Genomic DNA, 228,769 nt, shown 5'->3' with positions numbered 1-228,769 from the left:
GACGACCACCACGTCGCCGATGCTGCCGAGAAAGGTAGCGTTTGAAGCCGTCGTGATGCGGCCGGTGAGCGTCAGTTCGGCGTTCACAAGGTCCGGCGCTGGCATCAGACCTCGGGAAGGGTGCAGATGTGCCCGTCGGCGTCTATGGGGTAACCGCAGAGCGGGCACGTCGGACGCCCGGCGCCCACGATCTCCCGGGTGCGCTTGGCGAATGCGCGGGCGGTGCCGACCGGCATTCGCACCAGCAGCATTTCGGGCTCGTTAGCGCCGTCCTCATCGAGCGATTCGTCGTTGTCATCAGCATCGACGTCGGTGATGGGGTGGGCCTCTATTACGACCTGGGCCGTGGTTGGGTCCCAACCTAAGCTCATGGCGCCGGCGCGAAACTGTTCCTGAACGGCCTCGAGCTGGTCATTGTCGACAAGTTCAATGGGAGTACTCGTGGGAATGCTGAAGGGGTTGCCCTCGACGGTGATCAGCTGGTCGAGAATTTCGTCGATCTTCTCCGCGAGCAGAGCCGCCTGCTGCTTCTCCAGGGCAATACTCACGATCTGCGTCCCTGCGCGCACCTGCAGATAGAACGTTCGCGCCCCCGGAAGGCCAATGGTGCCAACGACGACCCGATCAGGCCAGGCAAACTCGTGAACACGTGTAGGCATGTCAGTATTCTAGGCACATGAGGTTCATGGCGCCTTTTGCCCTGCACCGCCACCCACCGGCGCGTCGCCAGAGTCGATGCCGTTCGACAGCCACGACAGATCACCCGCGTCGGTGTTAGTCGCGTAAACGCTTGGCCGACTAGCGCCGTAGCGCACGATCGATACGGAGGCGGGCCCCACGTTTATACGCTGGAACAAGTCAAGGTGCATGCCGAGCGCGTCGGCGAGGATTGACTTGATGATGTCACCGTGACTCACCGCCACCCACACGGCCCCTGGCCCGTACTCGGCTTCGAAGGCCGCATCGTGGCGTCGAATCGCTGCCACCGACCGAGCCTGCATCGCGGCCATGGATTCACCGCCGGGAAAGACGACGGCGGACGGTTGCGACTGCACAACGGGCCACAAATCCTCGGTCGCGAGATCACTGAGCGTGCGGCCCTGCCACTGGCCGTAATCGCACTCGGTGAGATCGGGATCGACCGGCGCGTACGGCGAGCCAGCCTGGCGATCGAGGATGAGCTGCGCGGTCTGCTGACAACGCTCAAGAGGGCTCGACACCACCCCGACTACTGGCACGGCCGCGAGCCGGTCCCCGGTCAGAGCCGCCTGGTCGCGCCCGATCTGGTCCAGGCTGACGCCGACGGCCCGACCGGCCAGCAGTCCAGTGGCATTGGCTGTGGTGCGGCCGTGCCGCACGAGAATAACTGTCGCCATCCACCCAGCCTAACCACCCGCTCGATGGCGGTGTGAACCTTACCGGTCGTGCGTCGAACAGGCAGATAATGCGCTGGCGGAACCCTTCAAGCGCACCGACACGCTCAAAGCCGCCTGGACGGACTCGGCAAGCCTCGACCGGCTTCATGGCTGACGCAGCAAAACCGGACGAACCGGCACCGCCAGAAGAGTGTGGACACTGTCCACACTCTGGGTTTCGGATCGAGTCGTGGCGATCCAAATTGGGTCCGCCATGGGATCGCCAGCAGTGCGGACTTGCCTCCGGTGTTGAGTGCTTGAATGGGGGCATGGTGGATCGCAGCGTACTGGTCTCGGGCGGCGGGATTGCCGGCTCGACCGCCGCGTACTGGCTGGAGAAGGCTGGCTGGTCGGTCACGATCGTGGAAAGAGCGGCCGACACACGATTCAGCGGCAACCCTATCGACGTACGCGGAGCAGCGGTCGCGATTGCACGGCAAATGGGCATCTGGGCGCGCCTGGAGGAGGCTGCCACCGGTGTCGAACGCCTGGTCTTCGTCGACGCGGACGGGCGGCCACAGGCCACAATCCGCACGCGCCGACGCGCCGACCGCCACGAGGAGGTCGAGGTCGAACGCAATGAACTCGTCGGCCTGTTGTTCGACAAGGCCCGGGAGACAAGTCTCATCATCCGGGACGACTCGATCGCTGCCTTGCACCAGGACGGCGGCGGAATCGACGTCGAGTTTCAGCGGACCCCTTCCCGTCGCTTCGACCTGGTCGTGGGAGCCGACGGACTCCACTCCACCGTTCGGCGCCTGGCATTCGGCCCCGAGGAACGTTTTTCCCGCCCTTTCGGCATGTTCGTGGGCACCGTGCGCGCCCCTGTGCCGGTCGCGGATCCGCGCACCGTGCTGTTGTACAACGAACCGGGAACCTCCTTGACCATCCATCCGGCGGGTGGGAAGCCCGGTTTCGCATTTATCTTCCGTGGGCAGCACGATTTCGACTACCGCGATGTGGAACAAGGAAGAAGCCTCGTCGAGTCCACCTATGCCGGCGGCGGATGGCTCACCACGCTCGCGCTCGAGGAATGGGGTGCGTCCGGCGATAGGTACTTCGACGCCGTCTCCCGCGTGGACTTACCGCATTGGAGTGCCGGCCGCGTGGTGCTGCTCGGTGACGCGGCGAGTTGCATCTCGCTGTTCGGTGAAGGCTCCAGCAGCGCGATCGTTGGAGCCAAGACCCTCGCCGACGCGATTGCCGCCCATCCGGGCGACCACACCGCTGCTTTCGCCGGCTATGAACACAGACACCGCCAACACGTCCGACCGCTACTACGGGGCGCCGGCATCGCATCGCGCCTCCTCGTACCCAAGACCCGATCGGGCATCGCGATGCGCAATGCGGTGTTGAACGCGGCCGTGCTTGCGAGCCGTTGATGATCACGGCGCCCGTTGGGAGTCCTGCTTGGTTTGGGTGCCGGGTTGAATGGTTGGTATGCCGCGGGTGAAGACCAGGGCGAGCAGTGTGATCAGGGCAAGGATGGAGATGGCAGCGCGTAACCCTTGGATCTGGCTGTCCGCGTTCGCCTCCGAGACCGCGTCGATAGTCGCGGGGGGAACGTCCGCGGCAGTGAGCGCGGCCCTCAGGTCCGCATCGGAAACGAACGGAACCCCATCCGCGAGCTGTACTTGCGCTTGCGACTCAAGGGTGGCCGGGATTTCCGGGTTGTCGTGGATGATCGCGAAGAACGAGGCACTGAGCGCGGAAATGAGCACAGCGCCGGCTAGCGCGGTCCCGATCGAGGCGCCCAGCTGGGTGCCGGTGTTCTGCAGACCGCCGACCTCACCGCTTTGTTCGTCAGGCACGGCGGACACAGTGACGCTACCGAGCTGGGAGGCCATCGCTCCCAGTCCGGAACCTGCGAGCAGCAGCGGCCAGGTCACGATCTCTGGACCCGCGCCGACTTCGAGCAGTGCGACCAGGAGCACCAGGCCGGCGAACAGGGCGACGAAGCCGGCGTTGACGACACGTCGTGGCGAGGCGTCCGGGCGCAGTTTCGGTATGCCGATCGCGAAGATCAGCAGAGTCAGCGAAAGAGGCAATAGGCGCACTCCGGTCTCGATCGCCGAAAGCCCGAGCGCCACGGACAAGAACAGTGGGACGACGAAGAAGGTGCCGGCTTGGACGAGGTACATGAACAGGAAGGAGGTGACGCCGCTGCGCAGCTGGAGGCTGCGGAGCATCGATGGGTCGATGAGCGCGCCCTCACCGCGCGCGATGCGCCGGTTCTCCCACGCCATGAAAAGGGCCAGGACTACACCGCCGCCGAGGATGAGCCAGATGACCGGAGACAGCCCGAGCCACTCCGGCGCGTTGGGCTTGGGCTGCACGAACCCCCACGACCCCGAGAGGAGGATGCCCATGACGATCAATGTCAGACCGAGTGCCGACAGCACCGTGCCCACGAGGTCGAGGCGGACACCCTCCGCCGCGGGTGTGTCGTTAACCCGCCGCGCGAGCAGCAGGATGACGACCACGATGAGGACCTCGCCGGCGAACACCCAGCGCCACGATGCGTAGGTGGTGAACGCGCCGCCGATCAACGGGCCGAGCGCCGCCGCGATAGCGCCGGCGGCGGCGACCAGCCCGTAGGCACGCGGCCGTTCGGGCTTGCCGAAGTTCGACGCGACCAGCGCCACGATCGCCGGCATGATCAGTACGGCTCCCAGACCCTCCAGGAATGACCAGCCGATGATCAGCACGGTCAGGTTCGGGGCCAGTGCCGTCGTCAACGATCCGCAGGAATATACGACGCACCCGATCGTGAACGCCCGCTTCCGTCCGATGATCTCGCCGATCTTGCCGCCCGTAATCATCAACGACGCCATCACCAGCGTGTAGAGCGTGATCGCCGTCTGGATGCCGGTCACCGTGGTCCCGAGGTCGCTGGCCACCGTCGCGATCGCCGTGTTCATCACGGTGGTGTCCAGGGCCATCACGAACTGCCCCATCGCCAACGTCAACAGCACGACCCCGGCCGCACCCACTTGCCGCTCAGCCACGTCGCTCACAGGCCCTCACTCTCCGCCGGACGAACCGCATCCAGGACTTGATGTTGCCTGCCGATGCGCGCGGACCGCGTAGCGCCAGGTGACCAAAACCATGATCATCTTCAGGAACAGGTTGATGTCGGGAACGGCAGAAACGACACGACCAGGAGTAACAGCAGGTTCAGCCGGATAGACACTGAGCCGGCGGGGACGGCTATCTCCAGAATGATGAGCGTTATCGCAATGGCAAAACACGAGGTCGCTGGATGCTTCCATCCGCCCTGTCTGATAAGCACGCGGCCGAGACTGTGACTGCCAGGCAGCGGACTGATCATCCATGGGGCCAGCATGGCACCCGTCCTGGATATCCGGCTCATCCAGAAGGGACGAATTGGGTATCTGCTTAGCTGAAGTAGCCCGTACATGCGGGGAATTGTTCGGCTCATTCACTCGTCCGAGGCGGTACGGGCGCGCTACTGGAGTCCGTTGGGTGGCTCTTGGGGAGCCGCACAATCGGCAAAAAATCGTACTCTAAGGCGTTCGGGGTGGTTTGGCGTCGTCGCGAGGGACGCGGCCGGCTCTGGCGGGCTGGGAGTCTTAGAGGCCGGTCGCGTTACTTGTCGTAGGCGGACGGCGACGATCCAGCGTTGTCCCCAGATGTTGCCATTTCCTTCCACCACGCCTCGCCTGCCATCATCTCCCTGACCTGGCTGTCAGTGAGCTGAGGATGGGCCTCGGTGGTGTGCGCTTTGATGTTTTGGAACAGCTCTTCGTCATCCGCGCCGGTGAACTCGATCCTCTCGTGCGAGGGATCTACACACTGAAATCCGCGCATTGCTCCTCCTTGGAACGTTTGCACTATACAGGCGTTTGAATTATGGACCCTGCGCGCCGTGGCGACAAGGTCGGCCGGGTCCATCTTCTGGTGGTTGTCGTTGCTGCGCGTGTTGGCTCGAGAGCGGGTCGCGCCACCAGAGCAATCGTCGCGTGTGATGGAAGCGTCGGTCGGTCCTCATGGCATAGCGACACGAGCGAAGACGCGGACTCGGACGTTTTCCACCGCGACCACCGACACGACGCCGCGTCACCGCCGGGCTGAACAAGGGAGAAGCGCGCAACGCCCTCGCCCAAGCCGTGTTCCTCAACCGCAAGGGCGAGACACGCGACCGCACCTTCGAGCACCAACGCGACCGGGCTTCCGGCCTCAACCTCGTCACCGCCGCCATCGTCCTGTGGAACACCGTCTACCTCGAATCAGCCACCACGGCCCACCCGGACCCGGCCTCGAACAGCACCTCTCGCCCCTGGGCTGGGAACACATCAACCTCACCGGCGACTACACCTGGCGTCCCAACACCCGCGGCCCCGGGCGCTACCGACCCCTAGGCAAACCACCCCGAAGGCCTTAGTGTGTACGATTTTTCACCGATTCTGTGGCCTCCCCCTATTGAACAAATCCCCAGAGGACCTGGCCAGGAGCGTTGGAAGGGCCGACTTCCTCAGCGCCGCCAGAGTCCTTTCACTCGTGGATCGGGCGGGGAACGCTGTCCTGGGGGATGACGAGGTCTTTCAGCGGTGCGGGGTCGGTGTTGGTGGCCTGCTGGAGGAGCCGGTAGAACAGCAGCCCGCGGCTTCTGGCGGTGCGGCGGTTGAAGCGGAAGGCGAACTCGTCGAGGTAGTAGCCCAGCTGTTCACGTGAGATGCCCTGATGGAGGGTGCCGTCGATCCAGCGTTTGAGCTGGGAAGCGGCCATGTGGACTGCCGGCATGTTCACGTGCGCGCGGATGTCTGAGCCGAGCCGGGTGAAGTAGTCGTGCTGGTAGCCGAGGCCGCCCGCTCGCGGCATCTGAGGCGACAAATCGGCCATACCGCAGCCTACTTCAGCTAGGCAGATACCTAATACGGACGATCTATTGGATGGCGACGTCTTAGCAACCGGACGGGCGAAGCGTGAATGCCGCGCCTGTGCGACAGAATCATAAGTACAACTTGGGCCTTAGGGCTCCCCGGCAGAACAATTCCTTCATGCCTGGCCGTCGTTCCTCGCCTACCTCGTGAGCTTGCTAATGATCGGTTCGGCGTGATCCGTCTGCTGCTCTTCGCCGTGAGCGGCTATGCACGCCACGGGCACCTGCGGCGGCACGGCGCCGATGACCCGGACCTCCAGGACGCCCACCATAAGTTCTGGTACGACGTCGTCGCCTACGTCATTACCATCCTGATCAGTCTCATTGACCAGATGGTGGCAATCGCACTTTTGTTCGCCATTGCGGTATTCCTCTTCCTGCAGGTTTCAGCGCACGCCACTCATACGCTCGGGGGTCCTTCGCCTCTGTCGGGCGGCCCACGCCCGGACGTAGCGTCGCTCCCATGTGGAGGCAATGATGTTTTCCCGCCGCGCGGCTGCGACCCTCCCGGCACCTGAGGACACGACCAGCCCCAGGTCGACGGCACCCGAGCTGCACATCCGCGCGTTCCGTGTCGGATTCGTCGGCGCACTCGGTGTCCTTTTGGCACTTTTTCTCGGCGTCATCGTTGGGCAGCTCAGCACCGTCATCCTCTATGTTGCCCTCGCGCTCTTCCTGGCGCTGGGCCTTGACCCGGTGGTCAGTTGGCTTCAACGGCGCGGGATGCCCCGCTGGACGGCGATTCTCATCGTCTTCGCCGTCGTCATCGGAGTCTTTGTCGCGCTCATCGCGGTGATCGTGCCGATTGTCGTCGGGCAGGTCACCACGACGATTAACAACTGGCCGCAGATCGTCAGGGACTTCAAGAACAGCGACTTCGTGGCCTGGGTCGGGTCATTCAGCGGCTCGAGCTGGGTCGAGGACACCGCAGCCTCGATCGGCAGCTGGCTCGGGGACCCGAACAACATCGGCGTACTGACCGGCGGTCTTTTCGCGGTCGGCGCGGGCATCGCGGGCGGCCTCACCGGCGCCACCATCGTGCTGATCCTGACCCTGTACTTCGCCATCTCGCTCGACTCGATGAAACGGTACGCCGCCCGGTTCGTGCCGGCCAGCTCGCGCGCCGGATTCACCGAGGTAGGCCAGGACATCACCGGAGCAGTCGGCCGGTACGTGATCGGCCAGCTCACTCTCGGCGCCGTGAACGGCGTGCTGAGCCTGATCTACCTGACCATCATCGGCGCACCCGTACCGATCCTGCTGGCCTTCATTGCGTTCCTCTGCTCGCTCGTGCCGCTCGTCGGAACCCTGACCGGTGCAGTCATCATCTCGCTCGTCTGCTTGGCCGCGTCTCCCGCGACCGGGGTAGCGGCAGCGATCTACTACCTGATCTACATGCAGGTCGAGTCCTACGTGATCAGCCCGCGCATCATGAACAAGGCTGTAGCGGTGCCCGGCGCGCTCGTCGTGATTGCCGCGGTCGCAGGAGGCACGCTCGGCGGCGTGCTCGGCGCCCTCGTCGCCATCCCCATCGCCGCGTCCCTCATCATCATCGTGCACAAGGTGGTCTTCCCCAGACAGGATGCCGCGTAGCGGCGTCCCACAATCCGGCCATGACACAAGAAACCTGGCAGAAGCATTCGCAGAGGCCCCTCATCGTTGCGGCCTTTGTTTTCCTGGCGGCCTACTCCATCCTGGTCATTGCACAACCGCCGGAACCTTCCGCCGACGCGCTGATGTTTGTCATCTGGTTGACCTGGGCTGCCTTCGGCATCGACTACATCGTGAAACTGATGCTGGCCCCGCGGCGGGGACGGTGGTTCCTCCGCCACCCGATGGACCTGCTTATTGTGGTCATTCCCGCGGCGCGGCCGTTGCTGCTCCTGAGGCCCTTGAGGCTGCGAAAAGTGATGGACCGGGCCCCGGGCACTGCCATCAGGGCGCGCGTCATGGCCTACGTCGTCGCCTCCGCCGTCCTTCTCCTTTACACCGTGGCCCTGAGCGTCCTCAGTTTCGAACGGGGCGCTCCGGGCGCGAATATCACCTCGATGGGTGACTCCCTGTGGTGGGCGGTGGTCACTATCACCACGGTCGGTTACGGCGACCTGTACCCCGTCACCGTTCCCGGCAGGCTGGCTGCGTCCGCGCTGATGATCGGCGGGTTTGTCGTCCTGGGCATGGTCACCGCGGTCCTGTCTTCCTGGGTGATTGAGAGTGTGACCGCCGCAACCAGCTCACGGACCAAAGCACCCCATGACCGGTCAGCCCACAGCCTGAACGAAACCAAAATCAAACACCCAACCGTTGAGGAACGAGCTGCGAAGGGCAAAGACCGCCGGGAAAAAACGCCCGTCTCCAGCCACGCCGGCAGGGCCCCGGCTCCCGACCGCCCTGACCCGGTTGCGCTGCTCGAAGAACAGAACCTCACCCGCGAAAAGACCTGGTACCGGTGCGTCACGGCCGGATGCTGGTCTCGCCGTTCACGTTCGACCGGGGTGCAGCCAAGATCATGGCCGCCGACCTGAAGGACACGCCGCGGGCCGGCATGAAAGCCCAGCTGTGCGGCGACGCCCACCTCTCCAACTTCGGCGTCTTCGCCTCACCCGAGCGGAACCTGCTCTTCGACCTCAACGACTTCGACGAGACGCTCGCCGGCCCCTTCGAGTACGTGAGCGGTAACACGAGCCCGGCAACTGGCCGGCGTTGCCGGTCAGTTGCCGGAGGGAATCGAGGTGCCTCTGGCGCGGGCTGTCAGGTTGCTTCCCGATCCTCGGGCGATCATCCACGTCTCACGCAGACCGTGCAGTCACACCGTGGGGGCGATGTTCTGGTTCAACCGGAACAGATTGGTGGGGTCGTATTCGTTCTTCAGTTCCACGAGCCGCCGGTATGTATCCGCCGGGTACGACGCCCGGACGAGCGCCGTATTCGTTTCACCTGTGAAATTGACGTAGGCCGCCGCATCCGGACCGAGCGCTGACGTCACGCCCCGGGCCCATTCGACGGCATCCGCGAAGCCTTCCGCCGTCGGCGTGCGCGCAATTACGTTGACGATGAATTCCTGGTCACGGAGTGCGAAGGCCGTTGCTTCGGCAGGAACCCGTCCGACTGCGCCGCCAAGGTGGTGCACGTGAATCTCCGTCATGGCGTTGGGCGATGCTGCAAACGAGTCCAGCAGCACGCGCACGGACGCGTCGTCGGCGGCGCGCAGAAATGCCGAGCGGAAATAGTTGTGCACGCCCCGCGGGTACAGCGGATCGAGCGCCTGCTGCCATCCCGCGTACGGGTGGGCGGCGAACACATCGGCGATGACGGTGCCCAAGGACCGGAAGGGCGCGGTGGCGGCCTCGCCGGCATCTGGGTCGCCGGTCCAACACCCTCCCACAGCGATGACCGGCTTGCCGTGCACCGATTCTGGCAGGAACGGGACCGGCGGCGCCGTGGTCATGTTGACGAGCGTGGTCAGCTCATCGGGGGCCGCCGCGCAGGCCGCCCGATAGCCGCGCAACACCTGCTCCGCCTCTTCTCCGGGGTAGAAAACCAGGCCGGAAAGTACGGTGGGGCCCACTTCGTGCAATTGATAGTCGAAGGACGTCACCACACCGAAATTGCCGCCGCCGCCGCGCAGTCCCCAGAATAAATCGGGGTGCTCGTCGGCACTGGCGTGAATGAACTGCCCGTCAGCGGTGACGACGTCGGCGCCGACCAGATTGTCGCTGGCCAGCCCGTGCTTGCGCACGAGCCAGCCGATGCCGCCGCCGGTGGTGAAGCCGGCGATGCCGGTCGAGGACACCAGGCCACCGGTCACCGCAAGCCCGAATTGCTGGGTCTCCGCATCCAGGTCCTTCCAGGTACACCCTGCCTGTGCTGTCACGCGGCGGCGGACAGGGTCCACCTGGACCCCCTTCATCAGCGAAAGGTCCAGCACGATACCGTCGTCGACGGTGGAAAACCCGGGGATCGAATGGCCACCGCCGCGAACCGACAACGGCAACCCCCCACTGCGCGCGAGATCGACCGTGCGGATCACATCCGCCACACCCGCACAGCGTGCGATGAGCGCCGGGCGGCGGTCGTGCGCCCCGTTCCAGATGCTGCGTTCGTGGTCGTAGTCCGCGTCCCCTGGCAGGACGACAGTGCCGCGCAGGCCGGCGGCGAACTCGGCGATGGTGGCCTCACCGATGCGGGTCGGCCTAGTCTGCGTCGTTGTCACGATGCGTTCCTCCTGATAGCTGTTTGCTTGTCAGATCCATTTGTCAGATCCAGGAAAAACGCTAGTGAACCGTCCTCAACGAGCACTCAACGCCGTCTCAACATCATCATCCGAGTCCTGCCTACGCAGTGCGGCCAGCCTCTGACCGGCGATGAGGCATCTCGTTCGGTCGAAAATCGCCCCAGCCCTCTCAATTTCGCGGGCCGCCCGATGTGGGTCGCCGAGTTCGTTGGATAGCTCTGCCACCATCAACCGTTGCCAGCCAGTGTGTCGCCGCCATGGGGCGACCCGCTCCGCTGCCTGCCTGTACATTTCCCGCGCTGCCCGGACCTCACCGGAGATCAGTTCGGCGGCACCGAGTATGGTCAGCGTGGCGCCCATCCCCACCTGATCTCCCGCGGATTCAAACCCTGAAAGGCAACGCCGAGCGTCTTTCAGGCCGCGGTCGATATCACCACCCATGGCGCGGAGCAGGGCGATATTAATCTCGGTCAGCAGCTCGCCGCGCCGGTCGCCCAGGCCGAGCCGAAGCTCCCGCGCCAAGGACAGGGCCTCATCGGCCGCGCTGTGGTCGCCACAGTCGCGCAGAATGCAGCCAAGTTGGTGAAGTGTTTGCGCCCTAGCCAGGTCATCTCCTAACTCGGCGAAATGTTCGACTGCATCCGTGATGACGGATATCGCAGACTGCGTGTCTCCCGAAAGCCTGGCCGCGTAGCCGATCGCGGACAGCACGTAGCCTTTGGCCTGGATGACGCCAACCCGCCGGCCCAACAGCAGGGTCTCCTCGAGGCAGGGGACCAACCGTCCGGCGACCGGGACCAGTTGCAGGCTGGGCGTGATCACCGGCAGGAAGGATGGAGTGCTGGTCTCAGACTGTGCGAGTTCGCTCAGGCAGGTGTTTAGGTGACGGGCGGCGAGTGGTCCGTCCTCCCGGGACAACGCGCACTGGCCGAGCAGCCAACTGCTGGCAGCGCAATGTTCGGGTCTGCCACCCTCGACTGCCTCGGCGTGCACTTCGGCTGCCAGCTGTTCGGCCTCGTCCAAGTCGAAAGTGCTCCAGGCGAGCGAGGTCTCAATGAGCCGGGCCATCGTTACCTCGTCGGGGTTGCCGATCTCCCGCATAATTGCCAGGGCCTCCGCGCCGAGCGCCCGATGCCGATCGCCGCGGCCCTGTCGGCTGTCCAGCCCGGTCAGGCCGATCAGAGCAGCCGCGCGAGGCCGGGTCGGGTCGGGAGCCACCGCCAAAGCACGTTCGACCCAACGTGCTCCCTCGACCGCGTGACCGCGGAGGAACCAGAACCGCCACAGGCTGGCGGCGAGCCGGAGCGCGGTCTCGGGCTCGTGGGCGCACGACCAGCGCAACGCAGCGCGCAGGTTGTCGTGCTCCCGGTCGAGCAACTTCGGCTGTTCGATGACCACCCCGGTGGCCCGTTCGGGATTGTGGGATTCGGCGACGGCAAGGAAGTAGGCGCAATGCGCAGCGGCCAGTTGAGCCGCCTCACCTGCATGCTCGAGATTCTCGAGGCCAAACTGGCGGACCGTCTCCAATTGCCGGTATCGGGTCCCGGCGCCGCTCCTTTCGGCGACCACCAAAGACTTGTCCACCAGCTTGGCCAACAGGTCGAGCAGTTCGATTTGCTGGAGGGGCGCGTCAGCGCAGACTGCTGCCACGGCGTCGAGGGTGAAACCACCCGCGAACACAGACAGCCGGCGCAGCAGAACCTGCTCCGGCTTGGTGAGCAGTTCGTGGCTCCATTCCAAGGTGCCACGCAGCGTCTGGTGCCGCGTGACGCCGCTGGTTCCCCCGCCGAGCATGGACAGAGCATCGCCCAATCCCTGGACGATCTCGGCGGGTTCGAGTACGGCCGCCCTGGCCGCGGCCAATTCCAGGGCCAGCGGCATCCCGTCGAGCCGTCGGCACAACTCTGTCACCCCCTGCGCGTTGTCGGCGTCGAGCGCAAAACCCGGCCGGACCTGCGCTGCCCGCTCAACGAAAAGCCGGACAGAGGGCAGACGGCCCAGCACGGCCAGGTCGAGAGCATCGGTCCGCAGAGGCGAGGGCAGGGGCAATGACGGCACCCGGTAGGTGTACTCCCCGTCGGCATGGAGTGGCTCCCGGCTGGTGGCCAGCACTTTAACCCCAGGGGATCCGTCAAGGAGCGCGACGACGAGTTGCGCACAGGCTGCTAGCAAGTGTTCGCAGTTGTCCAGCACGAGGAGCAGCGAGCGTCGCCGCAGTTGGTCGACCAGCGCTTGCACGCGGCTTGGTGCCGCGCCGGAATCCAACCCGAGGACCTCGGCTACGGCATCGGCCACCAGCAGCGATTCCCCGACGGCCGCGAGGTCGACGAACCAGACTCCGTCCACGTACTCAGGACGAACTGTTTTCGCGGCCTCCAATGCCAGTCTGGTTTTGCCGCTGCCGCCAGCCCCGGTGAGGGTGAGCAGGCGGGCATGGCCCATCAGGCGTTCGACGTCAACGAGCTCACGCTCGCGCCCGATGAAGCTTGTCAACGGGGATGGCAGGTAGCCGATGGCATCGTCTTGGCCGGTCACGCCGGCGGGCTGGTGGAGGCGTTCCTCGGGCGGCGAGCCGGTCAACAACTCGCGAAACAGTCTCATTGTCCGGGTGTCCGGGTCGGTCCCGAACGCGTCGAGGAGTTCGTCGACCAGCCGCTCATATCGTGCCAATGCTTCCGACCGCCGGCCCATCCCAGCCAGCAACACCATCTGCGCACGCACGGCTCCCTCGTGGACGGGATCGGATTCGAGCGCATGGGTGAGGATGACGAGCGCTTCCTCCGGCGCGCGCTGCGCCACCGTCGACGCCAGTTTTACCAGTACCTCGCGATGGATTTCCCGGAGCTCATCGCGGCGTGTCGTCAGCCAGTCCGCATCCGGCAGCTCCGGCAGAAGATCACCACTGTACAAGTCGGCCGCATCGCGCAGGCTTGCCTCGTCACCTGCAGCCAACGCTGCAACGGCCGAACGCTCGAACTGCAGGACATCGACATCGACCGGGCCAGTGTCATCCAGCACGACCACTTCACCGCGGATGGCGAGCAGCCCGTCGCTGCCGGCTCCAGCGCTGGCGAGCGCGCGGCGGGCGACGTACAGGGTCTGATGCAGATTCCGTGCGGCGGCCTCCGGCTCCATGTCAGGCCACAGGCGGTCCAGTACCTGCTCGCGACGGCCACGCTGACCACGCGCCAGCGCCAGCATTGCCACCACGGCCTTTGCCTTCTGCAGCCGCCAGCGGCTGTTCTCGACGGCGTTCCCGTTGACGTACACGATGAACGAGCCGAGAAGCTGGATGCGCAACCCGCTTTGGGTAGGCTTCATGGTTCTTCAGTATCCGCCCGCCATCCGGCGTTGTCGAACAACGAAATTTCCCGCACGCGCGCTGCCTTGGCGCACTCTGTGAGCGCCCCATCACTGGCAAGCAAACCACCGGAACCACAGCAGCCAATCGCCCCCGTTCGGCTCGATTCCGACAACCACCGCCGCCGGCACACTGCCCTGGAAAGTCGCCAAACCGGCACCTGCCCCCTGGCGGTGACCCCGGGACTGGTGCCCAGCTGCCGGACGAAATGGTCGAGGATGCGCTCGGCCTCGGTTAGCACCTGCGGGTGTCGGGCTGGGATGAAACGCGCCCAGGGATCCATCTGTGGTTGTCGGCGGACCCCTGGGCGGTGACGTCGGCCTATTCTTGGCGGCTGAAGACAGTTTCTCCATCCACCCAGGTCGATTCGATCGGGAGGTCAATGAGCTCGTCGGCTGAAACCAGAAGGGGATCGTCGGCCCATATCGCGAGGTCCGCCCTGTTCCCGGGCCGGACTCTTCCCTGGTCGTGGTCTCCTTGGGCTTCGGCGGCCCAAACCGAGAAGCCCTTGAGCGCTTCGAGCGCCGTCAACCTTTGTGAGGGTTCGAAGACATGCGCATCGGTCCGGCCCGGGATGCGGCGCAGGCGTGCCCATGCCATGCCGATGCGCGCGTCGTACTGGGCCACGGGCCAATCCGAGCCCAGCGCAACCGGAGCGCCTGAATCTATGACGTCACGGATCCTCCAGGCCCGTTTCGATCGCTCGGCGCCCAAGCGACTGGACCAAGAATCGGATCCGTCCGCCTTTCGCCACTGCATGTGCAGGGGCTGCATCGACGCGGTTATTCCGGCCGTGGAAAGACGTGCGAGATCCTTGTCCGCAATGCACTCCAGGTGTTCAATGCGGTGCGGGGCTCCCCGCCGGGACCGAACGCCGGCCGAGACGTATGCGTCGATCGCAGCACCGATGGCTCGATCACCGATAGCGTGTGTCGCGATTTGAAAGCCTGCGTCGCTATAGTTTTTGACGGTTGCAGCATAGTCGGCCGGATCGGGCCAGAATGATTTCAGTCCGCCGCCCATCGTGTCCGGTTCATAGAGCCAGCCGGTTCCGGTATCGATGACACCGTCGAGTAAGAGCTTAACGAGTCCGCCTCGCCAGCGCCGACCCCGTCGGTCCTTCGACAAGACGTAAGACCGTGCTTCTTCAGCAGTCAGGCCGGGCCGATGCTCGAGTGCGGAAACCAGCCTGACGGGCAAGCCCGATCCGGTGCTGTCGATGTTGTCGATGAAATCGAGCGAAGCAAGGTCACCATCCATGATCGTTCCTGAGGTGATGCCGGTTCTCGACAAGCAGGAGATCAGCTCCCGTGCCCTCTCAACGGCCTGCGCTGCAGAAAGAGCCGGCGCGGTGGATCCGACCAAGTCGTAGGCAGTGGATTCCCGCAACTCCCCGGTGGGGTTGCCGGCGTCGTCAACAACTATCTCTGAATTGTCGCAAAACCGGCGCCCACCTGTGATGCCGCTCAGTCTCAGAGCTTTCCGGCTCGCCAGTGCGGTATGAAGATCAAACAGGAGAATGTACGCCGGCAGGCCGTAGACCGACTCTTCAATCAGGTCAGCGGATATTCGCCGGCCTTCAAAGATGCCGTAGTCAAGGTTCCATCCCCGGACCCACCCCGCCGGATTCTCTGCAAGAACCCTGGCTGCTTCGGTGCGCAGGACGGCGAGGAAACCGTCGAACGTTGACACTGGGCCGAAATCGACGCCGACCGTGATTTCCGAACCTTGGATGGGGTGAATGTGTCCGTCGATGAGTCCCGGTGTGATGGTTTGGCCCTTGGCATCGTGCACTCGGGTTCGTGGACCCCGGTGCTCGCCAAGAAGGTGGTTGCCGCCAACGGCGAGAATCCTGCCGTTCGCGATGACGATGGTGCTGGCGGATGGTTGTTTTGGATCCAGGGTGTGCACCCCGGCATTAACGATGACAGTGTCCGCGGATTTGAGGTTCTTGGGCATCAGACTTCCCGTGATCTTGAATGTTGGGCACGCGCCAAGAGTGTCGGCGGCAAGGGTCGGACGGCTTCACGGCGGCCGACAGCCGGCGGGTGCGGATGAGATCGTGCTGTCGATGGTCGGTTCTGGCAACGCGTGCGTACCTCCGGGCCGGAGGTACGCACTCGTTGTGGTGGGGGTGCGGCCGTGGAAGGAAGCGGTCAGGCCCTTGAAGTGCTGAGCTGGTTCACGCGTGAATCCTCCGGGTCCGGGTGCTCCACGCCGGGGGGTGGAAGTGTGCGCCGCCGTACATCGGGTAACGGAGGATTCCTTCCTGGTCGTGGAGTTGAGCCCAGGGCCGGTTGATGCCGTGGGTCCCGTAGCGGCGGACCTGGGTGACCCGGTCGAGGTCCAGGACGCCGAAAAGGATTTCCTCTCCTCCTCTGGCCTGCTGCATGATGGTGCCCTCCGGGTCCACGATGACGCTGTCTCCGACTGCTGATGGGTCGGCGCCGTTGACGTTGACGATGTACACCTGGTTTGCGAAGGCGTTGGCCCGTGACATCACGATTTCCATTTCCCTGTCCCGGGTCGTGGTGAGGGTCGGCTGGATGATGACTTCTGCTCCGAGCCATGCCAGTTGCCGGGCGACCTCGGGAAAGCTTCCGTCGAAGCAGATGGCGAGGCCTACGCGTCCCCGGCCGGGGATGTCGAAGGTCACGAACGAGTCGCCCGGCGTCGTTGTTTCGAACGGGCGCCAGGGAAAGAGCTTCCGGTACCGGGCCACGATCTCGCCGTCGGGGGAAACAGCGATTGCCGTGTTGTAGGTGTTGCCGCCGTCGGTTTCCAGCAGGGAGCCGGGCACGAGCCAGACCCCCAGGCGGCGGGCCAGGTCCGCGATCCGGTCGGTGAGCGCGCTGGGGATGGGGCCGGCGGAGCGGGTTTCGCCCTCAGGGTCAGGGATCAGAAATTCCCCGGGTGCTGCGAGCAGAAGTTCTGGTGCAACGATGATGTCGACCTCAGGACCGAGCTCTTTGGCGGTTTCGGCCTGGGCGGCGAAGCGTTCCCAGGTTGCTTCGACGTCGTAGGGCACCGGTTTCGTTTGGATTGCTGCAATGGATAGGACGCGCATTTATGCCTCGGTTTCGCTGCTCAGGATGGATTGCAGTTCGTTGCGGGTGGAGAAAGTTCCCTGGGGGATCGTTTGCCCGGCGAAGTAGGGCCGCAGTCTGGGGCGGATGATGGCGATGACCAGGACGCCCAGGGCGAGGGCACCGATGCCGATCCAGAACACGGTTCCGATACCGAGCCAGGAGAGCCCGGCATAGTCGGGGGACAACATGTCGACGGCGCTGTACGCAAACGCTCCCGTCATCAGGAGGGCGCCCAGGCCAGGAAGGATGCCCTTGATGACCAGGGCAGAGGTGGAGGTGCGCATTTGGGGAGCGAAATAGACGACACAGGCCAGCGCCGTCGCGGCATAGTAGGCGGCGATCATCAGGCCGACTGAAAGAATAGCCAGGCCGATGAAGTCGGCGCTGATCGCTGTCAGAACTACTGTCACGGCAATGCTCAGGAGCGCCCACCAAACGATTGACGTGGTGGGTGTCCCTCTGGAGGGGTGCATCTTCGTGGTGGCAGCGGGCAGTGCGCCGTAGGTTCCCATGCTGAGCCAGGACCGGGGGTTGCTGATCGCGACGGTCATCAGCGCCGCCAGTGCCGAGATGCCGACGGCGAGGATGATGACCTGCCCGAAGAGGCCACCGGTGGCCTGGGGGCCAAGCACGGACAGCACGTCCGAGACGGTTGCAGGATCCGTGATGCCGGCGGTTCCGGCAAATCCGACGGCGGCCGTCGCGGTCACGACGTAGAAGAACAGAAGGATCACGGTGGTGATGACCACGGCCCGCCCTGGTGTTCCCTTGCGGTCGGTCGTTTCCTCATTGACCGCTATCAGCGCGTCCCAGCCCCAGTAGATGAACAGGCACAGGATGACGCCGTGGACCAGGCCGGAGAGATCGCCGGAGGCAAAGGGGTTGAACCAGTCCAGCCGTGGCTGCTCGGCACCCTCCGCCGCGGTCCCGGCGGCCATGGCGGTAAAGGCCCCGATGCAGAAACCGCCCAGAGCGACCAGCTGCAAGGCGATCAATGCGTATTGAAGCCACGCGGAGAGTTCGATTCCGCGGGCCGCCACGACGCCGCTCAGGGCGATCAGCCCGCACGCGATGGCCGCGACGATGACCGGTTGGGAGGCGGCCCAGCCGAGCCCCAAAAAGGTCAGAAGATACGTCGTGGCAACCTGCGCCAGGGCCGCGCTGGAGATGAAGGTGGCAATTTGGGGGACCCAGCCACCGAAGAACCAGCCCGACCACGGGCCGAAGACTCGGGAGATCCACACGAAAACCCCGCCGCAGTCCGGCATTTCCCGATTGAGGTCACGGAATGCGAAGGCCGTGAACAGGATAGGCACGAACCCCAGCAGGAACGCCGCGGGTGTGCTCGACCCGACCGCCAGGACAACGAAGCCCAAGGTCACCGCCAAGCTGTACGCCGGGGCCACCGCGGCGAGACCCAATGCCACCGTGGGGCCGATGCCGATCGAGCCGGCCTTCAGTCCCTTGCTCGCAGCGGCAGCCGGAAGGGTGGGGGGTGTAACGGTGGGGGGTGGAAGGGGATGTGACACGGAGACTCCTCATTGAATCAAAGTTATTTGAATCACATTCAAATTTGAATACCATTCAATACGGGTCTAGACTCGCTGTCAATAGGCATCGGGCTGGGGGAGGAGTGGCAATGGCGGACCTCAGCAAGAGGGAAGTGCGCCGGAGGGCGATTGCGGCGGCGGCGCAGGCCGTCGCCGCCCGTGACGGTGCGGAAGCCGCAACGCTGCGGGCGATTGCGGCGGAGGCAGGCATGGCCCCAAACGCCGTGCTGTACTACTACGGAAGCCTTGCCGAAATCACCGCAGCGGCCGTCGAAGCCTCGTCCGCCAGATTCCTCGCACGGCTGGCGGAGGCCGCGGACCCGGCCATGAGCCCGACGGTCCGGCTCGCCGCAGTCATCAGCGCGGGCACCACGGCAGGGCTGGAGGACGACACTTTCCGGATTCTTTACGAGTACTGGACCCATTCGATCAGGGACGCGGAGCACAGACGGATCCAAGCGGAACTCATCCGCACCCAGCAAGCGACGTACGAAAAAATCATTGCCGACGGAATCCAGGCCGGTGAGTTCTTTCCCGTCCTGGAACCGGCGAAGATCGCGCGGACGCTGGTGGCCCAGGAAGACGGCCTGGTCATGGATGTACTGGCCGGCACCGCCAACAGTGAGGACGTGCTGGACCTGGTCGCCAGTCTCGCCTCGGCCCTTCTGGGCCTCGGCCACGACACGCTCCTCGACCACATCGGAAGTCTCGCCTACTCCCGTTCCGGCCAATAGCGGCTGGATCAGGTCGGCAGTTGACGTCCATCACTGAAGGCAGCGCCGGCATCACTTGTGGGCGCTCACGTGCGCGCTCCTGTCCGACGCGAATGTCTCCGGAATCATCAGGTGGCGAACCCGTCCGCGATGTCCAGCACGGTGTCCAGGATGGCCAGGCCTGTCTGGGTGTCTTCCACGCTGGTGTTGCAGGGCGGGACGACATGGATGCGGTTGAAGTTCGCGAACGGGAGCAGTCCGCGGGATTTGCAGGCCGCCACGAGCTGGTTCATTTCCGGGCTCGAGGCGCCGTACGGCGCGAGGGGCTCGCGGGTCTTCTGGTCCTTGACGAGTTCGATGGCCCAGAACACGCCCGTGCCGCGGACTTCCCCAACCGAGGCGTGGGTTTCGGCGAATCCGCGGAGGGCCGGGCCGATCACCGTCTCGCCGAGGGCTGCCGCGTGCTGGACGATCTGTTCGTTTTCCATCGCGTTAATGGTGGCCACGGCGGCAGCCGCCGCGAGCGGGTGGCCCGAGTAGGTCAGGCCGCCCGGGTAAACTCGCGTGCCGAACGTGGCGGCGATCTCCGGACTGATCGCCACGCCGCCCATCGGAACATAGCCGGAATTCACGCCCTTGGCGAAGGTCAGCAAGTCGGGGACGACGTCGAAGTGCTCGACGGCGAACCAGGTCCCGGTGCGGCCGAAGCCGGACATGACTTCGTCGGCGATGAAGACGATGCTGTGCCGTGTGCAGAGCTCCCGGACGCCCTGCAAGTATCCAGGGGGCGGCATGTAGATCCCGGCTGTGCCCGGGACGCCTTCCAGGATGAGGGCGGCGATGGTTGAGGGCCCCTCGAAGCTAATCAGCTGTTCCAGGTGTTCCAAGGCGCGCTGGCTTTCCTCCTCCTCGGTGCTGGAGTGGAAGGCGGTGCGGTACAAGTACGGCGGGAAGAAGTGCACGGTCCCGCTGCTGGCGGTGTCGCTGGCCCAGCGGCGGGGGTCACCCGTGACGTTGATGGCCAGCTGGGTGCCGCCATGGTAGGAGCGGTAGGCGGAGAGCACCTTGTGACGGCCCGTGTGCAGCCGGGCCATCCGGATCGCGTGCTCGTTGGCGTCGGCGCCGCCGTTGGTGAAGAAGATCTTGTCCAGTTCGCCGGGCGTGCGCCCGGCAATCAGCCGGGCGGCTTCGGAGCGCGCGTCATTGACGTAACTCGGGGCGATCGTGCACAGTTTCGTGGCCTGGGCGGCGATCGCGGATACGACGGCGGGGTGCTGGTGGCCGATATTGGTGTTGACCAGCTGCGAGGAGAAGTCCAGGTACTTGTTGCCGTCGCCGTCCCAGACGTAGGATCCCTCGGCCGCGGAAATGACCATGGGGTCGATGAGGTCCTGGGCGGACCAGGAATGGAAGACGTGCCTGCGGTCCAGTTCGTAGGCGCGGCGTGCGGCGTCGGCAGTGTCGTGGACCGGTTGGATGCCGCTGTCGATTGTGGAGGTCATGGCAGTTGCCTTTCTCTTGACGTTCCGGTCACGCGTTCTGCGGGAAGCCGAGGTTGATGCCGCCGTGGCTCGGGTCCAGCCAGCGGGACGTGACGGCCTTGCCGCGGGTGAAGAATCCGACGCCTTCGGTGCCGTGGGCGTGGGTGTCGCCGAAGAGCGAGTTCTTCCAGCCGCCGAAGGAGTAGTAGGCCATTGGAACCGGCACCGGAACGTTGATGCCCACCATGCCGACCTCCACCTCGTTCTCGAAGCGGCGGGCCGCACCGCCGTCGTTCGTGAAGATCGCGGTGCCGTTGCCGTACGGGTTGGAATTGATCGTCTCGAGGGCCTGGTCGTAGCTGTCGACGCGGACCACGGAGAGGACCGGGCCGAAGATCTCATCGGTGTAAATGGACATGTCCGTGGTGACGTTGTCGAAGAGGGTCGGCCCGACGAAGAAGCCCTCACCTTCGGCGTCGGCGGCGACGGTGCGGCCGTCGACGACGAGCGTGGCGCCGGCCGCTTCGCCGGCGTCGATGTAGCCGGCCACCTTGTCCCGGTGCTGGGCCGTGACGAGCGGGCCCATGTCACAGCCGCGCAGGCCGTCGCCGGTGCGGATCGAGGTCGCTCGGCCGGCAATCTTGCCGACCAGCTCGTCCGCGATGTCGCCCACCGCGAGCAGCGCGGAGATGGCCATGCAGCGTTCGCCGGCGGAGCCGAAGCCTGCGTTGATGGCGGCGTCGGCGGCGAGGTCGAGATCGGCGTCGGGCAGTACGATCATGTGGTTCTTGGCGCCGCCGAGGGCCTGGACGCGCTTGCCGTTGGCGGTGGCGGTCTCGTAGACGTACTTGGCGATCGGAGTGGATCCCACGAAGGAGACGGCCTTGATGTCCGGGTGGGTCAGCAGTGCATCGACGGCCACCTTGTCGCCGTGCAGGACGTTGAAGACGCCGTCGGGCAGCCCGGCTTCCTTCCACAGCTCGGCCATCCAGTTGGCCGCCGTCGGGTCCTTTTCGCTCGGCTTGATGACCACGGTGTTGCCCGCGGCAATGGCCAGGGGGAAGAACCACATGGGAACCATGGCCGGGAAATTGAACGGGCTGATGATGGCGACCGGGCCCAGGGCCTGGCGGACGGAATGGACGTCCACGTTGGTGGAGGCGTTCGCCGTGAAGCTGCCCTTGATCAGGTGCGGGATGCCGCAGGCAAATTCCACGACCTCCTGGCCGCGGGTCACCTCGCCCAGGGCATCGTCCAGGACCTTGCCATGCTCTGATGTGATGATGGCCGCGAGTTCGTCCTTGCGGGTGTTCAGCAGCTCGCGGAATGCGAAAAGGATCTGGGTGCGGCGGGCGAGCGAGGTGTCGCGCCAGGCCGGGAAGGCGGCCTTGGCCGCGGCAACGGCGGCGTCGCTTTCAGCGACGCTGGCGAGCACAACCTGTCCGGTCACCTTTCCGGTGGCGGGGTTCGTGACGGGGGCTGTGCGGTCCCCGGCGGGGACGTAGGTGCCGTTGATCCAGTGCTTGATCGTGTTCAAGGATTCTCCTCAGTGCTGTTTGATGTGTGGCGGCATTCGGTGCCGTGCAGTGCGTCCAGTCTGTCCGCGGCGGCGTAACCACGTAAGGGGCAGTGTGTAAAGAATTACGCTCCTGGGATTACACTCTGTAAATGCTGCCTACGGTCCGTGCCATCCTTGACCTTCCCGTTCTGCGTGCCGCGGACCCGAGGGTGCTCGGTGGTTTAGCCGGTTTGGACGCGCCGGTGCGCTGGGTGCATGTCAGCGAGCTGCTCGACGTCGGCGGGCTGCTCTCCGGCGGGGAACTGGTGTTAACCACGGGCCTTGAGCTGGAAAAGGAACCCGGCCTCACGGCGTCGTTCATCAGATCCCTGGAGCGGGCCGCAGCCGCCGGGCTGATCGTCGAACTTATCGGAAACAGGGAACGCAGCATGGCCGCGCTGCGGGCCGCGGCCAAGGGGGCCTCACTGCCGGTGATTGTCCTCGAGCGGCGCGTGCGGTTCGTCCAGGTCACGGAAGTAGTGCACCGGATGATCGTGGCGGAGCAGCTCGAACGCGTGGAGCGCGCCAGAGATGTCCATGAGGCCTTCACCGTCCTGAGCCTGGAAAGCGCGGGGAGCCAGCAGGTGGTGGAGCAGGCGGCGATGATGATCGACGCCCCCGTGGTTTTGGAGGACCTCTCCCACCTGGTCCTCAGCTATTCCGCCCGGCAGCTGGACACGGCAGATCTCTTGGAAGACTGGGAGCGGCGGTCCCGAACCACGCCGTCGCCGGCCTCGACGGCTCGGACCGGGCCGGAGGAATGGCTTCAGACGCCGGTGGGCGTGCGGGGGCAGCTGTGGGGTCGGCTGATTGTGCCGGTGCCGCTCGACGACGACGAGACGGCCGCAATGGTCCTGGAGCGCGCGGCACAGACCCTGGCCATTAACCGCCTCGCGGAACGGGACCGGCTCGAACTGAGCCAGCGGGCCCAGGCAGGTCTGTTCAACGCGCTGCGCCAGCCCCGCGGACTGAGCGACGCCGAAGCCCTTGCACGCGCCGGATCTCTGGGGCTGAAGCGGTCACCGCTTTACGTGCCTGTCGTGTTCCGGACCACCCCGGCCCGGCAGGCTGCCGCGCACGGCGCAACCCTTCCGCCGGGCGATCCGCTCGCCGGCCAGCAGGAGGAGCGGGAACTGCTGGAACTCTTGGCCCGGACACTTAAAACAAGCTCCGGCACCGCCTTGACGGCCAGCATCCGATCGGGTTCGGTGGGCATGATCCTGGGCCTGCCGGCACACCGGCTCCAGGAGGCGGTGCTCCAGCACCTCGCCCGGGTCGTTGCCGAGCACACCGGTCCTTCCGGGGATGCGGGAGCCTGGGCGGCGCCGCGCTGGACCATCGGCGTCGGACGCCCCACCGGTTCCCTGCTCGAGGCCGCAGCGGGCATCGACGAAGCGGCCCACGTCGCCGAGACGGCGGCGACCCTGCGCGACGGCGGAAAGTCTTTCTACCGAGCCACGGATGTCCGGCTCCGGGGACTCCTGGCCCTGCTTCGCCACGACCCGCGTGTGCAGCAGTTCGTCGAATCGGAACTGGCATCCCTCCTCACGGCTGAAGCCCAAGGCCAGGGCGGCCAGCTGGAACTGCTCGGGAAGTATCTGGAATCCGGCGGCAACAAGGCGGCGATGGCCCGCAGCGGCTACCTGAGCCGTCCTACGCTCTACGCTCGGCTGGCCAAACTGGAGGAACTGCTGGCGGTGGATCTCGACGACGCCGAATCCAGGACATCCCTACACGTCGCACTCTTGCTGCACCGGCTGCGGGGGCTCTAACAGCGGAATCTCCGTCCCAGCATCACGCGCGGATCGGGGATAGCCGTTTCCTACCCCTCCCGTTTCTCCCGTTGGAACGCCCTCACTGCTTCGCTCACTGTCGGGTAGAAATGATCGGGAGAGAATCGGGAGCCCATGCCGTACTGCAACAATCTGTCTTTGACCGGGTCTTTGAGCTCGGCGAATACCAGGTCCACGCCGTGCCGGTCCAGCCATTCGTCAAGCTGCACCAACTCGTCCAGTGCAGTCGTGTCGATTCCCGTGACTGGTTCTGCCGCGAGCACCACGCGTTCAGTGCCGTCCTCCGCCTGGTCCAGCTCGTTGCGCACGAACGATCCCAGCAAGGCTCCGTTGCCGAAGAACAGCGGCGCATCGAAGCGCAGGATCAACAGGCCGGGGATGCGTTCCCCTTCCGGATGGCGGCTCACGTCGTGGTACCCGGGAATCCCTGGCACGTCCACCAGCTCAGCACGGTAGGGGTCCCAGGCCTGCCGTAGGAAGTCCAGGATTGCCAAACCGATGGCAACGGCGATGCCCGGGAGGACGCCCAGTATGGTGACCCCCAGGAATGCCGCGAGCATCACCAACGATTCACTGCGGCTCATGCCGATGAGCCGTCGCACACCGGCCGGGTCGGCTATTGCGACGGCTGCGGAGATGACAATGGCGGCAAGGGTTGCGGCCGGCAGGAACTCGGTGACGCCGGGCGCCACGAGCATGAAGCCGAGCACCAGGACGGCGCCTGCGGCCCCCGTGAGCTGGGATTTCGCCCCGGACTCGACTGCCACCGGCGTGCGGGACGTGCTGGCCGACACCGGGAAGCCGCCCAGTAGCCCGGTGGCAGCGTTCGCCGCACCCAAGGCTGCCATTTCATGGTTGCCGGATACCCTGCCGTCCTCTGCGGCCGCCAGGGATTGGGACAGGGTTCCGGTATCAACGAAGACGATGAGGGCGATCGCGGCGGCGGCGGGCAACAGTGTCAGGACGTCGGCCCAGCCAATTCCGCCCAGCGCCGGTGCGGGGAGCCCCTGCGGGAGGGCACCTGTGACCTTCAAACGCTCTTGGAGACCCAGCAGGGCCACGGCGATGCAGGACACAACCACCGCAATGAGCACGCCCGGAACCCTCCATTTCAGCCGGCGGGGAACCCAGATGAGCGCCAGTGAGACCAAGCCGAGCAGGAGTGCCGTCAAATTGGTCTCGCCGGCAAGGACCTTCGGCGCGGCGGCGATGAGCTTTTCCCAGGCTGTACTGCCTTCCACAGAGATCCCCAGGAGGGTCGGAAGCTGGGACACGGCCACCAGCAAGGCGATGCCATTGAGATAGCCGAGCCGGATGGGCTTCGACAACAGTCCAGTGACGACGCCCAATCTCAGCACTGAGCCGAGCAGCAAGATGCCGCCAATCAGTATGGCCAGGAGTCCAGCCAGGGCCACGGATTTCTGCTCGTTATCCGCGGCCAAGGGAACCAGGGCTGCAACGATCATCGGGGCGAGCGCGGAATCCGGCCCCAGCACCAGCACACGCGATGGCCCGACTGCTGCGTAGACAAGCAGGGGCACTACCGTCGCGTACAGGCCAGTCACCGGTGGAAGACCGGCCGCCTGGGCGTACGCCATGCCCGCGGGGACCAAGATTGCGAAGAGCGCGGCGCCGGCCACCAGGTCGTGGCGCAGCCACTCGATCCTGTAGCCGCGCAGGGCTGGCGGGACCGCCCAGAATGGAATCGTTCCGGATCGGCGCATCTTCCGATCATGTCCCATCGTGCCCCTGCTCGCCATCCGTAATCGGGCGAACTCAGCCTTGCGCGCGACCAGTATTCGATTGATCGGATCGTTGCGCCCCAGCCATCGACTGTCTGCGTCGGCTCGGCTGGGGCTGCCAACAATGCCGGTCGTTCCCTGGCAATTGTTGTCAGGAACGCCCCGGAGGCAAAACTAATGATTCCTCAGGAAGGGAACAACAGGCGCGCGACGACGCTCATCGCGTACCAGCCCACAACCCCAAGGGCGCCCAAAATAGCAATGGAAACTACCCAAAACCGGACGGAGCGTTTCGACCTCGCGTTTTCATACACAACAACCACCCCACGTTCAATCGGGAAACGTCGGAACGCATCCTGCCAGGGGCGCCTTGCAAAAAGCTTGAATCGACACGGGGCCCATGGTCACCCGTTAGTTGATTGATGCAGTGATGACGGGGCTGACGAAACGGAGACTCCACGACAACATCTCCTAATCTGGGTTCACCGGTGGTGCGTTTCAGATCCCGCTCCCGGTCCGCGCGGCTGACGTCCCCGGGTCGTACTGGAGGGAGGCGGCGTCGGGCAGCCAGGCCGCCTCGTCGTAGAGGCTGCCTAGCCGGCGCGGAAGCTGCTCCAGAACACGGTCGGGTTTGCCGACGACGGGGGTGGCGACGTCGATCACGTAGCGGAGTTGCTTGTCGGCCTTGCGATAGCGTTGCAGCCACAGAGCGCCCGTGGTCAGGCGTGTCCCAGGCAAGAGGAGGAAAGAAGAAGCGATGAACACTCCATTGCACCTGCGCTGGGACGACTCGGGCCGGCAGCAGCTCCTCGCCCGGGCTGAAGCGTTGCTCGAGCGGCGCGGACGGTGCCTGCTTGGAATAGCCGGGGCGCCTGGTGCCGGAAAATCCACCATCTCTGGATGGCTGCTGGAGCATCTGCTCACCAACCATCCCCGGCAGGTCGCCCTGGTCCCCATGGACGGATATCATCTGGCGCAGTCGCTGCTCGAGTCCCGCGGGCTGGAGCACCGCAAGGGCGCTCCGGACACTTTCGACGGTGTCGGCTACGTCGCGTTGCTCCGCCAGCTGCGCTCGGAGACTTCGCGGGAGATCTTCGCGCCGGTCTTCCGCCGCGAAGTCAACGATGCGATCGCCGGGGCCATCGCCGTCCCGCCGGAAATACGCCTGGTCATCACCGAGGGCAACTACCTGCTCTTTGACGAGGCCCCATGGAACGAGGTCGCATCTCTCCTGGATGAAACCTGGTTCGTGGAACTCGACCAGGGCGAACGCCTGCGCCGGCTCACCGCCCGGCACTTGAAGTTCGACAACGACGCCACCATCGCCGAATGGCGTGCAACCGGCAATGACGAACGCAACGCCCGCCTGGTAGCAGCAGGAAACCAGCGGAGCACACTCGTCATCGACCACACACCCGCGACCGTCTCGGCGCCCGGCCTCGAATAGCCGGAAACCGCGCTCCGGCTTCACGGCGGCCGTGATGGCAAAGCCAACAATTTTTCACTTCATCGCCTGCTCCGCCCCTGATTGATCAGGTCAGTATCTGAATCGTCCTTTCCCGCAGCGCCAGTGCGGGCGGACGGTGTCGCAGTAGGGGACCCGGCTGGCCGGTGGCAGATTCAGCTGGAGGAGGCAGGCCGGTCGGGGCGGGCCAAGTCGGCCTGGATCGCGCGGATGATCGAAGCGAGGATTCCGGACGTCAGAAGTCCTGGCCCCAGCGGACCGGCGGAATTCCCGCCCAGCGGTGGCAGGCGCCGAAGCGCGGACCGGGCTTCGGCGCTCATGTGCTCGAGTTGCCAGTGGACCTCGTCGTCGATCGTCTGGGGCCGATCGGGCGCCGCCAGTCCGGCCGCTTTCGCGGCATACGCGGCTGCTCCCAAAGCGTGCGCTCCCATTTGAGCGACGGCGGCGGCTTGCGCGGCGGACCGGGCGGCAGCCACCGCAGCAGGGCGATTGACCTCGCGTGCGGCACGGCCAGCCACAAACCGCCGGCGGATCTCTTCGGCGGCTCTGAGCTCACCGCGAGCGAAAGCCCTGGCTCGGGCGATGGCGTCGCGGGGGCGATCATCTGCCGGCGCCTCTGCCTCAAATAAGGCCACGACCCGCTCGGCGCAGTCTGCGGCCCAAGCCGCGACGATACGGCGCTCGGCCTCGCTTAGCGTCTGCGGAGAAGCCATACCAGTACCGTACACACGGCTCACAGACCGATCGGCTTTCGGGCAGTGCGATGCATCCGAATCGCGATCTCGATACTTGGGCATGTCTGGACTCTCGGCCGGAACCCTGGACATGACTTGCGTGGCTGCATGACCAGCCGAATGAGGGCCTCTGGACGACTGAATCCAGCAAGCGGGGAGGCTGCGCTGGAGGTCTCTACCGGGCGGGTCGCAACATGGTTTCCGATCGGATTGCGACAGAATCGGAATCGGGTTCATCGGGTGTTCAGCCTGTGGACCCGCCGACGCTGGCGGAAACTCCCAGGCTGGCCATAGTCGACTTGAACCGATCGACCGCCACGACGAAAGCGGGCTATTGTGGGCATCTTCAGGAAGAAGTCTCCCGAACCGGAAACGCCTGATTCGCACCTTACGTTCTTCACGGTTTCCGGCGCCAAAAAATTCCGAACGATCACGCGCGAAGTTTTCGCCGAGATGGGACTCGAAGTCCATGTTCAGCCTGGTCACGCTGTCGATGACTCCGGGCGTGAATTCGGATTTTGGAATGTGGCCACCGCTTGTGCTGACCAGCCGCAATCCGTGTGGCGGGACCTGATACGCGAACATCTTCAGCGCGTTCTGGCGGGCTTTGACGGACCCGATCCGTTCGACATCCTTGACCCTGCTGATGTAGCGAGAAAGACTTTCGCACGCCTTTATGATGAAGCGAGCGTGACAGGGATCGACGGCTACCCGCATAGGGAGTTCGCGCCGGGCATCGTCGAGATGATCGCGCTCGACCTCCCGGACACAGTTTCGGTTTTCAGTCACAACAACGCAAACAAATTCGGCGGGTTCGGAGCCCTCAGAACCCAGGGGATTGCGAACCTTCGCGGGCTGGAAGTCGAAAATCTCGAAACCCTCCCCGCGCCGGGAGGGGGCTCGTTCACAGCTCTATTAGGTGACTCTGTCTATACCGCGAGCCGGGCTCTGCTTCTTCCTGACTTGGCCTCAGAACTTTTGGGCAAGCGCGTCCGTGAAGAGTTCGGTTGGCTAATGAGCGTCCCGAATCGACACCAAGTCGTTTGGCACATCATCGAAGACGCCACCGTCATTCCAGCGGTTAACGGAATGGCCCGATTCGCCGCCATGGGATACAGCGATTCACCTACGCCGGTGAGTCCGCACGTCTTTTGGTGGAACGGGGCGAGCTACGAGCAACTGACCGAGGTGTCCGACGATGGTGGCCTGGCGATACGAGTAAGTCCAGGATTCCAGGCCGTCCTGGAATCGATAACTGCGGACAGATAGAGACTTCCTCGAGGAGTCCGATACTGCGCTCAGTGAAGTGGGGCATGTCGTACTACGGTGTCGGCGATGGGTGGTGCTTCAGCTGCGGCGGTCTTGCTGGCCATGTCAAGCTCATGTTTGCTAATGGCGCGGCGCTCGAGCCTGTACCGCCGGTGACACCGGTGGGGACGGGTAAGTCGACGCGGGGTGACCACCCAAGAACGCTGGCCCGAAACCGCCAGGCCGACGTCAGTCCGGCTCGTGCAGGGGGTCGACGAATGGCTCATGCTCATCTCCACAGGACAAGCCATCGGCATGTCCTCGGTGACCACCGCTGCACAGAATCCACGACCCGGCATCGCGTACCGGCCCGTCCGCGATGCCCCGCCAATCTCCGTGTTCCTTGCCTTCCGGCGCGACGGTCCGTCGGCCCTCGTCGCAGACTTTGCCCGCCATGCCCAGGAGGTTTTCTTATCTTGCGGACCCGGCTCAAACGGTGCCGAGTCCGCAGTGATTCAGCGTGGACCAAAGGCCGAGACTTTGAGTTGTTCCGCCAAAAGTACACCGCACTTTCGGTGAGGAATGGGAGGATAATTCTGCCTACTGGTCAGGTCCAGAAGTTCAGCCGGGACCGTCAACGGAGAGATGACATGGGTGATTTCATCGCTTACCTTGATACCTCCGACGTCCGTCCGGGCAAACTTGAGGAGCTCAAGGCAGCCATGGCCGAGCTCGCCGCGTTCGTTGAACAGAATGAGCCGCAGATCATCTCCTACTGCGTCTGTTTCTCAGAGGACGGCTCCGTCATGAGCGTCCTGCATTTTCATCGTGACGTAGCCTCGTTGGAGCTGCACATGAAGGTGGCGGGCCCCAAGTTCGTGCCAGTGGCGCCGCTCATCAAGCTAAGAACAATCGAGGTATTCGGCCGCCCAACCGAGGACCTAGTGGTGCAACTTCGAGCGAAGGCACAGCTTCTGGGCTCCGGAACCGTCATAGTCCGTGACGTTCACGCCGGCTTCGCCCGGTTTACCCGCGGCTAGCCTTCTTTGCCGGACCGGTTCCTGACCGGAACGGGGATCGACTGGCGCCGCTGGGCAGCCCGCCGTCGGTGCGGGAGATGCCGTCATCTGGCTGGGTCACTCACTGTCTCAACTCCTGCGCGGCCCGTTCCGCGAGGACGGCGATGGCCAGGGAGAAGCGGCCAGGTAACGGAGAAAGTGCCACACGAAGCCAGATGGCGTCCGAGTACGCATCGAACCGGACCGGACTGACGTGCAGTTGCTCGGCGACGGCCAGCACCTGCGTGTGAGCCGTCAGGTATCGTGCCCGCGTCATGCGGTTGTTTCGTAGATGAAGTTCCAGGCGGACGTCCAGGCCGGCCAGATCCCGGGCGGCCTCGTGCCGGGCCGTACTGTCAAAGTCCAGCAATCCGGGCGGGATGTCGCCGTCAGGAACGATGATTTGCCTGTCGTAGAGGTCTCCGTGGGCCCATACCATCGGGTCCGGTGCCGTCCGAAGCAGGTCCGTGGCCACTCGTTCTGCGGCGGCGCGCAAGGTATCGCGCTGAGACGACAGCTCCGGGACGTTTTCATTGTGCCGCAACCAGTCGTCCACCCGTCGCCACATCTTTGTGACTTCCCACTGCGGTGGGCGGAGCGGAAGGCTATCAAGGACGCTTTGTGCTGCGTGACCCCGGGAGCCGTTGAGTTCCGCGACCCAGGCGCGCGACCATTTCTCCCACGCCCTGGCGAACGCTTCATCGCAGGCGGCGCCCTGCTCCCGGCCCAGCTCGTTCAGAGTCGGTCCCGCTATGGCGCTGAAAACGATGACGTCCGCCCGGGAGCTCTGACGGAGCATTCTGGGTGTTGTGAAGTTGCCGTCCAGGAGGACGTCCATTTGTGCGCAGCGCTCGGCCGGTACGACGGCGCCGCCAGGGCTGAAGATCTTTATGTAGCAGCCATCCGCCCGGACGACCGCCTGGCGGGAGGGCCAATACGAAATCAATTCACCCTTCTGTGCTTCCTCCCGCAGGGCGGGCAGGCCGGGATCGTCCAGCGGGAGAAGCTCGAACTGCCCCTGACGCAGATGGGCCCCCCGGACGCCGGACCGTCCCGGTGTCAGGACTTCCAGGACAAATTCTCCCGGCGTCTTGTCTGGCCACGCCCGCTGTACCATCCAGGATGTGCCGGTTTCGTCGTCGGCAGTCGCCGGAACGGGGGAGGGCCAGTCCATGGAATCAATTCCAGGATCCGGCGGAGGCGCCATGCTCCGTCCATCCATGCCCCTCCTCCCCATGCGCAGGCTTGTTCCGGCGCAAGCCGGTTCGTCCGTCCAGCATGAACGACAACAATGAGGCGTAAATGAAACGTTCATGAGGAAAATTTCATCAACGCTTTCTCCCCGTCCACTCGGCGTCCCATAAGGCAGTCCTTCGGTTCTTGCGGTGATTGCGGCACTTAGAGGATGAGTTCCGCTGTTATGTGCGTGATCGACGACGGCGGGCAGCGGCGCGTCTTTGATCACCGCGACGGCGTCGGGGTCGCCGCCTTCCACGCACCTGAAGGCATTCGACCACTTCTTGGGCGGCAGGATCACTGTGAGAATGATGCAACGAGGCGGGCGAGTGGCGCAGGCGCATGGCCGGCCGGCAATGCGTCGACCAGCAGTGGCGCGTAGCGGACCTTGTTGCCGCTGCGTCCTCCGAAGAACCGGCGTAACTGCGCCGTTATTGGCCGCTCCCGTTGGGACGGCTGGCGCTGGAGGAGCCGGAACGACGCGAGCTCGCCTTGAGCGGCGATGACTTTGAGCACCGCATCGATTCCCAGGCAGCGGATGAGTTCGTCCTCCAGATCGGCGTGACAGACATGGAACCCAAGTTCGGCCAGCGAACCGGACCCGATCCCTGCCCGGCCGAGGGCGCGTGCGATGCCGCGAGATTCCCCTGCATCACACAGGCCCAACAACCGGTGGCCTGCGCCATTCGGTCCGTAGCGGTCGAGGAAGTGGACGATGCTGGTCGCGCCGCCCATCGGTTCGACCGACACCCGCAAGGCTGCCAGGTCGTAGCCAAGGCGAAGGGCCAGCGTCTCAACCGCCAGCCTGTCACTCTCACCCTCGACCAACACCGTCGTCGCCTGCATAAGACCAGTATGTCGAACGCCCAGCCGCGGCGGCTCGTGTCATCGAGCGGTGCCGCTCGGGTATCACTCCCCGGGACTGTCAGTTCTGCGTTCGCTGGCGGTACTGCCGCGGGGTTTCGCCGGCGTCGTTGAGGAAATGACGGTTGAAGTTGGACAAATTGGAGAAACCCACTTCGTAGCAGATATCGGAGATGGGTTTGTCGCTCTGCTCCAGCAGCCGGCGGGCGTGGGCCAGCCGAAGTTTGCGCACCAGATCACTGAAGTTTTGGCCGGTGGCGCGCTTGAAATACTTCGAAAATGTCGGTTCCGACATGCCCACCAGCGCCGCCGCTTCGGACATCTTGACACTGCCGGAGTGGTTGCTGAAAACGTACTCCAGGACGATATCGACGACGGCCGCAGCCTGGCCGTCTAGTTGCGGCCTGAACCATTCTTCAGCAAGGTAGCGCCGCTCCACTTCTGGCGCACGGGCCAGTGTCGCCAACAGCTCAAAGAGATGCTGAAGCCGCGCCAATCCGGTGGAGGTGCCCATTGCCTCGATGCACGCCGCCGCCGTCTCGGCTGAGCCGCCAAGGAATTCGATTCCCCGGGCGGACTGTTCCAACAATGGCCTGACCTCGGCCATCTCCGGGACAATGGATGCGGCCTGCTCGACCCACTTCCCGTCGAACTGGATGATGGCGTCCCGGTTCTCCAGTATTTCGCCGGATTCAAGGTCGCTGACCCAGTCGTGGGGGAGCCCGGATCCGACGAGGGAGACGTGGCCGGCTTCGAACGTGCCAATGTGGTCTCCGACGATGAACTTTCCGGTGCCCTTCCGGATGAGGTGGATCTCATACTCTGGGTGGTAATTCCACCGTGCCTCGGGGCTCGGGTAGTCGTGCTGGTGCCACCGAACCGAATGGTGCGGGTCCTCCGGGATGACCTCCCGGTTGGCCCGCATGCCCAGCAGCCTCTCAGCCAACCGTGCGGCGGCACTGTCAGGGAGGTCTGCTCCGTTGGCGGGATCCGCCGTGCTCATCGTGGGTCTCCCTGCGTTGGGGTTATGAAATCTGGACAACGCTTTGGTTGCCTTCTCCCAGAGTAGCGCCCACCTTGAGAGCACTCAGGAAAATTAGTATCAGAATTCAGCAACCGCGGCGCTAGTTGTGCCTTGTCCCACAGGCCTAATCTTGAGGGACATCGACGAGGTATCCGGCTTCCAGCCCCCTTCGTCCCACTCTCGGCCCCGCACCCCCGACGCAGCAGTCGGAGCAGGGCAGCATCGCACCCCCTGAAGAACAAAGGAGTCCTAAATGCGCGCAAAAACACGCGCCGCCGCGTTGGCCGCAGGCGCCCTGTGCGTGGCACTCAGCACCTCGGCCTGCGCGGGCGCCGGCGGCGGCAACTCCGCGGGAGACCCGAACAGCATCAATGTCCTGATGGTCAACAACCCCCAGATGGAGGACCTGCAGCGGCTCACCGCGGAGAACTTCACCAAGGAAACCGGCATCAGGGTCAACTACACCGTCCTGCCGGAAAACGACGTCCGGGCCAAGATCAGCCAGGAGTTCTCGAGCCAGGCCGGCCAGTACGACATCGCGTCGCTGTCCAACTACGAGATCCCGTTCTATTCCGCCAACGGCTGGCTTGCCCCTCTGGACAACGTTGCCCAGGACGCGGCGTTCAACCAGGCGGACATCCTGCCGGCCTACACGGCGTCGCTGACCGGCAAGGACGGCAAGCTCTACGGCGAACCTTTTTACGGCGAATCCTCCTTCCTGATGTACCGGAAAGACATCCTGGCCGCCAAGGGACTTTCGATGCCGGAGAATCCGACGTGGGACGAAGTCGCAGCCGTGGCGGCCAAGGTCGATGGCGCCGTCCCCGGAATGAAGGGCATCTGCCTGCGCGGCCAGCCCGGCTGGGGCCAGGTTTTCGCGCCGCTGACCACGATGGTGAACACCTTCGGCGGAACATGGTTCGACAAGGACTGGAACGCGAAGGTCAACTCTCCGGAGTTCACCGCGGCTGTTGATTTCTACACCAGACTGGTGCGCGACCATGGTGAAGCGGGCGCCGCCCAGGCAGGATTCACCGAATGCCTGAACAACATGAGCCAGAGCAAGGTCGCCATGTGGTACGACGCCACCTCCGCGGCCGGCGCCCTGGAAGCCGAGGCCTCTCCTGTGAAGGGAAAGATCGGTTACGCGCAGGCTCCGGTCAAGGAAACCAAATCCTCGGGCTGGCTGTGGACCTGGTCCTGGGCTATGCAGGCGGCCTCCAGGAAACAGGACGCTGCCGCCAAATTCATCGCCTGGGCCAGCTCGAAGAAGTATGAGGAACTGGTCGCCTCCAAGCTCGGCTGGTCCAAGGTCCCGTCCGGCAAGCGCATCTCCACCTACGAGAACACCGAGTTCCAGCAGGCCGCACCGTTCTTCAAGGCCGAACGCTTTGCCATTGAGAACGCCGATCCGACCAACCCCGGTGTCCAGCCGCGGCCGGCGGTCGGCATCCAGTTTGTCGGCATTCCCGAGTTCGCCGCCCTGGGCACCAGGGTGTCCCAGGGCGTGAGCTCCGCCATCGCCGGCCAGGGCTCGGTCGCCGACGCGGTGGCCAAGGGCCAGGAAGCCGCACAAAAAGTCGGCGACAAGTACAAGTAACCACAACCCAACCGCAGGAGAACATTATGACTACCGCAACGGCGCGCGTCTCCCGGCACGGGAGCAGCACAGCCAAACCTTCCAAGAACACCAGGGCGCGGGAACGTGCAGTGGCCTGGGCGCGGCGGGCACCGCTGCTGCCGGCCCTGATCTTCCTCATCGTCGTCACCCAGCTTCCGTTCGTGGTGACCCTGATCATCTCGTTCATGAACTGGAACAGCCTGAGCCCGGACACGACCGGATTCGCCGGATTCGAGAACTACATCCAGGTGGTCACCGACCCCTACATGCTCCAGGCAATCCTCACCACCATCGTCGAGACCGTCTCGGTGGTCCTGGTCAGCCTGGTCCTCGGACTCGGGCTGGCCCTGCTCCTGGACAAGAAGTTCATCGGCCGCGGACTGGCCCGGACCCTGCTGATCGCACCCTTCCTCATCGTTCCGGTCGCCGCGGCGCTCATCTGGAAGCACGCCATCCTCAATCCCGTCTACGGCCTGATCAACGGTTCCCTCACCTGGATCTGGTCCCTCTTCGGCTCCGACAACCCGCCGCAGCCGGATCTGCTGTCTTCGGCGCCCCTGATGGCCATCATCGTCTCGCTGGTCTGGCAGTGGACGCCGTTCATGATGCTCATCCTGCTCGCCGGCCTGCAGTCCCGTCCGATGGACACCGTCGAAGCTGCCCAGATGGACGGCGCCACTCCCTGGGCAATTTTCCGCCACCTTACCCTGCCGCACCTGCGCCAGTACCTGGAACTCGGCGGACTGCTAGGGGCCATCTACATCGTGCAGAACTTCGACGCCACCTTCGTCATCACCTCCGGCGGCCTGGGCACGGCCAACCTGCCCTATGCCATCTACGAGACGTTCTACTACGCCAACGAATACGGCCTGGCCTCAGCGGCCGGCGTCGTGGTGGTCATCGGCACCATCATCGTGGCGACCTTCGCACTCCGCACCGTATTCTCGCTCTTCAAGAAGGAGGCAGCACGATGAGCACCCTCACCCCCGCCGGGCCCAGGTCATCAGTCCCCACCGCGTCCACCCCGACCACGGGATCACGACGCCGGCGCAAGTCACGCATGGACCCCACCCGCAACAACACCGCCGCCGGCATCGCCGCCTGGCTGCTGGCCCTGTTGTTCGCGGTGCCGGTCCTGTGGATGATCCTGACCTCGTTCCACTCCGAAATCGACGCCGCCACGAACCCGCCGTCCATCGCCGCCGACCTCAACCTGGATGCCTACAAGGAGTTCTTCGGCGCAACTTCCGGCGTCAGCCCCTGGCCCTCGCTGATCAACTCCGCCACCGCCTCGATCTTCTCCACTGTCCTGGTCCTGCTGCTGGCCATCCCCGCCGCGTACGCCCTGTCGATCCGGCCGGTGAAGAAGTGGACCGATGTTCTGTTCTTCTTCCTCTCTACGAAGATGATGCCCGTGGTCGCCGCAGTCCTGCCGCTCTACCTGTTCGCCAAAACCGCCGGCGCGCTGGACAACATCTGGTTCCTGGTCCTGATGTATACCTCGATGAACCTGCCCATCGCCGTGTGGATGATGCGGTCCTTCCTTGCCGAAGTGCCGGTCGAAATGCTCGAGGCTGCCCAGATCGACGGCGCCACCTTGCTGCTCACGCTGCGCAAGGTCATCGCACCCGTGGCGATGCCCGGCATCGCCGCGACCGCCCTGATCTGCTTCATCTTCAGCTGGAACGAACTCCTCCTGGCCCGGGTCCTCACCGGCGTCGTGGCCGGCACCGCACCGGTGTTCCTCACCGGCTTCGTTTCAGGCCAGGGCCTGTTCATTGCCAAGGTCTGTGCCGCCGCCGTCGTTATCTCCCTGCCAGTGCTGTTCGCCGGTTTCGCAGCCCAGGACAAACTCGTCCAAGGCCTCTCCCTGGGCGCCGTGAAATAGTGCCGTCAAATAGCCCGCCACCCCTCTTCAAACCGCAAAGGATTCCTCCGATGACCACATCAACCGCCCAGTCCCGCACCCCCGGGCATCCCGAAGTGCCGGCCACCATGCGCGCCGCCGTCCTCAAACGCCAAGGCGACATGGCCATGGAAGCCCTGCCCGTCCCGCGGCTGGACGCGGACCAGGTCCTCGTCCAAGTCGCCGCCGTCGGCGTGTGCGGCAGCGACGTCCACTATTACGAACACGGCCGGATCGGCGACTACGTCGTGGACCACCCGCTGATCCTCGGCCACGAACTCTCCGGACGTATCGCCGCCGTCGGCAGCGACGTCGACCCCGCCCGCATCGGCCAGCGGGTCGCCGTCGAGCCCCAGCGGCCCTGCCGCACATGCAAGCAGTGCAAAGCCGGACGCTACAACCTCTGCCCCGACATCGAGTTCTACGCCACCCCGCCGATCGACGGGGCCTTCACCGAATACGTGAGAATCCAGAGCGACTTTGCCTTCGACATCCCGGATAGCGTCAGCGACGAGGCGGCAGCCCTCATTGAACCGCTCTCCGTCGGCCTCTGGGCCTGCGAACGCGCCCAGATCAAGCCGGGCAGCCGGGTCCTGATCGCCGGCGCGGGCCCCATCGGCATCATCGCCGCCCAAGCCGCCCGCGCCTTCGGCGCCACCGAAATCTACATCAGCGACATTGCAGAAGACCGGCTGGCTTTCGCCCTCCAACACGGCGCCACCCATGCCTTGAACGCCTTGACGGAGAGTGTCGAAGGGCTCGACGTCGATGCCTTCATCGACGCCTCCGGCGCCCCGCAGGCCGTCCGTTCCGGGATCAAAGCCGTTGGACCGGCCGGCCGGGTCATCCTGGTGGGGCTCGGGGCCGACGACGTCGAACTCCCCGTCTCCTACATCCAGAACCGGGAGATCTGGCTCTCCGGCGTGTTCCGCTACACCAACACCTGGCCCCTGGCCATCCAGCTCATCGCCGACGGAAAAGTGGACCTGGACATCCTGGTCACCGGCAAGTTCGCCCTCGCCGAATCGGAAGATGCGCTCAAGGCCGGCAAGCAGCCCGGCCAGCTCAAAGCCGTGGTCTACCCGGGCCGCTGAGAAGAAGACTGCGAGGAAGCAGCCATGCCAGCAAGTGAAACCATGGTGATCGTCATCGGCGAATCACTCGTCGACATCATCAGCGACCCCCACCGGCCGGAAGAGATCCAGGCCCATCCCGGAGGGAGCCCGCTCAACGTGGCGGTGGGGGCGGCCCGCCTGGACCTGCAGACGACCCTGGTGACCCACTACGCCGAGGACCGGTACGGCCTGATGATCGATCAGCACCTCCGGTCGAACAACGTCCGGGTAATTAACGGAGGGACCTCAGCGACGTCGACGGCCCTCGCGGCCCTGGGCACTGACGGTGGCGCTCACTACACCTTCTCCATCGACTGGGACATCAACGGGGCGTCCCTGCCCGCTCTGGCCGCCGTTGAAGGCTCCACCCACGTCCACACCGGATCGATCGCCACCATGCTTGGACCGGGGGACAAGGCCACCTTGGCCTTGGTGATGGCCGCACGGAAGCACGCGACGGTCAGCTACGACCCGAATTGCCGGCCCGCTATCAGTCCCGACGTTGCGGAGGCGCGTAACCGGGCGGAACTGTTCGTGACGGCCAGCGACATCGTCAAAGCCAGCGACGAAGACTTGAGCTGGCTCTACCCGGACCGGACCCCGGAGCAAACCATGGCAGCATGGCTGGAACTCGGCCCCGCGATCGTAGCCCTGACACGCGGCGCCTCCGGCCCAGTCGTCCTGGCCCGCCAGGGCAGGGTGGAGATGGCCGCCGAATCCATCGCTGTGGCGGACACCGTTGGGGCAGGCGACTCCTTCATGGCAGGGCTCATCTCCGGACTGTCCCAACTCGACGCGCTCGGCGCCAGCGGCAGGCACCGACTCCAAAACCTCACTCCGGATGAGATGAATGCCCTCGCCGCGTACGCCAACCGCGCCGCGGCCATCACCTGCTCCCGGCAGGGCGCCAATCCGCCACGGTCCGCCGAGCTCGGCCCGATGCCCGTCCCGTCACCTGCCCAGCAGGCCTGATCACGCAGTCGCCCGATGGCATCACCGTTTCCGCGCCCGGCGGGAATTTTCGGTGAGGGCCGGTGTTTGGTCTGAGTATGAAAGCAATCGTGTACCGTGCCACCGGCGATCCGTCCGTTCTCGAGCTCGTCGACCGCGAGATCCGCGACCCGGGGCGCGGGGAGGTCCGCGTGCGGATCATGGTCTCCGCGGTGAACCCCACCGACTGGAAGTCGCGCCGCGGCGCCAAACCGGGCGAGGCCTTGCCCTTCGCGGAGTTCGTGCCGAACCAGGACGGCGCCGGAGTGGTGGACGCCGTCGGACCCGGCGTCGAGCACCTCCACATCGGTGACAGGGTCTGGCTGGCCCTGGCCGCCTACCAGCGCGCCGACGGCGGGACAGCGCAGGAGTTCGCCGTCCTGCCGGCCGAACGGGTTTTTCCGCTGCCGGAGAACGCCGGGTTCGAGCTCGGCGCAAGCCTGGGTGTTCCCGCAATCACCGCCCACCGGGCCCTGACCATCGCCGAGGACGGCCCGCGGCGGCTGCACCCGGGAGCCTTGGACGGCAAAGTGGTCCTCGTCGCTGGAGGGGCAGGCGCCGTGGGCCATGCGGCGATCCAGCTGGCCAAGTGGGCCGGCGCCGCTGTGATCACGACCGTGAGCGGACCGGCGAAGGCTGCGCTGGCCACGGCCGCCGGCGCCGATCACGTCATCAATTACCGGGATACCGATCCGGCCGCGGAGATCCGCCGGATCGCTCCCGACGGCGTCGACCAGATCGTGGAGGTGGCACCCGCGCAGAACGCGGAACTCGACCTGGCGGTGATCCGCAACCGCGGCTCCGTCGCCGTCTACGCCAACAACGGCGGCGATCAGGTGAGCCTGGACGTGCGCCGGCATTTCAGCCTCAACGTCCGGTACCAGTTTGTGCTGCTCTACACCGTTGGCATGGCGGCCGTGCAAGCCGCCGCCAAGGACATCAATGCGGCCATCACCGGCGGCGCCCTTCCGGTGGGAGAGGCCGCGGGCCTGCCGCTGCATCGCTTTGCCCTGGCTGACACGGCGGCGGCCCACGCGGCGGTGGAAGAGGGAATCGTCGGCAAGGTGCTGATCGATGTGTCAACGAACTAGCCGATGACTTCGGGCGCTGAGGGCCCGAAGTGCGCTGGGCGTAGGGTGGAAGCTGGACGAAAGGAAGAATTCATGAAGAAAATCCTCATGGTACTGACCAGCGTTTCCGAGATCGGCGATACCGGAGAGAAGACCGGCTACAACGTGGCCGAGGCCGCACATCCGTGGAAGGTCTTCAAGGATTCCGGGCATTTCGTCGACTTCGCGTCCATCCAGGGCGGCCAGCCCCCGCGCGACGAGGTGGACTCGGAAGATCCCATCCAGGTCGCCTTCACGGAGGACGAGACCACGCGCGCCGGTCTCTATAACACTGCCCGCGTCGACGTCGTTGATCCCGACCAGTACGACGCCGTCTATCTCGTGGGCGGCCACGGCACCATGTGGGACTTCCCGGACAGCAAAGGTTTGCAGGATCTGGTGGCCAGCGTCTACAACGCCGGCGGCCTGGTGGGCGCGGTCTGCCACGGACCGGCCGGCCTGCTGAACGTGGAATTGAAGAACGGGCTTCGCCTCGTCGAGGGCCGTAAGGTGGCCGCCTTCACCAACGACGAGGAGGTTGCCGCGGGGAAGGACAAGGTCATTCCGTTCTTCTTGGCCGACCGGCTTGAGGAACAGGGCGCCACGCACGTCGCCGCTGCTGTCTTTGAGGAGAAGGTTGTGGTTGACGAGCGGCTGGTGACCGGGCAGAACCCGGCCTCAGCCGCCGGCGTGGCCAAGGAGATGGAGAAGCTCTTCGCAGAGGTCATCCACCAGGAAAAAGCCGAGGAAAAGCACGACGCGGAGGCTCTTCGCGCGGAGAAGGACGCCGAGAAAGACGCCAAGAAGGCGGCAGAGACCGAGCACTAGCGCAGCCGTTGAGTGACAGCAAAACCCCTCGTCAGAGGGGTTTTTGCTTTAACGTGTGGACAATGACCGTGGTGGGGTCCCGTTACGGCAGTCCGTAGACCCTACGGGCGTTCTCCCGCGCAACCAGCTCCACAACGCGGCGGGCATCGGCGTCCGACCACTCGTCGTCGTCAATCCACTGGCCGAAGATGGCTGCAATCGCGTTGCGCCACAGCCGCGCGCCGAGGTAGTGGAGCTCAGCCGGGCCGATGGCATCGGACGAGTAAAGGATCTTAGTGAAGGGGGCGAGTTCGAACGAGCGCGCGATGAGGCTCCGGCTCCGGACGCCGACGTGGTTCACCGCCAGGCCGACGTCGAAGTAGACGTTGTCGAAGGCCTGCGCGAGATAGCCGGCCTCACGCTCGAACGGGTAGCAGTGCAGGAGCAGGACGGGGACCCTGCTGGCTTGAATCGACCGGAGAAAGTCGAGCAGAAGCAGGGGGTTCGCCCGGTCAAGGTCCAGCTCCCGGTCCCCGAACCCGACGTGGAGCTGGAGTGGAAGCCCGAGCGAGATTGCGCAGTGCAGGCCGAAACGGATGAGGGTGAGGTCATCAAGACGCACCGGCCCACCGGACTCGATCCGCTGCCGCCACCGCTTCGCGGACTCAGCCACCTTGCGGTCGGCCGGCCGGGAGAGGTCATGATTGAAGCCGGCCCGGTAGGCCAGAACGGACTTGGCCCCCACGACAATCCGGGGGCGGCTGGCCAGCAGCGCGGTGAACGCCTCCACGTAGTCGCCCGGCTCCTGGCCGGATTGGATCAGGGTTTCGGCGAGGGTTTCCAGGCGTACGATCTCGCGGACGGTGGCCCCGGCAGTTTCCGCCATCCCGGGTGGATCGAGCATGGCCCCGGTGTTGAATCCGGCGTCGATGAGCCAGTGACTGACCCCGGCTGCCCGGGTCATCCGTCGGCTGATTTCCAGTTCGCCGAGTTCGCTGCGGCGCCGCCAGTAGAGCTCGGGCGAGACGTGCCGGGGCAGGTCGATGATCTCGGCGCACCAGCGGCGGAAGGCGAAGCCCAGTTGGGAGTCGTAGGCCGCCGACGGTACGGCAAGGGGCTCGCTGTTGGCCTCGTTCAGCGAATTCTGAAAGCGGGTTTCGTCGCCGTCGACCCCATACGCGCCGTGAACGTGATGGTCGATGAGCCGTATGTCTTCGACAAACCCGGCGAACGACGTGCCCATCAGATCGACCAGGCAAGGCGGAATAGGGCCGCGAGTTCCTTGGGGTCCCGGGCCCCGTGGGTCTCCTGCTCATGGCGCCGCACCGCAACGGTGGCGTCGACAACCTCGTTGCCCAGCAGTCTTCGGGCGGACGCGGAGTTGTCCAGGGACGTGATGATTTCCGACGGCGAGTCCGAGACGGTGCCGATCCCCGCGGCCTGCCTTTCCGCCGCGGAGAGGCGGCTTGGGTCGCCGGTAACTTCAGCAGGCAGGCGGCTGCCGCTCGTGATGCCCTCGAGAGCCAGGGCCAGGATGGCGGCGGAGGCCAGGTACACGCTGGCGGACCCGTCGATGACCTTGACTTCGACGTTGGCCCCGTGGGGATTGCCCACACCGCCGTCGACGAAACGGACGGATGCTTCACGGTTTTCCAGGCCCCAACACAAAGCGGCACCGGACCACGCTCCGGGCGTGAGCCTGATCCCGGACAGGATAGAACCGGTGAGCAGTCCCTGCACCTCGGGAAGCCCTTGGATGATGCCCCCGATTGCGGCCCCTCCCTCCTCGGTGATGCCGTACGGGCCGGGGCCGCCGCTGAAGAGGGGTGCTCCGCCATGGGAGAGGGAGAAATGCTGGTGGGCGCCATTGCCGACCGAGCCGGGGAAGGGGGCGGGAGAGAACGAGGCCTGCAGCTTGTGGGCACGGGCGACCCTGCCGACAATGATCTTGGCCAGCACCACGGTGTCCGCTGCCGCGAGCGGAGCTGCCGGGGCAAGGGAGAGCTCAAACTGGTTGCGGCCGTATTCCGCGTGGAGCTGTTCAACCTGGGCACCCGAATCCTCCATGGCGGCCAGCAGGTCGGTGAGGAATTGCTCCCGGTCAAGCAAACCGGTCAGCCCGTACGGGGCCCAGGGGGCGTCGTCGAGCGCCGTACCGTCGGCGGCGACGAGTACGAACTCCAGCTCGTGGCCCACGAGTGCCCGGTAGCCGGCGGTTGCGGCCCGCTCCTGGACTCGGGCCAGCGTGCCACGCGCGCAGGCCGGATCCCGGCTCCCATCCTGGCGGAACATGTCTGCGGGAGCCCACGCCAAGCCTCCGCCGAGACTGCGCAACCCCGTGGGATCGATCCTCAGGCGCAGGTCGCCGACGGCGCTGATGCTGTCGGTGAAGGCGATGGCGCCGTCAATACAAAAGACATGCCAGACCGGAGCGGCACCCATGCCCGCCCGATGGAAGGCGCCGAACCGGGCCACCGGGACACTCTTGGCAAGGGTGATTCCGGCCGCGTTCACCATCGTTCCGATGACCAGATGAACGCCGGCCTGTTGGAGCCGGTCCGCTGCCGCATCCAGGTCGGCCGCGTCGAAGGCGGGGAAGCCCGAGGCATCGCTCATAGGGATATTCTGCACCTTCGTCGCGAGCACGGAAGGCACAACAGGAGCGATCCAGCCGGCCAAACAATCGGTTTGTGCAGCTGGAAGAACGGGGGAGGGAAGGTTGAGCCGATGCTACCCGAGGTCCGGCGCCACAATGGCCAGGCCAGCCCTTGCAGCCACCACGAGGCAGGCTTAGGATGGCGGGGCCGCGATGGCCTGGACGGCGATGGACCTATCCGGCCGTTGACGAACAGTGTGCCCTTTGGAGGTCCGACGTGAGCGAGCGGGATGACTTCATGGCCTGGGTTGGCTCGCGTCTCAAAGACGCCGAGACCGCCCTGCATAACGGCGATGCCGCGCCGCGGTTCGCCATCTGGTCACGAAGAGAGCCCGTCTCCGTGCTCGGCGCGTGGATGTCCGGCAGCGGTGCCGAGGACGTGGGGCACATCTTCCGTCAACTGGAAGCATCGTTCTCGCATTGCACGTCGTACACGCACGAAGTGATTGCTGCCGACGTGATCGGGGACATGGCCTATACCGTCGGCTACGAGCATACAAGCGCCTCGGTGAACGGAGAGCCCAGGGACTACACGCTGCGCGTGACTCAGGTCTACCGGCGCGAGGATGGCGAGTGGAAGGTCGCCCATCGCCACGCAGACACGCTGGCGCAGCCGGACAAGCAGGCGCAGCCGGACAAGCCCCAGGACGCCTGAACGCAGTCCGGTGGTGTCAGGAGCCGGGGCGCCCGGGCCACTCTTTGCCTGCCCAGGGGTCGTAGTCTGCGATGAGGTCCTCCTGTGGCAGACGCTCCTTTTCCGGGACATGCTGCAGGTTCACCCGCACCCGGTACCAGAGCGAACTCGAACCCCGCATTCCGTCGACGAGTATGTCAGCGGGGTGCAGGCTCGGCAGGAGGTCCGCGTGCCGGGTCTTCCATTCCTCGAGCGCCGCCAGCGCCTCGGGCTTGGTCTTGGTCCGTGCCACTTCGATGAGCGGCATCACCGACTGCCTGCGGCCCAGGCCGTCGCCGCCGCGCGGTGGCTTCTCGGCGGGGCCGAGCTCGGAAGCCAGGGTGAGCAGTCTGTCGAGCGCCCCAACCGCGTCGTCGATCCCGGCGTGGGGGTCGCCCATCGCTGCGTAGCGCTCAAGCACCGTGGGCACCGTGAATTGTTCAGGCCGGGTGGAGGTAACCTCGTTCCAAGTGAGCGGAGTCGACACCCGGGCGTCGGGCAGGGGCCGGATCGAGTACGCCGATGCCACGGTGCGGTCCTTGGCGTTCTGATTGAAGTCGACGAACACACTCTCGCCGCGCTCCTCCTTCCACCACCGCGCGGTGGCGAGGCCCGGAGCGCGGTTCTCGACCTCGCGGGCGAGAGTCTCGGCGGCGAGCCGCACGTCGCTGTATGACCACTGGGGCGCGATGCGCACGAGGATGTGGAGTCCCCGCGAACCGCTCGTTTTCGGCCACCCCACCAGTCCCACGTCGTCGAGCACCTCCCGCGCGACATAGGCGACGTCAACGATCTGCGCCCACTCGACCCCCGGCATCGGGTCCAGGTCGACCCGGAGTTCGTCGGGGTGTTCGAGGTCCTCTGCCCGCACGGGGTGCGGGTTGAGGTCCAGGCATCCAAGATTCACGACCCACGCCAAGCCCGCAGCATCCCTGATGACGGCCTCTTCGGCTGATGTGCCGGACGCGTAGTGCAGCGTCGCCGTGTCGATGAAGCCGGGGTGGTTTTCGGGCACGCGCTTCTGAAAGAACGGCTCAGCGCCGATCCCCTTCGGGAAGCGCTTGAGCACCATGGGCCGTCCGCCTGCGCCCCGCAACGCACCGTCGGCGACGGTGAGGTAGTAGCGGACCAGGTCGAGCTTGGTCAGCCCGGGTTCGGGGAACACCACCTTGTCCGGACTCGAGATGCGGACCTCGTTGCCGCCAATGGTGAGGATCTCGGCTGGGGCCTTTGACGGGTTCATTCCGCCACGCTAGTTCCGGCCGGCTGCGCTTGGGAATAGCATTCCGGCATGGACGCCAAGTTATTCGCCTATCTCAGCTACAGTGACGCACCCGCAGCCCTGGACTGGCACCAGGCAGTGGGCTTTGACGTCATTCACCGGCAGGACGGCCCTGCCGGGACGGTGCTGCACGCCGAGATTCGCATGGGGGAGGCCGTGCTAATGGTGGCAAGTAACGACGCCGAGTACCGGCGGCCGCCACTTGTCGGTCGATCGACCGGCCAGGGACTATATCTGCTGGTTGACGACGTCGACGCATTCCATCAGAAGGCCCTCGCTGCGGGCGGAACCTCAGTGATCGAGCCCGAAGACACCCAATGGGGCGCCCGGCGCTGCCGGGTGCTCGATCCCCAAGGACAGGAATGGAGCGCCGGCACCTACGAGCCCGGAAAGGACTCGTGACTCATTCTTGCTCCGGCCGCCAGTCAGGTGTGGGCAGGGGGAGCGGTGGTGTTTCGAACGACGAGGCGCGGGACCAGCACGTCGGTACGTGGCGGCAGGGAGGGGTCGGCGATGCGGGCGAGGAGAACCTCCGCGGCGCGGATGCCTACGTCCCGGCTGACCGGGTCGACGGTGGTCAGGGAGACGTGCCGGATCCCGGCGAGATAGGTGTTGTCGTATCCGACCAGTGAGAGCTGTGCCGGGACGCTGATGCCATGCTCGTCGGCGGCTGAGAGCGCCCCGACGGCGAGGATGTCGTTGGCGGCGAAGACCGCTGAGGGGGGTAGGCCGCTGTCGATAAGGCGGCTCATTGCCTCAAAGCCGGACTGTTCACTCAAGTCCGTGGCTATCACCCGGATGTAGCCCTGCAAGCCGTGGCGGGTCATCGTGTCCCTGTAGGCGTCGGCCCGCACGGCAGCGGACCCGGTGGGGGCGGTGAGGAACGCAATGTCGCTGTGGCCAAGTCCAATCAGGTGTTCGACGGCCATCCGGGCGCCGGCGGCGTCGTCGTTGGTGACGCGATCCGCCGCCGGGAGGTCGAAGGCGCGCGTGCCGGCGACGACGGCTGGTGTGTGCAGTGTGGCGCGTGTGAGGTCTTCATCGGCGTTGAAGTCTCCGGCGATGACGAGGCCGTCGACGCGCAGTTCCATGAAGGCGGACACCGGACTTTCCCCCGGGCGGGCCAGATAGCGGGGATCGCCGAGGACCATCCGAAGGTTCTGCTCCCGGAAGATGATCTGCATGCCGTCGAGGAGCTCCACGAACCAGGGATTGGCGAGGTCGTCCAGCAGGACTCCCACTGTTTGCGTCCGTCCGCTGGCGAGCGAGCGGGCCGCATTGCTGGGCCTGTAGTCGAGTGCGGCTATCGCGGTGGCGACAGCGTCTCTTTTTTGTTCACTCACCTTGGGTGAACCCCGCAGCACCAGGGAAACGAGTGCGCGAGATACGCCGGCTTCGCGCGCCACATCCTCAATGGTGGCGCGCTTGGCCGCCCCATGCTGGTTCAGTTCGCTCCTGGACAAATGGCCTCCTGCCGGAAAGCGTATCGCGGGAAGCACAGCAGTTCCGGCCGCCGCCCCCATGGGCACGCGCACCGGTTCCGCTGCTGCCTGACGCCGGCCGCATGCCTGTCCCGTGGGGAAATACCGGCGGCTACGGCTGCGGACGTTCGATTCTCAGAGGGATACCGCCTTCTCGCCAGGTGCCGCGGGAGGCGCGATGATTGGGATGCCTCCGGTGCGGAAGTGCACCTCCAGTTCTTCCAAGGATTGCCCCTTCGTCTCCGGCACGAACTTCGCCACAAAAATCAGGGAAACAATGTTCACCAGCACGAACACGGTGAACGTCCCCGTTGAGCCCAGGGCGACGACGAGGATCGGGAACAGGAAGGAGATTGCCGCGTTCACGGTCCAGAGCGCGAACACCGCAATGCCCATCGCGAAGCCGCGGATGGCCAGCGGGAAGATCTCGGAGAGCAATAGCCACACGCAGGTGCCGATGAAGCACTGCACGAAGGCCACGAACAGCATCATCGCCGCCAGAATGGTGTAACTGACGAGGTCCGACTGGGGGAGCGTGAAGACGACGGCGAGGAGTGCCTGCGAGGCCACGACCCCGGAGAAGCCAATGACCAGCATGCGGCGGCGCCCGACAAAGCCCAGCAGCCAGATGCCCAGGACGGTCATCAGCACCGACGTCACGCCGACGGCGATGGTGGCCACGAGCGAGGCGCTCACACCGAGGCCGCTGCGCTCGAGGATCGTGGGGGCGTAATAGTTCACGGTATTGATGCCCGTCGCCTGCTGGGCCACGGCGAGCCCGATGCCCACCCAGAGGAGCCGGCGCATCCAGGGATTGTTCTTCAGGTCGCGCCAGGCACTGGAGCGCTCATTCCGGGCAGTGTTCGCGGACTCGACGATTTCCTTGTACTCGAAGTCGGCTTCCTCCGGGCTGCGGCTGAAGTTGAGGATGCGCCGGCTCTCGTCGAGCCTGTCGCGGATCGCGAACCAGCGCGGTGATTCGGGCAGGGCAAGCATGCCGATCAGCAGTGCGATGGCGGGGATGGACGCAACCCCAAGCATGATGCGCCAGACCTCGGAGTCGTGGATGACGGCGTCGAGGAGTGCGTTGATGGCAAAAGCAAGCATCTGGCCGGTGACGATCATCAGTTCGTTGATGGTGACCATGCGCCCGCGCAGATGTGCGGGCGCCATTTCTGCCAGGTACAGGGGGCACGTTACGGCGGCGGCGCCGACGCCAAGACCGAGGATGACGCGGGCCACGACCATGAACCCAACCGTCGGTGCGATGGCGCAGCCTATCGCGCCGACGAGAAAGAGCAGGGCGCAGACGAGCAGCGTGCCGCGCCGCCCGAGCTTGTCGGCGAGCTTGCCGCCGCTCAGCGCGCCCACCGCGGCGCCGGGAAAGAGCAGTGCGCTGACGACCGTGGCCTCTTCGACCGGGCTCATGCTCAGGGAGTCCTGCATGTAGAGCAACGCACCGGAGATCACTCCGGTGTCGTAGCCGAACAGGAGTCCGCCGAGTGTGGAGATGACAGTGAGACGGGCGAGATACCCGCGGTGTTTCGAGCCCGATGCGGGCGAGCTTGCTGTGTGCAACGACATTGTTGACTTCCTCGATTCGGCCGACCTGAACGGCGGACTTTGAATTGGGAGCGTTCCCGGGAGTGTGCTCGATCACGCACCATCAACGTTAGAGCGCTCTAACGGCATCGTCAATAGTTTGTATTGACATGCGCTCAAAGTATTCACGGCGCCCCGGATGCGGATGGCCAGGGGCCAATCCATGCTTTCTTCGGGGCTTTTCCCGAGCGAAACCTGTTTGTTACTATGTCAGGACAAACCTAGGAAAAGGGCAGTGACTCTCATGCGAATCGATGTCAGCACCAGGGCGGCCCGCAGATGACCGGGGTCTCCTCACTCCCGGTGTCCCGGGTCCCGGATACCCGAGCCGCACCCCCGCTCCGCTGGGGGATTATGGGTCCCGGCTGGATTGCGGAGCGCTTTACGGAATCCGTCCAGGCGCACACCTCGCAGGTGATTGCCGCGATCGGATCCCGCTCGCTGGACCGTTCCGAAGCCTTTGCCGGACGGCACGGCATCCCCGCTGCCTTCGGCAGCTATGAGGAGCTGGCGGCCGCCGACGTGGAGATCGTCTACGTGGCCACGCCGCACAACTTCCACTACGAGGCCGCCCTCATGGCGCTCGACGCCGGCAAACACGTTCTGGTCGAAAAGCCGATCGGCATCAACCGCGCGCAGGCGGCCGGCATCGCCAGCCGGGCCGCCGACGCCGGCCTGTTCGCCGCCGAAGCCATGTGGACATTTTTCCTGCCCAAGTTCGATGTCATCCGACAAGTGCTCGACTCCGGAATGCTCGGGGACCTCACTACGGTCTTCGCCGAATACGGTGAGCACTTTAACCCCAGCCACCGGATCTTCGACGCGGCGCTGGCGGGCGGGCCACTGCTGGACCTGGGCACCTATCCGCTCTCACTCATCACGTCCGTCCTGGGCGAACCGGACCGCCTCCTGGCGCTCGGTGAACCGCATGTATCAGGAGTCAATGCCCAGCTTTCGGCCGTCATGTCCTTTGCCGGCGGACGCCAGGCCATGATGAACACCCAGCTGCACAACTTCACGCCGACGTCGGCCACGATTGTGGGCACCGAGGCTTCACTGACAATTGACGGCCCCTTCAACATGCCAGGCAACTTCAGTGTCCGCTTCCCGGACGGCACCCAGCTGGTCTATGAGGAGCCGGCCGGAGCGCACTATGAGGGCCTGCACTACGAGGCTGCCGCCGTCGCCCGTGCCATTGCGGCAGGGCAGCTGGAGGTTCCACAGCGGCCGCTCGCCGAATCCATCCGGACCATGGCCGTCGCCGACGCCATCAGGAACCAGCTCGGAATCGTGTTCCCCGGCGAATCCATTGGAAGCCTTTGATCCGGCCCTCCGAATCAGCGCTCGGACGCCTTCGCGGCTTTGATGGCGGCCTTGGCTGCCTGCTTGCTGGCGCGCACTCTCTTCAGCGACTCGGGGTCCACGATGTCGGCGACCGAAAGAAATGCGCTCTCCTCGCCATAGGGGCCGGCAGCCTCACGCCAGCCTTGCGCCTTCAGGCCGCACTGCTTGCCGAGCAATGCAAGGAAGATCTTTGCCTTTTGCTCACCGAAGCCGGGCAAGCCCTTCAACCTGCGCAGCACTTCCTGGCCGTCCGGGTCGTCCTGGTTCCAGATGGCAGTTGCGTCCCCATTCCAATCGCGCTCTACGGTCGCGGCGAGGTCCTGGACGCGGGTGGCCATGGAGCTGGGGAAGCGGTGGATGGATGGACGCTCCTTGAAGATCTCCACGAAGCCTGCCGGGTCATATTCGGCGATTGCGGCCGGGGCCATCGACCCGATGCGCGTCCGGATCTTTTCGGGGCCGGCAAACGCAGACTCCATGGTCACCTGCTGGTCAAGCAGCATGCCAACGAGGAGTGCGAACGCGTCATTGCTGAGCAGTTGGTCGGCGGCGGGGTCGCCTGTGATGTGCAGTTCCATGCGCCCATCCTCCCACCAGCTCCGTGCCGCGTCATGGCACCGGCCCGAATCGGCCCTGCCGGGTCCAGCAGCATTGCTGACGGTGCCGCCGGTATCCTTGAAAGATGAGTGGCACAGCGCATGCAACCGTCACATTTGAGGGCCGCTTCGCCCGGGAGTTCCAGGAGATGGCCATTCCCTGGCGCGCGGAGGAGGCCCCCGAGCCCCACCTTCTGGTGCTCAATGAGCTCCTCGCCACCGAGCTGGGTCTCGATCCGGCCTTTCTCCGGAGTCCTGAGGGTCTGCGCCTTCTGACCGGGAACGCCGTCCCTGCCCAGGCCAGTCCGGTGGCGCAGGCCTACGCCGGCCACCAGTTTGGCTGGTACGCGCCCCGTCTCGGCGACGGGCGCGCACTCCTGCTGGGCGAGATCGGGCACGCCGACGGCCAGCTCCGCGACATCCACCTCAAGGGATCAGGACGCACGCCGTTTGCGCGCAACGGGGACGGCCAGGCAGTGGTTGGTCCTATGCTGCGCGAATACATCGTGAGCGAGGCGATGCACGCGCTGCACATCCCAACGACCCGTTCCCTCGCCGTCGTCGGGACGGGACGTTCGGTGCAGCGCGAGACGCTCCTGCCCGGCGCCATTCTGACCCGGGTTGCCAGCAGCCACCTGCGGGTGGGCAGCTTCCAGTATGCCCGGTCCACGGGCGACATCGGCCTTCTTCGCCGGCTCGCCGATTACGCCCTGACCCGTCACCACCGTGCCGCCGCGGAGGCCGCGAACCCTTATCTCGCACTCTTCCAAGGCGTCATCTCCGCCCAGGCTTCACTGGTGGCCAAGTGGATGCTCGTCGGGTTCGTTCACGGGGTCATGAACACCGACAACATGACGATCTCGGGTGAAACGATCGACTACGGGCCGTGTGCCTTCATGGACGGCTTCGATCCGGCCGCCGTCTACAGTTCGATCGACGAGAGCGGGCGGTACGCCTACCGCAATCAGCCGGTGGTGGCGGAGTGGAACCTTGCCCGGCTCGCGGAGTCGCTTCTGCCCCTGCTCCACGATGACGAGGAGCAGGCGGTGGGGCTCGCGGTGGAGGCCCTCGGCGAGTTCCGCCGGCAGTACAGTGAAGCCTGGTCGGCAGGCATGAAGGCCAAGCTGGGGTTCCGTGACGGGCTCGACGACGACGTGACCTCGCCTCTCGTGGACGAACTTGTGGCCTTGATGCAGGAGTCACGGACGGACTACACATCGTTTTTCCGGCACCTCGGCAAAGCCGCCCGCGGCCAGGCCGACGATGCGCGGCACCAGGTTCCGGACACGGCAGGTTTCGATGCCTGGCTAGGGCGCTGGCGTGCCTTGGCGCCGGATGCTGACGCCATGGACAGGGTCAACCCCGTCTACATCCCGCGGAACCACCTGGTGGAGGAGGCCCTGACGGCCGCTACCGGCGGAAACCTGGATCCGCTGGCACGGTTGTTGGACGCAGTCGCCGCGCCTTTCGACGAGCGGTCCGGGCTCGAGCGCTACGCCGCTGCCGCCCCGGAAAGCTTTGGCCCGTACCGGACGTTCTGCGGAACCTGAGGGGAGCTCATCATGGATACCGAATTTGCCGAGGTCATCGATCATGACGTCACCACCATCACCTGCGTTTGCGGTAATACCGTCAGCAACGAGGGATTGATCCAGGCCAACTCACAGGGCATGCCCGTTCACATCGGCGGAAACGTTCCCGTGCCCGCGGGGCTGGCTGCGTGGCCCGAGGACGAGGATCTCTACACCCTGTGCTCTTCCTGCGGCCGCGTTTACCATGACGCGGTCATCGAAGAGACTGGGACCGCGCCCGTTGCTTTCCGGATCGATATCACTGCCGGACCGGTTGCCGAGGCAATCCGGGTCCACTGGGACCTCAACACGTAGCAGATGGCCGTGTCCGGATCAGTAAGCCCTACACGGTGTCCGGCCGCTGGTCTCCCTTGTGGCTCCGCAGATTCTCCTGCACCTTGCCGAACAGATCCTTGATGGTCGTCTCCGTATTGGTGAGCATGTCCGGCTGTACGTAGACCTGTTGGGCGGGAGGCAGGCTGTAATGGGACGCCAGGCCAGCCGTACCGTCCACCCCTGCCAGCGCGATGGTCACACCACCCTCCTTGCGCGCAATGGCACCAATCCGGCCGAAGACCACGGTAAATTCGTCCGGCTGGAAGCTCACGGTCAGTCCGACATGTGTCCGATTAAGGTCACTTGCCGCGACGGCCTTCTCGTTGCCGGTCCCTGCATAGTTCATGTCGATCTCCCGGATAGCTGGTGGCGTTCTAAGCGAGCAGTCTACGTCCGGGACCGGAGGCCGGGTAGGGACCCGCCGGCTGCCCGATACCGGACCGGTCCCGGCGTGGGGGAGAATGCGTTCATGACCAAAGACGATCTACGGCCTGTCTATTTCCTTTCGGACAGCACCGGCATCACCGCGGAAACGCTCGGCAACACCTTGCTGACGCAGTTCCCCGCGAACCACTTTGACCGCATCACGGTCCCCTTCATCACCACGGTCGAACAGGCCCGGACGGTGGTCGGCACTATCGACAAACTGGCCGCCACAGGCCTGCAGCCGATCGTCTTTTCCACCGCGGTAAGCAGCGATATCCGCCAGGTCCTGGCGACGTGCCAGGGAATCATCGTGGATCTCATCGGGACCCATGTCGGACAGTTGGAGCGGGCCCTCGGTTCCCCGGCCAGCGGCGAACCCGGCAGGGCCCACGGCCTGGGCAATGCGGAGCGGTATCAATCCCGGATGGCCGCCGTCGAATACGCCATGGAGCACGACGACGGCCAAAGCCTGCGGGCGCTGGAAAAGGCCCAGGTCATCCTGGTGGCGCCGTCCCGATGTGGAAAGACGCCCACCACCATGTACTTGGCGCTGCAGCACGGCATCTTTGCCGCGAACTTCCCGCTCGTGGACGAAGATTTTGAACGGGAAGGGCTCCCCAAGCCGCTGCGGCCTTTCGTTGAGAAGTGTTTCGGGCTCTCTTCCAACCCCCTGCGCCTGAGCCAGATCCGCACCGAACGGCGCCGCGGCTCACCCTACGCGTCGTTGCGGCAGTGCGGCTTCGAGCTGCGCAGCGCCGAGCAGTTGTATATCTCCCATAGGATTCCCTACCTGAATTCGGCCACGGTGTCCGTAGAGGAGATGGCGGCCACCATCCTGCAGCGGATGAACCTCAAGCATTAGGGAAAAGTTTCACAAACTGAGTGTGGCGCACGTCATGTGGCAAGTGTGCCGGAGACCTGTCACTGTGGACAGGACTTGCGCCCATCAACCGGCCATCGCCGCAAGCCGGGCGCCGCACTTGCATGCCATCATCTGCAAAGGAGCAGTAACTATGACGACAGACATCCTGTGGTTCTCAGAACTCGGACTCAAGGACCTGGACCGGGTGGGCGGAAAGAACGCCTCCCTCGGTGAGATGGTGCAGAACCTGACCTCCGCCGGCGTCCAGGTCCCCGACGGCTTCGCCACCACCGCGGATGCCTACCGCAACTTCCTGGCGGAGTCGGGCCTGGACCAGAAGATCGCCGACCGGCTGGTCGGCCTGGACACCGATGACGTCACCGCCCTGGCAGCCGCCGGGCAGGAGATCCGGGCCCTCATGCGCGAGACGCCCTTCCTGTCGGACTTCGAAGCGCAAATCCGCGCCTCTTACCAGCAGTTGGTGGACAAGCACGGCGGCGCTGAGGACCTGTCCTGGGCCGTCCGGTCCAGCGCCACCGCGGAAGACCTCCCCGATGCCTCCTTTGCCGGACAGCAGGAAACCTTCCTGAACGTCCGCGGCATCGAGAACATCCTGCTCGCCATCAAGGACGTGTTCGCGTCCCTCTACAACGACCGGGCGATCGCCTACCGGGTGCACCACAAGTTCGAGCACGCCGAGGTGGCCCTCTCGGCCGGCATCCAGCGCATGGTGCGCTCCGACGTCGGCGCCTCCGGCGTCATGTTCACCATGGACACAGAGTCCGGGTTCCAGGACGCCGTGTTCGTGACGTCCTCCTACGGCCTCGGCGAGGCCGTAGTCCAGGGCGCCGTCAACCCCGACGAGTTCTACGTCTACAAGCCGGCGCTGCAGGCCGGCCGGCCCGCCATCCTCAAGCGCGGACTGGGCGAGAAGGCCCTGCAGATGACCTACACGAGCAGCCGCGAAATCGGCCGCACCATCGACTTCGTGCCGGTCGAGGCGTCCTTGCGGAACCAGTTCAGCCTCACTGACGACGACGTCGAGCAGCTCGCCCGGCACGCCGTCGCCATCGAGAACCATTACGGCCGCCCCATGGACATCGAATGGGGCAAGGACGGGATCGACGGCGGCCTGTACATCCTGCAGGCGCGCCCGGAGACCGTGCAGTCCCGCCGGGCTTCCGGCAGCCTGAGCCGTTTCCGGCTCAACGGGACCGGCCGGGTGCTGGTCGAGGGCCGCGCGATCGGCCAGCGCATCGGCGCCGGCAGCGTCCGCATCCTCACCGCGATCGACCAGATGGCGGCCTTCAAGACCGGCGACGTCCTGGTCGCCGACATGACCGACCCGGACTGGGAACCGATCATGAAGCGTGCCTCCGCCATCGTGACCAACCGCGGCGGGCGCACGTGCCACGCGGCCATCATTGCCCGGGAGCTGGGGATTCCCGCCGTCGTCGGAACCGGGGACGCCACCGATGCCCTCTCCGACGGCCTCGACGTGACCGTGTCCTGCGCCGACGGTGAGACCGGCGTGATCTGCGAAGGGCTCCTGGACTTCAGCGTCGAGGAAACCGAGATCACCCAGCTGCCCGAGGCTCCCGTCAAGGTCATGATGAATGTCGGGACCCCGGAGCAGGCGTTCACGTTCGCGCAACTGCCCAACCACGGAGTGGGCCTGGCCCGGCTTGAATTCATCATCAACCGCCAGATCGGCATCCACCCCAAGGCACTGCTGAACCTGGACGAGCAGCCGGCGGATGTCGCCGCGGAAATCCGTGAGCGGATCGCCGCGTACGAGAGCCCGCGGGACTACTACATCAAGCGCCTGGCCGAGGGCGTGTCCACCATCGCGGCGGCCTTCGCACCGGAACCCGTGATTGTGCGCATGTCCGACTTCAAGTCCAACGAGTACGCCAACTTGATCGGCGGCCCCGCCTACGAGCCGCACGAAGAAAACCCGATGATCGGCTTCCGCGGCGCCTCACGGTACCTGGAGCCGTCCTTCCGGGACTGCTTCGACCTTGAGTGCGAGGCCCTGTCCTTCGTCCGCAACGAGATGGGGCTGACCAACGTCAAGCTGATGATCCCGTTCGTGCGGACCTTGGACGAGGCCCGCGGCGTCATTGAACTGCTGGCGGAGAACGGCCTCACCCGCGGCGAGAACGGCCTCGAGGTGATCATGATGTGTGAGATCCCGTCCAACGCACTGCTCGCCGACGAGTTCCTGGACTACTTCGACGGGTTCTCCATCGGCTCGAACGACATGACCCAGCTGGCCCTGGGCCTGGACCGGGACTCTGCAATTGTCTCGGGCGGCTTCGATGAACGCGATCCGGCCGTCAAAAAGCTCCTGAGCATGGCCATCGCGGCCTGCAAGGCGCGCGGCAAGTATGTCGGCATCTGCGGCCAGGGTCCCAGCGACCACACGGACTTCGCCGAGTGGCTGGTCGGGGAAGGCATCGATTCAGTCTCCTTGAACCCCGACACCGTGGTGGACACCTGGCTCCGGCTCGCCGGCCCGGCGGTCGAAGCAGGAGCCGCAGCGGCAGTCGGCGCCGAGGCGAACTGACAGCACGGCCCAGAGCAGGTCAGGCAGGACACCCGACAGGGCAGCACGGACTGAGAATTCCAGTCAGTGCTGCCCTGTCGGGTGGCGGTTCAGGCGACGGACGGCGTGCCGCCGTTAGGCGCTTAGTTTTCCAATAGCGCTGCTTTCAAGGTTCTCCAACAAGTGCCGCGGATTGTCGTAGACCTCGGCGGCACCGGCCTCCCGCAGTTCGGCTTCGCTGATTCCGCCGCAAGTCAGGGCAATGGCCGGAACTCCGATTGCCGCGGCGGCCAACACGTCCCAGACGGCGTCGCCAACAAACACGACGTCCGCCGGGCTGAGTCCAAGCTTGTCCAGGCACGCCAGGAGAATGTCGGGAGCGGGCTTGCTCTCCTCGGCGTCGTTGGAACTGGTCCACGCATCGATGGACGTGCCGGCGTCCAGGAGGCGCCGGGTGACGTCCAGGTCGCGCTCCTGCGCTGATGATGCCAAGCCCACGGCCAGCCCGGCGCCGGAGCACGCGGCCAGGAGGTCCCGGGCAGAGTCGAAGGGCCGCAGGGAAGGCCAAAATGTGGAGAACACGGCGCCGTGCGCGGACTTGAGGTCTTCCTGCATGTCCTTGGTGCACCCGGGAACCAAGTGTTCAATGAGCTTGTCGCCGCCCATGCCGACGCAGCGGTGGATGGCGGAGATCTGGATGTCCAGGCCCTCCCGCCGGAACGCCTGCCACCAGGCAAGGGCGTGGAAATAGCTGGAGTCAATCAAGGTCCCATCGACGTCGAAAAGGACGCCGCGCTTCTTTCCGGGTTTTGAACCAGGCATCATTGCTACCCCACCTTCAGTTGAGGGCGGCCGCATGCGCCTGACCAGGCGAGGGCTCGGCCCATCACGGATTTTTCCGGCCTGGGGTCCGAAGGACCCGTCAAAGACTCCTCGGCGTCCACGATCAGAACGCCGCCACCACTCGCCAGGGAGTCCACCAATTCCAAATGTCCGGCCACTTCAACCTCCTCGTCTCTGCTGGAAGCGTGCATAGTAAGACTACTTAATAGAGAAGTCGGGCGCCCGGCCGGGCCTCTGCTCGCTAGGCTATGTCCATGGACGGGAGCAGGACATGACCCAGCGAACCTACCCTCAGGGCGTACCGTGTTGGATCGACACCGAGCAGCCCGACGTCGAGGCGGCGGCCGCATTCTATGCCGGCCTCTTTGGCTGGACGTTCGAGGACGCCGGGCCGGCGGGCGCGCCGGGCCGATACTTGATAGCCAAGCTCAATGGCCAAGACGTCGCCGGGATGGCGGGCACCCGGGGTGCCGCGGCGTGGAATACCTACGTATCCGTCGAGAACGCCGATACCGCAGTGCAGCGGCTGGTCGCTGCCGGCGCTACGGTGCGATCAGCTCCTGCCGATGCGGGCGAGGGCGGACGCGGTGCGGCGCTGACCGATCCGGAGGGCGCCGAGATCCGTGTCTGGCAGGCCAAGCGGCGCTTAGGGGCACAGGTGGCCAATCAGCCGGGGACCTGGAATTTCAGCGATCTCCACACGCCCAACCCCGGGGCGGCCATCAAGTTCTACGAGGACGCGTTCGGCTGGCAGGTCGACGACCTCGGCTTCGCGATGATGATCCGCCGGCCCGGCTACGGTGATCATCTGGAGGCGACAGTCGATCCTGGCATCAGGGCGAGGCAGTCAGGGCTGGCCGCCCCACCTGGCTTCGAGGATGCGATCGCCTGGGTCGCGGCCACCGCCCCCGACAAACTGCCGCGCTGGCACGTCTCGTTCACTGTCGCCGACCGGGACCAGACGGTGGCTGATGCGAAGCGACTCGGCGCCCAAGTCCTTCGCCAACACGACACCGAGTGGACGCGCACGGCACTGATCCGCGACCCCCAGGGAGCGGAGTTCACCGCCAGCCAGTTCACGCCTCCGTCGGACTGAGCGATGCTTCAACAGCGGCGCCAGGCCTGATGGCACCGGATGTGGGACAAACGTTCACGGGGTTGGCCCGGCAAGGAGCTTTCTGATCTCGGCGAGCTTTGCCTCGGACTCCTCCAGGCTCAGGCGGAGCCTTTCGACCGTTGCGGGACTCGTGTCAGCCGCTGTGACGGGCGGTACGGAATCCTTCTTCTTAGGGGAGAGGAAGAAGTTGGCCAGGTAGCCGGTGAACGTGCCGAAGATGCCGACACCGACGACGATGATGCCTGTCCCGATCATGCGGCCCGCATCGGTGACCGGATATTGGTCACCGTATCCGACTGTCGAGATCGTGACGATCGTGTACCAGAGGGAGTCCGAGGCCGACGTGATATTGGCCCCCGGCGCGTTCTGCTCGACGCTGAGAACCGCAAGGCTCCCGAATTCCAGCACGAAAATGCCCATGATCAGCAGGATGTACAGGGAGCTGCCGGCCCGATCTTTGAGCAGTGCGCGGCCGACCGTGTGGATGCCGACATCGCGGAGCAGGCGGTACACCCGGGCAAGCCGGAAGACGCGCAGGATCTTGAACTGCGCCAAGGGCACGCTGGCCAACAGGTCGGCCCAGCCGAAGTGCTTGAAGAAATAGGCGCCCGCCGATGGCGCGGTGAAAATCCGGAAGAGGAAGTCGGCGACGAAGATCATGCTGAACAGGGCGTTCATCGCCCTCAGTACGGTGTCGAGCGACTCGTCCTGCGCGGCATACAAGAGTACGAGATTGACGATCGACAGGATGGAAAGGATACCGATGAAGATTTCGTATCCGATGCTCTTCAGTTCATTGCGTTCCTTGCTCATGTGAGGATTCTGGCACGCGGGCAGCGGCCTGGCTGCTTGTGTGTGCGGGGCGCCGTCGTCCGCCAACCGGCAAGCATCCGGTGGATTGTGGTCAGCGACGCCAGGATCCGTTGCCGGAGCGCCTCCCAGGAGTAGGGTTTGCCTTGGCAGACGAAGGGGTCGGCAGACGAAAGGGTCCAAATGAGCTACAAATATCGAACCGTCCGGGTTCGCGGCACTGACCTGGTTGGAACCATCGCGCGCAAGCACGGGGGCGCGCCCGAGATCTACGAAACCTCGAAGGACCCGAGCACCTCAGTCGTTCCAGTATTTTTCCAGGCGACGGGTGAGGTCAGATTCTTCGACAGGTCAATGCTGGAGGACGTCGTGACGCCGGCCAGTTAGCAGCGGCGTTACACCGCCGGGCAGACGTAATAGTCGCCCTGGGAATGGGTGTCCGCGCGGCGTTGACACTGTTCAGGGCCTCGAGGAGCCTTTATTTTTGGGGGGCCTCTTCGAAAGGAGCCCTAAATGCCGTGGCATCTGGAAGGTACCTATTTTGAGAACTGCAACTGCGACATGGTCTGCCCGTGTACGGCATCAGGGCAGACCGCACCGGCGGACAATGACCGTTGCAACGTGGCCCTGGCCTTCCACGTGGAAACCGGCGACGTGAACGGTGTCGACGTCGGCGGTCTGACAGTCTGCGTCGTCGCCGATACTCCCGCCCTAATGAGTGTCGGGGGCTGGAAAGTCGGTCTTCTGATGGACGCCGCCGCCTCAGCTGAGCAAGTCGAGGCACTCGGTGCAGTCTTCGTCGACATGGTGGTCGAGGACTTCATGAATCCATTTGATTCCACAGGGCGAGGAGTGAAAATCAGCGGGGTCGGATTCCCAGCCGACACCCGGGCAGCCGACACGTCCAGCACCGCTCGCGTCGACGTGTTCGGGATGACCTGGGATAACACCGGGAAGAACTCCTTCTCGGCCCCTTCGCCTGGTCCGCCTAAGTGCCGGGCAGGAGCCGCCTGACAGCCGGCCACCATGCCGGAGAGTTGGCGTTGATCGGGTGCGCCGCGCTGGCCTGGTATCTGACTTACGTAGGCCTTTCCGACATGTCCACGGGCCCGGGAACCATGGGGCTGAGTCTCTGGGGTTTCCTGGCGGTGTGGACGCCGATGATGGCAGCCATGATGCTGCCGGCGCTGGCGCCCCTGACTTCGACGTACCTCAGATCCATCCGCGCCGTACGCAGCAGCCGGGTCAGGGCCATCCGGACAACGGCCCTGGTAGGCGGCTACCTTCTGACATGGATCGGATTCGGCGTCCTTGGGGGCTCATGGTGGTGCTGATTGCCGTCGGCGTGATGAACCTGGCGTGGATGGCGGTGCTCACGGTAGTGATCTTCCTGGAGAAGACGTGGAAGTACGGGCCCGCCTTCAGCCGGATCACTGGTGTCTCACTGATCGTTTTCGCGCTCTTCGTCCCGGCTCACCCGGAGCTGCTGCCCGGGCTGTACATGCCGCGCCCATGTAAAGGAAGCAAACCGCCGTCGTCGAATGACCCCCCCCGGGGATCGACGTCGGCACAGGCCCCGCGCGCCTGTCAGCGCTTCTAAGGCGTTGGCCCGTGGGGGGCCGCGCGAAAACGTCACCACCCCGTCGGCAAAAACCGCCGGCAAAACCAAAGAAAGCTGAGGGAATCCAGCACTGGCGGGCGGAGACCGGCAGGTCCAAGCTTTAACCATTCGACGCGGGGCCGGATGCGGTGGGCGTCCCGGCCTCCCAGGACGGCATGGCCAAGGGGATGGCACGGCGAGTGCGAGGAGAGTGGCGATGGTTGACACGGCAGCACAGACTCTTCGGGCAGGGGCGCGGAACGATCTTGTGACGGAACTGCTGGGCATCTGGCTCCTCCTGGCCGTCTTCCTTGACGGCTGGGCCCACCTGCACGTTCCCGGGCTGGAAACCTTCTTCACCCCCTGGCACGCGGCACTTTATTCGGGCCTGGTGGCCACCGCCGCGTGGACGGCAAGCCTGATCTGGAGGAACCGTCAGCCCGGACGGCCATTGACCCGGTCGGTACCGGCCGGCTACCAGGGAACAGTCGTCGGATTGGTCCTGTTCGCCGTCGCAGGCGTTCTGGACCTGGCCTGGCACGAGATCCTGGGCATCGAAGTCTCCCTCGATGCGCTGGTGAGCCCCACACACTTGCTGCTGGGGTTCAGTCTTTTCCTTATCCTCGGCACCGCGATCCGTAGTGCACGGGCCGCCAGCGGCTCAGAGGCCTTCAAATGGACGCCGCCTGCACTGTTGTCTCTCGCCCTGATGACCGGCTTGGGAGCCTTCTTCCTCATCTACTGTTCGGCGTTCGTCCGGACCCCGCCGGCCGTCCCATATCTGCAGACGCCAATCGGCAGCCCCGGGCACACCCAGGCGGAGTTGCCCCCGGCCCTCGGACTGGCCAGCTATTTGGTGACCACAGCGCTGATTATCGCCCCCTTCCTCTACACCTTTTCCGGAGCCCGAAGGCCGCCTTTCGGCATCGCCACCATCCTGGTCGCCGTGGTGGCGTGGCTGCCGCTGGCCATGTCGGGGCTGCGGCCGCCAGCGGTCGCCGGTGCGGCCGGTGCCACGATAATCGCGGCAGTGGCGGATGCGCTGCTCGCCCGCCGGCCGGGGCCGGGGCTGAGGCGCAGGTTGCCGGCGGTCACCGCCGTGCTCGCGGCACTCATCTGGACGGGCCAACTGGCTGGCATCGCCCTGGCGTCATCGATTCAATGGCCCGTGTCGATGTGGCTGGGAGCCGTTGTGCTGAGTGCGGGACTGGCTGCGGCACTGACCTTCCTCAGCTCGTGGAACACCAAGAGCGTCCCGGGGCCGGCAGCGCTGCGATGAGCGCCAAATCCGCACTGTTCGCGGCGCCCGGAGTGGGCTAATTTGGGGATAAAGGGGAGTGCCCGGTGGCCGGTTCGTTGCCGACGGAGGCGTCCGGCCTCGCCATCGAGTAAGGAAGCCCACCGTGGCCTACAACGTGGCCCAAAAGCTCATCGCATCCCATCTGGTGGCCGGGGAGATGATTCCCGGCCGTGAGATCGGCCTGCATATCGATCAGACCCTCACCCAGGACGCGACCGGGACAATGGTCATGCTTGAACTGGAGGCCATTGGGCTCGACCGGGCACAAACTGAGGTCTCCGTGCAGTACGTGGACCACAACCTGTTGCAGGCTGACAGCAGGAACGCTGAGGACCATGATTTTCTCCGCTCGGCCTGCCGCCGGTTTGGCCTGTGGTTCTCGAAGGCCGGAAACGGGGTGTCCCATCCGACCCACATGCAGCGGTTTGGTCGTCCGGGCAAAACCATGGTCGGCTCCGACAGCCATACCCCGGCCGCAGGGTCACTGGGGATGCTGGCAATCGGGGTCGGCGGCACCGAGGTAGCCCTGGCAATCGCAGGCGAGCCGCTCTACCTGAAGATGCCGGAGATCTGGGGCGTACGGCTTACCGGCAAACTGCCACCGTGGACCAGCGCCAAGGACGTCATTCTCGAAATGCTTCGCCGGCACGGCGTGAAGGGCGGCAAGGACCGGATCATCGAGTACTACGGTCCCGGCCTCGCCACGCTGAGCGCGATGGACCGGCACGTGATTGCCAATATGGGCGCCGAACTCGGTGCGACGAGCACGGTCTTCCCGGCCGACGACCAGGTCCGGGCCTTCCTGCGCTCCGAACAGCGCGAGGGCGACTTCACCGAACTCCTCGCCGATTCCGATGCCACCTACGACGTGACCGAAGAGATCGACCTGGCCACGATCGAGCCGCTCATCGCCCTGCCCAGCTCGCCCGGCAACGTCGTTCCGGTGCGGGAAGCCGCAGGCAGGCCGGTGGCGCAGGTCGTGATTGGGTCCTCAGCAAACCCGGGCCTGCGCGACTTCGCCATCGTCGCCGCCATCACGAAGGGGCGGCAGTGCCATCCCGGACTCTCTTTCGACGTCAACCCTAGTTCCCGGCAAATCCTGCAGGACCTCACCAAGATGGGGGCCACGTTTGATCTGATCAGCGCCGGAGCCCGGCTGCATCAGACCGGATGCATGGGCTGCATCGGGATGGGACAGGCCCCGGCGAACGGAAGCAACAGCCTGCGCACCATGCCCCGCAACTTTCCCGGCCGTTCGGGCACGAAGGAGGACTCGGTCTACCTGTGCTCACCGGAAACGGCCGCGGCTGCCGCACTCACCGGGACTATCACCGACCCTCGGGACCTAACGGAACTCTTCGACCTTGAGTACCCCGAGATCAAGCTTCCCGAGGTGTCGAGCGTGAACGTGGCCATGTTGGAGGAACCGTTGGCGCCGGAGGAAGCCGCCAGCGTGGCGCTGGTCAAGGGCGAAAACATCTCCTCGCTTCCGGTCTTTGGTCCCCTCGCGGACCGCATCGAGGCACCAGTGGCCCTGGTGGTGGGCAACGACGTGTCGACGGACGAGATTCTGCCCGCCGGTGCCCGCGTCCTGCCCTACCGCAGCAACATCCCCAAACTCGCCGAATTCACCTTCGACCAGCTCGACCCCACCTACGCCGCCCGCGCCGCAGGAACCCGCGACTCGACAGGGCACATCCTGGTCGGCGGCACGAACTACGGCCAGGGATCCTCACGCGAACACGCAGCTATCACCCCGCGCTTCCTCGGGCTGCGCGCGGTGGTGGCCGTCTCGTTCGCGCGGATCCACTGGCAGAACCTGGCCAATTTCGGCGTCCTCGCACTCGAGTTCACAAATGCGGCCGATCACGACCGCATCGAGCAGGGCGATGTGCTCGCGCTGACAGGGATACACGACGCCCTCGTCACAGGCAAGGAGATCCTCGTGCAGAACCAGACCCGCGGCGAGGTCTACAATGTGCGGCACAGTCTCTCCAGCCGCCAGGTGGACATGCTCCTGGCGGGTGGCCTCATCCCCTGGCTGCGGGAACGGAGAGCGCGGGAAAAGCTGCCGATCACCGCTGATGGGAATGGGTGATCCGCGGTGAGCGGATGGCCGCGGCCGGACGAGCCCTCCGGCGAAATCACCCTCGTACTCGACCAGCTCAGCACCCTGGATCCGAAGGATGACCTCCGCGACGGGTTGTCCGCGGTCGCCCGGCAGGGTTCCCACCTGTGGGTCGCCAATGACGAGACGACCAGCCTCGAGCGGCTCACCCTGGAGGCCGGCGGCCAGGCCCGCACCCACCGCAGCTTCGATCTCACCCACATCCTTGAGCTGCCCGGGGACAGCGGTGAGATGGACATCGAAGGCCTCGATGTCGAGAACGACACGCTGTGGCTGGTTGGATCGCACAGCTCAGCCCGCCGACAGGTCAAGAACAACGCCACGCCCGCAGAGGCGCAGAGATCCCTGGCGACAGTGGAGGTCAGCCAGCGCCGCCGGGTGTTGGCGCGCCTTTCGACTAAGCCCCTCCTCGATCCGGGCGCCAGCCCGACGGGTCAGCAGCAGCGCCCCGCCGTGCTGGGCCTCGGCCGGGGCACCGACCTGGTCGATCTCCTGGCCGATGACCCACACCTTGGAGACTTCATCCACTCATCGAAGACCGGCCGCCCGATCCCGGGCAAGGACAACGGCATTGACTGCGAGGGCCTCGCCGTGGCGGGCGACCGGGTCTTCATCGGTTTGCGCGGGCCGGTGCTGCGTGGGTGGGCGATGATCATCGAGCTCCAGGTTGGTGACGGGCCCGGCCTGGAACCGCAGCCGATCGGTCCCGGGAACCGTCGCTACCGCAAGCACTTCCTTCGCCTGCAGGGTTTGGGCGTGCGGGATCTGTGCCGTCACGGCGAGGACCTGCTCGTCCTGGCCGGCCCCACCATGGAACTCGACGGGCGCGCGGCCGTGTTTCGCTGGCGGGGCGCGCTGACCTCCCAGGCCGAGGCCGTCCTGGCGAAAGACGACCTGCATTGCGAATTCGACGCACCGTTCGGTGAGGACGAGGACCATGCCGAAGGGATCACCGTTCTCGACGACGGCAGGTCCGCCTTGGTGCTGTACGGGACGCCGGCGGGCAAACGCAAGACCGGACGCCACGCGATCAGAGCCGACGTCTTCCGCCTCGGGAAATAGGCATCAGCGCCGCGACCGAACCGCGGCGCTGTGGACGTTCCGAATGCGTAGTCGGCCGCAATAACCCGAGAGGACTGCGAGAGACGCGACACCAGATGGGGCCCGGGGTCCGGGTCCGCGCCCCGCTCCTGCTCTGGCGCACACCGGCGCAGGGGGCGAGAATGGGGTCGTGCTCACCCTGATCGAACCCCACGGGAAGGACTGTCATGACGCTGTATCAGCCTGAACCGGTCGAAATCTCAACGAGGATGCGGCCGGGGGAGTGGACCGAGGAAAGCCTGGAGATGCTCGTCGCGTCATATCGCGAGCAGCTGTCGCGCATGGGGGCGGCCGCCTCCGAGATCGACATCGTGATCGACCGCGACGACGGAGGCGGGGTCAGCGTGGTGGCGTCCTGGCTCAAGCCTGACGTGGCGCAGGAACTAACAGAGGTGACGGACGACGCCGGGCTCGTGGCGATGGATCCCGACGCCGGGTCAATGCGGCCGGCGCACGACGATTCGGCGCCCCAATAGAACTTCTGGGCCTGCCATGACCTCCGGTAGGGTGATGTTTCCCGAAGCAACCCTTCGATCAGAGTGGAGCATTCATGGCACCGCAGATTTCCGGAATAATCGATAAGAAATTGTTCGGGCTCTACCTCTCGGACCACCTCGCGGGAGCCACAGCGGGGCAGGGCCGCATAGAGCGCATGGCGCGCGACTTCACGGACACTCCCTTCCACGCCGAACTTGCAGCGCTTGCCACCCAGATCAGGGAGGAGCGGGAGTACCTGCGCGGACTCGTGGGCGATTTTGGCCTGCCACGGCGAACTCCGCGGCGGGTGGCGGCGTGGGTCGCGGAGCGTGCCGGCCGACTCAAGCTCAACGGGCGGGTGGTGAGCCGCTCGCCGATGACGCTGGTGCTGGAGTCCGAGGTCATGCGGTCGGCGGTGATGGGAAAACTGGGGCTGTGGCAGACGCTGCAGGACCTCTCCGGCGATCTGGGACTGGACGGTGCCAGGTTCGACGGACTGGCCACCACGGCACGCGAGCAGATCGCCACCCTGGACCGGGTCCATGAATACGCCCGCCGGCGGTCGTTCTACACCAACCAGGGCAGCTGAGCCGGCCGGGCACCTTCGGCTCGATCGTTTCGCGTCATGCCCCTCGCCTGATGTGCACTGGCGCGCGCCGGCAACGGAGACGAGAATGGCCTCGTGCTCCCTCCTCGCCCCGGCGGGGACGGCGATACGATGAACGCCGCCGCCCGAAAGATTCAGCGCATCTATCTCACGTTGACGCTGGGCAATACCCTTGCGGCTTCGTTCATCTGGGGGATCAACACCCTCTTCCTGCTCGACGCCGGGCTCAGCAACTTCGAGGCGTTTGCCGCGAATGCCTTCTTCACAGCCGGCATGGTGTTGTTCGAGGTGCCCACCGGGGTGGTTGCGGACGGCTGGGGCCGGCGCGTCTCGTTCCTGCTCGGAACCGTGACCCTCGCCGTCTCGACCTACTTCTACTACCTGCTCTGGCAGTTCTCCGCCCCGTTCGGGTGGTGGGCGGTAGTGTCGGTCCTGCTCGGCCTCGGCTTCACCTTTTTCTCCGGAGCGGTGGAGGCCTGGCTCGTCGATGCACTGCGCTTCTCGGGGTTTGAGGGCGGGATGGAAGCAGTGCTTGGACGCGGCCAGATGGTCTCCGGGGTCGCGATGCTCGCCGGCTCCGTGGCCGGCGGCGTGATCGCGCAGGCCACCAATCTGGGCGTGCCGTTCCTGATGCGCGTGGGCGTGCTGCTGGCCATGTTTGCGGTGGCCTTTGGGCTCATGCGCGACGTCGGGTTCACCCCCGAACGTTCGACCCATCCCCTCCAGGCGACCCGGGCCGTACTTGCCGCCTCGATTGAGAACGGATTGAAGAATCCGCCCGTACGTTACGTGATGCTGGCCGCGCCGTTCACCTTCGGCGTCGGGATCTATGTGTTTTACGCCCTGCAGCCGTACCTGCTCGAGCTCTATGGGGACTCCCACGCGTATTCCGTCGCGGGCCTGGCGGCGGCCATCGTGGCCGCGGCGCAGGTGCTCGGCGGCTGGATGGCTCCCCGCGTCCGGCGCCTTGTCCGCCGGCGCACCACCGTGTTGATCCTGAGCAGCATCGTGGACATGGTGATCCTGGTGGTGCTCGGGTTCACCCACGTGTTCTGGGTGGCTCTGGTGCTGTTGGCACTCTGGGCAGTGGTGTCCTCGGCCGGCATCCCGGTGCGGCAGGCGTACCTGAACGACATGATCGCCTCGAAGCAGCGCGCCACAGTGCTCAGCTTCGATTCACTCATGGGCTCAAGCGGTGGCGTGGTGGTCCAGCCGCTGCTCGGCCGGGCGGCAGATATGTACGGCTACGCGGCGTCGCTGGCGATCGGCGGCGTGATCGAGTTGATCGCGGTGCCGTTCCTGCTGGCGAGCCGCCGGCAACGCCACCAGGCCGATCAGGCCAACGCCCCGACCAGCACCAACACCGGAACCCAGCCGGCATAAGACGCCGGCCGGAATAACACTTCGGCCTCGCTCCTTACTTGGCGGGGCCTTCCGGGCCTACAGTGGGCGTGTAGAACCGTCGACAGGAGCGCCTCAGTGATTACCCTGCAGATCGAACACCAGGTCCGGGATTTTGACATGTGGCGGAGGGCTTTTGACAGCGATCCGCTGGGCCGCGCCGCGTCGGGCGTGCGGTCATTCCGGATCTCGCGCCCGCTTGACCAGCAGGATTACGTGATGCTGGAGATGGACTTCGATACGCAGGCGGCGGCGGTGGACTTCCTGGGCCGGCTGCAGAACGATACGTGGAAAACGGGTGTGACGGCGCCGGCGCTGGTCGGTGAGCCATCCACCAGAATCATCGAAACGGTCGCCATCGAGAACGTGGCAGCCCCTGAGCGCGAGCTTCGGTAGAACGTCTGGAGCCTGCGTTTTCCTGCTGTCCCTTGACGGGGTCCTGCGTGCTCCGCGGAGACACCGTGAGGGTAGCGACGCGTTCCAGCCTCGGATGCAGGTGGTCGCCGTCGTCCACCACCCCGGTCTGCCACCACAATTTCAGCCCTTCCGGTACCGCCTCCAGGTAGGCCACGTTGTTTTGGAACCAGGGTCCCCGCATGCCGGACCAGTGGAACGGCGGGTCCGGCACCTTGGCCGATCGCGCGACCAAGGCGCCCACCGGCGTGGCCAGGCCGTAGGACATGATGGCCGCGAAGGACCTCATCAGGCGGGGCAACGGGTTGCGGATGGGGGAGCAGACGGCCTGCAGGATCCGGCTGCCCGAGGCACGGTCCACCTCCGCAACGTAGGAGTAGTGGACGTCCCCGGAGAGGAAGGTGATTGTTTCCGGCGCCGGGCCGCGACTGCCGTCGGCGACCTCGGTGGCCATGGCCGCCAGTTCCCGGAAGCTGTTTTGGAATGCGCCCCAGTGTTCAAGGTCCAGCGCCTGGCGCAGCTTCTCGCCGGCCCAGGCGGCACGTTTTCCCCACGCACCTTCAGAGACCGCCTCATTCCACGACTCGACGTAGTGCAAGCCCATCGGCAACAGGAAAGGCAGGGACGTCGCCACGAGCAGGTGGCGGAAGCCGCCTTGCATCCGGTCATCCAGCCAGGCCATTTCCACCGCATCAACCAGCGCCCGGTCGTCCGGCGTCAGGTCCCGGGCTGCGCGGGAGTCAACCACGATCAGCCGGGAGTCGCCGAAGTCGCGGCAGTAGCTCCACCGATAGGATTTCGGGTCCCGATCAGCCCGCTCCGCGAAACTGTCCAGCTCGGCGCCCACATCGACCTCATCCTCGCCTGTGTGCCCGGTGATCCGCTGCCAAACGGCATCCTCCGCCCGCTCCTGCGGTGACAGGTTCCCCAGATGCTGGTAGACCCAGTACGAGGCCAGCCCCGCGACGATCCGCCCATGCCACCACGAGGTCGCCTCCATCTTCTGCTTCCAGCTCAGCGAGGTATTCCAGTCGTCGCGAATGTCGTGGTCATCGAAGATCATGGCGCTGGGCAGGGTGGACAACAACCACCGGTTCGCGGGGTCTGACCAGGCCAGGAAGTACAGGTGGGCGTACTCCTCGTAGTCCTTGAGCTCTTCGCCGGGGGGTGCCTTGATGTCGCGCCGGGAGCGGATGAACTCCTGCATCTGCTCGCTGGTCAAGTCGGCGTACACCTGGTCCCCAAGGAAGGCCAACAGATCCGGCCACGGCAGGTCCGTGCCGGTGGCCATCTTCAGCGCGTAGGCGCGCAGTGAGTCGACGCCGTGGGTCCGGTTGCCGGATGCATCGTGCGGGACGCTGGTCCTGCACGAGCCGTACGCCATCCGCAGCGGCTTGCCGGTGGCCAGGGTAGCGATCATGGACGGCGGAAACCCCGACGAAGGGTCGGGCCAGACCTGCGTTCCGTTGACATCGAGGGCGTACGGCGTAACCGTGCCCGGCTCCAGCCCGTCCAATTCCACCAGCGCGTAGTGGTGGCCGTGAACTGCAAACGTGCGGGCCTCCCAGTCCCGGCCGCCGGCGCGGATGGAAACCCGGGCAGCGGCTCGGGTCTCCACCCAGACACTCGCCGACGTCTCATCCACGTACCGCATCATGGGGCCGAGCACCAAGGCAGAGGTGGTCATGAACTAGTTGTACCCGCTCCGGCCGGTTGCGGCCATGGCGTCAGGAAAGTCCAAGCAGAGAGTTGGCAGCGTCATTGCCCCCGGCGTGGTTCCTTGGGTGTCCCTCCAGCATCCGGGCCGCCGCCGGATTCGCCCGGTCCCTGGGCCAGCTGGTCATGGAGCCGGTTGATCTGGGCCACGAGGCGGGCGCGTTCCTCGCTGCCAATGCCGTCGCCCGTTCTCTTACGCAGTGTGGTTGCTGCGGTCACACTTTCAACGAGCCAGGAGGACACCACCGCGGTGACCATGCTCAGGACTGCAAACCCGCCGACCATCAGGGTGGCCGCAGCCCACCGGCCAGGAACGGTGACGGGGTAATAATCGCCATAACCAATCGTTGTGATGGTGACAATCGCCCACCACAACGAGTCGCCCATCGAGGTGATGTTCGCGTTCGGCGCGCCCTTTTCGAAATTGAAGACGCTCAAGGCGACTGTGTAGAGCAGGAGGATCGCGGAGACAATGACGTAGGCCAGGACGCGGGTCCTGATGGCGGTGCCCGGGGCCCGTTCCATGACGCGGCGCAAGGTGAACGGACGCAGGAGCCGCAATGGCCGCGCTACCGGAAGCACCACCATAAGCAGGTCCAACGGATGGCGGACGAACCACCGGCCCCGCTGGGGCGCCAGGAGCAACTTCACAATGTAGTCGACGCCGAAGGCGACCCACGTTGACCCCACGACGATCCCGAGGAGGTCGGCGTAGGGCTGCGGCGGTTCCACAATGACCAGGACGGAGTAGGCCGCCAGAAAGACAAAGGCCGCACCGACGAGGGGCCACTCGGAATACTTCTGCCAGGTTTCTTGCCTCATGGCTGAATGCTAGGACTTTGACCCGCGGATGTCCTTACGAAATTGCCGTACTGTGCCCAAGCCAGCCACCAATGGGCAGCGAGCCACCCGCGCAGCGCTGACAACCGTCGCCGGCAGCGGTACATTGGCCTTCTGAGGTGGCAGACCGAGGCTGGGCACGGCAGACCACATGGCCAGAACCTGCGGAGGCGGAGAGCCATGGCGGCAAATCAGGACAAAGAGGGCGCTGGCCGGGACCACGCGCATCACCACGCCATCCCCAACGTGCTCGGAACAGTGGAGCAAAGCGTCCTGCAGCGGATTGAGGACTTCAATGATCCGCGCCAGGAATGGCGGCGCCTGTTCTCTGAGTTGTACGGCACGTTCCTGCTCGTGATCGTCGCGGCCGGCGGCGGCATGATGGGCCAGGCGTTCCCCGGTGTCATCAGCCGCACGGCGGCAGTGGTGGCCCCGGGCCTGATGGTCATGGGCATCATCTTGTTCATGGGCAAGATCTCCGGCGCGCATCTGAACCCTGCGGTCAGCATTGCGTTCGCGCTCCGCGGTGACTTCCCGTGGCGCCGCGTTCCGGGCTACATCGTTGTTCAGCTCATCGGAGCGACGCTCGCCTGTCTGCTGCTGCAGGGCGTGATCGGGGTCTCCGCCACTTACGGTTCAAACTATCCGGCGGCGGGCTATACGGCCGGCGCCGCGTTCCTGATGGAGGCACTGCTGACGATGGTGCTGGTCAGCGTCATCCTGGGAACCGCCTCCGGGGCCCAGAACGTCGGGCTGTTTGGGGCGTTCGGGGTCGGCGCGTACATTGCCCTGGCAGGCCTGTGGGGCAGCCCCATCTCCGGCACATCGATGAATCCGGCACGAACGTTCGGGCCGGATCTCGCCGGCGGAAATTTCAGCGACTACTGGGTGTATGTCGCCGGGCCGCTGGTCGGCGCGGCGGCCGCCGTCGGTATCGCGTTCATCCTGCGCGGAGCGGGCGGCGGGAGGTCGGGCTCGGGAGCGGCGCAGGGTGCCCTCTTCACCGAGGCCGCCGAGGAAGAGAAGCCGTAGCGGGCCGTGAACGTGATCTCGGAGAAGGAGAGCACAGTGAGAAGGTCCGCCCCGTTTCATCCACTGGATCCGCTGAGCGAGGACGAGTTCCGTGCAGCGGCGGCCCTTCTCGCCAGCGCACAGGGCGTCGCGTTTCCAGCGTGGCGGCTTGCGGCCATCGAGCTGATCGAACCGGAAAAGGCTGCCGTCGTGGCCTTCGAAGCCGATGCGGACGCGCCGACTCCGGAACGGATTGTCGGCGTGAACTGCTTTGAGCGGTCCTCAAACAAGACCTACCAGGCGCGGCTGTCGCTGACCCGCGGGGTTGTCATCTCTTTCACCCATATCGCTGGCGTTCAGGCGAACATGACCGTGGACGAGTGGGAAGAAGCTGACGCAGCACTGCGCAGCCACCCGCAGGTGATCGCTGCGCTTGCCAAGCGCGGCATCACTGATCTGTCCCTGGTCTTTATGGACGTGTGGACCTATGGCCTGTCACTGATCCCGGAGAGGTACCAGGGCCGCCGGATCGGCTGGTCCGATACGTGGGTCCGTGCCCGCCCGGGCGCCAACCCCTATGCTGGGCCGGTCAACGGGTTCCACTGCGTCATTGACCTGGCTTCCATGGAGCTGCTGGACATCGAGGACACCTTTGCGGTCGACCGTCCCGAAATCATGGGCGAATATGTCCCGGCGCTGATCCCGGACCGGCTCCGCGACGCAAGCGCCCGTGAACCCCTGAAGCCGCTGGACATTGTCCAGCCCGAGGGCGTTTCCTTTCAGATGGACGGCAACAGGATCAGCTGGCAGAACTGGTCCATGCGCATCGGGTTCAACTACCGCGAAGGCCTGACCATCCACCGGGTCAGCTATCGCGACGGCGGCCGCGAACGGCCGATCGCGAACCGCCTGTCCTTCGCCGAGATGGCCGTTCCCTACCGGGATCCCGGTGATGACCACTACAGGCGCACCGCGTTCGACGTCGGCGAATGGGGTCTGGGATTCATGACGACGTCGCTGGAACTGGGCTGCGACTGCCTCGGGGAAATCCGGTATTTGGATGCCGTCATGCACAATTCTGCGGGGGAGCCCTACACCATCAGGAACGCCATCTGCGTCCACGAGGAGGACGCAGCGGTGTTGTGGAAGCACATCGACCACGACGGCGGCATGGAAGTGCGCCGTATGCGTCGACTGGTGATTTCGTTCCATGTCACCGTGGCCAACTACGAATACCTGGTCTACTGGCGCTTCTACCAGGACGGGAACATTGAGTGCGAGGTAAGGGCTACTGGAATCATGGTGGTCAGCCATTTCGGCGAGGGCCAGCAGCATCCGAGCGGAACGCTGGTGGACAACCGGACCTACGCACCCTTCCACCAGCACTTCCTCGTGGCCCGGCTCGACCTGGACATCGACGGAACGGCAAACACGGTTTACCGCTCGGAAACCGCGATGGTCCCGATGGGTCCGGACAATCCGTACGGGCTCGCACTGCATCAAAACAAGACCCCCATCACCGCCGAGGGGCACGACGACTATTCCTGGGAGACCCAGCGGGCCTGGACGGTGACGAACGACAACTCGGTCAACGGACTCGGGACCCCGGTGTCGTACAAGTTGGTGCCCGGCGCAGCTTTCCCGTCATTCTTTGACCCGGCGTCGCCGGTCTTCCAGCGCGCGGAGGTCATTGGGCACACAGTATGGGTGACACCCAATGATGCCAAGGAACGCTGGCCGGCGGGCGAGTTCGTGAACCAGGGCGCCGGCGGGCTGGGCATGCCCGAATGGGTGCGGCAGGGGCGGTCCGTGGAAAACACCGACGTCGTCCTTTGGTACGTCTTCGGCATTCACCACATCCCGCGGCCGGAGGAGTGGCCGGTCATGCCGGTGGACACTGTCGCGTTCTGGCTCAAGCCGGCCGGTTTCTTCGACCGGAACCCGGCGCTGGACGTATAGGCGGCCCCGGCCAGTTCCGCCAGAGGCACGTCACTCCAGTAGATTTGGCGGAGTCGAGGCAGCATTTGGACCGAAGAACAGGGGATACGTGTGAGCAGGCTGAGCGGACGATCGGACGGAACCGATGCGGACTTGGCGGCAACGTCCGTCACGGCGCCGGCGTATCCGCAACTGCGGCTCAATAGCGCTGCGCTCGAGAACAACATCGGCATAATGGCGGCGTGGTGCCTGGAGCGGGGCGTCGAGCTCGCTCCTCATGTCAAGACGACGATGTCGGCACCGATCATCGAGCGGCAGCTGGCTGCCGGCGCGGTCGGCGTCACCGTCGCCACCGTGGATCAAGTCGCCTCGGCACTGCGCTGGGGTCATCAGCACGTCCTCGTCGCCAACGAGATTGTCGACACGTTCGGACTGACTCGTGTCCGTGCCTGGCTTCAAGAGGATCCTGCCCGGGAAATCCGCTGCTTCGTCGATTCGGCAGCGGGCGTGAAGGTGGCGGCCGAGGTCTTCGAAGGCGCGGCGGCCGACCTGGAGGTGCTGATCGACGTCGGAACCCCCGGCGGGCGCACTGGCATCCGCAGCCTGTCCGAGGGGCTGCGCCTGGCCGGGCTGGTCCGGGCCACGCCGGGACTGAGGCTGGTGGGTGTTGCCGGGTACGAAGGTGTCGCGCCGAACAGCCGCTCTGAGGAAACGGTCGCAGCGGTTGACCGGCACTGCCGGCTGGTGCGGGACGTCTATCTGGACGCGGCGGAGTTCTTTGAGACCGCCACTCCCATCTACTCCATGGGTGGGTCTGCGTTCCCGGACCGCGTGGTGGAGTTCCTTCCCGGCCGCGGCCAGGTGCCCGGGACGCGGACTATCCTCCGCTCAGGGTGCTACGTCACCCACGACCACGGCACCTATGCCGCCGTCAGCCCCGTTCCGGGACTCATTCCGGCGCTGTCCGTTCGCGCGACGGTCCTGTCCACCCCCGAAGACGGGATGGCCGTCGTCGGTGCCGGCAAACGGGACCTTCCCTACGACGCCGGACTGCCCAACGTCCTCTCGGTCCGGACCGCGGAGGGAGCCCTCAAGCCCGGCGCAACCGCCGCGGTGCGCAATCTCTTCGACCATCACGCGGTGCTCACCGGGGTGACCGGTCTGGATGTCACCGACACGGTGGATTTCGGGATATCCCATCCCTGTTCCGCGTTTGACCGCTGGCCCGATTACGTCCTCACGGACGCGGAGGGACAGGACACGGACGTGTGGCAGACCGACTTCCGCCGGTCCTCCCTGGCCCCTGGCTTCGGCCCGTCCTGACGTTCAATCCTTGAGCTGCCTGGTCAGCACTTCGAATTCCTCCACGCCCAGGATTTGCATGTGCTGCTCGGCGCTGGTCTCGGTGCGGATCTTGGCTGCGGCCTCCTGGCTGCCGGCGAGGGCCTGCTCGTCCTCCCACAGCGTGATCGACAGTGACTTCTTGTCCTTCCCCAGCAGGTAATAGATGCCCAGGCATCCCGGAAGCTGGAGCACCCGGTTGACGGTGTCCTCTGATGGTGCCCCCGAGCTGTCCGGGCCGGGCTGGTAGGTGCTGACGCGAGCGAACATGTCCATCCTCCTGAATCCGAGAGAGCCGGAGTGCGTGCCGCTCAGGCCCTTGAACGGGGGACCGGCCCTCCACGGTGGGCGGCCCTGGCGGGCGGTGGCCCGCGCTCCTCCCACCAGTAAGGACCCGGGAGCGCAGAAGCACAAGGCTCCTGTGTTGGTCTATCCGCCCTAGTCCGCCAGCCGTCAGCTGCAGCCGGGTCCACGGGGGCCGGTCGGATTACAGGCCCGGCCGGGCCAGGATCATGAAGCAGGACCGGCCGGGGTGTTGTCGGAGTGCGTGCATCGCATCTGTTCCGCGGCCCGTGCCCGCGCGTTCTCGACGTCGTTGGCGCTTTCGAGGTCACCGCGGTCACGCAGCCCGGCGACCACACCGTCAACATCGGCGTCGGGCCGGTTCTGGCTGAGTTTGTACTTCGCCTCGATCCGCGTGATGAGAAGTTCGACGCCGACGATCGCGCGCAGCTGGCCGGCAATGTAGCGCTCCGGGGCATCCTCGACGGTCCAGGGCCGTTCGGAGCCGGCCTCGTTGTGGTTGCTCAGCCGCCTCACATGGCTGGCCAGCCAGGCGGGATCGTCGTGGATGACCAGGGTGCCGTATACGTGGGCCGTGGAGTAGTTCCAGGTCGGCACCACGCGTCCGTGCTCTGCCTTGGACGCGTACCACCGCGGCGAGATGTAGGCATCCGCGCCCTGGATGATGGCGAGCGATTCGCCGAGGGCGGGTTCAGACCATTGGGGGTTGTTGCGGGCCAGGTGCCCGTGCAGCGCGCCGTGTTCACCGGCCGAGGGCTCGAAGACAAAGGGCAGCAGCGTGGCAAGCATGCCCTTCGCGGTGGCGGTCACCAGGTTGGCCGCGGACGGGCGTGTGAGCAGATGCCGGACAGAATCGGGGGTGGCGGCGAAATGTGCGGGGATGTACACGGAACTTCCATTCGGATTGTGGATTGGTCTGGGGCTGGGCGCCTTCGGGGGCGGGGCAGGTGACAGGTCAGCCGGGTTGTTTCACTGTCACGGTGTCGTCCTTCGCGTTGTCCTTCACTTCCGCCATGTTTCCCGCCGTCGTCCTCGCCGCACGTGGCCGGGACCGGACGGCCAGTCCGGCGCAGAGAATGACCGCGGTGCCGCCGATGATGGTCGCCCAGGTCAAGTCTTCGCCCAGTATGAGCGCGGCCCAGCCGATGCTCAAGACTGGCTGGACGAGCTGGATCTGGCTGACCTGCGCCATGGGACCAATGGCCAGGCCGCGGTACCAGGCGAAGAAGCCGAAAAACATGCTCACCACGCCCAGGTACGCGAAGGCCGCCCACTGCACGGGAGTAGCGGAAGGAGGCTGGCCGGCCACGGAGAACGCCGCTATGGCCACCATGAGGGGAGAGGCGAGAACGAGGGCCCAGGAGACGGTCTGCCACGAGCCGAGTTCGCGGGCCAGCAGGCCGCCTTCGGCGTAGCCGATCGCAGCGGACACGACGGCGCCGAACAGCAGCAGGTCGGCCGGCTGCAGGTCTCCGGTGCCGCCGGACTGCGCGGCGGCGAAACCGAATGCCGCAACCGCGCCGGCTCCGGTGATTATCCAGAAAGTCTTGGACGGCCGTTCGTGGCCGCGAATCACCGCCATGGTTGCGGTCGCCGCGGGGAGCAGGGCAATAACAACCGCGCCGTGGCTGGCGGGAACGGAGGTGAGGGCGAAAGAAGTCAGCAGCGGGAATCCGACCACCACTCCGCCGGCGACCACTGCAACGCGCGCCCACTGGACGCCCCGGGGCAGGCGCTGCCGGGTCAAAGCGAGGGCGAACGCGGCGAGAACGGTCGCCACAACAGCCCGGCCCGACCCGATGAACAAAGGAGACAACCCCGCAACCGCCACCCGGGTGAACGGCAGCGTGAAGGAAAAGGCGGCGACGCCGACCAGTCCCCACCACAGTCCAGTGGCCGGCCGGGACGATAACGGGTCATCAATTTGGAGAGTAGCGCTACTATTGTCTTTCATGTCCTACGATAGCACTTCACTCATGGCGGCGAAGCTCCGGGAATGGATCGCCGCCGCCGCGCCTGGCGCCCGGCTGCCTTCCACCCGGTCCCTGGTCGCCGAGTACCAGGCCAGTCCCGTGACCGTGCAAAAGGTCCTGCGGACCCTCTCCGCGCAAGGGCTGATCGAGAGCCGCCCCGGCGTCGGGACGTTCGTACGGGCCGTTCGGACAGCCCGGCCGGCGGACTACGGCTGGCAGACGGCGGCGCTGGGATCGCCTCGGGCGCCCCTCCGCCCCGTCTCCACTGCAATGCGCAGCGCCCCGAACGACGTCATCGCCTTCCATTCAGGCTATCCGGACCGGGAACTGCTGCCCGAGCGGCTGGTGAGGGCCGCCCTGACCCGGGCTGCCCGGGGTGAGGCTGCCCTGTCGCGTCCGCCTGCCGCGGGCCTGCCCGACCTGCAGTCCTGGTTCGCGCACGAGCTCCGGGCTTCCACGCCGGCCGGCGTCACCCCGCCAATGCCGCGCGACGTGATCGTGCTCCCGGGGAGCCAGGGCGGGCTCAGTTCCGTGTTCCGGGCGCTGGTCGGCAGCGGGCAGCCGCTGCTGGTGGAATCCCCGACCTACTGGGGGGCGATCCAGGCCGCGGCGCAGTCCGGGGTCCGGGTTGTTCCGGTACCCAGCGGTCCCGAAGGCCCTGACCCCGAGGACCTGGCCCGCGCTTTTGACGAGACAGGCGCGCGGCTGTTCTACGCGCAGCCGAACTATGCGAATCCCACCGGCGCGCGATGGCCCGCCCGCCGGCGCGAGCAGGTGCTCGACGTGGTGCGCGAATACGGTGCGTTCCTGGTGGAGGATGACTGGGCCCATGATTTCGGCATCACCACCGAGTCCGTGCCCGTTGCCAGCCTCGACGATTCCGGCCATGTCGTCTATCTCCGCTCCCTGACCAAGAGCGTGTCCCCGGCCATCCGCATTGCCGCGGTGATCGCCCGCGGCCCGGCACGTGATCGCATCCTGGCCGACCGGGGCGCCGAGTCCATGTACGTCAGCGGCGTGCTCCAGGCGGCCGCCCTCGACGTCGTGACGCAGCCGGGATGGCAGACGCACCTGCGCGGACTGCGGCTGCAGCTCCAATCCCGCCGTGATCTCATGCTCAGCAGCCTGCGGGAACTTGCCCCGCTGGCCCACGTTGAGCACGTGCCCACGGGCGGGCTCAATCTCTGGGCCCGCCTTCCTGACGGGACCGACGTCGACCAGTTCGTCGGGGACTGCGAGGCCGCGGGGGTCATCATCGCGGCCGGCAGCGAGTGGTTCCCGGCCGAACCCGCCGGACCGTTCATTCGACTGAACTTCGCCGGACCCAATCCGGGGGCTTTCCGGGAAGGCGCGCGGATCCTCGGCCAGGTGCTCGAACGCACCGCCGGGCAGTAGGTGGCAGCCGCCGCCCTAAGCCGGGGCGAGCAGCGCCTGGGGTGCCGCGAGCGTCACGAGGCCCTCCACGGCCCGGGCGAGCCCGGCGTCGAGCGTCACAAGGGCGTCTGCCTGAAGCCGGGCCAGGGCCACGTATTCGGCGTCGAAGGTGTCATCCCAGCCAAGTTGCTCGGCGAGGCTCCACGCGTGGCGTTGCAGGACGCGGTCGCCGAGGAGCCGGATGCGAAGGCCCCGGACGTAGTCGAGTTGACGACCGGCATCGGCTTGGGTCACGTCGCCGCGCCGGACTGACTGGTACAGGAGCGCAAGCAGCTGCGAGCGGAGGAGCGTCGGCGCCACCAGCTGGTGCTCATCTGCAACCGCCGCCCCGTCCAGGGCGAGATGAAGGGCCACGTCCGGGCCAATCACGAATCGGGTCATGGTTTCTGGATCCTTTCCTTGGTGCAGCAGCGGTCATCCGGCCTCGCGGGGCGCGAACATGATGACGGCGACCCCGAGCAGGCAGATGACCGAACCCAGGACGTCCCACCGGTCAGGGCGGAAGCCGTCGAAGATCATGCCCCAGGCCAGGGAACCGGCCACGAAAACGCCGCCGTACGCGGCGAGAATACGCCCGAAATGAGCATCCGGCTGCAGCGTCGCGGCGAAACCGTAGATGCCCAGCGCCACGACCCCCAGCCCGGCCCACCACCAGGCCCGGCCCTCGCGGACGGACTGCCAGACGAGCCACGCCCCACCGATTTCAGCAACGGCGGCGAGGACGAACAACAGGATGGTTTTCGGGATAGTCACGCCCTCATGATGGCACTGCCCCGCGGCCTCTCCGTAAGGGTGGGCGCCGACTCGCCCGCCCGGCCGTCATGCGGGGTCATGGCTTGCATGCCAGCCGCCCGGCCGATAACTTTAAGCTTCAAGTAAACGTAGGCCGGCAAGACCGCGTGACTCGTTGCCGCCTTGCCGGGGGATTCCGCGCCGGCCAGCGCCTGCACTTGTTGCCCAATACCTGAGGACCCGAGATGACCCTTGCGCCAGAATCCACTGCAACTACCAAGGCCGCGGCACCTTCGGCTGCGGTGCGCAGCCGCGTCTTGGTGCCGCTGCGTTTCCCGGACGGATTCGAGGCCGCGGCCGAGGTGCTGACCTTCAGCGGGCTCGCCGACGGGAAGGAGCACCTGCTGCTGGCCCTCGGCGAGTGGGAGCGGGTGCTGCACGGTGCGGCGCGTGGCGGCGCGGGACCCCTGGTGCGGCTGCACAGCGAGTGCCTCACCGGCGACGTATTCGGGAGCCAGCGCTGCGACTGTGGCCCGCAGTTGCGGGAGGCCGTGGAGCGGATTGCCGCCGAGGGAGGCTTCCTGCTCTACCTCCGCCAGGAGGGCCGCGGCATCGGCCTGTATTCGAAGCTTGACGCCTACGCCCTGCAGGATGGCGGCCTGGACACCTACGCGGCGAACCTGGCCCTGGGCCACGGCGAGGATGAGCGGGACTACACGGCGGCGGCCCAGATGCTGGAGGCAATGGGTGCCGGCACGCTGCGACTGCTCAGCAACAACCCGGACAAGGCAGCCCAGCTGACCGGCCTCGGCCTCGAGGTCTCCGGGCAGATCGCCACCGGCGTCCATGCGTCGGCGGCCAACCTCCGGTACCTGGCCGCAAAACGCGACCATACCGGCCACACGCTCGTGCTCCCGTCCGACGCCGGACCCGTCGCCGGCGCGCCGGGAGCCACGGCCGTCCCGACCCATGACGACATGCTCACCCGGGCCCAGGGGCTCGTGGCCGGCCTGCGCGAGCGGGCCGCGGAAACCGAGGAGCTCCGGCGCATTCCGGACGCCACCATGGCGGAGCTGCACGCGGCCGAAGTCTTCCACATGCTCTCCCCGAAAGGAGTCGGCGGATTCGGCATGGGGCTGGAAACCTACGTGGAGGTGGTGCGCCGCCTCGCCCGGGGGTGCGCCTCCACGGCGTGGAGCGCCGGTCATCTGATCGAACATGTCTGGATGCTCGCGCGGTGGCCCCAGAAGGCACAGGACGAGGTCTTCGCGAACGGGCCGGCTCCCTTGGCGGCCGCTACCGGGGCCCCGCCGGGACTGGCCAGGAAAGTGCCTGGAGGCTACTCCATCTCGGGCAGGTGGACCTTTGCCTCCGGGGTCATGCATGCCCAATGGGCCTTGCTCGCCGCGCAGCACGGCGACGTGCGCCTGCAGTGCCTGGTGCCGCTGGCCGACGTCGAGCTCCTCGACGTGTGGCAGACGGCCGGCCTGCGGGGCACCGGGAGCAATGACATTCAGGCGGCGGACCTGTTCATCCCGGAGCATCGAACACTGGACTGGGAACTCCTGGCCGGGGAAGACAATCCGGGGAGCCGGCTCCATGCGGATCCGCTGATCCACACCCCCATGGGCGCGCTGCTGAACATGGTGGCTCCCGCCGCCGCCCTGGGGTCTGCCGAATACGCGCTCGAACTGTTCCGCGAGCTGATCATGGTCCGCAAGGTCAAACACACCGTGGAGAACCGCCAGGCGGACTCGCCGCTCGCGCAAGTCCGGTATGCCCACGCCTACGGGCTGGTCGCCACCGCGCGGCTGCATTGGCAGGAAGCGGTCCGGGTGGTCTCCGCCGCCCATGCGCGCGGGGCTTCGACCATGACAGAGCCGGACCGCGCGCAGTACCGGCTGTCCCTCGCCCTGAGTGGCGAGGCGTCGGCCGAGGCCGTTCGCCTGGTCATGCTGGGATCCGGCGGGAGTGTCCACCGGCTGGCGCATCCGCTGCAGCGGATCCAGCGCGACGTCAATGTCCTGATGAACCATGCGGCGCTGACGAGGGACCCGGTTCTCGAGCAAGCGGGCCGGGGCCTTCTGGGGCTCGGGTTCACCGTGCCCTCGTTCTAACAAGCCCTCGTTCTGACAATAAACTTGAAGCTTCAATCAAAAAGAACTACGATGGTGCCATGACTCAGACCACTGACCGCCCCCCGGTTCTCTTCCTCAGCCATGGCGCGCCGCCGCTGGCCGACGACTCGACGTGGACCCGCGAACTCCACGACTGGTCCGGCACCTTCGGCAAGCCCCGGGACATCCTTATGGTCTCCGCCCACTGGGAGAACGCCCCCGTGACACTCAGTGCCACCGGGCGGGATCCCGGCCTGGTCTACGACTTCGGCGGCTTCGCGCAGAAGTACTACGAGGTGGCCTACGACGCCCCGCAGGCACCAGAGCTGGCTGCCGAAGTGGAGAAGCTCGTCGCCGGCCACGGCCACCACGTGCAGCGCGATGAAAGCCGCGGGCTGGACCATGGCGCCTACGTTCCGCTCAAGGAGATGTACCCCGACGCCGACGTTCCGGTGGTGCAGATGTCCATGCCGACGCTTGATCCGCAGGGATTGTTTGACCTCGGCATGTCGCTGGGGCCCCTGCGCGACCGGGGCACGCTGATCGTCGGGTCGGGATTCACCACCCACAACCTGCGCTGGTTCAATCCCGCCGGGGGGCCGGACACCGCCCCGCCCGCAGCCTCCAGTGAATTCGACCACTGGGCCGAGGAAGCCATGGCCCGCGGCGACGTCGACTCCATCCTCGACTTCCTGAACAAGGCACCCGCCGCCCGCGAGGCTCACCCCCGCAGTGAGCACTGGGCGCCGCTTTATGTTGCCCTCGGGGCGGCATACGGCGCGGGAGACATCCAGGCCAAGACGGCGATCGACGGCTTCTGGTTCGGGCTGTCCAAGCGCTCGTGGACCCTGACGTAGCGGTCGCACGACGTAACACGGGGAATGAACCGGACCGGGGTCCGGTTATGCCCGCCAGCGCCGGACCGCCGGCGGACCAGGACGTGACGTGGACTTGACCACTGATGAGGAGCGCAACATGACCATTGCAGTAACGGGTGCCACAGGACAGCTGGGCCGGCTGGTCCTCGATGAACTGCTCACCAGCCAGGAACCGGATTCGCTCGTGGCTATCGTGCGCGACGCCGCGAAAGCCGGGGAACTGGCTGCCCGTGGCGTCCAGGTGCGCGTCGCGGACTATTCCGATCCCGCGGCGCTTGAGGTTGCCCTGAGGGGCGTCGACAAGCTCCTGCTGGTCTCCGGCAGCGAAGTGGGCTCCCGGGTGGCGCAGCACGGCAACGTCATCGACGCGGCCAAGGCCGCCGGCGTCGGGTTCATCGCCTACACATCCGTGCTGGCCGCGGATACCACCGAGCTGATCCTGGCGCCCGAGCACAAGGCAACGGAGGAGCTCATCCGGGCGTCGGGACTCGACAACACCATCCTGCGCAACGGCTGGTACACCGAAAACTACGCCCAGACCGTGGAAACAGCCAGGCAGACGGGCGCCGTCGTGGCCGCTGCCGGTGACGGCCGGGTGGCCAGTGCCACGCGGGCCGACTACGCGGCCGCGGCCGCGGCGGTGCTCAGCTCCGCCGGGCACGAGGGCCGCACATACGAACTCTCCGGCGACGACGCCTGGAACTTCAAGGAACTGGCGACGGCGATCACCCGGATCGTGGGCAGGGAAGTTGTCTACCAGCCCGTCTCGGCACCGGAACTGGTCAAGGTCCTGACCGCTGCCGGCCTCGACGAGGGCACCGCGGGATTCCTCGCCGCCCTGGACACGGACACCGAGGCGGGCCTGCTGGCCACGGTCACGGGCGAGCTGTCCCGGCTGATCGGACGGCCGACGACGCCGCTGCTGCAGGCTCTGACGTCCGCCGCCGCGAGCTAATACGCACTAGGCCGGGAGTAGGCATAATGAAGTCGTGGATTCCCTCTGCACCCTCAGGGACTAGACGCCTGCACGTGCGGGGCCTCGACTGACAGGACCCATGGAAACTCCCGGTGATTTTGAGCAGGGCGGGGCCGGCCAGTGGCCGGACGGCCCGCTGGTTCTCGGCGTTCCGTGGGAATTCGAAGAGCAGCTGGTACGCACCGCCGCCGGGCTGGCCGCAATCTTGGGGGCGCACTTGATCTGCGCGTTCGTGGACCCGGCGAGCTATCTCACGGAGTGGGAGCCCGCCGGAGTCCTGGATGCCACCTCACTGGATCCTGCCCCGAATGTCGAAGCCGAATACCCAAGCTCGCAGGTGCTCAGCGGCCTCGAGCGCATCCTCGGCCCTCCCGGCGGGGCCTGGTCCTTCCGGGTGCTGAACGGGGACGTGGCCCATGCCCTGGGCCGGCTGGCGCAAAGCGCGGACGCGGCTGCGCTGATAGTCGGCGGGCAGCGGCCGGGGCGGATTGCCCGGATGGGCCGGCTCCTGGAGGGGTCGGTCGGCGTGTCCCTGACCCGCCTGCAGGCCAGGCCCGTGCTGATCGTTCCGCATGCGGGCCGGTGACCCGCCCGGGCCGTGCGGCGGTCCGGCGAAGTCGGTCCCGCACGGCCCGCGGCGCAGGTTCATCGGGCGTGGGTTCATCGGGCGCGGGTTCATCGGGCGTGGGTTCATCCGTTCTGGGTGACGGCCCCGCACCGCCGCGGCCCTAGCGTTGGAGTACCGCCGGTGTGCGAGCGCCCGGGATGCGCAGATTCCGGAAGCGGATGTGTCCCGAGCCCATTGCTGAAGCAAAAGGCACTGCCGCTGACGGCGGAACTGCACGACCCGTCAACGCCAGCGAATCGAAGTGAGTGATGGTAGACCCGAACAAGCCAGCAGCCGTCACGTCAGAGTCGCGGGCGCTCTTCATTGGCAGCGCCGCCTTTCTCGTCCTGGGCGGGCTCGCACTCCTGCTGACCGGGCGGGAACCGGTCCCGTTGTCCGGACGGGGTTCGGTCGGCGACATTGCGGCGATCGGCACGGCAGTGGTGGGCGCCGGGGCGGTGGTGGCCGGTTGCCTGCAACGTCGTCCGGCTCTCACACCGGAGGCCCGCGGTGGAGGCCGGATCCGCACGTCCATCGACATCGCCGCACTCGCGCTGGCCCACGCCTGCATTTACCTGCTCGGCTGGCTGGCGCTCTTTTCGCTGTTCCAGCAGGCGTTTATCGGTGCAGTCGTCTATCCCTTCGCGGCCGCAGTCCTTGTCGGCACCGCGGGAGCCATCAGCGCCTACATCGCCTACCTGTCCGCGCTCAGCATGACCGCCTACCGGCTCGCAGCCCTCCTCGCCGGCTTCCTGGTCACCGGCCTGCTCACGAGCATGCTCACTGCGGAGAACCCGCTGTGGTGGCAGGAGAACCTTAGCGCCCTCGGCATGAGCTCCGATGTCTCTGGGGTGGCGTTCAACTTCACCCTGATCGTCGCCGGCGTCGTCATCTCCACGCTGGCGGGCTATGCGACGGCGACCCTCGCGGCGACTGCGAAGTCCCCGGAGGCACTGCATCGGGTGCGGCTGCTCGAGGGCGGGATCGCCCTCATCGGCGTATTCCTCGCCTGCGTGGGATTGTTCCCGGTCGATGAGCGCTTCGGGCTCCACACCCTGGTCGCTTCCGGCATGGTGGTGATCTTCGCGTCCCTCATTGTCCGCATCCGCACGCTGGTTCCGTCCGTCCCGGCGACCTTCGCCGCGCTCGGGTGGCTCTTCCTGGCGGTCATCGTCGTCGCCGCGGTGCTGTGGTTCCCGGTGGGCTACTACAACCTGACCGCGGTGGAGCTCATCGCGGCGTCGCTGATCTTCGCCTGGCTCATCATCCTGATCCGCAACCTTGCAGCCGTCGATGCCGACCAGCTTGAGGCGAACCCGGCGGGCGGGCCGCTTGCACCGCCGGCTGAGCCTGTGGCCCGGCCAGTTTCCGCAACAGACACCGCGGCGACCGAGCCGTAAGCGCCGCGGGACCGGGCGGTGCCTGGGAACGCCGTGCGGAGGGCTGCTTCAGGCGTGGGAGCCTAGGAGTGCGTGGGTTCTTCCACCAGCGCGGTGGCGATGCTGTCTGCGTCGTCGAGCGCGGACAGGAAGCGTTCGGCGTCCAGGGCCGCGGCGCAGCCGGTGCCGGCGGCGGTGATGGCCTGGCGGTAGCGGTGGTCCACGGCGTCGCCGCAGGCGAAGACCCCGGTCAGGTTGGTGACCGTGGTGGGGGAGTCGACCTGGATGTAACCGTCGGCATCGAGGTCCACCTGGCCGGCCAGGAGTTCGGTCCGGGGCACGTGCCCGATTGCGACGAAGATGCCCGTGGCGGTCTGCTTCCGGGTTTCTCCGGTGCGGGTGTCGGTCAGGGTGACGCCGGTGACCTTGCCGTTGCCGTGGATCGCGGTGACGGCGGAGTTCCAGGCGAACCTGATCTTGGGGTTGTCCTTGGCCCGCTGGGCCATGATCCGGGAGGCGCGCAGTTCGCCCTTCCGGACCACCACGGTCACTGATTTGCCGAAGCGGGTCAGGAACGTAGCCTCCTCCATGGCCGAGTCGCCGCCGCCGACCACGATGATGTCCTGGTCGCGGAAGAAGAAGCCGTCGCAGGTGGCGCACCAGGACAGTCCGTGGCCGCTGAACTTCTTTTCCTCCGGCAGGCCCAGTTCCTTGTACGCCGAGCCCGTGGCGAGGATGACGGCGGGGGCTTCATGGGTCTCCCCGGCGCCGGTGACCACACGCTTCAGGTGCCCGGCGAGCCGGACCTCGGTGACGTCGTCGAACACCACCTGCGCGCCAAACTTTTCGGCCTGCTGCTGCAGGCCGTCCATCAGCTCGGGGCCTTGGATGCCGCCCGGGAAGCCGGGGAAGTTTTCCACCTCGGTGGTGTTCATGAGGGCGCCGCCGGCCGTGACCGCGCCGGCGATGACGAGCGGTTTGAGCCCGGCACGGGCGGCGTAGATCGCCGCGGTGTAGCCCGCAGGGCCGGACCCGACGATGATCAGCTTCTCGGTTGTCGTGGTTGCGGCGCTCACGGTCGGGCTCCTTCGGTGACGGTTACCGGGCATGTGCTGATCATCCCGCCCCGTGGGGCGCTTATCAACGCCCCGGGGTTGATCCCGAGTCCAGGCACCCGGGAACGCCGGGCGGGGGCTCCTCGGGCAGCTATGCGGACGCCAGCGTCTGCGTCAGGATGGTGCCGCCAACCCCGACCAGGACCGCGCCTGAACTCCCGACGACGATCCGGCTGGTCCGGGGCCGGGCGAGGACGCCGGTGACCTTCTTGAGCGCGCTGAGCAGCAGCACGTACCAGGCCAACGCGATCAGCAGGAAGATGCCGGCCATTAGTGCATGCTGGGCGAGGGGCGGCAACGGGGCGACATTGAATTGCGGGAACAGCGACAAGTAGAAGACGGCGACTTTCGGGTTGAGCAAGTTGCTCACCATCCCCTGCACGAAGGGCGAGGCCCCGCCGGGTTGGCGTCCTGCTGCCAGTGCCGGGGGTTGGCTGGGCTTGGGTTTCCTGGCGAACGCCTCAGCGAAGGCGCGCAGGCCCAGGTAGAGCAGGTACGCGGCCCCGGCAATTCTGATCCCCGTCCCAACTACTTCCGAGGCGCCCAGCAGCGCCGTGACACCGAGCACCGCCAGTGCGGCAAGGATCGTGTTGCCAACCATGATGCCGGCGGCGGCTGTGGTTGCCGCCCGGGTGCCGCGGGGCGCATTCCTGAGGACAAGCGCAAAGTCAGGTCCGGGCACCACCACCACGACCAGGCAGGTCAGCACAAAGGCCACCAGTTGTTCCAGCATCTGGGATTTCCTCCGGGCGTCAGGCTATGGCGGTGGGCGGTGAAATTCTGTCCGGCAACGAATCCCGGGCAGCCTTCTACGTTAGGCCATCCCGGGCAGGACCGGAGCGCAGCCCCGCCTCGTCCCCGGCGGAAGGGGGGGCAGCAACCTCACCCGCTGGGCATGATTCGGTCGCGAGTCCGGACAGCTAGCTTTGCATCAGCGTCGCTTTGCGGTGGGCGCTGGTGGGATGTGCCTGCAGGATCACGCTCATGCATGAACTGCCCGTTCTGCTCCAGAGGAGGCGACATGTCCGGTTGCGCGGTGGACCCGAGCAAGCCAACAAGTGCGGGAGGTGGCCCGCGATGAGCTCTCCGAACGACGCCGGGGCCCAGCCGGTGCAGTTCAACCAAAGGCTGGCGCTGCTGCTGGCGATGGCGATGTTCGTGCTCGTTGTCGACACGTCGATCATGAACGTCTCGATCTCCGCGGTTGTCAACGACATTGACAGCACGGTAAGCGACCTCCAAGCGACCATCGCGCTCGAAGCGCTCGTGTCCGCCGCATTCATCCTGATCGGCGGCAAAGTGGGCGACCTGATCGGGCGCAAACGCGCCTACATCCTGGGTCTTTGCGCTTACGCCGTTGGCGCCATCGCGATGACGCTGGCCCAGAGCATTGTGCCGATCCTCATTTTCTGGGCACTGATCGGCGGCCTGGGCGCATCGCTCCTCCTGCCGGCCATGCAGTCCCTGATCCATGGCAACTTCGACGGAGCCGACCGGAAGCGGGTCTATGCCTTCGTCGGGGCATCTGCGGCGATCGCCGCCGCCGTCGGGCCCCTGCTTGGCGGGTTCATCACCACTTTTCTCTCCTGGCGTGTCGCCTTCCTGCTCGAAGCCGTCATCATCGCGATCGTGTTGTCCGGAATCAAACTCGTCCACGACGTGCCGTACACGGGACCCCGGGAGTTCGACGTCGTTGGATCGGTCCTGTCCGTCGTGGGCATGGGCGGCGTCGTCCTCGGCATCCTGGTCTGGCAGGAGGGCGGCGAGTCCGTGGCCGCCCTCATCATCATCGGCGTGGCCGGACTGTGCGGCCTTTTCTTTTGGCTCGTGCGGCGCGAGCGCCTCAAGAAGGCGACCCTCCTGGACCCGGGGCTGTTCCGTTTGAATGCCTTCCGCCTTGGCGCCACGGAGCAAATGATGCAGCAGGTGGCCCTGGGCGGCACCATGATCGTGCTGCCCATCTACCTCCAGATGGTCCTGGAATACAACGCCATGCAGGCGGGATTGTCCATATCACCCCTCTCGCTCAGCATGTTCGCGGTCGCCGTGCTCGCCGGCAAGAGAGCAGGGTCTCGCCGCCCGGCGAGCATCATCAGGTGGGGCTTCATCCTCCTGATGCTTGGGCTGGTCGCGATCCTTCCGGTGGTGCCCCGCGCGGACTCCGGCTGGTGGCTCCTGATCCCGCTGGTCATCGCGGGTTGCGGTCTGGGGCTGCTGGTATCGCAGCTGAACAACTACACGTTGTCCCCGATCTCGGACGAACGCGTCAGCGAGGCCGCCGGCGTGAACTCGGCAGCGGGCTCGTTCGGCCTGTCGTTCGGACTCGCCTTCGCCGGGGCCATCATGCTCGCGTCCCTCTCGATCATCTTCACTTCCATGGCGGAATCCAGCACCGTGCTGCCGCCCGCCGAGCAGCAGCAGGTCGCACAGGTACTTGAAGAAGACGCACAGGTCCTCAGCAACACCGCGCTTGCCGAACTCCTCGCCGGCCAGCCTCCGGCGATCCAGGACGAGATCATCCGGATCAACACGGAGGCCCGGCCCATCTCCCTCCAGATTGGTCTGCTCATTCCGATTCTCGCCAGTCTCGCTGGCCTCATCATCTCTTTCCGGATGGTGCGGATTCCCGATCCCAAGCCCGCCGGGGCCGGTGACGGCGCGTTCCTGGATTGAGGGGTTCACCGCTGCGAATGTGGTTTCGGGGCAGCCCGATCAGAGCTGGAGAAGGCTGTAGCCGACGAGGAAAATCCCAATCGCCAGCGTGGCGATCGCCGCAATCCTGCGGCCATGGCGCTGCAGCCAGTTGAAAAGGGCGGTCAAAGGCACTTGGGCCCGTTCGGGGGAGCGCAGCCACACAGCGACCGGAATGATGACTGCTGACTGGACGACGGCGGCGTAGGCGAGGACGAGCAGGCTACCTGGCAGCGGCGGCAGTTCCTGGACACTGATCACTGCGCCGGCGGTGACGGCCAGCAGGATTGCCTTCGGACGAAGGTTCAAGCCCAGTCCCAGGACGAGGAACTCCCAGGGCCGGGCGGCGCGGAACCGCGACTTCATGTTGCCAAGCATGGCGTTGTCCCGGCCGCCCTTGCTCACGAAGAGGTACACGGCGTACGCAATCAGAAGCGCACCGGTCACAATGGCAATCTGGGCCACCCATTCATCCTTATGCAGGCGCGGCGGCCTGACGGGCAAGAATTGCAGCCCGACCGCCGACAGCCCCACGACCACTATCGAACCCGCAAGGCTGCCGGTCAGGAAGGGAAGGGCGCCGCGGCGTGGATCCGGCGAGAGCAGAATCAGGATTGTCACGCTGACAGGCACGGTACTGATCGCCCCGGCCAGGGCGAAGAAGGCCAGGCTGCTGAACGTGCTCAGCATGCGGCCCTCACCGGCCCCCGGCAGCACCCCGATGGCATGTCATGCCTTCGGCCCGCTTCCGGTGTCCGGGCGGCCCGTTTTCAGTCGTCCGCGGCGGGCGCGAATCGCCTTGTCTTCTTCCTTGATGAGCACCTCGAGGTCCGTCTTGTCGCCCGTCAACGGCCGCCACCATGACAGCGAGGGGTCGGAATCGAGCAGGATGGTCCGGAACAACAGCGTCAGGGGGACGGCGAGGACGGCGCCGACAGGGCCCAGGACCACCGCCCAGAAGAGGACGGAGAAGAAGGTCAACGTCTCACTCAGCGACACGGCGTTGCCCACGTATTTCGGCTGGATGATCGACTGGATGATGCTGTTGATCCCGCCATAGATGATGATGACGGCCACGACGGTCGGCCAGCCCCCGGTGAGGTAGCCGAAGAACAAGGGCGGGATGATGGCGATGAAATACCCGATGTTGGGAATGAAGCTGCAGATGAAAGACAGCAGCCCCCAAAGCAGGGCGCCCGGGATCTGCAGGATGACCAGAACCAGCCAGTTAAACAAGCCCTGCGCTATTCCGAGGACCGTGGTGGCGACCATGTAGCGGCGTACGCTGGTGCCGAAGCCGTTGAGCGCTGAAACCAGTGCCGGACGGTGGTAGTTCAGATGGATCAACAGTGCCGGCACGCGGGAGCCGTCCACCGCCATGAGAATGAGCATCGTCAGGATGATCACGAGGCTGGTCACCAGGCTCGCGACGTTTCCCAGGAGGCCGCCCAGGAACCCGATGATGCGGCCCGGCGTAAACCCGTTCAGGACTTCCTGGGCTTGCTCCGAGCCAAATCCAACAGATTCCAGCAGCGCGGAGATGCTGGCGCCGATCTCGGCCATTTGGGGGGCGTACTGCGGCAGCAGCGCGGAGAACTGGGCGAGCGAGGCAATCAGGACTGCGGCGAAGGCGGTCAATAATCCGAAGACAGCCGCGATTGTGGTCCCGGTGGCGATGCCCCGGGAAATTCCCCGTGCCTGCATCCAGCGGCGCAGCGGATGGACACAAAGCGTCAGCACGAAGGCAAAAAAGACGGGGGTGACTATTCCCTGGATCGCGCCGAGGCCGAACGCTGCAATCGTCGCGCTGGCCAGGGCGAGCAGGATGATTAAGGTGCGGGGGAGGGCCGAACGTGGATTGGATTCCGATGGTTCCGGCTCCATGAGCCCTCCTTGGTTCAGCCTAGCCGTATCTTAGAAGCCTTCATGGCCCCATGAATAGCGAGTTGGCCAGGCCTGCTCCTCGCGTGTCAGCCCGGAGTCAGACGACAATCTTGCTCTTGATCTGGGCAAACTCCTCCGCGCTGATGGTTCCCGCGTCCATGAGCGCCTTGGCTTTGGCGATCTCCTCGGTGGGGCTCGCGGTGGCGACACTGCGGATATAGGCATCGGTTTCCTGCTGGGACTTGCGGGCCCGGGCCATGGACCGCTCCGCCATGCCCTTGCCGCGGGCAATCATGTATGCCAGCACAGTCAGGAATGGAATGAAGACCAGGAGGACGATCCAGACGGCCTTCCACCAGCCGCTGAGCTCGCTGTCGCGGAATAGGTCTCCGATCACCATGAACACTGCATACAGGAAGGCGAAGATCGCGTAGAAGATGAACAGCCACCAGAAAATGTCCCAAAAGTTCTCGAAGAAATTCATTTGGCTTCCCTACTTTCACGTGGTGCGGCGCTGCCTATGAACGCAGCCTTGGATGGGAATGGGATTCACCGCGGATATCCCGGCAGACCCGGACTAGCACTTGGCGTCATTCGAGAGATCGCTGATGGCGGCCTGCACGTTGGCGGCTTCGTCCTTGAGCGAGTTGGCCGCCTGCGTCAGGGTGGCGTCGTCGGGAACGGAGTTCACCGCGGAGGTGAACTTCTGTTGGGCAGCTTTGACGGCATCCACCCGATCCTTGGCCGCGTCACTGGCCGCGTTGACCAGATCGTCGTAGCTCTTCCGAACTTGATCCCGGGCCGCCTGGATCTGGCCGATCGTGGCGCCTGGCTTGATGGTGTCCTTGAAATTCGTCAGGGCTGCTGAAAGGTCAGTGGCGGCAGCGCAAACCGGTGAAACGCTCGCCGTTGGGCTCGCGCTGGGGCTGCTGCTGGGTCCCGAGGTGGCGCAGCCGGCGAGCAGCGCGACCGCCGCCCCGAGCGCGGACATTCGCGCGAGGACTGGTTGTGGTTTCGACATTGGACTCACCTCTCCATGGGCTTTCGCCTGGCAGCCCAATCACTGGCAGGTACCACCAGTGTTGGGTGAGGGGCCCGCATGCGCGTCACCCGCCGCGGGTGATCCTTTCGCGCTGCTGTCCGGGCCGGGCGCGCCGCTGACCAGCGGGGACGCGATGTCGTCGCCGCTGACCAGCGGGGACGCGAGGTCGGAACTATCGAACACGGGTGGGACCGATGACCTCCCACCCCGCGGCCCGAATCACCCCGGGGTGATGATGTGCCCGCTCCGTCGCCGTGATGGACTGCTGTCCACAACTGAGGGAGGATGCCATGTGCCGTTGGCTAGCGTATTCGGGTTCGCCGGTGCAACTGGAGGAGCTGCTGTACAAACCCACCAACTCGCTCGTGATGCAGAGCAAGCACGCTCGAATGGGCGTTGAAACCACCAACGGGGACGGCTTCGGCGTGGGCTGGTACGGAAACGCGCCGTATCCCGGCTTGTTCCACAGCACGGAGCCGGCCTGGAATGACCGCAACCTCCGCGAGCTGTCCGCCCAGGCGTCGGCCGGCCGGGTTTTCGCGCACATTCGAGCCTCGACCGGCTCGGCAGTCCAACAGACGAACTGCCATCCATTCCGCCACGGCAGCTGGCTATGGATGCACAACGGACTCATCAGGGATTTCCCGACCGTGAAGCGCGACTTGGCCATGGCCGTTGAGCCATCGCTCTTTCCGCTGATCGAGGGAGCCACGGACTCAGAGCTCTTCTTTTTCCTGGCCCTGACCTTCGGGCTGGAGCAGGACCCGAGGGCGGCCGTGGCTTCCGCGGTTGGACTAATTGAAGACGTCGGCCGGCGCCACGGGATCGAGCAGCCGCTCCAGATGACAGTGGCCACTACCGACGGCGACACCACCTGGGCGTTCCGCTACTCGAGTGAACGGCAGTCCCGGTCGCTGTTCCACAGCACCGACGTCGCGACCCTTCGCGTCCAGTACCCGGAGAACCCGTTGCTTCATGACCTGGCGGACAACGCGCGCCTGGTTGTCTCCGAACCGCTGGGGGACCTCCGCGGGGCCTGGCGGGAAGTGCCCGAGGCTACCTGCGTGGTGGTGCACGGCGCCGGGGAGGACCTCTTCCCATTCTCGCCGACCGCCCCCTAGATTCGCTTAGTCTCGGCGGCTGCGGCGGCGGCTGCCCAGTTAGCGCCGGCTGGTCCGGCGCCAACTGGCTGTCCGGTCCCGACAATCCGTCACCCGCCGGTCCCTCCGGCGTCGGTCGCCCGGGGAATGGGAGTCTTGGGATACGTGTCATCGGGAGGGCCGCCGGCAGTGACGGACTCACCGCCGGACTCGACACTGGACTCACCGTCAGGCTCGACGGCGGACTCACCGCCCGGCTCGGCGCCGGGCTCGGGCGCTGGCACGCCGGCTACGGCCGGCCGGCACAGCAGTTCGACCACGAGAATGACCAGCACGGCCAGCACGGCCGTCCAGATGGCGACTGCCGCCGTCGGGTCCTGCCAAAAGATCAGCACCAGCACAGCGATGCCGACGACGGTGGCTTCGATGATCCGCCGGTAGCGGGCCAACCAGAGCTGCCATGGCTTCGCCTGGCCACCGCCGATCTTGCCGGTGATGTAGTCGCCCGCAGTCGCCAGGCCGTGCCGGACATACTCCGCGGGACGCGAGTGGCCGCCCAGAAAAGCTGCCAGGGCAATCAACAGTCCGACGACGAAGACAAGGCGCAGGCTGGTGCGCAGCGGTACCAGGAGTGCCTCGACCAGGCTTTCGGCCGCGGCGGGGGAGACCGCACTCGACGGAATCGAGTCCAGGACGTAGTTCCGCCCGATCACGAGGGCCAGCGCCAGCACGGCCATTGACACCGCCACGGCCAACCCCACGCCGCTCGTCGTGCTCCGTCTCCGGCCCCGGGGGGCAACAGCAATGGCATCCACGGCGCTGAGCACCGTCAGCCACGCCAGGATTGGGCCGAGCCGGTCCAGGGTCCGGATGGTTTCCGTGGCACGGACCAGTTCAGGAGACTGGAACAGGGCGATCTGCGCGTCCACTTCCGGGATCCTCGAGGCGATGTCCACCCCCTGCTGGACAAGTAGGGTCTTGACCCGGGCGATGATCTCTTTCGTGGAAATCGACACCGTGCCGTTCTCGTCAATACTGACGGTGCCTCCCGTGCTTCCCGTGGCAAGGTTAACCAGCCCCTGGTGCGCGACCCGGTTCACCTGGATCCAAAGATCCTGGAACTGCGGTGTCGCCACGAATCTGGCCACGGCGGTATGGATCAGCGATTTGGTCTGTTCCGCAAGCATCGGGGCCAGCCCGGTGAGCACGGCCGCCACGCGGGGCGCCGTTTTTGCGAGCTCGCTCAGGGCATCCCGCGTGATGGTCTGGAAATCCACGGCGTCGGTGATCTGTTGGGTGACCTTGTCGGCGATTTCGGCCTGGATCGCAGGGTCCGAGGCCAGCGGTGCGACAGTGGCCACGTAGCGGTCGGTGTCGATGACTTCGCTGCGCAGGTAAAGGGCCGGAACTGTCGCGAAGGCCAACAAGCCAGTGAGAACCACCAGCACGATTGCCACAATGCGTCGGGCCAGCCCAGGATGCCGCACGGACGGCCTCGGGGGGGCCTGGCGGGCAGCGTCCCGTTCCTGCTGGAGACGGGCAACTTCGGCCCGTAACCGCAGGATCTCTTCCTGATCCGGGCTAGCGGGGCCAGCGGGCTGATCGTTCAGCGACATGAGGGGATCCGCCTTAGCTTGTGTTCCGCGGCTGGGCATTCACGGCTATTTTCATTGTTCACTCGGCGCACCGGTCCAGCCCCACCCACACAGGGTGATCTGTCACGCCGGGGAAACGCCCGCCACAGCCGCCCCTAAGGGATGGACGCCGCACGTCGGACGTGCAGATTGGCGGACCGGACCCGGCACTGCCAAAGGTGTCCGGGTGCCCGCTCTTTCATATCCCGCGAAATTTCAGCCGGCCGGCGTGCTGTCATCCGTTTTGGGTGATGACGCCGGCCGGATCAGGATTCACTGCCCAGACGCCGCCCGGCCGCGAAGAAGGCCACTTTTGCGATCAATAGGAGTGCACCCAAATCGGTAATCATTTGGACGGACACGACTCCCCTCGCCAGCTGGCTTACCGGCGCAATGTCCCCGAACCCGACGGTGGCAAACGTGGAAGTGGTGAAGTAAAGGGCATCGGTTCGGCTCAGGGGCTCGCTAAACGCCGCCGCAGATGTGATCGACATTGATGTGTAAAGCAGTGCGAAGAGGCACAGAAACATCAACAGGGTTTCGGCGACAGCCGCGGCCGCCCGGACCCTCGGGATATGCGCCACGAGTATCAGCCGCAATTGAATTGCCAAGACTGCGAAAAAGACCAGCACGACAGCCGCCAGGCGGATCCACGCGGCCGCGGGATCGGCGTCATTGAATCCCCCGACGGGAATAAGGAAATACAGGGTGAGGACCACAACCGAAAAAGCGATGAGACGTGCAATCGCGAAAATAATGACCCGCCTGCGGTCGGCCTTGTCGAGGTCATGAAGGAAAATCGGGTCTGTCGGGCTGCCGTGCTTCATAGGCATGACTGATGATACCGCCGGGCATGCAATTCGTGCCGTGCCGCAATCGGGCAGACGCAATTGCCGTATTTTCGCGTACTGTCGCGCTATGGAGCGGCGCACAAGGGGTCTTTGCGCCCTGTTGGTGCCCTTTTGCGCCCACCTAGCATGTGGAATGTGAGAGATAGGCTAGACGCCGAATGGGTATCGGGTCCACAGTTCAAGATCCGTCCGCCTGTGCGCGGCCTCGGAGCGTTGGAGCGTCCACGTCTGGAAAGCGCCCTGTCCGCGGCCGCAGATTCGCACCGCCTGACCCTCGTCGCGGCCCCGGCCGGCTACGGCAAGTCCACGTTCCTGGGTGATTGGGTCCGCAAGTGCGATCTGCCGTGCGCTTGGCTGTCGCTGGACCGGTTCGACACGCAGCCCGCGCGGCTGTTTCACGGTGTCGTTGGGGCGATCCAGTCCGCGGCGAGCAAACTGCCGCTGCCCGGAACCGACGCCCTCCTGGCTCTTGACCCGGGCCTTGCCCACGACCGGGCGGCCTCCTACGACCTTCTCCTCGGGGCGCTCGAGCACCTCACCGAACCGATCGTCCTGGTGATCGATGACGTCCATTTGGCCGGACCGGGACTGGCGAACGGAATCGTCGGGGTGCTCGCCGCATCGGCACCCCCCTCACTGCGGCTGGTCCTCTCGGGACGCGGCCATACGTCCATCCAGCTCGAAAGATTCCGGTATGGCGAGGGACTGGGTGAACTTCGCGCCGCCGAACTCGCCTTCACGCGGGAGGAAGTTGCCCAGTTCGCCTGTGCGCTGGGACAAGATCAAACGTTCGATGCCGGGTCGCTCTGGAAGATGACTGCCGGCTGGCCCGTGGCCGTCCACGCCAGCCTCGTCTCGTTGGCGCAGGCGCGCAACGTGCCGCTTGCAACGCCAGGCTCCGCGCCTACGCACATCCCGCTCGCCGACTACGTCGCAGAAGAGATCCTCGACCAGATCGAACCGTCGCTGGCCGAATTCATTCTCAGGGCCACCACCAGCGACTGGCTCGGCCGCCAGCTCGCCGTCGAACTCGAAGGCCGTCCCCGCGGCGGCGTGCTGCTTGAGGAATGCCTCCGCAACGGGCTCTTCATCGAGGAACACGAATACCGCGAGGGTGAATCGATGTTCCGGTGGCATTCCCTCTTCGCTGCGCAGTGCCGGCGCATCCTGCAGCGGCGCGACCCTTTGCTCGCCGAGCGTCTGCACCGCGTGGCGGCACGGTACTACCAGGACGTAGACGTCGTCGAGTGCGTCGCCCAGGCGCTGCAAGGACGCGCACCCCGACAGGCCGTGATTTCCCTCGGCGCCCATTGGCTCGAATTCCTGCTCGGAAACGACGTGCAGACCCTCGAACGGCTGTGCCTGGACCTGCCCGCACCGTGGGGCGAGGATCCAGAGATCCTGATGATCCGATCGGTCTGCCGTGCCCTTTCCGGCGACGGCACCGCCGCGGCCGAGCTCACCGACCGGGCGCTGTCGCGGACCTTCGTTCTGGACGCAATTCGCCGCCGGAGGCTTGACAGTTACCGGGCGCTCTACGAGCCGCTGCCTGCCGACGGCCGCCTGGACCTGCCCACCGAGACGGACGACGCCCGGTCGACGACGGACATTTCAGGGGATGGCCGCTCCAGCTCCTTCTCGACAGGACTTTTCCTGCTGGCCCAGGCAGAGTTCCGGCTGCACCGCACCGGCGAACTCGCGACGGCGCTGCTCCAGGCAACAGGGGCCACAGGCAACCCGGAACAGCTGGAAGCAGTGGAAACCTGTGCCCAGGCCGAACTCGCGTTGGCTCACGCCGTCGCCGGTGACCTCGTGAGCGCCGAGGAACTTGCCACGGCGGCGTTGGAACGGGGAGAGGCGCTGGGCTGGAATTCGCGGCAACGGATGGCTCCCGCCTGGCTGGCCCGTGGCATTGCGTGCTACTGGAATGACGATCTGCAGGCTGCGCGGACCTGCCTCACCAAAGCGCAGCGATTGGGCAGCGAACTGCTCCCGACGGGCCCGCTCAGCGCCATCTATCGGGTCCTGGTTGATTGCGCCGATGGCGACCTGGCCTGCCTGGCCGACTCCAGCGCGGCGCTGGAGTCCTTCCACGGGCGGGGACGGTACGCCGTGTCGTGGAATGCTCTGGACACTATCGCGGTGGCGAAAATTGCCGACGCCAGGGGCGACCGGGACGGAGCTTTGCGGACCGTCCAACCACTCGGTGCCGGGGGGCACGGCGCATTGGCGGATACGCTGCTGGCGGAGTTGCTGCGCCGCGAAGGTGACACCGCCGCTTCGCAACGCTGTGCCGAGTCACTGGCCGATCGCCGCGGCAGCTCATATATCGACACCTGCCTGAGCCTGACCGAGGCGATCATGGCCCATGGAACCGGGGATTCTGCGGCGGCACACGAGCGGATTGAACATGCAGTCCTCCGTGCCGAGCCTGAAACCGTCCTGCGTCCTTTCGCCGAACGGAGAGAGGAATTGGCGGATCTGCTCGTGGAGCATGCGGTGTGGGGCACTGCGCACGAGTCGTTCATCGCAGCGCTGATGGCGCGCGAGGCGCAGGGGGAGACCCGCCTTCGTGCACAGTCCTACTGGAACCTGACCGAGCGCGAACGCGAAGTCCTTTCCTACATGCGCTCCATCATGACCGCGGCTGAAATTGCCGAGGCGTTGTATATTTCCGTGAACACCGTCAAGACCCACGAACGGTCCATTTACCGCAAGCTCGGGGCGGTAAGCCGGCGCGACGCGCTCAAGACGGCCACCAAGCGCGGCATCGTCTGACCACCGCGGCACCCTTGGTGCCCTGCGCGGCGGGGCGCCGGTCAATTCACTCTCGTGGTTTCATTCCGGATGGGGTCCGAGGCCCCTAGGCGCCGCAAACCGGCGGTGAAAGTCTGGAACCATGAAAAAAGTTGATCCCTTTGTGATCGTGATCGGATTTGACGGCTCGAAGCAATCACACGAGGCCCTGGCGTGGGGTGTTGAGGAGGCCCGGTACCGCAGTGCGGAGCTCCGGGTCCTGACTGTCTGGAACAAGGCGCCGATGGCGTGGTACCCGGCCATGCTGGAAACGGCGGCAGGGGAAATCGTGGCAGAGGACTCCCCGGAGCAGCAGGCTGAAGCGCTAAGCGCCGAGGCGGCGAAATCCGCAGTCGGTGTCAATATCGTGACGCGGACCATCAAGAATGACTCGGCGGCATCGGCAATTCTTGAGGCCGCAAAGGAAGCCGACCTGGTGATCGTCGGCTCCCGCGGCCACGGCGGCTTCGCCGGGCTGCACATCGGATCGGTCTCCGCCCAGGTGGCCAGCCACTCTCCGTGCCCCGTCCTGGTGATCCGGCCGAAGACCTCCTGAACGTCCGGCCCGCTGGTCACGGCCGTCCGGTGGCAACGCCGCGTGCCTGCTCCGCTGTGACCACCTGATGCCAGCGGGCCGGGAGCGCTACCATCGGCGTATGACCGTCCTGGACTGGCTGATGGATTCGGATCCTTCCCTTCGATGGCAGGTGTTGCAGGATCTCGGCGACGCCGCGCCCGAGGTCGTTGCCGCAGAGCGCGCACGGGTAGCGACCGAAGGCTGGGGTGCCCGCTTGCTGGCATTGCGGGACGAGGACGGCCAATGGGCGCATGGCGCATATTTCCCCGCCAGAAGCGACCGCCCCGACGGCGACGGCGCGGATGAAGCCGGCGGTGACCCAGGTTGGGACCGCGTCCCCCAGCCGTGGACCGCCACAACGTACTGCTTGCTCCTGCTGCGTGACTTCGGGATCGACCCGCGAAGTGAGCAGATGCGCCAGACCATCGCCCTGGTCAGGGACAACTGCCGCTGGGAGGAGGGCGGCCAGCCGTATTTCCAGGGCGAGGTGGAACCGTGCATCAACGGTATGACGGTGGCTCTCGGCGCCTACTTTGATCAGGACGTCGACGGCGTCGTCTCCCGGCTTGTCAGCGAGCAACTGGACGACGGCGGGTGGAACTGTTGGGCGGAATCCGGCGCCGTGGTGTCCTCGGCCGCGACGACGATCAACGTCCTCGAGGGCCTCCTCGCCCACGAACGGGTCACGGGCGGGTCGGCGCAGTCCGTGGACGCGCGGCGCCGGGGCGAGGAGTATCTGCTGGAGCGAGGCCTGTTCCGACGCAAGAGCACCGGCGGGGTCATAGACCCGGCGTGGCTGACGTTCTCATTTCCGACCCGCTGGCACTATGACGTGCTCCGTGCCCTGGAGTACTTCCGTTCGGCGGGAGAGCTGCCGGACCCGCGCCTGGCCGAAGCCGTGGAGTTGCTCCGGTCAAAGAAGCAGCCCGACGGGACCTGGTTGCTCGAAAACACGCATCCCGGGATCGTCCATTTCCCGGTTGATGACGGTGACGGACGGTCCAGCCGGTGGAACACCCTCCGCGCGTTACGTGTCCTCGACTGGTACGGGCGCGCTGTTTGAACTGGCTGTGTGAGTGGCGAGCCGCTAGGGCAAGACCTTGTAGAGGTCGATCACCGTCTCTTCGGGCGGAGCGGCGAAGCCGCCCTCAATACCGGCCTGCATCCGGGGCATGAGGATCGTGTCCCGGAATTTTTCCCAGCTCTCTTTCGATTCGTGGACTGCCATGATCGTCCAGCCACCAGCGGACGCCCCGGCGGCGTGGAAGGTCTGCCCCTCGGGCAGGAGCCCCGCGCCTGGATGGACGGCTGCAAGTGACGCTTCGTACTGTTCCTTGGTGCCTCCCGGGAAAAAGTGCACGATTCCGTAGGGCGTGGTGGCCATAGCAACTCCTAGGCTGGTGGATGGGACTGGACAAGGCCAGTCCTAGACTCCGCCACCGGGCATGTCAAGTGGTCGCGGAAGCAGGCCGGGGACCCGAGTGCACCGCCGGTTCAACTTTACGATTCGTGATCCCAACGCCGCGCCGGGCCTTTCCAATGGTTGGAAGGGCCGGTGGTTGGCAGGGCCGCGGTCAGCCGTCCGACAGGGTCCGGACGTCCTCGGCCAGGGCGGCCCGGTAGCCAAGGTTTCGGGAGACCGCCCTCGCGGTGGCCATCACCGCCGGGGCCAGGACGTTTGGCGGGGTGGTCCCGTCCGGAACCACGATCGACAGCGCGGCCACCACCGTGCCCTGGGCATCAAAGACGGGCGCCGCCACGGAAACAGTCAGCGACGGCGCGGACCGGCGGATCATGGCAATCCCCGTCCGGTGGACGTCGGAGAGGGTGCGCCGCAGTTGGCCTTCCGGCATGGCAGCCACGCCCGGTTCAGTCTCTGCTGGTTCTTTCAGGATCTTTTCCTGGAATGCCGCATCCGCGCCGGCCATCAGGACCAGGCCGACGGCCGTGGAGCGCAGGGGGAGCCGGCCGCCCACCCGGTAGGCGACTTCCGTGGCCTGCTTGGAGGAGAGCCGTTCGATCAGGACGGCCTGGTCCTTGTCCCGTACGGCCAGCAACACGTGATGGCGCGTCACCTCGAAAAGGTCCTCAAGGTAGGGCAACGCGATTTCCCGGATGCCATGGCCCCTCGGGGAGAGGGACGCTATTTCCCACAGCCGGACGCCCACAACGTAGCGGCCGTCGTCGAGGCGTTCCAAAGCGCCCCAGGCGACCAGCCGGGCAATGAGGCGCAGCGCCGTCGGGGCGGGCATCTGCGCATAACGGGCCATCTCTGACAGGGTCAGCGCCCGACGTCGGTCCGTGAAGACAGCGAGCAGGCTCAGGGCCCGGTCGATCACCGGTTCGCCCTGTTTGGGCCGCTTGCCGCGCGCGGCGGCCGGTGTTTCAGCGGGGGAATGGGTATCCGCGGGTGCCGTCATTCGTCTTCGTTCCTTCTTCGTCGCCAGTGACGCTCACCACAATAGTGTTCCAACCAATGAAAATCTCATGTGACGGCATGTCGTCCGCCTACGACTCTTGATGAAGCCGGTCCACCCGACCGCATCTGGGGGAAAGGGCCAGGAACGCACCGGCGCGGGACTGCCAACGTCCGGCCGGTCCGCTTCAGCCCCGACCCCCACCAGATGCCGAAAATCCCCGTTGTTTTGGAAAGAATGCGAAGGCGCACTACATGAAACTTCTGAACCCAACCGCCCGACGGAGCGCGGCCGTTCTGGCCGGTGTCCTGATGCTCAGCTCCGTGACCGCCTGCGGCGGCTCCGGCCAGGCGGCCTCCACCGTGGACAAGAGCACCCTGACAATCGGCGTCGAGAGTGACAGCGCGTCCTTCGGATTCGACCCGCTGCGGGTCTCCGACGCACAGCGTCAGTTCTTCGAAGGCCTCTACGAGAACCTCATGACCCTGAAGGCGGACGGCTCCGTGGGCCCGGGCCTGGCCACCGGATTCAGCTACAACGCCGACAACACCGTGCTGACCCTGACGCTCAAGCAGGGCGTGACGTTCACGGACGGGTCCACGCTGGACGCGGCACTGGTGAAGGCCAACTTCGACCGCCGCACGGATCCCGCCCTCTCGGCGTACTCCGCCATCGCCAAGGGCGGCGCCCAGGAACTGACGTCCGTGGACGTCCTGAGCCCCACCCAGGTGTCCCTGACCTTCGCCAAGGCGCAGCCGGGCTTCGAGAAGAACCTGACCTCCACCCTCGGCATGATCGTTGGCAAGGCAGGGGCCGCGGACACGGCAAGCCTGGCCGCCAAGCCGGACGGCTCCGGGCCGTACACGCTGGACTCCGGAACCACGGTCAAGGGCAACAAGTACGTCCTGCAGAAGAACGACAAGAACACCGACGCCGCGAAATACCCCTACAACAAGATCGTCTTCAGCGTCATCCAGGATCCGCAGGCCCGCGCCAACGCCCTCGTTTCCGGGCAGGTGGACGTCGCCCAGCTGACCTCACCGACCGTTGACTTCGTCAAGGCCAAGGGGGTGGGCGTCTCCCAGATCGGCGGCACGGTCCAGACCATGGTCGCCTTTGACAAGACCGGCAAGACATCGCCGGCCTTCGCCAGCGAAAAGGTCCGCCAGGCGTTCCAGTACGCCATCAACCGGCAGGCCCTGGTCGATGCCCTGCACAAGGGTGACATCGCGGCGTGGAATGCCCTGCCCAAGGATTCAGCCGGTTTCACGGAGGCACTGAATTCACAGTTCGCCTACGACCCCGCCAAGGCCAAGAGCCTGCTGGCGGAGGCCGGCTACGCCAACGGCTTTGAATTCACCATCGTCGCGAGCGCCACCACGCAGACAGATCTCCAGGCGGTCCAAAAGGACCTGGCCGCCGTCGGCATCACCATGCAGGTCAAGATGGCGACGTCGACCGATGAGGCGTTCGCCGCCGTCGCCACCACCCCGCTGGGCTACGCACCGCTGGGCTGGGACAACCCGGTGGGCCTGATGTACGGCGCGATCCTCAACGGCTTCACCAATGTCCAGAAGGCCACGGACGATCAGCTCAGCGCCGCCACCGGCGAGGTCGCCGCCGCCAAGGACGATGCCGCCCGGAAGGCGGCGCTGACCAAGCTCAACACCCGGCTGGTCGAATCCGGCTGGATGATCCCGCTCTTCGAATCCCTCACCAACCAGGGCTACAACACCAAGAAGGTCAAGCCGGTGGAGTTCGCCGGCAGCAACGTCTACCCGCTCCTCTCGTCCTACGCTCCGGCCAACTGACCACCCACCCTGCCGGACGGCCTTCACCCCAGGCGAAGGCCGTCCGGCAGGACCTGACCAATGGAGGTCATCATGGCGATTTACGTCGCAAAGCGCCTGCTCATGGCGCTGGCCACCGTGCTGGTGGTCGCGGTGCTGGCATTCCTCTTGGTGCACGCCATGCCGGGCAGCCCCGGAGCCGTGTCCCTCGGCGCCGGCGCCACCCAGCAAGCCATTGACGAGGTCAACGTCCGGCTCGGCTGGTCCGACCCGCTGCCCGTCCAGTTCTTCCGCTGGCTCGGCAGCGCCGCGCAGGGTGACTTTGGGGTGTCCCTGATCGACGGCCGCTCCGTGAGCGCCGACCTGGCCAGCAGGCTGCCGGTGACGGCGGCCCTCGCGGCCGGAGCCACGCTCCTGAGCGCGGTACTCGGAATCGGTCTTGGCGTCACGGCAGCCGTGCGCGGCGGCCTGGTCGACCGGATCGTCGGCGCCGTCTGCGGCCTCGCCGTGGCGCTGCCGGCCTTCTGGATCGGCATCATCTTTGTGTACCTCTTCGCCGTCCAGTCCTCGGTCTTTCCGGCCACCGGCTACGTCCCCTTTGAGGTCGCACCCCAGGATTGGGCCCTGTCCCTGGCCCTGCCGGTGATCACCCTCGCCGTGGGCGGTGCGGCGTTCATCGCCCGCCAGACCCGGGCCTCCATGCTGGAGGCGCTGCAGCAGGAACACATCCGGACCCTGCGGGCAACGGCCACCCCCACCTGGAAGATCCTGTACATCCACGCCCTGCGCTATGCCAGCCTGCCGATCGTGGCCGGCATCGCCCTGCAGTTCATCGGACTGTTCGGCGGTTCCGTGATCGCGGAGCAGCTCTTCGCCATGCCGGGCCTCGGCCAGGCAGTCCAGACCTCCGTCAGCACCCACGACGCCCCGTCCGTGCAGGGCGTGGTGGTGGTCGCCACCGTCGTGGTGGTGGCCGTGAACCTCGTGCTGGAACTCGCCACTAAGTTTCTCGACCCGAAGTTGCGTGCCTCATGATCCCTTCCATTGCCCCCGCGCCCGTCCCCGCCACCGCGAATGCGGAAGATACAGGCACAGGCGAAGCCACACCCGCCGGCACCGCCACGGGAAGGCCCGGGCCCGGCCCCAAGGCCGCGGTCGGCCGGATTCAGGCCCACCGCCTGTTCGCGGCACCCGGTGCCGTGGCAGGCGTGCTCTGGCTGGCGGCCCTGGTGCTTGCCTCCCTCACGGCGCCGTGGTGGCTGCCGTACAAGACCGAGGACCAGGACTTCGCCGCCATCCTGTCCGGCCCCACCGCCGCCCACTGGCTGGGCACCGACGAACTGGGCCGGGACCTGCTTAGCCGCATCTTCGCCGCAGCCGCCGGCACCTTGGGGACATCGCTCATCACGGTGATCGTCGGCGTCGGTCTAGGCACCGTCCTCGCGATGGTCGCCGCGGCGGGAAAACGGACCGAAGGGCCGATCAGCCGCGTCACCGAAGTCATGATGTCCTTGCCCGGCACCGTGATCATCCTGGCGGTCATCGGTGCCGTGGGAACGAACATTCCCGTCGTCATGGCGATTCTGGGCGTCCTCATCTCGGCCGGCATCTACCGCGTGATGCTGGGCCAGGCCACCGCGCTGCAGTCACAGCTCTACGTCGACGCCGCCAAAGTGGACGGCGTGAGCACGCTCGGCATCAGCCTGCGGCACGTGCTGCCCGGGTTGAACAACACGATCGTGGTGCAGTCCGCCCTCATCTTCGCGGTGGGCATGCTGATCCAGGCCGGCCTGGCCTTCATCGGATTCGGGCCGCCCATCCCGCAGCCCAGCTGGGGCGGCATGATCCAGGGCGCATCCCAGCACGTCTACGACGCCCCCTGGCTGATGGTCCCCACCGGTGCGGTCCTGGCGCTGACGGTCCTCGCGGCCAACGCCATCGGCAACGCCCTGGGGAAGGCCCCGAATGCGGCCGCCTCCCATCTGCCCTCCGCCGCGGACCGCCGACGCCGGGCGGCTGCGTCCGCTGCTGCGCCGTCCACCGCTGCGGCTGCACCGTCCGCGGCGCCGGACGAACCCGCCACGGCCGGCCGCCTGAGCGTCCGCGGGCTCTCGGTCGGCGTCGACGGCGGCACGCCGCTGGTCACGGAGGTCTCCTTCGACGTCGAACAGGGGACCGTGCTCGGGCTCGTGGGCGAATCCGGCTGCGGCAAGACCATGACGGCGTTGTCCCTGCTGGGCCTGTTGCCCTCCGGTGTATCCGCCAGCGGAGGCCAGATCCTGTGGAACGGCCGGAACCTTGCGGCCGCCACGGAAAATGAGCTGGCCGGCGTCAGGGGCCGGGAGATCGCGCTGATCTCCCAGGAACCCATGCGTGCCCTCGATCCCATGTTCACGGTCGGCTACCAGCTGGTCTCCGCCATCCGGCGCCTGCGGAGCATGGGCAAAGCCGAAGCGCGCACCGAAGCCCTGGGCCTGCTCGAAAAGGTGGGCATCGTGGACGCCGCCCGCATCCTCACCACCTACCCGCACCAGATCTCCGGCGGCATGGCCCAGCGCGTGGCCATCGCCCTGGCACTGGCCGGCCGTCCCCGGCTGCTGGTCGCCGACGAACCCACCACGGCGCTGGACGTGACGGTGCAGGCCGAGATCCTCTCGCTGCTGCGGGCACTGGTCAAGGACACCGGCATGTCCGTGGTGATGGTGACACACGACCTCGGCGTGGTGGCCGACATCTGCGACACCGTGGCCGTGATGTATGCCGGCCAGGTGGTGGAAAGCGGCCGGACGGCCAACATCCTGGACAACCCCCGCCACCCGTACACCCTGGCGCTGCTGGCCGCCGACCCGCACGCCAACACCGCCGAGGACATGCCCGTGCGGTTGGCAACCATCAACGGCCAGGTGCCGCAGCCCAAGGACTGGCCTGGCGGGTGCCGGTTCATGGCGCGTTGCCAGTTCGCCGGCTCGGCCTGTATGGCGCCGGTCCCGCTGGTGCCCTCCGGCTCCGACGACGGCGTAGTGCGCTGCGTCAAGGCCGACGAACTGGCCGTGGAGGGCCTGGCCTGGGTGGCCACCGAAGTACCCGCCCACCGTGTCCTCGACATTCTTGAGATGGACAGCAGAGTTAAGAAGGACAGGCCATGAGCATCGAAACAGCGGTACGCCAGGACGGAACAGCGCAGGCCCCCGAGCAGCCGCTCCTTGACGTGGTGGACCTTGTGGTCCGATACGGCCGGGGCCGGAAGGCCGCCGCGATGCCGGCCGCGGTGGACGGCGTGAGCTTCAGCATCCGGCCCGGGGAGACCGTGGGCCTGGTGGGGGAGTCCGGCTCCGGAAAGTCCACGATCGGCAAAGCCATCCTGGGCCTGGAAAAGTGCAGCGGGGGTTCGGTCAGCTACAACGGCACGGACATCACCCATGCCAGCCCCGCGCGGCGGCGTGAACTGGGCGGCGAACTCCGGGCCGTGTTCCAGGACCCGAACTCCTCGCTCAACCCCCGGCAAAGCATCGGCGCGTCACTGGCCGAACCGCTGCGGATCCGCGGCGTGGCCGCACGGGAAGCCCGGCAGCGCGCCGAGGACATGCTGGCCAGGGTGGGGCTTCCGCGCGAGGCCGTGGACCGCTTTCCCGGCCAGTTTTCCGGCGGCCAGCGGCAGCGGATCGCCGTCGCCCGGGCCCTGATCTGCGAGCCGAAACTCGTGGTGTGCGACGAAGCGGTCAGCGCGCTGGACCTCTCAACGCAGGCCCAGGTCCTGAACCTCCTGGCCGACCTCCGGGACGAGCGGGGGCTGAGCTACCTGTTCATCGCCCACGATATCTCCGTGGTCCAGTTCCTCGCCCAGCGCGTCGTGGTGCTCTACCGCGGCCAGGTCATGGAAAGCGGTCCCGCGGCAGACGTCACGGAGTCGCCCCAACACCCCTTCACCCAGGCGCTCGTGGCGGCCTCGCCCGTGCCCCGTCCGGCGGAACAGGCCGAACGGCGGCAAAAACGCGAAGCGCTGGGCGTGCGGACCGCGGCGGCCGCCGCTGCCGCGCCCGGCGGCTGCCCCTTCAGCGAGCGCTGCCCGCTGGCCACGGACTTGTGCCGGACCGAACGGCCGGCCCTGCGGAACGTGGGCGCGTCCGACGTCGCCTGCCACTACGCCTGAACCGAACCCGTGCCGGTCCTGATCCCGTGACGCCAGCGGCACCGCGCACCCCCCCACAGAATGGCAACTCCCACAGCATGCCAACTCCCATGCCAACGCCCGACAAGAATGGACGACTCCACATGACCCCGGCACCCTGGTCCGCCACGATGATCGCGCCCGATCGAGACTTTGACGGCGCCCCGCTTCTGCGCAAGGAATTCCGGCTCGACGCAGGCCACGGACCCGTGAAGCGCGCGCTCCTGCGGGCAACGGCGTTCGGCATCTACGAGGCGCAGATCAACGGCGTCCCGGTTGGGGAGGACGTACTGAGTCCGGGCTGGAGCTCGTACGAATGGCGCCTGCGCTACCGCAGTTACGACGTTACCGCGCTCGTGGGGCCGGCTACGGTGATCGGCATCGCGCTCGGCAACGGCTGGTACCGCGGACGCCTGGCCTGGCACGGCAAGTCGGGCCTGTACGGCGATGAACTCGGGTTCTACGGACAGCTGGACATCGTATACGCCGACGGCCACGTCCAGTCGGTCGCCTCGGACACGTCCTGGCAGTCCGGTCCCTCGGGCACCACGGCCAACGATCTTTACGACGGACAGCGCATCGACGCGCGGCGGGAACCGGCAGGCTGGGCCCGGCCGGGGTTCAACGCCGACGCAACCGCTGCGGGGGCGGGCGCCTGGGCAGGGGTCCATGCGCTGGAGTTCGACGCCGGCCGGCTGGCGGATCCCGTCGGGCCGCCGGTGGTGCGCAACGAGGTCATCAAACCGGTGGAGGTCTTCACCTCACCGGCCGGCAAGACGCTGGTGGATTTTGGCCAGAACCTGGTCGGCTGGCTGCGCTTCACCGTCCAGGGCGACGCCGGCACCACGATCACCGTGCGCCACGCAGAGGTCCTCGAGGACGGTGAGCTGGGAACCCGGCCGCTGCGCTCGGCCGCCGCCACCGACACGTTCATCCTCTCCGGCGCCAAGGACTGCTTCGAACCCAGCAAGACCTTCCACGGGTTCCGCTACGCGGAAGTATCCGGCTGGCCCGGCGAGCTGACGGCGGAATCCCTCGAAGCCGTGGCGGTGCACTCCGAGCTCGAACGCACCGGCAGCTTCGAGTGCTCCAACCCGCTGGTGAACCAGCTGCACCGCAACATCGTCTGGGGCCTCAAGGGCAATTTCCTGGACCTGCCCACCGACTGCCCGCAGCGCGATGAGCGGCTCGGCTGGACCGGGGACATCGCCGTGTTCGCCCCCACGGCCACCTTCCTCTATGACGTCAAGGGCTTCCTGCAGGACTGGCTCCTGGACCTTGCCGCGGAACAAAAGGCTGCCGGGGGACTCGTTCCGATCACCGTGCCGGACGCACTGAAGTACTGCCCCCAGCCGCCGGAATTCCCGGCACCGGAATCCTCGGCCATCTGGAGCGAGGCGTCCGTGTGGGTTCCGTGGGCCCTGTGGGAGGCCTACGGCGACAGCACCGTGTTGAAGGACCAGTACGATTCGATGGCCTCCCACACGCGCCGGGTGGAGGGACTGCTCTCGCCCGCCGGGCTCTGGGATAAAGGCTTCCAGTTCGGCGACTGGCTGGACCCGGACGCCGCGCCGGACCAGCCGTGGGCGGCCAAGGCGGACACCGGCGTCGTCGCCACAGCGTGCCTCTACCGCACGGCGTCCATCACCGCCCGGACGGCTGCGCTCCTGGGACACGACGCCGACGCCGCCGCGTTCGGCCGCCTCGCCGAACGGGTCAAAGCAGCCTTCAACACCCACTACGTGGCCGCCGACGGAACCGTGCACAGCGACTGCACCACGGTCTACGCCCTGGCCATCGCCTTCAACATCCTGCAGACCGGCCGGCAGCGCGAGTTTGCCGGCAACCGCCTCGCCGAACTGGTGCGGAACAACAACTACCGCGTCTCCACCGGGTTCGCCGGGACCCCCTTCATCACCGGCGCCCTGGCCGATACCGGACACGCTGGCGAGGCGTACAGGCTCCTGCTCGAACAGGAATGCCCCTCGTGGCTGTACCCGGTGACCATGGGGGCCACCACTGTCTGGGAACGGTGGGACTCCATGCTCCCGGACGGCACCATCAACCCCGGCCAAATGACCAGTTTCAACCACTACGCGCTCGGCGCCATTGCTGATTGGCTGCACAAGTACGTCGGGGGAATCCGGCCGCTCGCCCCGGGCTACTCCAGGGTGCTGATCGCGCCCCTGCCCGGCGAGGGCATCGACTGGGCCAACACCAGCCTGCGCAGCCCCCACGGCACCATCGCCGTCGAGTGGCGGACCACCGGCGACGGGGTGTTCGAGGTCGAAGCAAGCATCCCCGACGGCGTGGAGGCTGAGATCAGGCTGCCGGGGCAGGACGGCCAAACCGTCGGGGCGGGCACGCACCGCCTGACCGCCGCCGCCATTTCAGCAGCAGTCGCGTCCTGAGTTCCCCGCAGCGCCGTGTCAACCAATGAAACTGCGCTGTCCGGGCGCGCCGCCGCAAACCCATGCTGGTAGCTGACCAAAACCCACGATCAGGAGCACCAAGGAATGACTTTCACGAGCTTTGACGCCGACGTCGAAGAAGCGATCCGCACGCTGCCGGTGGCCGACAAGGTCCGGCTCCTGAGCGGCTCAGGCCTGTGGTTTACCCAAGCCGAGCCGCGCCTGGGACTGCCGAAGATCACGGTTTCGGACGGGCCCGTCGGCGTCCGCGGCCACCGCGACACCGAGGCGGCCGGCTCGGTGAACCTGCCGTCCGCAACGTGCCTGGCCTCTTCCTGGGACCGGCGGCTGATGGCGCGGGTGGGGAGGCTGCTGGCAGCCGAGGCGCGCCGCCAGGAGGTGGACGTGGTGCTCGGACCCACCATGAACCTGCACCGGTCGCCGCTGGCAGGCCGGAACTTCGAATGCCTGTCCGAGGACCCGCTCCTGACCGGTGAACTGGCGGCCGCGTACGTGGACGGCATTCAGGCCCAGGGAATCGGCGCCTGCCCCAAGCACTTCGTCGCCAACGAGGCCGAGACCGAACGGACCACCGTCAACAACGTGCTCGACGAACAGACTTTGCATGAGGTGTACCTTGCACCGTTTGAACGAGTCGTCAGGCAGGCCCGCCCCTGGATGATCATGGCGGCCTACAACGGCGTGAACGGAAAGGCCATGACCGAGAATCCCCTGACGGAGAACCCGCTCAAAACCGAGTGGGGATTCGAGGGCGCCGTCGTCTCGGACTGGCACGCGGTGTACTCCACCGTGGACTCCGCCCTCTCGGCCACGGACCTGGCCATGCCGGGACCGGAGAAGCTCTGGGGCGACGGGCTGGTGGACGCCATCTCCTCCGGACTGGTCCCCGAGGCCGTCATTGACGAGAAGGTGCGCCGGCTCGTCACCCTGGGTCGCCGGGTGGAGGAGGGCCGCCGGAACGGGCCCGCGACACCCGAAGCTGGCGCCGCCGTGGCCAGGGAGGCCGCCGCGGCAGGATTCGTGCTGCTGGAAAATCCGGCCGGCGTCCTTCCCCTCTCACCCGGGGACCTCACCTCCATCGCAGTGGTGGGACCGTCGGCGCTGGATCCCCGGACCCAGGGCGGCGGCAGCGCCTCGGTGTTCCCGGCCTACACGGTGGCGCCCGCCGAGGGCCTGCGCGCACGGGCCGGCGACGGCGTCCGGCTCACCACCGTCCAGGGTGCCTGGCTCTCTGAGGGCCTTCGCGAACCCCGGACCGCGGAATGCCACGCCCCGGGCCAGGGGGAGGGCAGCGTCCGGCTGACCTGGCGGGGACCGGCCGGCACAGTCGCGGAGGAATACGGTCCCCGCACCACGCTCACCCGGGGTACCGGCGCCATCCCCGCCGGCGCCACCGCCGTCGACGTCGAAACAATCTTCACGCCGGACGTCTCCGGGACCTGGAAGCTGGGATTCAAGGGCATCGGCCACGCCAGCCTGGAGGTCGACGGCGACGCCATGGCAGGCGCGGACTCGCGGGACCGCTATGCCGACATTGAAGCCGTGCTGATCGGCGCGCCGGACGAATCAGCAGGCGTCGACCTGACCGCCGGAACCCCGGTGCATCTGACGTTGCGGTACGCCTGGCATCCGCAGGCCACTCTGTTCCGGGTGGGGCTGGCCATCGACGAACCCCGGGAGTCGGCGGACCGCGAGATCGCCAAGGCCGCTGCCGCGGCCGGCGCCGCCGACGTCGCCGTCGTCATGGTCGGGACCTCCGGTGCCGTCGAAAGCGAAGGCTTTGACCGGACCTCCCTGGCGCTGCCGGGCCGGCAGGACGACCTCGTCCGCGCCGTCATCGAAGCGAACCCACGCACCGTGGTGGTGGTCAACGCCGGTGCCGCGGTGGAGATGCCTTGGCGGAACGACGCCGCTGCGGTGCTCCTGGTCTGGTTCCCGGGCATGGAATTCGGGAACGCCCTGGCCGATGTGCTGTTCGGCGACGCCGAACCCGGCGGGCACCTGCCGACCACCTGGCCGGCCGCCCTCGCTGATGCCCCCGTCCGCGACACGCGCCCCCGGAACGGCCGGCTCGAGTATACGGAACGGCTGGATGTCGGCTACCGCGGCTGGGCAAAGCAAGCCAGGCAAACCCCGCAGGCTGCCGCTCCGGCGTACTGGCTGGGCCACGGCCTGGGCTACACCACCTTCGCGGTGGAGGGGTTCACGCTGCTGGGGGCAGCGGCACCCGGGGACGACGTGCACACCGTCCTGACGGTCCGCAACACCGGGTCCCGGGACGGAAAATACCTGGCCCAGATCTACGCCGACGCCCCGGAAACGGACGTGGACCGGCCCGAGTTCTGGCTGGCGGGCTTCGCGACCGAACTCATCCCGGCCGGGGAACACCGGGACATCCGGGTGACACTGCCCGGGCGGTCCTTCCAGCACTGGGATGCCGGGCGCGGCTGGTGCGGGGAGGAGACAACCTTCAGGATCGCGCCCGCCGGGCAGGCCGGCAACGCACGCGCTGCGCTCGCCGGACCCCTCGCGGCCTCCATTGGGCCAGCGGCGACCATTCGGCCAATGGCCTCCATCCCGCCCGCGGCGACCGTCCGGTCAGCGGCGTCTTCGCGGCCGGCGGCGTCCGTCCCCGCCCTCGACGGAATGGGGTAGGCAGCCATGAACCACCCCACACGCCTGCGCACCGAGCACTTGAGCGAGGCCTTCGGCATCACCATCACCCGTCCCCGGCTCAGCTGGACCCCGCCGGAGGGGACGGTGCGGCAGCGCGCCTACCAGATCACCGCCAGCAACGGCTGGGACAGCGGCCGGGTGGAATCGGGAACCCACCATCTGGTGCCCTACGGCGGCCCGGCGCTGGGTTCCCGGGACCGCTTTGAATGGACGGTGCGGACCTGGGACCTTGCCGCGGACGGCAGCGAGTCAGCTTCCGGTTGGGCGGAACCGATGCCGGTCGAACTCGGCCTGCTGCACCCCGCCGACTGGACCGCGCAGTGGATCGGCCCCGGCGAGCCCGCCATCCCCGCGCCCGGCGAGCGCCCGGGCTACGCGCTGTCCACCACGTTCGAGCTGGACGCGGTCCCGGACTCAGCCCGGGCGTACGCCACCGCCCACGGGATCTACGAGCTCTTCATCAACGGCCACCGGGTAGGGGACCAGGAGCTCACCCCGGGCTCCACGAGCTACCACAGCACCCTGCAAGTCCAGACGTTCGACGTCGGAACGCTGCTGCACGCCGGCAGCAACACCGTCACAGGCGTCCTCACCGACGGCTGGTACCGCGGCACGTTCGGGTACACGCGCGACGCCAACATGTACGGGACCACGACGGCGCTGCTGGTGCAGATCGAAGTGGCGTCCACGGCGGGTCGGACGATGGTCGGGACCGACGACACCTGGCTGGTGACGCCGACCGAAATTGTCAGCGCGGACCTCATGGCCGGGCAGCACGTCGACTTCCGTGCCGCAGGCGTTCTCCCCGGAAACCGTCGCATACATGCTGTGCTCCGTGACTTGGGCTTTGACACCCTGACGGGGCCGGTCGCACCGCCTACCCGCGCCGTGGAGGACATCGCCCCGGCCTCCATCACCCGGCTTACCAGCGGCCACCAGGTGGTAGACCTGGGCCAGAACATCAACGGCTGGGTGCGCCTGACCCGGCTCGGCGCCCCGGGGCACGCCGTGACGCTGGTGTACGGCGAAGCCCTGGACGACGCGGGCGAGGTCACGCAGGAGCACCTGCGGCCGCACGATTTCCGCAACCCGGGCCAGTTCCTGTCCGCCGGGCAGATCGACTCCGTGGTGTCCTCCGGCGCGCCGGGCGAAATCTTCGAGCCGCGCCACACGACGCACGGCTTCCGGTACGTTTCGGTCCGGGGACTGGCGGAACCGCTGGAACCGGGAGACCTCGTGGGCCGGATGGTCCAGACCGACCTCGAACCCGCGGGCACGTTCAGCTGCAGCGATGACCGGCTCAACAAGCTGCACGAGATCGTCGAGTGGAGCTTCCGCGGCAACGCCTGCGAGGTCCCGACGGACTGCCCGCAGCGGGAGAAGGCCGGCTGGACCGGCGACTGGCAGGTGTTCGTCCCCACCGCCGCCTACCTCTTCGACGTTGCCGGCTTCTCCCGGAAATGGCTCAACGATGTCCGGGCGGATCAGTGGGACAACGGGGTGATCGTCAACATTTCACCGTCGCCGGGCCCGGACGCCACCGCGGCCGATCACATGGCCTTTGTCAACGGCTCGGCCGGCTGGGGGGACGCGATCGTCCTGGTGCCATGGGAGATCTACCGGGCCACGGGGGACACGGCCATCCTGGAACAGAACTGGGAGGCCATGAACCGCTGGCTCGGATTCATCCGCAGCGCAGCCGCTGGCGGCCGGCACCCAGCCAGGTCCGCCGCCCGCCCCGCACCGGAACCCCACGAACAGTATCTGTGGGACACCGGCTTCCACTGGGGTGAATGGCTCGAACCCGACGGGCCGGAACCGGACCTGTTCGCGGCCAGGTCCGCCGACCACGGCATCGTGGCCACCGCCTACTACCGGCACTCCGCCGCCATCATGGCCGGGATCGCCGCCGTCCTGGGCAAAGAAACGGAGGCCGCCGCCCTGGCAGGGCTGTCCGCCAAAGTCCGCGACGCCTGGGCCCGCGAATACGTCAATGACGCCGGGCAACTGCTCGACCCCAGCCAGGCGAACTGTGTGCGGGCACTCGCCTTCGGCCTTGTCGCCGAGGAGCACCGCGCGGCGGTCGCGGCGCAGCTGGCCGGCCTCATCCGGGACGCCGGCACCCACCTGGGCACCGGATTCCTCGCCACCGCGGACCTGCTGCCCGTCCTTGCCGACAACGGCCACCTCGACCTGGCCTATCAACTGCTCATGCAGGACACCGAACCGTCCTGGCTGGTCATGGTGGACCGCGGAGCGACCACCATGTGGGAAGCCTGGAACGGCATCGGCCCGGACGGCACGGCGCAGCAGTCCCTGAACCACTACAGCAAGGGCGCCGTGGTGTCCTTCCTGCACCGCTACGCCGCCGGACTCCGGCAGGCACCGGGGAGCGCGGCCTATGAACAACTCATCATCGAACCACGCCCCGGCGCCGGCCTCTCATCCGCCGGCACGTCCCACCGCGGCCCCCAGGGCCTGATGGCGGCCAGCTGGCGGATAGACGACGGCGAGCTGACCCTGAACGCAGTCGTGCCGGCCGGCACCAGCGCCGAAGTCCGCCTGCCCGGCCGGGCGGGCGCCGTCGTCGGGCCCGGAACGCACACCTTCTCCGTCCCGCTTGGACCGGCGGGAACGGCTGGCCCGGCCGTTACGGCGGGAACTGAATCCCTGTCCCACCTCATCAGGAGCGCACCATGACTCTCATCGAACCCGCAGTTGCTGACACTGCGGCAGACCTCAACGCCGCCGCCGGGAAGGACGGACAAGCTGGTCCCGCCTTCCCTGCCTTCGATGGCCCGGGCGTGGCCGTGCAGGTGTCCGAGGTCTCCGCGGTCCACCGCGACGTCAGCTATGCCCGGACCGTCGGGTTCCGGCCGCTGACCATGGACATCTGGCTCCCGCGGACCGGACGGGGGCCGGTTCCAAGACCGGTTCCGCTGGTGCTGTGGGTCCACGGCGGCGCCTTCCAGCTGGGGGACCGCCGTGAGCTGCCGCCCACTTTCCCCGCGGACTCCGTCTTTTCCCGGCTCAATGCGGCGGGGATCGCCTGCGCCACCGTCGACTATCGGCTGGCCCTCGAAGCCCCTTTCCCGGCCCAGCTGCATGACCTGAAAGCGGCGGTCCGCTATCTCCGCGCGCACGCACAGGAGCTCGGGATCGACCCGGAACGCTTTGGCGCCTGGGGCGAATCCGCCGGCGGCCACCTGGCCGCACTGCTGGGCCTGACCGGCGACCGGGATGACCTTGAGGGTGGACTCGGGGCGCAGGGACACTCCAGTGCCGTCAGGGCCGTCGTGGACTTCTACGGCGTGTCCTCGCTGCCCCTCATGCCCCCGATGCAGCTCCCGGCCGGCCTCCTCACCGGACCCATGGTTGCCGCCGTTCCGGCAGGCATGAGCATGGAACCCGGGCCCATGCTCATTGGCGGTTCCAGCGACCCGGCCCGGCTGGCCGCCGCGAGTCCGCTCGGCCACGTCAGCGCCGGCGCGCCGCCGTTCCTGCTGATCCACGGCGACAGCGACGCCCTCGTGCCCCTGTCCCAGAGCGAACTCCTCGCGCAAGCCCTCAGCGCCGCCGGCGTCCGCAACGACGTCGTCGTCATCGAAGGCGCCGACCACTGCTTCTTCGGCGCAGAAGACCGGATAGACAGCATCCTGGACACCGCCATCACCTTCCTTTCCAACGAATTGAGCCAGCCATGACCCCCGCCACCGCCCGCTACCCGTACCAGGACGCCACCCTGCCGGTCGAGCAACGCGTCCAGGACCTGCTCTCCCGGCTCTCCCTCGAGGACAAGGCGGGTCTGATGTTCCACGGCGCGCTGCCCTTCGCGCTCGGCACCGGCCCTGCCGTGGAGCTGATCGGCGGGCGCCGGATGAACCACTTCAACATCATCGGCGCAGCGACCCAGGCCAGGGAACTCGCCGAATGGCACAACAGCATCCAACGTCTCGCCCTGGACACCGGCTGGGGCATTCCCGTCACGCTCTCCACCGACCCGCGCCACGCCTACACCGACAACCCGGGCACCGGAGCCCTGGCCGGCCCGTTCTCCCAGTGGCCCGAGGCGCTTGGCTTCGCCGCCGTCGGAGACCCCGACGCGGTGGCGGAGTTCGCCGACGTCGCGCGGCAGGAGTACCTCGCCGTCGGCATCCGGGCCGCGCTGCACCCGCAGGTGGACGTCTTCACCGAACCGCGCTGGTCCCGCGGCGCGGCCACGTTTGGTGAAAGCGCCGAGCTCGCCGCAGAGCTGGTGGGCGCCTATGTCCGGGGCTTCCAGGGCGAAGCGTTCGGCCCGGCGTCCGTGTCCACCATGACCAAGCATTTCCCCGGCGGCGGCCCCCAGCTCGACGGGGAGGACCCGCACTTCAGCTACGGCCGCGAACAGGTCTATCCCGGCGGTAACTTCGACTACCACCTGCTGCCCTTCCGTTCCGCCGTCGCCGCCGGCACACGGCAGATCATGCCGTACTACGGCATGCCCGTCGGCACGGAATATGAGGAAGTGGGCTTCGCCTTCAACAAGCGCGTCCTCACCGAACTCCTGCGCGAAGAGCTCGGCTTCGGCGGGATCGTCTGCTCAGACTGGGGCATCCTCACCGACGGCGACATCTTCGGCAGGGTGTTCCCGGCCAGGGCGTGGGGCGTGGAACACCTGACCCCGCAGGAACGGCTGCTCAAGGCACTGGACGCCGGCGTGGACCAGATCGGCGGCGAAAGCTGCGTCGACCTCCTGACCAGCGCCGTCCGGGCGGGCAAGCTCAGCGAAGACCGGCTCGACGTCTCCGTCCGCAAACTGCTGGAGGAGAAGTTCCGCCTGGGGCTCTTCGAGAACCCCCTGGTGGACGCGGCCGCCGCCGACGCCGCGGTGGGGACGCCGCAGTTCCGCGCGGCGGGCCGGGCCATGCAGCGCCGCTCCTACACGCTCTTGGCGAACAAGGACGTCGACGGCGGCCCCCTCCTGCCGCTCGCCGCCGGCGCCAGGGTCTACCTCGAAGGCATCACGGCCGCGGACCTGGGGCCGGGCTTCGTCCCGGTGCCGACGCCGGAGGCCGCGGACCTCGCCATCCTCCGGCTGCGGACCCCGTTCGAAGTGCGCGGCGAAGGCTTCGAATCCTTCTTCCACTGCGGCAACCTGGCCTTCGCCCCCGAGGAGATCGAACGCGTGACCGCCATCTGCCGGGCCGTCCCCACGGTGATCGACATCAACCTGGAGCGGCCCGGCGTCCTGCCCGAACTCGCCGACCACGCCGCGGCCCTGCTGGCCAACTACGGATCCGACGCCGATGCGCTGGCGGACATCCTCACCGGCCGTGCCGTACCGGAGGGCCGGCTGCCGTTCGACCTCCCGCGTTCGATGGCCGCCGTCGAAGCCTCCCGGGAAGACATGCCATTCGACACGGAGGACCCCGTCTTCCGCTTTGGCCACGGACTATCCCTGCCGCAGGCCGGACGCGCCGGCACGGCCGGCGCCGCGGACGCTGCCGGCGATGCCGACACTTCCGACACGGTTGACTTGGGGGGTCCGCTGCCCTGGGCCCGGTCCGTGACCGGATCCCGGCCATGAGCCTGGATCCGGACCTGGCCGGGGCCCTGCACCACCTGGCCGGAGCGGGCTCGTTCACCGAGCTCCTGGGCCAGCCCGGCGGCCTGGACCAGCTCGAGGCGTTCAGCGGCGGCGCCGTGCCCTACCAGGCTCCGCCGGTCCGTTTCCGGGAAGCCGGGGTCCACGGCCCGAACGGGACCGTCCCGGTCAGGGTCTACGGGGGCGGCCCCGGCCGCGATGCTCCCGCGCTCGTGTGGATGCATGGCGGGGGCTTTGCCGGCGGCGGTCCGGAGATGCGCGAGGCGGACCAACTGGCCCGGGAAGTCGCGGCCCGCAGCGGCGGCGTGGTGGTGTCCGTGGACTACCGGCTGGCCCGCGACGGCGTGCACTTCCCCGTCCCGCACGAGGACGTCCTGGCCGCCTGGCTCTGGACCGTGGAGCACGCCGCGGAGCTGGGCGCGGACCCCGCCCGGGTGTGCCTGGGCGGCGCCAGCGCGGGCGGTAATCTCGCCGTCGGGGCCGCGCTCTTCCTCAAGGACGCCGGTCTGCCGCTGCCGGCCAAGCTGCTGCTCGCGTACCCGTTCCTGCACGCCGAGCTCCCAGGGCCCGGCACCGGGTCCGGCACCGGGCCAGGCGCCGCCCAGGCGCTGGACGTCGCCGGAGTGCTCGAGGGGCTTCCGCGACTGCTGCGCTTCACTTCCGATGACTGCCGCGCCCTCGTGGAGAACTACATCGGCGGTCCCGTCGCCATGGCGTCCTCCTACGCCATGCCCGGCAACGCCGACCCCGCCGGGCTGCCGCCCGCGGCGGTCATCGCGTGCGAATATGACGACCTGCGGCACTCGGCCGAGACGTTCGCGGCAGGACTCCGGCGTGCCGGTACCGACGTCGACTTCCGTCTCGAAGCCGGTGCTGTCCACGGCTACCTCAACCATTCCGCGGGGCTTAGGATCGTGCAGGAAGGCCTCGCCTTCCTGGCCCGGGCCCTGGTGGAGGCAAAGCCGTTCCAATGATTGAAATGCCCGGTGCCGGCACTGCCCGGTATCCGACACCCTTGATTCAGACGCCGGAACACCTCGAGCCGGCCAGCAGCAGATGGAGCCGACGATGACAGCAGAACAGATCCTGGAAGGGATCGAGTTCGCCTGCCCCGGGGGCGCAGAACCCTTGCTGCTGGACCTCTACCTCCCCGCCGCAGAAGTACACCCCGCCGAAGGGCGGACTCCGAAGCTGTTCCCCGCGATCGTGCACTTCCACGGCGGCGGCTGGCGGACGGGGGAGCGATCCTCCCTCGGCCCGGTGCTGGACGGTTTCGGGTTCAGCCCGTTCCGGAGGCTCACGGACGCGGGATTCGTGGTGGTCTCCGCGGACTACCGGCTCAGCACGGCCGCTCGGTTCCCGGCTCAGCTGGAGGACGCGAAGGCCGCCGTGCACTGGCTCCGGAGCCACGCCCAGGAGTACGGCGTGGATCCTAACCGGATCTACGCGTGGGGCGACTCCGCGGGCGGACATCTCGCCAGCCTCGTGGGGCTCACCCCCGGCAGCGCTGCCGCCACGGCCGGCACAGTCGCTGCCGTGGCCGCCTGGTACGCGCCAGCGGACCTGGCCCGGATGGCCGAACAAAGCCTGCCCAACGCCGTCGCCCGTGCCGACGACCCCGGGTCCCGCGAAGAACTGCTCATTGGAGCGGTGCTGGCGGAGGCCCCCGGCAAGGCCGCTGCCGCCAGCCCCGTGGGCTATGTGACTCCGGCGGCGCCGCCGTTCCTCCTGGTCCACGGGACCGCCGACCGCTTCGTCCCGCCGGCCCAGTCGACGTCCCTCGCGGCGGCGTTGGAAGCCGCCGGAACCGACGCCGAACTGCTCCTGATCGAGGACGCGGACCACATGTGGGTGCTGCCCGATCACAGCCAGGCGGCCGCGGAGAAGGCCATGGACGCCACCGTCGACTTCTTCCTCCGCCAGGCCCACGTCCCCTGAGGGAACTGTCCCCGCCACCACGATGTGCGGGCTCCGGTCTGACCCGGGCAGCTTTGCTGTGCCAATTTTCTACGATCACCATTACCCCGCGCCCGTCCGGGCGGAACCTGAAAGGCCCTCCACATGCAGTACATCGGCATCACCCACGACGGCGCGGCCTGGGTTGCGGCCCTGGCCGACAGCCGGGTCCACCCGCTGGCTCCGGTCCAGGATTTCTGGGCGGATGCCGCCGGCTGGCAGGAAAAGTCCCTGTCCCTGACGGCCGGCGGCGCGTCGCTGAGCCGGCTGGACGTCACAGAAGTGCCGCTGGTCCCGCCCACTGCCCGCGTGATCTGCGTGGGCTTGAACTACCGGGCCCACGCGGCCGAGGGTTCCTTCTCCGTGCCCGAGTACCCCACGCTGTTCGGCCGGTGGACCGCCTCCCTGTCAGTCGGCAACGTCCCCGCGCCGGTGCCGGCCGGCGAGGCAGGGCTGGACTGGGAAGGCGAAGTCGCCGCGTACGTGGGCCAGCGGGTCGAATCCGCGGACGAAGCCACCGCCGCGGAAGCCGTCTTCGGCTACTCCACGTTCAACGACCTCACCGCGCGGCGGGCCCAAAAGCTCACCGCGCAGTGGACCCTGGGCAAGAACGGCGACTTCAGCGGCCCCCTCGGCCCGCTGGTCAGCCGCGACGAGGCCGGGGACCTTCGCGAGGGACTGCAGGTCCGGACGAGGGTCAACGGGACGGAGGTCCAGAACGGCAACACCCGGGACATGATCTTCTCCGTCCCGGCCATCATCGCCCTGATCAGCCAGACGATGACCCTGCATCCCGGTGACGTCATCGCCACGGGAACCCCGGAGGGGGTCGGCTACGTCCGGACCCCGCCGTGGCTCCTGCAACCCGGCGACACGGTCGAAGTGGAGATCGACACCCTGGGAACGCTCACCACGCCCGTGGGCGGGCCGTCGCTGCGGGCCCGGGCCTGATGACGGCCGTCAACAACGCGGCCCTCGGCGACCTGCCGGAGCGGGTGCCGGTGCTGATCGCCGGCGGAGGACCCAGCGGGCTGTTCCTGGCCCTGGACCTGGCGCACCGCGGCGTCCGCAGCCTCGTCATCGAGCCGAGGACCACCATCGACCCGGACCGGCCGCGCGCGAAGACCACGAACGCCCGGACCATGACGCACCTGCGCCGCCTTGGGCTGGCCGGGAAACTCCGTGAGGCTGCCCCGCTGCCGGTCGCCTACGCCCAGGACGTCATCTTCTGCTCCGCCCTTACCGGCCACGAAGTCACCCGGTTCCGCCAGGCCTTCCAGCTCGTCCCGGGCCGGTATGGCCCCCAGCCGGAATGCGGGCAGCAGGTCCCGCAGCCCGTCATGGAGGCCGTGCTCCGGGAGGCCGCCGCCGAATCGCCGCTCATTACGCTGCTGACCGGCCTGAGCGTGGAAGACCTGGACATCAACCCGGGCGGCGGCACGCCGGGTCTCGGCCGGCCGCGGTTTGGCTCGCGCGTGGCGGTGTCCGACGCAACCGGGCGGCGCAAGGCCGTGGACTGCAGCTTCGTCGCCGCGGCCGACGGCGGTTCCTCCACCGTGCGCCGCCGGCTGAACATCCGCCTCGCCGGCGGCTCCGCCGAGCTCTCCAACATCAGTGTCCTGTTCCGTTCCGACACCCTCGCCGCCGCGATCACCCTGGACCCGGCCGTCCAGTACTGGGTCCTGGGACCCGAGGTGTCGGGCATGGTGGGGCGGCTGGATCTCGGCAGCACCTGGTGGGCCATCATCCAGGGCGTGGACGGCAGCGGAACACCCGACGCCGGACACCTGGTCCGCTCGCTCGTCGGGGCCGACGTCGACGTCGAGGTCATCGCCACCGACCCCTGGACGGCCCGCATGCTGCTCGCCCCGGGATACGGGCACGACGGCGTGTTCCTGGTCGGGGACGCCGCGCACCTGAATCCGCCTTGGGGCGGACACGGCTTCAACACGTGCATCGGCGACGCCGCCAACCTGGCCTGGAAGATCGCGGCCGCCCTGAAGGGCTGGGCCGGCCCGGCCCTGGCCGCCAGCTACGAGCTGGAACGCCGGCCCGTCGCGGCCCGGACCATCCGCGACGCCGCCGCCAACGGGAAGTCGCTGGCCTACCACTTCGCGGACCCGGCCCTGGGCCGGGCGGATGCGGACGGCGAGGCAGCCCGGCAGGCCGCCAGGGAGGCGCTGGCCGTCAAACAAAGCGAGTTCGACTCGCTGGGGCTGGTGCTGGGCTACGCGTACGGCTCCTCGCCGCTGGTGGTCCCGGACGGCCTGCCCGTCCCCGCCGAGGACCCCGTCAGCTACGTCCCCTCCGCCAGTCCGGGATCACTGCTGCCCCACGCCTGGCTCGACGCGACGACGTCGCTGTATGACCTGGTGGGCACCGGCTTCACCCTCCTGGTGGACCGTGACAGCCTGGGCGGCGCCGCCGCCGGGCAGGCCTACGCGGCGGCCCAGGCCGCCGCCGCGGTACACGGGATCCCGCTGGCCGTCGTCGACGTCGGACCCGACCAGCACGGAACCCCGATGACCACGCACTGGCAGGCCACCGCGGTGCTGGTCCGCCCGGACCAGCACGTCGCGTGGCGGGGGACCGACCCGGCGGCGGCCGCCGCGGCCATTGGCGTCGCCGCCGGCTGGCCGCTGGCAACACCATCCGAAGACCCCGACAGGAGATCATGTGTCCGTGCCGTCCTTCCGTGACTATCTCTACCCGCCCGACCACCCTCGGGTGGCGCAGATCCGTGGCCTGGATGCCCGGGGCTACGCCGAGGCGGCGAAGACTGACCCCTTCGCGGGTCCGATGATCCAGGGCTGGGCCGCCCAATATCCGGAGCCTTTCACCGGGGTGACCAGCGACGGGGTCCGCCGGACCGGGCTGTACCCCCTCGAGCCGGCACCGGCAGGGGAGGAAGCGCCCGCGGCCGCGATGACAGCCGCCGCCCGGGACCTGCTGGCAGGACTCACGCCGGCGCAGGCCAGGCAGCTCCGCTACGGGGTGGACGCCCACGAATGGCAGAGCTGGGCCAACCCGGAATTCCTGCAGCATGACACGGGCCTGCGCCTGGACGAACTGGACCCGGACGTGCGCGAACGGATCCTGGCCGTCCTGGCGGCGAGCCTGAGCCCGGCCGGCTTCGAGCTGGTCCGGAACCTGATGCGGATCAATGGATTCCTGGGCGACCTGGTGGAACTGCCGCAGCTGATGAACGAGTTCAGCTACAATTTCGCCCTCTATGGTGAGCCCTCGGAGACTGCCCCGTGGGGCTGGCAGCTCTTCGGCCACCACGTGGCGCTCAACGTCCTGGTGGCCGGGACCCAGATGGTGGTCTCCCCGGTGTTCCTCGGCGCCGAACCGGACGTCATCGACGCCGGCCCGCGCCGGGGCGTGGCCGTTTTCAAGGAGCGGATCGCCCTGGCGCGGCGTCTCATGCAGTCCCTGCCCGGGCCGCTGCGGGACGAGGCCACGCTTTTCGCGGACATGCAGGATCCCGCCATGCCCGAGGGCCGGCTGCACCCCGGGGACGAACGGCACCTGGCCGGCTGCTTCCAGGACAACCGCGTGATTCCCTACGAGGGCATCCCGGTCAGCGCGATGCCCGCCGCGGCACGCGCGATCCTCGACGAGCTCGTGGCAGACTTCATCGCGTACCTCCCCGACGGGCCGCGGACCGCGCGCCGGCGGGAGATCGCCGCCCACTGGGACGAAACCTGGTTCTGCTGGATCGGCGGATGGGAGGCGCAGGACGCCTTCTACTTCCGCCTGCAAAGCCCCGTGCTGGTCATGGAACTGGACCACCACACCGGCGTCTTCCTCAGCAATGACACCCCGGCCCCGTTCCACATGCACACGGTGCTGCGCACCCCGAACGGCAACGACTACGGGCGCGAGCTGGTCCGCCAGGCTGTGCACCGACACGCACCATGAACCCCCAGTAAACCGTCCACCGACGCGAATGGCCCGGAACCCCCGCAGGGGTTCCGGGCCATTCCGGTGGGTCGTGCAACCGGACCAGAGAGCCGGCCGATGCCCAGGCCGCCTAGATGTCCAGCGCAGCCCTGCGCTGCGGCGGGGGACCCACCACGGTCAGGTCCATCTCGGCCTGGGCCCGGCCGAAGCCCTCCATGTCCATGTAGGGCTCGCCGCCCTCGGTGTACATGTAGTCCTCCGTGGGCTTGTTGAAGTACTCGAAGAAGCCGTTGAACACCGACGGCGTCAGGAACCCGACCATCTGGGTGTTGTGGGAATCGAAGGCGAAGGAGTGGATGGTCCCGGCCGGGGCGTGGAGGAAGTCGCCCTTGGTGAGCAGCACTTCGCGACCGTTGGCGTAGATCCACATCCTGCCTTCGGTGCAGAGGAAGTTTTCCGTGTGCTGTTCGTGGAAATGCAGCGGAATGTAGGGGGATTTGGCGCCCTTGGTGTGGACGGCGAAGTAGTTCGATCCCGTGTTCGCCGGCCGGGACAAGTAGGTGAACATGGTCTGGTAGCTGACCATCCGTTCGCCCTCGCCGGCACTGAGGAAGTACGGGCTCTGGACGGCAGGCAGCCCGGCGTCCTGCCGGAGAGTCGGTGCCACCCGTTCGACGTCGGGGAACGTCATGCCGAATTCGGCGCCCACCGCCGCGCACTCCTGCCGGCCGAGCTTCCGGCCCGGGGTGACAGGCGGGACGTGCGAATCGATGGGAGTGCCGACGCGTTCGTAGTAGGCCTCGGCGCCGCCGGGGGTCATCCAGTTCAGGAACCGGGTGTAGTGGCTTGCCATCCGGTACGCGTGCGGGGTTCCCGGCGGGATCACCACGGAATCCCCGGGAGTCAGGATACGGCTTTCGCCCGGCAGCCAGACGTGCAGGATGCCGTCGAAGACGTACAGGGTTTTGTGTTCCACCGTGTGGCTCACGAACGGCGATTCGGCCCCCATGCCGCCGGAGATGTAGGCGGCGCTGAAAATCCCGCCGGTATCCGCCGCCCGGGCGATCACCGTGACCAGCTGGCCGTTGATCTCATAGCGGGTGCCTTCGCCGGACGCCATGTAGTACGGGACGGCGTCCCCCGGCAGCACATTCGCCACCGGGAGCTGTTTGTTCATTTCCTCAACGCTGAGGGACATCGCATCCTTCTTTCCTGTCTGTGGAGCGCGGGCTGTCCCCAAGACTGCCCCTGATTCTCCGCCGCGGCGACTTCCAATTCCATTGGATGAAACACTTCTGCTCTTCGCTCCGGGCTGTCGGGCCCCAAAAGCCGTTGACGGCGGCCCGCGGGTGCTAACGGCTAGGCGCCTGCGGCTTTCGCCGATACGGTCCAAAGTCCCTGTTTTGGCGTCAGTCCTCCCGGCTAGTCTTGCGTGAGGCGCATGGCGGTCCGTAATGCGAGCCGGTGCGCCTCCAGCCAACAACAATGGGGGGTACGTTGTCCAACGATTCAGTCATGACCTGGTTGCCCGGCGATGCAAGCCGCGCAGCGGCGGCCGAGCCTTCCGAGCGGAGCGACGCCGTCGCCCCCTCCTGGGACCGGGCCATCCCGCCGGGGTCTCCGGGCGCCAGCCGCGGTGACTACTGCCGCGACCATTGGCCGCCCCTGTAGGGCACCGCAGAGCCGGCAATATTCCTGCCCGTGGCGGACCCGACGGCGGCTGCGCACGGCTGTTGGCTTCTATTTACCCAGGATTTACGTGACCGGCCTTGTGGGCGTTTCACGGCCGCAGCGAAACTGATAACGCGGGCTGACATGATCTGTTCAGCCGCGAGGACAAACCAAACCAGCGGGCAGCAGCGACGCTTTCCCCTTCATTCTGTGGCGATGATGCGCGGAAGGGGAGCCCGCGAATCGGGAGGATCGTCATGGCCGGCACATTTGAACTCTTCGTAGATGCCGATGCCTGCTTCAGGTTTCGGCTCAGGTCACCGGATGGGGCCGTACTGGCCGTTTCAAAGGGCTTCGCGGACAAGCCTGCAGCGGTTGCAGGCATCACCGCGGTGCGTGAGTACGCCGGCATGGGGCTGATCAGTGATCTGTGCCCGGAGCCGCCGGCAACTCCGGCGGCACCGCGGCCGCGGACCACCCCGGCTGCCGTGCCTGGCGTCGACCGGCGGGTGCACGACAACGACCTCCGGATCCGCGCCCGGGCCCTCCGTCGCCCGGCGCACGGGCCGGGCGCCGTCGGCGTCGGTTGATCCGTTAGGGGCCGCCGTTACGGGTCCATTCCGGCGTGCACCGGAACGAACTCGATCTTGTTCGCGGGCTGGACCGTTTTCTTGGGGGCGCGCGAGAACCCCTTGGCGTCCAGGTGGTTCTGCGCCCGGTACTCTGCCAGGGCCTCGTCATAGATGCCATTGAGCCGGTGCCCGGAATAGACGTGTTCTGAGCCGTCCGTGAACGTGATGCTGATGAGCGACTTTTCCGGGAAATGCCGGTTCATGCGGATGAAACCCTCGGCGTCTTGTTTGAGATTGATCATGTGGTTCCCACTTTCGTGATCGAGTTGATCCAGTCTCCCGCCTTCGCCGTGCCTAAACCAACCGGTCAAGACCAGCCGGCCCCATCCAACGGGTCCGGGCCACTGTGTTCGATGGGGATGGGGATGGGGATGGGGGCTTGCCGCTATTCAGAGGCGTACGCGTCCACCGCTTGCTGCAGCACGGGGCTGAAGCGGTCCCAGGAATCGGCCGGCGTGGCCACAACCAGGACGCTGCTTCCCCGGGTTCCTGCAACGAGGCATGCTATTTCACGATATTTGTGGGCACCGATCCGCGTCACATAGGTGTCTTCCACGCAGGAACCGGTGCCTCCCCGGAACCCCATTCCGGCACGGTACTGCAGCCGGCTCGCGGAGGCGGCGTTCTCGCCCGTGAGATGGGCCAGCCGGAATTCGGGCCAATTGGCCAGCGACTCGTCACCCTGTTGCGGCGTGGCATTGAGGTAGATCTGAAGGTCCCCGTCGGGGGCGGTGACGGTCGCGGACACGCTGCCGGGGTCGCCCGGCACGGGAGCGGCGTCAGGTGGGATGGCCAGCACGGCTGTTGTGTCAGGAAGTTCCAGTGGCTGCCATCCTGCCGGGGCCGGTCCGGAACGGAACCAGGCGAACGGGGTGGGGCCGGAGTCAGGAGCCGCCGTCTGGTTCCCGGCCGGACTGCCGCACGCGCTGAGGGCCAAGGCCGCCAGCGCCGACGGCACCCCGAGCAGGAACCCCCGGACGGGGCGCTGCCCAAGCGCCCCGTGGCTGCTACTTGTTGCCGTCACCGTCGTCCGGTCCTCCGTTGTTGTCGGCATCATGATCATTTCCGGCCGGCACCCGGGCGGGCGGCGGAACCATGGGCCGCGGAGCCGGTGGAACGACGCGCCGCGGGGCGGGCGCCGGCGGCCGGATCATGGGCGCCGGTGGCCGGATCATTTGGGCCGGGGCGGGCGGGACCACAGTCCGCGGCGGAGCCGGCACGACGGGCGGGGCGACAGTTGACGGCGGAGCCGGGTTGCTTGCGGGGTCCTTGGGCGACGGCGGGGGGTTCCCTGTCGCAGGAACCGATGGGACTGTGTAGGGTGCCGGTGCCGGTGCCGGCAGTGCTGGGTGCCCGGCGGAGCAGGCCCCCAGCAGCAGGATGGTGCCTAACGCCGCGGCGGCAGTCGCCGGGCGAAGAATCTTCATTGTGCTCTCCTCAGGGATGGCCGGCCAGGGCAGCCGGGCTGTCCCTACAACGGTTCCGGCTGCCTGCAGGTTCAACGCTGCCCGGCAATTGCCGGCAGCCGGGCGCAAGTGAACTGTTCGCGGGCCGGCGTCGTCCTACCTCCAAGGAGGCTGAAATGTCCGATCAGGAGGCCGAGCTACTGCGATCGCTGCAGGAGGCTTACGGCCCGGCGCTATGGCGGTTCGTCATGAAAATGACCCGCGACAGCACCCTGGCGGATGACGTCGTACAGGAGACGCTGATCCGCGCATGGAAACACCCGGCGATTCTGCAGCGCCCGGAGACAGCGGTGCGGGCCTGGCTTTACACAGTTGCCCGCAACCTCGTCATCGATGACCGGCGCAGCGCCCGCCGCCGGCACGAAACGGGAATCGACCAGCTGCCCGAAATTCCGGAGACGGACCGGGTCGACAGGATCCTGGACGGGTGGCTTGTCTCAGATGCGCTCGCCGGGCTGTCCGCCGAGCACCGGGCCGTCGTCATTCATTCGTACTATCTGCGAGAGACAACGGCCGAGATCGCGCAAAATCTTCAAGTGGCCGAGGGAACGGTGAAGTCGCGCCTGCACTACGCGCTGAGGGCGATGCGGCTGGCCCTGCAGGAGGGAGGCGTGACGCCATGAACCAGAACGGAACCGATGAGTACCGGCGCTGGGATGCCGCGTACGTGCTGGGATCCCTCGTCTCTTCCGAGCGGCGCGAGTTCGAGGAGCACCTGTCCGGCTGCGCGGGCTGCAGGGCCGCCGTCGCCGAACTTGCCGGACTGCCGTCGCTGCTGGCAGCACTCTCACCCGAGGAAGCCCAGTCCCTCGGGCGGCCCGACGGCGAACGGCCGACGCCGAAGTTGCAGCCCGGGCTGGCTGATAAGGTCCAGCGCGGTCGCCGGCGCACCCGCCTGGCCGTCGCCGGGCTCATGCTGGGCGCCGCTGCCGCCGCGGGCGCGGTTTACGTTGCGGTCACGCCGTCCCCTCCACAGGCCGCCCAGATCCAGGCCGTATCCGCGACGGCCCTGAACTTCACGCCGGTCGCCGACAGTGCCCTGGCGGCCAGCGGAACCCTGACCACGCAGCCGTGGGGAACGCAGATCGACTGGAAGTGCACGTACACGCCGACCCCGGCCGACTATGCTCTGCCGGGCCGTCTCCGCACGCCGGAGGAGTACGGATTGGTGGTTGTCGACTCCCGCGGTGCCACGACCCAGGTGGCCACCTGGACGGCAACGCCGGGGACAGTGGCGACGCCGACGGCCACCACGGTTGTCCCGACGGCCGATATCCGCAGCGTTGAAATCCGGTCCGTCGCGAGCGGCAAGACGCTGCTGGCTGCGCACCCGTAGCGCCGGCACGCCCGCGTGCACGAACGCCGGCGGGTCGATCAGCGGCGCCGCCCCGAATGGATGGCCAGGACGCTGTTGCAGGGACAATGGAGGTGTGACTTCCGCGACCGTACCCCTGGACCCAGCCTGCTCCAAGGGCCTCTTCGACCTCGGCGTCATCGGGGCGGGCCTGACTTTTGCGGAATCGCTGGGGGCCCTCGCGGCGGCATTGCGTTCCGGGGGTGCCGGGGCGTCCGCGGTGGTGCAGGCGCCTCCGGGCACGGGCAAGACGACGCTGGTGCCGCCGCTGCTGGCCAACCTTGCTGCGGGCGGGCGGGGCGGCCGTCCGCGGATCGTGGTCACTCAGCCGCGCCGCGTCGCTGCCCGTGCGGCCGCCCGGCGCTTGGCCGCCCTGGCCGGCACCCGGCTCGGCGACCGTGTGGGCTACACCGTCCGCGGGGAACGCCAGATGGGCCCGGGAACCGTGATCGAGTTCGTCACTCCCGGCATCCTGCTGCGCCGCCTCCTCGCGGACCCGGGGCTTGAGGGCACGGACGCCGTGATCCTCGACGAGGTCCACGAACGCGGTCTGGAGACCGACCTCCTTGTTGGCATGCTCAGCGAAGTCCGCCAGTTGCGCGGCGACCTCGCCCTCGTCGCCATGTCGGCCACACTCGACGCGCCCCGTTTCGCCGCGCTGATCGGTGAGTCGGCGGCCGGAAACGACGACGGCGTCGGCCCGGCACCGGTCATCGACTGTCCGTCCGCGTTGTTCCCGCTGGACGTGGAATGGGTCCCCGCGTCGGTGCCTCGCCTGGACGAACGGGGCGTGGCCCGGGCCTTCCTGGACCATGTGGCCGACACGGCAGCGGCCGGGCACGCCGCCGCGCTGGCCGCCGGGCGGGACCTGGACGCCCTGGTGTTCGTTCCCGGAGCGTGGGAGGTCTCCTACATTGCCGCGCGGCTCCGCAGCCGGAGCAGCGCCGAGGTTCTGGAACTCCACGGCCAGGCCGGGCCCGCGGAGCAGGACCGCGCCGTCTCCGGGCGTGAGCCCGGCGGGGCCGCCCGGATCATCGTTTCCACCTCACTCGCCGAATCCTCCCTCACCGTCCCGGGCGTCCGGCTGGTCATCGATTCCGGGCTGTCCCGGGAGCCGCGGCGCGACGCCGGCCGCGGAATGTCCGGCCTCGTGACGGTGTCCTGCTCCCGGGCGTCCGCGGACCAGCGCGCCGGCCGTGCCGCACGCCAGGGCCCGGGCACGGTGATCCGCTGCTACGACCAGAGGGCCTTTGGCGCCGCGCCAGCGCACCCGACGCCGGAGATCGCGGCGGCTGACCTCACCGGTGCCGCCCTGATCCTGGCGTGCTGGGGATCCCCCGGCGGCAGGGGACTCGCACTGCCCGACGCGCCGCCCCGGGCCGCGATGGACGAGGCCGTCGAAGTGCTGCGGGAACTCGGCGCCGTCGCCCCGGACGGCCACGCAACCGAAGTGGGCAAGGTCCTGGCCCGGGTCCCGACGGACCCCCGGCTGGCCCGGGCCCTGCTGGACGGCGCCGCGACAGTGGGCCACCGCACGGCGGCCGAGGCTGTCGCCCTGGTCTCAGGGGACCAGCGTGCCCCGGGCGCAGACCTCACCCGCCTGGTTGCCGCGCTGCGGACGGGCCGGGATCCCGGATCCCGGCGCTGGGCGGAGGACGTCCGGCGGATGGAGTCGATCGCCCGGCAAGAATCCACCGGCGTCGGGCCCGGGGAATCATCCCGCGCCGCACCGGTAGCGCCCGCCGGGACCGTCGGTGCCGCTGAGGCAATCGGCTTCGTCGTCGCCCTGGCTTTCCCGGACCGGGTGGCGCGCCGCGTTCCGGGCGAGGGGCCCGCACAATACCTGCTCACGTCCGGAACGCGGGCGGGGTTGCCGGCCGGCAGCCCCCTGTCCGGGTACGAATGGCTGGGCGTGGCCGAAGTGTCCCGCGCGCAAGGTCGCGACGCCGCGGGGACCGGCGCCGTCATCCGCTCTGCGGCGCCCCTGACAGCGGACACCGCAGAGGCCGCCGCCGGCAACCTCCTGAGCGAGACTCTGCAGGCGCGGTTTAGCCAGGGCCGCGTCTCGGCCCGGCGGGAGCGCCGCTTGGGCGCGATCGTGCTCTCGTCCACCCCGGTACGGCCTCCTGCGGAAGAGGGCCGCGCAGCTGTGGCCCGCGCCCTGGCCAGTGAGGGGCTGGCGACCATCGGGTGGTCGAGCGCCGCGGACGGCCTGCGCCGCCGTCTTGCCCTGCTGCACCGGGAGCTGGGCGGAGCATGGCCCGACGTTTCCGAACCGGCGCTGCTGGCCCGGCTCGAGGACTGGCTGGCCCCGGAACTCGCGGCGCTGGCCGGCGGGGCATCCACGGGCGGGATCGACCTCGCCGGCCCGCTGAGCCGGCTGCTGCCGTGGCCCGAGGCGGCCCGGCTGGGCGAACTGGCACCCGAGTCGCTGGCGGTCCCCAGCGGATCCCGGATCCGGATCGACTACCCGGACGCGGCAGACGCCACCGGCCGGCCGGTAGTGGCCGTCAAGCTGCAGGAGTGCTTTGGCTGGGCCGAGACACCGCGGCTGGCAGATGGGCGCGTGCCGGTGCTGTTCCACCTGCTCTCGCCGGCGCGCCGGCCCCTGGCCGTGACAGACGATCTCGCATCGTTCTGGTCCGGCCCCTACGCGCAGGTCCGGGCCGAAATGCGCGGCCGTTATCCCCGGCATCCGTGGCCTGAAGACCCCTGGACCGCGCCCGCGACAGCCCGGACCAAGCCGCGGAACTGACCCCGGGACCCGCTGACGGCTGACCACTCGCGCCGCCCGGGCAACAGGGGCATGATGAAGGAGCACGACGCCGGCGGGGCTCCTGGCCCGCGGGACGCCGGGCAACCAGGCCGGTCAAACAGGAACTCAGCCACGCGATGAAGAGTGATGGCCATGCACTTTGCGTTCGTCTCCATTCCCGCCTACGGACACGTGAACCCGACCCTGCCGCTGGTGGCGGAGCTCGTGGGCCGGGGGCACAGGGTCACATACTTCACCTCCGCCGACTTCGGACCGATGATCCGCAACGCCGGCGCGGACTTTCATGCTTCCGGGGGGAACTGGATGGCGTCGATGCCCGCCCTCGGGCCCGGGCAGGGGGCACAGGCGCACCTGATGTTGCCGATCATGAACCGCGTGTTCGAGGATCTCAGAGCCAGCTTCCCGGCGCTGGTCGACCAACTCCGCCGCGACCCGCCGGACGCCGTCTGCTTTGACGCGATGACGCTGAGCGGCAGCATGGCCGCGGAAAAGATCGGCGCCCCGGCCATTGCCCTGATGCCCACCTATGCCACCAACGAGCACTTCTCGCTGAGATCGCTGATGCCTGCCCCACCACCGGACGGCGCCGATGAGATGGCCAAGGTTGCGCTGGCCATGGGCCGCTTGCTGGCGGAGTTCGCGGCCGGTCAGGGCGTGCGGACACCGCGGATGTTCGACGGTCCGCCTGCGCCGTTCAACATCGTGTTCCTTCCCCGCGAATTCCAGCCCATGGGGGCGACCTTCGATGACCGGTTCCGGTTTGTGGGTCCCAGCGTCGGCCGCCGGGACGGCGACGGCGAATGGGAACGTGAGGGAACGGGACCGCTGCTGTTCATTTCGCTGGGAACCACACCGCTGAACCGCCGGCCGGACTTCTTCCGGATGTGTCTTGAGGCCTTCGGCGGAAGCGAGTGGGACGTCGCGATGGCCGTCGGGGACCAGACCAGCCCGGCCGATCTTGGCACGATTGCGCCGAACGTCCGGGTCCGGCCGTTCTTCCCGCAGTTGCAGGTACTGCGCCAGACAGACGTCTTCATCACCCATGCGGGCATGAATTCGACCATGGAGGCGCTGTATTTCGCCGTCCCGCTGGTGGCCGTGCCGCAGCAGCCGGAGCAGGCGGCCACGGCCCGTCGGCTCGAAGAACTGGGTCTTGGCCGGCACCTTGCGGCAGAGGACGTCGGGCCCGACGCGCTCCGGGCCGCGGTCGCCGCCGTCCACACCGACCCGCAGGTCCGGCGGAACCTGGCCGCGATGAGCGAGGTTGTCCGCAACGCGGGAGGTGCCGTGGCTGCCGCCGACGCCATCGAGGCGCGTGTGCACCACGGGGCGGGCCGGTTCGGCGACGTCGGTTAGGCCGGCTCGGTTAGGCCAGCTCGTTTAGGCCGGATCGTTTAGGAGTGCGGCCGCGGGATTTTCGCCGTGTGCCTTCAGGAAGTCGGCGACCGACGCCGCGAGCGATGCCCCCGCCTCGTCGGCACTGCGCTTCGCGCCGGCGACGGCAAAGGAGTGGTCGCCGCCCTCGCGCCACTCCACGGTCGCGGACGGCCCGATTTTGGCCGCCACGGCCTCCAGCAGTTCCGGGGTGGCGAACGTGTCGCGCGTGCCCTGCAGGAAGAGCATCGGCAGAGTCAGCCCGTAGAGGTGCTCGTCGCGGAGCTTTTCCGGTTTCCCGGGCGGGTGCAGCGGGTAGCCCAGATAGACCAACCCCGCGGCCGGCATACCTTCCGCGACGGCCATTGAGGCCATGCGGCCGCCGAACGACTTCCCGGCGGCCCACAACGGCCGGCCGGCGGAACGGGATGCGGCGGCGTCCATGGCCGCCCGCCAGGTGGCGATGGCAGCCGGCGGCCGGTCCGGGAATTTTCGTCCTGCCTCACGGTAGGGGAAGTTGAAACGCAGGGTGGCGACGCCTAGTTCATTCAGGGCGCGGGTGAAGCCCACAAGGAACGGATGGTCCATCCCCGCCCCGGCGCCGTGGGCAACAACCAGGGTTGCGAAGGAGACCTCGGGGCCGGCAAAGACGGCCGACACTGTGGCGTCGCCGACCTCAAGGATGATCGGGAACTCAGGCGTTGTCATGCGTCCATCATGCCGGGTGGATGGCCGTTCCGCTCTTCAACTGTCTACGCCGCCGGGGTAGGTTGTCCCCATGGCCAAGGAAGAAGTCCACCTCACTGTCAGCGGTCCGCACGGCGACCGGGAGTTGCGGGTGTCGAGCCCGGCGAGGGTCGTCTGGCCCGGCCCGGGGCTGACCAAGCTGGACCTGGCCCGGTACATGGTGGACGTCGGGGACGCCTTCCTGGCCGCGAACGGGGACCGGCCGGTGACGCTCCAGCGGTTCAAGGACACGGTGGACGGCGAGCAGTTCTTCTCCAAGAACCCGCCCAAGGGTGCCCCGGAATTCATCCGCGCGGTCGACGTCGTCTATCCCAGCGGACGCACGCATCCCCAGCTGGTCATTGACGAGATCGCCGCCGCGGTGTGGGCGGTGCAGATGAACACGGTGGTCTTCCACCCCTGGGCCTCCCGGGCCGGCAAGCCGGATTATCCGGACGAGTTGCGGATCGACCTCGATCCGCAGCCCGGTACCGGGTTCGCCGAGGCCGTTCCGGTCGCACGGGAGCTGCGGCGGGTCCTCGCGGAGGCCGGGCTGGAGGCCTTCATCAAGACCTCGGGGAACCGCGGGCTCCACGTCTTTGCCCCGATCGAGCCGACCCGGGAGTTCCTGGACGTGCGGCACGCCGTCATCGCGGCGGCCCGCGAACTCGAACGTCGCATCCCCGAGCAGGTCACCACGGCATGGTGGAAAGAGGAACGCGGCGCCCGCATCTTCGTCGACTTCAACCAGGCGAACCGCGACCGCACGATCGCGGGGGCCTACAGCCCGCGGGCACTCGCCACCGCGACGGTGTCGTGCCCGGTCCGTTGGGAAGAGCTCGGGTCCGTCGACCCGGCTGCCTTCACGATCGCCACCGTGCCGGAGCGGCTCAAAGCCTCCGGCGATCCGTGGGAGGACATGCACGCGGGCGGCGCGGGCTCCGTCGATCTCCTGCTGGAATGGTGGAACAGGGACCTCGAGGCCGGGCTGGGGGAGCTGCCGTTCCCGCCGGACTTTCCGAAGATGCCCGGGGAACCGCCGCGGGTGCAGCCCAGCCGGGCGCGCAACAGCGGCTGAGGCTGCCGGTCCGGCCTGGGCCGGGGGGTCCCTACGCCGGAGCCGACTCCAGTCTGCTGTTGCGGATGAAGGCCGCGATTTCCTCGACCATTTGTGCTCCGCGGCGGATGCGGCCGGCTGAGGTAAGAAGGCCGTGCGCGTACCCCGGGAGGTGCTGGTACCGCACCTCTGCTCCGGCCCGCGCCAAGGCGGCGGCGTAGCCGGCACCCTCATCAACCAGCGGATCGTTGTCCACTGTGATGACGAAGGCCGGCGGAAGCCGTGCAGGCAAGCTGGCCAAGGCCGGGCTGATGTCGGGCGCCGCACGGTCCACGGCCTCCGGAAGGTACAGGTCCGCGAACCATGCGATCGTCTCCGCTACCAGGGGGAACCCCTCAGTGACGCGGGCATATGAGGGCGAGGACATGGTCAGATCCACCATCGGATAGATGAGGACCTGCGCCGCGACCGGCAGCGGGTCAGCCATCCCGGCGTTCTCTATTGCCAGCACCGCCGCAAGCTGACCTCCTGCACTATCGCCGACCAGAACAGCCTCGGTTACGTCCAGTCCGTGGACCCCACCCGCCGTGAACAGCCAGTCCAACGCGGCCCGGCTATCCTCGATTGCGGCCGGATACGGGTGCTCCGGGGCAAGCCGGTAGTCCACCGCCACGACCGGCAGGCCTGTCAGGGCAGCCAGCCGCCGGCAGAGCCCGTCATGCGTGGACAGACTCCCCATGACCCAGCCCCCGCCGTGGAAGAACAGCACCACGGGGGTGGGGCCGGAGGAGACCCGCGGGTCATAAACCCGCGCCTGGAAGTCGTCCACGGTGAAGTCGGAGACGGAAGAAAGAGCATCTCCGCTCAGCCCGTTCGACGCGCACCCGCGCTCATAGAGTTCACGAACCTCTCGGACCGGGTAGGTGTGAAACGGACGGCCGCCGGAGGCCCGGAACTTCTCCAGAACCTCCGCGGCGTCCGCGGCGACCGGCCTTCCGCTGAACAGGTCTGGCTGGGTCATCGCACGGGCCCGGCGTCTGCCAGCTGGAGGTAGTCGTCAAGTTCGAACTCACGGGTGCTTGCCCGGTATTCCTCGACGGTTCCGGACCAGTTGTTGATAACGCGGCCCTCCTCGTTCTTGTACCAGGAGGAGCAGTCGGAGGAGAAGGCCGACTGTCCAAGCTCGTCCTGAACGCGCTTGTTGAACATATCCAGCACACCGCGGTCCACCTCGAGAATCCGCGACTCGTCGGCAGCGATGTACTCGACGGCCTGTGAGATGTAGCGGTGCTGCGCTTCCAGCATGGACACCACGGAGTTGTGGTTCAGGTTGGTGTTCGGTCCGTAGACCAGGAACAGGTTGGGGAAGTTGTCGACCGTGATGCCGAGGTACGCCTCGGGGGTGTTGCCCCACCGCTCGTCCAGGCGGAGTCCGCCGCGTCCCGCCACGCGCATCGATCCCTGGAACGCATGGCTTTTGAACCCGGTGGCGTAGATGATCACATCGAACTCGTGCTCGACGCCGTCGGCCGTTCGGATGCCAGCGCGGGTGATCTCCGTGATGGACTCGGTCACCAGTTCCACGTTGTCGCGGGTGAGGGCAGGGTAGAAATCGTCGCTCCGCAGAATGCGCTTGCAGCCGAAGTCGTAGTCGGGAGTGAGCTTGTCCCGCAGCGCGGGATCGGAGACCTGGGTTTCGAGATGCTGGCGGGCGAGCTGGACACCTTCCTCTGAAGCTGCCGTGTGGCGGCGCGTCCGCTCGAATCCGGCTTCGCGGAACTCATGGATTTCCTGGCGCTGCTGGCGGTAGGTGTCCGGGTTCGCCAGGAAGTTCGCACTCTCCTCCTTTGTGAAGACGTACTGGTCCCGGGGGAGGACGTAGTTGGCTGAACGCTGGAACACTGTCAGGTTCGCGGCGATTTTCGCGACCTCCGGCACGTACTGGACCGCGGTTGCGGCCGAACCGATAGAAGCGACCCGTTTGCCGGTGAGATCAAGATCGTGCCGCCACGTGGAGGAGTGGAATGCCGCGCCCTCGAATTTGTCGGAGCCGGGGAAGGCGGGGATGTTCGGGGCGTTCAGCTGTCCCCATGCGGCGACCAGGGAACGGGTCAGGAACTGGGAGCCGTCGTCGGTCCGGACAGTCCAGAGGCGGCGGTCCTGGTCCCATTCAGAAGCCAGGATGTTCTGGCCGAAGCGGATGTGTTTGCCGAGTCCGAATTCCTCGACCAGGGAACGCAGGTAGCCCTGGAGTTCCTCCTGGCCGGCAAACATCCGGGAAACCTTCAGGTTCAGGAAATAGCTGTAGCAGTACACGAGTGCCTGGGTGTCACATGCGGCGCCGGGGTAGGTGTTCTCCCGCCACACACCTCCGACGTCGTTGCCGCGCTCCAGGATCAGGAAGTCATCGATGCCGTCCTGGACGAACTGGGCGCCCTGGCCCAGGCCGCCGAAGCCGGCGCCGATGACGATGGCACTGTAAATGTGGTCGTTGGTGGATGACATTTAGGTCTCTCCTCAGTGGTGGAATGTTAGGTAGGTCAGGAAAACGTGATGATCTGGCGGAGGGCGTGGCCGCCGTCGAGGGTGTCCATGGCGCGGTTGATCTCTTCGAGTGCGATGGTGTCCGAGACAAGTCCCTCAACGGCCAGCTGCCCGGAGCGCCAGAGCTCTGCGTAGATCGGAATGTCGTGTTCCGGAACGGCCGAGCCGAGGTAGCTGCCGACGATCGACCTCCCCTCGGCCGTCAGGGCGAGCGGGTCAATCGAGGCAGGCTGGCCCGGGGCCGGCAGTCCCACAGTTACGGTGATGCCCCCGGGCTTTGTGAGGGCGATGGCAGCTTCCAGGGCGCGGGGGTGTCCTGCTGCTTCAATGACAGCGTCGAACTTCTCGCCTCGTTCCAGCGCAGTCGCGGAGGTCATGGCGTCAGCGGCGCCGAGTCTTTTGGCGGCATCCAGCTTGGCCGGCAGCGTGTCGATGCCAACCACGTATTCGACGCCGGTTGCGACGGCGGTGATGAGCGCTGCCATGCCTACGCCACCGAGTCCCACGACGGCCACCCTGGCGGAGGGGCCGGGCTTGGCGACGTTGAGGATCGCTCCGCCGCCGGTGAGCAGGGCACAGCCGAGCAGCGCTGCGATATGCGCCGGCACGTCCGGGCCGACGGGCACAACGGAGCGGCGGGAGACCACGGCGTGCGTGGCGAATGCGGAGACTCCGAGGTGGTGATGCACAGGTTCTCCGGTCCTGGAAAGCCTCCGGGTGCCACCGAGCAGCGTGCCTTCAGTGTTGGACGCACTGCCTTGCCCGCAGGGCGTCTTGCCGTTGGACTGACATCCGGCGCATGCGCCGCACCGGGGGAGGAAGGTCATGACGACACGTTGGCCGAGTGGAACGTCGTCGACCCCTGCGCCCAATTCCTCCACGATGCCGGCGGCTTCGTGACCGAGCAGCATTGGAACCGGCCGCGGCCGGTCTCCGTTGACTACGGACAGGTCGGAATGACAGACCCCGGCGGCCTCTATGCGGACCAGGATCTCACCGTGTCCCGGTCCGTCCAGCTCAAGGTCCTGCACCTGGATGGGCCGTGAGTCCGTATAGGGCCGGTCCGTCCCGATGGCTTCCAGCACCGCTCCGCGGATGGTCCTGGTGCGGCTGGCTGTCTGCGCGGTTCGGCTTGTGTCTTCGATCGTCACGGTTCGTTCCTCCTCAAAGGGTGCTTTCGTCCCGGTGGGAGATCGTTCCCCCGACTACGGACTGTCCATTGAGCGTAGGCAGCCGGACAACGCCAGTCATGGGGCAGAACGTCAGGAGTTCGCCATTTCTTTGTACGATTCGCCCTAAGGGCGCTCGCCGGAACCGGGCACGGGAGTATCGCTGTTCGTGTGGGATATCGGCCGAAAGGTCCAAAGATTGGCCCGTGGCACCGAGGTAGCTATTCCTTTCGCGGTGCCTCGTTGCGCGGTGCTTCGTTGCGCGGTGCCTGGGTCCGGCCCCTGAGGGCCAACCAGAGCTGGGCCGCGACGTCGGGATCGTCGAGGTCCACCCCGAGGAGTTCCCTGGCCTGGCCAATCCTGTAGCGCACCGAGTTCCGGTGCACGCCGAGTTCGCGCCCGGCGGCCTCCCATTGCCCGCGGTGGGCCAAGTACGCGCGCACGGTCTCGAGGAGGTGGCCCGGGTGCGCGACCAGCTCGTCCACCCATTTGTCAGCCGGAAGATCGAGTCCGTGGCCGACGCGTATGAGCCGTCCGGGAGGGGCCGACTTGGCAACCTCTGCGGCTTGGGCCGCGATCTCGTGCAGGCGCCGAAGCGGCATCGGGCCGCCCCACGCTCCGCGGACACCCTTTGGCAGCTGCGGGTAGGGGCTCGATGCTGCCTGGAGCACGAACAGAACACCGGACCGTTCCAGCACGAGTCCGGCCGGAAGCGGCTGCGCCGCGATCTGCTCAGCGTCCGGGAGCACTGCGACAAACGCCGTCTCGGGCAGTGGCTCGGAGCCCATCTGCGTCGCAAGGAGGCGCGCGGCGTCATCATGGCCCTCCAGGACGAGCGCCGCCAGCATCCCCTCGGCGCGGCGCCGTTCAGCCGCCGCGCGGCGCTGTCCTGCCGCCCGCGCCGCAAGGAGCGTGGACGCGGTCAGGAACAGGTGCCGTTCTGCAGCAGCAAGTTGCCCGCTTCGGCCCAGCGCAAGGTAGCCGGACATCGCCGGGCCGTCCGAGACCGGATAGAGGGAAGCCGTACCGGATGCCAGCTGGATATTGCCGGTCGCGCCGCGGCGCGCGGTCCGCAGCCGGGCAGCCTCGCGGGCCAGTTCCGCCAGCAGTCCGGCCGGCAGTTCTCCGCCGCTGGCAGCCGACGACGGTGGTCCCTCCCCTTCGGGAAGATAGGCAACCCAGGTGCCGAGGGCGCGGGAGAGTTCACGCACGATCTCGGGCTCGGCGTCCTCGTCGGCGGCGGCACGGGTAAGCGCCACCTGAAGTCCCAGCAGGGCGGTGAGTTCGGCCTCGCCGCCTTGCCTGACCAGCTCCCAGTAGGCCCGCGACACGGCCAGGAAGGGGGATTCCCGGGGAACTGTCAGAAGGGGAAGGCCCGATTCCACGCACGCCGCCCGCAGCTCGTCGGGCACCATGGCGTGGCCCGAACCCAGGCCCAGTCCCAGGGCAGCAACGCCGCCGTCGACGAGCCGCCGTACGTAATTTTGGGCCGCGTCCGCCCGAGCGTCACCGTTGAGGCCGCCGAGCTGCAGCCCCACCGTCAGGAGCAGTTCGCCGCCATAGAGGAACACCGTCGGATCCTCCAGCTCGGACACATGTACACCCGTGAGCTCAACGCGGGGGAGCGGGATCGGCCAGAAGGGCACCAGGTCAGGCTTGGCAGCCTCGACGAGCCGCGCGAGGGTGATCATGCATAGATCATAGGGCACACGCCTTTGTGCAATCCGGCTTCACGTCTCCTCAATTGGGATGGATCATCCAAAGACAATGGGCTGCGCCGTCCCTATCGTGGATTCAAACACACGAGGAGGACCCATGACCGCCACCCGAGAAATCGCCCCCACCCGGGCCGATGATCCGGCCAGCGTCGCAGCCACGGCCCGACGCCTGCTCACCGAGCTCCCCGGCCCGCGTTCCCGGGACCTGGAAGCGGAACGCCGCCGGCAGGTCACGGACGCGTTCGGCATTACCATGCCCGTGTTCATCGACCACGCGCTAAATGCGCTTCTCGTGGACGTTGACGGCAATCACCTGATCGACTTCGCCTCCGGCATCGCCGTGACGAGCGTCGGCGCGGCCAACCCGCGGGTGGCCAGGCGCGCCGCCGCCCAGCTCGAACGATTCACCCACAGCTGCTTCATGGTCACCGAATATGCGTCCTTCGTTGACGTTTGCCGGTGGCTCAACGAGCACACGCCCGGCGACTTCGAGAAGCGGACCGCCCTGTTCACTACCGGCGCGGAGGCTGTCGAAAACGCGGTCAAGATCGCCCGCGCCGCAACCCGGCGCCCGAACATCCTCGTCTTCGATGACGCCTATCACGGCCGCACCCAGCTCACGATGGCCATGACGGCCAAGGAAAACCCGTACAGGCTCAACTTCGGTCCGTTCCCGGGTTGTGTCTTCCGGGGCCCGACGGCGCCCGCGCACGCCACCCCTGATGGACCCGGCGAAGCCCTCACGCAGGTCGAGGCGCTTCTTGCCGAGCACGGGCAGGAAACTTTCGCAGCGATGGTCATCGAACCGATCCAGGGCGAGGGCGGCTTCATCGTCCACGCCCCCGGCTTCCTCACCGGGCTCCGGGAGATCGCGACGCGCCACGGAATCGTCCTGGTCATCGACGAGATCCAGACCGGCATGGGCCGCACCGGGAAGCTGTTCGCTTCCGAGCACGAGGGCATCGCCGGGGACATCACCCTGACCGCGAAGGCCCTCGGCGCAGGCCTGCCGCTTGCGGCCGCTACCGGGCGCGCCGAGCTCATGAACGCCGTTCACACCGGCGGTCTCGGCGGCACCTACGCCGGCAATCCGGTGTCCTGCGAGGCCGCCCTGGCGGTATTTGAAATCCTCGGCGAGGGCACCCTGCTGGAGAATGCTGGTCGCATCGAGGCCGCAGTTCGTCGGCGCTTGGGGCCCCTGGTGGCACTGGAGGGCGTCGCCGACGTGCGCGGTCGCGGCGCCATGATGGCAATCGAGTTCCGCGACGGCTCAGGACCCCGCGGGGACCTCGCCGCCGCCGCCGCCAAGGCAGCCAACGCCCACGGCGTCATCACCCTCACCTGCGGGACAAACGGAAATGTGATCCGCCTGCTTCCGCCGCTTGGCATCGAGGCCGACGTCCTTGATGAGGGCCTGGCGGTGCTGGAGGCTTCCATTCGCTATGTGCTGTCATGAGTGTGCTGTCATGAGTGGTCCTGCAATGCGGCCCGATCGAGGCCGGCCATGAAGTCCGGCCCGCCCAGCGCGCCCCTCGAGGGAATCCTCGTTGCGGACTTTTCCCGCGTGCTCGCCGGGCCGCTGGCGACCATGACCCTGGCCGATCTCGGGGCCCGTGTCATCAAAGTCGAACGCCCGGGAACCGGAGATGACACCCGCCAGTGGACTCCGCCGTCCTCGCCAACGGGGGCAACCTACTTCGAGGGCGTCAACCGGAACAAGGAATCGATCACTCTGGACCTGACCGACCCCGATGACCTCGAGCTGGCCCGGGAACTCGCGCGCCGCGCAGACGTTCTTGTCGAGAACTTCAAGCCCGGCGGGCTCGACAAACTTGGGCTCGGCTATGAGTCGCTCACGGACGCGAACCCGGGACTCGTGTACGCGTCGATCTCGGGCTTCGGCTCCGCCGGCGGCCGGGATCTTCCCGGGTACGACTTCATCGTCCAGGCGCTCGGCGGGCTCATGAGCATTACCGGCGACCCGGAGGGCGACCCCTACAAAGTGGGGGTCGCGCTGGTCGATGTCCTGACGGCGAAGGACGCGACCATCGGCATCCTCGCAGCCCTTTCCGAGCGTGCTTACTCAGGACGGGGCCGCAGGATCGAGGTCAACCTGCTCTCCAGCCTCCAGGGCGCCCTGGCCAATCAGGGACAAGCGTATTTGGGGGCCGGCGTCGTGCCTCAACGAATGGGCAACGATCATCCCTCCATCGTCCCCTACCAGCTCCTGGCCACGGCCGACACCCCCCTGGCCGTAGCTGTGGGCAACGACGGGCAGTTCGCGCGGCTCTGCAAAGCCATCGGCGTGCCGGAGCTTGCAGCGGACCCGCGCTTCGTGACCAACTCGCTCCGCGTCCGGCACCGCCGCGAGCTCATTCCGCTGCTGGAGTCCGGGCTCGCCGGTGCAGGGGCGGAGGCATGGCAGGACACCCTGGTCGCGGCGGGCGTGCCAGCCGGGCGCGTAGCCAGCATCGGGGAAGGAATTGCCTTCGCGGAGTCATTGGGTCTCGCGCCGACCATCGAAGTGCACGACGGCGGCGGTTCAGTCATCGGACGCCAGATCCGCCACCCCATCACCTGGACGCCGGCGCTGCCGCCGCGGACCCAGGCGCCGCCCGCGCTCGGGGAGCACACCGAAGACGTAGTGGACTGGCTGCGGCACCCGCAAAGCACGACCACCCTCTGCACGCCGCAAAGAACCGCCCATTCTCCCAGTCACTCAGGCCCAGGAAGGACCACCCCATGACTCTTGCCCCCAGTTCCGCCGATCTCGAGGCAGCCGCTGCCGTGGACCCCTCGGACCTCATCTCCTTCGACTCCCTCCTCAGCGCCGAAGAGCTCGCCCTCCGTGACCGGGTCCGGACGTATGTCCGGCAGGAAATCAAACCGAACATCGCCAAATGGTACGACGAGGCCCGGTTCCCGCTCGAGATCGTGCCCGACCTCGCCGAACTGGGACTGCTCGGCATGCACCTGAAGGGGTACGGCTGCGCCGGCGGCACGGCCGTCGACTACGGGATCGCCGCCGCCGAACTCGAGGCCGGCGACTCCGGCATCCGCACCTTCGTCTCCGTCCAGGGTTCCCTCGCGATGTCCGCCATCGCCAAGCACGGCTCCGAGGAGCAAAAGCTGGAATGGCTCCCTCAAATGGCCGCCGGCAGCGCGATCGGATGTTTCGGCCTCACTGAGCCAACCGCCGGCTCGGACCCATCATCCATGACCACGTTCGCCCGCCGCGACGGCGGAGACTGGGTCCTGAACGGCACCAAGCGCTGGATCGGGCTGGCGAACGTGGCGCAGGTCGCCGTGATTTGGGCCCAGACCGACGACGGCGTGCGTGGCTTCGTCGTCCCGACGGATACCCCCGGTTTCACGGCTACGCCGATCCAGCAGAAACTCTCGATGCGCGCCTCGATCCAGTGCGAGATCACGCTGAACGACGTGCGCCTCCCCGCCGAGGCAGTCCTGCCCAACGTCACCGGACTTCGGGGCCCGTTCTCGTGCCTCAACGAGGCGCGCTACGGCATTGCCTGGGGCACGATGGGCGCGGCACGCGACGCCTTCGAGGACGCCCTCACCTACTCCATGGGTCGCCTTCAGTTCGGCCGCCCGCTCGCGGGGTACCAGCTCACCCAACAGAAGCTCGTGAACATGGCTTTGGAGATCAACAAGGGATTTCTCCTGGCCCTGCACCTGGGCCGGCTCAAGGACGCGGGCAAACTGCAGCCCCACCAGATTAGCGTGGGCAAGCTCAACAACTGCCGCGAGGCGATCGAGATTTGCCGCGAAGCCCGAACGATCCTGGGCGGCAACGGGATCACTCTCGAACATTCGCCCCTGCGCCACGCCAACAACCTCGAATCGGTGCGCACCTACGAAGGCACCGACGAGGTCCATACCCTCATTCTCGGCAAGAAGCTCACAGGCACAGGGGCTTTCCGGTAAGCTCATCGGCCGTCCGGCTCCGCCGTGATGCGCACCGCCGGTTCGCCGGCCACGCCAAGAAGGATCGAATCCTTTGGCGTTGTCGGGGCCGGGCGGCGACCCGGTCGCCGTGGATCGTTCGCTAGCACCGTGGGGCCTGCCCATGACGCCCCTGACCGCGTCCGCCGGCGCGTCCGCGACGGACTGGCCGAAGAAGCCAATTGATGCTCGACGAGGGCGTCGTCGCGACATCCAGGACATCGACCGCTGCATGAGCCTTTGTGCGAACTTCCCCCAGACGATCTGTCCCGCCTTGCATGAGCTGACGCTGCCTGCCCGGTTCCGGGAGACCATGGCGGAATGGAGTGCCCCTGCCGGGGGTGCCTGCCTCGCACAGCATCTTTGGATCTTCGTTGGCATCATTCCTGTCGTAGTCTGTGGCCATGACGTCCGGCAGCGGTGAAAACGGCAAGAAGTACGCGTGACAATCGTGGCCGTCGGACTCACTGGCTCTGAAACCCGCGCCCTGCGCGCCGAGGGCGTGCATGTGCCCACTGACATAATCACCCGAAAATCACTGATCGTTGCCTCGGTCATCAACGGTGCGCTCTGGATTGTTTTTGCCATCTTTGCTTTCCTCGGGGAATTTGTTTTCCCGCTGGTACCGATTGCCTGCACTGTGTGGCTGGCCTTCCATGTCCGGCATTGGAGATCCGTGCCGCGCTGACTGCTGCGGGCAATCAGGGCTGTTGTGTCACGGAGTCGCCGCAACTGCAGGTCGTTGGCCTGACCGCGTCTGCATCATAGAATTCGGGCAACCGATCAGTGGTGAACCAGGGGGATGAGCATGTCGGCGATCGTGTTCGGTTTAGTCGTCCTGCTCGGGGGCCTATTATGCTTGGCCATCTCTAACCCGCTGGCCAAACTGGCGACCAACTGGAATCTCTTCATCCATCAGGACTCAGAAGTTCTGGAGGCCTATAGAAGTAATAGGCGTCGCAAGATACGACGGGTTGCGAAAGCCTTCCTTGTTGTGGGAGGCGGCTGCATTATCGGGGGCCTTATTGGGTGGAGTCTGGGAGCCCCATAGACAACCGGCGGCCCCCAGTGTGGAGACATGTCCGGAAAATAGTTCAGGATGAATCCGACGCCTGCACCAAACGCGACGCCGTCCTTCGGCTCCTGATTCGGGAACCACGCGGGCGCCCGGACTTCGACGCGTCCCATGCTCGGCCTGTAGAGCATTCGCTGGCATTGGCCGGCGTCGTTGCTGGCTTTGGATCAGGCCCTCCCAGTGGTCCTGAATTACGTTGACATACTCACAAAGTCGAACTCCACCGGACGACGTTGTCCGGTGGAGTTCGGCTGCATGAGCTAGCGATATTCCCTGCGGTTGACCTAATGCGTGATCGCAGGATCCAACTCTTCCTCGGTTGGCTCAATTGTCCCTGCGGCGCTGATCAGCCGCGGCGGCGAGATCTTATAGGCGGCGTAGTAGACGCCCGCGGCCAACGCCATGGTGATCAGGGGCGTCAGCTGTGACACGACCGGCCACATTGTTTGTTCCGTGAGGGCAATTCCGACCGCCGAAGCGAAAACCCAGGCGATTGCTCCGGGGCTGACCGCCTTGAGACTGGCTGGCCGGATATCCGGAACACGGTCCTGCTTATTCCAATTCATGCCAATAAAGACCAGTGCGACGGCAACCCAGGCGGTGACAAAGACGCCTTGCCAGGCCAGGGCCTTGAGAAGGTAACTCAGGACATCCGTGAGCATGAGCAAGAAGGCCAGTGCCCCGCAGACGATCACCCAGACAAAGCGGGGCAGTTCGAGCCTAAATACCCGGCTGGCAAATGCCGAAAGGTTTTCTGATGCGAGGTAGTAGTTTGCCGTGTTGATGCGGGTCTGGGAAATGAGGATGACGAGCAGGCCGACAAGCCCAAGGGAAGAGATGAACGCCTGGACGACCCCGGTTTCCGAGGCTTCAATTCGCCATGCGCTCATGATGTAGATGCCAACCAGCCCGTTCAGCCCGAACGTGAATGCGTAGAAGACCCAGCCGAATGTCACTCTTCCCAGGAATTTTTCGTCCCGTTGGCGTCCCAGCCTGGCGTAGTCAAAGGTGTACATCATCATGATGTAGACGCCCATGTAGATCAGGTACGACGTCAGCCAGCCCGGGAGCGCCGACGAGGCGGCGGCCTGGCCAATCCAGTCCGTCGGTACGCCCCGGATGAGGGTGGCGGCGATGACCACGGCAACCAGTCCAGCAACATAGAGCGGGAGCAGGACACCGTTGAGTTTGTCCAGCCAGTTCTGCACGCCCCCCAGGGCCAGGGGAATGGCGTACAGCACCACGATGCCGTACCAAACCACCATGCTTCCGCCGAAGTACTCGTGGAACGCCACGGCAATGATGGATCCTTCGAAGACCGCGTAGTAAATGGCAGTCGCTGCGAAGATCAGCGATGCCAGGGCGGAACCGACCAGTCCGAACAGTGTCCGGGAGAAGAGGCTGACGGTGAGCCCTGTCCGCGCCGCATAGCGCGAGAGCACCGTGTTGATTGCACCGTACGTGACAACGGTAAGAGCCATGCCAATCAGGGTGTTGGTCACGCCGACGGCGCCTGCTGAAGCCACAGCTATGTAGATCCAGAACATCGCGGAGAAGACCGCCCACCAAGCCATGGTGAGGGACCATCTTCCGGCACGCATGCTGGCCGGCAGGACATAGTTCGAGTACGACAATTTCGCACCTTTCACATCATTGAAGAAGCTAGGGAGGGGACGCTTTGTCTTCGGTCGTTCGAGAGGAGCGGAACCCGGCACTACCGTGGGGTTCGATCCGGGGTTCCTTCGCCGTGGTCACGGATCTGTCGCGATTTCAGGGCAATGAGATGCCAGGGCCCGCCGCCGCGATCAGCGCCGGCGGGCCCGGTGTTCGTCAGAATGCGTTCAGTGCCAGTGGGACGAGGAACGCTTCGTCATGCTCTTGCGGAACTCCGCGGTGGTCTCCGGGAACAGCTCCCCGGTGCCCCAGTCCAGGATGACGCCGTGGCGGCGGATCACGTCGAGCATGTCCACCTCTCCGGCGCGGTACTTCTCCGCCACTGCGACCGGATCGGCGGTCAGCCATGCGGGGCGGTCGGCGCGGATCTGTTGGCGCAGCAAGGCGCTGGCCGCTTCATCGATCTCGAACTGGTCGAGTTCGCGGTCGATTTCGCGGATGATGACGCCGTAGTCCTTCGCTGCCCGTTCGATCGACACGTAGTCGTCGATGACGTCTTCGAGGACTTCGTCGAAGGGCCGGTCCAGGGGATCGCCATAGCCGCCCCCACCCGCGGACGGGCGGGTGAACGAGTCCCCGGATTGCAGCGGAACGGCTGAGAAGTTGGACCCGAGGAACTTTTCCTGATCGGTGCCTTTGTTCATCCAGACCCCGTGCGGGATGGAGGGCAGGCCGCCTTCGATGCCCCAGGTAATGGAGCGGGCACGGTCGCAGCAGTAGCTCATCACAGTCTTCGTCGCGTCGACCAAGGTGCCGCCCTTTTCGATGCCGAGGCCGCCGCGGAACCTGCCCGGACCGCCGGAGTCGGTGCCAATCTGGTGCACGGTGGTCAGGACCGGCGACAGCCGTTCCTGGCCTTCGATGGGCTGGACCGCCAGGCCGGGGCCGAAGACCGGGGCGGTGGCGCTGGCCCCGTCCTTGGAGGCTCGGCCACCCCAGCCGCCGGCCATCCAGTCGTACCACATGAAGTAGGGGTTATCGTCGGTGCGGCCGTCGCGGCCACCCACCAGGAGGTACTCGAGGTTGAACGCACAGGCCATGGCGCGTTCAGGCATGATCTGCGACCACAGCTCGAAGATCCCGTTCATCAGCTTTTCGTACGGACCGGAGCAGAAGCCGGTGACCGCAAAGGGCCAGCCGGCATTGACCACGGTGCCCTCCGGCCCGATTTCCGCATCGACGGCGGCATAGAAGCCGGAGTTCAACGGAACGTCGGGGAAGAACGTCTTGGTGCCGGCGTAGATGGCCGAGTAGGTGGTGCCGTAACCGGAGTTAAGGAAGGTTCCGACGGCGGGCGCGGAACCGGTCAGGTCATAGTGGATGCCCTTGCCGTCCAGCGTCAGCTTGATCTTGATGGGCACCAGGCCCTCGCCCTTGCCGGGATCGAAGTCGATGTAGTCGGTGGTCTCCCACACTCCCTCCGGCAGGGATTCCAGGCGGCGCAGGACGATCCGTTCTACATAGTCCTGGGTTTCCTGCATCGCCGCGACAACCGTCGACTTGGAGTACTTTTCCACCAGGCGAAGGACTTCGCGCTCGCACACCGCGGTAGCCTCCGACTGGGCCTGGAGGTCACCCATCGCCTGGCGCGGTGCCCGGGTGTTGGAGACCAGGAGTTGGGCGACGTCGTGAAGGAAGACACCCTTGCTCCAGATCCGCACGGGAGTGATCCGCAGGCCTTCGCCGAAGTGCTCCTTGGCGTTGACATCGAATGAACCCGGAACGTTCCCGCCGATGTCAGCCCAGTGGCCCTTGTTCTGGGCGAAGGCGATCACCTCACCGTCGGAGAAGATCGGCCGGATGAAGCTGACGTCGTTGAAGTGCGTGCCGCCCCGGTAGGGGTCGTTGATGGCGAACACGTCGCCGTCGTGGATGTCGTCCTTGAATTCGTCAATGACAGCCTTGCACTGGAAGTGCAGGGTACCGACGTGGACGGCAATATCACCGCTGCCCTGCATGACGGTGTTTCCGTTGGCATCACACAGGGCGGAAGAGAAGTCACGTGAGTAGATGACGAAGGAGTAGCAAGTCCGGAGAATCTGCTCGCTCATCAGGTCGACGCTGGTGACGAAGGCGTTTTTCAGCACCTCGAACGTCACGGGGTCTAGGCCTGATGCCAGCCGGGCATCGGAGTGCGCGACATGGAGATCTGGCATGGTGATCACGTCGGTCATGGTTAGGCTTCCTGCTCGTCTTTGAACTCGGTGAGGTGGATCCGGATGTTGAGCCACTCGTCGATCTCGGCGGTGGTGCGCGGGGGCACGACGGTCGTGGAGTCAAGCTGGTCGATGATGGCGGGGCCCTCGAAGGTCGCGCCGGCGCCGAGCTTGGTGCGGTCGTAGACGGGCGTATCAACCCAGCCGTCGTTGCCGAAGTACACCGGCCGGACCGAATCGGGCTCGCCGGGCTCGGAGACCCATTCCGTCGCCGGGGCGAAGGAGGGCTTGGGTGTCTTGCCGATGGCGGACAGCTGCAGCTGGTAGATCTCCACGGGCTGGTCGTCCTGGCGGAAAGCAAACTCGCGTTCGTGCTGCTGGTGGAAGCTCTGGATGGCGTCTTCCAGAGCGCCGGCACCGGTTCCCATATTCACGGCCAGCGAACGCCATTGTCCCTGGTAGCGCATGGAGATGATCCGCTGCAGGATCGAATTCTCCTCGGACACGCCTTCGTGGCGCAGCCGGGCCGTGGCTTCCGTTTCGAGGGACCTGTACTTGCTCTCCAGGTCTTCCGGATCGGCGTCGGCGGCAACGGCCGTATACATCGCGGACAGGTCGTGCCTGATGTCCACCAGGAGGCAGCCCAGCGCGGACGTGACGCCGGGGCTGGGCGGTACGACGACGGTGGGAATGTTCAGTTCCCTGGCCACCTCTGCGCCGTGCAGGGCGCCGGCGCCGCCGAAGGCGATCAGCGCGAAGTCACGGGGATCGTAGCCGCGGCGGATAGAGATCAGGCGGACGGCGTCGGCCATGTTGGCGTTCGCGACCTGGAGGATGGCGTGGGCCGCCTCCGCTTCGTTCATGTCCAGCGGTTCAGCGATGACACGCTTGATTGCGGTTTGGGAGAGTCCGCGGTCCAGCGTCTTCGCGCCGCCGGCCAGGGTGGATCCGAGCCTGTTCAGGACAACGTTGGCGTCACAGTTGGTCGGTTCTTCGCCGCCCATGTCGTAGCAGGCGGGTCCCGGATCGGCACCCGCGGACTGCGGGCCGTTGCGAAGCGAACCGGCAATGTCAATGTGCGCAATCGAGCCGCCGCCGGCACCGATCGTGAGGACCTCGATACTGGGGAAGACGATCGGGTGGCCGTATTCCACCTGCCATTCCTTGGTGATGCGGAGCTCACCGTCGGAGACCAGGGCAATGTCCGTAGACGTGCCGCCCATGTCCAGGCTCACGGCGTTTTCGAAGCCGCACTGCTGGGCGATGTGCTTTGCAGCGATGGCTCCGGCCGCGATGCCGGATGCCGCGAGGCGCACCGGGTACCGCTTGACCATGCGGGGGGTCATGGAGCCGCCGCCGGAGTGCAGGAGCAGCAGGTCGCCGTCGTAGCCGCCGCTTTTGAGCTCATCGGCGAGGCGGCTGACGTAGCCGGACACCAGGGGGCCCAGTACGGCGTTGGAGACGGCGGTGTTGAAGCGGTCGTGCTCGAAGATTTCGGGCAGGATCTCGGACGAGGTGGAAACTGTTGCCTCCGGAAGCTCCTCTTCCAGGATTTTGCGCATCTGGATTTCGTGCTCGGCGTTGGCGTAGGAGTTGATGAAGCAGACGGCGATGGTGGTGACGCCGCGCTTGCGGAGCACCGCGGCCAGGCGGCGGGCTTCCCCTTCGTCCAGGGGAGTGACGATGCTGCCGGCGTAGTCAGTACGCTCGGTCACCTCGAACCTGTCCCGTCGGCGGATGTAGGGGCCGCTTACGTCGTTGTAGGCGTCCCAAAGGTCATCCTTCGTACCGTCCCGGATCTCGATGACGTCCCTGAACCCCTTGGTCGTGACCATGGCTGCGGGGGGAAAGTTGCGGGTGATGAGGGCGTTCGTTGCCACCGTGGTGCCGTGGGAGAAGAGCGACACGTCCTCGAGGTTGATCTCGGCGCGTTCCACGCCGCTCAATATCGCCAACATGGGGTCAGCAGGTGTGGACGGGACCTTCGTGACACGCATGCGATGGGTTTCTTCGTCGAAAATACAAACGTCAGTAAACGTACCCCCGACGTCGACGGCGACTCTAAGGTTGGACATCTAAGTTCCTCCAGGATGCTGATTGGGTACCAACAACTTTCCCTGTGACGTGGGTCTCTGTCACTGGAGGAACTAAAATTATGGAGCAGGGACCTTTGTCAGATTTACAATCGGTCGTCCGCCAAGGCCTCCCTTCCCCTGCAGCCAGGAGGAACAATGCCCGACCGGACCCCGGTCACTCTTCACGACGTCGTATCCGAAGCGCCGTTGGGCCTGACCCCTCTCGTTCCGGGCAACCCGGCTGCCATCGTATTGGGAGCCCACACAAGTGACATCCACAATCCGGCTGCGTGGCTCGAACCGAACACCGTCCTGCTGACCACGGGGCTGAGGTTTGTCAATGCCGAACGGGATGAACTGCTGCCCGTGAAACTCGTCGAAGATCTGCGGAAAGCGCGCGTGGCGGCCCTCTTCTTCGGTGTTGGAGTCTACTTTGACCAAGTCCCCGCCAAGCTGGTCGCGGCCTGCAAACAAGCCGGTTTCCCGCTGTATACCGTGGCGCACGATGTTCCCTTCCACCGCATAGAGAACTTCATCAACCAGTCGCAGGCATCTCCCGATGCGTACGTGCAGAAGCGGGCACTCTGGATAAGCAACGACCTGCTGCAGAGCATTTCCGCTGAGAACCCCGTCCACGCGCTCATCGTCAGACTCGCCATGGCATGCCGGGGCACAGCGGTGCTTTACGAAAATTCCGGACGAATCGTCGAGTCCTCCGGGGGAGGCCCGACCCACCTGATCTGGAAAGAGTTGCGTGATGGCAATAACGCGTCCGGGACCATCGTGATAGGGCAGTGGGGGGTCATGGCGCGGCCACTGGTGCTTCGCGGCGAGGGCTTCACCCTGGCCGTGGCCAGCCGGAACCACCGCGTGCTGAAGGATCTCGGAGACGTACTGCTCGAAACGGCGCAGCGGCTCCTGGCCGCAGTTAATGGGATCGCCCGGTTTTCGGATTCAAGAGAGCGGCACGAAAACACGCTGTTGCTGACCATGCTGCAAGACGGTGTGCCCTTGGCCCGCGAGTTCAGGCACTGGGAGCGGATGCGCGCCTTCCGGTTCACGCCGTACGAGCCCCTGCGTGCCGTGGTCGCGGCAAGTCCGGCCGAGGAGCCGGTGGACCCGTCCTTTACCGAACTCCTTTTGCGAGGGGCCGAAGCCAGTGGTCTGGGGCTCTTGCTGGCAGAGAACGGGCGAACGCCCGAAAACCCGCCGGGCTTCCATGCGGTGGTTTCGAACTCATCGGCTCTGGATGCCTGGCTGGAGCTGACGGCCGGGTCTGTTTTCGTCGGCCTGTCTGAACCCTATTCCGATCTTGCAAGGACGCCCGAGGCATTCCGGGAAGCAGAGGCAGCAGCCGGAATTGCCCGCCGGCAAATCCAGGCCGCAGCGGCCACCGCCTCCGGAACGTATCGGGGCATCGTCCGCCTGGATGAGGTGGACCCCGCCACATGGCTCCTGGCACGTCGGCAGTCTGCGCCGGCCAAGGACAAGCTCAACAGGTTTGTTGAGACCCTCAACGTCGACAGCGACCTGAAGGAGACGGTCATCTGCTACCTGGTGAACGACCTGGACGTCGCGAAGGTTGCCAGTGTGTTGTTTGTGCACCCGAACACTGTCCGCTACCGCTTGAAGAAGGTTGAAACCTTGATAGGCGGGTCACTGTCGAGCGCACGCATAATCGCCAACCTCTACCTGGCTTTTCACGACGACATAGATGCCTTGAGCCAGGCCAGGGACGAATCGCCAGAGTCATAGAACGAGGCCGCCGGTTCCTCCCATAGCGGCGGGGATCACCTGTTTGACGGGGACGATTCAGCCGTCCCTGCCGTTGGTAACAGTAGGGGAAGCCGCCGGATTGCGTCGCGGGGCCCGAACACCGCCACTACCAGAAGGAGCCGGATTGCTGATTGTCTTGACGGGAATTGACGGGTCGGGAAAAACAACCGCCGCGCAGGCAACGGTTGCAGCCGCGCACCGGGCAGGAAAGAAGGCGCTCCTGCTCCGGAACTACGCCGGACGGCGCAGGATGTCGCTGCTGGGCGCACAGTTCGGCATACAGCTTCATCCGCGGCTGGCGGATGCCGTAGAGACAGCCATCCGCACCGCGAACGTGGTGGTTTCCCACGCCAGGGCGCACAGGCATCCGGGCCTGGTCATCATGGACCGCCACCTGCACTGCCAGTTGGCGCTGCGCCAGGCGCGGGGCCTTCCCCGGGGCCGGCTTCTGCCCTTCCTCCTGACGAAGTTTCCCCAACCTGATGTGGTGCTCCACCTCGTGATCGACCCGGAACAGGCGCATCGAAGAGTCTTGGCACGCGGCACGGACACGGAAACGCTCGAAGAGCTCACCTCGTTGCGGGCCGCTTACCGATCGCTGCCCGAATACGCGCACTTCACCGAGCTGGCTGCGTCGGGGACCCCGGAGGAAGTGCTCTCAGAACTGGCGCTCGCCATCGCCGATGCCGGCAGGCGGCAATGCTAGGGTGCTGACGGCCGCCGGCCCATCCACGGCCGGGCCCGCCTCGAATTACCGGCATGAGCAAGTCGGAAAAGAAGAACCTGCGGTATTGCGACTACTACTGCTTCATGTCGCTGAAGGACTTCGCAGCCTGGGTCGACGCCGACGACGACCGGGAACCCGCCATGTCCTACGCCGCGCCCCCTACCAGGTAAGTTCCTGGGCCTTTATTTCGTAGTGGCCGTCACGCTGGGTGAACGTGGCCCGGTATCCGCGTTTGACCCCGTTAACCACCATCTGGCAATCCGTATGCGTGTTGACCTTGATATCCGGGAAGTTCTTGCACTCCACTTCGGAAATCGTGACGCCGGGGTCCGTGGGTTTGGCGCGTGCCTTGATCCGCTCGGCCAGAACCTTGCCGCTGGTCTGCGGATCGAAGACCACCACCGACGGCGGGGCCGTCGCCGTCACGGTGGTTGTGGGGCCCGGTATGGCCTGGGGAGCAGCGCATCCTGTCATCAGGAGCGCCGCGCCCAGGCTTGGTGCGCATGCAGTTCTGAATAAGTTCATCGCCGATCAAGTCCATCCGACGCCCGACACAGGACTGCCCGAGACCCAGGCCGCCAGACCCCACGATGCCCTGACGGGCTTGGGGAATTCTTGGCCCGCAGCCCGGTGCTAGCGGTGGGAATGGACTGTGCGAAGTATGCCGCGGATCGAAATGCCGACGGCGCACACCAGAGGGGCCAGCGCCACAAGAACCACCACGGTGTTGGGCCGGAACGTCATGCCGCCCGAAGGACCCTTGGCATAGACGCCCAGGGGCAAGACGAAGCCGCCGCCCCCGCCTCCACTTCCGCCGCCGCCGGGCTGGCCGTCTTCCGGGCTGCTGCCCCCGCCGAAGCCGAAAGACACCACCGCTACCGGGACGACCTCTTCTCCTGCGATGTTCACGGCGGGCCCGTAGGCCCGTGACACACCGACATTCTTGAACGTGTCCACGAGGGATGAGAAAGACTCAGACATAGGACACACCATAGGCAACAGCACCCCCAAGCGCCAGAGCCAGCCGCCGCCGCTGCTCTGGGAAGGGGCGGCGTGCAGGGAAGGGGGAAGGGGCGGGCAAAGGAATCGGGACCACGGCTCTGGTTGCCGGGCGTGTAATGCCCTTAGATTTGGAACTGGCGGGGCTCAGCCCGCAGCACCGGAGACGAGGCACTGGAAATGGGGCACTGGACATGACGGCATCCACGAATGCGGCTTCACGGCTGGCCGACGCACTGGCGATCATCCTTGGCACCGACGGGATCCCCCTGCGGCTGAAGGCCTGGGACGGCTCGGAAGCGGGCCCGGAAGACGCCCCCGTCGTCGTTTTCCGATCCCGGCGGGCGCTTCGACGGATGCTGTGGTCCCCAGGGCAGCTTGGCCTGAGCCGGGCCTACGTGGCCGGCGATATCGAGGCACCCGGCGACATCTTCGCCGCCTTCGCGGCCCTCAGTGCGGCGGGAAAGTTCGCCGAGCCCGGCCCGTTCCGGCCGCCGACACCCGGCGAAGTGTTCGCGCTGGTCAAAACTGCCGTCCGGCTCGGCGCGCTGGGAACGAACCCGGCTCCGCCGCCGGAGGAAGCGCGCGTGAGCCGGCACGGCCGGCGGCATTCCAAGGGACGCGACGCCGCGGCCATCTCGCACCACTACGACGTCGGGAACGACTTTTACGCCCTCGTCCTGGGCCCATCCATGGTCTACTCGTGCGCGGTCTGGGAGTCGGACGAGACCGGGCTTGACGCTGCCCAGACAGCCAAGCTCGATCTGGTCTGCCGCAAGTTGGGGCTCCAGCCGGGCATGCGCATGCTGGACGTGGGATGCGGCTGGGGCAGCCTCGCACTGCACGCCGCGCAACACTACGGGGCCGACGTCGTCGGGGTGACGCTCTCGGTCGAACAGGCGGCCCTGGCCCGCAAGCGGGCGGCGGACGCCGGACTCACGGACCGGGTGGACATCCGGGTGCAGGACTACCGCGACGTGGACGACGGGCCGTTCGACGCGATCAGCTCCATCGGCATGTCAGAGCATGTAGGACGCGAGCAGATCCAGCACTATTCCTCCCACCTGCAGGGCCTGCTCCGGCCGGGAGGACGGCTGCTCAACCACGCGATCTCCTGGAATGCCGGCGCGACCCCGCCGGACCCGGACTCCTTCATTCCCCGCTATGTCTTCCCGGACGGCGAGATGCTCAGCCTTTCGGAGATGGTCGCGGCACTCGAAGCGGCGGGCCTGGAGGTCCTGGACGTTGAGGCGTTGCGGCGCCACTACGCCCTGACGCTCCGGGCCTGGGTGCGGAACCTGGAGGAGCACTGGGACGAGGCCGTGCGCTTCGCCGGGCTCGGAAGGGCCCGGGTATGGCGGCTCTACATGGCCGCGAGCGCACTCGGCTTCGAGGCCGGCATCACGGGCGTGAACCAGGTCCTGGTCCAGCGCCCGGGCGGCGCGGAACCCCCCTTGCGCCGTTCGGCCTGGAACTGAGGCCCGGTCCTTGCGGGTTGAGGCCGTCTGCCGGAGGCTGACCCGCGGCCCGCGCGAAGCTAGGCTGTCATCATGAGCAATACCGAAGTCGCGCCCCAGGAAATCCTCTGCGAAACGGACGGGCCCTGCGCCGGCGTCGAACTCCTGGTTCCGCGGCAGGTTCCGCTGGGCGGCCCGCGCGCGATGGATGTGCGGCGCACCCTTCCGCAGCGCCAGCGCAGCCTCATTGGGGCGTGGTGCTTCCTGGACCATTATGGCCCGGACCAGGTCGGGGATTCCGGCGGCATGAAAGTCCCGCGCCACCCGCACACCGGGCTTCAAACCGTCAGCTGGCTGTTCACAGGCGAGATCGAACACCAGGACTCGGCCGGCTTTCACGCAGCCGTACGGCCCGGCGAAGTGAACCTGATGACCGCCGGCCGCGGCATCAGCCACTCGGAATTTTCCACACCGGACACAACCGTCCTGCACGGCGCGCAGCTGTGGGTGGCGCTGCCGGACACGACACGCCACATGGCGCCCACCTTTGAGCACTACCGTCCCGAGCCGGTCAGCGGACGCGGCTGGACCATTCGCGTCTTCCTCGGCGCGCTCTCCGGTTCCGTCTCGCCCGTCACAACCCACACACCCCTGCTGGGTGCCGAAATCCTGCTCGACGCGGGGACGGAACTGACGCTCGAAACAGACGCGTCCTTCGAACACGGCCTGCTGGTGGACTCGGGCACCCTGGCCGTGGACGGGCAGCCGGTCCCGAAGGACAACCTCGCGTACCTGCCCGTCGGCCACGGGTCCCTGACCCTTGTCGCGGGCAGCGACGGAGCCCGCGTTCTCCTGATCGGTGGAGAGCCGCTGGGCGAAAAAATTGTGATGTGGTGGAACTTCGTCGGCCGCAGCCATGAGGAGATCGTCGCGTACAGGGCCCAGTGGCAGTCCGAGATCGGCGCGGACGCCGGCACTGAGGACGCCGCCGGGGGAGCACCTGACCTGCGGTTCGGCCCGTTTCCGCCCGGCGGGCCCGCCGCTCTCCCGGCCCCTACCCTGCCGAATGCCCGTATTCGGCCACGCGGCTGACCTGTCCAATCCGGAAAGCCCCGCCCCCGCCAGCCCTGCTGCCATAAGCCCGATCGCCGGGCCAATCCGGCCCGCTCAAGGAGAACGTAGTGACCACGATTGCCATCAGTGACAACCCGCAGCGCAGCCGTTTCGAAGTGCTCGACGCCGGCACCGTGATCGGCCAGGCCGCTTACGTGGACGATGTTGGGGCGGGCCAGCGGATTTTCTACCACACGGAGATCAACGAGGAATATGGCGGCCGTGGGCTGGCCGGGGTGCTGGCCGCACAGGCACTCGATGAGACTATCGCCGCGGGCCTGACGATCGTTCCGGTGTGTCCCTACATCAAGAAGTACCTCGGCAACCACGCCGGCTACGCGGCTCATGTGGTAAAGCCAATTCCGGCGCATCTGCGGTTCCTGAGCGACTCGCTGGCTCAGCGCGTCCGGCAGTAGCCGCCCCGAGACTTACGTGCGCCTCTGGACTCACGTGTGCGCTATGAACCGCTCAACCCGCCGGTCCGGGATGAGCCAGATCGCGGCGACCACCGTATAGGCAGCGATCCCCAGGAGCGGGTTCACCAGGCTGAGCCCCATCCCGGCGATGTAGAGCGCGGGCGATCCCTTGCCCTTCCAGTCCTGCCCCATGGCCTGGTCCAGCGCGCCGCCGCGTCCCTGCTGGCGGATCAGGGTTGTTTTCAGGATGTAATAGGCGATGGCGGCGAGCAGCAGGTTCAGCCCGTAGACGAGGACGGGGACCTCCGCCAGGCCCGTGTCATTCATCCACCGGGTGGTGAAGGGGATGAGGGAGAGCCAGAACAGCAAATGCAGGTTTGCCCAGAGCACCCCGCCGTTGATCCGTCCGGCCAGATGCAGCATGTGGTGGTGGTTGTTCCAGTAGATCCCGACGTAGATGAAGCTCAGCAGGTAGCTGAGCAGCGTTGGAAGTTCGTGGAGCAGCGCCGGCCAGGTCGGTTCGGCGGGGACGTGAAGCTCCAGCACCATGATGGTGATCACGATCGCCAGTACGCCGTCGCTGAAGGCTTCCAGCCGGTTCTTGTTCATGGGCCGCCTTTAGTCAGGGCATCGTGGCAGATGCAGCGAGGAACTGCCAACGCCGTGACGTGCGGTTCGTAGGAAACGGTACCGTCAAGTGTGTCTTTCGGCGAGGAGGGGCTCAGCCTTCGGCCTCTGCTTCGAGTTCTGCCTCCGCCATTTCGAGGGCAAAGCCCAGCGCCTGGACGAGGTTCGTGGTCGCAGCCACGACACGGGGAGTGCCGACAATGGGTGCAACGGCGATCAGGACGCCCCGGACGTCCTCCAGGGTGATGCCAACGTCCACTGCGGTTCCGGCGTTGAGCAGGTAGGAGGCGCCAGGAGCGTCGACGGCCGCGAGCGCCGCAATCCGGACCAGCATCAGCTCGCGGGGTTCGAGCGTGGAGCGTTCGAGCGACACGGCGGTGATGTCGGCGAGGGCGGCGAGGACGGGAGCTTCTTCTTCGGCCATGGTTCTGTCTCCATCTGGTTTGCGGTGTTGATTGCCGAGTTGGCGAAGAGCGAGGATTACCCCACTCGTCTTGCAACGTAACCCGGCACGGTGACGGCAGGCATCACCCGAACGGGATGAACCGCTGGCCAGCCATCAGGCTGCGCTACGAACCGGCATTCAGTGTCCGCAAGACTTCACCAACGCGTTGACGATTGTCCGCGCCGGGGCCAGAATCGCATTAGTTCGACCCAAGGCGCGTCCGCGCGCTCAGCAGGACTGACCCAGGCAACGAGTGCCGATGGCGGTTCCTGACATCAAAGGGAGGTCGCCGATCATGGCTGAGACCAAAGTCAAGCATCCAAGCGTCGAGGAACGTAAGTCGAAGGGCAAGAAATACCGGGATAAAGCGCCGGTCTCAAGCCACACAGAGTGGAAACCCGCGTCCGACCGTCCCGATCCGGTGGCACTGCTCGAGGAACAGAACCGCACCCGGGAACCGGACCTCGTGCCGGTGCGTCATGGCCGGATGCTGGTCTCGCCGTTCACGTTCTACCGCGGGGCCGCCAAGATCATGGCCGCCGACCTGAAGGACACGCCGCGGGCCGGCCTGAAGTCCCAGCTCTGCGGAGACGCCCACCTGTCCAACTTCGGAGTGTTCGCCTCGCCAGAGCGGACCCTGCTGTTCGACCTCAACGACTTCGACGAGACCCTTCCCGGACCATTCGAATACGACGTTAAACGCATGGCGGCGAGCTTCACCATCGCGGCCCGCAACAACGGATACACCCAGGAAGAAACGCGCGAGGTGACACTCAGGGCGGTTCGGGCGTACCGGGAGGCGATGGCTGAGTTCGCGCAGATGGGGACCCTGGACATCTGGTACGCCCGACTCTCCGAGGAACAGCTGTTGGGGACCATCGACCTGGCCGTGGCATCCCAAAAGGGCAAAGCCCAAAAGAAGGCGGCCCAGGGCATGGAAAAGACGGCGCGGCAAAACGTCGCAAAGGCGCACACCCGGGACAGCCTGCAGGCACTGTCCAAGCTCGCCGAGCGCGTCGACGGGAAGTACCGAATTGTCAGTCAACCACCCATCGTCATTCCCGTCCGGGAACTGGCAGATACGTACGGTATGTCTGGCGACGAGGTTGAGAACGCGGTTCGCGAGCAGCTCCGGTCGTACCGGGCCACGCTGCCGGATGACCGACGCCACCTGCTGGAGAGATTCGAAATCATAGACGTCGCCCGCAAGGTCGTGGGCGTCGGCAGCGTCGGCACCCGGGCCTTCATCGTCCTGCTCCAGGGACGCGATCAACAGGACCCCTTGTTCCTCCAGGTCAAGGAGGCCACCAGGTCGGTGCTCGAGGACCACCTGCCGAAGAGCAAGTTCAAGCAGCCGGGCGAGCGCGTGGTGCGGGGGCAGCGGATGATGCAGGCCGCGAGCGACATCTTCCTGGGGTGGACCAAAGGCGTGCAGGACAACCGGTACCTCTATTGGCGCCAACTGCGTGACATGAAGGGCTCAGCGGTTGTGGAAGGGATGAAGCCGCTCGGCATGAACTTCTATGCCGATGCCTGCGGCTGGACGCTGGCGCGGGCACACGCCCGGTCCGGCGACCCGATCGCGATCGCGTCGTACCTCGGCAAGAGCGACAAGTTCGACCGCTCCATCACCGATTTTTCCGAGCGATACGCCGACCAGAACGAAAAGGACTACCAGGCCTTCGCCGATGCGGTTCGCTCGGGACGGCTGGAAGCCGTTGAAGGCCTCTGATCGCGGATGCCCGAAGGACGGCAGGTTTCGCTCTGGATCGCCACATCCGGGACCACCCGCTATCCGTCCCTGGACGCGGATCTTGAGGTCGACGTCGCCGTCGTCGGGGGAGGGATTGCCGGTTTGACGGCGGCGCTGGCCCTCAAACGTGCCGGCAACACCGTCGCGGTCCTGGAAGCAGCGCGCATCGGCACCGGCGTCACCGGGCATACCACCGGCAAGGTCACCTCCCTGCACCGGCTGGCCTACACCGAACTCGCGGACCGGCACGGACCGGACGTCGCCGGCACGTACGGGCAGGCCAACCAGGCCGCCATCGAGCACATTGCGCGTGTCGTGGCGGAGGAGGGCATCGACTGCGACTTCCGCAGGGTGTCCAATTACACTTACGCAGAATCCGCTGACGCCCTCGCCCGGGTCCGCGACGAGGCGGCCCTGGCCGAACGGCTCGGCCTGCCAGCCGTCTTTACTTCTGACGTGCCGCTGCCGTTCGGTGCCCGGGGCGCGGTCCGGTTCGACGACCAGGCGCAGCTTCACGCGGTGAAGTACCTCCAAGGCCTCGCCCGCGCAGTGGACGGGAATGGAAGCCACGTACTGGAGGACTCGCGCGTCACCTCGGTCCGCGACGGGGTGCCCGCCGTCGTCGGGACCGGCAGTGGCACCGTCCGGGCGCGCGAGGTGATCGTTGCCACCAACGTCCCCCTTGGCGACGCCGGCCTGTTTGCCGAACGCTGCTACCTGCACCGCTCCTACCTCGTTGCCAGCCTGGCACCTGCCGTGCCCCTGGACGGGACCTTCATCAGCGTCGATGAGCCGATGCGCTCCATCCTGGCGATCGACATTGAGGGTTCCCGTTTCGTTCTCACGGGCGGCGAGGGGCACCGGGCCGCCGAAATCAGCGATGCCGCCGCCCGGTACCGCCGCCTAGCGGCCTTCTCCCGGGAACGCCTCGGCACCGGGGAGCCCAGCTTCAGATGGTCCACGCAGGACACCATGCCCGTCGACGGGTTGCCGTACGCCGGGACTTTGACTCCGACGGCGGCGCACCTTCATGTGATCACCGGCCTGCGCAAATGGGGCCTGACCAACGGCACCGCCGCCGCCCTGATCCTGGCCGACACCCTGTCGGGCCGTCACAACCCCTGGGCGGCGGTATTCGACACCAACCGCTCTTCCGCCGGCCAGACCGGCGGGGCGCGGCAGCAACCGGACCAACCGCCGCAACCCCAGCTGCCGGACCAACCGACCGTCGACGGGCTCCGGCCCGGCGAAGGCACCGTCGCGGAGATCGACGGCGAAATGACTGCCGTCTACGCTAACGCTGACGGGGACCTGCTCGCAGTCTCGGCCATCTGCACCCATCTGGGCTGCACGGTCGCGTTCAACGCGGACGATTCGACGTGGGACTGCCCCTGCCACGGCTCGCGGTTTGCCGCCGACGGCGCCGTCATCCAGGGCCCGGCGACGATGAACCTGGCGCCGAGACCTGCGCCGCTTTAGGTCCCCGCCGGCGTGCCGGCGCGCGGGGTGGGGGAGCCGGCGGCGGAAGCGCGGCTTGCCCGGAGCCGTTCGAGCCCGACCACGTCCCGCCCGAATGAAAACGCCAGCAGCCCCAGCGCAGGACCGAGCACCATGGCACCGAGCGGCGGAGGCACGCCCGGCAGCAGGGCGAACAGCAGGGCCGCGGGCTGGGTGGCTCCGATGACCCTGCGGACAGTGTTGGGCGGTAGCGGGTTCTTCAGGGACGGACGGAACCAGGCTGCTGCCAGGAACGCGTAGTACATCAGGCCGATTCCCAGGGGCCACAGGCCGAATTTTCCGGCCGCCGCGCAGGACAGCACCAGAACCAGGGCGGCATCCGTATCCGTATCCAGACGTGAACCCTCGGCCGTGGCAGAACCCGTGAACCGGGCCACCCGGCCATCCACGGCATCGAGCAGGAACGCGGCTGTGCCGAGGACCACCACCAGAGGGCTTGGTCCGGCTTCGGCGCCGACGGTCAAGCCGGCCACCGTTTCGCCGGCACAGCAGGCCACGATGCCTGCCCGGCCGAGGGTAACGCGGTCCGCGGGGGTGGAAAACCGGGGTTTCCGTCGCAGGACGGAGCCGGCGGCCCGGGTGATCACCGCGGCCCCCGCCAGCAGGGCCAGGAGCCAGGGACCAGGATCCGTGAGGACCGCGGTGCCGAGCCAGGCCCAGGCCACAAGATAGGCGCCGACGGCGGCGCCGGCATCCGCCACGGCACGCCGGGCCGATCCCGGCCCGGAGTGCCCTGCCGCAGGGGGCGCGGAGCCTGCCGGCGGGTCTGCAGGCCGGCTTCTGGGCCGGTTTGCCGCTCCTGTGCCTGTAGACACCGTGTCCTTTGGTTTCGGGTCCCCTTGTTTCGTGCGGTCTTGTTTCGTGCCGTCTTGTTTCGTGCCGTCTTGTTTCGTGCCCTGTACAAACGACTTCAGCCTGAACCACCCCGCCCACATGCCAGCAAGTCCGCGGCCCGGCTCTGGTCAGTGCTTGGACCGGGTGCCCTGCCGGTCCGTCCGCCGTCCGGCCCGGACGAAACCGATGGCCGCCAGGACAGCGCCGGCGCCTTCGGCCACGGCGCTGACGGACTTCTCGAAGAACCAGATGGGCTCGTACATGGCCGGGAAAGGCCCGAACGCGGGAATATTCACATAACGGTACGCCACCACGGCCACGAAGGCGCTCATGGCGACGACGAACGCGACGGCGAAGGCCGCCCGGCTGCCGCGCAGCAGCACGTACAAACCGGCCAGCACGGCGGCAGCGGATTCCAGCAGGAACAGGTTGCCCTGGCCGATCCCCGCGGAGTTCCCCGCCTGGTAGCCCGGGGCCAGGTGGATGTGGACGGCGGCGTCAATGAACAGGGCAACGGCCGTGAGGATTCGCAGTGTCATGCCGGCGGTATGGACCCGCGCGGACCGTCCGGGGCTCTGGGCGCTCATTTGACCACCAGCGTCCCGTGCATGCCCGGATGAAAGGTGCAGTGATAGGTGTAGGATCCGGGCTTCGCAGGCGCGGTGCACGTGTCAGTGCCGCCGCCCTTGACCTCGGCATCGAACGCTGAGCTTTCGTCAGCCACGAAGCACCCGCCGGTCCCCAGCGAGACCGGGAGCACCCCCAGCGACGGCAGCTTCCGACGAGCATTCATTGCGCACCACCCCGAGCGGCTAGTGGAAACGAGCGGATGAACGTATTAGCTATATTGTGCGCCTGACCGGCACAAATGGAACCAGCCGGCGTCGAACGCCGGGCGGCGAGGGGCCGGGGAGATAGCGTAGTCACTGGCATGCATTCCGCAGCCGAGGGAGGGAAATTGCGTGAAGCGTGAGAAGTCCTGGTCCGCATCGCTCACAGTGCTCATTGCCTTTGCAGCGAACGTCCTCGTCGCGGCAGCCAAAACAGTGGCCGCGCTCATCTCTGGCTCGGCGTCCATGACTGCCGAGGCGGCCCACTCCTGGGCGGACACCGGCAACCAGGTCTTCCTGCTCATCGCCGAACGGAAAGCCGCGCGGAAACGGGACAGAGCCCACCCCATGGGCTACGGGCGCGAGGCCTACGTGTGGTCGATGATCGCCGCCTTTGGCCTGTTTACGGCCGGGGCGGTGGTGTCGGTGATGCACGGCATCCAGCAGCTGATCACTCCGGAACCGCCAGGTGACTATGCGATCGCCTACGTGGTGCTGACGGTCGCGTTCGTCCTTGAAGGCGTGTCCTTCATCCAGGCGTTCCGGCAAAACCGGAAAGCGGCGCGCGAGCTGGACCGGAACACCCTCGAACAGGTCCTCAAGGGCTCCGACCCCACCCTGCGGGCCGTCTTTGCCGAGGACGGGGCCGCGCTGATCGGCCTGCTCATCGCCTTCGCCGGGATATTCCTGCACCAGGTCACAGGATCCTCAGTGCCGGACGCAGTGGGGTCGATTCTGGTGGGCATCCTGCTGGCCGCGGTTGCTGTCGTGCTGATCGAGCGGAACCGGCGCTTCCTGGTGGGGCAAGCCGTGACCGGTGATATCGAGGCCACCATGGCCCGCCGGCTCCTCGAGCACCGTGAGATCGAGCGCATCACTTACCTGCATCTCGAATACGTCGGCCCGCGCAAACTTTACGTCGTGGCGGCGGTGGACATCCAGGGGGACCTGCGGGAACACGACGTCGCCGTGGCCTTACGCCGGGTTGAACGCGAACTTGAGGACCACGAAACCGTGGAGGAGGCCGTCCTGACACTCGCCACCGCAGACGAGCCCTCGTTGGATTTCCCCGCCGTTTGAGCAGGACGCCTCTTGGTCCGGTCCTTCGGCTGGCTCAGGCGCCCGTCGCCGCCGCGTCCATGCCGGCCGGTGGCTGCAGGCGCGCCCCGGAAGCCAGCAGCGCCACGAGAACCGGGGACGGGCTGGGACCGGCCAGCAGGAAGCCCTGCCCCATGTCACAGCCGAGCGAGCGCAGGAGATCCAGCTGCCCGGTGTGCTCGATGCCCTCGGCGATGACGGCCAGGTCCAGTTTCCTGGCCACTTCCAGGATGCCCTCGAGCATCGCCGCGGCCGGGGCGTCCCCGGGCAGCCCGGACAGGAAGGCGCGGTCGACCTTGAGAATGTCCGCGGGCAGCGCCGCGAGCGTGCTGAGCGAGGAGAAACCGGTCCCGAAGTCGTCGATTGCGATTCGGACGCCGAAGCTCTTCAGCCGGTTTAGCGCAGCCACCCCGCCGTCGGCGCTTGTGGCCAGGGCCGATTCGGTGACCTCGAGGATGACCTTGTCAGCCTGCGAAGCGGGGTGGGCCAGGATGCGCTCCAGGGCAGCCAGGTTCCGGTCGCTGGATAGCTGGAGGGTGGAGAGATTGACCGAGACCCAGAAGTCCTCGGCAGTTCCGGGGGACCGGCGCCAGCCGGCGACGTGACGGCTAGCGGTGTCCAGTACCCAGCAGCCGATGGGGCCAATCTCGCCGGTTTCCTCGGCCAAGGGGATGAAGTCGGCCGGTCCCAGCCGGCCCAGGGTCGGGTGCTCCCAGCGGACCAGCGCCTCCACTCCGGCGATTTCGCCGGTGCCAAGATTCACCACGGGCTGGTAGTCAAGGCGCAACTGCCCTGCCTGCACAGCCGTGGCGAGGTCCGCCCGGAGAGCAGCGCGGTACGTCATTTCGTCATAGCCCCGGGCATCGAAAAGCTGGTAGCGGCCCTTGCCGCCGTGCTTGGCCATATACATGGCGAAGTCTGCCTGCCGCATCAACTCGGCCGGATCTGCAGTGCCGTCGCTGCGCTGGGCGGCGCCCATGCTGACGGTTACCTTCAGCCGGACATCATCGATGCAGAACGGGTCCCGCATCGAGGCCTGGATGCGCCGTGCGACGTCGTCCGTCGCCGTGCCGCCGTCATCCATGACGACGATCGCGAATTCGTCGCCGCCCAGCCTGGCGACGAGGTCATGCCCGCGCACGCAGCCCCGCAGGCGTTGGGCCAGCTGAATGAGCAACGCGTCGCCGCCCTCATGGCCCAGCGAGTCGTTGACGTCTTTGAAGTCGTCGACGTCGATGATCAACAGGCCTTCACGCCCGTCCCAGTGCCCGGTGCCGGAGGCGTCCGGGCCCTTCGCTTGGGGGTCGAACACGGCGGCGAGGCGTTCGGTGAGGACCGCCCGGTTAGCCAATCCCGTGAGCGGGTCATGCGAGGCGCGGAAGGTCAGTTCCAGATGGTTGTCATGCACGGTGGCGGCCATGGAATTGAAGGCCTCGGCCAGCTGGCCCAGTTCGTCATTGCGGACAACGCTGATTCGGTGGCTGTAGTCACCGGACTGCAGCTTCACGACCCCGCGGTGCAGCTGCTCCACGGGGCGAATCAGGTACTTGCTCATCCGCCGGCGGAAGAAGAACACGCCGCAAGCGGCCAGCGCAAAGAGGGCCGTGCGGACGGTCGATACCGTCTGCTGGAGCTCGGTTCCATGAGCGACGCCGTCCTCCAGCGCGTCGAGCGAAGCGCGCCGGACGTCGGCGAGCAGTGCGCGGGCCTTCGCGCTGGATGCGGCGAACGCCGGTGCCTCCGCCACTCGGTTGCCGTGGACACTGGCCACCTGGCTTCCCCAGAGACTGTGCGCGGTCAGTCCCTCCTGCCATGCGGCCCGGGCCTCGCGGATTGTGGCCCGCATGCCGTACGCCTCCGGCAGGATCCCGGCCGCGGCATCGAACTGGGCGGAGACGTCCTCTTGTTGCCGCAAAAAGGCGGTCTGATCTACGGGTCCTGCGGACAACAGTTGGAGTCCGGCTTGTTCGTGGGTCTCGAGGCCGGTCCGAAGCTCGGCGACGGCTTCCGACTCGACGCGGTGTTGTGCAGCGGCGTGCTGCATCTGGTCCGTGACAAAACGGACGCCGACCAGGGTCACCGCGGCCCCGGCCAGCAGGGCTAGGAGCACGAGCATGAATGCCCTGGACCATTCCCGCTGCAGGCTCCCTGCGCGGGCGGGTTTGCCCGTGCGAGCACGTGGGCCTGGCGGTCCTTCAGCCGGCCTGGCCGCCCCGCCGTCGGATCGTTGTTCCGGGCCGTTGGCGTTGCTGGCAGCGCTCGACGGGGACGCAGCAGCAGGGTCCGCCAACCTGCTGTTGGATTTACGCATGATCAGCCTCCGGCCGTGTGCCGGCAATCGCCGCATCGTCAATCAGGAGCGTAGCCGAACCTGCCCCGGCCGGCCACGTCCGGCGGCTTCCTGACACTATTGTGAAGTATGTGACAGAAGTATATTCGACGGACGGCCCGGCGGGGAGCGCCTGCCGGGGGCTCTAGCTGAGGCAGTCTGCGCAGTACGCGTGGCCGGCCTTCTCCTTGGCGAGCTGGGACCGGTGCCGCACCAGGAAGCAGGAAAAGCAGGTGAACTCGTCCTCCTTTTGCGGGATGACCGTGACGGTCAGTTCCTCGCCGGACAGGTCTGCTCCCGGCAGTTCCACGCCTTCGGAGGTATCGGCCTCGTCGAGTTCACGGACAACGCTTCGGGCGTCAGGCGCATTCGCCGAACGGAGCGCCTCCAGGGAAGCGTTGCGGGATTCCGCGACGTCGGAGCGTACTTCGTCATAATCGGTTGCCACCTGGTGGTACTCATTTCAGTTGCTGGGCGTGTGTTCAGTGTCTGTCGGGATCCCACGGATCTCCGGATCTCCGGGATTGAACCGTACAGCATGACGCCGTGTAAATGCTGGGGACCGGGGGAGTCGCGGCAGTGACGCTCGTGACACCCGGAGGCGGCCGCCCGCGGCGCCGGCCTTCACGCCTTGTTCGCCACTGGTCACCGGGGCGTCATGTGCCGTTAATTTGCGTGCCCTAGCCTGATTCTTTAGGCACCATCCCACCTTGGGTACCATCCGCACCATCCGTCGGGAGGATTCACCATGGCCGATATTGCTGCAGTGCTGGGACGGCTCACGCAGGATGAACTCAATGAACTGCGCTCCTTGGGCCCCAGCGGTCACCTGACCCGGCGCCTGACCGACGCCATCGACCGCGCGGCCGGCGGCCCCGGAGCCGGGCGCGGCTACTACGTCGCCAACGGGAGCGTCAGCTCCACCGGAGGCCCGCACGTGGTCCTGCGCAGCGACGTTTCGGGCTGGCTGTTCGGCCCTCCCCAGCAGGCCTGACCGAACAGCGACGGGGCACCACCCTGCCACCGGACTCGCCAGGTTCCTTCCAGCCCGGCCCCGGAAGGGCCATACTGGCCCAAAGGGAGGGGGCCGGATTGCGGATTCTGATGGTGGAGGATGAGCACGCCCTGGCCGAGACAGTCCGCCGCGGACTGAAGAACGAGGGGTTCGTCGTTGACGTGGCCCACGACGGCGTGCGGGGACTGTCGGCGGCGCTGGAGAACGCGTACGATGCCATCCTTTTGGACCTCATGCTGCCGCGGATGAACGGCTACGACGTTTTGAAGGAACTGCGGCAACGCAAAGTGTGGACTCCGGTGCTGATGCTCACGGCCAAGGACGGCGAATACGACCAGACCGATGCCTTCGACCTGGGCGCTGACGACTACCTCACCAAACCGTTCAGCTTCCTGGTGCTCGTGGCCCGGATCAGGGCGCTGATCCGGCGCGGAGCGCCCGCCAGGCCTGTCATCATGACCCTTGGCACACTGTCCCTGGACCCGGTCAGCCACAGTGTGCGCCGCGGCGATACCCTCATCAGCCTCACGGCCAGGGAGTACGGGCTCCTGCATTATCTGATGCGCCGGCATGACCAGATCGTCTCCAAGGCGGAAATCCTGCAAAACGTCTGGGACCCGGCTTTCGAGGGCGCGAACAATGTGGTGGAGGTGTACATCGGCTACCTTCGGCGCAAGATCGATGTCCCGTTCGGGATTCACAGCCTGACCACCGTGCGCGGCATGGGCTACCTACTCAGCGCCGACCCGATCCCTGAACCCCGTGCCGCCGAGATTCCCGAGGCGTGACCTCCGCCGGCTCCACGGGTTCCGGAAGGGGTAATACGATCTCAAACCGGCAGTGACCCGCTGGTCCGTCCGTCGGGCGGATGCTCCCATGATGGGCGGCCACAATTCCCGCCGCGATGGCCAGGCCCAGTCCGCTGCCGCCGCCTTCCCGCGAACGGCTGCCATCGAGCCGGACAAATCGTTCGAAAATCCGTTCCCGGTCCGCCTCCGGAATGGGGTCGCCGTCGTTGTCGACCGTGATGATGACCCGGTCCCCGGCGGTGTGCAGGTTCACGGCGATCCGGGACAGGGCGTGGCGGTCGGCATTGTCCAGGACGTTGCGCAGGACCTGCGCCAGGCGGCGGGCGTCGCCGCGGATCCGTGCCGGAACGAGCTCCGCCGAGATCTGGTTCCGGCTGGTGGAGCGCAGCCGGCGGATCTCCTGGTCCAGCACGTCGTCAAGATCGACGTCCTTCTGCTCCACGCGCAGGCCGCCGTCGTTGGCTTTGGCCAGCGTCAGCAGGTCCTCCACGAGGAAGCTCATGCGGGACGTCTCCTCAGAGAGGACATCCTTCATCTGCAGCCACATCGCCCCGGTCGGGTCGGCCGCCGCTATCTCGATTCCGGCCCTCAGCGTGGCCAGCGGGCTGCGGAGCTCGTGGCTGGCGTCCGACACGAACCTGCGCTGTTCTGTGTCCGAGGCCTGCAGCCGGTCCAGCATGGTGTTCATGGTCAGCGCCAGGGCGTGGATTTCATCGTTGGTCGGCGGGACGTCGACGCGTCCATCCAGCCGCTCGGCGTTGATCCGGGCTACCTGGCCACGGATCCGCTCAACCTGGCGGAGAGATCGCCCCACCAGGAGCCACACGGACACGGCCACGGTGCCCAGCAGCAGCGGCGTGGCTCCGAGCATGAACCACGCGACGGTGGAAAGGGTGTCCGCCTGTATCTGTGCGGCTTGGGCCACCACCACCGTATAGCTGAGCGTGCCGGTCCGCGCTCCCACGGTGACGATGTGGTAGTCGTCGGTGTCCCCGATGCTTGGAAGGCTCGAGACGTCCTGGGTCATCGTCTGGCCCGGGCTGGGCCGCTGGGCTGACAATGGGGAGTTGGCGACCTCGGGGTCCGAGCTGGCCAGGACGTACCCTTCGGTATCCAGCACCTGAACGAACTGGCCCGCATGCGAGGTGTCCAAGATGTAGGCGCGGGCATCCTCGATGTCCATGTCCTCCATCTCGGCGATCACGTCCAGGGCCTTCTGCTGGGCTGCGGCGTCGCTCGACCTCGCCAGGGAGGCCTGCAGCAGGACGAGAAGGACGATGCCGCCGAGCAACAGCGCGACGGCTACGACGCCCACGGCGACCGCCGTCGAGCGCTTCCGCACGCCCCAACGAATCTCGCCCCTGCCGGGGCCGGATGGGACTCGTTTGCCCAGTGCCATGCTCCAAGAATGCGTCAATGCGTGGTCCGGGACAACCACCGCGGCCGCATTGCCGTCACCGCGCGCCCGGCCCCACCGGGAGAGGCTGCTCTCAGTCTCTTCTCAGCCGGATGCGGGACAGTGGAAATAGGCCGCAGAAGACCGGCCGCCGGCCGCCACGGGGCCGTTCGTCCACAGATTCCGGCCGCACGCTCTCCTCAACCAGTGTGCGGCCGGACACGACACCGGGCGAAGCGGCGCGGCGGCGGAACGGGCGCCCACAACAAGCCACTACCAGTCATCCACGCCGATGAGCCGCGGGCCAGCCCCTCAAGACCGGGGCGTCACCCTGAGCCAGAGGAACTGCTGGGCGTCCAGGACCAGTCCCGCGTCGAGGCGCAGGTGGGCGCCGGTCAGGATGTTGACGGCGCCCGTCGCGAAGCCGGAGAGCGTCACCGCCGCTACTTCCTGAGGGCCGTCGCTGAAGTTGGCCAGGGCGAGGACCAGCGTTCCATTTCCCGGACGCTGGTACCCCAGGACGCCCGGGTTGTTCGTGTCGAACCCGACCAGCCGGGTCCCGGCCAGCTCCGGAGTTGCTGACCGTACGGACACCAGCCGGCGCAGTCCGGCAAAGACGGCCCCGGCGGGGGTTTCCGGCTCCGCACGCCGTGCGTAGCCTGCAGCCGGGTAGTGCGGCCGGTGCACCCAGCGGCTGTCCGTTTCGTGGCCATCCTCGGCGGCGTACGCGTAGTCGTTGAACTGGCCCACCTCGTCACCGAGGTACAGCAGCGGGATGCCCCCGGTGCTGAAGGTCACCGAGTGGGCCAGCAGGATCCGGTTCACCGCCGCAACTGCTCCGCCCTCCAGCCCGCAGAGCGACGCCGTTGTGCCGGAAATCCGGCAGTCGCCGGTGTGCGGGTTGTCCTGAAAAGGCACGCCGCGGGCGAAGCTGCCGGGGAAACGGTTGACGTAGAAGGAATTGAGGAACCGTCGGTGTTCGAAGGCATTGATGCCAAGCTCGGCGGCGTCCTCATCCGCAAACGTCCAGCCGATGTCGTCGTGGCTGCGGACATAGTTCACCCAGGCCGTGCCGTCCGGGATATTGTGGCGCCGCTCCAGGGCCTGGGAGAGCAGCGAAACGTCGCGGGTGGCCAACGCCTCCCAGATCAGCGCCATCTGCAGCGGGTTGTAGGAGAGCTGGCACTCGGCGGGGTCGATGTAGCGGGCCACTTCATCGGGGTGGACGATCGCCTCGGACTTGAACAGCAGTGACGGCGCCGCCAGCCGGCACACGGCATTGAAGGCCTGCAGCAGGGTGTGGGCCTCGGGCAGGTTTTCACAGGGCGTGCCGAGCTGTTTCCAAATGAAGGCGACGGCGTCCATCCGGAGAATGTCCACGCCCTGGTTGGCCAGGTACAGCATCTCGCCGGCCATGGCCCGGAAGACGTCCGGGTTGGCGTAGTTCAGGTCCCACTGGAAGGTGTGGAACGTGGTCCAGACCCACCGTCCGTCCGGCAAATCGACAAACGAGCCGCGGTGGTCGTCGGGGAAGATTTCGCGCACGGTTTGCTCGAACGCGTCCGGCATGGACCGGTCCGGGAAGATCCAGTAGTAGTCGCTGTAGGCCGGCTCGCCCGCGGCCGCCTTCCGGGCCCATTCGTGTTCGTCGGAGGTGTGGTTGAAGATGAAATCGACGACGAGGCTGATGCCGTTCGCCCGCAGTTCGGCGGCGAGGTCACGCAGCTGCTGCATGGTGCCCAGCCTGGGGTTGACGTCGCGGTAGCTGGAGACGGCGTAGCCGCCGTCGGAGTGCGGTTCGGGGGCCAGGAACAGCGGCATCAGGTGCAGATACGTCAGGCCGAGTTCCTTGAAGTAGGGGATCCGGGCGCGGACACCTTCGAGGTCCTCGGCGTATCTGTCGACATAGCAAACGCCGCCGAGCATGGTGTTGGACTGGAACCAGCCGCTGTTGTGTTCGCGTTCGGCGTCGAGGCCCTTGAGCGCGGCAGGCCTCTCGGCCCAGGAGCGGGCTGACTCCATCACAAGGTCCGTCAGCTGGTCCAGCCAATCGTGCCGTGCGCCGTAGAGATCGTGAAACAACCGGAACAGGACCGGGAAATGGCGGTCGAAGCGCTCTTCGAAGACGGCCCGGTCCGGGCCGTCCCACCCGATTCCCGTGCCCGCCGCCAGGGCCCGGAGCACATGCCGGCGGACCCCGCTGTCTGCGCCGTCAGCTAGAAGGGCGGGTTCAACCATGGAGCGTCTCCTTTGACCAGTTTCAGTCCTCGACGGCGCCAGGACAGTTCACATCCTTGCAGACGGACGGACAGGTGCCCAGCACGGCGGCCGTGGTCGGCGAGGAAGGCAGCCGACCGCCGGTGCCGCCCTACCCCGGTTACACCGGTACCCGGATGACGAGGGGGTCCATCGCCTGGCCGTCGGCGTACTGGCCGTCGAACAGTTCCGAACCGGCCTGGGATATCGCCACCTCGACGCGCTCCCAGACGAGGAACCCTTCCATGTTGCGGGGCGCGGCAGTACGCAGGGTGCCGACATCCAAGCGGTCCATCCCGCCGCCGTCGCCCGTGCTGATGGACAGGACCCCGTGCCCGGCCGCCAACTCGACCCATGGATCCAGGAGCCGGACGAACATCATTCCGTGGTGTCCGGCGACCCGGACGTCGCCGCGGAACCGCAGCACGCCGGTGCCGCTGGCGGGATCGTACTCGGAGCCGGCGGGGGCGAAACAGAACTCCCCGGACGCGGTGACCGTGGCGCCGTCGGCCGCGGAAACGGCACCGTCCGGGAGTCCGGAAATGTAGTCCAAAAAGCTGCGTTTGATGCCCCAGGTCAGACCCGGCAGGGGCAGCGGGGCGGGGGAAGCGGACGCTGGTGTCACGTAGGTTCTCCTGGCTGTCGGGCGGATCTATGTCCGAGCCTAGCCGCGGATCCGCGCCGGGCTGAACTGTTGCATCCGCGCCGCTTCATCCGGCGTATTTCTCTGACGGCGTAGGCCCGCCAGGACTACTCCCGGGGCGGCGGTGGTTGACTTGGATGAGTACCGGTTAGCAGGAGGTGCACCGTGGCCGCGTCCATCAGCAGGGTATCCGGATCCGATGTGTCCGGAGATCCGCTGGATTCCTATTCCGCAACGGTCATCCGCGTGGCCGAGGCTGTTACCCAGCACGTCGCAGCCCTCGAAATGACCGGCAACGGGCGCAACGGCAGGCTGAGGGTCGGTGCGGGTTCGGCCGTGCTGTTCACCACGGACGGTTATCTGCTGACGAACGCCCACGTGGTGGGCGGCGCCCAGTCGGGCCAGGCAGTCTTCGCCGACGGCACCAGCACGGCTGTGGACGTGGTGGGCGCCGACCCGCTCTCCGATCTTGCCGTGGTCCACGGCCGGGCACCGACTGCGGCGCCGGCCGAACTGGGCGACGCCGAGTCCCTCCGGGTCGGCCAGCTGGTCATCGCCGTGGGCAACCCGCTTGGGCTCGCCGGCTCCGTCACCGCCGGGGTGGTCAGCGGGCTGGGCCGTTCGATCCCCGTCTGGTCCGGACGGAGCCGGCGCGTGATCGAGGACGTCATCCAGACCGACGCGGCCCTCAATCCCGGCAGTTCCGGCGGGGCGCTGGCAGACGCCCGCGGGCGGATCGTCGGCATCAATACGGCCGTGGCAGGCGTTGGACTTGGCCTGGCCGTTCCCATCAACGCCACGTCCCGGCGGATCATCGCTTCGCTGCTCAAGGACGGCCGCGTCCGCCGGGCCTACCTGGGCCTGGTCAATACACCGATCCAGTTGCAGCCGAGCGCCGTCGTCCGGACGGGCCGCAGGGAGGGCCTGCTCGTGGTCGAAGTCCTCCCTGATTCGCCCGCCGAGCGGGCCGGGCTCCGGGCCGGCGACATCCTCCTGAAGGTCGGGCAGATGTATGTGTCGAACGCCGAGAGCCTGCAGAAGCTGCTGTTCGCAGAGGCCATCGGGGAGCCGCTGGACCTTGCCGTGCTCCGGGACGGCGGGGACCTGCGCCTGGTGGCGGTGCCCGCCGAGATGACCGACAACCAGTAGGAAAACCGGCCCGGACCGGCGGTTCCACGGGCTGGAACTCGCCCGCCCGGGGGCCCAAATCTTGACCCGGAGAACTACTTGGGTCCATGTGCGGGCCGCCCCCGGAATTACTTGGTTGGCGCCGCAATCACCTGCCCTCCGCCCCGCGCGCTTACTCGACGGTACTGACGCCTGTACGTGTCTTTCTTTGGGCGAAAGATCGGGTAGCGGCATACCTTGTTGCGCCCTGTCTGGCGTGTCACGGTGTCATTGGAAAGCCGGAGGGAACAGCGTCTCAGTACGGCCTGGTTTCACTATTGATCCGGCTCTCCACAGACGATTCAGTTCGTTTTACCTGGGGAAATCGGAGAACATCGTGGATAGCCCAAAGGAAACTACACCCTCCATTTCGGTCCGCCTCTTCGGATCATTCGAGGTGCGCCGGGACGGCGTGGCGCTCACCGCTGCCGACATGGGCGGTTGCAAACCCCGGCACATACTGGAAATTCTTCTCCTGAACCTTGGCACGCCCGTGTCCAAGACCCGCCTGATCGATCTTCTCTGGGGCGCCGGAGCCAGTGACGGCTCCGTCGCGACCCTCGAGAGCTATATCAGCGGTATCCGCCGCGCCATCCAGCCGGGGCAGACCAAGACCGGTCCGCTCCGCACGGCCAACAGTGGCTATGTCCTGGACCCCACGCTCGTGGATCTCGATTTGTTCCGGTTCCGTGACCTGGTCCGCGACGCCGGTGAGCTGCCTCCGGGTGAGGCGTACCCCCTGATGCTCGAGGCCCTGGAGATTTCCGCCGAGCCGCTGCTCGGCTTCGAACTTGCCTCCGACTGGGCCGAAGAGGCGCGCGCACGCCATGCAGCCGAGAAGGTGGCGCTGCAGATCCTCGCGGCAGAAACGGCGGCCCTGCTGGGCAAACCTGACGACGCCGTCAACCTGGTCCAGGCTGCCATTCGGGCGGAGCCCCTGAATGAGCGGGCCTGGACGGTACTGGTGACAGCGTACGAACAGGCGGGCCTGCCGGCGGAGGGCCTCGCGGCGTATGACCGCTGCCGGCGGCTTTTCGACCGCGACCTTGGCTGCACCCCCGGTCCGGCCCTGCAGGAGGCTCATCTGCGGCTCCTGCGGCAGCGCGCGGAAAGCAACTCCGAACTCTCCGAGGTGCTGGCGGCGCTGCTCTATCTGGGCGAGCGGTTGAACGGGCCCAAGAGCCGGCAGCTGCCGGCGGCCGAGTCCCGGCGCATGCATGAGAACGCCGGGCGGGTGCTTGATTCCTTCCTCCAGCGAGTCCGGGCCGCCGTCTGAGCCCCGCAGGGCCGTCACCGACGGGCCGGCCACCCCAGATTCACGACGGGGATGGCTGCCGGCGGGTCCCGGGCGTTAGCTTCGTCACGTGACCGGGATTCTCGAGGAATTCCGCCGTGCCGGGCCCCATACTTGGAATGTCCCTGGCGGGCAGTCCCACCGCCGGGTGTGAGGAGGGCCCATGGAAACCTTGAAGAAAGTCGTCACGAACGAGTACTTCCCCGCAGCCGCTGTGCTGTCCGGAGTCATCCTGTTCTGGGTCCTGGGCCTCTTCGGCGGACTGTCCCTCCTGAGCACCCGCCAGAGCCCGGTGACCACCCTGACGTGGATGATGTTCGTCTACGCTGCAGCGGTGCTCTCGCCCCTGGCCGGGCTCGTCGCCGCCATCGACCTCGTGCGTCGGTGGCTGCGGAACCGGCAGGCGAGCGCGGCGGAATCCGCCTAGCCTGCCCCGCTGAGTCGTCACCGCTGAGCCGGCGCTGCGTCGCCGTCGCTGGACCCTGCCCCGTCGCTGGACCCTGACCGCAGGGTACGCCGTGCCGTTGCCGGCGTCCTCCGTTACTCGAAGCGGGAAGGATCGCCCATGCCGCGCCGGACGATTTCCGCGACGCCGCTGGAGTAGTCGATCACCGTGGTTGGTTCGGCGCCGCAGTCGCCGGAATCGATCACGGCGTCCACCACGTGGTCCAGGCGTTCCTTGATCTCCCACCCTTGCGTCAGCGGCTCTTCTTCATCCGGAAGCAGCAGCGTACTCGATAGCAGCGGTTCGCCAAGCTCGGCGAGCAGCGCCTGGACCACGTGGTTGTCCGGGATGCGCACGCCAACCGTCTTCTTCTTCGGGTGCAGCAGCCGTTTGGGGACCTCCCTGGTCGCCGGCAGGATGAAGGTATAGCTGCCGGGCGTGACGGCCTTGATGCTGCGGAACACGTCGTTGTCGATCTGGACGAACTGGCCCAACTGGGCGAAGTCCTTGCAGACGAGGGTGAAGTGATGCTTGCCGTCCAAATGCCGGATGGTCCGGATCCGGTCCAGGGCCTCCCGGTTACCGAGCTGTGCGCCCAGGGCGTAGCAGGAATCCGTGGGGTAAGCGATCAGGCCGCCTGAGCGCACGATGTCCACGGCCTGGAGGATCGAACGGTGCTGGGGGTTCTCGGGGTGCACATCGAAGTATCTCGCCATTCCAAGAGCATACGCCCGGCTGCCGCCCGGACGGCCAAGGCGGAGCCCGCCAGCCGACCCCAATGTCCCGCGGTGGCTCAGGGCCGGCCGCTGCTTGTGCACAGACAGTTCTGTCTGATAGCTTCGTTCCCGGTATAGACGAACCTGTCTACGCCAATCCAAGATCTGTCCGGCGAACCAACACCGAGAGCGAGAACCGAATGCTGTCAATGGCAGGAAAGACAGTTCTGATCACCGGAGGCACCGGCGGGATCGGCAAGGCCACGGCACTTGGCCTGGCCGCCCTGGGTGCGCGGGTTGCCATCACCGGACGTAATGCTGACAGGGCATCCCGGGCAGCTGAGGAGATCCGCGCTGTGGCCTCGGCCCCCGTCGAGGTGTTCATCGCCGATCTTTCCTCCCAGCAGGAAGTCCGCAGACTGGCCGACGAGGTATTGAAGACCCTGGACCGCCTTGATGTGCTGGTCAACAACGTAGGCGGCTTCTGGAACACCCGCCGCGTCACCGCAGACGGACTGGAATACACCTTCGCCCTTAACCACCTCGCCCCTTTCCTGCTCACCAATCTGCTCCTCGAACGGTTGAAGGAAAGCGGACCGGCACGGGTTGTAACTGTCTCGTCCGGCGCCCAGGCCATGGGACGTATGGACTTCCCGGATCTGCTGGCCGAACGGGCCTATTCGGGGCAGCGGGCGTACAACCAGTCGAAACTGGCCAACGTCCTGTTCACGTACGGACTCGCCGCACGTCTCGCCGGCACCGGGGTCACCGCGAATGTGCTCCACCCCGGAGTGGTGGCGACGGCGTTCGGGGCCGAAGATCCGGGCCGGATGCAGGAGTTTCTGACCCCGCTGGTGCAGCGGTGGATGAAAACCCCGGAGCAGGGCGCCCGGACCTCGATATACCTTGCCGCGGCGCCGGAGCTCGACAACGTCACTGGCCGGTACTTTGCCAACAGCACTCCTAAAAAATCATCAAAACGCAGCTACAGCCAGTCCGATATTGACCGCCTCTGGCAGGTCAGCTCGGCTCTGGTCGGCCTCGAATCCGATTCTGAAAGAAGCACGAACCTTCCATGACCCCACAGCGCACGCTCGTCCTTGTTGCCCACCCCGACCTGGAAAGCTCGCGGATCACCGCACACCTCACCTCGGCCATCATGGACTTGGAGCACGTGACGGTGCATGACCTCTCCGCCGCCCACCCCGACCGGCAGTTCGATACCGCCCGGGAACAGGAGCTGCTGCGCGGGCACGACACCATCGTCTGGCAGTTCCCGTGGCACTGGTACTCCGTCCCGGGGGTCCTGAAGGAGTGGATGGACCAGGTGCTCACGTACGGCTTCGCGTACGGCGCAGGAGGGGACGCCCTCCACGGAAAGCGGCTCCAGCTGGTGCTGTCGACCGGAGGCCCGGAGGCGTCCTACGCGGAGGCGGGCTACAACCGCTTCACGATGGAGGAACTCCTCCGCCCCCTCGATGCCACGGCACACCTGTGCGGGCTGGAAATGGCCGAGCCACTCATCCTGCACTCGGCGCACGGGGTGGACAGCGACGGACTCGACCGGCACGCCGCCCGCTACCGCGAGCTGCTGGCTCCCGCTCCCGTCGCCGCTCGGTAGCCGGACTCCGGTGCGTCGGATTCGACACGCCGGGGGCAGAAGCGGTCAGGCGGCTTGGGCGGCGAACATTAAGGCAAGCGCCGCAGCCCCGAGCGTTGCCGCCAGCAGCAGCACCGCCAGCGTCCAGCGCAGGGCCTCGTCCGCCGTCATGGCCACACAGTCACAACTGCTCGTCGTGGTGGATCCGTTCGCCGAGCAGTCGCAACGGCTCGCCGCTGCCGCTCCACTGCTGGGCGATGAACTCTGCCGCGATGGACACGGCCGTTTCCTCCGGGGTGCGGGCGCCCAGGTCCAGGCCGACCGGACTGTGGAGCCTGGAGAGTTCGTCCTCAGTAAGTCCCGTCTGCCGCAGCCGCGCCATCCGGTCCTCGTGGGTGCGCCGGGATCCCATGGCGCCGATAAAGGCCACGGGGCTGCCGCGCAAAGCTACCTCAAGGACGGGGATGTCGAACTTCGGGTCGTGGGTCAGGACGCAGAGCACGGCCCGGGAATCCAGCAGCCCTTGGGCGAACTGCTCGCTCAGGTACCGGTGGGGCCACGCGTTGACCACCTCGGCGGCGTCGGGGAACCGCGCCGGCGTCGCGAATACGGACCGCGCGTCACAGACGGTCACCCGGTAGCCCAGGAACGCGCCCAGCCGCGCGAGCGCCGCGGCGAAGTCAATGGCGCCGAAGACGATCATCCGGGGCGGCGGCGCATAGCTGGCAAAGAAGACGCGCATGCCGGTGTCGAGCCGCTCGCCGTCCACGCCGTAGTTCAGGATGCCCGTCCGGCCGGCGGCGAGAAGACCCTGGGTGTCGTCGCCAACGGCGCGGTTGGTCCGGTCCGAGCCCAGGTCTCCGTCCCAACCGTCCGGCCTGACAACCAGGTGCCGCCCCACACGCCCGGCATCCGGGTGTTCGATTATCGTGGCGACGCCCACGCGGCGCCCCGCGGCGATGTCCTGCGCGACGGCGTCGAGTTCGGCAAAGCGGCGCCGGGACACAGGTTCGACGAAGATGTCGATGATGCCACCGCAGGTCAGGCCCACGGCGAAGGCATCGTCGTCGCTGATCCCGTAGCGCACCAGGGCTGCCTCGCCGTCGTCCTTGACCTGGGTGGCGAGCTCGTACACAGCCGCCTCGACGCAACCGCCGGAGACGGAGCCCACGGCCTCGCCGTCGGCCGTCACCAGCATCGCCGCCCCCGGGAGCCGTGGCGCTGATTTGAAAGTGCTGACGACGGTGGCCAGGCCCGCCGTGGCACCCCTTTGCCAGTCAGGCAACATGGCCGCAAGGACATCACGCATCGGCGCTCCTCAGAGCCTGCCGCACAGCCGGAGCAGCCGGAACGCCGAACGCCGGCCGGCCCAGTAGGCGATGCACGCCACGACGGCGACGACGCCGAGGACTTTCGCCGGGCTGGACAGCTGCTCCGCCGCGATTCCCTTGGCGAGGCTCAGCGCATCCAGGCTGCCGGCCGGCGCAGCCGACGCGGGGACGGGCGCCGGGGTGGGCTCTGACGCGGGGACCGGCGCCGGGGTGGGCTGCAGGGTGGGTTCCGGGGTGGGCTGCAGGGTGGGTTCCGGGACAGCCGCAGGGCCCGGTCCCGCGGGGGTTTCCGGCGCAGGAGGTGCTGCCTCGGTGAGCATGGCCTGCAGATTTGTCGCGAACAGGGACATCATCTGTTCCGTGACGCTGCCGATCACCCCCTTGCCCATGGCCGCGGCCTTGCCGGACAGTGCGAGATCCGCGCTGACGGAACCCCGTGTGGCCGCGCCGTCTTCGGCCAGCACCAGGGTGACGGTGGCCTCGGCGGTGCCCTGTCCGCGGGTCTCCTGGGCCTTGCCGCCAAGGACCGCACGGTGTTCCGGGGCGTTTCGTTCAATGACGTTCAGCAGGCCTTTGTATTGCATCGTGACCGGGCCGAGCTTTACCGTCATGCCTACTTGGTAGGCGTCATCGGAGAGCTTGTTCAGGATCCTGGCCCCCGGAAGGCAGCCGGCCACCCTTTCAAAGTCCATCAGCGTGTCCCACACCTGGTTTATCGGTGCGACCACCGAGAACGTGCTGTCAATGTGCATGGGCTGGTTCCTTGTCTCTCGCTCGTTCGTGCGTGTCCTGTGGTGGCGGGCCGTCACCGCGAATGGCGGCCGCCATCTGCGCCAAGGCCCGGTAGCTGTGGCCGCTGACAAAGGCGTCGCAGTAGGGCAGGGCCGCTGCCATGCCGCCCACGAGGGGCTGGTACTGCGGGGCTGCCTTGCGCGGATTTACCCAGATGATCCGGTGGGCGAGCCGGCGCAGGCGGGCCATCTGCGCCGCGACCTGTTCCGGGTCCTCGTAGGCCCAGCCGTCGGAAAACACCACCACGACGGCGCCGCGCGCCAGTCCGCGGCGCCCGTGCTCGTCGACGAAGCGCCGGAGGCAGTCGGCGATCCGGGTTCCGCCGGCCCAGTCCGGCGCGGAGGCAGCGGCGCGGGCCAGGGCCCGGTCCGGATCGCGCAGGGCCAGTTGCCGAGTGAGTCTGGTCAGCCTGGTGGAGAAGACGAAGGCTTCGGCCCCGGCCCCGGTCACGGCGCCCTGCAGGAGGGATACGAAGACCCGGGAGTAGGGCTCCATCGATCCCGAGACATCGCAGAGCAGCACCAGTTTGCGGCGCTGTCCGCGCCGGCGGGCATACAGCAGCAGTGGGGCGTCGGTCCCGGACCGCCGGGCTGCGCGCACTGTCGCCCGGACGTCCAGGCTCGCCGTGCTGTGGGCCGACGTGCGCGTGCGGCGGCTCAGGCGCAGCGGAGTCGCGAGCTGCAGCGCCGCTGCCAGCCGCCGTACCTCCGCCACTTCATCGGCGGCAAGCTCGGCGAACGATGTCTCCTGCAGGTGTTCGTCCGCGGAAACCATGGCAAGGACGGCCTCGCGGTCAGTGCGGCCGTCCTCCGCGGAGCCGTCCCGGCCCGGGGAGGCCACGCGCGGCCGCTGCTGCGTGCCGGGGGGCGTGCCTGGGGCCGTGCCGGGCGTCCGGCTGTCTGGCGCGGCGGGCCTGGTCCGCGGGGCCGGTGCGGGCGGCGCCGCTGCCGGGCCGGGCACGCTGCCCGGGTGGGCGGGTGCGGCGTTCCCACCGAACACGGCCGCGAAAACGGCATCAAACACCGGCACCTGTTCGCGCGCGGACACGAGCACCACGCGGCAGGTCCAGTAGAGCTGCTCAAGCCGGCCCGGGGGGATCAGGTGGAGCGCCTCGGCCAGCCGCGCCGCCCGGTCCGGCGAGGTTGCCAGGCCGGCCCGCCGGATTGCGGTGACGAACGCGGCGGACAAGGCGGCCGCCTCGACCCGAGGCGGCCCTGCGGGCGCCGCGCTGTTGTTTTCAGCCATCGGTACCGTCCACGAGCCAGGCCGCGCCGCGGGAGCCGACGAGTTCGAGGTCATCGCGGTTCTTGACGATGGAGCCCCACGTCTGTTCGGTGGTGCCGGCGTCGATCCGCTCCACCCCCAGCACGGCCAGGGCCGAGACCCAGTCGATTGCCTCGGAGATTCCGGGCGGCTTGGCGAGGTCCAGGGTGCGCAGCCGGGTTATCACGGCCGCGGCCTGGAGGGCCAGCGGGCCGCTGCTGGCCGGAACCCGGCGGCGCACGATCTCGGCGATCCGGGCGGGTCCCGGGTAGTCGATCCAGTGGTACAGGCAGCGGCGGGTCAAGGCGTCGTGAAGGTCCCGGGTCCGGTTGGAGGTCAGGATCACGATGGGCGGATGGGTGGCCCGGATTGTGCCCAGTTCCGGGATGGTGACGGCGGATTCGGCCAGCAGTTCAAAGGTGAAGGCCTCGAATTCGGCGTCGGCGCGGTCGATCTCGTCCAGGAGCAGCACGGCAGGCCGCGGGCCGGGATGCTCCAGCGCCTGCAGGAGCGGGCGCCGCAGCAGGTACTGGGAGGCAAACAGGTCAGTTTCCGTGACCTCGGTGTCGCGGAGTTCGGCCAGCCGGATGCCGAGCAGCTGGCGCTGGTGGTTCCATTCGTAGAGGGCCTCACCGGCGTCGATTCCCTCGTAGCACTGCAGCCGGTACAGCGGGGTGTCGAGGAGCTCGGCCAGCGCCTTCGCGGCCTCCGTTTTCCCGACCCCCGCCTCGCCCTCGAGCAGGATGGGCTGCGGCAGGCGGACGGCCAGGAACAGGGCCGTCGCCAGGCCGACGTCGGCCAGGTAGTTGGTCCGGTCCAGCGCGGCCATCAGCGATCCGACATCCGGGACCCGGCGCCGCACGTCCTCTTCCGCGCCGGCCCGCGCCGCCGTCGTCATACGGCCCCCTGCAGCCCGGCGAGGAGGCGCCGGTAGTCTTCCTCGGTGTCCACGTCCTGGGGTACCGGGCCGGGCGTACGGACCTCGACGACGTCGTCCGCCCGCTGTTCCAGAAGCTTCCAGACGGCCTTGTCCCCGTGCAGCGCGGCCAGCTCCGGCAGCAGGCGCCGGGCAAACGCCACGGGGTGGCCCACGCCGTCGTCGTAGCGGCACACCGCGATGCCGGCGGCGCCCGCGGGAGTGTGCAGGGCGCCAAGCACTGCCCGGACGCTCGCGGCCCGGACACCGGGCTGGTCCCCGAGCAACAGGACGACGGCGTCGGTCTCCGGATGGAGGGCAGCGAGCGCCGTGGCGATCGAGGACGCGCACCCTTCACCGTAGTCCGGGTTGAGCACCACATCGCAGCCGCTGGTGTCCACGGTGCGCTCCACCTCGGCCGCAGCGCCGCCCAGGGCAAGCACCGTCTGGCCGAAGGCGCAGTCCCGGGCAGCCGCCAGGACGGCATCGAGCAGCACTCCCGCGCCGTAGGGCAGCAGCTGTTTGGGCCGGCCCAGGCGCCGGGAACCGCCCGCGGCCAGGATGATGCCGGCGGTCCGGGGTCCGGGGCTTCCTGCCGCCCGCATCGGGTCAGATCGTAACGGCATAGCGTTCCGGATCTTTGCGGAAGGCGGCCCGGCAGCCGGGCGAGCAGAAGTAGACGGTGACCCCTTCGTGAACCAGATGCAGGGACGACTCGAGGGCCGGGACGGACATGCCGCACACCGGATCGACCGCGCTCGCCGGCCCTGGCTCAGGTGGCCCCGGCTCGGCCGGCGCTGACGCCGCAAGGGGCGCGGCGGCGCGGCGCGCCCGGGACCGTTCCCCGACCAGCTGGGCCAGGATGGACAGCGCGATCTCCCCGGGCGTCCGGGCACCGAGCTGCAGCCCGGCCGGTGTGAACACCCGCCGCCGCAGGGCGTCGTCGACGTCGAGGGAGTCCAGGACGGCGGCGCCGCGGGTTGCGCTGGCCACGAGGGCAACGTAGGGGACACCCGCCCGCAGGGCCGCTTCCAGCGCACCCTCTTCCGCTTTTCCATGCGAGGCGACAATCAGGGCCGCGTCATCGCCGCGGGGATCGGCGGATTCGCCGTCCGTGAGTTCGACTTCGAGGCCGACGCCGGAGCCGAGCGTTTCCAGGGCCTGTGCCACCGGCGTCGTGCCCACCACCACGACCCGGGGCGCCGGAATCCGCGGCTGGAGGAAGATCTCGATCGCCCCGCCGCTCAGGCACGGGTTGGTGACCTCGACGGCGCCTTCCTCCGCGGTGCGGGACGGTTCTCCGGGCAGCACCCGCAACAGGAGGGGTTCCTGGGTGGCCAGTACCTGCCGGCTGTATTCGCGCACCGACTCCTCCACGCAGTTTCCACCCACGAAGCCGTGGATCTCTCCGCTGGGCAGCACCAGAGCGGTGTCCCCGGCGTGGGCGCTCGTCGGATGCTGGGCGCGGACTACCGTGGCATGGACGAACGGCTCGCGGCGGCTGGCGAGTTCATCGGCCCTGGCGGCCAGGGATCCTGCGCTGGCGGCCATCAGATCGGCGGCCTGGCCCGGCCCTGCATGGCAGCCCAGACACGGGCCGGGGTGCAGGGCATGTCCATGTGTGTGACGCCGAACGGCGCCAGGGCATCGACCACGGCGTTGACGATCGCCGGCGGTGAGCCGACGGTGGCGGACTCGCCGATGCCCTTCGCGCCGATGGGGTGGTGCGGGGACGGGGTGACAGTGAAGCCGGTCTCCCAGTCGGGCACTTCCATTGCGGTGGGGATCAGGTAGTCCATGAAGGAACCGCCCAGGCAGTTGCCGTCGGCGTCGAACTCGATGATCTCCATCAGGGCCATCCCGACGCCGTCGGTCAGCCCGCCGTGCACCTGGCCCTCGATGATCATCGGGTTGATCCGGGTGCCGCAGTCATCCACCGCGATGAAGCGCCGCACCTTGACTTGCCCGGTGCCGGGATCGATGTCGACGACGCAGATGTAGGCGCCGAACGGGAAGGTCAGGTTCGGCGGGTCGTAGGTGACCTCGGCGTCGAGGTTGCCGTCCACGCCTTCGGGCAAGGCAACGGTGCCGTGGGCGCCCATGGCGATCTCGGCGATGGTCTTGCCGGCGCTGGGGTCGCCCTTGACGAACCATCGGCCCTTTTCCCATTCGAGGTCCTCGGGGCGGGTCTCCAGCATCGCCCCGGCGATCAGTTTCGCCTTCTCGCGCACCTTCCGTGCAACAAGGGCGACGGCGCCGCCGCTGACCGGCGTCGAACGGCTGCCGTACGTGCCCAACCCGAACGGGGTCTGGTCGGTGTCGCCGTGCACCACCTCGATGTCCTCCGGCGGGATGCCGAGTTCCTCCGCGACAATCTGGGCGAAGGTGGTCTCGTGGCCCTGGCCCTGGCTCTGCACCGAGATGCGCACCACGGCCTTGCCCGTGGGGTGCACGCGCAGTTCGGCGCCGTCGGCCATGCCGAGGCCCACGATGTCGAAGTGCTTCCTGGGCCCGGCTCCGACGACTTCCGTGAAGAAGGAGACCCCGATGCCCATGAGTTCCCCGCGTGCGCGTTTTTCGGCCTGTTCGCGGCGGAGGTCCTCGTAGCCGGCGAGCTGCATCGAGAGGCGCATGGCGGCCTCGTAGTTGCCCGAGTCGTAGACCCAGCCGGTCTTGTTGGCATAGGGGAACTGCTCCGGCTTGATGAAGTTCTTGAGCCGCAGCTCCGCGGGGTCCATCTCCAGCTTGCGGGCCAGGATATCGACCATCCGCTCCACGAGGTAGACGGCCTCGGTGACGCGGAACGAGCAGGCGTAGGCGACCCCGCCGGGCGCCTTGTTGGTATACACGCCGGTGACGGAGCAGTGGGCGGCCAACAGGTCATAGCTGCCGGTGAAGATGGAGAAGAATCCGGCCGGGTTCTTGGTGGGCTGGGCGGTGGCGTTAAACGCGCCGTGGTCGGCCAGCACATGGGTGCGCAGGGCAAGGATCTTGCCGTCCTTGGTCGCCGCGATTTCGCCCTGCATGATGTAATCCCGGGCGAACGAGGTCGACATCAGGTTCTCGGAGCGGTCCTCCACCCATTTGACCGGCCGGCCGGAGACGATCGAACCGACGACGGCGAGGATGTAGCCGGGATAGATCCCGACCTTGTTGCCGAAACCGCCGCCGATATCGGGGGAGACGATCCGGATCTTGTGCTCGGGGATGCCGGCGACGATCGCGAAAAGGGTCCTGTGCGCGTGCGGGGCCTGGGTGGTCTCGTAGAGCGTCAGCTTGCCGTTGACGGCGTCGAAATCGGCGACGGCGCCGCACGTCTCCATCGGTGCGGGATGGACCCGCGGATACACGACCTCCTGGCTGACCACAACATCCGCGGAGGCGAACACCGCATCGGTTTCGGCCTTGTCGCCCATCTCCCAGTCGAAGATCCGGTTGTCCGTCCGGCCCTCGATCTCATCACGGATCACCGGGGCGTCCGCATCGAGCGCTTTGCGGGCGTCAACCAGCGGGGGAAGCACATCGTATTCGACGTCGATCAGCTCCAGGGCGTCCCGTGCGGCATAACGGTCCTCGGCCACGACAAACGCGACTTCCTGCCCCTGGAACCGGACTTTGTCGGTCACCAGCACGGCCTGGACATCTGCCGACAGCGTCGGCGCCCACGCGAGCTTCAGGCCCAGCAGGTCCTTGCCGGTGATGACTGCGACCACCTTCGGATGCGCGAGGGCGTTAGTGGTATCGATGGACACCAGCTTGGCGTGCGCCACCGGAGCCCGCAGGATGGCGCCGTGCAGCATCCCCGGCAGCACGATGTCATCCAGGTAGTGGCCTTTGCCGCGCACGAAGCGCGGGTCTTCCTTCCGCTGGATTCGGCCGTAGCCGATCGGGCGGTCCTCGTCGCCGGCGGCCGGGTTTGACTGCCGGTCATGGATGACGGTCATGCCTTCACCTCCGTGTCTTCTATCTCCGCCGCGACATCCGGGACGGCGGTGTCCGTGCCGTCCAGGTCGGTGCCGTCCAGGCCGGTGCCGGCAGAATGGTCGGTAGCGGGTGCGTCGTCCAGGCCGGGAGCGGCAGGGTGGGCGGCGGCCCACTGCACCGAACGGACAATCGTGGCGTAGCCGGTGCACCGGCAGATCTGCCCGGAAATGGCCTGCCGGACCTCGGCGTCGTCCGGGTGCGGATTCTTATCCAGCAGCGCGCGGGCCGTGAGCATCATGCCCGGGGTGCAGAAGCCGCACTGCAGCCCGTGCTCTTCCATGAAGCCCTGCTGGACGGGGTCGAGCGTGCCGCCGGTGGCCAGCCCCTCGACAGTGCGGATGTCGTGGCCTGCGGCCATGGCGGCCAGGACGGTGCAGGACTTCACGGGCTGTCCGTCCATCAGGACCACGCACGTCCCGCAGTTGCTTGTGTCGCATCCCCAGTGCGTACCGGTGAGGCCCAGGACCTCGCGGATGTAGTGGACCAGGAGCACCCTGGGCTCAATCTCGCTCGTGACGTCGGTGCCGTTCACGGTCATGCTGATCTGCATCGGCTTCAGCCTTCCTGCGTCTGGGCGGCGCGGGCACAGGCCCGCCGCAGCACCCGTTGGGTGAGCTCATCGGCGAGATGCCGCTTGTAATCGACGGGGCCGCGCTGGTCAGCCACCGGATTGCAGGCCTCCGCTGCCAGCCTGCCCGCCTCTGCGAACAGCTCCTCGTCCGGATGCCTGCCGCGGAGCACCGCGGCAGCCCCGGCCAGGGGGTGGTCAAGGCCCAAGGCTGTGAGCCCGACGGCGGCGTCGTCGACAGTGCCGTCCGCGGTCAGGGTGACGGCGGCACCGGCGGCACCGACTGCCCAGTCTCCGACCCGGCGTTCGACCTTTTCATAGGCGCTGCCCGAGCGGGGGCGGATGCCGAACCTGACTTCGCAGAGCAGTTCATCCTGCCCGACCGCGGTTTCATAGGGTCCGCGGTGGAACTCGGACATGGACAGGATGCGCTCGCCGCCTGGTCCACGGATCACCGCCTCGGCGCCCAGGACATCACACACCGTGGAGAGGTCCTCTGCCGGGTCGGCCTGGCAGAGCGAGCCGCCTATGGTGCCGCGGTTGCGGACCACGGGGTCGGCGATCACGCGCTCCGCGTCCCGCACGATGGGGAACAGCCCGGCGACCTCGTCCGACTCGAGCAGGGTGGTGTGGCGCGTCAGGGCGCCGACCCTGAGCTTGTTGCCGTCACGGAGGATGAAATCGAGCTCGTAGAGGTCATTGATGTCGATCAGCCATTCGGGCCGGGAGAGTCGGAGCTTCATCATCGGCAGGAGACTATGGCCGCCGGCCACCACCCGCGATTCGGGTCCGTACCGGGCGAGGAGTTCCAGGGCGTTCTCCACCGTAGTGGCGCGCACGTAGTCAAATGGAGCCGGAATCTGCATAGTCCCTACCTCACTCCGAAAGGCCGGCGGCGTGGAGTAGCGGCTGCCTAGCGCCGGATTGAGGTCAGTCTTGTCCCGGCATGACTGGGCTGTCAATATCGTCATAAGCGAAAGGTTATGAAGCCGTGGCGATGACATTGGGACAGTTGCGGACGTTCGCCCTGGTGGCCAAGCTGGGTTCCCTCCACGCGGCCGCCGTCCAGCTCGGAGTCAGCGAACCGGCAGTATCGACGGCGCTCGCCGCACTCAGGCAGGATCTGGGCGACCCGCTCTTCGTGCGAGCCCACGGCGGGATTGCGCTGACTCCCGGTGGCCGGGCCCTCGCCGAACATGCCCAGGACATCGTGGGACTGGCGGACCGGGCGCGGTGGGAGGTGGCACATGCCCAGACCGAGACCGGGCGGCTGAAAATCGTGGCGACGGCGCCGTTTGCCGAGCACGCGGCCGGACGCCTGCTGGACCTTTTCACCCGCCGGGTTCCCGGGGCCTCCGTCGATGTGGTGGTGGAGGCGGCCGAGGACATTCCCTCGCTGATGCGGGAACGCGTCTATGACATCGCTTTGGGGGCCAGGCCCGCCGTCCGCAACGGCTCCGTTCCCAGCGGGACTGGGGACGTGGGCATCGACTCCGTCCCGTTCCTGCGGTACCAGCGGATCGTCGTGGCGGCCGCCGGACATCCGATCGCTGCCCTCCACGGGCCGGTAGCGCTGGCCGAACTGGTGCGTAGACCCTGGTTTGCCGGGCCCGCCGGCATCCAGGATGCCAGCGAGGAGGGCCGCTGGCTGGCTGCCCAGTCGGTGGCGCCGGAGATTGTCCGGTTGAGCAGCGAAACGGAGGCCCTGGCCGCCGTCAGGGCCGGAGAGGGAACCATGCTGGCGCTGGGACATATTGTCCGGGCCGAGATCCGCAGCGGCTCCCTGGTCCGTGTGCCGGTAGCCGGAACGCCGATCTCCGGACTCTGGTGGGCCAGTACCCTGGACCGCGGCCGGGCCACCACCATGGCGCGGACCCTCCAACGGTTTGCCGGCACCGCCGACGCCACCGCGGCCATGGTGGCTCCCGGTGGTTCACGCGGGCTGGAGCGGCGGGGATCCAAGTTCCATGTGGCGCTCTGGAGCTGAGGCACCTGCCGCTGTGCCGGCTGCTGCTGTGCTGGCTGCCGCTGTGTCGCGTTGCGCAACGCCGGGGGCGGGTGCTACCCCTTGAGGGTTAGACGATCCATTCACCCTGCGAGAAGGAGTAGCAATGACGTTGTCCCGAGACGAAGACAGCTCGCTGCGGCATTGGAGCAGCCGGCTGATCCAGGCGCTGCAGATCCTCGACCTGGAAGTCGACCACGAAAAGATCGTCCAGGTGGCAGACGAATCGGTCAAAGCCGTCGGGCCGCATGCGGACGCCATCAGTGCGTTCATCGTGGGCTACGCTGCGGGTACGGCGTCCACCAAGGGCCGCAAGGGCACGCAGGAGGCCGTGCACGCCGCGTCGAACAAAGTCATCGAGCTCTGCGAACATGGCGAGTCGGGCGGTCCTGACGAGAAAGGCTGGGCCAAGAGGGCCCAGTAGCGCCGCGCCGCGCCCACCCTAGAAGCACGCCGGACCTGATGCACGGGAATCCTGCCCTGCGCGCGGTCCGCAGCCACTGGACATGCTCCGCGGTGGGGCGCGGGGATGGGCATGTTCGTGTTATGTCCACTCGCCGGGTCCTGGGCGGGGCATGTCCCCGTGCGGGCGCGGTTTGGTGCCAGGTGGGTGCCCGGGGAATTCCTCGGCAATCTTCCCCAGGCGTTCAGCCACGCGGGCGTGTTGGCCAGCGGACTGCGCTGCTGAAGGCGCAGCGGAGGGAGACAGATAGCGAGCGCCGCTCTTGAGTGGGTCGGCCTTTCTGCAGGATAAGGAACTTCACGACTCCGTCGAGGATGGACGAAACGCCGCTACGAGCTGGTGCTGGATGCCAGCACGCCCAGGCCGAGCGCGGCGATGATGCCGCTGCTGCCGCGTTCGAGCCAACTGCTCACCCGGGGGCGCTGCAGCCAGGCCATTGCCTTCGCTGCCGCGACCGCCACGGCCGCCAGGTAGAGGAAACCAATAGCGCTTTCGATGGCACCAAGCACCATGGCGGTGTCCAGCGTGTTGCCGCCGTGCGGAATGAACTGCGGCACGACGGCGAGGTAGAACAGGCCGACCTTGGGGTTGAGCAGTGTGGAGAAGGCGCCGGCTCCGAATCCGGTCCGTCGGCTGTAGCTCCGGCGAGGAGCGTACCCGGCCGCCGGGGAGGCTGATGTGCGGCGGGCCCGGATCAGGGACGAGATTCCCAGATACAGCAGGTACAACCCGCCTGCGATCTTTAGCCAGCGGAACACTTCCGCAGAGTCCTCCAGGACTGCGGCGAGCCCCACTCCCACCAGCGCAGCCCAGATCAGGGATGCCAGTGCCGAACCCAGCGCCGCCGCCAGGCCGGCCCCGGCACTCTGCAGCGAGATCCGCAGCACCAGGAACGTATCCGGGCCGGGAGTGACGGAAAGCAGGAGGCACAGCCCGGCAAAGGCCAGGAGGGTTACGGCGGTCATGCGCACCATTCTCCGGTCGCTGGCCGCCCGACTGCAATCCGTGGCGATGGTCCGCTGCTGACCCTGCCGTACATGACGCCAGTTGGACACGGGGGCGCGGGCCGAGCACCTTGCCCTTGTGCTGCGGAGCCGACGAATAGGGATTCCGCCCGGCATGCGGGCGCCACGGCCCGCTAGGTTGTGTCGTCCAGTGCCTCATGCACGCGGGTGAGCCAGTCGGCGACGAGGGCTTGCACGAGGTGGGGTTGCTCATGGATCAAGGCGTGGCCGGCGCGGTCGAGGACGGCCAACGTGGCGCGAGGGTAGTGCCCGATCAACGCTGAGGGGCCGGTGTGCCCGGCTGTGGCATCCTGTCGGCCGGCCAGGACCAATACCGGATGAGGATAGGCCTTCGCGGCTTCCGGCCGATCCCGCAACTCCCACTGCGAAAAGATCCGCATCAGGCTCGACTCGTCAACGAGTGATGTTGCGGGAGCCACGTACTCCTGGAACCGGCGCAGCGTTTCAGGGGTCTGCACCACGAAGTAGCTGCGATATGTGGCCTCGAGATCCGAGTCGAGTTCGCCGGTCAGATCTGCCGCCGAAACAAGGACCTCGTGCTGAGGCACGTCGCGCGTCTGCGCACCAACCGGGCAGATCAGCGCCAGCCCGACGGCCTGATCAGGTCGCAGAGTTGCAATCGCACGGGCCAGGTAGCCACCGTAGGACTGACCGATGACAAGAAACGGTTCATCACCAATGGTGCTGGCGATAAGGCCGAGCAGAAGGTCCACGACGTCGTCATTGCTCGCGATCGCCTCGGGAGCCGGGGTCCGGCCCATCCCGGGCAGGTCCGGATACAGGCGCCGATAGCCAGGCATGTTGGCGAAGATCGGTTCAAGGGCACCGGCGATCTCACGATGATCCACACCGGCTCCGTGGAGAGCGAGAACCGGCGTGCCGCTGCCGTACTCGGCGTAATGCACCGGCATTCCGCTAACGGTGGACTCCATCTGGCTATGGTAAAGCTCGTCGCGACAAACCCCGCCGTCATCGACGCCACCCCCAACCGCACCAGATAAGGTGCGCTCTGGTGCGAGGATGATCCGATGACGCCAAATGTGGACGTATTTCTGCGCGGACCCCGAGGCCGCCGTCTGTGTCTCGAGCTGGCGATGCAGCTGGATCCGGAGGTCAAAACTGCGGCCTTCTGGCTGGGTTACAAACTTGATAGTGGACCGGGGACCTCGCGGGTCCTGCTGAACGCTGGTGACTCCGGGGAGACCGCGACTCCGGCCTCTGCCGTGTCACCAGAACAGCTGGCTGCCAGGCTCGCTGCCTTGGACTTCATCGATCTTGACGGTGAGCTGGTGCAGGCTGCCCTCGAGCGGTCAGTGGACGCTGCAAGGTACTGGCAGGAGCCCGATGGAGAGGACGTGCTCGCGGATCTCCCGACCGTGACGGCGGCCTTGTGGCCCGTCGCGGAACAGGTCATGGCGTTGCCGGACATCCAGTGGTTCTGGCAGCCTCGCCGGGTGGAGCAGTGGGCCATCGACTGGCGATCGTCAAACGCCCCGGCACCGCTGACGAAAAATCCGCGCCAAATACTGGCCGAGTGGGCCCGAGACGAACGTGCCGGGGAACTGCGGGCCGTGCGCGAACGCCCGGGTGATCCTCGCGCCAATTGGTCAGGAAATTGGTGGTCGGTCCCGCAGGGGCTGCTCCGCACCGTTGGGCAGGTCCCGGCCGCACTGAGCCTCGTGGAAGATTCCCTGGGGTGGGAGCGGGCGACCACGATTCCGGTTCGGGGAGCGGGCCGAACTCTTGAGATCGGCACAGCAGATGACTGGATATCGCTGTGCCGCAGGTTCCCATTGGAGGTCACTGCATCCCGGCGACACGACTGGTTCCGCGTGACCGGACGCCATGGCCGATGGGTCATCCCGGATTGGGAGCAAGTGGCAGGGGAGTGGGACGCCGCGCACCTCTCCGTCCTGGGTTACCTCAACGGCGCGACGCGCCCACTAAGGGTCGACGCCGAAACGGCGACGGTCATCGCCGGCTGGGCCCCGGACAGCACGATCTGGCTCACAGATGTCGCGCACGAATCGGATGGCCCGCGGCAGGCATGGCACCGTGCCTCGCACGGCGACCCCTGGACTCTCGCGCCGTAACTGTCCAAAATCGACAGGGTTCGGGCGTCACCGCCAGATTTCGGCGAGCTGCTCGGCGAGGGCCCTGCCTTGGCTGTAACCAGCTCGCGCCGCGGGGGGACGCAGCGACAGATCCATCGCGTTGGCGCCGAACATGTGCTCGGAGGCGCTCTCCGGGAAGATCGTTTCGACCCTGCTGCCCCCTGCGCGCAGTTCCCGGACCTGGGTCGCGAGATCCATGCCCCACTCCAGCGGCATCCGCGACCTGCCGCCAAACGGTGACAACACGAGCACCCGCCCGCATCCAGCCGCCAGGTCGGCGTTCTCACTGCGTCGATAGCCGCCGTTGATGTATCGGTTCCCGCCGATGCGGTAGCCGTTGCTGGTGCTGGCGGCGACGGCGTCCACCAGATCGATTCCGCTGTGGCGGTCGAACACGACCGGTTCCCCGGTATCCGCATCGACAGCGGTGATCAGTACGGGCTGTTGCGGCCAGTGCAGGCTGGGAAGCCGGACCGCGACGATGTTGCGCCAGCGCCTCTGGCTAGAGCCGTCCGAAGCATCCATTTCGAGGGCCGCGGCGCCCATCCTGCGACGCATGTCGGACGCATCCTCAGCAGAACCGATAAAGCCGTTCGACCACTCCATGTAGGTCTGCCCCGAGAGATTTGGAGCGCGCCCCCTGTCCGGTCCGGAGTGGCCGGCTTGTGGTTGAGGCACCTCGGCGAGGATGGCGGCATACAGTTCGGCTGGCCGTGTCCCGCTGGTGATCTGGGCAGCCACTGTCGATCCTGCCGACGTCCCGATGATCAGATCGGCCTCGGTTACATCCACCCCGGCATCGGACAGGCCGGCGATGAGACCGAGCTCCCATGCATTGCCTGCCGCTCCGCCGCCAGCGAGAACCAAGGCTCGCATGTTTGAGATGCCTGTCTGTCGTGCGGCGTCGGCCTGTTGGCCGGGAGTGGGCCAATTTCCGGGCTGTGGTGGCCGCGTCCCTGCGATGGCAGGGGAAGTTGTCGTCGAGCCGATGCGCGGAGTTGAAGACGGTGTTGTGTTCATGGGAGTCGCCCTTCGCGAAATTGCCTGTGGGGCACTCCCGGGGACGACTACTTCAGTCGCGCGACCGTGGACTTCGGGGGAGCGCCCATTACGGATACTGCGTTCATGGGTCTCACCTCCTGAAGATTGATCACGATCACCGGAAAGCTACCACGCTGGCGGGGCAGGGCACAACGGGCACCACGCCGCCCGCGCGAGCACCGGTTGAGTCGCCACACGCACAGTCAGGTGCACGTCTTCCGGGGCATGGGGGCTGCGCTCACCACCCGGCCGTGCCCGGGCCGCCCTTGAAAGGACCAACGATCCGCGTGGTGATCCAACCACCGTAGAAGTCACCTTCCTGGGAGGTCACCTGCTCGCCGTTGACTTGGCAGGAGTCCATGCGACCCGGGTAGAGCGCTACTCGGGTATTGAGCGCCTCGAACCCCCGGGTGGGTTCGGGGTAGGTCCACCCGGCACGGGGCACGACGACGCCGCCGGCAACGACGTCGAAGTAGTGCGCTTCTCCCTTGAACTCGCAGAAGGTGGTGCCCTCGACCGGGACGAGTGCGCCGGCAGGGAATGAGTTCAAAGGCAAGTAGTAGACAGGCGGATGACTCGTCTCCAGGACGCGCACCGCATCGGTGGTGTCGGCAATCACCTGCCCGCCCAGCCGCACGATTACCCGTTCGGATCGTGGCTCGACCCTTGGCGGTCGCGGATAGTCCCACACCGATTCCTGGCCGGCCTTGGGTTTGATGGGCTGGGGACGCCGGAAGAAGTCGGAAAAACCGTGAGCAGGAGTCATATCCCCATGTTGTCATCTTCTGCTGGGATGCCACCGTGAACGCGACGCATCCGAGCGATCGCCAAGTCAGGGACGACCATGGCGGCACTGGGAAACGAGATCAGATACGTGGTCATTCGCGTCGACTCCTTCTTCGCAGCATGGGGGACCGCATTCATCCGCTTGGCGTGGCGCTAGTCGCCGGCGGCTTCGCGGCCGCGGCGCACGATCAGCCGGTCGGGGCTGTGGACCACTGACGTGTCCTTGTCCTCGTAGTCGAACTGGTTGAGGAAGTAGCGCATGGCGTTGATCCGTCCCCGCTTCTTGTCGTTGAACTTGATAGTGATCCACGGCGCATGGTCCGTATCGGTCCGGAGGAACGTTTCCTCCTTGGCGGCCGTGTACTCCTCCCACCGGTCCAGGGAAGCCAGATCGATAGGTGAGAGCTTCCAGCGCCGCACCGGGTCTATCTGCCGGATCGCAAAGCGGGTGCGCTGCTCGTGGCGTGTCACCGAGAACCAGAACTTGGTCAGGTGGATCCCGGAGTCCACCAGCATTCTCTCGAAGAGCGGGGCCTGAACCATGAAGGTGTCGAACTCCTGCTCCGTGCAGAAGCCCATGACCCGCTCCACATTTGCCCGGTTGTACCAGGAGCGGTCGAACATCACGATCTCCCCGGCCGTGGGCAGGTGCTGGATGTAGCGCTGGAAATACCACTGGCCCAGTTCACGGTCAGAGGGCTTACTCAAGGCCACTGCCCGGGCCGAGCGGGGATTCAGGTGCTCGGTGAAGCGCTTGATTGTTCCGCCCTTGCCGGCCGCATCCCGGCCCTCGAAGACGATCACGTGCCTGAGCTCCTGGTCCTGGCCCCAGTACTGGAACTTCAGCAGTTCAACCTGCAGCCGGTATTTCTCCAGCTCGTACTCCTCGCGGGACATCCGTTCCTCGTAGGGGTAGTCTTCCCGCCACGTCTGCACGGCCGAACCGCCGGGGTGGATGAGTTCCGGATCCTCGCCTTGCCCCCCGCGCACCGTGTACCCCATCTCCACTAGATGGTCGATGGCCTCACGCAGGTTTTCCCGGAGCCAGCCCTGATCCTCGGGTGTCCATGTCCTGTCCGCCGGCGTCATCCCCGGCCTCCTTCCGGCCCCCTCGAACCGACTGCCGGCCTTCCAGCTGCCGGCAACGTTCGATGTTCAACTGCGTACATAGAATGCGACCAGCCTAAGCCGACAGGTGGAGCCCACGATAGGGACGGGCTGGGGACACTTCGCGCCACCAGTCCGGCCGGCAGGGACTACCTGTTCAGGCATGCCAGTAGTTCGGGTCGGTGCTTCGCTTCAGAAGAGCGTGATGCCCGTGAGTTCGGCGAGTTTGTTGGTGAGCTTGTCCTGGAAATCGGCGTCGTTGACCTCCGGGGCCGGCTTCCGTGGCCGGCGGTGGTGCCAGTACATTCCGGAGACCTGCGCGGCGGGGTCACCGCTGACGGCGAGCCAGCCCTGGGTGTCCTGGCCCATGGCGAGGTCGTCGGGGGCGCCGGCGCCTCCCATCTTGGTGGGCACCCAACCGGGGTCAACCGAGTTGCTGAGCACGTTGGTCCAGTGCCGGGCGACGGAAGCGGAGAGTGCGGATACGTAGAGCTTGCTCTCGGAGTAGGCTGCGCTGGCGTTCCAGCTCCGTCGGGTCCAATCGATGTCCTGGAGGTTTCCGCTGGCCGCGTGGTGCATCCCGCTGCTGAGGCAGATCAGGCGGTGGGGCCGCTCGATCAGGGCGGTCAAAATGTAAGGGGCCAGAACGTTGACGGCCAGGGTGCGGGAGTGTCCGTCCGGGGTCGCGACGCGCCCCGGCGAGAGGTAGACGCCGGCGTTGTGGATGACCGCGTCCATCCGCCCGTGAGCGTTCACCTGGGCGGCCAGCTCCCGGGTTTCGGAAGCCCTGCTGAGGTCACCGATCACGATGCCGATGCCTTGCCGTGCGAGTTCGTCGACGGCGGCGGCGCGTTCCCTGGAGCGGGCGTGCAGCAGGACCTCGTCGCCGCCGTTGAGGAGCGTCCGGGCGGTGGCGAGGCCGAGTCCGTCGGTCGAGCCGGTGATGAAAATGCGCGCCATGGGGAGGGTCCTTCAGGTGGTTCGTGAAGCCGACAGGCTGGCGGGGGATACGAACGACGGCGCCGCTCACCTCGCGAGGTGACGGGCGCCGTCGTCGTCAGATCCCGACGTCGAACCGGCCGGTCGCCTGGGTCTAGACGGATTCGAGAACGTTCTTGAGATTGGTCAACTGCGCGACTTCGGCATTCATGGTGCGGACAATCACCGGGCCCACTAGTTTCATGAGTCCCTTGGGCTCCAGGTCCAGGGTGAAGCGAACAGTCGTTCCGCCCGGCACTTCACTGAGCCGGTACGCACCGGCCGGCCGGGCCGGGCCGGCCACGACCTGGAAGCCCAGATGCTTTCCGGGCTCCGCCGCGGTGATTTCGTAGTCCCCGACGATCGGCCGGCCGCCGGGACCCGAGAGGGTCTGGCTGTACACGGCCCCAAGGCGCCCGGGTGTTCCACTCTTCAGTGATATGTCCTGAACCCCCGAGCGCCATGCGCGGTTGTTCAGCCCATCTGCGAGGAACGCATAGACGTCCTCGGGTGAACGGTTGATGGTCGTCTCGTTCTCGGCGTGAGCCATTCATACCCCTACTGGTTTTAATCCGGATGCTTCCAGACCGTTCGATCGATGTTGTCCATACAGTACGGCGTGTGCCGGCATCTAACGGACTGCCTCTTCCGGCTCTTCAGCCATGGGGCTCAAGTTCAAACGGGTGGTGACGAGGAGGGAGCCGAGCAGGGATCGGGCGGCCGCGAGCAGGACATTAACCTCCGGGCTGGCCAGTTCATAGAACAACCTGCCCTCGCGGCGTGAGGGCACAATCAGGCGCTGGCGGCGGAGCAGGCTCAAATGTTGGGAGAGGTTCGATGGCTCAAGGCCTGTGTTGTCGCGCAGTCTGCTTACTGCAACTGGTCCGTCGGCGAGCATTTCCAGCAGCTGGATCCGGGCAGGGTGACCCATGGCCTTGAACAGTTCTGCCTTCACATCGGTCAGGACCGGACTTGCGGGAAGATCATCCGGCATCGGGACTTCCCTCCTTCACTTTCAAATATTCTGAACCGCGCGTCTGTGCGGACTCCGCCGACAGGAAAACTAGCACGTGCAAGACAGAAAAGTCTGTCTTGCGCAGCCCTGATTTCGTAAGTCCGCTTACATATCGTAGCGCCGGACCAATGCCGTGTCGTGGCCGCCGCCAGACAGGGTGGTACCTCTTGCGCACGCGACATGCATAGTTCAGACTTTCATGAATTCATCAATTCGATCCGGCCGGTACGTGTGACTGGCATCGTTCGGGTGGATTCAGGCTGTTCCCGGTGACAACGGCGTCGCCGGGAGCAATCGGGTCCCGGCTGCCCAGGAGGGTTCTATGACAGGCATGTTCGAACTGTTCACCGATTCCGACACTTCCTACCGATTTCGACTTACTGCCCCGGACGGGACCGTCATGGCCCTCTCCAAGCCCTTTCCTGACCTGCCATCGGCCGTGGCCGGGATCGCGGCAGTTCGGGAGTATGCCGGCATGGGGCTGGTCGCGGAAATTCCCGCACCGCGAGATGACGCGCAGCTCCAGTCCGCGGCCTCAGGCACTCCCATGCAGCCCGGAGCGCAGAGGCGCGGAGTCCACGAGGCGCACGTAACGAGCCCGCGCGCCCGGGCGAGGCTGGCCCGGGACGGGGCGCCGAGATCCCCTGAAGGGCCGCCGCGCCTCCGCATCCCGTCCGCAGCGCGCTTCTTGGGCAGTCGCGCTGTGACCCGCAACCAGCAGATGATCGTGCGGTGGCGGCAGGCGCTGGTGGCGCGGACCGCACAGGTTGGGCTCGGCTCATGCTGACCGTAACCCGGGGCCGGGCGCCCGCCGACGGACCGGGCAGGCGGGCCTGGCCATGACGGAGTTGAAGGCGTTGCAGGCTTACTCCAGCGCGCTGGTTGCCGAGGACTGCCTCGCCGGGACCTTTCGCTACGACGCGGTCGCGGGGGAGCTGCAGTGGTCCGAGCAGATTTACCAGATCCACGGCTATCACCGGGGCGAGGTGGTGCCCACGGTGGGCGTCCTGATGCAGCACGTGCATCCTGAAGACCGGAAGCAGTGCAGGGAAATTTTTGAGGATGTGTGCCGTGGCGGAGGGTTTTTTGCCACTTACCATCGTCTCTTCGACGCACGCCGGCGCGAACGCCGCGTCCTGACTGCGGGGGAGGGGGTGCCGGACAGTGACGGGAAGGTCTTGTTCGTCGACGGGTTCATCCTGGACCTCACCAGGACAATTCAACTTGAAACAGACCGGTCCGCCCGCGAGGCTGTCGCCGGAGCCATCGGCACCCGAGGCCTTATCGAACAGGCCAAGGGCATCCTGATGGGAATACTCCATATCGGTTCCGACGACGCCTTCGCACGGCTTTCCACCTACAGCCAGCACCACAACATCAAATTGGCCCACACGGCGTCGGCGATCGTCCGGCTGGCTAACAGCACGCACGAGGCCGCGACCCTCCGCAGCTTCGTCCAGGCATTGGACAGTCGATTCTCGCAACGCCGCGAAAGCGACCGGGTTCTCCATCCTTAGGGGGAATTGGGGCGCCGGCGGGTTTATGCGCCGGTCCGCCGGCGTCGCACCGGCGTCGTACGGGCCGGAAACGCCGGGGGGATCTACTGGAGACTGATAGCACACTCCGGGGCAGACCGGTCTGTACGCCGCGGTCCGGTGTAAAATTTTTTATCATGACTGTCAACGACGCCGAGGGTCCTACGCTGCTGCCTGCCACAGCCATGGCCGGACGCGACGAGCCGGTGGACCGTATTCTCGCCACCGCCTACGAGTTGTTCTCCCGCCGCGGTATCCGCGATGTAGGGGTCAACGAGCTGATCAGCAGTTCAGGGGTCTCCAAGGCAACCTTCTACCGGCACTTTCCGTCCAAGGACGCCCTGGTGCTGGCCTTCCTGGAACTCCGCGACCAGGTGTGGACCGTTGACCTGATCGTGGCCGAGGCCAGCCGGCGGGGCAACACCCCCGAGGAGAGGCTGCTCGCCGTCTTTGACGTATTCGGGGACTGGTTCCAGCGCGAGGATTTCGAGGCGTGCGCGTTTATCAACGTGCTGCTGGAGATGGGCGCCGGGCATCCGCTCGGCAAGGCGAGTATCGATTACCTCAGCCGTATCCGCGGGCATATCCAGGCCCTGGCCGAGGAGGCCGGGCTGGACCGCCCCGAGGAATTTGCCCGGTCCTGGCACATCCTAATGAAAGGCTCCATCATTTCCGCCACCGAGGGGGACGCGCTGGCCTCTAAGCGCGCCCAGCAGATGGCGCGATGGCTCATTGAGCACCACCGGGGCCTCTAGCCGCTGCGCCCGGGGATTCCCCGCCTTCGTTGCCGGCGCCTGACCCGGCTCGCGCCCTAGCGTCCTGAGAAGCCGTTCCGAAAACCGCTGCGCCATGCCCAGGCCGCGGCCCCCAGGAGCGGCGATTTCCGGTCACTGACCCCTTCGTCCGCTGAGTACTTGCAGAATGCGTTAGTCGCCACTAACGTATTATCTGTGTTGGATGCCTTGGAGATTGCTGCGGAGCCGAACCGTCGACGCCTGCTGCATCTTCTCGCCAGCCGCGAACAGGCGGTCGGGGAGCTGGCCGCCCATTTCACGGTCAGCCGCTCCGCGGTGTCCCAGCACCTGCTGTTGCTGGAACAGGCCGGCCTGGTATCAGCCCGCAAAGAGGGCCGGAACAGGTACTACCGACTCGACCCAGCGGGCATGGGCCGGCTGCGTGAACTTGTCGAACAGTTCTGGACCGACGAACTGGATCTGCTGGCATCGGATGCGGCCGCACTTGCCGCCCAGCGTCACGGGCCTCCGCAACATCACACGACCAATTCAGATACTTCGCCTCAAAACAAAGGACCATTCTCATGACGTTCGAGAAAACCATTCACCTGCCCGTCGGCGCCGACGAGGCCTTTGCGCTCATCACCGAGCCGGAACGTCTGCGACGCTGGCAAACGGTGGCGGCCCGCGTCGACCTTCGCATTGGCGGCGAATACCGATGGACCGTCACTCCCGGCCACCACGCCGCCGGCACGTTCCAAGAGATCGAGCCCGGCAAGCGCATCGTTTTCACCTGGGGCTGGGAGTCCGGAATGGACCTGGCGCCGGGCGCGTCCACGGTGACGATCACGCTGGAGCCCGACGCCGAGGGCACCACACTCCGCCTGGTCCATGCCGGCCTCAACGCCGAACAGGCCGCGGCACATGCCGAAGGCTGGAGCCACTACCTGGACCGCCTGATCGCCGAGACCTCCTCCCCGGCCGGCGCCGGTCCGGACGAATGGTCGGCGGCCCCGGACTCGATCGATCACATCAGCTCGGCTGAGGCATCGCTCGCCGTGCTCCTGGGCGTGCTGCGCAAGCTCACCCCGGAGGACCGTGAGAAGGCCACTCCGTGCGAAAACTTCACCGCCCACGAATTGCTGGAGCACCTGGCCGGTTCGCTGAAGCATGTCGGCGGCGCGCTGGGCGCGGACGTGAGCGACGACGCCGGGGCAGGACCGGAAGTTCGCATCGCCGGACTCGCGCAGGCCACCCTGGAGGCGTTCGGCCGCCGCGGCTTCGAAGGCACCATCGACATGGGCTTCGCCGAACTGCCCGCGACCGTCGTCGCCGGGATCGTTAACCTCGAGCTGCTCGTCCATGCGTGGGACTTCGCGAAGGCCACCGGCCAGGAACTTGTCGTCTCCGACGTCGTCACGGATCACATTGAGGCCCTGGCCCTGGTGACCATCTCGGATCAGGTCCGCGCCAGCGGCAGCTTCGCCGCTGCCCAGCCGGTCACGGAGGCCGCGAGCAGCCTGGAGCGCCTGATCGCGTTCACCGGCCGGACCGTCACCGTCTGACAGTTGCCTAACTACAGCCGTCAACTCGCCAAGCAGCACCCGCACCTGAACATGCCGGGCGGCTGCGAAATCGAGGTTCACCAGGCCCAGGACATTCCCGGAATGTAGCAACGGCTCGACCCGATGCTCAAGGCGTGTCCGGCGCTGCTTCGCGGCAGCGGCGGACACGCCTTTGTTCGTCCTGCAGTTCCGCGGGACAGACCGGTCCGCCCGGACGGCATGAGCTTCCCCGTTCGCTTCGTCGTAGCGGTCCCGCGACTCCGCTCGGCCTGAAGGACTTGGTTCACATGAGGCACTGACGCGCGCAATGGTGTACGTTGGCTTCCCGTCAGAACTAAACACAGGAATGAGAGTCACCCCCGTGGCAACCGATTACGACGAAGTCCGATCCGACGTCAAGGAGTCGCAGGATAATTCGCTGCAGGCGCTGCAGTCTGCCAACGCCCCGGATGCCCGCAGCGTTGTCCGTGAGCTGGATGAAGCTGACGCGTTTGACGATGCGATCAGCCCCGGCGGAGAAATCGTCGCCGAGGAACTCGTCGTGCAGGTCATCCCGCAGGCGCAGGACGAATTCACCTGCTATTCCTGTTTCCTGGTCCGGCACCGGTCCCAGGTTGCACGCGAAAAGAACGGCCACGCTTACTGCGTCGAATGTGAAGGCTAGGGCCGTGGCCTCCCGCGTGACCGGCGCCGGCGCGGTTTCCCGCGCCGCGCTGGACCGGCGGGCCGGCATCGTCCACGGCCGGCCCGCTTAGTCAATGCTCCGTTTGAAACGCCTTGCCGTGCTGGGCCTGTTTGTATTTTGCGTCATCACCGGGTTCTTGTTTTGGGCCTTCCGATTCTCCGGCGCGGAGACCCGCGTCGCCCTGCCCGCGCCGCCGCGGGCGGAGGCGAAACTCGAATCTCTCTCCGCCGGCATCACATCCGCCGTCAACATCACCCGGAGCACGGACGCCGACTGGCTCACCCATGCCGCCGCGCAGACCGGCATCCCTGCCCGGGCCCTCCAGGCCTACGTGGCTGCGGCCGGTGCGGCTAACGAAGCCGCTCCTGCGTGCGGAATCGGTTGGAATACCGTGGCAGCGGTGGGCTTCGTCGAATCCGGCCACGGAACGTACGGCGGCGGCAGCCTGACCGCCACAGGCCAGGTGAGCGGGCCAATTGTCGGCCCGAGCCTCAACGGCGACGGCTTCGCCGCGATCCCTGATACGGACGCCGGCGCCCTGGACGGCGACGACCGCTGGGACCACGCCGTCGGACCCATGCAGTTCATTCCCTCTACCTGGCAACTCGCAGGGCGGGACGGGAACGGCGACGGGACAGCCGACCCGTTCAACATCGACGACGCCGCGCTAAGCGCCGCCTCGTACCTTTGCGCCCACGGCGGTGACCTCAGCACCGCCGCGGGCTGGGCCGACGCCATCTACTCCTACAACCAGTCTGATCCGTACGTAGATCATGTCCGCGACCGGGCCACTGCCTACGCCGCGCAGTCGGGCACCGCAGGGTAACCCCCCTCGGCTTCCGCCGTCGGCTGCGGGGGAACTCCGGACGGTCCGCCGTCGTGCTCGATCACGACGCCGAATCTCGGGAATGACAGCGGTCAGGGCAGAATGGAGGGCATGACCTCTACGACGTTTGCCCTCGTCCGCCATGGCCAGACGGACTGGAATGCGCAGCGCCGGCTGCAGGGAGCCACCGATATTCCACTGAACGACGTCGGCCGCGGCCAGGCGCGCGACGCCGTCGCCGTGCTGTCGGGCTTCGAATGGGACGCGATCGTGTCCTCACCGCTGAGCCGTGCCGCGGAAACCGCCGACCTCATCGCCGCAGGGCTTGGGCTCAGTGTGGCCCGACGCGTGCCGGAACTCGCCGAGCGCAACTTCGGACCCGCGGAGGGCCTCCAGGCCGGTCCTGAACTGGAAGCACTGCGCATCCCCAATGGGTTCCGCGGAGCAGAAAGCGAGGACGAGGCCGCCGGCCGCGGGCTGGCCGCGCTGGAGGCGCTGGCCGAGGAGTTCCGTGGCCGCCGCGTCCTGGCGGTCGCCCACGGCACGCTCCTGCGCGTGAGTCTCAGCCGCGCCGTCGGCCGCACCCTGGAAAGCATCGACAACGCCGTGCTCAACCTGGCCCACCACCATGCCGTCGACGGCTGGCAGCTCGAATACTTCAACGGCGAGCGGGTCATGGCTGCCGTTTAGGGCTGCGGCTTTGTGCTGCCGCGTGTGGTCAGTGCCGCGCGCGGTCTGACCGCCGTCGTATGCTGAATCGCACAAGCAACGGACAGGAGGCTGAGGTGGCCCAGACGACGGAAACCGGGACGACGGTGGCCGAGGTGATGGCCGGCCTGGCCGACCTCGAGGACCCGAGGATCCGCGAGGTGAACGCCAGGCATGGCGACGACCACGGGGTGAACCTTGGCAAGCTGCGGGCGTTCGCCAAGCGGCTGAAGACCCAGCAGGAGCTGGCATGTGGGCTGTGGGGGACCGGTGATACCGCGGCGCGGCTCCTGGCGCTCCTGATCTGCCGTCCGAAGGCCTTTGATCGTGATGAGTTGGACGTCATGTTGCGCCAGGCGGACACTCCCAAGGTGCAGGACTGGCTGGTCAATTATGTGGTGAAGAAGAACCCGCATGCCGAGGAGCTGCGGGTGGCTTGGTTCGCCGATCCGGACCCGGTGGTCGCAAGTGCCGGATGGGCGCTGACCACCGACCGCGTGGCGAAGAATCCGGAGGGCCTCGACCTGCCAGGACTGCTCGACACCATCGAGGCGCAGATGAAGGACGCCCCGGACCGCTTGCAGTGGGCGATGAACCACTGCCTGGCCCAGATCGGGATTGAGCACCCCGCACACCGCGCCCGCGCCATCGGCATCGGCGAGCGCCTGGAGGTGCTCAAGGATTACCCGACGCCCCCGAACTGCACCTCGCCGTTCGCGCCGATCTGGATCACCGAGATGGTGAAGCGACAGGACGCCGCAGCGGCGGCAGAGTAAGGGCTGTTGACCCGAATTCAGCCGCCGCACAAACCTGCGCGTCACCGGTGACACCATAAATGCTTGACGTGACACCACGGTGGTGTCACTATGGTGGCATGGAACTCGGACAATACGTCAACGACCTACAGCGGCAGTTAGTGGATGCCGCGGAGAACGGCACGGAGGACACCCGCGCCGTCGCCGAGCGGCTCGCCGCCGGACTGGACGCCGCGACCCGGCTTGTGCTCCTCGATGTTCTGTCCGCCGCAGTCGGCGAGATCACGCGCGACCTCGCACCCGGATCGGTTGACATGCGGCTGCGCGGACGCGACGTCGAGTTCGTGGTGACCCAGCCGAACACGGAATCTGACAGTGACGAGCGGCCCGCCGCGCCGCTCGACCTCGACGACGCGAGCACCTCCCGCACGACGCTCCGCCTGCCGGATGCCCTCAAGACGCGGGTGGACGAGGCCGCAGCCGCTGACGGCCTGTCCGTCAACACCTGGCTGGTCCGTGCAGTTGCAGCCGCCCTGCAACCCAAGCAACGACGATCCGCCCAGCGCACGCTGCGCACCGGCGACAACTTCGCCGGCTGGGCCCGCTAGCCCGCTCACACCACCACCCACCAACCACGCGGACCCGCGGGGTCGATCAAACACACCCAAAAGGAAGGCGCCAGCATGCCCACCTACGACACCCCCACCCCCATCGACCTCGCCATCAAGCTGCAGGTCGGCGCGATCGAAATCATCGCCTCTGACCGCGACGACACGGTTGTGACCGTCTCGCCGACCAACCCCGCGAAGGCGGTCGACCGCCGGGGCGCGGAGGAGACCAGGGTCGACGTCGACGGCCAGCGGCTCATCATCACCGGCCCCCGGCCCCGCATCAGCTGGATCGGACCAACCGAGTCGGTCGATGTGAAGGTCGAGCTGCCGGCCGGGTCACGGCTCACCGCCGAAATCGGGGTCGGCGGCGTGCGCACCGTCGGACGCCTCGGCGCAACCCGGATCAAGAGTTCGATGGGCCGCGTGGACCTCGACTCCACCGGCGACTTGTGGCTGCGCGCCTCGCACGGCAACGCCACACTGGGCACCGCCGAGGGCGGGATCGAGATCACGGCCGACCACGGTCAGATCCGCATCGGCAAGGTCACCGGCGACGCGATCCTCAAGGCCTCACACGGCACCATCCTGATCGGGGAGTCCGGCGGCGACCTTGAAGCGAAGCTCTCCTACGGCGACCTCGAGATCACGAAGGCACTCGGCTCCGTCGCGGCGAAGACCGCCTACGGCAGCATCCAGCTTGCAGAGGTCTCGAGTGGTTCCATCCAGGTCGAGAGCGGCTTCGGCCAGATCACCATCGGCGTGCGGCCCGGCGTTCCCGCCTGGCTCGACCTGTCCTCGAAAGAGGGGCACGTCCGCAACCAGCTCGACAGCGACCGCGCTCCCGGCGCGTCCGAACAGACCGTCGCAGTTCGTGCCCGCACCCAGCACGGCGACATCAGCATCCAGCGCGCCCACTGACTCCGGGCCACCAACAGAAGGGAACGAAGGACATGAACACGCCAGCAATCGAAGTCCGCGGGCTGCGGAAGTCCTACGGCACAAAGGCCGTGCTCGACGACGTCGACCTCACCGTGGGCGCGGGCACCGTCACCGCACTGCTCGGCCCGAACGGCGCCGGCAAGACGACCACCGTGCACATCCTGTCCACCCTGGTGCGGCCCGACGGCGGCACGGCACTCGTGAACGGGCGCGACGTCGTGCGCGACCCCGACGGCGTCCGCGCCGCGATCGGCCTGACCGGCCAGTTCTCCGCGGTGGACAAGCTGCTCACCGGCGAGGAGAACCTCCTGTTGATGGCCCGGCTGCGTCATCTCGGGGCGAAGCGCTCCAAGACCCGGGCGGCCGAGCTGCTGGAGCAGTTCGACCTCGTCGAGGCCGCCCGCAAGCCGCTGGCCACCTACTCGGGCGGGATGCAGCGCCGGCTAGACCTCGCCATGACACTCGTCTCGGCCCCCAGCGTCATCTTCCTGGACGAGCCCACCACGGGACTGGACCCGCGCAGCCGCCACACCATGTGGGACATCGTGCGCAGCCTGGTCGCGGACGGCACCACCGTGCTGCTCACCACCCAGTACCTGGACGAGGCGGACGAACTCGCGGACCGCATCGCGGTGCTCGACGGCGGCCGCCTCGTCGCCGAGGGGACGCCGGACGAGCTCAAGCGCCTGGTCCCCGGTGGACACATCCGGCTCCGGTTCGCCGATGCCGCCCGGCTCGACGCCGCCTCCCGCCTGCTCGGCGAGTCAGCCCGCGACGACGCCGGGCTCTCGCTCACCGTGCCGAGCGACGGCGGTGTCGGCGCGCTGCGCACCGTGCTGGACCGCCTCGACACGGCCAACTTGGAGGTCGACGACCTCAGCATCCACACCCCGGACCTCGATGACGTGTTCTTCGCGCTCACCGGCCGGGTCGAGACGAAGGGAACCGAATCATGACCACCATCACCGCCAAGCGCCAGACGGCGCCGGGCACACGCCAGCAATCACACGTCCTTGCCGACTCCGTGACGATGCTGCGCCGCAACCTGCTGCACATGCTGCGCTACCCGGGCCTGTCGGTCTTCACCATCGTCGGGCCGGTAGTCCTGCTGCTGTTTTTCGTGTTCGTGTTCGGCGGCACGCTCGGGGCCGGCCTGCCCGGCGCGGACCCGGCCGGCGGGCGGGAGGCGTATGTCGCGTACGTCATGCCGGGCATCCTGCTGTTGACCATCGCAGGCAGCGCCGGCGGCATCGCGACGACCGTGTCGATGGACATGACCGAGGGCATCACCGCGCGGTTCCGGACGATGGCGATCTCGCGGGCCGCGGTGCTCGCCGGTCACGTGCTTGGCAATACCATCCAGGCGATCATCGCCGTCGTGCTCGTGCTCGGCGTCGGCCTCCTGATTGGCTTCCGTCCGACCGCCGGGTTTGTCGAATGGATCTCGGCCGCCGGTCTGATCGTGCTGATCGCGTACGCGATCAGCACGCTCGGGGTGGCCATGGGCATGCAGGCGAAGTCTGCCGAGACCGCCAGCAATCTGCCCCTCGTGCTGACGTTCCTGCCCTTCCTCAGCAGCGGTTTTGTGCCGACCGAGTCGATGCCGGAGTGGCTGCAGTGGTTCGCGCAGTACCAGCCGTTCACGCCGTTCATCGAGGCCATCCGCGGACTGCTGCTCGGCACCCCGCTCGGCTGGAGCCCGGTGCTGGCAATCGGGTGGTGTGTCGTGATCGTGGTCGCCGGGTATGCCTGGTCGATGGCGATCTACGAGCGCAAGTCGGTGCGCTGAGCCCAGGGTGCACCCGGTACGTGCGGCGGTCGCGAGCTCATCGCGGCCGCCCGTCCTGTGGCGGTAGTGATGCCGACGCTGGGGGATGGCACGCCGCTGCCGGACGGTGACAGCGTCATCGCCGCCCTCCATCCAGGGCAAATCGCAGCATTTCCTGCGGTCAAATATGCGCTGGACCTGGTGGGCGTGAACTGGCTCGTGGGGTCACTGACGGTTCTTCACGTCGCTCAGCAAGAATTGGATGATCCGATCCGGGCTGTGCTCGTCAAGCTTCAAGACACGGACTTCCACGTCATAGCCGTCAACGACAGCAGTGGCAGAACATGCCACGTACGTTCCCGTGGAATTGGACGCCAGCGGAGAAGTCTCGCAGTCGCCCTTCACTCTTGCGCCATTCATGGCTTCGTCACTGATACGCTGCACGCCTGCGGGAGCTACTTTCCGCTCCGTCCGGAAGCTGCGCCACATACTGTTGCAGTCCACGTCATAGCTGATGCAGAAAAGCCCTCCCGTGATGTTCTCTCCGTCCTCGTTCCATCCCGGATCGGGGTGCAGCCGGTCCGAGATCGCAACCATCGGCGCTGTGCCAAGAAGATGTGACACCTGAAGAAGCGCTGGCGGCGCAAAGATGACCAACAATAAGATGCAGACGACCTTCAGCCACTTCGGAAGCCTTCGCTTCATGGGCTGCTCCGAACTGCCGGAACTTGTTTCCATCCTTTATTGACGCCCCGCTTCCTACCCCCTATTTGGCGTACTACAACCGTCTGACAAGCAGCCATCTCAGGAGGATCAGCCGGCCTCGTAAGGGGTGCGGAAGAGAGTGATTCCCCATTCCGGGTTATGCAGCACGATTCCAGCCTCCCGCTGTGCGAACTGAAGCGGAGCCTGAAGGTACCGTTTCATCCGAGCCTGTTCCTGGTCCCACGGGAAGTTGCAGGTGCCCAGAAAACTTTCGAGTGTCCCGGGATCCGGCGTGATCGTTTCGCCGGCAATGCTGACCTTGACCGCATACGAAGCACAGGGGATGCGCACGGTCATCAACGTGCGGCCGCCAACGCTGCCGAACCGTATCGCGTAATCGCCGGAGCTCGCGCCCGGACCACTGGACACAGAAGCGGGCACCATGGAACCGGATGTGAAGTACTGGCACTCCAGCGCTCCGTTGGCCCGGGCGTTCCCTGCACGCTGTGGCAGACAGTCATCTACACCCTGCCCGGGGGCTGGCTGAATCGGAGGAACCGGGGCGAGGGTCATGCCGGGCGACAGTCCGGCGCCCGTCGACGGTGCGGCCGTGGCGGCGGGCGGCTTGGTGACCGCTTGTTCCCCGGCCGACGTGCTAAGTGGGGGAGTAGACGCGCAGGCCGGGGTTAGCGCGACGACGGCGAGGCACGTTAGGGACAGCAGTGTCGGCGTCGTGCGTATTCCATTACGGGCGGGTCCCCCGGGCGCGGCCATGATCCGAACACTAGGGGTTTGGGGCTTGTCCGTGCAACAAGCGCCCGCCGGTTAGGCGACCGGGGCCGATGAGATCTGCTGCTGGTGCTGGTCCAGGACGTCCCGGGCGGTGGTCCACGTCCGGCTGCCGTACCGGTCGTTGCTGATGTAATTCAGCGTCGCGTCGCCGCTGAACATGCTGGCGAAGTACTGCATGCCCTGCCACGGCGGGAAGGGCTTGTCGGAGGCCGGCATGAGGGCTTTGACTGCCCGGCTCATTGCAGTCAAGGAACCGACGCTGCCCGCGTAGAGGAGCCGGAACTGCGTTCCGGTCAGCTCGGACATGGTGGCTGCCAGGGTCCTTGCCGTGACCTGGTCTCCGGCGATCTGGAGAACGCGGGGCGCCCGCTCGTCGAGGGCGGCGGCGGCGGTGTAGGCGGCCGTGTCATCCTTCGTGGTGAAGTCGAGCACTTGGTCGGGGTCGGACCAGAAGAGCACCCGGCGCCGGGAGAACAGGATCATGGGCGCCTGCCCGGAGAGCATGTCGGTGAAGGCGCCGTTGAGGATGGACGTGGCCCGGATTTCGGTGGCGTCCAGGCGCTGTGCGAAGTCTCGGCGGAACTGCAAGTTCCGGTTGCTTCGGGGGCGGATTCCACGGTAGTCGATGGAGAAATCGGAAGGGATGAAGCGCGGTACGCCCACCGCGGCCGCCGCCTCCAGCAAGCGCGATTGGGCGTCGAAAATTGCGCTGTCCAGGCCGTTGATCGCGGAGACTACGCAGTCAACATCCGCGCAGGCCCTTCGGAGGCCCGCCGGATCGTCGTAGCCCGCCTGGAGCACTTCGACACCCTGGGCGCGGAGCTGCGCGATCCGCTCCGTACTGGTCCCCGGCCGCGTGAGGACCCGAACGGTGGCCCCCAGGGCGACCAAATTCCGCAGGATACGCCCGCCGAGATCGCCGGTGGCGCCCGCAAGAAGGACGGTGCCCGGAGGGGGAGTCGTCGGAATCATGTTGGCACCTCAAGTGACGTCGGGCGGAAAGGGATAGTGGGCTAAAGACTACCAACGGCAAGGCTGCTGCGATTCCCGGGGGTGACTCAACGACGTCCCCGAGCCTGAATGATCAGCGGATCCGTTGCACGTCAGTTGCGAGTCGGCCCTAACTCCAGCGGTGGGATTCCAGCGCGCGAAGCAGGGGAGCGGGGTCACTTTTCAGGTGATCAACGGGGCGGGACCCGCCGAGTTCCCGCGAGGGGGTGACCATCCAGGCCGTGAAGTAGTTGTGCGGAACCTTCAGTTCTAGCGCGCGCTGGAAAAGGTCCACGACGGTCGGGTGGAGGTGGCCGCCGGCGATGAATTGGAATCCCGGGCAGAACGTGCCGTCTTCGATGAAGACGCGGACGAGCTGCTGCATTACCGGCTCGGGGTCGTCCATCAGTTGGCCGAGGCGGCGGCGGACCTGTTCCAGTGCGGGCAGCGTGAATTCTGCCCTGATCCCTGCCCAGGTCTGGTCGTTGATCGGCTGACGGTTCAGTGCCACCGTTGCCCTAGCCGCCGTCGCTGATGTCGTCCAGGAGCCACTGGACGGAGCGCGGATTCCGGCGCAGCGTGAACGTGCGCAGCGCCGAATTCGACCCCAGCCGGGCCTCGACGCGCCAGTATTCGCTACCGGCCAGGTTGGCGCCGCCAGCAGCGGCCGAACGTCCGGTGGCCTGCCGGGTGTCGCCGCCGATCCAGTGCCGGGACTCGGTGGCGGGATCGACAAGCCAGATCCGTCCGTCGTGCCGGATGGCGAGGGGCTTGCCTGCCGGGTCGAGCCGGACTTGAAGGTCAAGGGTTCGTACGGGGATTTCGGAACTGAGGGTCATGGGGGGTCCTTCGTGGTGCGGTGCTGCGGGGGTGTGCTGGTCTTAGGCGGCTTTGACGAGGGGGAGTTCGTCCCAGTGGGTGGTGTAGCGGGGGGAGAGCATGTCCCGTTTCATGGTCCAGTCCGGCCCGCCCCGTATGCCGGCGTGGCCGAGGCCGATGGAGCCGCGCCCGTACCGGCGAGTCACGTCTTCCAGGAGTGTTCCGATGCGGCGTTCCTCGTGCGGGTTTTCGAACAGGGCCAGCGGCGCCTGGTTGCCGGTGGGCCGCAGGTCGGTGACCATGATGCCGGCCCGGGCGTACTTGATGCCTTCGTGGATGTGGGGGAGGAGCGCGCGGGCGGCCCGGGTGAGCAGGACGGGATCGGCGGTGGGCATCGGCAGCGGCACGCACACCGACGGGTAGGAAGCGTCGTTCGGGTTGAAGTGCGAGGTGCCGGCGAAGGCGGTGAGGACCTTGGCCTGGAGGCCGTGTTTGGCCAGCCGGGCCGAGGCCTGCTGGCCGTAGACGCTCATGACCTGCCGCATGCCGGCGGCGGTGGAGATGGGGGTGGCGAAGGAACGCGAAAAGATGAGCTGGTCCCGGCCGATCCGTTCTTCCTCCATCGGGATGCACGGGGTGCCCTGCAGTTCCAGGACGGTGCGCATCATGACCACGGAGAAGCGGTCCCGGATCATCACCGGGTCGGCCCGGGACAGGTCAAGGATCGAATGGAGCCCTAGGGCGTTGAGGCGTTTGGTCAGCCGCGCCGCGACGCCCCAGATCTCGATCACGGACAGCCGGCCCATGAGCGCTTCCCGGGCGGCGGCGGGCACGGAGTCCCAGTGGCAGACGCCGTCGAAGGCGGGGTTGTGCTTGGCCCATTTGTTGGCCAGTTTCGCCAGGGTCTTGGTCCCGGCGATCCCGACGCAGACCGGAACCCCGACGTTCCGCCGCACGGCTGCCTTCATGGTCTGGCCCAGGGCCAGCAGGTCCTCCGGCGCGCCTTTGACGCCGAGGAAGGCCTCGTCGATGCTGTAGACCTCCAGCCAGGCGCTGTAGCGGCCGAGCAGTTCCATCACCCGGGCGCTGATGTCCCCATAGAGCTCGTAGTTGCTGGATAGCGCAACGAGCCCCCATTCCTGGGCCCGCGGGGCGAGTTTGAACCACGGCTCACCCAGGGTGATGCCGAGGGCCTTGGCTTCCGGGGACCGGGTGACGGCGCAGCCGTCGTTGTTGGACAGGACGACGACGGGCCGGCCTTCGAGGGACGGGTCGAATGCCCGCTCGGCCGAGGCGTAGAAGCAGTTCACGTCCACGTGCGCGATCTGCGGCATCCGCCGCATCGGGGCGGGCTTAGACATGGTGTGCCTCAAACATGGTGCAGGCAGCGGGTCGCGACGCCCCAGATGACCAGATCTGACAAGGATGGCACCCGGATGTCCGGGTACGCCGGATTCTCCGCCTGCAGCACGACGCCGGCGGCCGTGACCCGGAGCCGCTTGATGGTCAATTCCCCGTCCAGGACGGCGATGACTACGGACCCGTCCTTGGGTTCCAGGGCCCTGTTCACGATCAGTTCATCGCCGTCGCTGATGCCGGCGCGTTCCATCGAGTCTCCTGAGACCCGCACGACGTAGGTGCTGGTGATGTCCTTGATCAGGTGCTCGTTCAGGTCGATCCGCCCATCAAAGTAGTCCTGCGCCGGCGATGGATACCCGGCCGCGACGGGGACCGGCGAGATCAGCACCGACAACAACGACATGCCCGCATCTATCACGCGGGGACCCACAACAACGCCCACAACACACCCTTATTCGAATATATGTTCGATATATTCAGTGTAGCCGGATGGGCCGACAAAAGATGGACTCTGCCCCATTGCAAACGCTCAGTGGCTCTTTGCGGGCCCCCTGACGTCCAACCGGCGCCCGGGCACTCTCTCGAAGCGACGCGGCGGTTGGCGTCAGAATCCTCGTCCAGCCCGTGGTCCTGGGGCAGGGCCGGCCGCTGTTCGAGGCCGCGGATGTCCGGACGAACCTCAGGCTCAAGGGGACGCGGCCGTTCGGCAACGGCGTCGTTCTGCTCCACTACCCGTGCGACGGCTCCGCAGCGTCCGCCGAGTGACGTCCGAGGACTCAGGGTCAGCTTGTCAGCGGACTACCCGATAGCGCACGTGGGTGACGAGGCTGGAACCGCTCACGTCCGTCGGCTCAAGCTTGAGGTCCGTCACGCCGTCCAGCAGCCGTTCGCCCGCACCCAGCACTATGGGCGCAATGTGGAGCCGCAGCTCGTCGATCAGCCCCGCCGAAAGGAATTGTCGGGCGGTCTGCGCTCCGCCGGCTATGGCCACGTCCTTGCTGCCAGCGGCCTTCCGCGCCTGGGCCAGCGCCGATTCGATCCCATCGGCCACGAAGTTGAACGTCGTGCCGCCCTCCATCTCCAGGGGTTCGCGGGGGTGATGGGTAAGAACGAACACAGGTGCGTGATAGGGCGGTTCCTCTCCCCACCATCCCCGCCATTGCTCATCCCATGCCCCGGGACCGGCGTACATGTTCCGGCCCATGATGTAGGCGCCGGCCGCGAGGATGCCTTCGAGCTCGGCTGCGTTGGACTCGGCTTCCTCAAACATCCACCTGTGCAGGAGCTCCCCGCCCTCGCCCAGGGGTTCCGTCATGCTTTGGTTCGGACCGGCGACGAATCCGTCGAGGGAGATGGTCAGATCGCACGTGACGCGGCTCATGCGCCCATCATGTCACCACTCGGCGGGGCACCGACAGGACCTATGCGGCAGGCATGCCAGTCGGTTTGGAAGACTCCGGTTTGCGCGGGTGAGGGCAGGTCAGCCGATCCGCTCGGCCAGGGACACGATGATCCCCTCCGGACCGCGCACATAGGCCATGCGCCAGATGTGCTCGTACTGGCCGATGTCGCCGACCAGCCCGTAGCCGTCCGCGGCCAGCCGGTCGACGACCGCCTGTCGATCCATCCGAATGACGGAGCCGACAGGGATTCTCAACTTACTCTGAGGGGAACATACTGGGGTGGTGAGGATCGACGCCCGGTCAGGGGCAGAGGGGAGGCGGCGGCCCGGGACCGGCACGAGCCCGTATCCGCCGATCGCCGACTATGGGTTTTTGTCTGACTGTGAGGCCAACTGCTTGATTGCATCGAGCGGGCAGGTCGAGTGGATGTGCGTGCCGCGTCACGACTCACCGAGTGTGTTCTCGACTATCCTCGACCGCGCCGCGGGTGGCTTCAAGGTGGCGCCGTACGGCGTCCGGGAGCCCACTGCGCGCCGCTACCTTCCCGGCAGCTTGATCCTGGAGACCACCTGGCAGACCAGGACGGGCTGGCTGATCGTGAGGGATGCCCTGGTGATGGGTCCGTGGCACCACACCGACGAGAGGGCCGGCCGGTACCGCCGCCCGCCGACGAACTACGAGGCCGAGCATTGCCTTCTGCGCACCGTCCGGTGCGTCAACGGTGCGGTTGAGCTGTCCGTGCTGTGCGAGCCGGTCTTCAGCTACGGCCGGCGCCGGGCACGGTGGGATTTCTCCGGTCCCGAATACGGAGAGGCCGTGACCGTCAGCGGCGATGAGGGGGATCCGGTGCTGCGTCTGACTACCGACCGCCGGCTGGGCATCGAGGACTCCATCGTGGTCATCCGCAGCCGGATGACCGAGGGCGAGCAGGCTTTTGTCGCGCTCTCCTGGGGGTCGCTGCCCCCGCCGCGGACGTGGGAAGAAGCCACGCGCAAGCAGTGGCAGACCACTGAGTTCTGGAGGCAATGGATCACCGGGGGCGAGTTCCCCGACCACCCGTGGCGGGAGCAGCTGCAGCGAAGCGCGCTGACGTTGAAGGGCCTCACCTACGCACCGACTGGGGCTCTGGTCGCGGCGCCCACCACCTCGCTGCCCGAGGCACCCGGGGGAGAGCGGAACTGGGACTACCGGTACACGTGGGTGCGCGATTCCACGTTCGCGCTCTGGGCCCTCTACACCCTCGGCCTGGACCGGGAAGCCGACGACTTCTTCGCTTTCATCCGCGATGTCGCCGCCGAGGACGACCTGCAGATCATGTACGGCATCGACGGCGAAAGAGATCTTCCCGAGGTTACGGTCGAGGGACTCGGCGGCTACGACGGCGCCCGCCCCGTCCGGATCGGCAACGCGGCCGCCCACCAGCGCCAGCTCGACGTGTGGGGCACGATGCTGGACTCCGTCTACCTCCACGCCAAATCCCGTGACCAGCTTCCCGAGCCGCTCTGGCCCGTCCTGCTCCGCCAGGTCGAGCAAGCCGCTGCCCACTGGCGGGACCCCGACCACGGCATCTGGGAGGTCCGTGGCGAACCGAAGCACTTCACCTCCTCCAAGCTCATGTGCTGGGTCGCCCTGGATCGTGGTGCCCGGCTGGCGCGCCTGCACGGTCAGGCTGACTACGCCCGAAAGTGGGACGCCATCGCAACAGAGATTCATGAGGACATCTGCCGCAATGGTGTCGACGACCGAGGCGTGTTCGTCCAGTCCTACGGCACAACGAACCTCGATGCCTCGCTTCTCCTTGTTCCGCTCGTCCGATTCCTGCCCGCCAACGATCCACGCGTGTGCGCCACGGTCTTGGCCATCGCCGATGAACTCACCCGGGACGGACTCGTACTTCGCTACCGCACCGAGCAGACCGACGACGGTCTCACCGGCGACGAAGGGACCTTTACGACCTGCTCGTTCTGGCTCGTCTCAGCCCTGGTCGAGATCGGAGAGGTGGTACGCGCCAAGGCACTGTGCGAACGTCTGCTGTCCCTTGCCAGTCCCTTGGGCCTCTACGCTGAGGAGCTGGATCCGGTGAGCGGCCGTCACCTCGGCAACTTCCCACAGGCGTTCACCCATCTGGCCCTCATCAACGCGCTCGTGCACCTTATCCGCGCCGAAGAAAGCACCCGCGCGGCACAGTTCGCCCCGGCCCACCGCACGCCTTGATACGTAGACGAAGGCCAAGGTTCGGATTTCGGGCTCAAGCTTCCACGGGAAGCCGCCCTGACTCGGGTCCGAACCCGGCGATGTAGACAGGGGCGGCGACTTGCGTATGGTCTTGCTGCCGAATGCGCGGCAAGCGTTGGGGGATAGTGGACAATCGATCTTCATGGGGTCTGAAAACTGGGTCGAGCGATACCGAAGAGGCGAGCGTAGGCGTGAAGATTGTGGGCTTTCTATGTTTCCGATGCTCGACATGCGAGGCTTCATGCCATGGGAAGGCCATTGGTTTTCAGAAATGACCCTATTTCCGGACAGGGTTTCGACCGTAGGGCTGCTGTCCTTGTTTGCCTCACGCTAGTGGCCACTGGCTGCACCTCTGAAAGTCCACAAGCTGCTTCCGCCGAGCCATCAACGACCAGGGCTGAATGTGCGTCACCCTCGCGAATCTTAAAAAGTGCTGTCAACGGTACCGAAGTTGAGGGTTCGTCCGAGGATGGAATCATGCTGTATGGCCAGGTTCAGTCGGAGGGATTCCTTCGGGCCTCCGAAGCTGAAAAGAAGATTGTCTGGCGTATCAGCGGATCTGGCCCGCCGGCAGTGACGGTGACACGACCCGGCGGCGGCGAGTCGGGTCTGACATGGGGTCCTGAATTCCACCCATCAAGCAACTACGCCCGGCCCGGTGATGAATACGGTTCTGCTCTAGTGCTTGACCAGCCAGGATGCTGGCACATCAAATTCACCAGGGACTCCCGAACAGCTAATGTTTGGCTGCAGGTAGGCACCTGATCCGCACCGGCTCACGACCCGGCTGATGCTCGGACCACCGTGGACGAGATTGCTCGCACCGGCTGATTGTGTCAAGTAGTTCTGGCCCCGGAAGGACGGTTGAAACTGGCCCATCCCGGCAGCACTTTGGTCGGTTGAACATTCCTGTGACGTGCTCCCCGCCGTTGGAAACCGTAGCGGGGCCCAGAGGGTAATGCAGTCGTGATGGGCGCCGGCCTCGGCCTCAAGGGAAGCTTCCACGTGACAGAGGCATGACTTTTTGTCACAAAATTAACAGCTACGTTTCTCTAGTCAACTGATAAAACCAAGTCGTAAGGTGAGCGTCATCACTCACTTACTGCTGGGGAGCTGTAATGCTTGTTGGGGGAAAGCGGCGCATGCCGCAATGTTCAAATCGATCTGCCGGTGGCCATAGGCCGCCGGCTTTGTTGTTCCGTGGAGTTATCGCCTCCGCGCTTGGGGTGGGCCTGCTGGCCGGGACCGCTGGGCCGGGCCTGGCGGTGGTTCCGGTTCCAATGGTCATCCCCGGCGCCTCGTCCGGGGAGCAGACCACCATCGGCGAGCTCGGCTCCCGGCCCGGGGCGACGCGGCTGCCGCTGCAGATCTCCGACCAGGTGTCCGGCTCGGTCGACGTCGGCACCGGCAACCTGATGGTCTCGGTCAACGGACTGTCGCTGCCGGGCGTCAACAGCGACGTCCCGCTGGGCGCCGTGTTCAACTCCGAGTCCACCGAGACAACGCAAGGGGACGCAGCTGCCCGCTGGACCCTGAACTTCGGCGGCACCGGCTCCCTGTCCTCCACGCCGTCCGGTGTGCTCTACACCGCCGGCGACGGCTATTCGGCACTGTTCACGCCGGTCTCGGGATCGACAACCGCGTTCACCGCGCCGGTCGGAACGAAGGCCGACCTGGTCAAGAACTCCACGGACGGCACCTACACGCTGACCTCCCGGACCAACGCCGCCGTCGTGACCTTCAACGCCGACGGACGCGTGAAGACCCTCGCCGACCGCAACGGCAACACGACGACCTTCACCCCAGACACCGGGAAGATTACCAAGATCACCGCGACCAAGGGTGTGAGCGGGGCCCGGACGGCGACCCTCGCCTACGACTCCTACTCGGCAACCCTCGCGACCATCACACAGACCAACGGCACCGCAACCAGGTCGGCCTCCCTGTTCAATGACGGCTACGGCAACTGGACCAGGTTCACCGATACGGCCGGGAAGATCACGACCTTCGGCTACAACAGCGGGCGGATCTCGGCGATCACCCCGCCCACCGGGGGTAAAACCCTCCTGACCTACGACACCTCCGGCCGGGTCACGCAGATCGAACGCGTCAACACCTCCGTCGGCTCGCCGGGCAACTCGATCACCAGGATTAGCTACCCGTCGAGTACCCAGACGCTCGTCGCGGGCCCCAACACCGACCCCGCCGTGGTGGTGGCTACGGGACCCCACGCCACGTACAACCTCAGCACAGGCGGACGCGTCACCTCCGCGACGGATGCGATGGGCCGGGCCCAGGCTGCGACCTACACCGGCGACTTCGACACGCTCACCGCCACGCAGGGCACCGGAACCACATCCGGGACGATCACCAACACCTACGGGGCCAACTCCGGCCAGTCCATCACCAAATCGACATCCCAGGGAGGCGCGGCCGGCCAGGCCGAGTACGCCAACACGGCCGCGAACACCAAGTACCTGGCCACGTCCACCACGGACGATTCGGGGAACAAGTCGCTCTACACCTATAACGGGGCCGGAAACGCGTTGACCTCCTCTGACGCCATGGCGGCCACGGCGACCCTGGAATACAACACGAACGGCGACGGCACCGTCGTCTCCGCCCTGGCACCGGGGAACGGCATGAACAAAACCTTGTACCGCTACGACACCGACCACCAGCTCACGGACCTGACCCCGGTCACCGGAACCTCGCTCGGCGCCCGCACGTTCACCTACGATGCCTGGGCCCGGCCGGCCACGGCTACCGACGGACGCGGCAACACCACCACCTACACCTACGACGCCGTCGGCCGGCTGGCGGGCACGTCCTTCTCGGACGGCACCCCGGCGGTGGCCTACACGTACAACGCCAACGGCCAGGTCCTCACCCGCGTCGACGGCTCCGGGACCACCACCTACACCTACGACCAGATGGGCCGGCTCACGTCCCGGGTCGACACGGCCGCCGGCGGGACCATCGCCTACGCCTACGACAAGGCCTCCAACCTGGTCTCCACCACCGACACCCGCGGCACCACCAGCTACGCCTTCGACGACTCCGGCGTCATGACCACCATGACCTACCTCTACAACGGCACACCCCAGACCCTGGCCGTCGCGACCGACGACCGGGGCCGGCGCACCGACACCTGGCTGCAGGCCAGCGCGGACCGCACCACCTGGGCAGCACACACGCACACTGACTACGACCGCAGCGGCCGCGTCACCCACGTCCTGGCCGAGCAGGGCTCCGGGGATGCCAGCAACAGCAACGTCGTTGACCTGACTTACTGCTACTCCGCCGGCTCCACCGCACCGACCTGCCCGTCCACCGCGTCGGCGGACCGGTCCAAGATCCAGTGGGTCAAGAACAACCTCAGTGGCGCCGTCACCGCTTATTCCTACGACAAGGCCGGACGCCTCACCCAGGCCGCTGTCACGGGCGGCACCACGCCGACGACCTACACATACACCTACGATTCCCGCGGGAACCGGCTCACCGCCAGCGGCGGGACGGGGGCGAGCCAGAGCTTCACAGCCAATGCGGCGAATCAGATCAGCAGCGCCGGGTACAGCTACGACGGGACCGGAAACCTCACCCAGGACCCGAACGGAACCTACGCCTACAACGCTGCCCAGCAGATGACCTCGGTGACCAAGGGCGGAACGACCTACAACTACACCTACGCCGGGTCCTCCCAGAACGAGGTGCTCTCCCAGACGACCCCGAACGGGACCTACAAGGTCGTCTACGGCCGCACCGACGCCCAGGGCCAGCCGATCATCGAGCAGTACAAGAAGGACACCGCCACGGCCTACGTCGAGCACGACCCGGTCACCGGGGAAGCGCTGATGCTGCGCACCAGCTCGGGAATGCAGTCTCTCTATGTCTACGACGGCACAGGCAACCCGGCCGCCCTCATCACCAGCGCCGCGTACCGGGCGTTCGCGTACGATTACGACCCGTACGGTGTCCCCACCATTACCGCGAACTCCGGCGGGCTGGGCACGTCCCAGAACCCGTACATGTTCAAGGCCGGCATCCAGGACCGCGTCACCGGCTGGGTCAAATACGGCCAGCGCTGGTACAACCCCACCGACGGCCGCTGGACACAGCAGGACACGCTCGACGCACCGCTGAACCCCAAAAACGCCAACCGCTACGCCTTCGCGGCATGCGACGCCATCAACCACAGCGATCCAACGGGACGCGGCACCGTTTGCACCAACCTCGGTTTTGCCGCGGTAGGAATAGGAGTTTTCGCCGCGGGACTCTTCGTAGCGTCTCTAGTCGTAGACTCAACAGTAATAGGGCTCCCTGAAGGACTGGGACTCGGCGTCCTCTCTGGAATTGCTGGAGCTTTTGGAACACTTACCGGCGCTGCGGCAGCAGTGGCGTGCTCAGCGGGGTGGTGACTGTGCAATTTATCCCCCTTGTCGCCGGGCTTGTCATCTTCTGGGGGTGCTTCCTGTATGTGAGATCTAAGCGACCGGCGGCCGGGAAGCCCTTCCCCGGCCGGGGCATCGTAATAGGCCTTCTAGTGGTTGCGATTGCCTTGATGCTCTACTCTTTGACCGGATTCCTGACAGCTTGACCAGGATTCCTTCGTTTCTCGATGCCGCTTCATGCCCTCTTGTCAGAGGTGCGGCGCCGACCGCTGCTAAGAAGATTTGGAGCGAGCACTGAACTCCATGGGACCCCGGACCGGTACGCGGTCCCGGGTCTTCTAGCAGGGAGAGATACCAAGATATGGAAGGAGGACGAGTGAACGGCACGAGGAAGTGGCTAGCCGCCCACCGCAGGGTGGTGCCGCTGGTGGCCGTTCCCGCCGTGTGGGTGGGGGGATAGCGCTCCTGGTCAGCTGGGGGCGGCCGCTTGCTCAGGCTGTCTTCGGCGGAGTCATGTGGGTTGTTTATGCGGCGGTTCTGTGGTTTTTCCAGGGCCGCCGGGAAAGGACAACCGCGGCCAGGCTCGACCCGGAGGGCGGGATGCTGATTTACGTCCGCTACCCGGATTCGCGTCCCGGATCCCTCAGCGCTATCTGGAACATGGGTGTCGCGTCCATCGACGGGACGGGAATGACGTTCCAGCCGGCCGTCTACGACAACCTCGAGCCTTCGGGCCGGCCCACGACTTTCAGGGCCCTGGCCGCCAAGGCGACCGAGCCGAGGCCGGTCCGCCTACCGTCCCGCAAGCCGGTCCTCAACCGGCGGCAGCAGGGCAACACACTTCACTCTTTCAGAAGCGGGCTTCCGGGCCCATGGATTTCCCGTAAGACCCGCCCGCAAAAACGGCCCGGTGAAGGTGCCCTATTCGCTACGGTCAAAAACGACCGTATTTGACCGCCTTCGGCATGTCGCCAGAAGAAGCCGCAAAAGCACCCATATCGTTGGTCAAAACTGGTTTTCGAAATGAAGTCTGGTCAAAACCTGGTACGGAGGCTTTTTGACGTGTCTGGCAATGTAATTGGGTACGCGAGGGTAAGCACCCGCGGACAGTCGCTTGATTCCCAGGTGGATGCGCTCGTCGATGCCGGGGCTGTGCGTGTATTTCAGGAGTACGCCTCCGGTGCCACCCAAGCAAGGACGAGGTGGAAGGAATGCTTGGACTACCTGCAGCCCGGGAATGTCTTGACCGTTGCTGATCTGACTAGGTTGGGCCGCAGTACCGCTGACTTGGCCGACATTGTGACTGTGCTAGGACGGCGGGGGATAGGGTTCCGTTCTCTCGCTGAACCGTGGCTCGATACCACCAGCGCCCATGGAAAGCTCATCTTCGATATGTTCGCGTCACTTGCCGAGTACGAACGATCACGGTTGTCTGAGCGGACAAAGGCCGGCCTGGCCGCGGCGAAAGCCCGCGGCCGGCTCGGCGGCCGCCCTCGAACCATGACCCCTTCCAAGACAGAGGCCGCCCGCCAGCTGCGCAGCCAAGGAAAGACCTTGAAGGAGACAGCTCAGATCCTCAGCGTCAGCGTCTCGTCACTGACCAGGGCTCTCAGCCGCAATGATGTGCCGGAAGTCGCAAATGCAGCTGCGTAGTGCTCTTCTAGTTTGCGATAGCTTACGGGACGCCCGGACTGCGGCGGCCGCCGAGGGCTTCGACATTGACCGTCCGAATTCCATGCAAGTGAGACTGGGACCCCCGAGGTATGTGTCGGTTGCAGGAGAGTGGGACACGTTCCGTTTGCGTGATTGATCCTGTTCCAGCCTCGTATGGTGATTCCATGACGACTGCCACCCTTGACGAGGACACACTGTTATCTCTTGCCTTTTCTCTGCGGGCAAACCCAGGGGCATACGCAGTACTCCTTGGCGCCGGCGTTTCTGCCCCGAGCGGAATTCTCACTGCTTGGGGTGTAGTAACCGATCTGATTTCCCGGGTTGCCGTGCTTGTGGGAGAAGATGAACCTGAGGATCCTGCGGCCTGGTACGAAGCACGTTTTGGTGAGGAAGCCCGGTACGAAAATTTACTGGAGAAGCTGGCGCCGTCCCAGCTAGAGCGACAACGGCTCTTGCGCGAATACTTCGAACCGGCCGATCCTGACGATGAAACCGAGGCGAGAAAGCCTACGTTGGCGCATAGGTCGATTGCCAAACTGGTCAAGGCCGGGTCCTTGAGGGTTCTGGTCACGCTTAACTTCGACAGGCTTTTGGAGCAGGCAATCAGGGATGAAGGCATTGAGCCGACAATCGTTGCGTCAGCGGGCGACGTGGCCGGGTTGGCTCCGCTTCATACCTTGGAATGCTGCATTGTCCATCTACATGGGGACTACCTCAACCCGAGCTCCATGCTGAATACGACGGCAGAGCTTGATGTCTATGAACCGGAAATGTTGGAGCTTCTGCGTTGTATCCTTCGCGACTATGGCTTGATCATCGCCGGTTGGTCGGCAACCTACGATCCTGCTCTAGTGAGTGCAATCAAAGCGAACTATCCTTCGCGGTACACCATGATGTGGGTTGAGCCCGGCTTTCAATCCACGTTAGCTGCAGAATTCAGGCAGCTGATGAACGGCTACCTAGTGCCCCTAGACGCAGATACTGCTTTCGGACGCATCTCCGACTCCCTTGCAGCCCTGACGAATCGCGCGGCCCGTCACCCCCTTACTGTCTCCGCAGCTGCTGAGACAGCCAAGAGAGAACTGTCCGGACGCTGGGTTGCGATTCGTCTGCACGACACACTGTCTCGGGAATTCGACAGGCTTCGCCGCGTCCCCGAACTGAACTTGGGGAGCAATCCAACCGAAGCGGAAGACGGCTACCTGGCGATGGTCGGGAGGCTAGAAGAGGCATGCAGGGTACCGGCTGCTTTGGTTTCAACCCTTGCGTACTGGGGAAGCGATGACACTGATGGGTGGTGGATTGAAGAACTTGATCGTTTCTCACATCAGCCACGGGCCTCTGGCCTCGTGAAGCTACTCCGGATGAACCACATAGCTGGCTCTATTCTGTTCTACGCTGCCGGTATCGCCGCCGTAGCCTCTAGGCGCTACCCCCTGCTACGCCGCTTATTATCGCGGGAGGTGCCAAGCGGGCATCGGGATGAGGACGAGCTGCTGGCACGCATTTTCGGCACGGACCGGGCTTTAGAAAACGCGTCTCCGCGGCTCTACCAATTTCTCCGCCCTGTGCTTTCTGAATCTCTATCCATCACCTCCGAAGCGTTGGAGGATGCGTGGCAGCAGTTTGAGGTGCTGCGGAACGCGAAAATGGTGATGGCCAACAGAGGTTTCTCTGATGCTTTGGAAGCGCTCTCGGACGCGGAGAGCGATCTTGACATCGAACACAGGATCGGCGCCGAAGGGTCTGGCGGCGACAATCTCGGCGGGGTGCAAACAAAGACGCTGAGAGAGCGAGACGAAAGACTGCTGTGGATTGGCAGGCTCGGGGATCTTTGGAATGTCCACCTGTACGCCGTCGACAGGCGCCTAAACGAACGCTGGCACGTCCCAGTGGCACAGCGACTCGTCAAAGAACTTTATACCCAAGGGGATACACATCCCTTGATCCGGGCGGGACTGGGACCAAATTCGCAAGAACTGGCCGTAGCACTCCGGGGAGTAAGCAGCTGCGCCGGCGACATTGCCAATGAGCTTACTTGGAAGCGACTAAACGTCGGAGGAAATCGGGTGGGATCAGGGTTCTTGCCCGACGAAATTTGGATTGATACCGGCATGACAGCCCAGGAATTGGCCGCGCACCACGAGGCCAACTCACTCTGACCTGTACAGTCCCATCGCGGTGGCGCTGTCGGTGCTCCCAGTTTTGGTCAACAGACCCTTGGGCAGGCGAAGAGGCCATTTTGAAGTAGTTTGGGGCCATGCCAGTACAGGAGCCCGATGAGAACCTGCTTATGCAACGAATCGTTCGCCAGCAGGGGCTTTTAATCCAAGACGCTGCTAAGAGTGCCCTTGAGAACTTCGCTTCTCCGCTAGTTGGATCGCCGGCGCTGCGGGATCGAGAATGGGCGGAGCAAGCGGACGACGCAGAGTTGGTGCAGGGTGCGTTCGTCAGCGCCGCTGAGTCTGTGGCCACGCTTTTGCAGACCATGGAGGAATACCGGCTGGCGATCCTCGCGCTTCTGGCCGATAGCAAGATGCTTCCCCACCCAATCATGAGCTGTGTCAGGGCCATACATGATGCTGCGCTCAGAATTTGCTCGCTGACGGATCCCACAATTTCTCCCCAGGAGCGACTTGCCCGGTCTGCTGCTGATTTCTTAGCGAAGGTTCAGGGTGGCATTCCGGTTCTTCACACGCTGGAGGGGGTGGTGGACGACGGCCGTGATGATCTGCAGAGAGTCCAGGAAGCGAGAACAGGAGCCGTAGACCTATTCAGAGGTATAGGGCTGGAGGTCCAGGTGAAGGAGAGCACCGGGCAGGCGCAAAACGTCCGTTGTGAGGGCAAGGTGGCTAACGTCGATGTTAAGAGCACTGACCTGAGCCAAAAGTACACCCCGTTGGTGCACTTCGCTTGGGGTCTGAACTCTGGCGCCACGCATTCGAACATTTGGTTGACTCAAGGGCTTTCTGGGCCGTGGGCGCAGATATTGGTGTCTATGGTGTTCCCGCTCCTCGATATCTCCGACGCCCTGGTTACAAACCTTCTGGGCCATGTAGGGCTTCCCTCAGCCGAGATCCGTAAGGCGACGCACTTTCGCCGCATCATGCTTATGCGGAGATCGGGAGTTCCCGGCCCGTATACGGATTTCAGCGCGTACGCAGATGATCAGCGGGTTCCGTAACTGCCACGGCATTCAACCGGCAGGGAAAAGACGCAGAAGATCCGAGAGCGGGACGTGGCGAACGGGTATAAACCTAGTGGCCTTGGACGCATCAGCTAGGACGTAAAAAAGCGCACGACGACGCCCACTGAGCAGCCGATAGAGGCCAATTGTGCGCCTCAGTCAAGGTTGTTCCTTCGGCTGGCGGCCGCGGGTCAAAGGGTTGGTCGGGTTCGCAGCTCGGCTCGGACCGGGGGAGCGGAGGGGCGACCAGCGTTCAATATAGGGATCATCGCGACGTACTCCTGCGGCCAGAAGATCTGCCTGCTGCCGGTCGGTGGACTGCTGCCGCGTTGAAACGCGTGCATAGCCGATGAGTTTCGTCATGTCTGCCTTCTGGGTGTCCCATAACTGACGTTGGATGCAACGAATCAACCAGGAGGCTTCGAGACATAGTTACGAGAATCGCCGGTCATGGGAGATCCCTCGGCATTCCACGAAATCCGGGTCTGCCTTCTTTGCTCCCGATTCGGTGGATGAGACGTCTCGTATCCCAAGGGTTCCGAGACAATCTGGTGAACCTCAAACATCAGCTCAACGCAAGCGCATGTCGGAATCGACCAGGGAAACCGTCGACAATTCGATAGCGGCGTGGTTGACTCAACGAAATGTCGGCATAAGGGGGACTATGCGCGTGTGTACCGTGAGACTCGGCCTGGGTTGCTTTACCCGATATGAAAGCGCCACTGCGGCGCTCGTCCGGCGGCCAGGCGTCGACGGGAGCCGCCGCGAGATCCTCACCTGGGACCAGTTCGGCGATGCGGCACCATCGCTTGCTGTCGCAGCTGGGGATGATGCCGCGTGAGCGTGCACCTCATCGGCGGCGGCGCGACTACGGGCGCGGATGCCCCTCTCTACGCGCCGTTCGTCGCCGAAGCGGCGCTACGAGCGGGCCGCGGCCGGCCGCGCGTCGCCGTGATCTCACTGCACCCCGAGGCCGAGGAGAAGGCGGCGGCGCTTGGCGAGCTCCTGACCGAGGCCGGAACGGGGCCCGCGATCGAGGTGCGCCTGACCGCGGGGCGGCCCGGCGTGCCGATCGGGCTCGGCACGATCGCCGACGTCGACGGCATCGCGGTGGGGGGCGGCGTCGTCGAGGACGTGCGCGCCGGGCTCGAGCCGGTGTTCGGCGAGTTGCGCCGGCTGGTCGCCGGCGGTGTGCCCTACCTCGGCGTCTCGGCCGGCGCGATGATCGCGGCGGAGGGCTCGCTCGGGAGCGGCTCGCGCATCGGTGGCGTGGTCGTCTCACCTGAGGACCCCGACGAAGCGGGCGACGAGCTGGAGATCGAGGCCGGCATCGGCCTCGTCGACGGGGCCATCGATGCGCACGTGGCCGAGCGCGGCATGCTGTCCCGACTGGTCGCGGCCGTCGAGTCAGGGCTGGTCGCGGGCGGGCTTGGCATTGACGAGCGCACGGCCCTGATCGTGGGCGCTGGCGGCCTCCGGGTCGAGGGCAAAGGCAGGGTCTGGCGGGTGCTGCCGACCGAGGGCGGCGTGCTGGTCTCCACGATCGGCACTCGAGGGCGGCCCTCGAAGGGGTCAGCCCCCGGTTTGGTTGACTCGTTCACCTAAGTCGCACGGTGACCGAAGCCGGTGAAGGATCCCCTTACGCGCAGTCGAACCCCTTCTCAGCAGTTCTAAGCGATGTGTCTCATAACCCAGGTGCGGCGAGTTCAGGTGGTGAGAGCAACACCCTGAATTCTGTGGGGTGTCGTCGATGGGCAGGCCGTGGTCGCCGTTGAGTGTTCGTTTAGCGTTCTGGGAAGGGCTGGATGCCGGGCTGCCGGTAGCCGTAGCGGCGCGGGCCGCGGGGGTGTCGCGTCCGACTGCGTACCGGTGGTTGAGCGACCATCAGAAGGTGTTGCCATCGCCGGTTCCGGATTTCAGTGTGCCCCGTGCAGGGCTCTTGTCGTTGCGTGAGCGGGAAGAGATCGGGTTTCAGCTTGCCCAGGGCCATGGAGTGCGGCGTATCGCCGGCATTCTGGGCCGGGCTCCGTCGACAATCAGCCGGGAGATCGCGAGGAACCGTGTCAGTGACCGGTATTCGCCATCGCTCGCGCAGGAGCAGACGTGGGCTCGTGCACGCAGGCCGAAGCCGCGGAAGTTGGACGGGTTAGCGTTACGGGAACAGGTCACCACGATGCTCACCGACCGGTTCAGCCCGGAACAGGTCGCTGGCCGCTTGAAGGTGGAGCATCCGAAGAATCCGGAGATGCAGGTGTCACACGAAACGATCTATCAGGCCCTCTACGTCCAAGGCCGCGGATCCTTGCGCCTGGAAGTTGCGACGGCGCTGCGGTCCGGACGGGTGCGTCGGCGCCCGCAAAGGCCAGAGGGTCCTCGCCCGCAACGGTTCCAGGAGATGTTGATGATCTCTGACCGGCCGGCCGAGGTCGAGGACCGCGCCGTTCCCGGCCATTGGGAAGGGGACTTAATCATCGGATCAACGGCATCGAAATCCGCGATCGGGACCCTCGTCGAACGCACTACGGGATACGTGATGTTGCTGCATCTGCCCGAGAACCATACTGCCCGCACCGTCGCCGACGCCATGATCACCGCGATGAATAGCCTCCCCGAGCAGTTGCGCCGTTCGACGACCTGGGATCAAGGAGCGGAGATGTCCCGGCATCAGGAGATCACGATGGCGACCGGCATGCCGATCTATTTCTGCGACCCACATTCGCCCTGGCAGCGCGGCAGCAACGAAAACACCAACGGGCTCCTGCGCGAGTACTTCCCGAAAAGCACCGATCTGTCGTTCCACGGGCCCGGAATCCTCGAGAACGTCGCCGCGGAACTCAACCGCCGGCCACGCAAACGACACGGCTACCGAACGCCCGCAGAAGTCCTCGCCGAGCTAGTCTCGAACCCAGTCAACTAAATCCCGTGTTGCAGGCACCACTGGAATTCGCC

209 protein-coding genes and 4 pseudogenes (1 of these 213 cut by a window edge) are annotated in these 228,769 nt (G+C 66.6%); 116 read left to right on the top strand and 97 right to left on the bottom strand.

The features are described from left to right. The 3 genes in view from C560_RS0101095 to C560_RS0101085 are tightly spaced (at most 24 nt apart) and all read right to left on the bottom strand, a layout consistent with a single transcriptional unit that may run on beyond the window. Positions 1-105, bottom strand: the start of a protein-coding gene (locus C560_RS0101095) for an SCO1664 family protein (RefSeq protein ID WP_026536803.1). The gene continues 663 nt to the left of window position 1, outside the view; 105 of the gene's 768 nt are visible here — the first part of the coding sequence; it begins with the start codon at positions 103-105; its stop codon lies beyond the left edge, outside the window. Continuing rightward, complete coding sequence (locus tag C560_RS0101090; RefSeq protein ID WP_026536802.1) at positions 105-659, bottom strand: DUF3090 domain-containing protein; 555 nt, start codon at positions 657-659, stop codon at positions 105-107. The genes C560_RS0101095 and C560_RS0101090 overlap by 1 nt, the downstream gene beginning before the upstream one ends. A gap of 24 nt (positions 660-683) precedes the next feature. After that, positions 684-1,376, bottom strand: coding sequence for a histidine phosphatase family protein (locus tag C560_RS0101085; RefSeq protein WP_026536801.1), 693 nt, complete (start codon positions 1,374-1,376; stop codon positions 684-686). Positions 1,377-1,684: 308 nt separating this feature from the next. Here C560_RS0101085 and C560_RS0101080 point away from each other — a divergent pair, with 308 nt between their 5' ends. Continuing rightward, a complete protein-coding gene (locus C560_RS0101080; protein WP_026536800.1) occupies positions 1,685-2,797 on the top strand; it encodes an FAD-dependent oxidoreductase in 1,113 nt (370 codons plus the stop codon). Between the two features lie 3 nt (positions 2,798-2,800). On the opposite strand, the gene C560_RS20895 is transcribed toward C560_RS0101080, so the two are convergent. The 3 genes from C560_RS20895 to C560_RS0101070 all read right to left on the bottom strand — a co-directional run bounded on the left by C560_RS20895 (position 2,801) and on the right by C560_RS0101070 (position 5,246). Next, positions 2,801-4,432: an MFS transporter gene (locus C560_RS20895; protein WP_231494220.1), complete on the bottom strand. Its 1,632-nt coding sequence runs from the start codon at positions 4,430-4,432 to the stop codon at positions 2,801-2,803. Between the two features lie 6 nt (positions 4,433-4,438). Beyond that, complete coding sequence (locus C560_RS23195; RefSeq protein WP_155855698.1) at positions 4,439-4,687, bottom strand: hypothetical protein; 249 nt, start codon at positions 4,685-4,687, stop codon at positions 4,439-4,441. Between the two features lie 337 nt (positions 4,688-5,024). Next, on the bottom strand, positions 5,025-5,246 hold the full coding sequence (locus tag C560_RS0101070) for a hypothetical protein (RefSeq protein ID WP_026536799.1): 222 nt from the start codon (positions 5,244-5,246) through the stop codon (positions 5,025-5,027). A gap of 239 nt (positions 5,247-5,485) precedes the next feature. On the opposite strand from C560_RS0101070, the pseudogene C560_RS0101065 reads away from it, so the two are divergent. Next, positions 5,486-5,820 (top strand): annotated as a pseudogene (locus tag C560_RS0101065) (Tn3 family transposase); the annotation flags it as partial. Positions 5,821-5,930: 110 nt separating this feature from the next. On the opposite strand, the pseudogene C560_RS0101060 reads toward C560_RS0101065, so the two are convergent. Further along, positions 5,931-6,236 (bottom strand): annotated as a pseudogene (locus C560_RS0101060) (transposase); the annotation flags it as partial. Positions 6,237-6,491: 255 nt separating this feature from the next. On the opposite strand from C560_RS0101060, the gene C560_RS0101055 reads away from it, so the two are divergent. The 4 genes and pseudogenes from C560_RS0101055 to C560_RS23700 form a co-directional block, all read left to right on the top strand. Beyond that, complete coding sequence (locus C560_RS0101055; protein ID WP_026536796.1) at positions 6,492-6,836, top strand: hypothetical protein; 345 nt, start codon at positions 6,492-6,494, stop codon at positions 6,834-6,836. After that, positions 6,793-7,911 carry an AI-2E family transporter gene (locus C560_RS0101050; RefSeq protein ID WP_026536795.1) on the top strand — a complete coding sequence of 373 codons (1,119 nt, stop codon included), beginning with the start codon at positions 6,793-6,795 and terminating at the stop codon, positions 7,909-7,911. Before C560_RS0101055 ends, C560_RS0101050 begins: the two co-directional genes overlap by 44 nt. A gap of 20 nt (positions 7,912-7,931) precedes the next feature. Beyond that, entirely contained in the window at positions 7,932-8,843 is a 912-nt protein-coding gene (locus tag C560_RS20890; protein WP_231494219.1) for a potassium channel family protein, read from the top strand. Beyond that, positions 8,783-8,926 (top strand): annotated as a pseudogene (locus C560_RS23700) (DUF2252 family protein); the annotation flags it as partial. The gene C560_RS20890 and the pseudogene C560_RS23700, both read left to right, overlap by 61 nt. Positions 8,927-9,124: 198 nt before the next feature. Here the strand turns inward: C560_RS23700 and C560_RS0101040 are convergent. The 5 genes from C560_RS0101040 to C560_RS20880 form a co-directional block, all read right to left on the bottom strand. Continuing rightward, positions 9,125-10,531 carry an FAD-binding oxidoreductase gene (locus C560_RS0101040; protein ID WP_026536794.1) on the bottom strand — a complete coding sequence of 469 codons (1,407 nt, stop codon included), beginning with the start codon at positions 10,529-10,531 and terminating at the stop codon, positions 9,125-9,127. Between the two features lie 75 nt (positions 10,532-10,606). Further along, the gene (locus C560_RS22530) at positions 10,607-13,873 is read right to left on the bottom strand and encodes a BTAD domain-containing putative transcriptional regulator (RefSeq protein ID WP_026536793.1); all 3,267 of its coding nucleotides are present in this window, start codon (positions 13,871-13,873) and stop codon (positions 10,607-10,609) included. 361 nt (positions 13,874-14,234) lie between these two features. Next, the gene (locus C560_RS0101030) at positions 14,235-15,872 is read right to left on the bottom strand and encodes an amidohydrolase (RefSeq protein WP_043422234.1); all 1,638 of its coding nucleotides are present in this window, start codon (positions 15,870-15,872) and stop codon (positions 14,235-14,237) included. 223 nt (positions 15,873-16,095) lie between these two features. Then, positions 16,096-16,980: a carbon-nitrogen hydrolase family protein gene (locus tag C560_RS0101025; RefSeq protein ID WP_026536791.1), complete on the bottom strand. Its 885-nt coding sequence runs from the start codon at positions 16,978-16,980 to the stop codon at positions 16,096-16,098. Continuing rightward, positions 16,981-18,531 (bottom strand): APC family permease, encoded by a 1,551-nt coding sequence (locus tag C560_RS20880; RefSeq protein WP_051532928.1) that lies wholly within the window; start codon positions 18,529-18,531, stop codon positions 16,981-16,983. 110 nt (positions 18,532-18,641) lie between these two features. Here C560_RS20880 and C560_RS0101015 point away from each other — a divergent pair, with 110 nt between their 5' ends. Further along, positions 18,642-19,286 (top strand): TetR/AcrR family transcriptional regulator, encoded by a 645-nt coding sequence (locus C560_RS0101015; protein WP_026536790.1) that lies wholly within the window; start codon positions 18,642-18,644, stop codon positions 19,284-19,286. A gap of 107 nt (positions 19,287-19,393) precedes the next feature. On the opposite strand, the gene C560_RS0101010 is transcribed toward C560_RS0101015, so the two are convergent. Both C560_RS0101010 and C560_RS0101005 read right to left on the bottom strand, forming a co-directional pair. Next, positions 19,394-20,767, bottom strand: a complete 1,374-nt coding sequence (locus C560_RS0101010) for an aspartate aminotransferase family protein (protein ID WP_026536789.1) — start codon at positions 20,765-20,767, stop codon at positions 19,394-19,396. Between the two features lie 28 nt (positions 20,768-20,795). Continuing rightward, positions 20,796-22,283, bottom strand: coding sequence for a CoA-acylating methylmalonate-semialdehyde dehydrogenase (locus C560_RS0101005; RefSeq protein ID WP_026536788.1), 1,488 nt, complete (start codon positions 22,281-22,283; stop codon positions 20,796-20,798). Between the two features lie 131 nt (positions 22,284-22,414). Between C560_RS0101005 and C560_RS0101000 the strand changes: the two genes are divergently transcribed. After that, complete coding sequence (locus C560_RS0101000) at positions 22,415-24,076, top strand: PucR family transcriptional regulator (protein WP_026536787.1); 1,662 nt, start codon at positions 22,415-22,417, stop codon at positions 24,074-24,076. 50 nt (positions 24,077-24,126) lie between these two features. Here C560_RS0101000 and C560_RS0100995 read toward each other — a convergent pair whose 3' ends face one another. Both C560_RS0100995 and C560_RS0100990 read right to left on the bottom strand, forming a co-directional pair. Further along, positions 24,127-25,821 carry a SulP family inorganic anion transporter gene (locus C560_RS0100995; protein WP_051532927.1) on the bottom strand — a complete coding sequence of 565 codons (1,695 nt, stop codon included), beginning with the start codon at positions 25,819-25,821 and terminating at the stop codon, positions 24,127-24,129. A gap of 516 nt (positions 25,822-26,337) precedes the next feature. Then, complete coding sequence (locus tag C560_RS0100990) at positions 26,338-26,577, bottom strand: hypothetical protein (protein ID WP_155855697.1); 240 nt, start codon at positions 26,575-26,577, stop codon at positions 26,338-26,340. A gap of 19 nt (positions 26,578-26,596) precedes the next feature. On the opposite strand from C560_RS0100990, the gene C560_RS0100985 reads away from it, so the two are divergent. Continuing rightward, positions 26,597-27,286 (top strand): nucleoside/nucleotide kinase family protein, encoded by a 690-nt coding sequence (locus C560_RS0100985; protein WP_026536784.1) that lies wholly within the window; start codon positions 26,597-26,599, stop codon positions 27,284-27,286. A gap of 173 nt (positions 27,287-27,459) precedes the next feature. On the opposite strand, the gene C560_RS0100980 is transcribed toward C560_RS0100985, so the two are convergent. Next, positions 27,460-28,017: a putative immunity protein gene (locus C560_RS0100980; RefSeq protein ID WP_026536783.1), complete on the bottom strand. Its 558-nt coding sequence runs from the start codon at positions 28,015-28,017 to the stop codon at positions 27,460-27,462. Positions 28,018-28,374: 357 nt separating this feature from the next. Between C560_RS0100980 and C560_RS20875 the strand changes: the two genes are divergently transcribed. Together C560_RS20875 and C560_RS0100970 are read left to right on the top strand one after the other, a co-directional pair. Then, positions 28,375-29,307 carry a hypothetical protein gene (locus C560_RS20875; RefSeq protein WP_051532926.1) on the top strand — a complete coding sequence of 311 codons (933 nt, stop codon included), beginning with the start codon at positions 28,375-28,377 and terminating at the stop codon, positions 29,305-29,307. A 629-nt stretch (positions 29,308-29,936) separates the two neighbouring features. Beyond that, positions 29,937-30,326 carry a hypothetical protein gene (locus C560_RS0100970; protein WP_026536782.1) on the top strand — a complete coding sequence of 130 codons (390 nt, stop codon included), beginning with the start codon at positions 29,937-29,939 and terminating at the stop codon, positions 30,324-30,326. Positions 30,327-30,426: 100 nt separating this feature from the next. On the opposite strand, the gene C560_RS0100965 is transcribed toward C560_RS0100970, so the two are convergent. The 3 genes from C560_RS0100965 to C560_RS0100955 all read right to left on the bottom strand — a co-directional run bounded on the left by C560_RS0100965 (position 30,427) and on the right by C560_RS0100955 (position 33,447). Beyond that, entirely contained in the window at positions 30,427-31,881 is a 1,455-nt protein-coding gene (locus C560_RS0100965) for a phosphotransferase (RefSeq protein ID WP_231494218.1), read from the bottom strand. Next, positions 31,878-32,426, bottom strand: a complete 549-nt coding sequence (locus tag C560_RS0100960) for a TOPRIM nucleotidyl transferase/hydrolase domain-containing protein (protein WP_026536780.1) — start codon at positions 32,424-32,426, stop codon at positions 31,878-31,880. The genes C560_RS0100965 and C560_RS0100960 overlap by 4 nt, the downstream gene beginning before the upstream one ends. Before the next feature lie 79 nt (positions 32,427-32,505). Further along, complete coding sequence (locus C560_RS0100955) at positions 32,506-33,447, bottom strand: AraC family transcriptional regulator (RefSeq protein WP_081801571.1); 942 nt, start codon at positions 33,445-33,447, stop codon at positions 32,506-32,508. 274 nt (positions 33,448-33,721) lie between these two features. Here C560_RS0100955 and C560_RS0100950 point away from each other — a divergent pair, with 274 nt between their 5' ends. The 7 genes from C560_RS0100950 to C560_RS0100920 all read left to right on the top strand — a co-directional run bounded on the left by C560_RS0100950 (position 33,722) and on the right by C560_RS0100920 (position 41,037). After that, positions 33,722-35,068: an ABC transporter substrate-binding protein gene (locus tag C560_RS0100950; RefSeq protein WP_026536778.1), complete on the top strand. Its 1,347-nt coding sequence runs from the start codon at positions 33,722-33,724 to the stop codon at positions 35,066-35,068. 26 nt (positions 35,069-35,094) lie between these two features. Next, complete coding sequence (locus C560_RS0100945; RefSeq protein WP_026536777.1) at positions 35,095-36,063, top strand: carbohydrate ABC transporter permease; 969 nt, start codon at positions 35,095-35,097, stop codon at positions 36,061-36,063. After that, positions 36,060-36,977 (top strand): carbohydrate ABC transporter permease, encoded by a 918-nt coding sequence (locus C560_RS0100940; RefSeq protein WP_026536776.1) that lies wholly within the window; start codon positions 36,060-36,062, stop codon positions 36,975-36,977. The genes C560_RS0100945 and C560_RS0100940 overlap by 4 nt, the downstream gene beginning before the upstream one ends. Before the next feature lie 50 nt (positions 36,978-37,027). After that, positions 37,028-38,089, top strand: a complete 1,062-nt coding sequence (locus C560_RS0100935; RefSeq protein ID WP_026536775.1) for an NAD(P)-dependent alcohol dehydrogenase — start codon at positions 37,028-37,030, stop codon at positions 38,087-38,089. 24 nt (positions 38,090-38,113) lie between these two features. Beyond that, a complete protein-coding gene (locus C560_RS0100930) occupies positions 38,114-39,082 on the top strand; it encodes a carbohydrate kinase family protein (RefSeq protein WP_026536774.1) in 969 nt (322 codons plus the stop codon). A 77-nt stretch (positions 39,083-39,159) separates the two neighbouring features. Then, positions 39,160-40,191: an NADPH:quinone reductase gene (locus C560_RS0100925; RefSeq protein WP_026536773.1), complete on the top strand. Its 1,032-nt coding sequence runs from the start codon at positions 39,160-39,162 to the stop codon at positions 40,189-40,191. Positions 40,192-40,263: 72 nt separating this feature from the next. Next, positions 40,264-41,037 carry a type 1 glutamine amidotransferase domain-containing protein gene (locus C560_RS0100920; RefSeq protein ID WP_026536772.1) on the top strand — a complete coding sequence of 258 codons (774 nt, stop codon included), beginning with the start codon at positions 40,264-40,266 and terminating at the stop codon, positions 41,035-41,037. 82 nt (positions 41,038-41,119) lie between these two features. Here the strand turns inward: C560_RS0100920 and C560_RS0100915 are convergent, their stop codons facing one another. After that, positions 41,120-42,259: an amidohydrolase family protein gene (locus C560_RS0100915; protein WP_026536771.1), complete on the bottom strand. Its 1,140-nt coding sequence runs from the start codon at positions 42,257-42,259 to the stop codon at positions 41,120-41,122. Further along, complete coding sequence (locus C560_RS0100910) at positions 42,259-43,632, bottom strand: glutamine synthetase family protein (RefSeq protein ID WP_051532925.1); 1,374 nt, start codon at positions 43,630-43,632, stop codon at positions 42,259-42,261. The genes C560_RS0100915 and C560_RS0100910 overlap by 1 nt, the downstream gene beginning before the upstream one ends. 257 nt (positions 43,633-43,889) lie before the next feature. On the opposite strand from C560_RS0100910, the gene C560_RS0100905 reads away from it, so the two are divergent. After that, positions 43,890-44,327, top strand: coding sequence for a nuclear transport factor 2 family protein (locus tag C560_RS0100905; RefSeq protein WP_026536769.1), 438 nt, complete (start codon positions 43,890-43,892; stop codon positions 44,325-44,327). Positions 44,328-44,343: 16 nt separating this feature from the next. On the opposite strand, the gene ligD (C560_RS0100900) is transcribed toward C560_RS0100905, so the two are convergent. Continuing rightward, entirely contained in the window at positions 44,344-45,588 is a 1,245-nt protein-coding gene (gene ligD, locus C560_RS0100900; RefSeq protein ID WP_026536768.1) for a non-homologous end-joining DNA ligase, read from the bottom strand. Positions 45,589-45,636: 48 nt separating this feature from the next. Between ligD (C560_RS0100900) and C560_RS0100895 the strand changes: the two genes are divergently transcribed. Beyond that, positions 45,637-46,029, top strand: coding sequence for a VOC family protein (locus C560_RS0100895; protein ID WP_026536767.1), 393 nt, complete (start codon positions 45,637-45,639; stop codon positions 46,027-46,029). A gap of 23 nt (positions 46,030-46,052) precedes the next feature. Here C560_RS0100895 and C560_RS0100890 read toward each other — a convergent pair whose 3' ends face one another. Continuing rightward, entirely contained in the window at positions 46,053-47,090 is a 1,038-nt protein-coding gene (locus C560_RS0100890) for a LacI family DNA-binding transcriptional regulator (RefSeq protein WP_197026076.1), read from the bottom strand. A gap of 153 nt (positions 47,091-47,243) precedes the next feature. Further along, positions 47,244-48,692 carry a sugar porter family MFS transporter gene (locus C560_RS0100885; protein ID WP_026536765.1) on the bottom strand — a complete coding sequence of 483 codons (1,449 nt, stop codon included), beginning with the start codon at positions 48,690-48,692 and terminating at the stop codon, positions 47,244-47,246. Between the two features lie 297 nt (positions 48,693-48,989). Here C560_RS0100885 and C560_RS0100880 point away from each other — a divergent pair, with 297 nt between their 5' ends. Further along, on the top strand, positions 48,990-50,033 hold the full coding sequence (locus C560_RS0100880) for a Gfo/Idh/MocA family protein (RefSeq protein ID WP_026536764.1): 1,044 nt from the start codon (positions 48,990-48,992) through the stop codon (positions 50,031-50,033). Between the two features lie 14 nt (positions 50,034-50,047). On the opposite strand, the gene C560_RS0100875 is transcribed toward C560_RS0100880, so the two are convergent. Further along, entirely contained in the window at positions 50,048-50,632 is a 585-nt protein-coding gene (locus C560_RS0100875) for an HhH-GPD-type base excision DNA repair protein (RefSeq protein WP_026536763.1), read from the bottom strand. 104 nt (positions 50,633-50,736) lie between these two features. Here C560_RS0100875 and C560_RS0100870 point away from each other — a divergent pair, with 104 nt between their 5' ends. Next, positions 50,737-52,200, top strand: a complete 1,464-nt coding sequence (locus C560_RS0100870) for a protein adenylyltransferase SelO (protein WP_026536762.1) — start codon at positions 50,737-50,739, stop codon at positions 52,198-52,200. 12 nt (positions 52,201-52,212) lie between these two features. Continuing rightward, positions 52,213-52,536, top strand: a complete 324-nt coding sequence (locus C560_RS0100865) for a hypothetical protein (RefSeq protein WP_026536761.1) — start codon at positions 52,213-52,215, stop codon at positions 52,534-52,536. 28 nt (positions 52,537-52,564) lie between these two features. Here the strand turns inward: C560_RS0100865 and C560_RS0100860 are convergent, their stop codons facing one another. Beyond that, positions 52,565-52,903, bottom strand: a complete 339-nt coding sequence (locus C560_RS0100860; RefSeq protein ID WP_026536760.1) for a hypothetical protein — start codon at positions 52,901-52,903, stop codon at positions 52,565-52,567. A 123-nt stretch (positions 52,904-53,026) separates the two neighbouring features. On the opposite strand from C560_RS0100860, the gene C560_RS0100855 reads away from it, so the two are divergent. Together C560_RS0100855 and ppsA are read left to right on the top strand one after the other, a co-directional pair. Continuing rightward, complete coding sequence (locus C560_RS0100855; RefSeq protein ID WP_026536759.1) at positions 53,027-53,845, top strand: pyruvate, water dikinase regulatory protein; 819 nt, start codon at positions 53,027-53,029, stop codon at positions 53,843-53,845. Positions 53,846-53,996: 151 nt separating this feature from the next. After that, positions 53,997-56,414: a phosphoenolpyruvate synthase gene (gene ppsA / locus C560_RS0100850; protein ID WP_026536758.1), complete on the top strand. Its 2,418-nt coding sequence runs from the start codon at positions 53,997-53,999 to the stop codon at positions 56,412-56,414. Positions 56,415-56,528: 114 nt separating this feature from the next. Here ppsA and C560_RS0100845 read toward each other — a convergent pair whose 3' ends face one another. After that, a complete protein-coding gene (locus C560_RS0100845; protein ID WP_026536757.1) occupies positions 56,529-57,218 on the bottom strand; it encodes an HAD family hydrolase in 690 nt (229 codons plus the stop codon). A 289-nt stretch (positions 57,219-57,507) separates the two neighbouring features. Between C560_RS0100845 and C560_RS0100840 the strand changes: the two genes are divergently transcribed. Beyond that, positions 57,508-58,332 carry a VOC family protein gene (locus C560_RS0100840; protein WP_026536756.1) on the top strand — a complete coding sequence of 275 codons (825 nt, stop codon included), beginning with the start codon at positions 57,508-57,510 and terminating at the stop codon, positions 58,330-58,332. A 54-nt stretch (positions 58,333-58,386) separates the two neighbouring features. Here the strand turns inward: C560_RS0100840 and C560_RS0100835 are convergent, their stop codons facing one another. Continuing rightward, the gene (locus C560_RS0100835; protein ID WP_026536755.1) at positions 58,387-59,166 is read right to left on the bottom strand and encodes an ion transporter; all 780 of its coding nucleotides are present in this window, start codon (positions 59,164-59,166) and stop codon (positions 58,387-58,389) included. A gap of 180 nt (positions 59,167-59,346) precedes the next feature. Here C560_RS0100835 and C560_RS0100830 point away from each other — a divergent pair, with 180 nt between their 5' ends. The 11 genes from C560_RS0100830 to C560_RS0100780 all read left to right on the top strand — a co-directional run bounded on the left by C560_RS0100830 (position 59,347) and on the right by C560_RS0100780 (position 68,173). After that, positions 59,347-59,550 (top strand): hypothetical protein, encoded by a 204-nt coding sequence (locus tag C560_RS0100830; protein WP_043435465.1) that lies wholly within the window; start codon positions 59,347-59,349, stop codon positions 59,548-59,550. 126 nt (positions 59,551-59,676) lie between these two features. Then, complete coding sequence (locus C560_RS20870; protein WP_231494215.1) at positions 59,677-60,177, top strand: DUF1326 domain-containing protein; 501 nt, start codon at positions 59,677-59,679, stop codon at positions 60,175-60,177. Positions 60,178-60,260: 83 nt separating this feature from the next. Further along, positions 60,261-60,497: a copper chaperone gene (locus tag C560_RS23185; RefSeq protein ID WP_155855696.1), complete on the top strand. Its 237-nt coding sequence runs from the start codon at positions 60,261-60,263 to the stop codon at positions 60,495-60,497. After that, complete coding sequence (locus tag C560_RS23180) at positions 60,485-60,763, top strand: copper chaperone (protein ID WP_026536753.1); 279 nt, start codon at positions 60,485-60,487, stop codon at positions 60,761-60,763. Before C560_RS23185 ends, C560_RS23180 begins: the two co-directional genes overlap by 13 nt. A 217-nt stretch (positions 60,764-60,980) precedes the next feature. Then, positions 60,981-62,042, top strand: a complete 1,062-nt coding sequence (locus tag C560_RS0100810; RefSeq protein ID WP_043422229.1) for a hypothetical protein — start codon at positions 60,981-60,983, stop codon at positions 62,040-62,042. A 124-nt stretch (positions 62,043-62,166) separates the two neighbouring features. After that, complete coding sequence (locus C560_RS0100805) at positions 62,167-64,161, top strand: aconitate hydratase (RefSeq protein ID WP_026536751.1); 1,995 nt, start codon at positions 62,167-62,169, stop codon at positions 64,159-64,161. A 6-nt stretch (positions 64,162-64,167) separates the two neighbouring features. Beyond that, complete coding sequence (locus tag C560_RS0100800) at positions 64,168-65,253, top strand: DUF3616 domain-containing protein (protein ID WP_051532924.1); 1,086 nt, start codon at positions 64,168-64,170, stop codon at positions 65,251-65,253. Positions 65,254-65,459: 206 nt separating this feature from the next. Further along, complete coding sequence (locus tag C560_RS20865; protein ID WP_051532923.1) at positions 65,460-65,768, top strand: hypothetical protein; 309 nt, start codon at positions 65,460-65,462, stop codon at positions 65,766-65,768. A 74-nt stretch (positions 65,769-65,842) separates the two neighbouring features. Further along, positions 65,843-66,358, top strand: a complete 516-nt coding sequence (locus C560_RS0100790) for a hypothetical protein (RefSeq protein ID WP_026536749.1) — start codon at positions 65,843-65,845, stop codon at positions 66,356-66,358. 129 nt (positions 66,359-66,487) lie between these two features. Then, positions 66,488-67,759, top strand: coding sequence for an MFS transporter (locus C560_RS0100785; RefSeq protein WP_026536748.1), 1,272 nt, complete (start codon positions 66,488-66,490; stop codon positions 67,757-67,759). Positions 67,760-67,855: 96 nt separating this feature from the next. Further along, positions 67,856-68,173, top strand: coding sequence for a hypothetical protein (locus tag C560_RS0100780; protein ID WP_026536747.1), 318 nt, complete (start codon positions 67,856-67,858; stop codon positions 68,171-68,173). Here the strand turns inward: C560_RS0100780 and C560_RS0100775 are convergent. Both C560_RS0100775 and C560_RS0100770 read right to left on the bottom strand, forming a co-directional pair. Further along, positions 68,118-69,878 carry an alkaline phosphatase D family protein gene (locus tag C560_RS0100775; RefSeq protein WP_026536746.1) on the bottom strand — a complete coding sequence of 587 codons (1,761 nt, stop codon included), beginning with the start codon at positions 69,876-69,878 and terminating at the stop codon, positions 68,118-68,120. The genes C560_RS0100780 and C560_RS0100775 overlap by 56 nt on opposite strands. Positions 69,879-69,949: 71 nt before the next feature. Further along, a complete protein-coding gene (locus tag C560_RS0100770; protein ID WP_026536745.1) occupies positions 69,950-70,729 on the bottom strand; it encodes a potassium channel family protein in 780 nt (259 codons plus the stop codon). Positions 70,730-70,927: 198 nt separating this feature from the next. Here C560_RS0100770 and C560_RS0100765 point away from each other — a divergent pair, with 198 nt between their 5' ends. The 3 genes from C560_RS0100765 to C560_RS0100755 all read left to right on the top strand — a co-directional run bounded on the left by C560_RS0100765 (position 70,928) and on the right by C560_RS0100755 (position 75,019). After that, on the top strand, positions 70,928-71,779 hold the full coding sequence (locus C560_RS0100765) for an MIP/aquaporin family protein (RefSeq protein ID WP_026536744.1): 852 nt from the start codon (positions 70,928-70,930) through the stop codon (positions 71,777-71,779). A 36-nt stretch (positions 71,780-71,815) separates the two neighbouring features. Then, entirely contained in the window at positions 71,816-73,717 is a 1,902-nt protein-coding gene (locus tag C560_RS0100760) for a primary-amine oxidase (protein WP_026536743.1), read from the top strand. Positions 73,718-73,807: 90 nt separating this feature from the next. Next, positions 73,808-75,019 (top strand): alanine racemase, encoded by a 1,212-nt coding sequence (locus tag C560_RS0100755; RefSeq protein WP_026536742.1) that lies wholly within the window; start codon positions 73,808-73,810, stop codon positions 75,017-75,019. A 3-nt stretch (positions 75,020-75,022) separates the two neighbouring features. Here the strand turns inward: C560_RS0100755 and C560_RS0100750 are convergent, their stop codons facing one another. From C560_RS0100750 to C560_RS20860, 3 genes are all read right to left on the bottom strand, one after another. After that, positions 75,023-75,307, bottom strand: a complete 285-nt coding sequence (locus C560_RS0100750) for a hypothetical protein (RefSeq protein ID WP_043422227.1) — start codon at positions 75,305-75,307, stop codon at positions 75,023-75,025. Between the two features lie 240 nt (positions 75,308-75,547). Then, a complete protein-coding gene (locus C560_RS0100745) occupies positions 75,548-76,228 on the bottom strand; it encodes an FMN-binding negative transcriptional regulator (protein ID WP_026536740.1) in 681 nt (226 codons plus the stop codon). A gap of 67 nt (positions 76,229-76,295) precedes the next feature. Further along, positions 76,296-77,294: a DMT family transporter gene (locus C560_RS20860; protein WP_051532922.1), complete on the bottom strand. Its 999-nt coding sequence runs from the start codon at positions 77,292-77,294 to the stop codon at positions 76,296-76,298. Between C560_RS20860 and C560_RS0100735 the strand changes: the two genes are divergently transcribed. Next, the gene (locus C560_RS0100735) at positions 77,293-78,708 is read left to right on the top strand and encodes an aminotransferase-like domain-containing protein (RefSeq protein ID WP_026536739.1); all 1,416 of its coding nucleotides are present in this window, start codon (positions 77,293-77,295) and stop codon (positions 78,706-78,708) included. The genes C560_RS20860 and C560_RS0100735 overlap by 2 nt on opposite strands. Before the next feature lie 15 nt (positions 78,709-78,723). Here C560_RS0100735 and C560_RS0100730 read toward each other — a convergent pair whose 3' ends face one another. Together C560_RS0100730 and C560_RS0100725 are read right to left on the bottom strand one after the other, a co-directional pair. Beyond that, a complete protein-coding gene (locus C560_RS0100730) occupies positions 78,724-79,128 on the bottom strand; it encodes a type II toxin-antitoxin system VapC family toxin (RefSeq protein WP_026536738.1) in 405 nt (134 codons plus the stop codon). Between the two features lie 33 nt (positions 79,129-79,161). Beyond that, positions 79,162-79,500 carry a YnfA family protein gene (locus C560_RS0100725; protein WP_026266298.1) on the bottom strand — a complete coding sequence of 113 codons (339 nt, stop codon included), beginning with the start codon at positions 79,498-79,500 and terminating at the stop codon, positions 79,162-79,164. 224 nt (positions 79,501-79,724) lie between these two features. On the opposite strand from C560_RS0100725, the gene ribA reads away from it, so the two are divergent. From ribA to C560_RS20855, 5 genes are all read left to right on the top strand, one after another. Then, positions 79,725-81,596: a GTP cyclohydrolase II RibA gene (ribA, locus tag C560_RS23920; protein ID WP_026536736.1), complete on the top strand. Its 1,872-nt coding sequence runs from the start codon at positions 79,725-79,727 to the stop codon at positions 81,594-81,596. A 59-nt stretch (positions 81,597-81,655) separates the two neighbouring features. Continuing rightward, positions 81,656-82,453 carry a dioxygenase family protein gene (locus C560_RS0100710; protein WP_026536735.1) on the top strand — a complete coding sequence of 266 codons (798 nt, stop codon included), beginning with the start codon at positions 81,656-81,658 and terminating at the stop codon, positions 82,451-82,453. Between the two features lie 118 nt (positions 82,454-82,571). Continuing rightward, a complete protein-coding gene (locus C560_RS0100705; RefSeq protein WP_026536734.1) occupies positions 82,572-83,429 on the top strand; it encodes an SDR family oxidoreductase in 858 nt (285 codons plus the stop codon). A 100-nt stretch (positions 83,430-83,529) separates the two neighbouring features. Continuing rightward, the gene (locus tag C560_RS0100700) at positions 83,530-84,036 is read left to right on the top strand and encodes a universal stress protein (RefSeq protein WP_043422226.1); all 507 of its coding nucleotides are present in this window, start codon (positions 83,530-83,532) and stop codon (positions 84,034-84,036) included. Between the two features lie 287 nt (positions 84,037-84,323). Next, positions 84,324-85,457 carry a hypothetical protein gene (locus C560_RS20855; protein ID WP_155855693.1) on the top strand — a complete coding sequence of 378 codons (1,134 nt, stop codon included), beginning with the start codon at positions 84,324-84,326 and terminating at the stop codon, positions 85,455-85,457. A 62-nt stretch (positions 85,458-85,519) separates the two neighbouring features. Here the strand turns inward: C560_RS20855 and trxB are convergent, their stop codons facing one another. Together trxB and C560_RS20850 are read right to left on the bottom strand one after the other, a co-directional pair. Beyond that, positions 85,520-86,512: a thioredoxin-disulfide reductase gene (gene trxB / locus C560_RS0100690; protein ID WP_026536732.1), complete on the bottom strand. Its 993-nt coding sequence runs from the start codon at positions 86,510-86,512 to the stop codon at positions 85,520-85,522. 130 nt (positions 86,513-86,642) lie between these two features. Next, positions 86,643-87,284 carry a LysE family translocator gene (locus C560_RS20850; protein ID WP_051532919.1) on the bottom strand — a complete coding sequence of 214 codons (642 nt, stop codon included), beginning with the start codon at positions 87,282-87,284 and terminating at the stop codon, positions 86,643-86,645. Positions 87,285-87,628: 344 nt separating this feature from the next. Between C560_RS20850 and C560_RS0100680 the strand changes: the two genes are divergently transcribed. Next, complete coding sequence (locus C560_RS0100680) at positions 87,629-89,224, top strand: MFS transporter (RefSeq protein ID WP_026536731.1); 1,596 nt, start codon at positions 87,629-87,631, stop codon at positions 89,222-89,224. 39 nt (positions 89,225-89,263) lie between these two features. On the opposite strand, the gene C560_RS0100675 is transcribed toward C560_RS0100680, so the two are convergent. From C560_RS0100675 to C560_RS0100660, 4 genes are all read right to left on the bottom strand, one after another. Continuing rightward, entirely contained in the window at positions 89,264-89,932 is a 669-nt protein-coding gene (locus tag C560_RS0100675) for a GAP family protein (RefSeq protein ID WP_155855692.1), read from the bottom strand. 39 nt (positions 89,933-89,971) lie between these two features. Next, entirely contained in the window at positions 89,972-91,126 is a 1,155-nt protein-coding gene (locus tag C560_RS20845; protein ID WP_043422225.1) for an AI-2E family transporter, read from the bottom strand. Positions 91,127-91,223: 97 nt separating this feature from the next. After that, a complete protein-coding gene (locus C560_RS0100665; protein ID WP_026536729.1) occupies positions 91,224-91,610 on the bottom strand; it encodes an SHOCT domain-containing protein in 387 nt (128 codons plus the stop codon). A 93-nt stretch (positions 91,611-91,703) separates the two neighbouring features. Continuing rightward, a complete protein-coding gene (locus tag C560_RS0100660; protein ID WP_155846715.1) occupies positions 91,704-92,147 on the bottom strand; it encodes a hypothetical protein in 444 nt (147 codons plus the stop codon). Between the two features lie 311 nt (positions 92,148-92,458). Here C560_RS0100660 and C560_RS0100655 point away from each other — a divergent pair, with 311 nt between their 5' ends. Next, a complete protein-coding gene (locus C560_RS0100655) occupies positions 92,459-93,289 on the top strand; it encodes a class II glutamine amidotransferase (protein ID WP_026536728.1) in 831 nt (276 codons plus the stop codon). A gap of 89 nt (positions 93,290-93,378) precedes the next feature. Here C560_RS0100655 and C560_RS20840 read toward each other — a convergent pair whose 3' ends face one another. Both C560_RS20840 and C560_RS0100645 read right to left on the bottom strand, forming a co-directional pair. Next, a complete protein-coding gene (locus C560_RS20840) occupies positions 93,379-94,710 on the bottom strand; it encodes a hypothetical protein (protein WP_197026075.1) in 1,332 nt (443 codons plus the stop codon). 458 nt (positions 94,711-95,168) lie between these two features. Further along, positions 95,169-95,729 (bottom strand): potassium channel family protein, encoded by a 561-nt coding sequence (locus C560_RS0100645; protein ID WP_026536727.1) that lies wholly within the window; start codon positions 95,727-95,729, stop codon positions 95,169-95,171. Between the two features lie 159 nt (positions 95,730-95,888). Between C560_RS0100645 and C560_RS0100640 the strand changes: the two genes are divergently transcribed. The 3 genes from C560_RS0100640 to C560_RS0100630 all read left to right on the top strand — a co-directional run bounded on the left by C560_RS0100640 (position 95,889) and on the right by C560_RS0100630 (position 100,189). After that, complete coding sequence (locus C560_RS0100640; protein WP_197026074.1) at positions 95,889-98,531, top strand: helix-turn-helix transcriptional regulator; 2,643 nt, start codon at positions 95,889-95,891, stop codon at positions 98,529-98,531. Between the two features lie 121 nt (positions 98,532-98,652). Continuing rightward, positions 98,653-99,105 (top strand): universal stress protein, encoded by a 453-nt coding sequence (locus C560_RS0100635; protein ID WP_026536725.1) that lies wholly within the window; start codon positions 98,653-98,655, stop codon positions 99,103-99,105. A gap of 100 nt (positions 99,106-99,205) precedes the next feature. Continuing rightward, positions 99,206-100,189, top strand: coding sequence for a hypothetical protein (locus C560_RS0100630; RefSeq protein ID WP_026536724.1), 984 nt, complete (start codon positions 99,206-99,208; stop codon positions 100,187-100,189). 24 nt (positions 100,190-100,213) lie between these two features. Here the strand turns inward: C560_RS0100630 and C560_RS0100625 are convergent, their stop codons facing one another. Next, positions 100,214-100,510: a hypothetical protein gene (locus C560_RS0100625; protein ID WP_018772742.1), complete on the bottom strand. Its 297-nt coding sequence runs from the start codon at positions 100,508-100,510 to the stop codon at positions 100,214-100,216. Between the two features lie 190 nt (positions 100,511-100,700). Further along, a complete protein-coding gene (locus tag C560_RS20835) occupies positions 100,701-101,546 on the bottom strand; it encodes an IclR family transcriptional regulator (protein ID WP_018772743.1) in 846 nt (281 codons plus the stop codon). 251 nt (positions 101,547-101,797) lie between these two features. Here C560_RS20835 and C560_RS0100615 point away from each other — a divergent pair, with 251 nt between their 5' ends. From C560_RS0100615 to C560_RS0100550, 14 genes are all read left to right on the top strand, one after another. Beyond that, positions 101,798-103,354, top strand: coding sequence for an ABC transporter substrate-binding protein (locus C560_RS0100615; protein ID WP_026536723.1), 1,557 nt, complete (start codon positions 101,798-101,800; stop codon positions 103,352-103,354). A 60-nt stretch (positions 103,355-103,414) separates the two neighbouring features. Then, positions 103,415-104,368, top strand: coding sequence for an ABC transporter permease (locus C560_RS0100610; protein WP_026536722.1), 954 nt, complete (start codon positions 103,415-103,417; stop codon positions 104,366-104,368). Next, positions 104,365-106,479 (top strand): dipeptide/oligopeptide/nickel ABC transporter permease/ATP-binding protein, encoded by a 2,115-nt coding sequence (locus C560_RS0100605; RefSeq protein WP_026536721.1) that lies wholly within the window; start codon positions 104,365-104,367, stop codon positions 106,477-106,479. The genes C560_RS0100610 and C560_RS0100605 overlap by 4 nt, the downstream gene beginning before the upstream one ends. Next, positions 106,476-107,483: an oligopeptide/dipeptide ABC transporter ATP-binding protein gene (locus C560_RS0100600; protein WP_026536720.1), complete on the top strand. Its 1,008-nt coding sequence runs from the start codon at positions 106,476-106,478 to the stop codon at positions 107,481-107,483. The genes C560_RS0100605 and C560_RS0100600 overlap by 4 nt, the downstream gene beginning before the upstream one ends. Positions 107,484-107,605: 122 nt before the next feature. Then, entirely contained in the window at positions 107,606-109,912 is a 2,307-nt protein-coding gene (locus C560_RS0100595; protein WP_026536719.1) for an alpha-L-rhamnosidase, read from the top strand. A gap of 105 nt (positions 109,913-110,017) precedes the next feature. After that, a complete protein-coding gene (locus C560_RS20830; RefSeq protein WP_051532917.1) occupies positions 110,018-112,588 on the top strand; it encodes a beta-glucosidase family protein in 2,571 nt (856 codons plus the stop codon). A gap of 6 nt (positions 112,589-112,594) precedes the next feature. Beyond that, positions 112,595-115,309 (top strand): alpha-L-rhamnosidase, encoded by a 2,715-nt coding sequence (locus tag C560_RS0100585; RefSeq protein ID WP_026536718.1) that lies wholly within the window; start codon positions 112,595-112,597, stop codon positions 115,307-115,309. After that, positions 115,306-116,313 (top strand): alpha/beta hydrolase, encoded by a 1,008-nt coding sequence (locus C560_RS0100580; protein ID WP_026536717.1) that lies wholly within the window; start codon positions 115,306-115,308, stop codon positions 116,311-116,313. Before C560_RS0100585 ends, C560_RS0100580 begins: the two co-directional genes overlap by 4 nt. Beyond that, positions 116,310-118,178, top strand: coding sequence for a glycoside hydrolase family 3 protein (locus tag C560_RS0100575; RefSeq protein WP_026536716.1), 1,869 nt, complete (start codon positions 116,310-116,312; stop codon positions 118,176-118,178). The genes C560_RS0100580 and C560_RS0100575 overlap by 4 nt, the downstream gene beginning before the upstream one ends. Further along, on the top strand, positions 118,175-119,170 hold the full coding sequence (locus C560_RS0100570) for an alpha/beta hydrolase fold domain-containing protein (protein WP_026536715.1): 996 nt from the start codon (positions 118,175-118,177) through the stop codon (positions 119,168-119,170). Before C560_RS0100575 ends, C560_RS0100570 begins: the two co-directional genes overlap by 4 nt. A gap of 94 nt (positions 119,171-119,264) precedes the next feature. Further along, on the top strand, positions 119,265-120,134 hold the full coding sequence (locus tag C560_RS0100565; protein ID WP_026536714.1) for an alpha/beta hydrolase: 870 nt from the start codon (positions 119,265-119,267) through the stop codon (positions 120,132-120,134). 123 nt (positions 120,135-120,257) lie between these two features. Beyond that, on the top strand, positions 120,258-121,103 hold the full coding sequence (locus tag C560_RS0100560) for a fumarylacetoacetate hydrolase family protein (RefSeq protein WP_026536713.1): 846 nt from the start codon (positions 120,258-120,260) through the stop codon (positions 121,101-121,103). Then, entirely contained in the window at positions 121,103-122,851 is a 1,749-nt protein-coding gene (locus tag C560_RS0100555; RefSeq protein WP_026536712.1) for an FAD-dependent monooxygenase, read from the top strand. Before C560_RS0100560 ends, C560_RS0100555 begins: the two co-directional genes overlap by 1 nt. Then, on the top strand, positions 122,829-124,076 hold the full coding sequence (locus C560_RS0100550) for a DUF3500 domain-containing protein (protein ID WP_026536711.1): 1,248 nt from the start codon (positions 122,829-122,831) through the stop codon (positions 124,074-124,076). The genes C560_RS0100555 and C560_RS0100550 overlap by 23 nt, the downstream gene beginning before the upstream one ends. Before the next feature lie 112 nt (positions 124,077-124,188). Here the strand turns inward: C560_RS0100550 and C560_RS0100545 are convergent, their stop codons facing one another. Then, the gene (locus C560_RS0100545) at positions 124,189-125,256 is read right to left on the bottom strand and encodes a quercetin 2,3-dioxygenase (protein WP_026536710.1); all 1,068 of its coding nucleotides are present in this window, start codon (positions 125,254-125,256) and stop codon (positions 124,189-124,191) included. A 317-nt stretch (positions 125,257-125,573) separates the two neighbouring features. Between C560_RS0100545 and C560_RS23175 the strand changes: the two genes are divergently transcribed. Further along, complete coding sequence (locus tag C560_RS23175) at positions 125,574-125,729, top strand: hypothetical protein (protein ID WP_155855690.1); 156 nt, start codon at positions 125,574-125,576, stop codon at positions 125,727-125,729. A 257-nt stretch (positions 125,730-125,986) separates the two neighbouring features. Then, on the top strand, positions 125,987-126,319 hold the full coding sequence (locus tag C560_RS0100540) for a YegP family protein (RefSeq protein WP_018772759.1): 333 nt from the start codon (positions 125,987-125,989) through the stop codon (positions 126,317-126,319). A gap of 17 nt (positions 126,320-126,336) precedes the next feature. Here the strand turns inward: C560_RS0100540 and C560_RS0100535 are convergent, their stop codons facing one another. Together C560_RS0100535 and C560_RS0100530 are read right to left on the bottom strand one after the other, a co-directional pair. Continuing rightward, positions 126,337-126,603 (bottom strand): hypothetical protein, encoded by a 267-nt coding sequence (locus C560_RS0100535; protein WP_018772760.1) that lies wholly within the window; start codon positions 126,601-126,603, stop codon positions 126,337-126,339. 143 nt (positions 126,604-126,746) lie between these two features. Next, entirely contained in the window at positions 126,747-127,418 is a 672-nt protein-coding gene (locus C560_RS0100530) for a hypothetical protein (protein ID WP_155855689.1), read from the bottom strand. 525 nt (positions 127,419-127,943) lie between these two features. Here C560_RS0100530 and C560_RS0100525 point away from each other — a divergent pair. The 4 genes from C560_RS0100525 to C560_RS20825 all read left to right on the top strand — a co-directional run bounded on the left by C560_RS0100525 (position 127,944) and on the right by C560_RS20825 (position 133,313). Then, the gene (locus tag C560_RS0100525; RefSeq protein WP_026536708.1) at positions 127,944-128,450 is read left to right on the top strand and encodes a sigma-70 family RNA polymerase sigma factor; all 507 of its coding nucleotides are present in this window, start codon (positions 127,944-127,946) and stop codon (positions 128,448-128,450) included. After that, entirely contained in the window at positions 128,447-129,163 is a 717-nt protein-coding gene (locus tag C560_RS0100520) for an anti-sigma factor family protein (RefSeq protein WP_026536707.1), read from the top strand. The genes C560_RS0100525 and C560_RS0100520 overlap by 4 nt, the downstream gene beginning before the upstream one ends. Positions 129,164-129,257: 94 nt before the next feature. After that, the gene (hrpB, locus tag C560_RS0100515) at positions 129,258-131,936 is read left to right on the top strand and encodes an ATP-dependent helicase HrpB (protein ID WP_051532916.1); all 2,679 of its coding nucleotides are present in this window, start codon (positions 129,258-129,260) and stop codon (positions 131,934-131,936) included. A gap of 153 nt (positions 131,937-132,089) precedes the next feature. Beyond that, positions 132,090-133,313 (top strand): macrolide family glycosyltransferase, encoded by a 1,224-nt coding sequence (locus tag C560_RS20825; RefSeq protein WP_197026073.1) that lies wholly within the window; start codon positions 132,090-132,092, stop codon positions 133,311-133,313. 24 nt (positions 133,314-133,337) lie between these two features. Here the strand turns inward: C560_RS20825 and C560_RS0100505 are convergent, their stop codons facing one another. Next, the gene (locus tag C560_RS0100505) at positions 133,338-134,039 is read right to left on the bottom strand and encodes an alpha/beta hydrolase family protein (RefSeq protein WP_026536705.1); all 702 of its coding nucleotides are present in this window, start codon (positions 134,037-134,039) and stop codon (positions 133,338-133,340) included. A gap of 70 nt (positions 134,040-134,109) precedes the next feature. Here C560_RS0100505 and ligD (C560_RS0100500) point away from each other — a divergent pair, with 70 nt between their 5' ends. Continuing rightward, entirely contained in the window at positions 134,110-135,135 is a 1,026-nt protein-coding gene (ligD, locus tag C560_RS0100500) for a non-homologous end-joining DNA ligase (RefSeq protein ID WP_026536704.1), read from the top strand. Between the two features lie 31 nt (positions 135,136-135,166). Here the strand turns inward: ligD (C560_RS0100500) and C560_RS0100495 are convergent, their stop codons facing one another. From C560_RS0100495 to C560_RS0100480, 4 genes are all read right to left on the bottom strand, one after another. After that, positions 135,167-136,135 (bottom strand): alpha/beta hydrolase, encoded by a 969-nt coding sequence (locus C560_RS0100495; RefSeq protein ID WP_026536703.1) that lies wholly within the window; start codon positions 136,133-136,135, stop codon positions 135,167-135,169. Beyond that, entirely contained in the window at positions 136,132-137,619 is a 1,488-nt protein-coding gene (locus C560_RS0100490; protein ID WP_026536702.1) for a flavin-containing monooxygenase, read from the bottom strand. The genes C560_RS0100495 and C560_RS0100490 overlap by 4 nt, the downstream gene beginning before the upstream one ends. A gap of 35 nt (positions 137,620-137,654) precedes the next feature. Then, entirely contained in the window at positions 137,655-138,809 is a 1,155-nt protein-coding gene (locus C560_RS0100485; RefSeq protein WP_442853134.1) for an alcohol dehydrogenase catalytic domain-containing protein, read from the bottom strand. A gap of 239 nt (positions 138,810-139,048) precedes the next feature. After that, positions 139,049-140,518, bottom strand: coding sequence for a PucR family transcriptional regulator (locus C560_RS0100480; protein ID WP_026536700.1), 1,470 nt, complete (start codon positions 140,516-140,518; stop codon positions 139,049-139,051). A gap of 124 nt (positions 140,519-140,642) precedes the next feature. Between C560_RS0100480 and C560_RS0100475 the strand changes: the two genes are divergently transcribed. From C560_RS0100475 to C560_RS0100455, 4 genes are all read left to right on the top strand, one after another. Beyond that, the gene (locus C560_RS0100475; RefSeq protein ID WP_197026072.1) at positions 140,643-142,001 is read left to right on the top strand and encodes an aminotransferase class III-fold pyridoxal phosphate-dependent enzyme; all 1,359 of its coding nucleotides are present in this window, start codon (positions 140,643-140,645) and stop codon (positions 141,999-142,001) included. Positions 142,002-142,049: 48 nt separating this feature from the next. Further along, entirely contained in the window at positions 142,050-143,291 is a 1,242-nt protein-coding gene (locus tag C560_RS0100470; protein ID WP_026536698.1) for a CaiB/BaiF CoA transferase family protein, read from the top strand. After that, positions 143,288-144,490, top strand: coding sequence for an acyl-CoA dehydrogenase family protein (locus C560_RS0100465; protein WP_026536697.1), 1,203 nt, complete (start codon positions 143,288-143,290; stop codon positions 144,488-144,490). The genes C560_RS0100470 and C560_RS0100465 overlap by 4 nt, the downstream gene beginning before the upstream one ends. Before the next feature lie 460 nt (positions 144,491-144,950). After that, on the top strand, positions 144,951-145,196 hold the full coding sequence (locus C560_RS0100455) for a hypothetical protein (protein WP_026536695.1): 246 nt from the start codon (positions 144,951-144,953) through the stop codon (positions 145,194-145,196). A gap of 671 nt (positions 145,197-145,867) precedes the next feature. Here the strand turns inward: C560_RS0100455 and C560_RS20820 are convergent. The 3 genes from C560_RS20820 to C560_RS0100435 all read right to left on the bottom strand — a co-directional run bounded on the left by C560_RS20820 (position 145,868) and on the right by C560_RS0100435 (position 151,488). After that, positions 145,868-147,217 (bottom strand): purine-cytosine permease family protein, encoded by a 1,350-nt coding sequence (locus C560_RS20820; protein WP_043422223.1) that lies wholly within the window; start codon positions 147,215-147,217, stop codon positions 145,868-145,870. A gap of 207 nt (positions 147,218-147,424) precedes the next feature. Then, positions 147,425-149,431 carry a hydantoinase B/oxoprolinase family protein gene (locus tag C560_RS0100440; RefSeq protein ID WP_026536694.1) on the bottom strand — a complete coding sequence of 669 codons (2,007 nt, stop codon included), beginning with the start codon at positions 149,429-149,431 and terminating at the stop codon, positions 147,425-147,427. Between the two features lie 2 nt (positions 149,432-149,433). Continuing rightward, the gene (locus C560_RS0100435; RefSeq protein WP_026536693.1) at positions 149,434-151,488 is read right to left on the bottom strand and encodes a hydantoinase/oxoprolinase family protein; all 2,055 of its coding nucleotides are present in this window, start codon (positions 151,486-151,488) and stop codon (positions 149,434-149,436) included. Positions 151,489-151,644: 156 nt separating this feature from the next. Between C560_RS0100435 and C560_RS0100430 the strand changes: the two genes are divergently transcribed. The 3 genes from C560_RS0100430 to C560_RS23530 all read left to right on the top strand — a co-directional run bounded on the left by C560_RS0100430 (position 151,645) and on the right by C560_RS23530 (position 154,161). Further along, entirely contained in the window at positions 151,645-153,243 is a 1,599-nt protein-coding gene (locus C560_RS0100430; RefSeq protein WP_026536692.1) for a helix-turn-helix domain-containing protein, read from the top strand. A gap of 145 nt (positions 153,244-153,388) precedes the next feature. After that, positions 153,389-153,970: an AAA family ATPase gene (locus tag C560_RS0100425; RefSeq protein ID WP_026536691.1), complete on the top strand. Its 582-nt coding sequence runs from the start codon at positions 153,389-153,391 to the stop codon at positions 153,968-153,970. Positions 153,971-154,023: 53 nt separating this feature from the next. Next, positions 154,024-154,161, top strand: a complete 138-nt coding sequence (locus tag C560_RS23530) for a hypothetical protein (protein ID WP_176803199.1) — start codon at positions 154,024-154,026, stop codon at positions 154,159-154,161. Here C560_RS23530 and C560_RS0100415 read toward each other — a convergent pair. Both C560_RS0100415 and C560_RS0100410 read right to left on the bottom strand, forming a co-directional pair. After that, positions 154,151-154,417, bottom strand: coding sequence for a hypothetical protein (locus C560_RS0100415; RefSeq protein ID WP_026536690.1), 267 nt, complete (start codon positions 154,415-154,417; stop codon positions 154,151-154,153). The genes C560_RS23530 and C560_RS0100415 overlap by 11 nt on opposite strands. 207 nt (positions 154,418-154,624) lie before the next feature. Continuing rightward, complete coding sequence (locus C560_RS0100410) at positions 154,625-154,972, bottom strand: hypothetical protein (RefSeq protein WP_043422218.1); 348 nt, start codon at positions 154,970-154,972, stop codon at positions 154,625-154,627. A gap of 212 nt (positions 154,973-155,184) precedes the next feature. Here C560_RS0100410 and C560_RS0100405 point away from each other — a divergent pair, with 212 nt between their 5' ends. The 3 genes from C560_RS0100405 (at position 155,185) to C560_RS0100395 (ending at position 157,976) form a co-directional block, all read left to right on the top strand. Continuing rightward, positions 155,185-156,468 (top strand): SAM-dependent methyltransferase, encoded by a 1,284-nt coding sequence (locus C560_RS0100405; protein ID WP_026536688.1) that lies wholly within the window; start codon positions 155,185-155,187, stop codon positions 156,466-156,468. A gap of 72 nt (positions 156,469-156,540) precedes the next feature. Then, positions 156,541-157,539, top strand: a complete 999-nt coding sequence (locus C560_RS0100400; protein WP_026536687.1) for a pirin family protein — start codon at positions 156,541-156,543, stop codon at positions 157,537-157,539. An 89-nt stretch (positions 157,540-157,628) separates the two neighbouring features. Continuing rightward, positions 157,629-157,976 (top strand): GNAT family N-acetyltransferase, encoded by a 348-nt coding sequence (locus tag C560_RS0100395; protein WP_026536686.1) that lies wholly within the window; start codon positions 157,629-157,631, stop codon positions 157,974-157,976. 30 nt (positions 157,977-158,006) lie between these two features. On the opposite strand, the gene C560_RS0100390 is transcribed toward C560_RS0100395, so the two are convergent. Further along, the gene (locus C560_RS0100390) at positions 158,007-158,585 is read right to left on the bottom strand and encodes a TMEM175 family protein (RefSeq protein WP_018772789.1); all 579 of its coding nucleotides are present in this window, start codon (positions 158,583-158,585) and stop codon (positions 158,007-158,009) included. 112 nt (positions 158,586-158,697) lie between these two features. Continuing rightward, a complete protein-coding gene (locus C560_RS0100385) occupies positions 158,698-159,027 on the bottom strand; it encodes a carboxymuconolactone decarboxylase family protein (RefSeq protein WP_026536685.1) in 330 nt (109 codons plus the stop codon). Between the two features lie 316 nt (positions 159,028-159,343). On the opposite strand from C560_RS0100385, the gene C560_RS0100380 reads away from it, so the two are divergent. After that, entirely contained in the window at positions 159,344-160,780 is a 1,437-nt protein-coding gene (locus tag C560_RS0100380; protein ID WP_026536684.1) for a DUF2252 domain-containing protein, read from the top strand. Between the two features lie 6 nt (positions 160,781-160,786). Then, on the top strand, positions 160,787-162,280 hold the full coding sequence (locus C560_RS0100375; protein ID WP_026536683.1) for an FAD-dependent oxidoreductase: 1,494 nt from the start codon (positions 160,787-160,789) through the stop codon (positions 162,278-162,280). On the opposite strand, the gene C560_RS20815 is transcribed toward C560_RS0100375, so the two are convergent. The 3 genes from C560_RS20815 to C560_RS23170 all read right to left on the bottom strand — a co-directional run bounded on the left by C560_RS20815 (position 162,277) and on the right by C560_RS23170 (position 163,946). Then, positions 162,277-163,020, bottom strand: a complete 744-nt coding sequence (locus C560_RS20815; RefSeq protein WP_197026071.1) for a CDP-alcohol phosphatidyltransferase family protein — start codon at positions 163,018-163,020, stop codon at positions 162,277-162,279. The two genes, C560_RS0100375 and C560_RS20815, sit on opposite strands and share 4 nt — an antisense overlap. Before the next feature lie 261 nt (positions 163,021-163,281). Beyond that, a complete protein-coding gene (locus C560_RS0100365; RefSeq protein ID WP_051532914.1) occupies positions 163,282-163,692 on the bottom strand; it encodes a hypothetical protein in 411 nt (136 codons plus the stop codon). A 44-nt stretch (positions 163,693-163,736) separates the two neighbouring features. Beyond that, positions 163,737-163,946 carry a cupredoxin domain-containing protein gene (locus C560_RS23170; RefSeq protein WP_155855688.1) on the bottom strand — a complete coding sequence of 70 codons (210 nt, stop codon included), beginning with the start codon at positions 163,944-163,946 and terminating at the stop codon, positions 163,737-163,739. A 169-nt stretch (positions 163,947-164,115) separates the two neighbouring features. On the opposite strand from C560_RS23170, the gene C560_RS0100355 reads away from it, so the two are divergent. Beyond that, positions 164,116-165,063 carry a cation diffusion facilitator family transporter gene (locus tag C560_RS0100355; protein ID WP_026536681.1) on the top strand — a complete coding sequence of 316 codons (948 nt, stop codon included), beginning with the start codon at positions 164,116-164,118 and terminating at the stop codon, positions 165,061-165,063. Positions 165,064-165,097: 34 nt separating this feature from the next. On the opposite strand, the gene C560_RS20810 is transcribed toward C560_RS0100355, so the two are convergent. Beyond that, positions 165,098-167,197, bottom strand: coding sequence for a putative bifunctional diguanylate cyclase/phosphodiesterase (locus tag C560_RS20810; protein WP_043422216.1), 2,100 nt, complete (start codon positions 167,195-167,197; stop codon positions 165,098-165,100). A gap of 358 nt (positions 167,198-167,555) precedes the next feature. Further along, positions 167,556-167,858 carry a DUF4193 domain-containing protein gene (locus C560_RS0100345; protein WP_018772798.1) on the bottom strand — a complete coding sequence of 101 codons (303 nt, stop codon included), beginning with the start codon at positions 167,856-167,858 and terminating at the stop codon, positions 167,556-167,558. A 300-nt stretch (positions 167,859-168,158) separates the two neighbouring features. Here C560_RS0100345 and C560_RS0100340 point away from each other — a divergent pair, with 300 nt between their 5' ends. Next, positions 168,159-168,404: a hypothetical protein gene (locus C560_RS0100340; protein WP_018772799.1), complete on the top strand. Its 246-nt coding sequence runs from the start codon at positions 168,159-168,161 to the stop codon at positions 168,402-168,404. A 98-nt stretch (positions 168,405-168,502) separates the two neighbouring features. After that, complete coding sequence (locus C560_RS20805) at positions 168,503-169,213, top strand: response regulator transcription factor (protein ID WP_043422215.1); 711 nt, start codon at positions 168,503-168,505, stop codon at positions 169,211-169,213. On the opposite strand, the gene C560_RS0100330 is transcribed toward C560_RS20805, so the two are convergent. From C560_RS0100330 to C560_RS22525, 3 genes are all read right to left on the bottom strand, one after another. Further along, positions 169,161-170,576 carry a sensor histidine kinase gene (locus C560_RS0100330; protein ID WP_043422214.1) on the bottom strand — a complete coding sequence of 472 codons (1,416 nt, stop codon included), beginning with the start codon at positions 170,574-170,576 and terminating at the stop codon, positions 169,161-169,163. The two genes, C560_RS20805 and C560_RS0100330, sit on opposite strands and share 53 nt — an antisense overlap. A gap of 366 nt (positions 170,577-170,942) precedes the next feature. Beyond that, a complete protein-coding gene (locus C560_RS0100325) occupies positions 170,943-172,868 on the bottom strand; it encodes an alpha-amylase family protein (protein WP_026536679.1) in 1,926 nt (641 codons plus the stop codon). A 139-nt stretch (positions 172,869-173,007) separates the two neighbouring features. Beyond that, a complete protein-coding gene (locus C560_RS22525; RefSeq protein WP_051532913.1) occupies positions 173,008-173,511 on the bottom strand; it encodes an HtaA domain-containing protein in 504 nt (167 codons plus the stop codon). 183 nt (positions 173,512-173,694) lie between these two features. Between C560_RS22525 and C560_RS0100315 the strand changes: the two genes are divergently transcribed. The 3 genes from C560_RS0100315 to C560_RS0100305 all read left to right on the top strand — a co-directional run bounded on the left by C560_RS0100315 (position 173,695) and on the right by C560_RS0100305 (position 176,417). Beyond that, positions 173,695-174,678, top strand: a complete 984-nt coding sequence (locus C560_RS0100315) for a S1C family serine protease (protein WP_051532912.1) — start codon at positions 173,695-173,697, stop codon at positions 174,676-174,678. 355 nt (positions 174,679-175,033) lie between these two features. Continuing rightward, on the top strand, positions 175,034-175,972 hold the full coding sequence (locus C560_RS0100310) for an AfsR/SARP family transcriptional regulator (RefSeq protein WP_026536677.1): 939 nt from the start codon (positions 175,034-175,036) through the stop codon (positions 175,970-175,972). Between the two features lie 181 nt (positions 175,973-176,153). Beyond that, positions 176,154-176,417 (top strand): hypothetical protein, encoded by a 264-nt coding sequence (locus tag C560_RS0100305; RefSeq protein WP_026536676.1) that lies wholly within the window; start codon positions 176,154-176,156, stop codon positions 176,415-176,417. Positions 176,418-176,530: 113 nt separating this feature from the next. Here the strand turns inward: C560_RS0100305 and C560_RS0100300 are convergent, their stop codons facing one another. Next, positions 176,531-177,151 carry an L-threonylcarbamoyladenylate synthase gene (locus C560_RS0100300; protein WP_026536675.1) on the bottom strand — a complete coding sequence of 207 codons (621 nt, stop codon included), beginning with the start codon at positions 177,149-177,151 and terminating at the stop codon, positions 176,531-176,533. Positions 177,152-177,360: 209 nt separating this feature from the next. On the opposite strand from C560_RS0100300, the gene C560_RS0100295 reads away from it, so the two are divergent. Then, positions 177,361-178,230, top strand: a complete 870-nt coding sequence (locus tag C560_RS0100295) for an SDR family NAD(P)-dependent oxidoreductase (RefSeq protein ID WP_231494207.1) — start codon at positions 177,361-177,363, stop codon at positions 178,228-178,230. Continuing rightward, positions 178,227-178,772, top strand: coding sequence for an NAD(P)H-dependent oxidoreductase (locus C560_RS0100290; RefSeq protein WP_026536673.1), 546 nt, complete (start codon positions 178,227-178,229; stop codon positions 178,770-178,772). The genes C560_RS0100295 and C560_RS0100290 overlap by 4 nt, the downstream gene beginning before the upstream one ends. 160 nt (positions 178,773-178,932) lie before the next feature. Here the strand turns inward: C560_RS0100290 and C560_RS0100280 are convergent, their stop codons facing one another. The 9 genes from C560_RS0100280 to C560_RS0100240 are packed head-to-tail and all read right to left on the bottom strand — an operon-like array spanning position 178,933 to position 188,471. Then, a complete protein-coding gene (locus C560_RS0100280) occupies positions 178,933-180,060 on the bottom strand; it encodes an XdhC family protein (protein WP_026536672.1) in 1,128 nt (375 codons plus the stop codon). 9 nt (positions 180,061-180,069) lie between these two features. After that, positions 180,070-180,834, bottom strand: a complete 765-nt coding sequence (locus C560_RS20795; RefSeq protein ID WP_043422210.1) for an SRPBCC family protein — start codon at positions 180,832-180,834, stop codon at positions 180,070-180,072. Next, positions 180,824-182,119 carry a vWA domain-containing protein gene (locus C560_RS0100270; RefSeq protein ID WP_026536671.1) on the bottom strand — a complete coding sequence of 432 codons (1,296 nt, stop codon included), beginning with the start codon at positions 182,117-182,119 and terminating at the stop codon, positions 180,824-180,826. The genes C560_RS20795 and C560_RS0100270 overlap by 11 nt, the downstream gene beginning before the upstream one ends. Then, positions 182,112-183,035, bottom strand: a complete 924-nt coding sequence (locus C560_RS0100265; protein WP_026536670.1) for an AAA family ATPase — start codon at positions 183,033-183,035, stop codon at positions 182,112-182,114. The genes C560_RS0100270 and C560_RS0100265 overlap by 8 nt, the downstream gene beginning before the upstream one ends. Then, entirely contained in the window at positions 183,032-183,679 is a 648-nt protein-coding gene (locus C560_RS0100260) for a nucleotidyltransferase family protein (protein ID WP_231494206.1), read from the bottom strand. The genes C560_RS0100265 and C560_RS0100260 overlap by 4 nt, the downstream gene beginning before the upstream one ends. Then, positions 183,663-184,604, bottom strand: a complete 942-nt coding sequence (locus tag C560_RS0100255) for an XdhC family protein (RefSeq protein ID WP_026536668.1) — start codon at positions 184,602-184,604, stop codon at positions 183,663-183,665. Before C560_RS0100255 ends, C560_RS0100260 begins: the two co-directional genes overlap by 17 nt. After that, complete coding sequence (locus C560_RS0100250; protein ID WP_026536667.1) at positions 184,604-186,997, bottom strand: aerobic carbon-monoxide dehydrogenase large subunit; 2,394 nt, start codon at positions 186,995-186,997, stop codon at positions 184,604-184,606. Before C560_RS0100250 ends, C560_RS0100255 begins: the two co-directional genes overlap by 1 nt. Further along, entirely contained in the window at positions 186,994-187,587 is a 594-nt protein-coding gene (locus C560_RS0100245; RefSeq protein ID WP_026536666.1) for a (2Fe-2S)-binding protein, read from the bottom strand. Before C560_RS0100245 ends, C560_RS0100250 begins: the two co-directional genes overlap by 4 nt. Positions 187,588-187,592: 5 nt before the next feature. Beyond that, positions 187,593-188,471, bottom strand: coding sequence for an FAD binding domain-containing protein (locus C560_RS0100240; RefSeq protein WP_018772819.1), 879 nt, complete (start codon positions 188,469-188,471; stop codon positions 187,593-187,595). 131 nt (positions 188,472-188,602) lie between these two features. Here C560_RS0100240 and C560_RS20790 point away from each other — a divergent pair, with 131 nt between their 5' ends. Then, the gene (locus C560_RS20790) at positions 188,603-189,592 is read left to right on the top strand and encodes a LysR family transcriptional regulator (RefSeq protein ID WP_043422209.1); all 990 of its coding nucleotides are present in this window, start codon (positions 188,603-188,605) and stop codon (positions 189,590-189,592) included. A gap of 124 nt (positions 189,593-189,716) precedes the next feature. Further along, a complete protein-coding gene (locus tag C560_RS0100230) occupies positions 189,717-190,034 on the top strand; it encodes a DUF6457 domain-containing protein (RefSeq protein WP_018772821.1) in 318 nt (105 codons plus the stop codon). A 368-nt stretch (positions 190,035-190,402) separates the two neighbouring features. Here C560_RS0100230 and C560_RS0100225 read toward each other — a convergent pair whose 3' ends face one another. Together C560_RS0100225 and C560_RS0100220 are read right to left on the bottom strand one after the other, a co-directional pair. Then, positions 190,403-191,038, bottom strand: coding sequence for a LysE family translocator (locus tag C560_RS0100225; protein ID WP_026536665.1), 636 nt, complete (start codon positions 191,036-191,038; stop codon positions 190,403-190,405). 173 nt (positions 191,039-191,211) lie between these two features. Then, complete coding sequence (locus C560_RS0100220) at positions 191,212-192,030, bottom strand: alpha/beta fold hydrolase (RefSeq protein WP_026536664.1); 819 nt, start codon at positions 192,028-192,030, stop codon at positions 191,212-191,214. A gap of 96 nt (positions 192,031-192,126) precedes the next feature. Between C560_RS0100220 and C560_RS20785 the strand changes: the two genes are divergently transcribed. Then, the gene (locus tag C560_RS20785) at positions 192,127-193,191 is read left to right on the top strand and encodes a hypothetical protein (RefSeq protein WP_043422205.1); all 1,065 of its coding nucleotides are present in this window, start codon (positions 192,127-192,129) and stop codon (positions 193,189-193,191) included. A gap of 27 nt (positions 193,192-193,218) precedes the next feature. On the opposite strand, the gene C560_RS0100210 is transcribed toward C560_RS20785, so the two are convergent. The 6 genes from C560_RS0100210 to C560_RS0100175 all read right to left on the bottom strand — a co-directional run bounded on the left by C560_RS0100210 (position 193,219) and on the right by C560_RS0100175 (position 198,118). Next, positions 193,219-194,088, bottom strand: coding sequence for a patatin-like phospholipase family protein (locus C560_RS0100210; RefSeq protein ID WP_155855719.1), 870 nt, complete (start codon positions 194,086-194,088; stop codon positions 193,219-193,221). Between the two features lie 403 nt (positions 194,089-194,491). Next, the gene (locus C560_RS0100205) at positions 194,492-195,019 is read right to left on the bottom strand and encodes a DUF427 domain-containing protein (RefSeq protein ID WP_026536662.1); all 528 of its coding nucleotides are present in this window, start codon (positions 195,017-195,019) and stop codon (positions 194,492-194,494) included. A gap of 173 nt (positions 195,020-195,192) precedes the next feature. Continuing rightward, positions 195,193-196,128 carry a polyphosphate kinase 2 gene (gene ppk2 / locus C560_RS0100195; RefSeq protein ID WP_018772827.1) on the bottom strand — a complete coding sequence of 312 codons (936 nt, stop codon included), beginning with the start codon at positions 196,126-196,128 and terminating at the stop codon, positions 195,193-195,195. Between the two features lie 210 nt (positions 196,129-196,338). Then, positions 196,339-197,106 (bottom strand): SDR family NAD(P)-dependent oxidoreductase, encoded by a 768-nt coding sequence (locus C560_RS0100190; RefSeq protein WP_026536661.1) that lies wholly within the window; start codon positions 197,104-197,106, stop codon positions 196,339-196,341. 133 nt (positions 197,107-197,239) lie between these two features. Further along, on the bottom strand, positions 197,240-197,674 hold the full coding sequence (locus C560_RS0100180; protein WP_026536660.1) for an SRPBCC family protein: 435 nt from the start codon (positions 197,672-197,674) through the stop codon (positions 197,240-197,242). A gap of 81 nt (positions 197,675-197,755) precedes the next feature. After that, positions 197,756-198,118: an ArsR/SmtB family transcription factor gene (locus C560_RS0100175; protein WP_026536659.1), complete on the bottom strand. Its 363-nt coding sequence runs from the start codon at positions 198,116-198,118 to the stop codon at positions 197,756-197,758. Positions 198,119-198,461: 343 nt separating this feature from the next. Between C560_RS0100175 and C560_RS23685 the strand changes: the two genes are divergently transcribed. From C560_RS23685 to C560_RS0100105, 13 genes are all read left to right on the top strand, one after another. Continuing rightward, on the top strand, positions 198,462-198,926 hold the full coding sequence (locus C560_RS23685; RefSeq protein WP_043422202.1) for a YegP family protein: 465 nt from the start codon (positions 198,462-198,464) through the stop codon (positions 198,924-198,926). A gap of 52 nt (positions 198,927-198,978) precedes the next feature. Further along, positions 198,979-199,656: a PAS and ANTAR domain-containing protein gene (locus tag C560_RS0100165; protein ID WP_026536658.1), complete on the top strand. Its 678-nt coding sequence runs from the start codon at positions 198,979-198,981 to the stop codon at positions 199,654-199,656. A 155-nt stretch (positions 199,657-199,811) separates the two neighbouring features. Continuing rightward, positions 199,812-200,429, top strand: coding sequence for a TetR/AcrR family transcriptional regulator (locus tag C560_RS0100160; protein ID WP_026536657.1), 618 nt, complete (start codon positions 199,812-199,814; stop codon positions 200,427-200,429). A 195-nt stretch (positions 200,430-200,624) separates the two neighbouring features. Beyond that, on the top strand, positions 200,625-200,996 hold the full coding sequence (locus C560_RS23525; RefSeq protein ID WP_051082213.1) for an ArsR/SmtB family transcription factor: 372 nt from the start codon (positions 200,625-200,627) through the stop codon (positions 200,994-200,996). Next, on the top strand, positions 200,993-201,973 hold the full coding sequence (locus C560_RS0100150; protein WP_026536656.1) for a TIGR03086 family metal-binding protein: 981 nt from the start codon (positions 200,993-200,995) through the stop codon (positions 201,971-201,973). The genes C560_RS23525 and C560_RS0100150 overlap by 4 nt, the downstream gene beginning before the upstream one ends. A 361-nt stretch (positions 201,974-202,334) precedes the next feature. Beyond that, positions 202,335-202,637, top strand: coding sequence for a DUF4193 domain-containing protein (locus tag C560_RS0100145; protein WP_018772836.1), 303 nt, complete (start codon positions 202,335-202,337; stop codon positions 202,635-202,637). Positions 202,638-202,731: 94 nt separating this feature from the next. Continuing rightward, positions 202,732-203,484, top strand: coding sequence for a lytic transglycosylase domain-containing protein (locus C560_RS0100135; protein WP_043422200.1), 753 nt, complete (start codon positions 202,732-202,734; stop codon positions 203,482-203,484). A gap of 111 nt (positions 203,485-203,595) precedes the next feature. Next, positions 203,596-204,174, top strand: a complete 579-nt coding sequence (locus C560_RS0100130; RefSeq protein ID WP_018772838.1) for a histidine phosphatase family protein — start codon at positions 203,596-203,598, stop codon at positions 204,172-204,174. Positions 204,175-204,311: 137 nt separating this feature from the next. Then, entirely contained in the window at positions 204,312-204,968 is a 657-nt protein-coding gene (locus C560_RS0100125) for a DNA alkylation repair protein (RefSeq protein ID WP_442853137.1), read from the top strand. A gap of 98 nt (positions 204,969-205,066) precedes the next feature. After that, complete coding sequence (locus C560_RS0100120) at positions 205,067-205,555, top strand: hypothetical protein (protein ID WP_018772840.1); 489 nt, start codon at positions 205,067-205,069, stop codon at positions 205,553-205,555. 75 nt (positions 205,556-205,630) lie between these two features. Next, the gene (locus tag C560_RS0100115) at positions 205,631-206,476 is read left to right on the top strand and encodes a DUF4097 family beta strand repeat-containing protein (protein ID WP_026536653.1); all 846 of its coding nucleotides are present in this window, start codon (positions 205,631-205,633) and stop codon (positions 206,474-206,476) included. A 32-nt stretch (positions 206,477-206,508) separates the two neighbouring features. Continuing rightward, positions 206,509-207,453 (top strand): daunorubicin resistance protein DrrA family ABC transporter ATP-binding protein, encoded by a 945-nt coding sequence (locus tag C560_RS0100110; protein WP_026536652.1) that lies wholly within the window; start codon positions 206,509-206,511, stop codon positions 207,451-207,453. Beyond that, positions 207,450-208,286 (top strand): ABC transporter permease, encoded by an 837-nt coding sequence (locus C560_RS0100105; protein WP_051532908.1) that lies wholly within the window; start codon positions 207,450-207,452, stop codon positions 208,284-208,286. The genes C560_RS0100110 and C560_RS0100105 overlap by 4 nt, the downstream gene beginning before the upstream one ends. Positions 208,287-208,490: 204 nt before the next feature. On the opposite strand, the gene C560_RS0100100 is transcribed toward C560_RS0100105, so the two are convergent. The 7 genes from C560_RS0100100 to C560_RS0100065 all read right to left on the bottom strand — a co-directional run bounded on the left by C560_RS0100100 (position 208,491) and on the right by C560_RS0100065 (position 213,372). Next, positions 208,491-208,970 carry a hypothetical protein gene (locus tag C560_RS0100100; RefSeq protein ID WP_155855687.1) on the bottom strand — a complete coding sequence of 160 codons (480 nt, stop codon included), beginning with the start codon at positions 208,968-208,970 and terminating at the stop codon, positions 208,491-208,493. A 108-nt stretch (positions 208,971-209,078) separates the two neighbouring features. Further along, positions 209,079-209,543 carry a hypothetical protein gene (locus C560_RS23520; protein ID WP_197026069.1) on the bottom strand — a complete coding sequence of 155 codons (465 nt, stop codon included), beginning with the start codon at positions 209,541-209,543 and terminating at the stop codon, positions 209,079-209,081. Positions 209,544-209,795: 252 nt separating this feature from the next. After that, on the bottom strand, positions 209,796-210,734 hold the full coding sequence (locus C560_RS20770) for an NmrA family NAD(P)-binding protein (protein WP_043422194.1): 939 nt from the start codon (positions 210,732-210,734) through the stop codon (positions 209,796-209,798). Positions 210,735-210,882: 148 nt separating this feature from the next. Then, positions 210,883-211,263, bottom strand: coding sequence for a hypothetical protein (locus C560_RS0100080; protein ID WP_026536648.1), 381 nt, complete (start codon positions 211,261-211,263; stop codon positions 210,883-210,885). Positions 211,264-211,270: 7 nt separating this feature from the next. After that, positions 211,271-211,591 carry a hypothetical protein gene (locus C560_RS0100075; protein WP_026536647.1) on the bottom strand — a complete coding sequence of 107 codons (321 nt, stop codon included), beginning with the start codon at positions 211,589-211,591 and terminating at the stop codon, positions 211,271-211,273. Positions 211,592-211,633: 42 nt separating this feature from the next. After that, a complete protein-coding gene (locus C560_RS0100070; protein WP_026536646.1) occupies positions 211,634-212,932 on the bottom strand; it encodes a Y-family DNA polymerase in 1,299 nt (432 codons plus the stop codon). A gap of 8 nt (positions 212,933-212,940) precedes the next feature. Then, positions 212,941-213,372 (bottom strand): LexA family protein, encoded by a 432-nt coding sequence (locus C560_RS0100065; protein ID WP_026536645.1) that lies wholly within the window; start codon positions 213,370-213,372, stop codon positions 212,941-212,943. A gap of 167 nt (positions 213,373-213,539) precedes the next feature. Between C560_RS0100065 and C560_RS23165 the strand changes: the two genes are divergently transcribed. After that, positions 213,540-213,695, top strand: a complete 156-nt coding sequence (locus C560_RS23165) for a hypothetical protein (RefSeq protein ID WP_155855685.1) — start codon at positions 213,540-213,542, stop codon at positions 213,693-213,695. A gap of 25 nt (positions 213,696-213,720) precedes the next feature. Here C560_RS23165 and C560_RS0100055 read toward each other — a convergent pair whose 3' ends face one another. Beyond that, positions 213,721-214,311, bottom strand: a complete 591-nt coding sequence (locus tag C560_RS0100055; protein ID WP_026536644.1) for a dihydrofolate reductase family protein — start codon at positions 214,309-214,311, stop codon at positions 213,721-213,723. Positions 214,312-214,410: 99 nt separating this feature from the next. Next, on the bottom strand, positions 214,411-214,557 hold the full coding sequence (locus C560_RS22815) for a hypothetical protein (RefSeq protein ID WP_442853133.1): 147 nt from the start codon (positions 214,555-214,557) through the stop codon (positions 214,411-214,413). 55 nt (positions 214,558-214,612) lie between these two features. On the opposite strand from C560_RS22815, the gene C560_RS20760 reads away from it, so the two are divergent. From C560_RS20760 to C560_RS0100015, 5 genes are all read left to right on the top strand, one after another. Further along, the gene (locus tag C560_RS20760; protein WP_197026067.1) at positions 214,613-216,547 is read left to right on the top strand and encodes a glycoside hydrolase family 15 protein; all 1,935 of its coding nucleotides are present in this window, start codon (positions 214,613-214,615) and stop codon (positions 216,545-216,547) included. A 1,214-nt stretch (positions 216,548-217,761) separates the two neighbouring features. Next, the gene (locus C560_RS0100040; protein WP_155855684.1) at positions 217,762-220,986 is read left to right on the top strand and encodes an RHS repeat domain-containing protein; all 3,225 of its coding nucleotides are present in this window, start codon (positions 217,762-217,764) and stop codon (positions 220,984-220,986) included. A gap of 1,035 nt (positions 220,987-222,021) precedes the next feature. Then, the gene (locus C560_RS0100025; RefSeq protein WP_026536640.1) at positions 222,022-222,612 is read left to right on the top strand and encodes a recombinase family protein; all 591 of its coding nucleotides are present in this window, start codon (positions 222,022-222,024) and stop codon (positions 222,610-222,612) included. Between the two features lie 185 nt (positions 222,613-222,797). Beyond that, a complete protein-coding gene (locus C560_RS22520; protein ID WP_197026066.1) occupies positions 222,798-224,795 on the top strand; it encodes an SIR2 family protein in 1,998 nt (665 codons plus the stop codon). Between the two features lie 98 nt (positions 224,796-224,893). Then, positions 224,894-225,817: a hypothetical protein gene (locus C560_RS0100015; RefSeq protein WP_026536639.1), complete on the top strand. Its 924-nt coding sequence runs from the start codon at positions 224,894-224,896 to the stop codon at positions 225,815-225,817. 255 nt (positions 225,818-226,072) lie between these two features. Here C560_RS0100015 and C560_RS23680 read toward each other — a convergent pair. Then, a pseudogene (locus C560_RS23680) lies at positions 226,073-226,183 on the bottom strand (recombinase family protein); the annotation flags it as partial. A gap of 474 nt (positions 226,184-226,657) precedes the next feature. Between C560_RS23680 and C560_RS20750 the strand changes: the two are divergent. Beyond that, positions 226,658-227,425 (top strand): Type 1 glutamine amidotransferase-like domain-containing protein, encoded by a 768-nt coding sequence (locus C560_RS20750; protein WP_051532905.1) that lies wholly within the window; start codon positions 226,658-226,660, stop codon positions 227,423-227,425. A gap of 145 nt (positions 227,426-227,570) precedes the next feature. Then, positions 227,571-228,737, top strand: coding sequence for an IS30 family transposase (locus C560_RS0100005; protein ID WP_026536638.1), 1,167 nt, complete (start codon positions 227,571-227,573; stop codon positions 228,735-228,737). Positions 228,738-228,769: the final 32 nt, after the last annotated feature.

Source organism: Arthrobacter sp. 9MFCol3.1 (assembly GCF_000620385.1).
Taxonomy (GTDB): domain Bacteria; phylum Actinomycetota; class Actinomycetes; order Actinomycetales; family Micrococcaceae; genus Arthrobacter.
The sequence above is the reverse complement of the archived record's forward strand: the minus strand, read 5'-3'. Positions and strand labels throughout refer to the sequence as shown.

What these genes read in the sequence shown, in the direction of transcription:
- C560_RS0101090 (WP_026536802.1), bottom strand. Translation starts at nt 659, where the DNA reads ATGCCTACACGTGTTCACGAGTTTGCCTGGCCTGATCGGGTCGTCGTT.
- C560_RS0101085 (WP_026536801.1), bottom strand. Translation starts at nt 1,376, where the DNA reads ATGGCGACAGTTATTCTCGTGCGGCACGGCCGCACCACAGCCAATGCC.
- C560_RS0101080 (WP_026536800.1), top strand. Translation starts at nt 1,685, where the DNA reads ATGGTGGATCGCAGCGTACTGGTCTCGGGCGGCGGGATTGCCGGCTCG.
- C560_RS23195 (WP_155855698.1), bottom strand. Translation starts at nt 4,687, where the DNA reads ATGGAAGCATCCAGCGACCTCGTGTTTTGCCATTGCGATAACGCTCAT.
- C560_RS0101070 (WP_026536799.1), bottom strand. Translation starts at nt 5,246, where the DNA reads ATGCGCGGATTTCAGTGTGTAGATCCCTCGCACGAGAGGATCGAGTTC.
- C560_RS0101050 (WP_026536795.1), top strand. Translation starts at nt 6,793, where the DNA reads ATGATGTTTTCCCGCCGCGCGGCTGCGACCCTCCCGGCACCTGAGGAC.
- C560_RS20890 (WP_231494219.1), top strand. Translation starts at nt 7,932, where the DNA reads ATGACACAAGAAACCTGGCAGAAGCATTCGCAGAGGCCCCTCATCGTT.
- C560_RS22530 (WP_026536793.1), bottom strand. Translation starts at nt 13,873, where the DNA reads ATGAAGCCTACCCAAAGCGGGTTGCGCATCCAGCTTCTCGGCTCGTTC.
- C560_RS0101030 (WP_043422234.1), bottom strand. Translation starts at nt 15,872, where the DNA reads ATGCCCAAGAACCTCAAATCCGCGGACACTGTCATCGTTAATGCCGGG.
- C560_RS0101025 (WP_026536791.1), bottom strand. Translation starts at nt 16,980, where the DNA reads ATGCGCGTCCTATCCATTGCAGCAATCCAAACGAAACCGGTGCCCTAC.
- C560_RS0101015 (WP_026536790.1), top strand. Translation starts at nt 18,642, where the DNA reads ATGGCGGACCTCAGCAAGAGGGAAGTGCGCCGGAGGGCGATTGCGGCG.
- C560_RS0101010 (WP_026536789.1), bottom strand. Translation starts at nt 20,767, where the DNA reads ATGACCTCCACAATCGACAGCGGCATCCAACCGGTCCACGACACTGCC.
- C560_RS0101000 (WP_026536787.1), top strand. Translation starts at nt 22,415, where the DNA reads ATGCTGCCTACGGTCCGTGCCATCCTTGACCTTCCCGTTCTGCGTGCC.
- C560_RS0100995 (WP_051532927.1), bottom strand. Translation starts at nt 25,821, where the DNA reads ATGCGCCGATCCGGAACGATTCCATTCTGGGCGGTCCCGCCAGCCCTG.
- C560_RS0100985 (WP_026536784.1), top strand. Translation starts at nt 26,597, where the DNA reads ATGAACACTCCATTGCACCTGCGCTGGGACGACTCGGGCCGGCAGCAG.
- C560_RS0100980 (WP_026536783.1), bottom strand. Translation starts at nt 28,017, where the DNA reads ATGGCTTCTCCGCAGACGCTAAGCGAGGCCGAGCGCCGTATCGTCGCG.
- C560_RS0100970 (WP_026536782.1), top strand. Translation starts at nt 29,937, where the DNA reads ATGGGTGATTTCATCGCTTACCTTGATACCTCCGACGTCCGTCCGGGC.
- C560_RS0100960 (WP_026536780.1), bottom strand. Translation starts at nt 32,426, where the DNA reads ATGCAGGCGACGACGGTGTTGGTCGAGGGTGAGAGTGACAGGCTGGCG.
- C560_RS0100955 (WP_081801571.1), bottom strand. Translation starts at nt 33,447, where the DNA reads ATGAGCACGGCGGATCCCGCCAACGGAGCAGACCTCCCTGACAGTGCC.
- C560_RS0100950 (WP_026536778.1), top strand. Translation starts at nt 33,722, where the DNA reads ATGCGCGCAAAAACACGCGCCGCCGCGTTGGCCGCAGGCGCCCTGTGC.
- C560_RS0100945 (WP_026536777.1), top strand. Translation starts at nt 35,095, where the DNA reads ATGACTACCGCAACGGCGCGCGTCTCCCGGCACGGGAGCAGCACAGCC.
- C560_RS0100940 (WP_026536776.1), top strand. Translation starts at nt 36,060, where the DNA reads ATGAGCACCCTCACCCCCGCCGGGCCCAGGTCATCAGTCCCCACCGCG.
- C560_RS0100935 (WP_026536775.1), top strand. Translation starts at nt 37,028, where the DNA reads ATGACCACATCAACCGCCCAGTCCCGCACCCCCGGGCATCCCGAAGTG.
- C560_RS0100930 (WP_026536774.1), top strand. Translation starts at nt 38,114, where the DNA reads ATGCCAGCAAGTGAAACCATGGTGATCGTCATCGGCGAATCACTCGTC.
- C560_RS0100925 (WP_026536773.1), top strand. Translation starts at nt 39,160, where the DNA reads ATGAAAGCAATCGTGTACCGTGCCACCGGCGATCCGTCCGTTCTCGAG.
- C560_RS0100920 (WP_026536772.1), top strand. Translation starts at nt 40,264, where the DNA reads ATGAAGAAAATCCTCATGGTACTGACCAGCGTTTCCGAGATCGGCGAT.
- C560_RS0100915 (WP_026536771.1), bottom strand. Translation starts at nt 42,259, where the DNA reads ATGGGCACGTCGTTCGCCGGGTTTGTCGAAGACATACGGCTCATCGAC.
- C560_RS0100910 (WP_051532925.1), bottom strand. Translation starts at nt 43,632, where the DNA reads ATGAGCGATGCCTCGGGCTTCCCCGCCTTCGACGCGGCCGACCTGGAT.
- ligD (WP_026536768.1), bottom strand. Translation starts at nt 45,588, where the DNA reads ATGAACCCGTCAAAGGCCCCAGCCGAGATCCTCACCATTGGCGGCAAC.
- C560_RS0100895 (WP_026536767.1), top strand. Translation starts at nt 45,637, where the DNA reads ATGGACGCCAAGTTATTCGCCTATCTCAGCTACAGTGACGCACCCGCA.
- C560_RS0100885 (WP_026536765.1), bottom strand. Translation starts at nt 48,692, where the DNA reads ATGTCGTTGCACACAGCAAGCTCGCCCGCATCGGGCTCGAAACACCGC.
- C560_RS0100880 (WP_026536764.1), top strand. Translation starts at nt 48,990, where the DNA reads ATGACCGGGGTCTCCTCACTCCCGGTGTCCCGGGTCCCGGATACCCGA.
- C560_RS0100875 (WP_026536763.1), bottom strand. Translation starts at nt 50,632, where the DNA reads ATGGAACTGCACATCACAGGCGACCCCGCCGCCGACCAACTGCTCAGC.
- C560_RS0100870 (WP_026536762.1), top strand. Translation starts at nt 50,737, where the DNA reads ATGAGTGGCACAGCGCATGCAACCGTCACATTTGAGGGCCGCTTCGCC.
- C560_RS0100865 (WP_026536761.1), top strand. Translation starts at nt 52,213, where the DNA reads ATGGATACCGAATTTGCCGAGGTCATCGATCATGACGTCACCACCATC.
- C560_RS0100860 (WP_026536760.1), bottom strand. Translation starts at nt 52,903, where the DNA reads ATGAACTATGCAGGGACCGGCAACGAGAAGGCCGTCGCGGCAAGTGAC.
- C560_RS0100855 (WP_026536759.1), top strand. Translation starts at nt 53,027, where the DNA reads ATGACCAAAGACGATCTACGGCCTGTCTATTTCCTTTCGGACAGCACC.
- ppsA (WP_026536758.1), top strand. Translation starts at nt 53,997, where the DNA reads ATGACGACAGACATCCTGTGGTTCTCAGAACTCGGACTCAAGGACCTG.
- C560_RS0100845 (WP_026536757.1), bottom strand. Translation starts at nt 57,218, where the DNA reads ATGATGCCTGGTTCAAAACCCGGAAAGAAGCGCGGCGTCCTTTTCGAC.
- C560_RS0100840 (WP_026536756.1), top strand. Translation starts at nt 57,508, where the DNA reads ATGACCCAGCGAACCTACCCTCAGGGCGTACCGTGTTGGATCGACACC.
- C560_RS0100835 (WP_026536755.1), bottom strand. Translation starts at nt 59,166, where the DNA reads ATGAGCAAGGAACGCAATGAACTGAAGAGCATCGGATACGAAATCTTC.
- C560_RS0100830 (WP_043435465.1), top strand. Translation starts at nt 59,347, where the DNA reads ATGAGCTACAAATATCGAACCGTCCGGGTTCGCGGCACTGACCTGGTT.
- C560_RS20870 (WP_231494215.1), top strand. Translation starts at nt 59,677, where the DNA reads ATGCCGTGGCATCTGGAAGGTACCTATTTTGAGAACTGCAACTGCGAC.
- C560_RS23185 (WP_155855696.1), top strand. Translation starts at nt 60,261, where the DNA reads ATGTCCACGGGCCCGGGAACCATGGGGCTGAGTCTCTGGGGTTTCCTG.
- C560_RS23180 (WP_026536753.1), top strand. Translation starts at nt 60,485, where the DNA reads ATGGTGGTGCTGATTGCCGTCGGCGTGATGAACCTGGCGTGGATGGCG.
- C560_RS0100810 (WP_043422229.1), top strand. Translation starts at nt 60,981, where the DNA reads ATGGTTGACACGGCAGCACAGACTCTTCGGGCAGGGGCGCGGAACGAT.
- C560_RS20865 (WP_051532923.1), top strand. Translation starts at nt 65,460, where the DNA reads ATGACGCTGTATCAGCCTGAACCGGTCGAAATCTCAACGAGGATGCGG.
- C560_RS0100790 (WP_026536749.1), top strand. Translation starts at nt 65,843, where the DNA reads ATGGCACCGCAGATTTCCGGAATAATCGATAAGAAATTGTTCGGGCTC.
- C560_RS0100785 (WP_026536748.1), top strand. Translation starts at nt 66,488, where the DNA reads ATGAACGCCGCCGCCCGAAAGATTCAGCGCATCTATCTCACGTTGACG.
- C560_RS0100775 (WP_026536746.1), bottom strand. Translation starts at nt 69,878, where the DNA reads ATGACCACCTCTGCCTTGGTGCTCGGCCCCATGATGCGGTACGTGGAT.
- C560_RS0100770 (WP_026536745.1), bottom strand. Translation starts at nt 70,729, where the DNA reads ATGAGGCAAGAAACCTGGCAGAAGTATTCCGAGTGGCCCCTCGTCGGT.
- C560_RS0100765 (WP_026536744.1), top strand. Translation starts at nt 70,928, where the DNA reads ATGGCGGCAAATCAGGACAAAGAGGGCGCTGGCCGGGACCACGCGCAT.
- C560_RS0100750 (WP_043422227.1), bottom strand. Translation starts at nt 75,307, where the DNA reads ATGTTCGCTCGCGTCAGCACCTACCAGCCCGGCCCGGACAGCTCGGGG.
- C560_RS0100735 (WP_026536739.1), top strand. Translation starts at nt 77,293, where the DNA reads ATGTCCTACGATAGCACTTCACTCATGGCGGCGAAGCTCCGGGAATGG.
- C560_RS20860 (WP_051532922.1), bottom strand. Translation starts at nt 77,294, where the DNA reads ATGAAAGACAATAGTAGCGCTACTCTCCAAATTGATGACCCGTTATCG.
- C560_RS0100730 (WP_026536738.1), bottom strand. Translation starts at nt 79,128, where the DNA reads ATGACCCGATTCGTGATTGGCCCGGACGTGGCCCTTCATCTCGCCCTG.
- ribA (WP_026536736.1), top strand. Translation starts at nt 79,725, where the DNA reads ATGACCCTTGCGCCAGAATCCACTGCAACTACCAAGGCCGCGGCACCT.
- C560_RS0100710 (WP_026536735.1), top strand. Translation starts at nt 81,656, where the DNA reads ATGACTCAGACCACTGACCGCCCCCCGGTTCTCTTCCTCAGCCATGGC.
- C560_RS0100705 (WP_026536734.1), top strand. Translation starts at nt 82,572, where the DNA reads ATGACCATTGCAGTAACGGGTGCCACAGGACAGCTGGGCCGGCTGGTC.
- C560_RS0100700 (WP_043422226.1), top strand. Translation starts at nt 83,530, where the DNA reads ATGGAAACTCCCGGTGATTTTGAGCAGGGCGGGGCCGGCCAGTGGCCG.
- C560_RS20850 (WP_051532919.1), bottom strand. Translation starts at nt 87,284, where the DNA reads ATGCTGGAACAACTGGTGGCCTTTGTGCTGACCTGCCTGGTCGTGGTG.
- C560_RS0100680 (WP_026536731.1), top strand. Translation starts at nt 87,629, where the DNA reads ATGAGCTCTCCGAACGACGCCGGGGCCCAGCCGGTGCAGTTCAACCAA.
- C560_RS0100675 (WP_155855692.1), bottom strand. Translation starts at nt 89,932, where the DNA reads ATGCTGAGCACGTTCAGCAGCCTGGCCTTCTTCGCCCTGGCCGGGGCG.
- C560_RS20845 (WP_043422225.1), bottom strand. Translation starts at nt 91,126, where the DNA reads ATGGAGCCGGAACCATCGGAATCCAATCCACGTTCGGCCCTCCCCCGC.
- C560_RS0100665 (WP_026536729.1), bottom strand. Translation starts at nt 91,610, where the DNA reads ATGAATTTCTTCGAGAACTTTTGGGACATTTTCTGGTGGCTGTTCATC.
- C560_RS0100660 (WP_155846715.1), bottom strand. Translation starts at nt 92,147, where the DNA reads ATGTCGAAACCACAACCAGTCCTCGCGCGAATGTCCGCGCTCGGGGCG.
- C560_RS0100655 (WP_026536728.1), top strand. Translation starts at nt 92,459, where the DNA reads ATGTGCCGTTGGCTAGCGTATTCGGGTTCGCCGGTGCAACTGGAGGAG.
- C560_RS0100645 (WP_026536727.1), bottom strand. Translation starts at nt 95,729, where the DNA reads ATGAAGCACGGCAGCCCGACAGACCCGATTTTCCTTCATGACCTCGAC.
- C560_RS0100635 (WP_026536725.1), top strand. Translation starts at nt 98,653, where the DNA reads ATGAAAAAAGTTGATCCCTTTGTGATCGTGATCGGATTTGACGGCTCG.
- C560_RS0100630 (WP_026536724.1), top strand. Translation starts at nt 99,206, where the DNA reads ATGACCGTCCTGGACTGGCTGATGGATTCGGATCCTTCCCTTCGATGG.
- C560_RS0100625 (WP_018772742.1), bottom strand. Translation starts at nt 100,510, where the DNA reads ATGGCCACCACGCCCTACGGAATCGTGCACTTTTTCCCGGGAGGCACC.
- C560_RS20835 (WP_018772743.1), bottom strand. Translation starts at nt 101,546, where the DNA reads ATGACGGCACCCGCGGATACCCATTCCCCCGCTGAAACACCGGCCGCC.
- C560_RS0100615 (WP_026536723.1), top strand. Translation starts at nt 101,798, where the DNA reads ATGAAACTTCTGAACCCAACCGCCCGACGGAGCGCGGCCGTTCTGGCC.
- C560_RS0100610 (WP_026536722.1), top strand. Translation starts at nt 103,415, where the DNA reads ATGGAGGTCATCATGGCGATTTACGTCGCAAAGCGCCTGCTCATGGCG.
- C560_RS0100605 (WP_026536721.1), top strand. Translation starts at nt 104,365, where the DNA reads ATGATCCCTTCCATTGCCCCCGCGCCCGTCCCCGCCACCGCGAATGCG.
- C560_RS0100600 (WP_026536720.1), top strand. Translation starts at nt 106,476, where the DNA reads ATGAGCATCGAAACAGCGGTACGCCAGGACGGAACAGCGCAGGCCCCC.
- C560_RS0100595 (WP_026536719.1), top strand. Translation starts at nt 107,606, where the DNA reads ATGACCCCGGCACCCTGGTCCGCCACGATGATCGCGCCCGATCGAGAC.
- C560_RS20830 (WP_051532917.1), top strand. Translation starts at nt 110,018, where the DNA reads ATGACTTTCACGAGCTTTGACGCCGACGTCGAAGAAGCGATCCGCACG.
- C560_RS0100585 (WP_026536718.1), top strand. Translation starts at nt 112,595, where the DNA reads ATGAACCACCCCACACGCCTGCGCACCGAGCACTTGAGCGAGGCCTTC.
- C560_RS0100580 (WP_026536717.1), top strand. Translation starts at nt 115,306, where the DNA reads ATGACTCTCATCGAACCCGCAGTTGCTGACACTGCGGCAGACCTCAAC.
- C560_RS0100575 (WP_026536716.1), top strand. Translation starts at nt 116,310, where the DNA reads ATGACCCCCGCCACCGCCCGCTACCCGTACCAGGACGCCACCCTGCCG.
- C560_RS0100570 (WP_026536715.1), top strand. Translation starts at nt 118,175, where the DNA reads ATGAGCCTGGATCCGGACCTGGCCGGGGCCCTGCACCACCTGGCCGGA.
- C560_RS0100565 (WP_026536714.1), top strand. Translation starts at nt 119,265, where the DNA reads ATGACAGCAGAACAGATCCTGGAAGGGATCGAGTTCGCCTGCCCCGGG.
- C560_RS0100560 (WP_026536713.1), top strand. Translation starts at nt 120,258, where the DNA reads ATGCAGTACATCGGCATCACCCACGACGGCGCGGCCTGGGTTGCGGCC.
- C560_RS0100555 (WP_026536712.1), top strand. Translation starts at nt 121,103, where the DNA reads ATGACGGCCGTCAACAACGCGGCCCTCGGCGACCTGCCGGAGCGGGTG.
- C560_RS0100545 (WP_026536710.1), bottom strand. Translation starts at nt 125,256, where the DNA reads ATGTCCCTCAGCGTTGAGGAAATGAACAAACAGCTCCCGGTGGCGAAT.
- C560_RS23175 (WP_155855690.1), top strand. Translation starts at nt 125,574, where the DNA reads ATGACCTGGTTGCCCGGCGATGCAAGCCGCGCAGCGGCGGCCGAGCCT.
- C560_RS0100540 (WP_018772759.1), top strand. Translation starts at nt 125,987, where the DNA reads ATGGCCGGCACATTTGAACTCTTCGTAGATGCCGATGCCTGCTTCAGG.
- C560_RS0100535 (WP_018772760.1), bottom strand. Translation starts at nt 126,603, where the DNA reads ATGATCAATCTCAAACAAGACGCCGAGGGTTTCATCCGCATGAACCGG.
- C560_RS0100530 (WP_155855689.1), bottom strand. Translation starts at nt 127,418, where the DNA reads ATGATGCCGACAACAACGGAGGACCGGACGACGGTGACGGCAACAAGT.
- C560_RS0100525 (WP_026536708.1), top strand. Translation starts at nt 127,944, where the DNA reads ATGTCCGATCAGGAGGCCGAGCTACTGCGATCGCTGCAGGAGGCTTAC.
- C560_RS0100520 (WP_026536707.1), top strand. Translation starts at nt 128,447, where the DNA reads ATGAACCAGAACGGAACCGATGAGTACCGGCGCTGGGATGCCGCGTAC.
- C560_RS20825 (WP_197026073.1), top strand. Translation starts at nt 132,090, where the DNA reads ATGCACTTTGCGTTCGTCTCCATTCCCGCCTACGGACACGTGAACCCG.
- C560_RS0100505 (WP_026536705.1), bottom strand. Translation starts at nt 134,039, where the DNA reads ATGACAACGCCTGAGTTCCCGATCATCCTTGAGGTCGGCGACGCCACA.
- ligD (WP_026536704.1), top strand. Translation starts at nt 134,110, where the DNA reads ATGGCCAAGGAAGAAGTCCACCTCACTGTCAGCGGTCCGCACGGCGAC.
- C560_RS0100495 (WP_026536703.1), bottom strand. Translation starts at nt 136,135, where the DNA reads ATGACCCAGCCAGACCTGTTCAGCGGAAGGCCGGTCGCCGCGGACGCC.
- C560_RS0100490 (WP_026536702.1), bottom strand. Translation starts at nt 137,619, where the DNA reads ATGTCATCCACCAACGACCACATTTACAGTGCCATCGTCATCGGCGCC.
- C560_RS0100480 (WP_026536700.1), bottom strand. Translation starts at nt 140,518, where the DNA reads ATGATCACCCTCGCGCGGCTCGTCGAGGCTGCCAAGCCTGACCTGGTG.
- C560_RS0100475 (WP_197026072.1), top strand. Translation starts at nt 140,643, where the DNA reads ATGACCGCCACCCGAGAAATCGCCCCCACCCGGGCCGATGATCCGGCC.
- C560_RS0100470 (WP_026536698.1), top strand. Translation starts at nt 142,050, where the DNA reads ATGAAGTCCGGCCCGCCCAGCGCGCCCCTCGAGGGAATCCTCGTTGCG.
- C560_RS0100465 (WP_026536697.1), top strand. Translation starts at nt 143,288, where the DNA reads ATGACTCTTGCCCCCAGTTCCGCCGATCTCGAGGCAGCCGCTGCCGTG.
- C560_RS0100440 (WP_026536694.1), bottom strand. Translation starts at nt 149,431, where the DNA reads ATGACCGACGTGATCACCATGCCAGATCTCCATGTCGCGCACTCCGAT.
- C560_RS0100435 (WP_026536693.1), bottom strand. Translation starts at nt 151,488, where the DNA reads ATGTCCAACCTTAGAGTCGCCGTCGACGTCGGGGGTACGTTTACTGAC.
- C560_RS0100430 (WP_026536692.1), top strand. Translation starts at nt 151,645, where the DNA reads ATGCCCGACCGGACCCCGGTCACTCTTCACGACGTCGTATCCGAAGCG.
- C560_RS23530 (WP_176803199.1), top strand. Translation starts at nt 154,024, where the DNA reads ATGAGCAAGTCGGAAAAGAAGAACCTGCGGTATTGCGACTACTACTGC.
- C560_RS0100410 (WP_043422218.1), bottom strand. Translation starts at nt 154,972, where the DNA reads ATGTCTGAGTCTTTCTCATCCCTCGTGGACACGTTCAAGAATGTCGGT.
- C560_RS0100405 (WP_026536688.1), top strand. Translation starts at nt 155,185, where the DNA reads ATGACGGCATCCACGAATGCGGCTTCACGGCTGGCCGACGCACTGGCG.
- C560_RS0100400 (WP_026536687.1), top strand. Translation starts at nt 156,541, where the DNA reads ATGAGCAATACCGAAGTCGCGCCCCAGGAAATCCTCTGCGAAACGGAC.
- C560_RS0100390 (WP_018772789.1), bottom strand. Translation starts at nt 158,585, where the DNA reads ATGAACAAGAACCGGCTGGAAGCCTTCAGCGACGGCGTACTGGCGATC.
- C560_RS0100385 (WP_026536685.1), bottom strand. Translation starts at nt 159,027, where the DNA reads ATGGCCGAAGAAGAAGCTCCCGTCCTCGCCGCCCTCGCCGACATCACC.
- C560_RS0100380 (WP_026536684.1), top strand. Translation starts at nt 159,344, where the DNA reads ATGGCTGAGACCAAAGTCAAGCATCCAAGCGTCGAGGAACGTAAGTCG.
- C560_RS0100375 (WP_026536683.1), top strand. Translation starts at nt 160,787, where the DNA reads ATGCCCGAAGGACGGCAGGTTTCGCTCTGGATCGCCACATCCGGGACC.
- C560_RS0100365 (WP_051532914.1), bottom strand. Translation starts at nt 163,692, where the DNA reads ATGACACTGCGAATCCTCACGGCCGTTGCCCTGTTCATTGACGCCGCC.
- C560_RS23170 (WP_155855688.1), bottom strand. Translation starts at nt 163,946, where the DNA reads ATGAATGCTCGTCGGAAGCTGCCGTCGCTGGGGGTGCTCCCGGTCTCG.
- C560_RS20810 (WP_043422216.1), bottom strand. Translation starts at nt 167,197, where the DNA reads ATGCTCGTGCTCCTAGCCCTGCTGGCCGGGGCCGCGGTGACCCTGGTC.
- C560_RS0100340 (WP_018772799.1), top strand. Translation starts at nt 168,159, where the DNA reads ATGGCCGATATTGCTGCAGTGCTGGGACGGCTCACGCAGGATGAACTC.
- C560_RS0100325 (WP_026536679.1), bottom strand. Translation starts at nt 172,868, where the DNA reads ATGGTTGAACCCGCCCTTCTAGCTGACGGCGCAGACAGCGGGGTCCGC.
- C560_RS0100305 (WP_026536676.1), top strand. Translation starts at nt 176,154, where the DNA reads ATGGAAACCTTGAAGAAAGTCGTCACGAACGAGTACTTCCCCGCAGCC.
- C560_RS0100300 (WP_026536675.1), bottom strand. Translation starts at nt 177,151, where the DNA reads ATGGCGAGATACTTCGATGTGCACCCCGAGAACCCCCAGCACCGTTCG.
- C560_RS0100295 (WP_231494207.1), top strand. Translation starts at nt 177,361, where the DNA reads ATGGCAGGAAAGACAGTTCTGATCACCGGAGGCACCGGCGGGATCGGC.
- C560_RS0100290 (WP_026536673.1), top strand. Translation starts at nt 178,227, where the DNA reads ATGACCCCACAGCGCACGCTCGTCCTTGTTGCCCACCCCGACCTGGAA.
- C560_RS0100280 (WP_026536672.1), bottom strand. Translation starts at nt 180,060, where the DNA reads ATGCGTGATGTCCTTGCGGCCATGTTGCCTGACTGGCAAAGGGGTGCC.
- C560_RS20795 (WP_043422210.1), bottom strand. Translation starts at nt 180,834, where the DNA reads ATGCACATTGACAGCACGTTCTCGGTGGTCGCACCGATAAACCAGGTG.
- C560_RS0100270 (WP_026536671.1), bottom strand. Translation starts at nt 182,119, where the DNA reads ATGGCTGAAAACAACAGCGCGGCGCCCGCAGGGCCGCCTCGGGTCGAG.
- C560_RS0100265 (WP_026536670.1), bottom strand. Translation starts at nt 183,035, where the DNA reads ATGACGACGGCGGCGCGGGCCGGCGCGGAAGAGGACGTGCGGCGCCGG.
- C560_RS0100260 (WP_231494206.1), bottom strand. Translation starts at nt 183,679, where the DNA reads ATGCCGTTACGATCTGACCCGATGCGGGCGGCAGGAAGCCCCGGACCC.
- C560_RS0100255 (WP_026536668.1), bottom strand. Translation starts at nt 184,604, where the DNA reads ATGGCCGCCAGCGCAGGATCCCTGGCCGCCAGGGCCGATGAACTCGCC.
- C560_RS0100250 (WP_026536667.1), bottom strand. Translation starts at nt 186,997, where the DNA reads ATGACCGTCATCCATGACCGGCAGTCAAACCCGGCCGCCGGCGACGAG.
- C560_RS0100245 (WP_026536666.1), bottom strand. Translation starts at nt 187,587, where the DNA reads ATGCAGATCAGCATGACCGTGAACGGCACCGACGTCACGAGCGAGATT.
- C560_RS0100240 (WP_018772819.1), bottom strand. Translation starts at nt 188,471, where the DNA reads ATGCAGATTCCGGCTCCATTTGACTACGTGCGCGCCACTACGGTGGAG.
- C560_RS20790 (WP_043422209.1), top strand. Translation starts at nt 188,603, where the DNA reads ATGACATTGGGACAGTTGCGGACGTTCGCCCTGGTGGCCAAGCTGGGT.
- C560_RS0100230 (WP_018772821.1), top strand. Translation starts at nt 189,717, where the DNA reads ATGACGTTGTCCCGAGACGAAGACAGCTCGCTGCGGCATTGGAGCAGC.
- C560_RS0100225 (WP_026536665.1), bottom strand. Translation starts at nt 191,038, where the DNA reads ATGACCGCCGTAACCCTCCTGGCCTTTGCCGGGCTGTGCCTCCTGCTT.
- C560_RS0100220 (WP_026536664.1), bottom strand. Translation starts at nt 192,030, where the DNA reads ATGGAGTCCACCGTTAGCGGAATGCCGGTGCATTACGCCGAGTACGGC.
- C560_RS20785 (WP_043422205.1), top strand. Translation starts at nt 192,127, where the DNA reads ATGACGCCAAATGTGGACGTATTTCTGCGCGGACCCCGAGGCCGCCGT.
- C560_RS0100210 (WP_155855719.1), bottom strand. Translation starts at nt 194,088, where the DNA reads ATGCGAGCCTTGGTTCTCGCTGGCGGCGGAGCGGCAGGCAATGCATGG.
- C560_RS0100205 (WP_026536662.1), bottom strand. Translation starts at nt 195,019, where the DNA reads ATGACTCCTGCTCACGGTTTTTCCGACTTCTTCCGGCGTCCCCAGCCC.
- ppk2 (WP_018772827.1), bottom strand. Translation starts at nt 196,128, where the DNA reads ATGACGCCGGCGGACAGGACATGGACACCCGAGGATCAGGGCTGGCTC.
- C560_RS0100190 (WP_026536661.1), bottom strand. Translation starts at nt 197,106, where the DNA reads ATGGCGCGCATTTTCATCACCGGCTCGACCGACGGACTCGGCCTCGCC.
- C560_RS0100180 (WP_026536660.1), bottom strand. Translation starts at nt 197,674, where the DNA reads ATGGCTCACGCCGAGAACGAGACGACCATCAACCGTTCACCCGAGGAC.
- C560_RS0100175 (WP_026536659.1), bottom strand. Translation starts at nt 198,118, where the DNA reads ATGCCGGATGATCTTCCCGCAAGTCCGGTCCTGACCGATGTGAAGGCA.
- C560_RS23685 (WP_043422202.1), top strand. Translation starts at nt 198,462, where the DNA reads ATGACAGGCATGTTCGAACTGTTCACCGATTCCGACACTTCCTACCGA.
- C560_RS0100165 (WP_026536658.1), top strand. Translation starts at nt 198,979, where the DNA reads ATGACGGAGTTGAAGGCGTTGCAGGCTTACTCCAGCGCGCTGGTTGCC.
- C560_RS0100160 (WP_026536657.1), top strand. Translation starts at nt 199,812, where the DNA reads ATGACTGTCAACGACGCCGAGGGTCCTACGCTGCTGCCTGCCACAGCC.
- C560_RS0100150 (WP_026536656.1), top strand. Translation starts at nt 200,993, where the DNA reads ATGACGTTCGAGAAAACCATTCACCTGCCCGTCGGCGCCGACGAGGCC.
- C560_RS0100135 (WP_043422200.1), top strand. Translation starts at nt 202,732, where the DNA reads ATGCTCCGTTTGAAACGCCTTGCCGTGCTGGGCCTGTTTGTATTTTGC.
- C560_RS0100130 (WP_018772838.1), top strand. Translation starts at nt 203,596, where the DNA reads ATGACCTCTACGACGTTTGCCCTCGTCCGCCATGGCCAGACGGACTGG.
- C560_RS0100125 (WP_442853137.1), top strand. Translation starts at nt 204,312, where the DNA reads ATGGCCGGCCTGGCCGACCTCGAGGACCCGAGGATCCGCGAGGTGAAC.
- C560_RS0100120 (WP_018772840.1), top strand. Translation starts at nt 205,067, where the DNA reads ATGGAACTCGGACAATACGTCAACGACCTACAGCGGCAGTTAGTGGAT.
- C560_RS0100115 (WP_026536653.1), top strand. Translation starts at nt 205,631, where the DNA reads ATGCCCACCTACGACACCCCCACCCCCATCGACCTCGCCATCAAGCTG.
- C560_RS0100110 (WP_026536652.1), top strand. Translation starts at nt 206,509, where the DNA reads ATGAACACGCCAGCAATCGAAGTCCGCGGGCTGCGGAAGTCCTACGGC.
- C560_RS0100105 (WP_051532908.1), top strand. Translation starts at nt 207,450, where the DNA reads ATGACCACCATCACCGCCAAGCGCCAGACGGCGCCGGGCACACGCCAG.
- C560_RS0100100 (WP_155855687.1), bottom strand. Translation starts at nt 208,970, where the DNA reads ATGAAGCGAAGGCTTCCGAAGTGGCTGAAGGTCGTCTGCATCTTATTG.
- C560_RS23520 (WP_197026069.1), bottom strand. Translation starts at nt 209,543, where the DNA reads ATGACCCTCGCCCCGGTTCCTCCGATTCAGCCAGCCCCCGGGCAGGGT.
- C560_RS20770 (WP_043422194.1), bottom strand. Translation starts at nt 210,734, where the DNA reads ATGATTCCGACGACTCCCCCTCCGGGCACCGTCCTTCTTGCGGGCGCC.
- C560_RS0100075 (WP_026536647.1), bottom strand. Translation starts at nt 211,591, where the DNA reads ATGACCCTCAGTTCCGAAATCCCCGTACGAACCCTTGACCTTCAAGTC.
- C560_RS0100070 (WP_026536646.1), bottom strand. Translation starts at nt 212,932, where the DNA reads ATGTCTAAGCCCGCCCCGATGCGGCGGATGCCGCAGATCGCGCACGTG.
- C560_RS0100055 (WP_026536644.1), bottom strand. Translation starts at nt 214,311, where the DNA reads ATGAGCCGCGTCACGTGCGATCTGACCATCTCCCTCGACGGATTCGTC.
- C560_RS22815 (WP_442853133.1), bottom strand. Translation starts at nt 214,557, where the DNA reads ATGGATCGACAGGCGGTCGTCGACCGGCTGGCCGCGGACGGCTACGGG.
- C560_RS22520 (WP_197026066.1), top strand. Translation starts at nt 222,798, where the DNA reads ATGACGACTGCCACCCTTGACGAGGACACACTGTTATCTCTTGCCTTT.
- C560_RS0100015 (WP_026536639.1), top strand. Translation starts at nt 224,894, where the DNA reads ATGCCAGTACAGGAGCCCGATGAGAACCTGCTTATGCAACGAATCGTT.
- C560_RS0100005 (WP_026536638.1), top strand. Translation starts at nt 227,571, where the DNA reads ATGGGCAGGCCGTGGTCGCCGTTGAGTGTTCGTTTAGCGTTCTGGGAA.